The following is a 230686-nucleotide window of genomic DNA, read 5'->3' as shown; positions in this document are numbered from 1 at the left end:
CGCAGTATGTACGTTCACAAACAGGTATTGGTATCTCAGGTGCTTCAGATCACTAATCTGAACCTGATAAAAAAGCCCCAACTGATGGGGCTTTTTTTTTGTGGGTAGCTCTGAACTTTTGACCGCAAACTGTCTTTTATCTAGACATTGTTAGATGGAGGTATTAGCGGAAAAGTAAGTAAGATGAAAAGGAACGTGATGACATCTACAAAAACCATGAGCTTCCTATTTTATTCATGTTAAATTAACCACGTAGAACAAAAATGAACCACACTGGGCTTTAAAAAATAATAACTTGGATGGCTAGATATGCAGGTATTGGTCGACTTTTGGAAAGGTTTCCGCTTACTCCCTTCAGCATGGCTGCTGTTACTGCAATTTATGATGCTGATCTTGGCGATGCTGAGTGGACATAGTTTGTCTTTGCGTGTCTTGGTTTGGGGCTTAGGTGTATTGGTGTTATTGATGATTGCCAAAGTCATACGCCAAACCCCAGTATTTACCATTCTAGGGCTGAGTTTTGTCGGTGGAGCCCTGTTCTTTTCCTTATTGATTTTGTTGGGTGCCACGCATCCGATGCTCTTGGTGATTAGTCATGCCTTTGAAGCAATGGCGTATTTTATTGCGGCCTATGGCTTGTTGCGCTATATGTTCGCAGACCGTTATCTGACCAAAGATGAGCTTTTTGCAGCGGGTGCAGTGTTTACCCTTATCGCATGGGGCTTTGCTTTTCTATATAGCATTTGTCAGATTTTGGAGCCCAATAGCTTTTTAAATCCCAATGTGGTGGGCGCACAGTCATGGCTAGATTTATTATTTTTAAGTTTTAGTTTGCAGTCGGCAACGGGCTTGTCTGATTTAATGCCGCTAACACCACTGGCCCGTATGATTGCCATGTTACAGATGTTTTGTGGCGTCATGTATTTTGCGCTAATTGTCTCTCGTTTAATCGCATTGCAATATATTCAGCATCGACCCAATGATCATAAAGAAAATTAAACTGTTACAGGATTCGCACTGCCTTATTTTTAAACATAAATTATGATGGTTCTGAATCGTTAAACTTTAAACAATTCACTTTTCAGTCTGAATCAGACTCGTCTCATTAACCATCTTGGTTATATCTTTGTATTAAAAATAATTTTCTGGGGGAATTATGCCTTCCATAAAACCATCATTGTTTGCGAACGTCAAACAGAATGTATTTCTTAGCACGGTCGTGATTCTAGTGCTTTTTCTAGCCTTAATTCTTTTTGACCCAAGCGGGTTTGAGGCTTTGACCAAACATTTAAATCAATGGATTATTGATTCATTTAGCTGGTTTTATGTCTTAGCCGTTGCATTATTTCTCATCATACTGGTATTTATTGCACTCTCCGACATGGGGAAGATCAAACTTGGTCCAGACCATAGTTTACCTGAATATAGCAGTGGTTCTTGGTTCGCCATGCTATTTACCGCGGGTATGGGGATTGGTCTCATGTTCTTTGGTGTGGCTGAACCCGTGATGCACTATGTCAATCCGCCCACGGGCGATGGACAAACTGTAGATGCTGCACAACAAGCGATGCGCATCACCTTTTTCCATTGGGGATTACATGCATGGGCCATTTATGCGCTTGTGGGCTTGTCACTGGCTTATTTCTCTTTCCGACATAATTTGCCTTTAAAAGTTCGCTCCGCTTTATATCCTTTGGTCGGTAAAAAAATTTATGGTGCAACGGGAGATGCGGTTGATACTTTTGCAACCTTAGGCACTATTTTTGGGATCGCTACTACACTTGGATTTGGGGTAACTCAAATTAACTCGGGACTGAATTATTTATTTGGTATCCAGCAAAATATCGGGATTCAGGTCGGACTGATTATCTTTGTCACTTTTTTGGCTTCACTCTCGGTCGGTTTTGGTTTAGATAAAGGCATTAAACGTCTGTCTGAACTGAACTTAGTACTCGCATTGGTGTTATTACTGTTTGTCTTTTTTGCCAGTTCTTCTATTTATATCCTACAAACTAGCATTCAAAATGCAGGGCAATATGTTTCCAACTTATTTGCCATGACCTTCAACTTATATGCCTATCAACCGAATGGTTGGATTGGTGGTTGGACGATTATGTATTGGGCTTGGTGGATTTCGTGGTCGCCTTTTGTGGGGATGTTTATTGCCCGAGTGTCTAAAGGTCGAACCATTCGCGAGTTTATTGTTGGGGTGCTGTTCATTCCTACAGGTTTTACGCTGATTTGGATGGGCTTTATGGGAAATGCGGCACTGTTCAGTATTATTCAAGAAGGCCACACTTCTTTAATTACTGCGGTACAACAAGATTCATCGGTTGCACTATTTGAATTTTTAACTCATTTGCCTTTCGTTCAAATATCAAGTCTGATTGCGACCGTTCTGGTGGTGTTATTCTTTGTCACTTCTGCTGACTCAGGTTCATTGGTGATTGATTACTTAACTGCAGAAACAGAAAATTCACCTTTATGGCAACGGTTGTTTTGGACCATTCTGATTGCTTTACTGTCGATTATCCTACTGATGGCAGGTGGGCTGTCCGCCTTACAATCGGCCACAATTATGAGTGCTTTACCGTTTACTTTGATTATGCTGTTGGTCTGCTGGGGCTTATTGAAAGCACTACGTTTAGATGTCACCAAAATGCGTGCACTGCAAGATGCGCGAATTACCCCTCGTGCGATTCAAAATCCACGCAGTTGGCAACAGCGTCTAGGTCTGATTATGCATTATCCGCATACTCAGCTTGAGGTGGAGCAGTTTATTGAACAGCGGGTGCAAGCTGCTTTTTCGGCGGTACAAAAGGAATTCCAGCGTCGTCAATTAGACGTGACCATTCAACAGATTGAGCATGGCTTGCAGTTACGCGTAGATCACCATAATGAAATTAACTTCATCTATCAGGTGGTTGCCCGTGAAACGCAACCGCCAAGTTTTATGGCGGATAGACTGGAGGAACAGCAGTTCTATCAGGCTGAGGTTTTCTTAAGAGAAGGCGGGCAGAATTATGATGTGATGGATTGGACTTTAGAAGATCTACTGCAAGATATTATTGACCAGTACGAACGTCATTTACATTTCTTAAATTTAGTCAGAACCACAAACTAAAAAAAGGACGCTTCAAGCGTCCTTTTTTTTATTCAGTTTCTAAATTGAATTAGAAGCGGAATTTAGCATTTACGCCAACAGTTTGTGTATCGAGATTTTCGATTTCTTTAGCGTTAGCATTTACATAGCTTGCGCCTACAGCAACTGCTGGAGTGATGAAGTAGTTAACGTTTGCACCCCAAGCTGAGTCAGGAGTACCTGCAAAGCTTGATTCAGCATAAGATGCGCCTACGCTCAATTTAGGCGTTAAGTACAAATCAGTTTTTAATTGGTAAGCAGTGTCGTCGCCATAAACAAGACCAGCTTCTAAACCAAGTGCCATGTTTGTACCGTCGATGTTACCTACATATTTAGTACGTGCAGTGATTGCGTCTTGGTCTTCACCAATTGTTGCGGTTTCACCAACAGCTTTAACAACACCATTGCTCATTACATTGAACGCATCAAGAGCAAATTGGTCAGCAACGCTAGTATAACCTACAGCAACCAAGAAGTTCGGAGCAGCTAAAGCACCCACTTCAAGTGCATAACGGTCACCATTGTCATCAGGCGTTTCGCTGTTTTTACCATCTAAAATAGTGTGGCTGTAAGATGCGCTTGCATATACAGGAACAACTTTAGTTGGGATATACGCTTCAGCTTTTGCACCGTAGTTGTGAGCGATGAAATCAGTACCTTCAGAGCCTAATTCAGCATAGTTATATGCCAAAGAAACATTTGAAGCTTGGTTTAAAAAAGCAGCTTCAGCTAAAGGACCTTTAGATGAATCAACATCTTTAAAGTAGAAAGTACCTTGTAAACCGCCAGTAAAATCTTTGTCATTTGCATCAGATGCATCGATGTATTCAGATTGACCCTGTACTTCGAATTGGTATGCTTGAGCACCGGTCATGGCTAATAATAAAGCAGTGGCTAAACCGAGTTTTTTCATGATATTTACCAGTTTGTTAACATTGGATTAAACAATGAACATTCTATTGTAACAATTTATTAAGTCAATGAACTCTAATGACATTATAATATTGAGTAAATGCTCTAATTATGATATTGATTAAAAAGTACTCAAATAAACAGATCCATGTCAACCAAAAAAAACTTATGTCAGAACAATAGGGTATATCTATTTATAAAACAGAGAATGCGCAATATTGAATTATCCTGAACTGATTCTTTAATTGATAAATTAGATTGAATTAATAATAACAAACGGTAAAAAAACTAATAAAGTCCCCTTTAAACACTTCAATTTTGTGACATAAATCATGTAAATGCTTAAATTTAGTGCATTAAAACGGCTTTTTGCTTGCATAATGTACATATCTGCAAGTCATTTGTGAGAATTCTCACAATTTTTGTGCAATTATATCAATTCATAGTGCTTTACTTGGCTTTACAATCGAGCAGATTTATTTCATAATTATTTTAGCGAATCATTTAACAATATCGTTGTTTTCTGAGAAGCTAATTCTCCTCAAACAGTTTTTGTTTATATGCCCAACTTTCCCCAAGGTTGGGCTTTTTTTTATTTAAAATTCAGAGACTTTTATTTTATAAGCAGGCAAAGGGTTAAAATATTTTTTGAACTAAAATAGTGCATAATTTTGTTAGATACATTCATTCATATTTTAACATGGCATAAAAAAACCCAATCTTTTGAGGAGATTGGGTTTTCTTGCCAAAACTTGTGGGAAAATTAGAATATTTGCTGAGAGTATATTTTAATTCGCCCCAATGTTGTGCATTATGCACCATAATGTTGCGTATGTAAATATGTCATCTTCAAATGTAAGCGTCTAAAAAAATATTGAAAGAAATTCATCTTTAACATGAAAGTTATTAATGATTGATTTCCTTAGCTTTCATTTGTATTTGAGTATGAGCCTCAAGGAATTTTGCATGAATGAATACTAAAAACTAGGCAAAACAAAGAATTAATGACTTAAATAAGAGATATATTGTTTGTATAATGAGCATTATTGATTATATTTTTTTCTTTTTTCAGAATAGGGGGTGTAGTTTAAGTATGCGAGAAGTACGCTCTGAACATCTGAGTAAAAAGTTATATGTCGCAATGAGCATTATTATTTTGTCATTGTGTAGTCTTTCTATTCCCTTGATGGTCAAAAGTTATAATGATTATATAAAAGCTAACCAAGCACTCATTGAGATACAAGCTTTGCAAGCAGTAGCTGATCTTGCCAATAAAATTTCGCGAGAGCGTGCACCAGCGAACAAAGTGATGTCGAGTAATCAACAAGACTTTGCTAAACATGTCTTGGAGCTAAAAGCATATCGGGCTAACGTCGATGGACAAATGCGTAGTACCCAGAAAATTCTTAAAAAATCGGGGTTTTCTAATTTAAATTTAGACTTATTTTCTCAGCTCGAACAAGCATTAGCACAGGGAAGACAGCAAGTAGATCAATATGCAGCTTTGCCACGTGAGCAACGTAATGCAGAAAAAATGGATCAAGCTATTTTAAAAATGTTTACGGCTTGGGAGCGTAGCCATGATGTTTTAAAAGATGTGATTGCCGTTTCAGAAGGAAAAGACACGGCCATTTCAAATTTTTATACGCAAATTTTGTTATTGGCAGATTTAAGGGATCAAGCTGGGCGGGCAGCATCAAATGTCATGGCGCATGTAACCTTTGAACAACCGATTCCTGAAACCAACTTGGCGCGTTCCTTACAAACACGTAAGCAAGTCATGTACTTGTGGGAGCTGATTGATACCCTCCAACCTGAACGTGATAAAACCCCTGAATTCAAGGCATTACATCAAGCTGTTTATAATGAGTTCTTAGCCAAAGGATTGTTGATTGTTGAGCGACTGATGAATGAAAGTATTTATCATCGGCCATATTATTTAACGGGAACACAACTTACCGAGGTGATTGTTGATAAATTCACCACGGTTGTGGATTTGCAGAATTATTTACTCAAATATAGTGTGGAAAAAGCTACACTTGAAAAACGTAAGGCTAAAAATGTTTTGCTCACGACTGTAAGTATTTCATTAGTCTCGATTATTGCTGCGTTATTCACTATGATTTATGCACAAAAAAGAGTTTTTGCTCCATTAATTCAGGCGCGGGAAATCCTTCTCGATTTGTCTAATTCGAGTATGCGTTCTAACGATTTAGAGTCTAAAGATCAATCCGCCAATGTACATTCATTGTTTACAGCGATACAGCAGCTTAAACACACGCTTCAGCAACGGGATGCATTGGAATTTCGGTTGAAAAATATTGCACATTTGGATTCTTTAACAGGCGTCGCAAACCGTTATGCGCTTAACGAGTACATTAAGCTTTTGGAAAATCAGCCGACGCAGTTTTCTGAAACTTGTTTAATGATGATGGATATTGATTATTTTAAACAAGTGAATGATGTTCATGGGCATTTGGTGGGTGACCAAGTCATTCAGTTTGTGGCTGAGAAATTAAAAGATAATATTCGGACTTCTGATTTGTTGGTGCGTTATGGCGGCGATGAATTTATTGTACTCATTGAAAACATTAGCATGGAACGTGCTTTAAAAATTGCTGAGAAGATTCGCTGTGAAATTTATGAAGCAGCATCAATGGATTCAACACGTAGTCCAGATTTGAGTGTGACCATAAGTATTGGTGTTGCGATTGGAGCTGCGAGTTGGACTGAACTTTTGGAGAAAGCCGATCGTGCCTTGTTTCAAGCTAAAGAGCAGGGGAAAAATAAGGTGGCGAGTTAATGTATCGGAGATATTTATATCCACATAATGAGTAAAAATAGACTTCTTCCATAAATAAAAAGATGATCATTTTTTTATTTATGGAAGAGGTCTATTTTAAATGTAATTTAAAGTTTTACTATTTTGGGTGTCATTGCATAATAATAAGTCGATAAATATTATTTAAAGTGGATTCTGCTTTAGTGTAACATTATTTTAAATGATCCATCATATGCGGGTACTTTATCCATCGGTAAGAATTAACATTAAACTCTCTAACATAGGTGAAATCAGACCAAATTAATTTACTTCCTTTGGTCCATTTTAGAGACTGGATGCGAGCGTTCACTCGTAATTTCTCGTCTTCTGTCGCGGGCCTTAATTCTCCTAGTTCTGCATAGATTCTTACCCCAGGATAGGAGCTAAATTGTCCTTTAATAAAAGATGATAGCCAAAATAATTTGCTTGAATTTACAGCACTGATACAAACATTTTTATTTTGCTTTAAGTTTTCTGCTAATTGTTGAGAGAATGCATCAAATAGAAATCCTGTTCCATCATCATTCAAAAAGACAGTTCCAATTGGAGTAATATTTGGTATCCCATCGCGAGAAACACTAGCAATATTCGCATGCATATTTGCTTGCTGTGCTTTAGAAAAAACATTTTTAATTGTATTCCAGTTATTTGTATCTATAACCATTCTTATTTTTCCTTATTCTATATTTGTAGATATTTTTAAAATGAAATTGAATAAATCATTAATTGTAATTTTTTTAGGCGACAGTTATTGAATCTCCCCTAACCCCTCTTTGATAAAGAGGGGAACACCATTTGATTAGTAATGGGAACTCCCTCCTTTTTAAAAGGAGGGTTGGGGAGGATTTACTACTTCAACATCGGCTTCAAAAACTTCGCTGTATGCGAAATTTTATTCTTCGCAACCTGTTCAGGCGTTCCTTCCGCGATAATCATCCCGCCACCTGAACCTCCTTCTGGACCTAAGTCCACAATCCAGTCTGCGGTTTTAATCACATCCAAATTATGTTCAATCACCACAATGGTATTGCCCTTATTCCGTAGCTCATGCAGGATATCTAAAAGCTTAGCAATATCGTGGAAATGTAGACCTGTAGTTGGTTCATCCAAGATATACAGCGTTTTACCCGTATCACGTTTCGCTAGTTCACGAGCCAGCTTCACACGCTGTGCTTCACCACCTGATAGTGTAGTTGCAGACTGGCCTAAGCGAATATAGCCTAAACCGACTTGATTTAAGGTTTCCAAACGACGGTGAATGACAGGAATCGCGTCGAAGAAATGCATGGCGTCTTCCACCGTCATTTCCAACACATCCGAAATATTCTTGCCTTTATAACCGACTTCTAAGGTTTCACGGTTATAGCGTTTACCATGACAGTTATCACAAGGCACATACATATCAGGTAGAAAGTGCATTGCGACTTTGATCATGCCGTCACCCTCACAGGCTTCACAGCGACCACCTTTCACGTTAAATGAGAAACGCCCTGCGGCATAGCCACGTGCTTTGGCTTCTTGAGTCTGTGCAAAGAGTTCACGAATTGGGGTGAATAAACCGGTATAGGTTGCAGGGTTGGAGCGAGGTGTACGACCGATCGGACTTTGGTCGATATCAACTACTTTATCAAGGAATTGCAGACCATCTATCGAGTCAAACTTTTCTGCGGTTAAAGTGGTTGCACCATTCAGTTGAGTCGCTGCCAAAGGCAATAATGTACGGTTAATCAAGGTTGATTTACCCGAACCAGACACACCTGTGACACAGGTCATCACGCCTAAAGGAATAGTTAAATCTACATTTTGTAGGTTATGACCCGCAGCACCCATCAATTTAATTTGTTCATCAGGCTTTGGTGGTTCAGTACGTTTTTTCGGAACTTCAATTTTCAGTTTACCTGATAAATACTGACCTGTGAGCGAGTCTGTATTCGCGAGAATTTCATCATACGTCCCTTCAGCAATCACATGACCACCATGAATCCCTGCACCTGGACCAATATCAATAATATGGTCTGCTGCCCGAATCGCATCTTCATCATGCTCAACCACTAACACTGTGTTGCCTAAGTCGCGTAAGCGAACCAAAGTTTCCAGCAAACGGTCGTTATCACGCTGATGCAGACCAATAGATGGCTCATCGAGGACATACATCACGCCCATTAAACCTGCGCCAATTTGTGAAGCTAGACGAATACGTTGCGCTTCACCACCAGACAAGGTTTCTGCTGAACGCGATAGGCTTAAATAGTTTAGACCCACAGAGACCAAGAAATGCAGGCGCTCACGAATTTCTTTAAAAATCTTATCGGCAATTTCACCTTTAGCCCCATCAAGATTTAAGTCCTGATAATAGCTTTCAGCATCGCCAATCGACATTTTGGTAATTTGGGCAATGGTTTTGTCTTTGACACGAACATGACGTGAAATTTCGTTCAGACGTGAGCCACCGCAAGCATCACAGGCCGCATTGGATAAATACTGTGCCAAATCATCACGAACATAGTTACTTTCAGTTTCGCGGTAACGACGTTCTAAGTGCGGCAAAATTCCTTCAAAGGCTTGTACGCGGTTATGTTTACGACCACGTTCATCTATGTAACTGAGATCAACTTTTTCTTTGCCTGTACCATAGAGGAATTTCTTTTTAGTATCGGCATCCAGTTCATTCCAAGGCGTATCCAAAGAAAAACCAAAATGCGCCGCCACTTTTTCAATCATGCTGTAGTAGTACGGGCGTTGTCTGTCCCAACCACGAATCGCGCCTTGGCTAATGGAAACTTCTGGGCTTGGAATGAGTTTTTCAGCACTAAAATGGCTACGAGTCCCTAAACCATCGCAGGTTGGACAGGCACCAAAGGGGTTGTTAAATGAAAATAAACGTGGTTCCAGTTCTGCAACAGCACGGTCACATTCAGGACACGAGTGTTTAGCCGAAAAGACCCGATCGGGATGTTCACCGTTCATCCACGAGAGAATGGCAATATCACCACCGAGACGTAGAGCAGTTTCAAAAGATTCTGCAATACGGTTGCCGAGGTCATCACGGACTTTGAAACGATCCACCACCACTTCAATGGTGTGCTTTTTCTTTTTATCGAGTTCTGGGATCGGGTCGAGATCTACAATTTCACCATCGACACGGGCACGCACAAAACCTTGACTTTGTAGTTGTTCGAACAGGTTTGAATATTCACCTTTACGTTCCCGCACGACTGGCGCCAGCAGCATCAGGGCGGTCCCTTCATCTAATCCTTTTACTGCATCGACCATTTCCGACACAGTCTGAGCCACCATCGGCAAATCATGTTCTGGGCAAAACGGTGTGCCGACACGTGCGTAGAGTAGACGTAAATAGTCATAAATTTCGGTAATGGTGCCCACCGTAGAGCGTGGGTTGTGGCTGGTCGACTTTTGTTCAATCGCAATTGCAGGGCTTAAGCCTTCAATTGAGTCAACTTCAGGTTTTTCCATTTGTGATAGAAACTGGCGCGCATAGGCCGAGAGCGATTCGACATAACGACGCTGACCTTCGGCGTACAGTGTATCAAATGCAAGCGACGACTTACCTGAACCAGAAAGTCCCGTGATCACCACGAATTTGTCGCGGGGAATATCAAGGTTCACATTTTTTAAGTTATGGGTACGTGCGCCTCGAATACGGATATGACTTTGGCTCATAAAACTATCTCGAAATTGTGCAGATAAAGGAGGTATATGATAACGACTTATGCTTTGTTCAAGTGTTACAGATGATTTTATAGCGACAAATTATGTCGGCTAGAAGAAAAAATGCTGCTGATAGACTGTAGCTAGATTTGATGGTCGAGACAAGTCTCAAAGTAGAGTGACAGACTGAGAGTTGGAGATGAAAAGTTTGATATAAATATAGGAATAGAAGAAACATTAAAAATGTTAGGTGTATGGCAAAGCTAAAATGCTGTTGTCATTTGTATCGTTTGTCATACGCCTGAATGAGATCGTAATAGTTATGCTCTTATGCTGCGACTAACATGCGATGGCATAGCTACGTTCAAAGATTGAATCGACTGTTTCAAAAGCAAAAGGACGCGCGATGTCATGATGAATTCGCGCATAAAAATTAACCTCATGCTCAAGGGTTTGCAAGAAAGTGTCGTAGTCATCTTCAAAGTCAGGTAAGTCGAGTAAATCTTGTTGCCGACTTAAAAGACAATGATATTTTTTAATAAAAGCTAACATCAGTTTTTGAATGTGTGGATTGGTATAATAAATCAGATAGGTCGCGGCAGAACCGCAGTGTAAACAGCCTTTTTCAAGATAAATTTCTTCGTTATTTAGCCAGCAGCATTGTACGGTAAAAAATGCACGAATGGCTTCAGTACCTAGAGTATCAGGATGCATGGGAATGGCCCTCGAAAGTTAATTATGCAAATGATAATTATTATCATTGGTGAAGTTTAGTTTTAAATCCTTAAAATAGCAATCGCGTCATCTGAAAAAATACGATGTTTGGGCAATAAAAAAGCCCCGAAGAGTTCAGGGCTTTTGGGATCATTTGAGCTTTTAAGCGTGGTCTAAACCGAGCCATTGCTGTTGTTTATAAGCGCTGTCCCAAAATAACCATTCCAGTTCAGCCCCTTTACGGTAGGCTTTATGCATTTTCTCAATGGTATCGGCATCACAACGTGCAGCTACTTTATCAATGGTTGCAATCACATTGCGCACAGCTTGATTGAATTCTTCTCCAGCATAAGTATCAATCCAGGCTTGGTATGGGTTGTTAGCGATAGAGTTGCCCACAATGTCTTTACCGACTTCAGCATAAATCCAAAAACAAGGTAAGAGTGCCGCTAACACCACAGGATAGCTTTCAGACCATGCTGTTGCGGTTAAAAAAGAAGTGTAATGATGACAAGCTAATGTCAAAGGAGTTTCTTCAAATTGTTGTTTTGAAATCCCAAAGTTTTTCATAAAACCATCGTGCAAGCTGCGTTCCACTACAATTGCTTCTTTGGCCCCTTGGCTAAACTGAATAATGTCATCAGCATCATAAGCTTTGGCGCCACATACGGCGAGCGCGCGACCATAAGCCACCAAGTAATGTGCATCTTGGATGACATAATGACAAAACGCTTCTTTATTCAAGCTACCTGAAGCCAATTCTTGGTTAAAAGGCAAAGCCAATGTTTTTTGATATAAGTCGACATTACGTTGCCAAACATCTTGAGAAAAAGCCATTAATTTATCCTGAGAAAAGCCGAAATATGGGCAAGACTATAACAACTGTTGACTCGGAAGAACAATCCAACACTGTGTGGTGAGGAAATAAGTAAAAATTAACGAAGATGTTTTGGTTTCATCTACAAAAACGGTCATAATTGCGACCATAAAACTCAACCTGATTTTTAAGTTTTAGTTAATTTCCAAATTTTTTAAAGGTCGATCTGTCATGATGAAACATTTTGGTTTCTCTATCATTTTTACGATCGTGTGTCTTGCGTTGTCTGCGTACTGGGGTTTTACCCATGGACCAGAAGCGGGCTTAAAGACCATGTTTACTGCACTGACTATTACTGCCATTTTAGCGGTGATGGAAGTCTCTTTATCTTTTGATAATGCTGTGGTCAATGCGTCCGTGTTACGTGGTTGGGATCATTTTTGGAAAATGTTATTCCTTACCGTGGGTATTTTAGTCGCTGTATTTGGTATGCGCTTAATCTTCCCTGTCGCAATTGTGGCGGTAACTGCAGATATGGGCTTCGTTGAAGTCGTTCAATTGGCGTTAAATGATCCGAAGACTTATTCACAACGTTTGATGGATCATCATCCTGAAATTGCTGCATTTGGTGGCGCGTTTTTATTGTTAGTGTTTCTTAACTTCTTTTTGGATGAAGGTAAAGATACGCACTGGTTCCGCTGGTTGGAGCGTCGTTTGGCAAACTTGGCCAATGTCCCTGCAATGTCTGTATTCTTGGCCTTGATTGCACTCTTGGTGATGGCGGCGAATGTTGATGAAGCCAAACGTCTAGTCGTGACTATGGCAGGAATCTGGGGCATCGTGGTTTATATTGGTGTACAGGTATTGAGCCATTTACTCGGTGGCGAGCCTGAAATTGATGAAGATGGTAATGCAATTGTGCATGATGCCAATGGCGCAACGACAGGTGTCGTTAAAGCGGGTATCGGTGGTTTCTTATACCTCGAAGTTCTCGACGCATCGTTCAGTTTCGATGGTGTGATTGGTGCCTTTGCCATTACTTCTGATGTCGTGATTATCATGTTGGGCCTTGCCATTGGTGCGATCTTTGTGCGTTCGATGACCATTTACTTGGTCGAAAAAGGCACCTTGGATGCTTATGTCTTCCTTGAACATGGTGCGCACTATGCAATTGGTGCTTTGGCATTTATTATGCTGGCAAGTGGTACAGGTCTTCATGTTCCTGAAATTGTTACAGGTTTAATTGGTGTAGCCTTTATTGTTTGGGCCGTGATTGCGTCTATCCAATATCAAAAACATCAAGCCGTTTAAAGCAGCTTGTTTTGAACCGAAGAAAAGCGCAGCTCAGGCTGCGCTTTTTGTTTTTCAGATCAGGAACGCTTTTATTAAATATAAAATTCATGTCGCTAGTCGGATTGAATAGCCTATAATCTTGATCCAAGATTAATTCAATACAGTCTGTCTTCGTTTATGATGAATGCTTTAGAACGTCGTTCAACTTTTGCCTTAAGCAGTATTTTTGCCTTACGCATGTTGGGTTTGTTCATGATCATCCCTGTCTTTTCTGTAGCAGGGCAGACTTATGAATATGCAACACCTGCACTGCTCGGTTTAGCTGTGGGGATTTATGGTTTAACCCAAGCTATTCTACAGATTCCGTTTAGTCTGATTGCTGACCGTTATAGTCGGAAGCCTTTGGTGGTTTTTGGGCTGCTTCTGTTTGCTTTGGGCGGTGCAATTGCGGCAATGTCAGACACTATTTATGGGGTGATTATTGGTCGTGCTATTGCTGGTGGTGGTGCTGTTTCTGCTGTGGTGATGGCGCTCCTCGCCGATGTGACCCGTGAAGAAAACCGCATGAAAGCCATGGCAACCATGGGGATGAGTATCGGGGTTTCTTTTGCTGTAGCCTTTAGTTTGGGGCCGTGGCTTACAGGTTTGGTGGGTATTTCAGGTTTGTTTTGGGTAACGACCATCATGGGCTTGGCCGCCATTTCAATGTTGCTGTTGGTTCCAAAAGTTACCCGCCACCATCGAAATTTTGATCAAGGTTATTTGGCTCAGCTCAAACAAGTTTTAAAAATGGGTGATCTGAACCGCCTGCATGTATCAGTGTTTAGCTTACATTTATTGCTGACAGCAATGTTTATTTATGTCCCATCACAGTTGATTGATTTTGCCAAAATTCCACTCAATTCGCATGGTTGGGTGTACTTGCCATTGTTGGTGATTAGCCTGTTTTTTGCTTTCCCAAGTATTGTATTGGCTGAAAAATACCGCAAGATGCGTGGCATCTTTTTAACTGCGATTGGCGGTATTATTTTAGGCCTAGGCATTCTAATTTTTGGTTTTGAGTCAAAGTATATTTTGCTCACGGGTTTGGGCTTATTCTTTATTGCTTTTAATGTTATGGAGGCGTTGTTGCCCTCATGGTTATCGAAAGCCGCACCAATTCAGTCTAAAGCCACCGCGATGGGCGTAAATGCCAGCAGCCAGTTTTTAGGCGCTTTTTTTGGTGGCGTTACAGGTGGACAATTATTGTTATTAAACAATACTGCTTTGGGCTGGAGTATTCTGACTGGACTTGCCATTATTTGGTTATTGATTAGTTTTGGTTTGGCGCAGCCACGCTATTTATCTTCGATGGTGCTACGTTTACCTGAACATAAACAAACAGATGAATGGACTTCCCAACTTTTAGCGATTCGTGGTATTGAAGAGGTCGTGGTGATGTCTGATCAGCAAGTGGCGTATGTCAAGGTCGATAAGCAGCAAATAGATGATGCGACGCGACAAGATTTAACGCAGTTGTTAGGGAAAGAGGTAGCCATTTAAGCATAACTCTTATAAAGTAAATAATAGAAATAGATAGGAAGTAAACATCAGATGCGCGGTGTAAATAAAGTTATTTTAGTGGGCACATTAGGCCGAGATCCAGAGACGAAAACTTTTCCAAATGGTGGTTCGTTGACTCAGTTTTCAATTGCAACCAGCGACTCTTGGACAGATAAAAGTACAGGTGAGCGTAAAGAGCAAACTGAATGGCATCGTATTGTGTTACACAACCGTCTAGGTGAAATTGCGCAACAATACCTGCGCAAAGGCTCAAAAGTGTATATTGAAGGTTCATTGCGCACGCGCCAGTGGACAGACCAAAATGGTCAAGAGCGTTACACCACAGAAATCCGTGGTGAGCAAATGCAGATGCTAGACAACAACCGTCAGCAAGGTGAGCAAATGCAAGGCGGAAATGATGGTTATGCACAACCACGTTTCAACAATAACCAAGGTGGAGGTTATAACAATAACAACCAAGGCGGTTATGGTGGCAATCAAGGTGGTAACAACCAACAAGGTGGTTATGCGAACAATAACCCAAGTGGTTTTGCACCAAAAGCAGCACCTCAGTCTGCGCCTGCAACAGCACCAGCGGATATGGATGATGACCTTCCGTTTTAACTGGTATCAGGTATAAACCTTGTACAAAGTGATCAAAAAGAACTTGATTGATATCAAGTTCTTTTTTTATGTGCAGAGAAACTCAGATATTTTGGATAAGGCACTTTGTTTATTTTAAAGGGCTTAAAAATTGAAATTAAGACAATCAAAAAGCGAAGCCTCTGGATGGATGTGTTGTGGGACAGGCTTTATCGGCTATACCGTTTTTATATTCTTTTTGCTCTCAGAAAGAACACATGGCATCCATTATTTTGAAAATCTTGCTTTATTTAATCAAAATATACTGTATTTTTTGGCCTTTCTCTTAGTTACGTTATCTATAGGGAAAAAGCGTCTATTTACAGATGGGCATGGAAATAGCCCCGTATGGGTGGATAGGTATGTTGCCCCATTTGTATTTTTTTTATTAGGTGTCATATTCCCTGCGATGTTTTTTATTCTGATAATTAAATAAGTTAAAGTGATCATTTAATATCGTAGATCTTGTATCAATGAATTTATACAGTTGCATTTTCAAGGGCTTTTCTGTTATGGATGTGCCTGCATTAAAGTGTCTTCATTGGAAACTCACAGTTAAATATTTGTTTTTTTATACTGTATTTTATTTTCTAAATATTGATCTGATAATTTAATTGTAATTCATCAGCATTTTTACCTCTAATTCCCCAGTTTTCTTTTGGGGTTTCAAATATTGTGATTTCAATATCATTGAAATCAATTCCACATAAATCATTAATGTTTTGAAATAGTGTGTTAATAAGGGCTTTTTTTGCTTCTTTTGTCCTGCCCTCAAACATAGAGATTTCGATAATGATGTAAGATTCTGTACGGTCTGATGGGTAAATAAAATGTTCTGATTCTAATGAAATGAAACGTTGAAACTTTTTTTCTATGGGATATTTCAGTGTTTTGGTTAACGCTTGGTGAATGGCAATACTTAGATGATCTCGATGTCTTTTTATGGTTTTATTTAAAGCATAGATTTTAATTTGGGCCATGACTTTCTCTATTTTTTAAAATGAAATTAATGGGGATAGATCATCATTCATCTTAACAGAGTGTATGCAAATTCATTTGAAAAAGATCATTGTTAGTTTGTACGCATTTAAGATGAACGGATTGAAAACCCACCATCGAATAGTGGGTTTTGGTCGCAAATTTTATTTTTTCAGTGAAACCCACATTGTAATTGTGGCACGAAAAACCAGTTCTTGAGCAGTGTTTTTAACTTCAACATTGACCACATAATCACTGCCTTCATTCCAAACAAAATTGGACTGTGCTGGTGTTGCCACTGCGACTAAATCAGTCGATGCTTTCTGTATATATTCTACTTGCATGCCTTTTGGAATCCAGCGGTGCGTATTGGGTACGGTCACATCGGTCATGGTGCCTCCGGCGAGTTCTGCCATATTACACATCGCAATGGCATGTACAGTACCAATATGATTCAACACAGCACGGTGTTTTTTTATGCTCACTTCGCAGTAGTCTGGGCGCAGTTGTTCGAATAATGGGGAGATACTGCTGAAATAAGGCGCCTTTAAACACAGCAATTTTGAAAATGTCCATTTCCCAGCAGGTTTGGCTTCTAGGGTTTTCCATATTTTTAAGGCTTGACTCATGGTGATGTCCTTCATGCATTATTTGAAGAATAATATTCTCATACAGAATATTATTCTGTATTTGGCTGATTTGACGACTCTGCTACACAAAAGAGCGAGTCTTGATTTATGATGAGCACAATAAAAAAGGAATGATGATGCAAAACATAGCCTTACTTGAACGAATTTATCCTGGTCGACGTGCGGAGCTTAAACGTCAGATTTTAAATTGTGCTTTACAACAGTTTATTCAGCAGGGTATCGAAAGCACGACCATAGAGATGATTCGAGATGCTGCTGAGACCAGTGTTGGGGCGATTTATCATCATTTTAAACATAAAGAAGGCATCGTTTCGGCTTTATATATTTCGGCTTTAAAGGATCAAGCGACTCAACGTATGCACGCTTTGCAACAGAGTCAAAACCTTAAACATGGACTGTATGCCGTTATTCATAGTTATCTGGACTGGGTAGAGCAGTATCCTGATTTTGCACGATTTTTATATGCAGCCAGTTACAGTGTGCAGCAAGGGATACATGCCGAAACGTTAAAGCAGGAAAACTTACAGCGTAATTTGCAATTAGGTCAGTGGCTGGCGCTTCAGCCTGATGCCGAGTACATGACTGCTGTGCCAGTTGAACTTCGCCTTTCTCTGATGATTGGACCAACAGAAAGCTACTGCCGTGCTTGGTTATCTGGTCGAGTAAGCCCTTTACCTACAGATTATGCAAACGTTTTAGCTCAAGCAGCATGGCAGTCTTTAAACGCATTTCAGATGTAAAACTTGATAGTGACAACTGTGAAAAGGGTAAAACTTAACGAGGGTTTTCTAATCTAAAAAACCGATAAATTTCATAAAAACTTACTGTTTCACCAATTTTTAATTTGCACGTATTCTAGCTTCATTACTTAAGCACATTCATTCATTTTTGAGGAAAAATACATGAGTTTAATCAATACTGAAGTTAAAGCGTTTAATGCAACAGCGTACCAAAATGGTGAATTTATTGAGTTGTCTGAACAAAACCTTAAAGGCAAATGGTCTGTTGTATTTTTCTATCCTGCTGACTTTACCTTTGTTTGTCCAACCGAATTAGGCGATTTAGCTGATCATTATGCTGAATTCCAAAAATTGGGTGTGGAAATTTATGGTGTATCTACAGATACTCATTTTACCCATAAAGCATGGCATGACACTTCGGATGTGATTGGTAAAATTCAATATCCATTGATTGGGGATCCGACTTGGACATTGTCTAAAAACTTTCAAGTACTGATTGAATCTGATGGTTTGGCTGATCGTGGTACATTTGTGATTGATCCCGAAGGAAAAATCCAAATTATTGAAATTAATGCAGGCGGTATTGGCCGCGATGCTTCTGAATTGTTACGCAAAGTGAAAGCTGCGCAATATGTACATGCGCATCCAGGTGAAGTATGTCCAGCAAAATGGAAAGAAGGTGAAGCGACGCTGGCTCCTTCAATTGATTTGGTCGGTAAAATCTAAGTAGATCGAATGATACAAGGTCGTGCATCGTTCCAATTTATTGGAGCGATGCGCATAAAAAATCAGCCCAGTGGCTGATTTTTTTATGTTGAGTACGGTTATTTTTTAAAGGTGATAGCCTTTACTGTTGGTGGCAAAGTCGCGTATGCCTTGAACCAAATGTTCAATCAGTTTTTCCATGACCAAGCGCTGTCCTTTGCGTGAAGCATAGACCAGTTGCACGGTGCCAATATTGGAACACCAGTCAGGTAAAATATGAACCAAGCGACCAGTTGTAATGTCATCTTCTACGGTTAAGTAGGGCAGATTGGCAATGCCCAAACCATCTAAGGCTGAATAATAAATGCCTGCTACGTCATTACTTTTTATCCGTGGGGTCAAAGGAATGACGATTTGTTCTTGGGTCTCAATATGATGTAATAGCCACTGATATTGGTTCTTTTGTACCCCAAGCGCGAGGGTTGGGAAATCATTCAATTCTGTCGCAAATTGAATGTTGCGTCCTTGTAGAAGTTCAGGGCTGGCAACTAGGCAATGTGTAGTTCTTACGACATCACGTACCACAATGCTGGAGTCTTCATTGGCTGTGAAATTGGTACGAATCGCCAGATCAATATCATCATGTAGGACATCCACACGACGACTGGTGAGCTCCATTTCAACTTGAACTTTGGGATATTGTTTTAGAAACTGATTGAGCAAACTGCGAATTTGATAGCGCATCATGACCGAAGGGCAACTCAATTTGATTAAACCCTGAGGTTCGCTTTTCTGTTTCAGTAAAACGTTGTTGGCAGTTTCAACTTGCTGAATAATTTGTTGGCATTCATCAAATAATTCCTGACCCAAAGGTGTCACTTTAAAGTGACGGGTTGAGCGTTGAATGAGATTCACATTATATTTAGCTTCAAGGTCTAAAATGCGGCGACTGAGCTTCGATTTGGTGATATTTGAGGCCTCACTTGCGGCACTAAACCCCCCGTGTTTGACCACAAGATAGAAATAATAATAGTCGTCAAATGAATGCATGATGTGTTTAAGCCTGTATAGATTTACGACATATCGCAGTCTGTTATGAATGTCTTACACTGTATCATTGCGGATGGGTAAGCACGACGAAAAAGTGATCTGAAGATCTAATGCTGGCCTGTTCAGTTTTCTTGTCATGAGCCCCTTAATTTTTGAGTCCGTAAAAAAGTATCTTGCAACATAGCAGTGTTTCACTGCAGAACTTGCCAGATTCCTTTGATGCAGAAATAGATCGCAGGACGCTGACTTGTTTAAACTGTTTTTGCCTTGAATCGTGCCAGATAAAAGTTCTACCTATCAAATAACATGATGAATTTAAAAATAAAATGCCAATCAATTTCTGAACTGATTGGCATTAATCCAAAGATCGCTTCTTCGCTCAGCAGATTATTTGCTCGCTGTATTTTTGCTATAACTTTGAATCAGGTTTTTATAGTCTGGGATGTGTGCTGCAAAAAGAGCGCCTAAGCCTTCAATATCATTACGCCAGTCACGGTGTAATTCACAAGCTGCACCAAACCAAGACATTAGTTGAGCACCAGCTTGTGACATACGATCCCATGCGGCATCACGCGTGATGGGGTTAAATGTTCCTGAAGCATCAGTGATGATAAATACTTCAAATTCTTCTTCAAGTGCTGAAAGTGCAGGGAAAGCCACACAGACCTCTGTCACCACACCTGCAATGATTAACTGTTTTTTACCTGTTGCTTTGACTGCTTTGACAAAGTCTTCATTGTCCCATGCATTGATTTGTCCTGGACGTGCAATATAAGGAGCATCTGGAAACATATCGACCAATTCTGGGACTAAAGGGCCGTTTGGACCATCTTCAAAGCTGGTGGTTAAAATGGTGGGAAGATTAAAATATTTTGCTGCTGCGGCAAGGGCAAGCACATTGTTTTTAAATTTATCAGGGTCAATATCACGGACCAATGACAGTAAACCTGCTTGATGGTCAACTAACAGCACTGCTGCATTATCTTTGTCTAAACGAATATATGGCTGAGTCATTTTTCTATCCTCTGTGTGATTATCTATAAAACCGAAAAGCCAAAGATCTGTTTATTTTCGCTTTTCGATTTAGCACCATCCTAGTGATGAAAATGGGACAATAAAATAAGCCAAACGAGATGCTTAATCTTAAAAATAGGAAAATTTGAGCAAAAATATGCCGTCACAATAAAAGATGGCTTTGTTTTTCAACTTGTTTTTATAAAAACAGCATGGTTCTAATGATATTGTCCTACTGGTGTGATTGTGTGTATTGGCACAGAGCTATAAGTGAACTGAGGAAAGGGGTAGTATAGATTGCATATTCATCCTATCCATATAGGAGTTCCAAGATGAAAAAAGTAATAGGTGTATATCGCAATCAAAACATGCATTGGGTCGGTGACGGTTTTCCAGTTAAAAACCTGTTTTCATACGACCGTTTAGGCCAAGCCATTAGTCCGTTCTTACTGTTGGACTATGCTGCACCATACAAATTTGATCCGACTACGACTCAACGTGGTGTGGGTTCACATCCACACCGTGGTTTTGAAACCGTTACTATTGCATATAGTGGCGAAGTCACACATAAAGACTCGAGTGGTGGTGGCGGTACGATTAACACAGGTGATGTACAGTGGATGACCGCAGGTGCAGGTGTGGTGCATGAAGAGTTTCATTCACCTGCCTTTGCTGAACATGGTGGTCTGTTTGAAATGGTGCAACTTTGGGTGAATTTGCCAGCCAAAGATAAAATGACTACGCCACGTTACCAAGCTTTGACTGTTGCGGAAATTCCACGGATTGAAATGGATGATAATGCAGGACATATCCGTGTTATTGCAGGTGAGTTTGGCGGTCATCATGGTCCAGCGCAAACTTTCAGCCCAGTCAATGTATGGGATGGAGAACTCAAAGCAGACTACGAAACTTTTGTGCATGTTCCTGTGATTCATAACACCATTGTGGTTGTGCTCAGTGGCGAAGTGCTGATTAATGGCACACAAAAAGTGGTGGATAGTTCAATTGTGATGTTCGCTCAAGATGGCGAAGCTGCAATCCAGTTTCAAGCACTCACAGACACTAAATTTTTGGTGTTGACGGGTGAGCCACTCAACGAGCCTATCCAAGGTTATGGTCCGTTTGTGATGAATAGCAAAGAGGAAATAGTGCAGGCTTTTGATGATTTTAATCGTGGAAAGTTTGGTGAAATTCCAGTTGCTGTGGTGGACTAAGCACTGACTGTCTAAAAGAAGAAATCCCTACTCGGTCAAGAGTAGGGATTTTTTATGCGCTGTATCTTTCTAGTTTTAGCTCGTTTTGCATAGTTACCTATGCAATATTATGTGATGTAGTTATCATTTTTATGTGGGGCGTATCTTAGCGTCTTTTGCGGATGTTGTAAAACATCTATTTTAAAAATAGTTAATTTATATCTATTGTTTTTAAACAACTTAAATTTTAATTTGGAACAAGATTCAGAAAAGCATAAATTTGTTTACATGCTTCTTTTTAGTGTAATGAAATGTAATTTCAGCTGATTGTATATTTTAGACAAGGTGCATGAAAAGATGTGATTCTGGTATTTTTTAATAGCCCTATTTTTTCGACATTGGGTCATAATTTCAGTCAATATAAGTCAGATTGACGGATCATAATTTTGGATATTGCAGTTATTGGTAGCGGCATGGCTGGTCTTGCTACCGCAAGAATTCTGAAGGATGCAGGGCATAATATTACTATTTTCGAAGCGCTGACTGGGCGTGGTATGGATAGCCACAGTACAGAGTTTGAAGGTGGTTTGATTGATGCTCCCTTACGTGTCATGAACCCGCACTTATGGAAAAATACCTTGAGTCTTGCGACTTATTTGGGCATTAAAACCTATCCTGTGCGTACCTATATGGCATGTAGTTGGCTGTTTGAAGATCGTACTGAAACGTGGTTAACCACGACGCGAAGTCGCATCGGCAATTTTCCAATTATTAATAATCGCAAAGGTCTCCAACAGTATGGATGGCGTTTGGTTAAAGGCATGTTGCAACTTAAAACTGCGATTGCTAAGTTCTTCAAATCTAAAGATCAAGACATGACTTTGGCTGAGTTTATTAATCAGCATGAGATTGAAGAAGTATTTTGGCATGGTGCAGTTATGCCAGTGCTTTATACCATTTGTACCTGCAATCCAAAAACCATTGGTGAATGGCCTGCCAAACCATTGTTGATCTTTTTACGTCAATTGACCGATGGCGATGCTTTACTACGTCTACAAGGCGGAACCCCAGCTTTGGTGGATAAGTTGATTGAAAATATCAATATTCAAAGTGGCTCGGCCATTACCAAAGTTACAGAGCAAGCTGAAAAGGTTTTGGTAGAAAATAACAAGGGCGAACAGCAATTATTTGATCGTGTGGTGGTTGCAACCCCAACGACCAAAATTGAAGAATTTTTAGATTCTGCACAATTTGTCGATGATATTGCATTGTTAAGACAATTCCGTTTTGAGCAAGGTCAACTGGTCATTCATACCGATTCTTCTGTGATGCCGCCAAAGCGTAAAGATTGGTCAGTGCTCAGTTATATGATGGATCGTAAGTTTACCCGTCAACAGTTCACAGTCTGGCTTAACTCAGTAGAACCAAGTCTGGTCGGTAAAAATGCGGTGTTCCAAACGTGGCAGCCCGTGACGGAGATTGATCCGAAAAAAGTGATTTCAACCGTAACCTTAACCCGCGCCGTGGTGGATTCAAAAACCGTCGCGCTGAATAAAGAATTACAACAGCGTCATAAAATGGCAAACCGAAAAGTCTTTTTCTGTGGTTCATGGTCGTGTGATGGTTTACCGATTTTAGAATCAGCAGTGACCTCTGCAATGCATATTGCAGAAATTTTTGGTGCACCATTGCCGTTTGTAGGATTAAAACCTAAAGTTGAGGTTGCCCCACAACTCGGTTACTAAAGCATGAAATGGCTCCAAACTTTACAGCAATATTTTCCAAAGCATAAGTATGCAATTGATGCCAAACAATTGGGAGATCACGCTGTATTGGCTTGGAGCAATCTCGGCTATTGGGAGGATGGTCAATCATCTTACCCTGAGGCTGGCCAAGCTTTGGCCATGCGCCTTGCAGATCGGTTACAGCTAGATGCCAATGATCGGGTTTTGGATTTGGGCTGTGGGCAGGGTGCGAGCCTATTGCTGTGGCGACAGCATTACCATGTTCAGCAACTTTGCGCGGTTGAATTACAAGTCGAATGTGTGCAGCGCATACGACACACTTTAAATTCAAATATACAGATCATCCAAAATTCTTTTTTAAATTTAAATTCAAAGACATTCTCTAGACCTTTTGATGTGGTGCTGTGTCTGGATGCTGCTTATCACTGTGATTTAAATTTATTCCTGCGATCCACCCATTTTATTTTAAATTCAAACGGTCGGATTGGATTTCATTATCTGATGCTAAGCGATGCATTTTTGAATTTAAATCGTTTTGAGAGGCTTCAACTGAAAATGCTGTTAAAAGCTGCGGACGTTCATTTAGGTCATCTTCAATTAGAAGCAGACTTGATGCACAGCATTCAAGCACAGGGTTATCAGCAGATTGAAATGGAGGATATATCTGGTGCAGTATTTTCAGGTTTTTCAAATTATTATCATGAGCACTTGGCGCAAAATGTAGCTAAAAACTTGGATGATTTGAAAATTCAAATGACAGCTAAACTTTGCCAAAAATTATTTGAACAGGGCATCGTGCGCTATGCTCAAATTACAGCAATTAAAGATATTTAAAACGAAATAAAAACCTAAAGACTAGAAACAACAAAGCCTCACTAAAAAGCGAGGCTAAGTATAAAATGGTGCCGGCACACGGATTCGAACTGTGGACCTACTGATTACAAGTCAGTTGCTCTACCAACTGAGCTATGCCGGCAACGTGGAAAGAATAATAGCGGATTTTGTTGAAAACGCAAGCCAAAAAGTGAGCGATTGAAATACACATCATCTTTTGTACAAACTTCACCCACCATAGGGTGGGTGAACGTTCAGAATAAAGCAGTAAGCTAGAATGAAACTGTTTTTTTAAAAAGCGTTAAGTGAGTACATGGAACTTATTTGCTCCTTAAAATTTGATCGAGGTCTTGGGCACATTCTTCCAACGTAAAAGCCATATCGAGTTGCATTTGAGGTTTGAGTTCATTGGCCAGCGTTCTCCATTGTTCAATCAGACGAATTGCTTTTTGAATTTTGTGTTTGTTGACATCCTTTGCAAGGGTTGGGGTATAACCGCCTCGTTTAGCGTTTTTAATTTGTTTGACATAATTGGTGCTGTTATTCATTCCGACTCCCGAATAGCAGTTTTATTGGTCAATTTCGTGTTTCGCTAGTTTTATACCGCAAATTCATTGTGCTTGATGAACATTGCATCTAGATGATAAGTGATGATTTATTTTTAACCTCCCTGCTTATTTGTTTTAGCCCAACTTTCAGTTAGGTTCAAGCATTTATTCTTTAATGAATCTTTATTTTTGTGGTGAAATTTCTCCTAATGGCTAAAGCTTGTGTTTCATAAAGCAGACTTTATGCCAAGTTGAATTTGCACTTATATCTGCATAAAAAGAGTCTGAATCTGAATGAAGAGCGTCACACTTATGCTAAAAGACGAGGAGTGAAATGAGCAGAAATGCAAAAGGAATGTATAGATTGAAAGGTAGGAGTTGGAATTCAGTTTATTCTTTACATGTGGATTAGGGTTTTAAATGCCTATGGATAGAGGCTGAGCACCATTTTTTGAATGTTGTGTAGTGCTCAGTGTTTTATGATGTGATACTCAGTGTCGCGTTCATCCTATGCAGGATTAATGATGGTGATGATGGTGTCCGTGCTTATGTTCATGCTCATCATAATCTTGTCGTATACAGCAGCCTGCAACATATTGGCTGCTTCCATCTGTATAGAATTCTTCTTTCCACACGGGCACTTCGTGCTTAACACGTTCAACAGCTTCTTCACAGGCTTGAAATGCTTCTTTGCGATGTGGAGCATAAGCAACCGCAATAATTGCTTTATCTCCAATATCTAACTTGCCAATACGGTGCACAACGCGAACATAGTGCAGACCATATTTTTCTTGTATTTCCTGTTCAATGGCTCGAATCATCTTCTCTGCAACAGGAGCATAGGCGGTATATTTTAAAGCCTGAACCGCTCGCCCTTCATGATGATTGCGGACGGTTCCGATAAAAATCCCAGTTCCACCACATTCAGGAAAAGCCTGAATTGTATCAAAATGATTTAAATCAAGAGCTGTGTCTTGAATACGTGGAAACACAAGCATATTAGCCTCCTGCGACTGGCGAAAGTAAAACCAAAGTACAGTCTTGAGCCAAGACTGTTTGACGAGGAATAATGTCTTCACCTATGGCACAGGCACAGCGTTCTATCATGTCAGCCACAGATGGATAGTGTGTTTTAATTTGGTTTAATACATCCGTAACTAAACTGTTTGATGCACAGTTCAAGTTTAGATCAGCAGGCAGGTGTTTTTCGATGGCACCGTAAGCTTCGATTTTAATATGAATGTCCTGCATGATGAGTTCCGTTTAATGGGTTCAAAACAATTTGTGATTCAGTCGTTTTCAATAGGTCTGGATGCACTTTAGCACTATTCAATTCGCTCCTCAAAATCTCAAAGGTCATTGTCTTCAGATGGATTCATATTCGACTTTTTGCTTCAAATTTGCTATTTCAGAATGACCGCCTGAATTGAGTCACTCAGCGTCATTTTATGCCACTTTTCTGGTAGGCCTGCATTTCTTCAAACGAATTTAAGCTATGAAAAGTTGAATGCTGATTTTGAATATTCACTCTTTGAGGGCATAGATTTGCAAAACATTGTTTTAAGCTAAGCTGTTGGCGCTCTAAATGCTGATTGAATGTATCGAGACTGCTGCGTTTCAATAAACAAAAAGGATAAAGTGCTTGCCCATTGAACGCGACGTAAGCAACGGAAGATAAAGGATGGTGTTTGAGTGCTTGATGCAGCTGAAGCAGGATGTCTTGTGGAATTTCGGTAATGTCGCATGGAACACATAAAATATAATCAGATTGAACATATGACCATGCACTTTTCATGCCGACTAAGGGGCCTAAGAAACCATCTGTATCATCTTTGAAATAGCGAATATCAGGAATTAACGCCAGATAGCTGGCATAGTCACAATGGCTATTGATCCAAACTTCCTGAACTTTGTCCTGAAAAGCTTTATATATTTTTAACAGTTGAATGTCGTGATCAAAGCATTGCAGGAGCTTGTTGACGCCATTCATACGTGTGGCTTGTCCACCAGCTAAGATGATCAAAGCTGTCGCTGGGTAAGGTTGCATTGCATGTACCTGATTTTCAAAATGAGAGAGTCTCTCTCATTTTGAAATCTTTTGTGCTGCGATGATGTGCAATCAAAGTTAAAGCTTTGATTGTCATTATGCATCGGCAGCATTGTTATTGTTGGTTAGAGATAAAGACCATCAATCGACCTCATATCGAAATAAAATCAACATAGTCCATTGAAACGGGAGCATCGGCTCGGGCAGGAATTCGAACAATCACATTGGCCTGATTCAAATTGCTCAACATGTGTGATTGTTGCTTTCCGAGTTTGGCAACCGTCAATTGTCCATGTTCGTTCACATTTAACACCATACGTAACAACTGCTCGCGACTGTCTTGTTTTACGCTATCAGTGAAACGTGCTTTTTTCCATACAGGAGCAGGGGAGTCGATCCCTTGCAGTGCCGCCAATACTGTAGAAACATGTACGGCAAGGCAGGTCAGTACCGCCGCAGGATTGCCTGGTAAACCAATTAAGTAAGAGATATGGTTATCTGCTTGATATTCAGCAAAATATAATGGTTTTCCTGGTTTTTGTGCCACCTGCCAAAAGATTTCTTTTGCCCCTAAGGCCATAGAAACAGGACGAATCAGGTCATAATCTCCAACAGAAACGCCACCTGTGGTAATAACCAGATCATAACCATTCATTGCATTGGAAAGCGATTGAGAGAGTAGACTCTCATCATCAATCACATGTTCTAAATGCACATCTGTTAAACCTTGTTCGTTAAGCCATGCCAAGATCATTGGGGCATTGGCATCAAAAACTTTAGATTCATTATCCAATTGGCTACTGACTTCATCCCCTGTAATCAGAACGGCAATTTTGGGTTGGCAGTAAACCTGTACATCCTGAACACCCGCCATACTGAGTGCAGCAATTAGGCCATTGCCTAAGCGTTGCCCTTTTTGTGCAAGCTGAGTTCCAATACTCAGTTCTTCGCCTTGGTAACGAATATCTGCACCTTTTTCTAAAGCTTGATTTAAAACAGCGAGATTATGGCTACGGGTGATAATTTCTTGTCGTGCTACGGTATCTGCTGAATGGGGGAGTTTGCCTCCAGTAAAAATACGAACAGTTTGTCCTGATTGTATTTCAATGTGCTCTGCAACACCTGCCCGAATTTCTCCAATGACCTCAAAACTTGTGACCCCTGCAAGCAAGTCCTCCGAGCGAAGAGCGTAACCATCGACTGCACTTTGGGTAAAGAGTGGCAGGGCAACCGTTGATTCTACATCTACGGCTAAAACATGCCGATGCGCCTGTGCTAAAGGTAAAGTCACGCAAGGTAGTGTTTTGACTGAACGATAATGCGCAAGGGCTTGATCAAGGGTAATTAAACCGACACCTGAACAACTCATTCATAACCTCCCGGATGAGGTAGATCACGGCAAACATCAAAAATATGAACCAATGCAGGTAGAATCGCAGCCATGGATTCACTGGCACCACCACGACTTCCCGGCAATGTAATGACCAATGAGCGGTCAATAAAACCTGCAACACCTCGAGACATTGCTGCATAAGGAGTGCGTTTTTGACCAAAAGCCCGTGCAGCTTCCATGAGTCCATTGAGCTCACGTTCTAGCAAAGGTTGTAAGGTATCGACCGTAATATCTCTTTTGCCGATTCCAGTTCCACCTACAGTAATCACGCAGGCATAGGATTGGGTCAGCTCTAAGACCAAATCTTTTAGCTGAACTGCTTCGTCAGGTAAAACTTGATAATGAATAGGATCGAAACCTGCTTCGGTTAATGTATCTACGACTGAACGACCTGCTGTATCAGGTTTACGGCCTGCTGCAACTGTATCTGATAGTACCAAAACGGCTGCCGAGACTGGCTGGCGTAAATGGCGTTTGAAGTGTGATTTTCCACCTTTTTTCAGGTCTAATTTGCACTGTTGGATAATCAACTCATGTGGTTCACAATGCGGTTTAAGCATGTCATAAATGGTCAATCCAGCAAGACTGGCAGCAGTGAGTGCTTCCATTTCTACACCTGTGGGTCCAATGGTTTCAACTGTTGCTCGAATCACGACACGATCGGTCAAAAGCTCAAAGTCGACATCAGCACGGTAAATGGGTAGGGGGTGACATAGTGGAATCAGTTCATCGGTGCGTTTTGCCGCTAAAATGCCTGCAATGCGTGCAGTTTTCAGCGCATCGCCTTTTTCAGTATTGCCATCGGCAAGAAGTTGTAAACAATGTGCTGGAGCAAGTAACTCAGCACTTGCTGTTGCCACTCGGTAGCTTTCTGGCTTCATGCCAACATTTTTCATAAAATATTCCGAAACATTAAGGAACCGACAGGCAGTTCAGCAGTTTGATCAGTAGACAACGTTTATGACGTATTTAGATAACACAAAAATAAATGCGGATATAGTCGAATGACTGTCGAACTCAAAATTAATCAACTTATTAACCACCTATGGCATGCATACTGATTTTGCGTGTTGGAGCCTGTTGATGTTCGATAAAGCCGGCTTTTTTATGCCATACCGCATTCAAAATATGAGTTTGCAATAAAGAAAGATCTGGTTGTTGAAGTAAATGCCGTAGCGGAGTGCCTGTATTGGCAAATAAACAGCTAAAAAGTTCGCCTGTCGCAGTCAATCTCAAACGATCACAACTCTGACAAAAAGGTTTGCTGATGGTGGAAATGATGCCTAGTTTATAATGCCCATTGAGTAAATAAAGCGTTGCAGGGTCATGTTGTCTGGCTTGTATTTCAACTTGAAAATGAGATTTAAGTTTTTGAATAATTTCATCTTCAGTAATCACCTTTTCTGCACGCCAGTGATCGGGTTGGTCTAAAGGCATATATTCAATAAAACGTAATTCAAATTTTTGTTGGTAGGCCCATTGGGTGAGTTCGACAATCTCATGATCATTCTTTCCTGCCACCAAGACACAGTTGAGTTTGATTGGGATACCTGCTTGTTGTGCCGCAGTAATTCCCCTTAACACAGGCTCAAGTGGGCGCTGGGTCATGTCTTTAAACTTATCTGGATGGATGCTGTCGAGGCTGATGTTGAGATCATCTAAACCAGCTTGTTTTAGCCCTTGAGCATATTTTTGAAGATAAAAAGCATTGGTGGTCATAGAAATACGTTGTAGACCATGGGCTTTGAGGTGATTTAAATCATGAACAAAATTGACAATACCTTGGCGCATTAACGGTTCGCCACCTGTAAGGCGAATGTGTCGAATACCTAGACGCACCATAACCGCACAAAATTGTAAGAGCTCTTCAAAATTCAAGATATCTTTTTTAGCCAACCACTCTGGGGTGTCTGGCATGCAATAACTACAACGAAAATTACAACGATCGGTCAGTGAAATTCTGAGTTTATGTTTATGACGGCCGAACTGATCGACCAACTGTGACAGTCTGCTCATGCCAAGAGCGGGGGTTACTGTTGTTGTAGTCGAACCATCCATAGTTGCTCCACGGGTATAAACACACCTTTGGGTTGTGATCAGAAGAGTATGAAATGTTTTATTTTAAATATCAAACAAACGATAGATTGAATTAAATTTTATCCTATTTTCAATAGCTTGAGTGGTTTCATTTAAATGGAGCTACATGTGAGAGAGGGTGTTTGTAATAAATAGAGTGTTGAAATTTAATCCTAAAAGGGGGATATTTTTTATCAAAAGTGTTGTTCAGGGTTGTGCCACACAAGTCAAAGAGTTTTTAAAAGTGCAGGAAAACGGCATCAATAGATAACACGTCCAAGCAATTCGCAAATGATATGAGCAAGTCATATTTATAGTTTAGAAAATGGATAGAGGACGGTCAGATGGAAAATGTTGAAAACAAAAAGCATGACGATGAGCAGACGAATTATGCACGAATAGAGCCGTATAACAATCCTGCGGGTGGCTGGGGAGCACTATTAAGTGTAGCCCGAAATTTAAAACGACAAGAGGTCTTCAAAAAAGGCGCCATTACACTTCTCAATATTAACCAACCGACAGGCTTTGACTGTCCTGGCTGTGCATGGCCTGAAAAGAAAGATGCACATGCCTTTAACTTTTGTGAAAATGGGGCGAAGGCGGTTGCTTTTGAAGCCACATCCAAGCGTGTTACGCCTGATTTTTTTGCCACGCATACGGTCAGTTGGCTTTCAGAACAAAGTGATTTTTTCCTTGAAGATTCAGGTCGTCTAACTGACCCAATGCGTTATGACCCTGTTTCTGACAAATATATTCCAATTTCTTGGGATGAAGCTTTTGCCTTGATTGCAAAACATCTACATGCTTTAGACAACCCAGATCAAGCAGCGTTTTATACTTCGGGTCGTGCCAGTAATGAAGCCGCGTTCCTGTATCAGCTCTTTGTTCGTGCTTATGGCACCAATAATTTCCCTGACTGTTCGAACATGTGCCATGAAACCACCAGTGTTGGCTTATTGCACTCGATCGGACTCGGTAAGGGCACTGTCACATTGGAAGACTTTGATATCGCCGATGCGATTTTTAGCTTTGGACATAATCCGGGCACCAACCATCCGCGTATGCTCGGGACTTTACGTGAAGTGTCGCGACGTGGTGGCAATATTGTGGCCATTAACCCCTTAAAAGAACGCGGTTTAGAACGTTTCCAAGACCCTCAAGCGCCTGTTGAAATGATGACCAATGGCAGTACACCCATTAGTCGTTATTATTTCCAACCTAAAGTGGGAGGTGATTATGCGCTCATGTTCGGCATGTTGAAACATTTACGTGAGTGGGACATTCAAGCACTGGCAGCTGGGAAAAAGAGCGTTTTTGATCGTTCTTTTATCGAAATGAATACGGTTGGTTTTGATGCCATGATGGCAGAAGTAGATCGAACGCCATGGTCTGATATTCATGCTCATACGGGACTTAGCCCTGAGCACTTAGAATCTTTAGCTAAAATGTATTTGGATGCGAAAACGGCCATTTTCTGTTGGGGTATGGGGATTACCCAACATCGACACGGGACTGCGAATGTTCACATGCTTGCAAACCTAATGTTAGCAAGAGGGCATATTGGTCGATCTGGCGCAGGTCTAGCACCGATTCGTGGTCACAGTAATGTGCAAGGTGACCGAACTATGGGGATTAATGAATTACCCAGCACAAAATTACTCGACAATATTGATCGTGTTTTTGGGATTAAATCGCCTCGTCATCATGGTTTTGGTGTGGTGGATACGATTAAGGCCATGTATGAAGGGGCGGTCAAAGTTTTTATTGGTTTAGGGGGGAATTTTGCTGTTGCAACACCAGATACACCCTATACCGAAGCAGGTTTGCGCCGTTGTAATTTAACGGTACAAATTGCTACCAAGCTCAATCGTAGTCATTTGGTCTGTGGTAAAGAGGCATTACTTCTACCTTGTCTGGGTCGTACCGAAATTGATATACAACTGCATGGCGCGCAGGCCGTGAGTGTGGAAGATTCGATGAGTAATGTGCATCTATCTGCAGGGCGTAATGAACCGGCGTCCGAGAATCTTCTTTCAGAGCCTGACATTGTGGCGCGTATGGCAGCAGCCGTCTTGCCAGAGAGTGATATCAAGTGGCAATGGTATGTAGAAAGTTATGACCGTATTCGAGATTCGATTGAAGACGTGTTTGATGAATTCCACGATTTTAATGCTCGGGTCTATCAGCCGGGTGGTTTTCACTTAGAGCATCCTGCCAATCAGCATGTGTGGAATACGCCTGTTGGTAAGGCACAGTTTTTAATTACGCCACTGGCTGAAGTGTATGCCGATAAAGAGAATAAATACGCTGAACAATATACAGGAGCTAAAGTCTATACCTTGATGACCACGCGTTCTCATGACCAATACAACACCACCTTGTATGGACTCGATGACCGTTATCGTGGGGTATTTGGTCAGCGTCGTGTATTGTTTATGAATGCTGATGATATTGCAGAAGCAGGTTTTATGGCCGACCAATGGGTAGATATTGAAAGTATCTACTCCGATGGGATTAAACGTGTGGTACAGAGCTTTCGCATCGTGCCATATAACATTCCACGAGGCAGTTTGGCGGCCTATTACCCAGAAACAAACCCACTGGTGGCACTCAGTAGCCATGATAAGTACGCCAAGATTCCTGCCTCGAAAAGTGTGCCTGTGATTTTGCATGCTGGCCATGCACCTGAGCATTTTAATTTGGCACAAGAGGTTGATCCTGAGCACGCTAATGAAATTATGAATCGAGTGGGTTAGACCATAGCCAATGGAATGGCACTTATTTTATATACTGTCATTTCAATCTTTTAAATGAAGTGCTTTGCAATATGGAAGATAAAAAACAGCATGGATATTGAGACAAAAATGTTGAATTCACAAGGGTATGAAACCGTTGAGATCCAGCGTTTAAATGAAAATAAAGCAGTAGAACAGTCAGATTTTGTGGTGCAAGAGTATCCTATTGCATTGGTTTATAACGGTATTTCCCATGCGGTGATGATGGCAACACCAGCAGATATTGAAGTGTTTGCAAAAGGATTTAGTTTGTCAGAAGGTATTTTGAGTAGTTTAAAAGAATTATATACATTGGATGTTCAAGATACCCAGTTTGGGATTCAGGTCGAGATGGATATTTCTACTCGCGCCTTTATGATGCTGAAACAACATCGACGCATGATGGTGGGGCGAACAGGCTGTGGACTCTGCGGTATTGAAAGTTTGCAACAGCTACATTTGAATCTGCCAAAAATTACCACTGTCGTTTCAGATGTATGGCTGACGCAAATTCCTTATGCAATTTCACAACTGAATATTCGCCAAAAAATTACCCAAATGACGGGTGGGGCACATGCGGCGGCATGGGTTGAGGCGGGGGAAATTGTGGCGCTATTTGAGGATGTCGGACGGCACAATGCTTTAGATAAGTTACTGGGATATATGGCGCAAAATCATCATGATGTGCGTCAGGGTTTTGTGGTCATGACCAGTCGGGCAAGTTATGAACTCATTCGTAAATGTGCTCAACTCAATATTGGTTTATTGGCGTGTATTTCAGCACCGACCTCAATGGCCATAGAAATGGCTAAAAGATCTGGGTTGCAGTTGGCAAGTTTTTGTCGTGGGGATGGTTTTGTTTTATATACTTAAGCTGAATCTGAGAGAAAATACCTTACAGAGGCTATGCGGAGGCATTCGCTACACTGTTTGAGGTTGAATCATATTGTATATATTTTTTTAAATAATATTAAAGGCTTATTGGTATTTGTCGAGTTGGTGGTTGCTCAGTATTTTTGCGCTTGGATGATCTCTAACTTATCCCGAAAGCCTCGTGTGCTAAAAATCACACAGGTCGAATTGAAATGTGATTTAAATCTATTTCAAACCCAGTACAAGATGACGTAAGTTAGCCTTATATCAAGATTTATTTCGAACAGACCTTAACTTTATGTTGTAAAGTTAACTTTTATAGAAAACAAAATGGTTTGTCTTTAAGTTAGATTTATTTTTTAAATCATAGCTATTTGTTTCAATGACTTATTTTTATTTGAGTGACAGTGATGCATGATGCCAAATTAAAATTACAGCTTAGAATTTTATGGGATGAAGAAATTGCCATAGGCCCAGGCAAGGCTCAACTTTTAGAAGCAATTCAACGTACAGGTTCAATTTCACAAGCCGCAAAAAGTATGAATATGAGCTATCGCCGTGCATGGCAGTTGGTTGAAACCATGAATCATAGTTTTCAACAAGCCTTAGTGGAAACTCAAAAAGGAGGAACACATGGTGGTGGAGCTCATGTTACCAATTTTGGTGAAGCTATTTTAAGCCAATACAGACAGATGGAACAAAACGCACGTCATGTCATTGAGTATGACTTTCAAGCGATTGCCCAATTTCTTAAACAATAGTGGATAACATCCAACAATAATCTTTAGACAGCTGAATGCTTTTAACATGCAGCCGTCTAAAGATTATGAAGGTCAGATTGAATACAAGACCCTTTGTCTGATCTATCCGCTTATAAGCGTAATACTTATCACGTGATTAGAACCCTAACCATCTCGTTTGAATGATAAATAATCGTTGTCTGGAATTGACGTTGCATATATATCCATATATTTTTAAAAACATATCGGTCATTTTGTAATGTAAAAGGGGAAGATGGTGCTGCTAAACTTTAAGAAGAAAAGTATTCAAATGCTATTATGTTGTGGGCTTATTGTTGGTGTGCAAGCACATGCAGAGCAAGCCATTACTGTTTATGCTGCAGCCAGCTTAACCAATGCAATGACAGATTTAGATGCATTATTTGAAAAACAGAAGAACATCCAAATCAAAACTTCTTATGCAGGATCGTCGACTTTAGCAAAACAAATTGAGGCGGGTGCACCAGCAGATGTATTTGTTTCTGCTGATGAACAATGGATGAATTATTTACAAAATAAAAAGCTCATTGAGCCAAATAAACGAGTGAATTTACTGGGTAATCGACTGGTTTTGATTTCACCTAAATCGAAACCTGTAAAAATTAAAATGGATAAAAGTTTTGATCCATCTACCGCATTTCAAGGCAAACTCTGTACAGGCGATACCAAAAGCGTCCCTGTGGGAAAATATGGCAAACAAGCACTGACATCGCTGGGCTGGTGGTCGAAACTGGAACCTCGTTTGGTTGAAACTGAAGATGTCAGAGCCGCACTTAACTTTGTGGCACGGGGTGAATGTCAGCTTGGGATTGTTTATGCGACAGATGCCGCGATCAGTAAAGATGTGACGGTCGTTGGCGTATTTCCGATCAATACCCATACTCCAATTATCTATCCTTTAGGCTTAGTCAAAAACAATCCAAACGCTGTAGCTTTTTATCAATTCTTACAAACGAAGCAGGCAAATGTAGTGTTTAAAAAGTATGGCTTTACTGTTTTATCGCCAGCGAAGTGATGATGCTTGCTTTATCCACTGAAGAAATTGAAGTACTCAAACTTTCCTGTCAGGTTGCTGCCACCTGTCTGGCCTTTAGCCTGATCCCTGCATTAGCGGTAGGTTGGGTGTTGGCGCGTAAAGAATTTTTTGGTAAATCTTTATTTGAAACCTTTATTTTTTTGCCGCTGGTTTTACCACCTGTTGTTCCAGGCTATTTACTTCTACAAGTCTTTGGAAGTAATGGTATTTTGGGGAGGTATCTGGAACCGCTTGGATTGAATTTTGCATTTAACTGGAAAGGCGCAGTTTTGGCTTCAGCCGTGATGGGCTTTCCACTCTTGGTTCAGTCGATTCGTTTGGCCATTGAACTGGTGGATCAACGTTTGGAAATGGCGGCCAAAACGTTAGGCGCTTCATCCTTCGGCACATTCTTTTATGTTACGTTGCCTCTGGCCAGTAGTGGGATATTGGTGGGGGCTATTTTGTGTTTTTGTCGCAGTCTGGGCGAGTTTGGTGCAACCATTACCTTTGTGGGCAATATTGCTGGAGAAACGCGAACTTTACCTTTAGCCATGTATAGTTTAATGCAACAACCTGATACCGAACCTGCGGTATGGCGGCTGATTATATTGTCATTAACTGTGGCTTTTCTTGCTTTGTGGTTTGCCCAATGGTTTCATCGTTATCAGAAAAATAAGCGAGGGCATTAAGGCCATGATTGATTGTCATATTCGGCTCAATTTAGGCAAATTTGAACTCGAGCAAAGCTTTAAGTCCGAACAGAATGTAGTGGGTTTATTTGGAGCTTCGGGTTCAGGCAAAACCAGTATTTTGCATGCAATTGCAGGTTTAAATACACCAGTAAGTGGTTGGATTAAAATCAAAAATCAGACGTGGTTTGATGCAGAACGTAAGATCAACTTGAAGCCACAGCAACGCCGTGTCGGTTTGGTGTTTCAGGATGCGCAATTATTTCCGCATATGAACGTCATGCAGAATTTATTGTTTGGTTATAAACGTATACAGCCTGACAGTCGACGCTTTGACCCAGATTATATTGTTGAATTACTTAAACTCAATCATTTGCTGAGTCGTATGCCAACCAAGTTATCGGGGGGCGAAAAGCAACGAGTAGCCTTAGGTCGAGCACTATTATATTCACCTAATTTATTGTTATTAGATGAGCCTTTATCTGCACTGGATGCAGCCCATAAACAAGAAATTATTCCCTTTTTTCAGAAAGCTCAGCAGGAAACTGCAATTCCAATGCTGTATGTTAGCCATGACATGGACGAAATTAAACAACTTACCCAACAAGTTTGGCTGTTGTAGCATTGATGCAACGGCCTGATTAAGATAGGGGGACCGTTGCGATTTGACTTACCAATCTACGCGTTTGAGTAATATGTCTTTATACATTTTAAAGTCACAGACTAAGCTAAAGAATGGTTGTTTAAACGTGGCTGGTTTATTATGTTCAAAAAAGAAATGGCCGATCCACGCAAAACCATAGCCGACAACAGGCAGAGCCCACAGGACTTTTGGATTTTTAGTCATCGCTGCGATGGCAGCAACTCCAATCACGCACGTTGTTCCAACAAAGTGTAAACGTCGGCAAGTGGAATCTGCATGCTGTGAAAGGTAGAAAGGATAGAATTCTTTGAGGGTTTTATAACGCCCATCACTTCCAATCATTTGTACAGTAGGGTTCTGAACCCGAGTTGCAGAAAGCTCGGCGCTGTTCACGAGATCTTGTGTATTATTTTTAACTTGGGTTTGGGTATTATGTAACATTTGCTCTTCCTTTAGTATTTACAAGATGTATTTTTAAATAGCATAGTGCGCATGGTCTTGAACGAATATGCTATTTCCAAGGAAGGAGTCGAGTGTAGTGTCGCAAAACCAAAGCCAAGTTTATGCTTGGGACGGGTGTATTTTGTATGTGACCCGCGAACACTTAAATAATGCCCATGCCCATTTTCCTGCGTTATTGCAAATTGGTCTAGGCACACCGTTTGCGATTACTTTGGGTCAACACGTTAGAAGTTATCACGATATTGTCGTTATGGCGCCGAATGTAAATCACAGCACCGACTCAGAAAACCAGCCTTATCTTGCTCTTCTGATTGACCCAGATCATGCGTTGTATCGTTACTTACATCCCTTGTTAAATGGGGAATCTTTTCGCTCTTTGCCTGCATCAAGTCTTGCGTCTTTCCATCCTCAGTTTCAGCAACTCATCGCAGGTCAGTTCAGTTTCGATCAGGCCAGACAGTTGGTTTTGGATATATTGTCTTGCTTAAATCCAAACACGTTACCGAGTTTGCCTTGGGATGTTCGAGTGTTACAGAGCTGCCGCTATATTCAACAATGTGTTCCACAGCAGCACCCCACAGTGGCTGAAGTCGCTGCTCATGTAGGGTTATCTGAATCGAGGTTGATGCATTTATTTAGCCAGCAGTTGGGAATTTCGATGCGACGCTACATTCTATGGCTACGTATTCGCTATGCCATAAAGCTTTGGGCGGCAGGAAAGAGCTTAATTGAGATTGCATTGGGAGCGGGTTTTTCCGATCAGGCGCATTATACGCGAACCCTGCGTAGCATGGTCGATTTTGCCCCGTCTATGCTAAAAGCAAAGACCATTCTTGTGAGTGATACAATTTCAAATGAGGGAAAAACAAACTTGAGCAAGCATTTTATCACCCCTTGAAATAGCAGAATCATTCAAGACTTATAAGTGTGTATTAGAAACAATGCTTTTGTTTGGCGTTGATGGTCTGGAGGGATTAACAGTTTGGCACGGCTAAACTTTTCTTTGAGAGCGTCATACCAACATCATGGATAGATCAACATAGAGATATAAAAATGACAAATTTAAATGCGATAAAAAGTATAAAAGATGTTGTATCTGAAAAAGAGTGGGATGCGCGTTGTCAGCTTGCAGCGCTGTACCGCTTAATTGCACATTTTCGTATGACCGATTTAATTGATACTCATATTAGTTTACGCGTACCCGATGCAGACGGGCATTTTCTGATTAATCAATATGGTATTCCTTTTGAGAAAATGACAGCTTCACATTTGGTGAAAATTGATTATGCAGGCCATACTGTTGCTGATTATGATCAGGGAAAATTAGTCAATACAGCAGGCTTTGTAATTCACTCTGCTATTCATGATGCGCGACAAGATGTGCACTGTGTGATTCATACTCATACTGCAGATGGTATAGCTGTGTCTGCACAAAAGCAGGGCTTATTGCCTCTATCACAGCATGCGTTAAAGTTTTATAAAAAAGTAAGCTATCACGAATATGAAGGTGTGGCGTTATTAACCGAAGAACGTGAACGTCTGGTTAAAGACTTAGGGCAAAATCGAGTCATGATTTTAAGAAATCATGGTTTGTTATCGACTGGTGATTCGGTTCAACGTGCCTTCCATGAAATTTACTTTCTTGAACGTGCTTGCCAAGCTCAGATTAAGGCGATGGTGGGTGGTGTGGAACTGCATCTTCCTTCTGAAACCGTGTGTCAACACACGGCCCAACAGTTTGAAAGTGAAATGATTGAAATGGTGATGCTGAAAGCATGGAATGCAGCTCTGTCGCTGATTGAACATCAGCGAGATGACTATTGCGTATAAGTCGGTTTTGACTCTAATGCATGATTTGATTTGATTTGATTTATTTGTACTTTGGATGTGATGAGATAATTATCATAAATTCATTGCTTTAGGATGTTTTTGTTCAATTGATCAGCTATTTTTAGCGATGGGTGATATACGGCTTAAAGCTGTTTTTATTCTAACAGTCTGTATTTGAAAATAGTTGTTCTTATACTTCATTGAGTTATTGTCTTATTCGCTATTTCTTGTCATAAAAAGATATTTTGTATTTTAGTTTAAATTGGGTTTTCTTATTCATATTCCTCAATAGCTACAGGATTTCAATAGATGTTGTTAGATATGATTAGACATAAAAAAAGCTTAAACCCTTACAGTTTAAGCTTTTTGAGATCTTATGGGACTGCATAAGAATTGAATTTGGCGAAAGAGGGAATCATATTTTTAATTTAATATTATGATATTTAATAAATATTCATTATATTTTTCTATTTGGTCCCCCAATCATCCCCCATAGAAGTTAAATACTAATTGATAATGAATTGACATAATCAAAATATAGTATGATTACTCAAACATTATTTTAAAAAATTATGAAAGTTATAGAAATTCAAGAAGCTTTATCGGGAATGGCAAGAGATAAGGAAAGAGCTTTAACTGCATATCTACATGAAGTCCAAAAAAATTTTGCAGTTGATGGTACTAACTCTATATGTCATTTTCACTGTGTAAACGTTGACGGAAATGGACAAGTAAGAATTGATGGATTGATTGAGCATTTATCTAATTGCTTGATTGATTATGCTATTCCTCGAAAAGAAATAGATAGGGTTTTTAAAGATTTCGAGAAGACTGGGTCCGCAATGGAGCTGGCTAAGTTAAGTGGTAAAGCAAGAGGTTTATTCACATCGCTAAGTAATAGTGGAGAAAGTGGAGAGTTACTTTTATTCCTTTTTGCCGAATATCTTTTAAAACTTCCTCAACTAATCAGTAAAATGAGTTTAAAAACAAATAGTCAGCTTCATTACAATGGTGCTGATGGAGTGCATTTAGGTGTTTGTGAAGACTCAAAAAAGCTTTGTTTATATTGGGGTGAATCTAAACTGTATAAAAGTCCTAGTAATGCAATTTATGAATGCATGAAAAGTATAGCGCCTTTATTGAAAGGTAATGGGACGGGATATGATAGGCGTGATTTACATTTATTAAGTGATTTTATGAATGTAAATGATCCAGATCTGATGAAAGCTTTAGTCTCATATCTTGACCCAGATGATCCGAATTTTAACTTATTAGAATATAGGGGAATTTGTTTAATAGCATTTGACCATGATTGCTATGGCGAAGATGGAGTTGCTCAAGTTATTGATGAAGTAACGCAAAAAGTTTCTAGTCAGATTGAAATTTGGAACAGAAATGTTTTCAACAGGATTACAGCTGAAGATTTAGCTAAGATAAAGATTCATGTCTTTTTATTACCATTCCCAAGTGTAGAAGATTTTAGAAAAAAATTTAACGAAAAGATTGCTGGTTAGACAATTTTATGAATATTGAAAAGGCATGTGACTATCTGATAGGTAAAAACTATCTAAGAGAATTGATTATCAAGTTGTCAGTAAATTATGTAGGTGATCAATTTGAGAATATTAATAAAAATGAGTTGGCTAAATATAAATCATTAGATAGAGAGGAAATTAGTTATTTACTAACTTGTGCAAGCTTATTTTGTAATTCGGATAACCCACAATTTCAAGATGTTTCTCTTAAAGTTGCTCAATATTGTCTTACCCCTGAAGCACAATTTGACAATAAAGATAGTGCATTATTAATATTAGATACACTAACAAATAAAAATGCGATTAAATTGGCTGAAAAGAGACAATTAGTAGAAGAAGGCTTTTTTGATCGTTTATCTATAGGTGCAAAGATAGAATCATTCAAACGAACTCTAGAATATTCTATCGAATTATCAAATCAAGAAGAAATATATTTAAATAAATTTCAAAAAAAATGTTGGGATTCGCTTCAAGAGATGAGTATGTCCCAAATATCAATTTCTGCACCTACATCTGCGGGTAAGTCATTTATATTAGCAACTTGGGTTAAAGATTTTTTTGATAAGAATGATAGTGGGTTAGTGATATATGTAGTCCCGACAAGAGCACTGATTAATCAAGTTTATATAGACTTTTCAAGTGTTATGAGTAATGAAATAAACATTAATATTGTGCCAACACTTGAAGATATACAAACATATAAGAAAAACATTCTTATTTTTACTCAAGAGAGATTAAATATCTTTCTATCTACTTATTCTAGGGATAAAGTTTCTGTTTTGATTGTTGACGAAGCACATAAGATAGGGGATGGCGTAAGAGGAGTATTTTTAGAACAGGCATTAATGAGTTGCAAATTTTATAACCCTGAATTAAGAGTAGTATTTGCAAGTCCTTTTACTGAAAATCCAGAAATATTGTTAGATAAAATTGAAAATATAGCCGTATATAAAAGTAATTTAATTACAGTTAATCAAAATTTGTTATGGGTAGAACAAGATAAGAAGAAAAAGAACTGGGATATTTACCTTAATTATTTGGAGGAAAAAAGTAAATTAGGGGGATTTCCATATCGCAAAAATAATTCTTCCGGCTATAAAAGATTGGTTGAGGTTGCCCTAAATATTTCTGGAGAAAATTCAGGAAATATTATTTATGTGAATGGGGCTGCTGAAGCAGAGTATGTTGCACAAGAGCTATATAGATATATTAATAATAGCTTACTCTATGAAGACATTAATGAATTAATAGAATTTTCAAGAGCAGAAGTACATAAAGATTTCTTATTAGCAAAGGTTTTATCCAAAGGAATTGCTTACCATTACGGTAATATGCCATTAACTCTCAAATCAGAGATAGAGCGCCTATTTTCTGAAAATAAAATACGTTTTTTAATTTGTACTTCAACATTGATTGAAGGTGTTAATTTAGCATGCAAAAATATTTTTGTTAGAGGTCCGAAAAAAGGTACAAGAAAGCTTATGGAGCCAACAGATTTCTGGAATCTAGTTGGAAGAGCTGGGCGTTGGGGTAAGGAATTTCAAGGAAACATTTTTTGTGTAGACTCAAATATTAATGATTTATGGAAAGATGGTGAACCACCAACGAAAAAACAGAAAATCACAATAGATAGATTATCCCAAAAAAGTGTTTTTTCAGTAATAGAGATTATTAATTTTATTAACTCATCAGATCATTATGCTGAGTGTAGAGATAATCCAAGTTTAGAAGCATTTTTAAATTTGTTAGTAGTTTATTACTCAAGAAATCGTAACTTAAATGATTTTAAGTTTAAGAAATGTTTAAGTGACGTAGGCTCTTTGTATCTTGTTTTTGATGAATTAATATCTAATATAAAAATCACTATTGATATTGTTGAGAAAAATCCAGGAATCAGCCCATTATTGCTTAATGATTTATATAGGTCATTTTATTTTAATGATGAGAAACCGATTGAGCGCTTATGCCTAGGTGATTTTTTTGATTCTTCTGCATATGGCAGATACCGTAGTGTTCTGGAAAGAATTAAAAATAATTTGACTCATAATTTGGGTTTTTCGAATACTCAGCAAAATTTTTATAATAATTTGATTCTACATTGGATGCGAGGATATAGTGTTTCTAGACTTATAAGTGAAAGAATTTCATATTTACAAGATAAAAATGGAACTGTTAAACCTAATACGGTAATTAGGGAGGTACTCGATAGTATTGAGCGTATTGCTCGTTTTAATGCTCCTAAATATATTGGTTGTTATAATGATGTCTTAAATTTGTATTTAAAAGACCATGGTAGAGTTGATTTAGTTGAAGAGCATCGGGATTTTCATTCATTTCTCGAAATGGGTGTATCTAATCAAACACAATTGAGTTTGGTTTCTTTAGGTTTGTCAAGGTCTTCCGCTTTAAATTTATCTAAATTAATAGGAAAAACTGATTGTAATAAAAGAGAGGTTTTTTCATGGTTGCATGCCAATTTATCTGGCTTTAGGGATGATATAAACAAGATTTCACTAAATGAAATTGAAAATGCTTTGTCGAGGAATCAATTGAAAAATTAGAAAATATAAGAGTGCTCAATTTTGTCCAATTTTTATGAATTCACAGCATACACTTTGTTTTTAATTATCTAGGACTTTGATCTTTTGTCTAAATTATAGTTAAGTAAAGGTTAAGTCTTCTTTAACGGATAACAATCAATTAACTGATTTTAATAAATTATTGCAAGATCGAGTAAGTACATAAGTTATCGCATCAAAGTTTCTATCAGGGAAAATAAAAAATAGCCTCAAGTTAAGGCTATTTTTTATATCTGTTTATAGCTTTATTTACTAAACATTACCCGCGTATTCTTTCCATAAATAAGTAATACCATTGCCCTTATAACGATAAAATCCAAGTGGCTCATGTACACGTTCAATCAGTTGTAGCCATGCCTTTTGAACAATCCCTTGACCATCATAGCAATGGATGTGTTTAGGCTCAGGAAATACCCCTTGAAGCTGATAATCTAAGCAGGTGAATTCCCAATGCTCTTTGAGCAACGGTAAATAATCGATTTCATCGCCGAGGATATAGATGAATGCTTGTGCTGTTAGGTTATGATCTAGCCCTTTGACGATCCGCCATTGAATATCAGAAAGTATACCGCTGAGTTGTTTTGCCCCGTGTAGCCACTGGAAGTATTTCTTCAGTACTTTGACTGAATCTTTCTCTGCATCTTCCTGCGTCTGATAATGCGGAGGGTCAATTTGAGAAATAAAAGGCAATTCTAAAAAAATACAATTGGCTTGGTCTTGAGTTTGCATCACGCGTCTGAAGACGGTCTTTTGTTGATTGCGAAGTTTTTGCACTTGTGCTTCATATTTATTTGCCTGAAGTTTCGCCTTAGCTGTATAAAGCTCAGCGCGTAAACGACGGAATAAATTTTCCCATATATGAGTGGGGATTGGCTGGAGTGACCTCAAGAGCTGTGCATTTTCAACAGTAAATTTATGTAAAACATCGAGATGAGGGTTTGCTTCAAAACCACTAAAAAGATCTATAAAGTGAGCAAATTGTGATATTTGATGTAGAACCCAAACACACAATGTATTCATTGGAGCACATGGGCTAGTTGCTGTCGGCTTTGCAAAGACCTTGATTTTGTCCTGTTCTAGCTGTTTAAGGAAATCGATTAATCCAAATGCTATCTGCATAAATCCATCATTTCCGTATGGTGGACGACTTATCGTGATATTTGGAGGAAAACCGATACTGTTATTCGGATAAACATTTGGTGGTGTTTGAGTGTGGTTAAAAAATAAAGGTTGTGCGTTTGGTGCAAATACTGGGTTCATTTTGAAAATCTCTGTAATAGGGTTAAAAAAGATCAATAATGTTGAGTAAGGTTCGGACGACCCATTTGCTCACGTAGATGAGGCAAAATACCTGTATTAAGTGTTTTGACGCGTTCTAAGTTGCTATGTAAGACGTATTGTTCAAACTTGGAAAAATAACGAATAACTTTTGCGATGTTGTCGTATTTGGTTTGATCATCACGGTTGATGACACCTAGAGCATCGTATTTGTATTTCTTACGATTCTTGCTGGTATTGCAGTTAAAATAATTGTGTTTGCCATCAATTTCTTTATCCCACATTTCACCAATCATTCGACCTAAGCTAATGTCTTCACGGTGTTTACTACCGCAAAAAAAGAAAAAGCAATGAATATGTAACGCCTGATCTACGCCATGCTCAAGCTTCCAAATGTAGCCTTTTAAACGCAGAGACTTGCTACGACGTAATTTTTGTAAAATCGTATGAAAATGTTTTACGATTTCTTTAGGTGTGAAGTGTTTTTTGTCTGCTGGTAGATATAAGTCAACACGAACACCGATTAAACGTGAGTTTTGTTTACGAACCTGATCGATATACCGAAGTGTGTTTTTCTCACGTCTGCGACTCCTCTTACGGCGATCATTTACACGCTGTACATATTCAGGTGCTTGTAAACCTTTAAATATTTCCTTTATTAAGGTATTACATATTTCAGCTACAGAATCCTTATGGTCTGTAAGCATTCCATTAACATTAAAGGCTTTTAGTTGATCATTTGGATGTTTAATAAGATCAAACAGACAACTTTGATCGTATGGTAAGACTTGGTTTAACGTTAGTGTTACCAAAGAGTATTCTTCACACTTTAAAGGCATGGATGCTTTTAGTTTTTGATTAGCAACTAAAAATTCCCGAATCAATCTCATCAACTCAGGATAAATCAGCTCCCAATATGATGGGATTAAATCGCATGGCTTAGACTTTATCCATCTATAGAGGTAAGTCGCACGCTGTCTTTTCACCTCATTGCATATGAGAATCGCGTAAATGCAAGCAATAATGTTTGGATCAAATTGCTGTTTAAAGCATTTGCTAATATGAATAAAATTTTGAAGCTCATTGCTTTTATTTACATGAGGCGATATAGCTTGGTCTTGTTCAATATATATATTGACTTCATCAGGGTAATCAGATGAATGTTCTTCAATTTCGTTTACTTCATATTGTACGTCAGTTGTATCATCAGAGCGTGGTATTAACGGTCTAATTCTAGTGGCTAGTTCTAAAGTCTTTCCGCTAAGGAGAGTCATTTTTTCACTACTGTTCATAGATATAGATCCAATCGGTAATAAAATACGGATGGTTGCTCTCTAACTTATAGTGTGAGTAGTATCTAGATATAAAAAGCTCTTAAGATTTTGATATAAATACACTAATTTGATATTTAGATAATTTAATCAAAGTATTCTTATGTTATGTCTATTATTTATATTATGTATAAATATATAGATATATTAATCATATAGACTACAGATACCCAAATTAGAGGCAACAACGGTGTATCAGGGGACTTGAGATCAAGCCCCGTCGGTAATGTCGATAAATTTCTGTTCTGCATGAATGAAAAGATAAGCACTTTAGGCTTATGCTTTTTTTGAGAATAACCATGCTTCAATTTCGTGTTGAAGCCATCCAATAGCGGATGTCCCAAGCCTGAGGGGCTTTGGGAAGGTGGGATCATGCCTTCTGCTACGAGGATTGAGTTTTTCATAGACAGTACTACGGGATAATCCGCATATTTCCACGACCTTCGGTAATCGGATGATTTGTATCGATTGACTTTGAATATTATCCATAATCGAACTCCATAGAATGAGTTGTTGTTGGTTCGATTGAATTTTGGTTTATGGTGGGTATATTTTTTAGTGAAAAGATAATATATTTTAATACATTGAAAAATATATAAAAATTTGGTGTGATGTGGATAGAGACTATTGCTCAGTACGCTTTATGCGGATGTTGAAAACGATAAATATTATTCATCAAATCCAAACATCACGGGAGTTTTCTGACTTTTATCATTGGCTGAATGATTTCTACCAAGTTGAGATTAGAGAGCTTATCGGAGATGTCTGTGGCGAATTTGTGCTTAAAGCAGAAAATTTCCAGAATGCTTTGGATTTTGAAAAGAAGGTAAGCAGTTATATTTTTGATTGTATTCAATATGGGCGCAATAAGATCAATCGAGGTAGTGAAGCTCTATTGATCAAACATCTAGGTAAAGACTTATTTGTCAAGGAAACCGATCAGCTTTGCTTGAAGTTTAAGAATCTTTTAGTTGTCAATGAGCATCTAAAAGAGGCGTATATCAAATTGACAGAACATATCGATATTCGATACTTAGTGACGTATCGCTTTGACCCTGAGCATTTGTTTCTAACATGGTGTAGCATCGAAAATCATTTTTCCAGACTGAAGCAGAGCAAAACACCGTTAACTCACGATCAATATTCAACAGTTAAAAAGTTCGAAGCTGAAATTTATCGATATTTACATGACTTTGAAATTTTGGCTAAAAATAAAGGATATGAGATAGGCCATGTAACACTTACTGATTCCGCTATGTTTAAAGATGACGCACATAGTGAGGATTACTTAACATTACGGTTAGCTGAAAATTTCAGAGTTCCAGTGGTAGATGCTTTGTTAGATTACTTGGAATTTGCAACATACAAATTGAATTATACATCCTCTTCAACAGGTGTTGATCGTCCAAAGACTTCACGTTTAAAGCAGTTAGAGCGAATTATCCAGATACTTAATGCTGAGAAATTGAAAAAAACATCGAAAAAGGGCACTGGAGTTATCAACTTACTTTGTTATACGGTTTATAAATTAAAGGAACAACAGCTTGCCTCAAAAACACCTGTGAAATACAAAAATGAGAATACTAAGCACCTATTTGATTATATTGCTAATTTACTTCAGTCAGTAGGCATAAAATATTCATATAATGCCGCTGCAAAAGATAAAGCTGACCTGAGACTGGTTGTACATTTTACAGAAACTGCGATTCGGAATGACCTATTTGCCCTGTATTTCGAATTTTTGGACAAAACTAGACCAGTCACTAAATCGCCCAATTATATGATCAGTAATGAAACTAATTTGTCTGCGCCCCATGTTTTAGATTCAACTCATAGTTTTGACCTTTACAGGAACGTTACTCAGAACGTATCGGTTAACCGCGAAAAAGAGTTATTTGATATAACAGCTAATAACCTAGGTACAAAGATGTATACCGAAAAAGTTAAACCTTTCAGTTTTTCAAGTTTGTATACGGATGAGTAAAAAAACTTTATTTTTCTAAGACAAGGACTAATCTTTACACTCGTCCAAACTGCCAAAATTACGATTTTTAACGCTAAATTGGCTACACTGCTGACTCGAATCGGTCAGCAGTTTCGTCCAGCATAACATCAAATTTTGAGTTAGCAAATGCATCAGAATTTGATATTTTGAATGTCTAAAAATTATAGGTATAGGTCAAACCGCTGTTGGTGGTGAGGGTCACCTCACGCACATTTTCAGCAGCGCAACCGAGATACACCTGCGCTACTGAGCCATAGCGCATATTTTGATAATCATAAAAGCCTTTGGTTCTACAATTGCCACGGTTGATTGATACGTTGGTCAGTGTAGTGGGATCGTTATTCAGGGACATGATATTGAGCTTATCGACATAGCCTGTCATGGAATATTGCGATTCATCACGACGGACACGGACTTCAAACTGTTCTTGGATTGGTTGTTCCTGTGACAGTTCAGTCATTTGCTCAGCATCAGCGCCATTTTCTAAAAATGATTTATCAACGACAAAATCATCTTCGGATTGATTGGATGTCTCAGACTGATCAGAAGTGCTATTTTCAGCAGAGGCCGTATTTTGATCTGTTGTTGCTTTAGGTTCTGTTGTGGCTTGAGATTCTTTGGATGGACTACATGCGCTTAAGCCCAGTAACAGTAAACTGGATAAAAAAATCGGGTGGATCAGTTTCATGGCTGAATTCCTAAAAATTGCTTATTTCATCTATCAATAAAGCCGTTGTTTGTTCTTAGTGGTTATTTACATTTACCTTTGTGTACTGATTGCACCAAACGCGGTTCAGTTTTATCTGCATCTAGACGTAGGCAAATGGCTTTCTTGCTTTTAATTGAACTGGAAATCAGTTCTTCGCCCTGAATCGGATTGCTACCACCTGCGTTATAAACTTGATAGCGTTTACCAGAGGTGGTTTTAAAACTAAAGGCATCACCTGATTCACTAAAGCCTTCGATCTTTTTAACAATCACAGTTGTTGAATTAGATTGTGCAAACAGCGAGGTGCAGATCAGGCTGAGGCCACAGGCCAAGATGAGTTCTTTCATTTGGTTATTCCTCTGGCTTAGTTCTTAAAAATCGTGACAGGCCAGACCACGGCTTTGCCAAGGTTGTAGGCATAACTGTAATGCGCGGTACTGCTGCAATTCTTGAAATACACTGAGCAAATCAGCACATAGCCGATAATTAAATAGTTTTTCATATGTTTCCCCAGATACTTGAATTTATGACTGACATTGCTGAACAGCGTTTGCCATCACCACATTGAAATCTTCAGGTGGTTGCATCGTTTCTCGAACCGTGACATCCGCCATTTTTTTCATAAATTCAGGCGAGTAATGTGCTTCGACTTTGTCGTAAATACAGCCACAGGTAGAGCGGTCTAAACCACCCTGACAACCTGCTTTAAAGTCACGTTTGACTTTGCTGTCACAGGCAGTGAGCAGGGTGCTACTCAGGACAATAGTCATTACCCCGAACCAAGTTTGATATTTCATTTCTGTTCCAAATCATTGTTATCTATTGTTCTAAAGTCATACGGATGGGTTTATTTATGCCAGCCTGCCAGATAAAACAGCAGCCATAGTCCGCCAAGCACAAAAACAAAGGGGCCTAGCATCGCCACCACGACGACAATTAAAATCAGCTGTGCGATCAATTTCATAGTGTAGTTCCAGCACAAAGCAGCCCCTGAATTAAAAAACTCAGTGGTTGATCGGTGCGGTGAAATGAATCAGTGCACAGGACAAGACAATAAAGTTGGAATCGGAATGAAATACCGAAGTCGGGGAATAGATAAAACGTAAACGAGTGCAGGGGAAGCACACAAATTGAATAGCGCCATAATAGATGACTCCTAGATGTATAGAAGTTCTACCAGATCACTGTCAAATGATGGTGGCAGAACGAAGAAGGGTTGACAGACCAGTCATCTAGGAACTGGCACGCACGAGGCGTCCCTCCCTCGCCCTACCGCAACGAAGGGGGACGAACGAGTTCGCCACCAAAAAAATTACTCTTTTTGATGTGCTAGATGAAACGGTCTGTCAAAACCGACTGGCAATGTAGGCCAGCCCTTGCATCATAATCGTTGATAAAAATCAGGTCAATTGATCCCTGTGTCAAGTCATTAAAATTGATCTAAAAAAGTATCGGTTAAAAACACATTCTAAAAAAATACAGATACATATCATTTAAATGAGAAGCATGTGGCTTCTTCAAAACAGCCCTATGCCATAACCCAATTTACGCTTTGCCTGCTTTCCCCCAAAGCAGGCTTTTTTTATTTCACTCATTTTTATTACAGGAATTATTCAGATGAGTTTGCCATGTCCTTATTGTCAGTCCCGAGATACGGTACTGCTGGAATCCCCACAACATTTAGTCATCAACAGCAATTCACCTTCAGCGCAAAACAATGTGATGTCACCTCTCGCACTGGCGACCTTAGGCATCAGTGTTTCTAAAAGTTTAAACATCCCGCCGATTGCAGGCGCCTTAGTCGGGGTGCTGATCGGTGGTATTTGGATGCTGGTGACGGAGGATGAAGTCCAAAACAACTCTCATCATGTTTATAGCCGACATTATTACTGCAATGACTGTGATCGTGATTTTAGTCCAAGCACCCGTAACTAATTTTTAAATGTATTCATCCAATAACTCTTTTAACCCATTAAAGCCTATCAATTCAGTTTGATGGCTAGACAACTTTTACAGGAATTAAAATCATGGCACATCAAATTGAACAAATGGCCTATGTCGGTGAAACCCCTTGGCACGGCTTAGGCAATCAACTCACCCAAAATCAGCCGATTGAAGTCTGGGCACAGCAGGCAGGCATGGACTGGCGCATCGAATCCTCTGATGTCAGCTATATGGCTAAAAATGATCGAGGCCAAAGCATCATCATGCCCTATGAAGAACAGCGAGTACTTTATCGTTCGGATACTCATGCTCCGTTGTCCGTGGTCAGTCAGCGTTATCAGGAAGTGCAACCCAAACAAATTTTAGAGTTTTATCGTGATTTAACTGAGCAATCGGGCTTTGAATTAGAAACTGCGGGTGTACTCAAAGGTGGTAAGAAGTTCTGGGCATTGGCACGTACAGGTCAAAGCTCAGCTTTAAAAGGTAAGGATGTCAGTAATGGCTACATTCTTTTGGCTACAGCTTGTGACGGGACACTCGCCACTACAGCACAATTCACCAGTATTCGTGTCGTGTGTAATAACACCTTAGCGATTGCATTACGTGGTCAACAAAGCAATGCAGGTGTAGTCAAAGTGCCGCACAGCACCAAGTTCGATGCCCAGAAGATTAAACAGCAACTGGGTATTTCAGTTCGCGCATGGGATGAACACATGTATGAAATGAAACAACTCAGTCAGCGTAAAGTCACACAGACTGAAGCAGTAGCATATTTTGATGGAGTGTTTAACAATACCAGCTTAAGTCCAATTGAACAGGATGAAGGCATTATTCAGTTCTATCGTAATGTCGCTACCCAAGGGAATCAATCCAGTAAAGCTGAAAACAAGACTGAACCGAATGGACGTGCAATGTCTAAAGTCATGACCATGTTTAATGGACATGGTCGTGGGTCAGAACTGAGTTCAGCCAAAGACACCGCTTACGGTTTGCTATGCAGTATAACCGAGTTCGCCGATCATGAACGTCGTGCCATGAGTCAGGATCATCGTCTGGATTCTGCATGGTTTGGTGCTGGAGCAGGGCTTAAGCAACGTGGACTCGAACAAGCTTTACGTATGTTGGCTTAGTTCCTAAGCATCCATTGATTAGCCTAAGCTGACTCATCGCCATATCACCATATTTAAACGCTCAACCTTACAAATGACTTAACTACTTTATTCAAAGCTGTGTCTTCGGACACGGCTTTTTTATGCCCAAAATTTAACAATGACAGGAAATCACTATGAACTCAGCCGTAATTCATCCAAACAACGCAACAATAAATATACATGCTAATCGTCCGAAACTGTTTACCGCAAAACGTTTCGTAGAGACTAAAAATATGACGCAAGCCGAATGGCTGGAAGTACGACGCAAGGGCATTGGTAGCAGTGATTGTGCTGCTGCTTGTGGTCTAAACCCTTATATGTCAATGCTCGAACTATGGATGGTTAAGACAGGAAGGATTCAACAAAACATCGAAGATGAAAGCGAAGGCCATGCACCCTTGTACTGGGGGAAAAGGCTGGAGCCTTTAGTTGCTGAATACTACAGCATGCATACCAACTACAAAGTCCGTCGGGTCAATGCCGTATTACAACACCCTGATCCAGACAAGCATTTTATGTTGGCCAACTTGGATTACTCCGTGGTGGGAGATGCCGATGTACAAATTCTGGAATGTAAAACCGCAGGGGAATATGGTGCGAAACTCTGGCGAGATGGTGTGCCTTTATATGTACTTTGCCAAGTGCAACATCAATTGGCAGTGACAAGCAAGAAAGCAGCGCATATCTGTGTCTTACTCTGTGGACATGAAACCCGAATCTTTAAAGTGACTCGCTCAGAGTCAGTCATTCAACACATCATCAATGCAGAGCGTTACTTCTGGGAGTGTGTGGAAAACGATACCCCACCTGAAGCGGATGCCAGTGAATCGGCAGCCAAAGCTTTACAACTGCTTTATCCAGAACATGTACCACTCAGTACGACTGACCTGTCTGAGGATGAGCAAGCCAATCAACAGTTTGAACAGCTGATTCGAGTACGCAATCAAGTTGAAAAGCACCAAGAGCAATTTGACCTACTTAAACATCAGCTGCAAGCCAAGATGCAACAGGCTGAACGTGCCACCTTTAAGGCGGGTTCAGTGACGTGGAAAAAGGCTAAAGACTCGATCAGCTTAGACAGTAAGGCATTACTCAAACAGTACCCTGAATATTTAAATCAGTTTCCACAAGCCAAGCAAGGGACACGGCGTTTTCAGATTTATGCCAATGCTGGATAAGTCCATTTTTATCCATACAAACATCAAGTGAAATACCAACAAGCAAACTCATATCTGCCCATGCCAATAGCATGGGCTTTTTGATGCTTATTCAATTTACATAAAGAGGATATCAACATGATCAGAGGTTTAGCGATTACACCGCCAATACTTGGGCGAATCAGTATCGGCAAGATGGTGGAAAAAAGCGGCAAACGCATCCCTGAAAAGGATGATCAATTCACCATTACAAGCCAAATCCAAAATAAAGAGGGCTGGGTGAAACATCCACTCGATGAACAACTCCGAGCCAAAGCGCCCAATCAAAAACTCCGTAGTATTCCAGTAAGGATGATTTTTAATGATCCTGAGCTGAATCTACGAGCAGAGTACAGTTTATTTGATCGTCAGACAGGACGCCCTGTTTGTGTTGGGAATGGTGAAACTTGCCAGCGACTGACCAACCAAGGGGTTGAACATTATCCATGCCCATCACCTGACTTATGTCCATTGGCGCAAGGTGGGCTATGTAAACCTTATGGGCGTCTGTATGTGAATTTGGATGAGTCAGATGAGCTTGGGACTTTCATTTTTAGAACCACAGGCTTTAACAGTATAAGGACCTTGGCTGCACGACTCAGTTACTATCATGCTGCATCTGGAGGATTGTTGTCTTGTCTGCCATTGCAACTGACCTTACGTGGAAAAAGCACCACACAGAGTTATCGCACCCCAGTGTATTACGTCGATCTGACTTTGCGTGATGGAGTGAACTTGCAGGATGCAATCCACTCGGCTCGGCAGATGGATGAGCAGAGCAAAGCCGCCGGATTCTATCAGGAAGCACTAGATTTCATTGCCCGAAAAGGCTTTGAGAATGCCAGATTTGAACTGAACAATGAGGAGGCTATGGATGTGTTGGAGGAGTTTTACATTGATGAATCCAAACAGCAGCCACATGAAGAAACTCATGACGTAACGCATGTACAGGAAATTCAGAAAGGTTTGCAGCAGAGCGTAAGGGCGGTGAATTGAGTTGGATTAAGTAAATCCTTACTGGATTGCCGTATTTCGTGAGCGAATTGCTCGTCATTATGAGATAGGAGGAAACATCATGAATGCGATCACAGGTCAGACTTTTCAGATGAACCAAATTATTAGTATTAAAGAAGTCATTGAATTTACGAGTATTAGTCGAGCTAAGATTTATGAAATGATCAATGAGAAATCAAAATACTATGATCCTACATTTCCTCGGCCTATACGTTTAAGTGAATCACGTATTGGTTGGTCAGCGTGGGAAGTTCATCAGTGGATTGAGTCTAAGTTGCAAAGTCGCAAATAAAAATGGGAGCTTCGGCTCCCTTATTTTTTTATATCTGCCTTTTAAGGGTTAGTTTTACGGATTGGATAATCAGTTTTAATTGTTGATACATTTTGTGTTTGAATACTAACTATAGGTTAATATTCTTTTTTTAATTTTGATTCTTATTTTTTACAGGATTTATAGATGACCAGCACCCAACAACGCGCAGCACTGCAACGCCAAATCTGGCAGATCGCCAACGATGTCCGTGGCGCAGTTGATGGCTGGGACTTTAAACAATATGTTTTAGGTACGCTATTTTATCGTTTTATTAGTGAAAATTTTGCCAGTTATATCGAAGGCGGTGACGACAGCATTAAATATGCTGAACTTTCTGACCAAGTTATTACTACAGATATCAAAGACGATGCGATTAAAACCAAGGGTTACTTCATCTACCCAAGTCAATTGTTCGGCAATATTGCTAAAAATGCGAATAATAACGAGAGTCTGAATACTGACTTAGCTGCTATCTTTGCTGCTATAGAAAGTTCTGCCAATGGCTACCCGTCGGAGCAGGACATTAAAGGCCTATTTGCTGACTTTGACACAACCAGTAACCGTTTGGGTAATACTGTCAAAGATAAAAATATCCGCTTGGCTGCTGTGCTCAAGGGCGTAGCAGGGTTAGATTTTGGAGATTTTCAAGGCAGTCATATCGACCTGTTTGGTGATGCTTATGAGTTTCTGATTTCTAACTATGCCGCCAATGCAGGAAAATCAGGAGGAGAATTTTTCACTCCGCAGCATGTATCCAAGTTGATTGCCCAGCTTGCCATGCATAAACAAACTAGCGTTAATAAAATTTATGATCCTGCTTGTGGTTCGGGTTCTTTACTTTTACAAGCCAAAAAACATTTTGATGCCCACATTATAGAAGACGGTTTTTTTGGACAAGAGCTCAATCACACGACCTACAACCTTGCGCGTATGAATATGTTCTTGCATAACATCAACTACGACAAGTTTAATATCCAGTTAGGTGATACGTTAATCGCCCCGCACTTTGGCGATGATAAACCATTTGATGCTATCGTCTCTAACCCACCGTATTCGGTGAAATGGATTGGTTCGGATGACCCCACTTTAATCAATGATGAACGCTTTGCCCCAGCAGGCGTACTTGCTCCCAAATCTAAAGCCGATTTTGCCTTTGTGTTGCATGCGCTGAGCTACCTTTCTAGCAAAGGTCGTGCAGCGATTGTTTGCTTCCCTGGTATTTTTTACCGAGGCGGTGCTGAGCAGAAAATCCGCCAATATTTGGTAGATAATAACTATGTAGAAACGGTCATTTCGCTTGCACCAAACTTGTTTTATGGCACGACCATTGCTGTCACCATTCTGGTTCTATCCAAGCATAAAACAGACACTACAACCCAGTTTATAGATGCTGGTGGATTATTCAAAAAAGAAACCAATACCAATACTCTGACAAATGAACACATTGAACAGATCATGCAGGTCTTCGATAGCAAGGAAAATGCGGATCACTTTGCCAAGTCTGTGCCTCTTGATATCATTAAATCCAATGATTACAACCTGTCTGTCAGCAGTTATGTTGAAGCCAAAGACATGCGCGAAACGGTTGATATTACTCAACTGAATGCCGAGCTAAAAACCACTGTTGCCAAGATTGATCAACTTCGTAAAGAGATTGATACAATTGTTGCAGAAATTGAAGCTGAGGACGTAGCATGAACTTTATGGAAAAGCTACTGGATGGTGCGATAGTAGAATGGCAACCTTTGGAGTTAGTTGCAAAAATAAAACATGGAAAAGATTGGAAACGCTTAAATGAGGGAGATGTCCCTGTTTACGGATCAGGTGGCATCATGGGATATGTCGATACATCCTCATATTGCGAGCCGACTGTTTTGATCCCTCGTAAAGGCTCTATTACAAATATTTTTTATGTTGACACGCCATTCTGGAATGTTGACACAATTTACTATACGGAAATTAATACGGCAAAGATTGTTCCAAAATATCTTTATCATTTTATTAAAACCATTGATCTGATGGCTCTAGATACAGGCTCGGGTAGACCTAGTCTGACTCAAGCGATTTTGAACAAAATCCTTGTCCCCATCCCATGCCCAGAAAATCTAAAAAAATCACTTGAGATTCAAGCTGAAATCGTCCGAATTTTGGATGCATTTACTGCGCTTACCGCTGAGCTGACCGCTGAGCTTAGCACAAGAAAAAAACAATACAACTACTATCGTGATCAGTTGTTGAGCTTTAAAGATGGCGAAGTAGAGTGTAAGACTTTGGCGGGAATTGCAGAGTACTCAAAAACACGTATTAACTTTGAGCGCCTTGATGAAACTAATTACGTAGGTGTTGATAATCTTCTGCAAAATCGAGCAGGAAAAACTGAATCGAATTACGTGCCAATTTCAGGGAATTTAACTGAATATCGTAAAGGTGATATTTTGATCGGCAATATCCGACCTTATCTGAAAAAGATATGGCAAGCAGAACGAGTTGGTGGAACAAACGGAGATGTGCTTGTTATTCACCCAATAGATGACACGGTAAATGTTAGATATCTATATCATATTTTAGCTGATGAAAAATTCTTTGAATACAACATGCAGCACGCCAAAGGTGCAAAAATGCCCCGAGGTAGCAAAGATAAAATAATGGAGTATCGCTTTCAAGTTCCGAAAAATCCAGATGAACAAGCCCGTATCGTCGCTATCCTCGATAAATTTGACGCTCTGACAAGCTCTATCACAGAAGGTTTACCGCGTGAAATTGAGCTACGCCAAAAACAGTACGAGTATTATCGTGATTTGCTGTTAAGTTTTCCTCAATCCTCTATCCAATCACATTGACATTTGTGGAGCACCAACATGGAAAAAATTGGTCAAGTTAAACAACTCATTCGCGAAGTCAATCGTTTGCACCGTGATTTTTCCAAGGATTATTTTGAACATGGCAAAATTGAGAAAATTAACCTCTCTAAAACCATTAGGCACGTGCCTGCTGCGCATATTTATAAATACCGTTTAACCTTACACGAAAGCATTAATGACTACCTGATGACCGCAGATATAGACATCAAATATTTTTACCGAGTAAAAACCCGTGAAAGTATTGATGACAAAATACAGCGCTATTCTGCTCGTGAAGACCAATATCCTGTAAACAATTGGCTTAATGATATTTTTGGTGCACGTATTATTTTAACGACTGAAGAAATTGACAGCGTGATGGATTTGCTAGATGACTGGCAAGATGAACTTAACCTTAAAAACTGGTATTTGCGGGATAAAGAAGGCTATCGTGGTTTGCATATCTACTTTAAAAACAGAAATAATTTTTATTTCCCTTGGGAATTGCAAATTTGGAATCATGAAGATATTCAAAGCAATATTGAAAATCACGAAAAATTTAAACGCAATTTTATCTAAAAAATTCTAAAAATCACTTTGGACCTATCTTCTCGGTCAAAAATCAATGGAATCAAAACCATGACTAATTATAAGCCTATTGCCGAAACTAACAATTTTATTGTCTTAGATAAATATTGCAAAGAATGGCAAGCGGTTGACAGCTACCAAAGTGAAGGGGATTTAGAGCGCGAATTCATTCAAGACTTGGTCAATCAAGGCTATGAATATTTGCCCATTTTAAACAATGCTAAAGCTTTGTTGGCAAATGTACGTGAGCAACTTCAAGCATTGAATAACGTACAGTTTTCTGATGGCGAATGGTTACGCTTTGTTGAAACCTATTTGGATAGGCCGAGCGACAATATTATTGATAAAACTCGCAAAATTCACGATGACTATATTCATGATTTTGTCTTTGACGATGGGCGTATTCAAAACATCTATCTTTTAGATAAAAAGAACATTAGCCGTAATAAAGTGCAGGTGATTAAACAGTTTGAGCAAAAAGGCAGTCATGCCAACCGCTACGATGTCACCATTTTAGTGAATGGCTTGCCTTTGGTGCAGGTCGAACTAAAAAAACGTGGTATCGCCATTCGTGAAGCCTTTAATCAGGTACACCGTTACAGCAAAGAAAGTTTTAATAGCGAAAACTCGCTTTATAAATATTTACAGTTGTTTGTCATTTCCAATGGAACAGATTGTCGCTACTTTGCCAATACGACGACACGTAATAAAAATAGTTTCGACTTCACTATGAACTGGGCCAAGGCCGATAATAGCCTAATCAAAGATCTGAAAGACTTCACGGCTACTTTTTTCCAAAAAAATACTTTGCTGAATGTGCTGCTGCATTACTCTGTTTTTGATATCAGCGATACCTTGTTGGTGATGCGTCCTTACCAGATTGCGGCTACCGAGCGCATTTTGTGGAAAGTCCAAAGTTCGTATCAAGCCAAAAACTGGAACAATACCGAAAGTGGCGGTTTTATTTGGCACACTACAGGTTCTGGCAAAACCTTGACCAGTTTTAAAGCAGCACGTTTAGCAACTGAGCTGGATTTTATTGACAAGGTTTTTTTTGTGGTAGATCGCAAAGACCTTGATTATCAGACCATGAAAGAATACCAGCGCTTTTCACCCGATAGCGTCAATGGTTCAGACAGTACCGCAGGTTTAAAACGGAACTTGGATAAAGATGATAATAAAATTATTGTCACCACCATCCAAAAACTCAATAACCTGATTAAAAGTGAAGGTGACTTGCCCATTTATAACAAGCAAGTAGTATTTATTTTTGATGAATGTCATCGCAGCCAGTTTGGTGAAGCTCAGAAAAACCTGAAGAAGAAGTTTAAAAAGTACTATCAGTTTGGCTTTACGGGTACGCCTATTTTTCCACAAAACGCCCTTAGTGCTGAAACTACAGCCAGCGTATTTGGCCGTGAGTTGCATTCTTATGTCATCACCGATGCGATTCGTGATGAGAAAGTGCTGAAATTTAAAGTGGACTACAATGATGTACGTCCACAGTTTAAAATCATCGAAACCGAACAGGATGAGAAAAAACTCAGTGCAGCGGAAAACAAACAAGCCTTATTGCATCCCGACCGCATCCGTGAAATTAGCCAGTACATCCTGAATAATTTCCGCCAGAAAACTCACCGCTTACAAGCGGGTAGCAAGGGCTTTAATGCCATGTTTGCCGTCAGTAGTGTAGAAGCTGCCAAGCTGTATTATGAGTCACTCAACAACCTGCAAAAAAACAGTGACAAGCCTTTAAAGATTGCCACTATTTTTTCCTTTGCAGCCAATGAGGAGCAAGATGCCGTAGGTGATATTCAGGATGAAAGTTTTGATATCTCAGCCATGAACAGTAGTGCAAAAGAGTTTTTAAACGCCGCAATAGCGGACTACAATAAATTGTTTAAAACCAATTTTAGTGTTGATAGTAAAGGTTTTCAAAATTATTACCGTGATCTTGCCAAGCAAGTCAAAGCCAAAGAAATAGATTTGCTGATTGTGGTAGGGATGTTCCTGACAGGATTCGATGCCCCTACGCTTAACACTTTATTTGTAGATAAAAATCTACGTTATCATGGGTTGATGCAGGCCTATTCGCGTACCAATCGTATTTATGATGCCACCAAAACGTTCGGCAATATTGTTACTTTTCGAGACCTAGAGCAAGCGACCATTGATGCGATTACTTTATTTGGTGATAAAAACACTAAGAATGTGGTGCTAGAAAAAAGTTATAAGGAATACATGGAAGGCTTTACCGATGTGGTGACTGGTGATGCACGGCGCGGTTTTGTGGACATTGTGAAAGAATTAGAACAACGCTTTCCTAACCCCGATGAAATTTTTAAAGAATCAGATAAAAAAGCCTTTACTAAATTATTTGGCGAATACTTGCGTGTAGAAAATGTGTTGCAAAACTACGATGAATACGCCAGCCTAAAGGCTTTGCAGAATGTTGATACGAATGACCTTGCGGCAGTTGAAGTATTCAAGACCCAACATTACTTAAGCGATGAGGATCTGTCAGCCCTGCAAACCATTCAGATGCCAGCTGAACGAAAAATCCAAGATTACCGTTCTACTTATAATGATATTCGTGATTGGTTAGGTCGGGAAAAATTGGCTGAACAAAAAGAAAAATCGACGATTGATTGGGATGATGTAGTCTTTGAAGTAGATTTGCTGAAATCACAAGAAATCAATCTGGATTACATTCTAGAGCTGATTTTTGAGAACAATAAGAAGGTGAAAGATAAGGCAACGTTAGTTGAAGATGTACGCCGAGTGATCCGTGCTAACCTCGGCAATCGTGCCAAAGAAAGCCTACTGGTCGATTTTATTAACCAAACAGACCTAGATCAAATTGGTGATAAGGCTAGCGTGATTGATACCTTCTTCACCTTTGCTCAAGCAGAACAACAGCGTGAAGTACAAGAGCTGATTGGCTCCGAGAACCTGAATGAGGATGCAGCGAGACGTTATATTGCAACCTCGCTGAAACGGGAATTTGCCAGTGATAATGGAACTGAACTCAATGCTATTCTGCCTAAAATGAGCCCTTTAAACCCGCAATACCTGACAAAGAAGCAGAGCATTTTTCAAAAAATTGCAGCGTTCGTTGAAAAGTTTAAAGGGGTGGGGGGTAAGATTTAGTATGAAATATCAACGCCTTATACCAAAACCTCAAAAATCATTCATCTGATTGCTCAGATCAGTGAGAATATAGGGCGTTTGACTTTTTTGGAAGAAATTTAGGACAGCTTAAAATTGAGAAAAGCCAATCGTATCCGTACTATTCAAGGTTCTCTTGCAATAGAGGGGAATACTCTGAGCACGGAACAAATCAAGGCGATTCTAAATAGTAAGGTAGTAATTGCACCTCCTAAAGAGGTTCAAGAAGTGCGTAATACCATTAAAGCATATGAAGCATTTCAACAATGGCGGCCAAGCCAAGAAGTAGATTTGTTACAAGCACACCAAATTTTAATGACAGGCTTGATTGACGAAGTTGGTCAATATCGTCATGGTGGTGTAGGGGTAATGTCTGGTGATCGAGTGGTGCATATAGCATCACCTACCAATCAAATCAATCGGCTCATGGCCGATTTGCTCGATTGGCTAAATGACAGTGAAGAATATCCTCTCATTCAAAGCTCTGTATTTCATTATGAATTTGAGTTTATACATTCATTTGCAGAGATGCTAATGGTCGAATGGGTAGACTATGGCAAACATTGATCCTGAGCAGATGGAATCCAATCTTTGCCAATATTCTAGTTGAAAGCCTAATCCATCAAAATCAAAAGGCTTATTACGAAGCCTAACAAATAAGTACTGATCGTACAGATTCAGCTCCTTTTATTGAATTCATTTTGCAGATGATTTTGGATGCAATACTGAGTTCCAGCGACACCGCTCAAGCTGGCGCTCATGTTGTCGCTCAAGCTAGCGTACAAGCTTATAAAGAGCAAAGCGATCAAGTTAAGCATTTAATTTCTTTCATGGGTCAGGATGAATACTCTTTGGCTGAATTGATGCAGCCTTTAGGTTTATCCCACCGTGCAACTTTCCAGAAAAATTATCTTAATCCTGCCATAGACGTAGGTGTGATTGAGCGTACGATTCCAGATAAACCGAAAAGTCCGAAGCAAAGATATAAATTAAAATAGTTAGAACTAGCAGATTTAAATATCAATAGCTTTCAGTTAAGCATGTTTATGTTTAGGAAAAGGGATAATCTTGTTCCGTAAACTATCAATAAAATCTGACCATTCCTGCATCATGTTTGTTCGATATTCTAAGTACTGCGCATGGTTGTAGGCTTGAGATACAGCGTTCCCAACAGTATGTGCTAGCTGTATTTCAATCGCATCATGCATATATCCTTGCTCATGGAGAGTTGTAGATGCGAGTCCACGAAAGCCATGCCCCGTCATTTTACCTGTATAACCCATAGTTCGAATTGCGCTTAAGAGAGCATTGTTGCTTAGAGGCTTAGCAGTGCTGTGATTATAAAAAACAAATTGTTTATTACCTGTAAGAGGTTTTAGGTCTTCGATGAGTGCAATAGCTTGTCGAGATAAAGGAACAATATGGGGTAGAGCCATTTTCATTTTATAAGCTGGGATGCGCCACAACTTACTTTCAAAATCAATTTCATCCCATTCCATGTTTATGAGTTCAGCAGTTCTCACAAATGTTAAGGTCATGAACTGTAATGCTGTTTTGACTAATATGTTGCCGTGATAATGATCCATGCGTTCTAAGAAAGGAGGAAATTCAGAAATATCTAAGCGAGCCATATGCTTCACTTTACGAGGCTTGAGAACTTTCTGAAGGTGAGGAGTAGGGTCGTTCTCGATCAGACCTTTACCAATTGCAAAACGGAAAATACGTCCAGCTAAAGGTATGGATCTTTTAGCCATCTCTTGAGCACCACGCGCTTCAATTTGTTTAGCACAAGCAAGGACATCTTTACCTTTAATCTGATCAATAGGCATATCTCCTAATGCTGGAAAAAGATCTTTTTCAAATACAGACAAGTCGCGTAAATATGTACCTTCTTTAATAACGGGCTTTCGATCCTCCATCCATTCCATAGCTAGGGATTTGAAGAGAGTACTTTCATCTAATTGTTGTAATCGTTCATTTTTTTTAGCATTCGGGTCAATATTATTGTAAAGCTGAATACGTGCTTCATCTCGTGCACGGCGAGCTTGGGCAAGTGTGATTTCTGGATAGCTACCAATGGTTAGGGTGCTTTCACGGCCATTAAATCTATATTTTAAACGCCAGAACCTTCCACCTGAAGGTGTAACCTCCAGATATAGTCCTTTTTCGTCAGAATAGCGCTTTTTTTTATCAAGTGGCTTTATTTTTCTAACTTGAGCATCAGTAAGCATTTTTAATGGTATCCGTGCAAATTGGGGGACGAAAAATAACTTAAAAAGTCTGTCCCCCAATTATCCCCCACGATATGGGGGATTGCAATGGATGTGCTAGGATTTAACAAAACAATAAAAAAGGCTTAAACCTATGTGGTTTAAGCCTTTCAGTACCCCGTTGGATGCTACGGGAAGCTAATTTGGCGGTGAAAGAGGGATTCGAACCCTCGAAACGCTATAAACGTTTACACACTTTCCAGGCGTGCTCCTTCAGCCACTCGGACACTTCACCATGGCGGAGGATAATATCGAAAAACAGGGCTATCGACAAGGTGAAACAATTGAATTCGAGCAAAAGTTTTAGCTCAATGATATGATTCGCAAAAATAGTGTCGATAATTGAAGACAAGATTATGCAAAGTACTGCAAAAAAAGCCGCACTGCCTGCGATTACCTTGGCAGCTTTAGGGGTTGTGTTTGGGGATATTGGAACCAGCCCACTCTATGCATTGAAAGAATCATTTCATGCTGCACATGGTCTAGGAATTAACCCAGAGAATGTTTTGGGTATTCTGTCGATTATTTTTTGGACTATGACGATGGTCATTACCATTAAATATGCTGCGATTGTGATGCGTGCAGACAACAATGGTGAGGGTGGCATCATGGCATTGCTTGCACTCAATTTACGCAATACGAATTTTAGTGATCGTAGAAAATTGCTTTTAATTTCGATTGGTTTTATTGGGGCTTCACTATTCTTTGGGGATGGTATTATCACCCCAGCTATTTCAGTCTTATCTGCTGTAGAAGGCTTATCCATCGCAACAGATGCTCTAGACCCTTATATTGTGCCGATTGCAATTAGTGTGGTCACAGCTTTGTTTGTGATGCAAAAATATGGAACCGCTTTTGTCGGTAAATTCTTTGGGCCTATCACTTTATTATGGTTTTTTTCCCTCGGCATACTTGGAATTTCGAGCATTATTCAAACGCCTTTGGTTTTAGGCATGCTCAGTCCGCATTGGGCCATTCAATTTATTGTGACCCATCCTTTAATGACGTTTTTTATTATGGGAGCCGTGGTACTGACAGTAACGGGTGGTGAAGCACTGTATGCAGATATGGGACATTTTGGACCAGTACCGATTCGCTTGGCATGGTTTATTGTGGTTTTACCTTGTTTATTGCTCAATTATGCAGGGCAAGGGGCTTTATTACTTCGCGATCCAACAGCAATTGAAAACCCGTTCTATCTTTTAGTGCCAGAGTGGGCTTTGTACCCTATGATCTTCTTGGCTACTATGGCTGCGGTCATTGCTTCTCAGGCCGTGATTTCAGGGGTATTCTCTTTGGCTCGTCAAGCGATTCAATTGGGTTATTTGCCACGTTTGAATATTAAACATACGTCAGATTTAGAGCAGGGGCAGATTTATGTTCCTTTGCTGAATTGGGTCTTGTTAGCGTCAATTATTATTCTGATTCTGATTTTCCAAACCAGCTCGCAGCTTTCTCATGCCTATGGTTTAGCCGTGACGATGACTATGTTGTGTGACACTTTGTTGATTGCTGTATTTATTCGTTATACATGGAAATGGAGCATGCCAAAATTGGTACTGCTGATTATTCCATTCTTAACTTTAGATTTGGTCTTGGTCAGTGCAACCTCACTTAAAGTGCTTTCAGGTGGTTGGGTCCCTTTGCTGATTGGTGGTATTGCTTTCTTATTATTAATGACGTGGAAGCAAGGTCGAGAATTAACTTTTGCTAAACTTCAGCAAGATACTCTACCGCTGGATTTATTTGTACAAAGTATTGGTGAACAGGCCAACTGGGTTGAAGGTGAGGCTGTTTTCCTAACTGGAACACCGACTGTTGTACCGCATGCGATGCTACACAATATGAAGCACAATAAAGTGTTACATCAAAAGAACATCATTTTGACAGTCAAAATTCAGGATGTGCCGTATGTAGAGGAACAAAATCGTTTCCATGTTGAAACCATGAATCCACATTTCTATCGCGTTGAATTGTATTATGGTTTTAAAGACGAAATGAACATTCCTTATGCACTTGAAGCCGTTTATCAAGCGATTGAGCTTGAATATAACCTGATGCAAATCAGTTTCTTCGTTTCACGTGAGCGGATCATCAGTACGGTGGGTGAGGGCATGATGCCGTGGCGTGAGAAATTATTTATTTCGATGCAAAGAAATACCAGTCCGGTGAGTGACTTCTACCAAATCCCGCCGAACCGTGTGGTTGAGTTAGGTAGTCAAATCGAGATTTAAACTTTAAAAAAACCAGCGTTTACGCTGGTTTTTTTGGAGGATAAATGAATTGTGATCTTAGTTCATTGGGTCATTGACTGGTGCTTCAGGCATCGCTTGCATGGGTTGTTCCATTGAAGCATCTGGCAAAGCTTGAGCGGGTGCATCAGGTGACGGCAATGAGTCAGATTCAACTTCATTTACAGGTGCTTCAGCCGAAGAATCGAGCTGAGGTGTAGCCGCTGGTGCAGTGTTCATATCTGCATTTGCTGCAGGTGCGACAGCATCATTAAGTGCTGCTTCAGCTTGTTGTACTGAGAGTGCGGCATTCGGTGCTAGAGGGTGTTGTTCAGTAGGCGTGGCGGCGATTTCTTGTGGAGCTGATGCATCAGGCATCACTTGTTGTACGGGCGCCTCAGTCTGAGTTGTAGTTGGCATCATAGCTTGGTCATTTGGCGTACCCTGAGTAGCTTGATTCACAGGAGCGGGAACATTTGCAACATTCGGTTTAAGTAATTTAATTTGCCCTGAATTTACGAGTTCTTGAATTGAGCCTGGTTGACCGTTCACTGTTGTGGTTATTTTGGCTTGAGATAGACTTTCCAAAGTATCGCCGGGTTGAATAGGTGGTTCAGCAAAAGCAGAAGCACTGACCACTGTACCGATTAAACCAATTGACATTAAAATTTTAGAATGCATAAGAACTCCGTAAAAGGCATGTATTATTTGTTCGATTCCTTTTTACCTTGGCATATAATTTGAAGTGACAGCAATGAAAGATACGCAATCGCATCACGTTGCCGTAGAAAAACTCTACAAAAAAGACATTTTGTTACATGCAAAATCATCTAAATTTGCAGTTTTGTTTAATTGTTATGCGAATAGCTTTAGAGCGATATACTTCGTATACGCTGATTGTTAAGCTCGTGAAAAATAGATGTTTATGTAGTTGTGATGGCGAAGAAGAAAAGCGGTTCAGGTCAGTCTGTATCTAAAATGTTTAATCAAAATGGGCTGAAATTCATCTTGGGATTAGTGGCAACAGGAAGTTTTGCAATTGCCTTTGGTCAGGAAAAAATTCAGCAATACGTCTCTTTAAGTCCAAGTTCCAATGCAGCCTGTTTAGAGCAGTTTTACCGAGAAACTCCGCCCTATTTGTTGAAAGATAGTTTGAGCAAACACAGTTATGCACTGTGCTTTAATGGTTTTAATGTCATGTATTCGGGTGTTTCAAAAACACCACTGTGGGTAGCAGAAGCGTTGACGCCACAACGTCTGAGTCAGAAAATCCCGCGCGAGGATAATTTCCATGAGGAATCAAATGTTGCGGTAACCCATCGCGCGACATTGTCCGACTATCGAGGCTCAGGCTATGACCGTGGACACATGGCGCCTAATGCCGATATGCCGAATAAAGATGCACAATTTGACAGTTTTTCTTTGGCCAATATGGTACCGCAAGCCCCTAAAAATAATCAGCAGGTCTGGCGTGAACTAGAAGAGGCGACGCGCGCAATTGTGACCAAACAAAAGCTTGATGTTTTTGTAGTGACTGGACCTGTATTTCAGGGCAAGAAGCTTAAAACCATTGGACAGGGAGTGATTGTTCCGAGTGCGGTTTATAAGGCTGTGTATATGCCAAAAACAGGGGCGATTGGGGCGTATTATGCACCGAATGATAATTCACAGCAGGTAAAAGTTGTCAGTGTTTGCTATTTGGAAGAGCAGTTGGGAATGAATCTGTTTCCGCAACTGACAGAAGAACAAAAGCGCAATACCTACAAGCTCCCGCTGACAGCAAATGCTGTCAAAGCTCAACATGCCATTCAATATTCGCATTGGGATGCAGAAAGCCAGTGTGCGGAAGATGTTTCATCAGAGCAGCTCAAAGCGTTACAAAAAGACTTTAAGTCGGGGTCGAGTCAGTCGAGTGCAAAAAGCACAGATCAGACCAACAGTACAGGCATTGATTCGGCTACACAGGATGCTATTGTGAAGCAATTGATTGACGTATTGTTGCAATATATTTTGCAGCTGTTACGTTAAAGTTCTAAGCAGCTGGATGTGTATAGGTTCAGCTGCTTTATTCGATGACTGAAGCATAAATAAGAGTAAAAATAATATGTTTAAACCTTTTATACAGGGAGCGGAGTCACATGCCATTCATGACTTGACTCTTGATAATGACGTGGACTGTGTCAGTATTTATGGCAATTTACAACTCACCAAAGACCAAGTGGGTTTAGCCGCAGCCAAAGCATTACAGAGCTATATCAATGCCATCGTGCAACAGCTAGAAAGCGAGGTTCAACTTCCTGAAAAAATTCAGCGTTCAGAGACAGGGGAAATTGATAACCCTTTTTTATAAGTTCTAAGCATGTTCCATGTGGAACATTTAAAAAGCCCACATTCGTGGGCGTTATGCTGGTAGGGAATGGGAACAGCGTCTAAGCCTTTCTTTCCAAAATTTTATAAATGATGGCACCGATAATTGCGCCAATAATAGGTGCCACCCAAAATAACCAAAGTTGGCTTAACGCAGCGGTTTCGGCAAAGAGGGCAACACCTGTACTACGGGCTGGATTGACCGAAGTGTTGGTGACAGGAATACTAATCAAGTGAATAAGTGTCAGAGCCAGACCAATCGCGATTGGGGCAAAACCAGAAGGTGCAAGTTTATCGGTCGCACCCATAATGATAATTAAAAACATTGCTGTTAGGACAATTTCAATAATTAAAGCTGAGATTAAAGAATACTGACCAGGAGAGAGCTCGGCATAACCATTGCTGGCAAATCCTCCTGTGCCAACAAACCCGGCTTGCCCTTGTACAATCAAATACAAAACCCAAGCTGCTAAAATTGCACCAATAACTTGAGAAATAATATAGGGAATCAGATCTTTGCTCTCAAAGCGACCACCGACCCATAAACCGATACTGACGGCAGGGTTAAAGTGTCCACCTGAGATGTGTCCGAGTGCAAAAGCACCCGTTAAAACGGTTAAACCAAAGGCAAGAGCAACGCCTAGAAAGCCGATGCCCAATTCAGGGAAAGCTGCAGCAAAAATAGCACTGCCACAACCTCCGAAGACCAACCAAAATGTTCCGATGAACTCAGCAAGATATTTATTCATAATGCGCCTTTTGTAGTTATTGATGTTTTATTTGTTTACAACGTATATTTAACGAGAAAGCGATCGTTTTTCAATCAATTTTAACAAAAAAAGCGTGACATCTTGATGACCTTAGAAAATTCGAGGATTGTTAGTCAACGTGTTGTAGTCGCCATTGTTGCGGGGTGAGCTCAGTCCATTGTTTAAAGGCACGCTGAAAAGCACTTTGTTCAGAATAACTGAGCAAGAGGGCAATTTCCTGTAAGCTCAAGTGTGGATCTTTTAAATATTGTTCTGCCAAGACACGTCTTACTTCTTGCATTCTGTGTTGATAAGTCGTGCCTTGTTGTTGTAAGTGGCGCTGTAGTTGTCGTACTGAAAAGCTCAATTGCTTCGCAATATGCTCAATTTGATATTGGTTTTTTTGGAGTCCTGTCAAAATAGCATGTTGTAGCCGTTGGTCAATGTGAGTGGAATTGGGCAATTTTTCAAGTAGGGCTTCGGCTTGCTGTAACAGTAGTTTTTGTAATGTTTGATCGCCTTGTTGAAAAGGCATAGATAATTCACGCAGTGGAATCATCATCATCGGTCGACTTTGGGAAAAGCGAACGCGACAATTAAAATACTGTTCATACTGTAGGGTATTTTTAGGGGTAGGATGCGTGAAGTGCACTTCATAAAGCTGAATATCTTCATGGGCGACAAAGTGCTTCATAAATTGAATCATCAGTGCCATTGCCACTTCATTACTCAGTTGTGTGGTGAGTTCAATCGGCATTTCCACCCAACCAAAACATAGGTTTTCACCTTCAACGGCAACATATAATGAGCTACCATCATAAATCAGCCGATGAAAGTCATGGTAACGGGTCAGTGCTTCACCAAGCGTCTCACAGGATAGCGCAATATAGGCCAAGATACCTAAATGCTTAGGTTGTACATATTGAGCAATGTCGAGTCCGAGAGCCGGCGTTTGTAGATGGCTGTCGAGATCATTCAACAACGCTAACCACAGAGCATAATCAAAACGTTCTAGATTCTGAACTTTCTCAAGTTTTTCAGAAATTGGATAGCCCACCGCTTGGCAATAGGCATAAAGTAAATGACCTAGCCCGCCGTAGACTGAACCTGTGTAGTCTTTGAAATGTTGCATTTATTCGCTCTATTGTTCTTGTCGTGATTTGTCAATGAATTGGAATGCTAGGGTCAATATTTAGCATAGTTTCCACATTATATTCAATCTGAAAACAGGAGGGATTTGACATGTGGAAGGGTTTTGTCGCGGGATTGGTGGTGGCCAATGCCTTTGAGTGGGTGGCACATAAATATATTTTGCATGGTACACACCGTGCGGGTAAGCCACGCTACAGCCCTGTGCCTGACAGCATGAAGTCACATTGGGAGCATCACCGAGAAGTACGTAAAACGGCATTTCACGACCACGGATATGTTGAAGGCTGGAGTAACTGGCGTACTAAAAATGAGATCATTTCACTGGCTGTAGTCGCGGGTGTATTTGGAACATTATTTTATCCAGTGTCCAAAGGGATGACTTTATCTGTGCTGTATTCTGCTGGAAACTATTATTATATTCACCGCCGTGCGCACTTAGAACCTGACTGGGCAATGCGTAAAATTCCGTGGCACTATGACCACCACATGAACTCTAATCAGGATGCCAACTGGTGTGTGACTAAGCCGTGGTTTGACTATATTTTAGGGACTCGCGTGATTTCATCATTGGACTTGCAAGAACAAAATCCATTGGGCATTACCTTGCCTCAAGGCGTGTCTGAGCGTTTAACTCAATGGGTAAATCAGGTCTTTCCTGCAAAATGGGTTAAGGCACCAGAAGCTGTTGAGAGTAAGCCTAGGCAGATGACAGAAACTATCGCTGGATAATAGGGTTAATGTGAGAGTTGTCGTGATTTGTCAATAAAATTGGTATGTATTGTCAATATTTCATCATTTGAACATCTTATAGTAAAGCTGTTGATGAGGTGATTTCACTTCATGAGCTTAGTACGTCATTTTTCATTTTCCAGTTTAACAGAGCAATATAGTCGTTATTCTAGGTTTATAGGGAGTCGCAAGACTCCCTTTTTTTATCTCAAAAATTGAGAGTGTAGGTTCGAACAAGATCCAGAGAGCATTCTAAGCTTTAACATCTGCTGCATAATTGAGGCAATGGCACTAGCTGTGAATGAGTACAGTGGAATTGAGCTTTTTAATTCATCTGTTTTTTAAAGCCCGTTAAAATATAGCGATCCATTTCGTCCTTATACTGTGGAGAAAACTGGAAGCAAATGGGGTCATTCACTTTTAATGTGTTCAGCTCTGGAAAGCGTTGTCTGGCTTGTAGACTGTTGGTAAATATGAACCCTTGTCGATCATTTTGAAAATAAAAGGCTTTTTCAATGCTGACGTTGTGTCGGTTTTGCTGTCTGATTTCTACCCATTGATGAAAAGTTCCGCAATAACGAATTTGCTCAGGGGCGGCAAAGGCTTTTTTATAATACTGTGTGAGTTGGTATTCTGAGAACATTACATAACTAAACATGCACAAGCCTAAGAAGGGAATAATGGCGAACATGGTAAAAGGATGATCTGTGTATTTTCTTAATAGGTACAGTAATAGAAATAAGAAAGCGATGCCAAAGATAAGAAAAATAACCTGTAAGTCTTGCACTGTTTGATCTCTAATTGTTGTTCTAAATAGTTATAAAAAACTGAAGTCATAAAAAAAAGAGCATCTTTCGATACTCTTTTAATCATTTCAGAATGATGCTGTCAATTATAAACGCATTTCAATGCCTTGTTCCGCAAGGTATTTCTTCGCTTCAGGAATGGTGTGTTGCCCAAAGTGGAAAATTGAAGCAGCCAGTACGGCGTCGGCTCCACCTTTTAAAATACCATCGGCCAAGTGTTGTAAGTTGCCAACACCACCCGAAGCAATGGTTGGAATAGTGACACGGTCATTGATTTGGCGCATCAGCTCGAGGTCATATCCTGCTTTGGTGCCATCGGCATCCATCGAGGTAATCAACAGTTCACCTGCGCCAAAGTTAGCCATTTTCACTGACCACTCAATGGCATCAATGCCTGTTGGTTTACGGCCACCATGAGTGAAAATTTCCCATTTATTTTCACCCGTTTTTTTTGCATCAATAGCAACCACAATACACTGTGCGCCAAAGCGTTGCGATGCTTCTTGGACAAATTCAGGATTAAATACCGCTGCTGAGTTAATGCTCACTTTGTCTGCACCAGCATTGAGTAAGAGACGAATGTCTTCAACTTTACGTACCCCACCACCGACGGTTAAGGGAACAAAAACCGTTTCAGCCATACGTTCAACGGTACGGTAGGTTGTGTCGCGGCCATTTGAGGTTGCTGTAATATCTAAGAAGGTAATTTCATCAGCACCTTGCTCGTTATATCGGCGTGCTACTTCTACTGGGTCACCTGCATCACGAATATCAAGGAATTGAACACCTTTCACTACACGACCGTTGTCTACGTCGAGGCAAGGAATAATACGTTTAGCTAGCATAATTTTTTCCAAAAATAACAGCCGATTATGAAACTTCGCGACTTAGATGCTACACCTTAATAGTCGGAGCAGGTATTCTATCAAACTTATGTAAGTTTTTTCGCAGGTTTTATATGTCGGTTTATACCACTTTGACTTTACAGGAAGTTCAGGCGTTTGCAGCACCTTATGGACTAGAGGTGATGGATCTGATCCCGATTCAAGGCGGTATTCAAAATACGAACTATTTTATTGTGTGTGAAAATGCTGTGCAGTACGTGTTAACTGTATTTGAAGAGATGGATGAACAAGGCGCAGGCGAGTTGGTTCCTGTACTTGAGCATTTGGGCCAAGCAGGTTTAACGGTACCCGTGCCATTAAGTCATTCAGGTAAAGCCATTCATAGCTTAAAAGAGAAGCCGGCACAAATTGCCCCACGGATGATGGGCAAACACCCTATGCCTGCGACCCTTGAGCAAACTGAGGCAATTGCCGTTGCACAAGCGAAAATGCATGTAGCACTGCAAGATTTTCCACTGGAACGTGCAGAATACCGTGACCATGATTACTGGCTGGCGGTGGCATTAGACATGAAACCGACTTTAACTGAAGCGGATCAAGCATTATTGAGCAAATTATTGGGTCTATACGATGCATTGTCGGCAGTTTATCCGAATCGTCCAAAAGGTTTTATTCATTCGGACTTATTTCGAGACAACACTTTGTTTGAGGGCAATCAGCTCAAGGGCATTTTAGACTTTTATGAACTGAATAAAGATGAGTTCTTGTTCGATATTGCGATTACGCTGAATGACTTCTGCACCGAATACCCAAGTGTACATTTAAATGAAGCCAAGGCCATCGCATTTTTAAACGCCTATGAAAGCATTCGTCCTTTGACTGCTGATGAAAAATCTTGCCTAGAGTTGTATCTCGCAATGGCTGCTGCACGTTTTTGGATGATGCGTTTACAAGTGGCACAAAAAAATGCAGAACAAGGCCGTACTGGGGAGGATATTTTGCAGAAAAATCCTGTCGAAATGCGTAATATGGTGATTGACCGCTTAAAGTTTGTAACTACTTAAATAGGAAAGAAAAATGCGTGACCAAGGACGACTCATTGAATGGTTTGATGATAAGGGCTACGGCTTTATTCAGCCTAACGATGACAGCAAAGATCGCGTGTTTTTACATATCAAGGACTTTGCGCGGCAAGGTCCTCGCCCCATAGTAGGATGTGCATTGGAATATAATGCGATTTTAGATGCGCAAGGGCGTTATCGTGCACAGCAAGTTAGCTATTTAAAAGCATCACAAACCCAAAATAATCGGACTCAAAAGAAGCCCCTGAAAAAGACCGTACAAGGCCAAAATTTGCGTCCAATGCAAATCGCTTCGGTGGCGTACATTGTTGTTTTAGCGCTGTTGGTGCTGCTGGGACGTTTAAGTGGGTTGGTGTTGCTCTTTATTAGTTTAATGAATGCAGCTAGTTATTGGTTCTATGCACAAGACAAAGAAGCGGCGCAAAATGGGCAGCACCGCGTACCTGAAAATACGTTGCATCTGCTTTCATTTTTAGGCGGATGGCCTGCCGCATGGCTGGCACAACAAAAGCTACGTCATAAAACACAAAAACAACCCTTTAGAAAGATTTACTTTTGTACAATCTTTTTCAATATTCTTTTAATTTTATGGCTTATTTCTCCTTTCAATAGTTTGCCTATTTAAAGTCAAAAGCCCACTTTATGAGGGACAATATGAATTATTCAGTCGATCAAGATCCGAATCGTAGCCTGACCTTTATTCTTTATATTTTGTATATTGTTGCGATTTTTTCCGCAGGAATTTTAGCAGTGATCGCTTTAGTCATTAATTACATCAAGCGCGATGCAGTCCGTGGTTCTATTTTTGAGAGCCATTTTACATGGCAGATTCGCACGTTTTGGTGGTATTTAATTTGGAACGTGATTGCCTTTGTGCCGTTTCTTTTCTTATTCTTTACAGGTGAAAATGCCACGGCATTTGCAGGTGTAGCACTAGGCGCTTCAACCTTCTGCGTCGCCGTGATTGTACTGTCATGGGTGTGGATTGTATATCGTGCGATTAAAGGCATCATTCGTTTAAATGATAATGAGCCGATGTATCAATAAGACCAGATGACTTTAAAAGGGCAGTTTGCCCTTTTTTTAGGTCTGTATCTTTTGAGATGGGATTTATGCACTGAGATGAAACCATATAATGCAGCAGTTTCACTATTTTTGCGCAGGCTTTAAAAAAGCACTGTACCAAATTAAATTTTATGTTTTACATTTTTGTTCAATAAATCTTACATTTTTAATATTTATAATTTACATTTTTATTTAATATATTTTACATATTTAATAATTTAAATTTACTTTTTTAATAAAATAACTATACATTAATGTACAGTTATTTATATAAAAATATGTTCGATATTGATTATAAAAAATAGCATGATTCTGGCTAGGCATAGAATCTTCCACGACGACGACGCAAGCCTAAAACATGAATGGCACGAACCAGTACGGCATAAGAAACCGAATAGCCAAAGTGCTGTTCAAAAAGTGGAACTAGATCGCTAATATTTTGAAATTTTGTATTTTTAACAAATACTTGGAATTCATTCCAGTCTTTAATGTGGCTAGGTGCTCCACGATTACTAGCTGCTTTTGGAGATAAATCTCCAGTTTCTTCCTCTAGCTTAATCCATGCATCGAGGGTCACACGTGAGATGTTGAATTCTTTGCAAACAGCAACCTTATAATCAGTGAGTTTATAGCGTTGAATTGCTGCTTTTCGAGTTTCTAAATCGTATTTAGGCATTTTATTCAATATTCTTAAAATACAGAAGATGCTATTATATGGCATAGTTGTTGCAAAAACCAAAATCACTAGATTGAAAAATGAAAGATGGTGATTTCGGTGAAAAATGCAGATTTTTCTTTAAAGAAAATGTCACTATGGCAAGTGGTCATTATTGGTGTGGCCTACATGACCCCGATGGTGGTGTTCGATACTTTTGGTATCGTGTCTGGGATCACCGATGGTCGTGTGCCATTGGCGTATATTCTGGCGTTGTTTGCAATGCTATTAACGGCATTTAGTTATGCACGTTTTAGTCGGGTCAGCGGTGACTCAGGTTCTGCTTATAACTACACCGCACAGTCCTGTGGAGCTAAAGCGGGCTTTTTTGTTGGTTGGTGTTCACTGCTCGATTATATTTTACTGCCTTTAGTTAATGCTTTACTGGCGGGTATTTATTTGGAAGCTGTCATTCCGAGCGTGCCCTATTGGGTCTGGGTGGTTTTATTTACAGGTTTAGTCACCCTAATCAACTGCTTCAGAATCAATATTTTAGCGAACTTGAGTTTGGTGTTTGTGCTTTTGCCCTTACTGTTGATGGTTCTGTTTATTTATTTGGTTATTCAAGGGGTGGGGTCAGCGCAAGGCTATGATCATGTACTGACTTTAGCGCCATTGTTTAATGGGGACAGCTCTGTTTTACCTTTGATTGCGGGGGCCTCCATTTTATGTTTTTCATTTTTGGGTTTTGATGCAGTTACGACCATGTCGCATGAGACCAAAGATCCGCAAAAGAACATTCCGCGTGCGGTTTTACTTACTACATTGGCAGGGGGGGCCATCTTTATCACAGCATCATGGTTTATTCAGTTGTACTTCCCAACGAATGTGCGTTTTAACAAACCTGATGAAGCTTTACCTGAGATTGTTCTCTATGTCGGAGGGGCATTGTTCCAAGCTGTATTTCTGTGTGCTCAAATCATGAATACCTTTGCTTCAGGTCTGGCGACTCATGCGAGTGCTTCACGCCTAATTCATATTATGGCGAAAGATGGCATTTTCCCCAAAGCAACCTTTGGGCAATTACATGCAAGACTGGGTACCCCCTTGTACGCGGTATTGAGCATTGGCTTGATCTCATTGTCTGCCATTTTCTTAGATCTTGCGACTGTGGTCAGTATGATTAGCTTTGGTGCATTGATTGCCTTTACGGCGGTGAACTTCTCGGTTTTTGTGAAGTTTTATCTGTTGGAAAAACAAACTCAAGGCGTCAAAAACAAATGTCTCAATTTGATCCTACCTCTGTTATCCGTATTGGTGATGCTTTGCCTGTGGGTTAACTTAGAACGAAATGCCCTGATTTTTGGGTGCTCTTGGCTAGCAATTGGTATTGGGCTATTTATTTATAAGAAATTGAAAAAGCAAAACATTGTAATTGGAAATGCATACTAAACCTTGCATGAAAATGAAAGTAATATTGAGTGTAAATGAAATGAATATGAATAAACCGACATTTGTAGATGACGTTGAATACAAAGCCAGTTTTGCTGTACAAAGCGGCAAAGAGTGGAATTGGTTAAACCCGCAACATGGTGCGTTTGATCATCCTGCCAATTACTATGAAAGTTCAATGCATGTATGGCATGAGTTTGATGCTTTAAATGCAGATATCGAATGTGATGTCGTAGTGATAGGTGGTGGCTTATTGGGAACCTCGGCAGCACTGCATTTGTCGGAGCAGGGTGTAGATACGGTCTTGGTTGAAAAGAACCGAGTGGGCAGTGCTGCCTCAGGGCGCAATGGTGGGCAACTCACACCGGGATTGGCACGTTGGGAAGCCGAAACCATGATCGAGCACTTCAGCTTTGAAGAGGCAAAAAAGTTATGGCACTTTACCTCAACTGAAGCCATGACTTTGATTGATGACATTACTGAAAAATATGATTTAGATTTACAACGTAAACGTGGACATCTAACGGCCGCAGTACACCCAGGGCATTTAGATGCCTTGCGTGAAGGCATGCAAGCACGTCAGTACTTAGATGAAAAAAATACCTCAATGCTGACCCAAGAGGAATTACGAGAGCATGTGCAATCGGATAACTATTTTGGCGGCTTATTGGATCATCTAGGTGGACATATTCATCCTTTAGCATTGACACGTGGTTTGGCGTATGGCTTTTGCCAAAAGGGCGGTAGCATCTATGAGCAAACAGAAGTGCAGTCGATTCAGGAACGTGCCGATGGTATTTATGTGACCACAGCGCAAGGGGTGATTAAAGCACGTAAAAGCGTGGTGATGGCTGTACACCATGCTTCATTTAAACTATTAGAAGAACGTAATCAAACTACGATTCCTTTTTATACTTACGTCTGTACCACAGCACCTTTAGCATTAGATTTGAAAGAGCTATTGCCGACGGATCTGCCTGTATACGATACGCAATTTCAAATTGACTACTACCGTGGCGTTTCAAAAAACCGATTGTTATTTGGGGGCGAAGGCACTGGCTCGTGTTGGAGTCCTGAACAAACCCATGACTATTTGCTGGGACGTATTCAGCATGTATTTCCTCAGCTAGAGCAGGTGGCACTTGACTTTGTGTGGAGTGGAACGACAGATTTAACCGTTAATGGTGCGGCAGACAGTCGAAAATTTGGTCATCAATATCCCATTTATGCTGTACAGGGCTGGAGTGGGCATGGTGTTGCGCAAACGGTACGTATTGGTAAAGCCATTGCCGATGATTTCTGTGGTCAATCTGATGATTTTAATATGTTGACCCGAATTCAACATCAGAACATTCCTTTTGGTCGGGCATTGGCACCGTTAGTGATTCCAATTGCCAAAAGTATGTATGGTTTAGGAGCAATGATTAATCCGGGTAAGATGGTATCGTTCTAAACATGAACTTGTGCTGCTGAATCTATACAATTTATGTTTAGACTCAGCAGACACCGCATTTGAACGTTAAATTAGCGCTGTTCAGCTTCTTTTTTTGATTTCAACAGTTTGGGTTTCCATTCACTCATCATAATGCCAAACACCACCAAGAGACCGCCCAACAAAGCCAGTGGTGCTAAACGTTCTCCTGCAAGGCGCCCAAATAGCGCTGCCCACACAGGCTCTCCTGCGTAAATAATCGCTGCTTGTGATGGGTTGACTGAGCGCTGTGCCCAATTCATGACATATTGAATCACAGCACTGGCAAGCCCCAATCCAAATGCAATGCCTAATAATGGCCATGAAAAAGCAGGTAGTTGTTGCTCACCAGCCAGTGGCATGGATGCAAAAGCGAGCACAGAGGCAACCGCCAGTTGAATGACCGTCACCCGACCAATATCAACTTTTGGGGCAAAATAACCAATCAGAATAATTTCCATTGCTATAGCAATTGCACCGAGCAGGGTTAAGGTCTGGCCAAAATTCAATGAGATTGAGTTCAGACTATTGCCTGTGAGCAGGACTAAGCCTATAAACGCACAGAGTGCACCAATCCAAATCATAAAATGGGGCACTTTACGAAAGATCAACCACAATAGTAGGGGGACTAGGGGGACATACAGTGCCGTTAAAAAGGCAGATTCACTGCTACTGACTGTTTGTAGTCCGACCGTTTGTGTGCCATAGCCAATCGTGACCATACAGCCAATGAGTGCACCTGCCCACAAGTCCTGTCGGGTGATGTGCTTTAAATGCTGATAGGAAAATAAGCCAATAATGGTCGCAGCGCAGGCGAAACGACAACCGACAAAGAACATGGGGGAGCTAAAATTTAAGGCATATTTCACGGCCAAGAAGGTGCCGCCCCAAATAAAAGTAATGAGAATCAGCGCAATCACAGGCGCTTTAGAACCGAGCTGAGTATTCAACATAAAAGAATTAATGTGCAATATATTGCACATAGCTTGTCATACTTTGTTTTTGTGTGCAATATATTGCTCAATATTTTTTTTGATTTATCTGTATGAACTCTCCTGCGGTGCTACAACACGTCAGTCAAAATGTGCGTCATTATCGAAGTTTAAAAGGCCTGAGTCAGCAGCAACTCGCTGATTTAGCTGGATTAAGCCGTCGTATGGTAGCTGGGGTTGAATCTGGGCAGGACAATATTAGTCTGGCAAAGCTCAGCTTGATAGCCGATGTGCTTGAGGTCGATTTTGTACAAATTATTGCTGCGCCTGAACAGCAAGGGCAAGCGGTGGTGAACGTTTTGGCTTGGCAGGGCACACAAGCACACAGTGAAGCAAAATTAATGGCTTCAGCGGCAGCGACACAAAAAGTAGAGCTATGGACATGGGTACTTGCTCCAAATGAATACTATAGTGCTGAACCTGACCCAGAAGGCTGGCGTGAGATGCTCTATGTGATGGAGGGTGAACTAACTTTGGATTTGGCAGGCGACATGAAAGTCTTGGGTGTAGGAGAGTCGATCGTTTTTTCGAGTGCCATTGAATACCAATATATCAACCGTGGCAATGTATCGTTAAAGTTTATTCGTAATGCAATTTATTAAGAAGCAGATCTTCAAACTAATATTTAATGCATAAAAAAGAGGTCAATAGACCTCTTTTTTAAATTCTACAGTTAGAGCGATTGTTCATCTAATAGCAATTGTGCTTCACGTAGGTTTAAACTGCCTTCGTAAATCGCACGACCAGTAATTGCACCTAAAATACCAGGTTGACCTTTGAGGTTACGTACGTCATCAAGGTTGGTCACACCACCTGATGCAATCACAGGTAGGCCAGAGTATTGTGCCAGTTGAACAGTTTGTTCAACATTGACCCCTTGCATCATGCCGTCACGTGCAATGTCGGTATAGACAATGCTTGATACGCCTGCATCGGCAAAACGTTTGGCCAAATCAGTTGCCTTCACATCGGTCACATTGGCCCAACCATCGGTGGCCACCATGCCATTCATGGCATCAATCCCGACAATGATATGACCTGCAAATTTCTTACAAGCTTCTTCAACAAACTCAGGTTCTTGAACTGCTTTGGTGCCAATAATGACAAAAGATACACCCGCTTCTAGGTAGTGTTCGATGGTTTCTAGTGAGCGAATACCGCCGCCGATTTGAATGGGCAGTTCAGGTTGTGCGCGAGCAATCGCTTCAACCACAGGTTTATGAATTGGCGTACCCGCGAAAGCACCATTTAAATCGACCAAATGTAAGCGACGCGCGCCTTCATTTACCCAGTGCTGTGCAGTTGCAACAGGATCATCAGAAAAAACCGTATCGTCTTCCATACGACCTTGTTTTAAACGAACACATTTGCCATCTTTCAGGTCAATTGCAGGGATGATCAGCATGCTTTCGCTCCTAGCCAAATCTTAAATAAAATCAATGTCAGTCATCTTAGCAAAGTATTGGCAATTTTCTAAGCACCTGTTACAGCTTTTCATGACGAGGAGGTTTTATGATATTTTCCAGTTTTTGCAAAATCTCTTTCGGTAGTTGTTCCAAATGCCGCAATTCTTCAAAAACCAACAGGGCGGCGTAGGCATCGGCGGCAGCATAGTTAATTTGTTCAGGCGTAAGGACTTTCCTTGCCCAATTTGACGTGCTGACTTTTTTGCTTTTCGGGAAGTTGAGTTGAAACAGCAGGGCGATGGCATTTTTAATGCCAACAGGGTTGCTCAACCCAAAGCTTGCAAAGCATTTTGACAGCTCAACGATACCATTTAACTCAAAGCCTTTTTTACGGAACAGATGAGCATCATTTTTTAAACCAAAACCCACTTTGAGCTGGTCTGGATTCGCCAAAAATGGCGCAAGGAAGCTCCAAATGGGAGGGCTCATTTGAAACAAATAAGCACGCTCGACGCTGGCCAGTTGAATGAGATGTGGCCCAGTAGAGACTTCTCCCACTTGAAAGGTCGGTTTGGACTCGCTATCAAAACCGAAGATGGCAATCTGTTCCAGTTCAGTGCGAATGGCTTCACACTGTTCTACGTTCTGAATGACATGAATCGCTTGCATTGGCAAATTTTGAAAACGAGGCAAAATTTGAATGTGTTCTTTGTTGGGGATAGGGAGACTGGGTAGGGAATTATTCATGTTATATCTGAGGCATGCTTTTATCTCAGACTAGTGGTTTTTGATTTTAAAGGCAAAATAAAACCTGCAAGAAGCAGGTTTTAAGTACAATCCAAGATAACAGAATGCATTTTTATTGCTGTTGCATTTCGATCTGTGATTGATTGGCACGCAGTATATAGCTTTGATAAGAAGGCAAAGCAATTGCTGCTAAAATACCAACGACAAATAGCAGGATATAAATCCACGCTAGAATTGTTTCCCAACCTGCGGTTGGGCGTGGCGAACCATAGCTATTGCTACGATCATCACCTGGTGCAAAAATCAGGTAAAGCATTAAGATCACGTTAGCAAGAGGTACCAGCATTAACAGCGATAACCAGCCCGTATGGTTGCGGTCATGTAGGCGACGAATGGTAAATACGAAGGTGAAATAGAAAATTGCTATATAAATCACAGCAAGAAAAATCATGCCACCACCAAAGTTGCCTGTTTCCATGTTGATGAAAGTCGTTGGAAAAATCACGGCAAAAATACCAATGATAATCACAGCGACGATGGCAAGGAGGCAGTTCCATGCGAGATATGAAAAACGTCCGAAGCGACCTGCGGCGTTCAGCGCAGATTCTTGTACATATTGAGTCATAGTGACTTACCTTATCGTTGTAAATTAAATTTTTTATAAATAAAAATGTCTAAAAAGCAGGCAAATCATAATCAAATTTGGTGACAATGGAAAGGCATTGTAATTATTTGGTGTGTAGTAGTGTGCTGTAAAACAAAAACTTTCTATCAATATTAAATTAGTACCCGATTACTAGAATTCCTTTTAATGGAAGAATAATACGCTGTGACGTGTAAAGCGTATCTAAAAATTGATATACCTTTTGAAAATCATCTGATTGGCGGTAAGTATTTCGCACAGCTAAAACTAGATAGTCGATATTAACCATCATACTGGCTTGAAATACATCTTTTAAAAACTGGTTATTGGCGACTGCGCGTCCAGCTTCGACTTCAATAACGATTTTTTGCTCGAAATGAATGGCATCGGCTAAGAAACTTTTAGAAGCTTGGTTGTTATAACCGAATAGGACTGGAACAAGGATTTTATCTTCGGAAGATTTACTTTTTTCAACTTTGAACCCGATTTTTTCAAGCTCAGTTGCAATAGTAAGAAGAACTTCATTGCTGGAAAGTTGATGTGTTTGTGAACTTATACCAGTAATGTGCTGCTTGAAGACTTCAGTAACCTCTAAAAGTTTTGGTGGTGTGGGGCAAGAGCGAGGAAAGAATTGGAATTGGAGCATTTTGTATATTTCTAAACTGTTATTTGTAGATAATAAGAGAAAAGCTCAACCGAAGTTGAGCTTTTTAAAATCAAACAGAGGCTGGAATGAATTAAATTTTCCATTCCACAAAGTTTTTTAGCAGTTGCAAACCTGCGGTATGACTTTTTTCAGGGTGGAACTGTGTTGCAAATAAATTTTCTTGATGAATCACGGTACAGAACTCTAAACCATAGTCACAAGTTGCAGCCACAATGTCGCTATTCTTCGGTTCAACATAGAAGCTGTGAACAAAGTAAAAACGTGCATCTTGTTCAATGTCTTTCCACATTGGGTGGCTTGGGTCAGCTTGATGAACTTGGTTCCAGCCCATGTGTGGCACTTTTAAGCCATCTACATCTGGAAAACGTCTTACCGTTCCTTCAAAAATACCGAGAGCATCGACACCGCCGTTTTCTTCAGAGCGTTGCATCAGCGCTTGCATGCCGACACAGATCGCCAAGACTGGCTTATTAAATGCCGCATGACGAACGACTTCATCAATCCCGGCTTCATGCATGCCTTGCATACAGTCACGCATGGCGCCTACGCCAGGGAAGACAATTTTATCGGCCTGAGCAATCAGTTTAGGATCATTGGTCACATCGACTGTTGCACCGACATGTTCAAGCGCTTTTGCTGCTGAGTGTAGGTTACCCATACCATAGTCAAGAAGGGCAATACGGGTCATTACAAGCTACCTTTGGTTGAAGCAATGGTGTTGGTTGCACGTGGGTCAATTTCACATGCCATACGAAGCGCACGGGCAAAAGCCTTGAACACACTTTCAATTTGGTGATGGCTATTTTTCCCTTTGAGATTATCAATGTGCACTGTCATTAAAGCATGGTTCACAAAGCCTTGGAAAAACTCAGAGAATAAATCCACATCAAAACGACCAATCATGGCGCGGGTAAATGGAATATCCATAAACAAACCCGGACGGCCCGATAAGTCCACCACAGCACGGCTCAAGGATTCATCCAACGGTGCATAAAAATGACCATAACGGCGTAAACCTTTTTTGTCACCTAAAGCTTTGGCAAAAGCCTGTCCAAGCGTGATACCACAATCTTCAACCGTGTGGTGATCATCAATTTCCAAGTCGCCATCACATTCAATATCAATATCAAATAAGCCATGTCGCTTGATTTGATCAATCATATGATCTAAAAAGGGAATACCTGTGTTGAGCGTGCCTTGACCCGTACCATCGAGGTTTACACGAACTCGAATTTTGGTTTCGTTGGTATTTCTTACCACTTCACTGATACGTTCTGTCATAGACACGTTCCTCAAAGACGTCAAATAATTGATGTAAAATGTTTCGCCGTAACGAAGTCACCGCATATTAGATTGCTCAGGAGGGTTTATCAATGCCTATTACCGTACACGCTTATACTTCACTGGAAAAAGAAGAGTTGCGCAGCCAGCTAGAGCGACTGTACGACACCAGTCCTGAATTTGGCGATGGGCATGATGCCGTAGAACAACTTGAGCAAAATCTAGCTCAGTATACCTTACTTTACACTGCAGAATTTAATACTAAAGTCATTGGTGCACTTTGGTGTAGCGGGCAGGGTGAAAATAAAACGCTTGAATATATCGTGGTACATCCAGCAAATCGTGGGCGAGGGGTTGCGGAGCGACTGGTTGAAGAAACGTGTCGCATGGAAGAAAGTAAAGGTGTGAAAGTGTTTGAGCCAGGCTGTGGCGCGATTCATCGTTGCTTAGAGCACATTGGCAAAATTTAAGTTTTTTGAGGTCGTTTTAAGCTGCTTTTCTTCATGGAAAGTGATTGAGCCTTAGTTTAAGTACACAGGGTGAATCAAAAAATGTGCAAAGGGTGTTGAATATTGCTGTAAAAGTAAGCATTCAAAAGATTTTTGTGAAAACACACTTGACGCTACACGGCTTAAACTGTTTAATACGCGACATCGGCGTGATAGCTCAGTAGGTAGAGCAACGGATTGAAAATCCGTGTGTCCCCAGTTCGATCCTGGGTCTCGCCACCATATTTTAAATCTAATTTAAAGATTTCAATCCCTGATCCCATCAGGGATTTTTTTTGCCTGAAATTTATTCGATCAAATAAAAAAGTGATGATTTTTATTGACTATTCATCCGAGATACGGCTTAATACACGGCATCGGCGTGATAGCTCAGTAGGTAGAGCAACGGATTGAAAATCCGTGTGTCCCCAGTTCGATCCTGGGTCTCGCCACCATATTCAAAAAAGCCTCAAACATTGTTTGGGGCTTTTTTTCGTTTGAATAAAAATTCCATCTGATTGGATGTTGGACAAAATTATGCTTTTCGTGCTGGAGGGTGTGTTAATTTCGAATCAAAAATAAGATTGAGGGTGGCTTATGAAAGATTTATTTTCATCAGGAAGTTCGCTTTATCAATTGGCACGTCCGAGTTATCCAGCGAGTTTGATTCAAGAAATACTCAAGTATGTAGTTACTCCGCAATTTGCATGGGATTGTGGTGCGGGGTCGGGACAGCTGACTCAACTGTTGGCACCTTATTTTGATGCCGTGGTGGCGACAGATATCAGTACCCAGCAGTTACAGCATGCGCCATATTTTGAAAATGTCAGTTATCAAGTTCAGTCCGCAGAGCACACCAGCTTTGCTGAGCAGAGTTTTGATTTAATTACAGTGGCACAAGCCATTCACTGGTTTAATTTTGATCGGTTTTATGCAGAGGTGAATCGCACATTAAAATCAGATGGAGTTCTCGCTGTCATTGGCTATGGCCTCATTCAACTGCAACATCCTGAGTTACAAGCTTGTATCGAAAGACTCTATTTTAAAACATTGAAAGGCTATTGGGATGCTGAGCGATGTTATATCGACGAGGCCTATCAAACGATTCCCTTTCCCTATGAAGAAATTCCCATGCCTGAATTGTCGATGTCGTTTCAGTGGTCTGCTGACCAATTGTTGGATTATTTCAATACTTGGTCTGCGTTGAAGCATTATCGACTGAAAAATGCCGATGACCCTTTATACGAGTTAAAAGTATTTTTTGCGCTTGATGATCATGTGAGCCAAATCTTTGAACTTACATTTCCAATTTTTGTAAGATTGGGGCGTCTAGCGGTATCGGTGCATTAAATGTCTATGCTTAATCGGTAATCAAGCGTTTCCCAAAACAGACCACATCAATTTCTTCATAGCCCAGTTGTTCATAGAAGCTCTGCACGTCGATATTTTCTTTACGTACAAGCAACTGTAGTTTGGGGCAGCCCAAAGCAATCAGGCGCTTCTCTAGCTGCTGTATGAGTGCGGTTGCGACCCCATTACGTTGGAAGTGTGGATGTACCGCCAAATAATTAATCCAACCACGGTGACCGTCATAACCCCCCATCAAGGTTGCGATCAGTTGCTCATCTTTGACGGCCAATAAAAACAGACCATCTTTTTGTGCAGTCTTTCTAAAAATATCAATTTCAGGGTTGTTCCACGGGCGAGTGAGGTCACACACTTCCCAGAGGGCAATGACGTCTTCTAAATCGGTTTCGAAATAGGGGCGAATAATGAACATGAGCTTGGCATTTTTATTTTTTGGATGCCTTTAGATTAATTGAGTTTTTTTATTTTGATAAGTGTTTTATTACACTTTTCATCAGATATAAAAAAACGCCCAACTGGGCGTTTTTTAAAGCTTTGAATTAAGCCGATTTTGCTTCTGCTTGTACAGGAAGCATGTGACCTGTTTCTTCAAAGTTAGAATGCCAAGACAATGCTTCACGAAGGATATGAGGGGTATGACCGCCTTTCTCACATGAACGTGTGAAGTAGTCATTTAATGCATCACGGTAAAGTGGGTGAGCACAGTTGTCGATAATCGCACGTGCACGCTCACGTGGTGCTAAACCACGAAGGTCAGCCAAACCTTGTTCAGTGACTAGGATATCAACGTCATGTTCAGCATGGTCTACGTGAGAGGCGAATGGAACGATTGATGAAATATCACCGCCTTTTGCAATTGATTTGGTCACGAAAATTGCCAAGTGTGCATTACGGGCGAAGTCACCTGAACCACCAATACCGTTCATCATTTTCGTACCGCAAACGTGAGTTGAGTTTACGTTACCGTAAATGTCGAACTCAAGTGCAGTATTGATGCCGATAATGCCAAGACGACGAACCAATTCAGGGTGGTTTGAAATCTCTTGTGGGCGCAGTACTAACTTATCTTTGTATGCTTCAAGGTTATTAAATACTTTCTCGCCATATTTAGCAGAAAGGGTAATTGAAGAACCTGATGCAAATTTCATTTTACCCGCATCAATCAATTCAAAGGTACAGTCTTGGAGTACTTCTGAGTACATGACCAGGTCTTCGAAGTTTGAATCTTTAAGGCCTGTAAGTACAGCATTGGCAATTGAGCCAATCCCTGCTTGTAATGGGCCTAAGTTTTTAGGTAAGCGATTTTCAGCTACTTCTTTTTCAAAGAAAGCAATGAGGTGATCTGCAATACCTTGAGTTTCATCATCTGGTGCCGTTACGGTAGATGGAGAGTCGTGTAAGTCGTTGTTGATGACGATACCGACAATTTTTGCAGGGTCGATATTGATTGCATGTGTACCAATACGCTCATCGACTTGAGTTAGTGGAATCGGTTGGCGTGTTGGACGGTAAGTTGGAATATAAATATCGTGTAAGCCTTCAAAAGCAGGGCTTAAGTTGGTGTTGATTTCAACAATGACTTTTTCAGCAAAAATGGCGAAGCTTGCAGAGTTGCCGACAGACGTTGTAGGAATGATGCCTCCATCTTCAGTAATTGCGACTGCTTCAATCACAGCAATATCAGGTTTTTTCAACTGAAGGTTACGCATTTGTTCAACAGTTTCAGACAAGTGTTGGTCAATGAACATCACTTCGCCTTTGTTGATTGCTTTACGTAAAGTGTTGTCTACTTGGAACGGTAAACGACGTGCCAATACACCTGCTTCAGTCAATTGCTTGTCTAGGTCATTGCCTAAAGAAGCGCCTGTAATTAGTGTGATTTTTAAAGGATTTGTGTGCGCACGTTTAACCAATGCCAAAGGTACAGCTTTCGCTTCGCCTGCACGAGTGAAGCCACTCATCCCTACAGTCATGCCATCTTCAATAAAAGCAGACGCTTCTTCTGCACTGATGACTTTATCGTGAAGTGAAGCTAAACGGATACGATCTAAAGACATGGTTTACTCTCGTTAATATTCTGGATCTGGCACCGATTGTACCGATCAAGAACGACATTGTGCATACCTGTTAGGCTAAGGTCTAATTTTTTGAAAAAATGTGGGTATAAGCTTTTCTGATGATTTGTAAGTATTTGAAATATATTTGGTAAAATTAAATTGTTGAATAGTTGAACAAAATCATTTGCTCAACTATTGTTCAATATTAAAAATGCTCTACTAGTGTTTGCTTGAGTTTTTCGAGCGGATTGTTGTTTGAAATTTCAACATCTTGCTGAGTATTTAAGGGGAGAGAAATAATTGCTTCGAGTCCACCTTGTTCACGATTATGAATAATCAATTCGCCTTGATGAATATCCACAATTCGCTTCACAATCGCGAGACCTAAGCCACTACCTTGTACGGTTCGGGCTTCATTACCACGGACAAAAGGTTGCATGAGCTCTTCAATTTGGTCTTCTGGGATCCCTTCGCCATGATCCGCTACGCTAATTAAAATGTGTTCATTTTCAAGTGTTGCGGAGAGTTCAATAGGTTCAGCACCATAACGTTTTGAATTATTGATGAGATTACCGATTAGGCGTTTGAGAGATAAACTGCGTGCTTGAATAATGGGGAGTTCTGTTGCGTCAAAACGAATATCTAGAGGTTTGAACTGCACCACCAATTCTTGTAACAACATATTTAAATCGGTGTCTTGGATTTCCTCATCTGAACCGTCGCGCATATAGGAAATGAACTGATTTAAGATCGCATCCATGTCCTCGACATCATAAATCAGACCTTCTTTTAAAAAATCATCATCAGGCATCATTTCTGCACTGAGTCGGATGCGGGTCAATGGTGTACGTAAGTCGTGGGAAATCCCTGCCAACATAATTCGACGGTCACGTTCAGTTTGATCTAAGGTATAGATCATGTGGTTAAAAGCCTGATTGACCTCACGGATTTCTTGTGGCCCATGGTTGGTCTCGAGATAAGGGGCTTTTCCTGTCTTACTGTAATTATTGGCAGCATTTTGCAGTCGACGTAGCGGGCGGTTAAGTTGGCGAACAAGGGTTAAAATAATGGCCGCTGCAATCAGGGGAACACCAAGTAACCAGCCAAAAATCAGCTCTGGACTATAGTTGGCATAGGTTTTGAGTGGTTCACGTACCCAGTTACCATTCATTTCTGGGGTTTGAATCCAAATCCGCGGACTGGGCTTAAATTGAAAATAAACTGTAGCATGTTCTACATTCAGCTCTTTGGCGAGCTTGGCTTCAATTTGGTTGGTAAAGAATTCAGCAATCACCTTGTCTTTGACATTTGGATATTCTTTGGGGTTGGTAACGTATTCAATGCCCACCCGACTTCTTAGCCAGTCATCGACATCAACTTCCGCATCTTTATGATAAATACGCAAATCAGGGTTGTTTAGTATTTCTAATTCAACCGCAAGATAGCGGGCGTGTTGTTGAATTTCAGGTAGATATAAAGTTCGCCAAAAGAACCACAAGGACATAAATAAGCTAAAGAACACCACAAACAACACCAGCACAGTGGTGCGCATGGCAGCAGAGCGTGGCTTAATTTTGTCGAGAAACCGTTCCCAACGCGTGCGCTTTCTCTCTGAGTAAGCTTCGTAATCTGTAAATTTTTGAGGGTCGATGGGTTCGAGTTTCACGTGATTTCCTGTTTCTATGTAAGTGACATAGTTCAATGGTGACAGGTATGCGATACGCGAAAAGTCATCTGCAATTGTTCGAGGCAGGAGCTCTGAATGTTATAAAGTTTCTGCGAGTATGATGTTGAAATGCAGAAATATGCCGAGTTTTGCAGATGGCAATGGTTTTGCTTACTTTTGTCGAAACAAAAGTAAGGCGAACCGCAGGTTAATCGATAAAGTTGAGCTTAATTTTAGGACTCCGTCGTGCCTATTATTGCTACTCAGCTTTAAAAGACCAAAGCCGTATTTTTCAGTTTTGAATTATTCCGCGCCATCTGGAACAAAGACATAACCCACACCCCAAACGGTTTGGATATAACGCGCACGAGCAGGGTTTTCTTCTACCAGACGACGTAGGCGAGATACTTGAACATCAATCGAACGTTCCATTGCACCCCATTCACGGCCACGCGCAAGGTTCATCAATTTGTCGCGAGTCAAAGGCTCACGTGGGTGTTGTACCAAGGCTTTCAGTACCGCAAACTCACCTGTAGTTAAAGTCACGACTTGACCTTCACGCGTTAGGGTACGTGTTGATAAATCAAGTGACCATGGACCAAAGCTGACCACTTCCATTTGTTGGCTTGGTGCGCCTGGAACTTCACGGACTTGGCGGCGTAATACAGCGCGAATACGTGCTAATAACTCATTTGGATTAAATGGTTTCGGTAAGTAGTCATCTGCACCTGCTTCTAGACCTGCAATACGGTCTGAATCACTGCCACGTGCGGTTAGCATGATGATAGGTGTGTCAATATTGGATTGGCGTAGACGACGACAGATACTTAAGCCATCTTCTACAGGGAGCATGAAGTCGAGCACAATCAGTGAAAACAGTTCGCGCTGTAAGAGACGATCCATTTGGGTCGCGTCATGCGCTGTTTTTACCACAAAGCCTTTATCTTCTAAAAAGCGTTGGAGTAGCGTACGTAAACGTACATCGTCATCTACCACTAAAATGCGTTCAACGCGATCGGCGTCGTTATGTACGGCATCTGTTTTTTCAGCAGGTACAACTAAACTCATTGAAGTGCTCCTTTATTCTTTATTGTCATCGTAAACAAAAGTCGGGGTAGTCTTGAGTATACGACTCATTTGTATGTCTTTACTATGCTCTAAAGCAACAAATATTGCAGGTAAAATCAAGACATAGATACCAAATGTATACATCTTAGCCCATAGAAAAACATGGCAAAGAATGACTAAAAATAAGATTTAACACTGAAAATAATATGGATTTATGAAATTTGCCCGAAATATGTCACATTTAAGCGGTGAAATTCATAAAACAGTTGTGGATTTTATAGTCTTGGTCTTTATAATCATGGCTTTTAGTACATATCCTTGTGGGATCACATACGATGACTGACTTAGTTCAGCAGTTGGCAAAAGAAATTGCCGTACGTCCAAATCAAATCGAGGCTGCCATCAAGTTGATTGATGAAGGTGCTAGCGTTCCATTTATTGCGCGTTACCGTAAAGAAGTCACGCAAGGCTTGGACGATGCGCAGTTACGTCAGCTCGATACACGTTTGGCTTATTTGCGTGATTTATTTGAACGTCGCGAAAAGGTAATCGAATCATTAAAAGAACAAGATAAATTGTCTGATGATTTGTTGGCACGTGTAAATGCTGCTGAAACTAAAAATGCCTTAGAAGAAATTTACGCACCGTACCGTCCAAAACGGACCAGTAAATCATTTAAAGCTAAAGAAGCAGGCTTGGGCCCGATTGCAGAAAAAATCTTTGCAGAAGCGGTTGATCCTGCTGAAGCATTGGCAGGCTTTAGCCATGAAGATTATCCAGATCTAGAAAGTCAGTTGGATGCGATTCAACATATTTTAATTGATGACTGGGCGCAGAATATTGCACTGACAACTGAACTTAAAGCAATGTTTGCAAAAACAGCCACTTTAAAAAGTTTAGTGGCAAGTGATGAGAAGAAAGAAGTTGGCAAAAAATTCCGCGATTACTTCGATTTTTCTGAAAATTTAAACAAAGTCCCATCACACCGTTTATTGGCGATGTTACGTGGTCGTCAAGAAAACGTTTTAGGTTTAAAAGTTGATGGCGAAGATGATGCACCATTGGCGCGTATTGAAACAGAATACAGCCTTGAAACTGCACAGCCACAAGCGCGTCAAGATTACTTAAAGCAAACGGCAAAATTGTTCTGGTTAGGCAAGGTTCGTCCAAGCATCGAACACTCGTTGCTCACCGAAAAACGTCTCGCAGCTGAATCTGAAGCAATGGATGTTTTCGCTGAAAATTTACGTCATTTATTGTTGTCTGCACCTGCGGGTGCACGTACAACCTTAGGTGTAGACCCTGGCATCCGTACAGGGGTGAAATTGGCTGTGGTGAATGCATCAGGTGATGTACTTGCACATAGTACGGTTTATCCATTTGCACCTAAAGAAGATAAAGCAGGTTCAATTGCAGAACTGGCGCGTTTATGTCGCGAGTTCAATGTTGACCTGATTGCCATTGGCAATGGTACAGCAAGCCGTGAAACAGAAAGCGTTGTGGCTGAAATGATGGCTGCAAACAGTGATTTAAAACTGACCCGTGTTTCAGTATCAGAAGCGGGTGCATCAGTTTATTCAGCATCTGAATTGGCATCTGCGGAGCTACCAGAGCTAGATGTGTCGATTCGTGGTGCTGTGTCGATTGCACGTCGTTTACAAGACCCATTGGCTGAGCTGGTAAAAATTGATCCAAAGTCGATTGGTGTAGGTCAGTACCAACATGATGTGAACCAAACTGGTTTGGCAAAAACGCTTGAAGCGGTGGTTGAAGACTGTGTGAACTCGGTGGGGGTGGATGTTAATACTGCATCATCTGCTATTTTGGGTTATATCGCAGGTTTGAATAAGTCGATTGCACAGCAAATTGTCGATTTCCGCAAAGAAAATGGTCGTTTTGACAACCGCCAAGATTTGAAGAAAGTGCCACGTTTAGGCGAGCGTACTTTTGAACAAGCGGCAGGTTTCTTACGTATTCAAGATGGTTCAGAGCCATTGGATGCTTCTGCAGTTCACCCAGAGTCTTATGCATTGGTTGCTAAAATTGTTGAAGCGAAAGCGACAACAGTGAAAGACATCATTGGTAACTCTGAAATTATTCGCCAAGTGAATGCAGAAGAATTTACAGATGAGAAATTTGGTCTACCAACCATTCAAGATGTACTGTCTGAACTGGAAAAACCAGGTCGGGATCCGCGTCCAGAGTTCCGTACCGCAAAATTCCGTGAAGACATTACGGAAGTAGCGCAGCTAGCAGAAGGCATGCAGCTTGAAGGTGTTGTGACCAATGTGACGAACTTCGGTGCTTTTGTGGATGTGGGTGTACACCAAGACGGTTTGGTCCATATTTCAGAATTGGCGAATGAATTTGTTGCAGATCCGCATAAAGTGGCGAAACCAGGTCAAATTGTGCAAGTGCGTGTACTCAGTGTAGATGCGGAGCGTAATCGTGTGAATTTGTCGATGCGCCCTGAAGGTGCTGATGCGCCTAAAGCTCCACGTCAACCACGCCGTGAAAATGCAGAGCGTAGTGAACGTAAACCACAAGGTAAACGTCCACAACAAGCACGTCCGCAAGGCGAGCGCACTCAAACAAACAAGAAGCCACAAGCGACTAAACCTCAAGAAAATAAAATTGGTGGTTTAGGTGCATTGTTGCTTCAAGCGGGGATTAAAGGTTCTAAATAATCTTTAATGTTTAAATAAAAAACCTCCCAAGTGGGAGGTTTTTTTATGGTTTCTTTTATCCGTTGATGATTGGCACGATCCAACTGGTGATGATTAGCATAATGCCAAAATGCCCTAGCTTTCGACATACTTTGACAAAAGTCGGTGCAGGTTGTTCTAGTCTCGTCGCATAATCTTTCAGGCTCATAGCTTGCGTGCTACGACTATGCCAAAGGAAAACAGCAAGGTCGATACAGATCAGAATTGTGCCGACATTGGCCACGACATCCATCATCACATAATCTTGTAAATACAGGCTGCTGCCTACGCGGTAGCTGAGGTAAATCGCAAAGGCGATACATACGTATTGCAGGACGAAAGAAAAAGTGCGCATAGACTCACAAAACAAAAAATGACGGCTGTTTATAACACAAAATGTGAGATTGCATCGTCATCTTTATTTTTGTCTATAAAAAATAGTGGGTCTCTAGTTTATTACACTTTGAGCAAGTAGCCCTGAAAGCGTCGATATCAGCCCTATTTTTAATAAAATATTGCTATATAAACGAGACGGTGGGGGAGTTTTTACTGGTGTAGAGTCTGTGTGATTTTTATTGTTTAAATGAGAGCTTGAGCATTGGGCAGTGAGTCGGCTACTGAAAGCAAGTTCGATCAAAATCATCATTAGCCCACCATAAACCATAACTTGCCAAATTGAATGATCAGGAAGGCGAAGTTCTATATATAGATTAAAAGCCATAAGTGAGGCAAAAATGAAACAAAAGAGTTTGAAAATATAAAGTGCCTGCATTTTTATCTCCTTTTCTTCTTATTTTTATATTGGATTTTATTTCTTAACGATCTGTTAAAACTTGCAAAATGTGCAAACCCAGCCTTTCAATGAAAAGCTGGGTCATGATCAGGAAACTTACCAGTGTTCACCTGGGAATAAGCGTGCATACGCTTTTTGTACCCAGTTGAGTTTTTGTGGCTCACCTACCGATGCGCTAGAGCTTGGGAATAAGTTATAGCCAATCGACATGAGTTTGTTGTTGATATCTGGTGCAATTGAATAAGTGATAGATGCCAAACGACCGAGGTTGGTTGCGACTTTCTTCGGACGCTTCACAATCGCGTACGCGACTAAATCTGCTGCTTGTTCAGGTGAAAGCGTGGGTACGTACTTATAAATTTTTGTTGGTGCAATCATCGGTGTGCGGACTAAAGGCATATACACTGACGTAATCGCAATTTTATGTGAATGTACTTCGGCTGAGAGACAACGGCTGAACGCATCCAAAGCAGCTTTAGATGCTACATACGCTGAGAAACGGGTAGCATTTGCCAATACACCAATTGAGCTAATGTTAATAATATGACCATCACGACGAATCATCATTTGTGGCAAGATGTTCATCACTAAACGCACAGCACCAAAGTAGTTGAGCTGCATGGTGCGTTCAAAATCATGAAAGCGCTCTGTTGACTCATGTACCGCGCGACGAATTGAGCGTCCTGCGTTGTTAATCAAAATATCAATATGATCTACTGAAGCTAAAATTTGTTTAGAAACTTCATCAATGGAATCTAAATCATTTAAGTCACAAGGGAAAACCGTAGCTGAACCACCTTTGGCTTCGATATCTGCTTTGACTTCTTCTAAGGTTTCTTTGGTGCGTGAAACTAATAGTACATGTGCGCCTGCATCAGCCAGTTTATGTGCAACTGTTAAACCAATACCACTTGAAGCACCTGTAATTAAGACGGTTTTTCCGTTTACACGTTCTTTAAAAAGTCTATCAATTCTTGAATTCACTTTATCTTTCCTGATCTAAATAGAATATTTGAGGGTTATGGCTGTTTTTGTATTCGATTATTTATGCTGGATTTTTGGACCAATGCAGCTGCTTTCCTTAACAATATGATACCTAAACTGCTTCAAAATATCACGGCATAAGTTATTGAATTAATAAATAATTTTAGAGTAAAAACTCTATTTTGCTTATTCTAATAATTAACTTTTATCACGAATCAAAATGAAATTAAAGGGCTATAAATATAAAAGAGCTGTATAAAAAATCTCAATCATGTGATTGAGGCTTTTATTTTGTAGGATGCATTTCAGACTTGGGCTAAGGCTTGCTCTAAATCTGCAATTAAATCATCAATATGTTCAATCCCTATGGATAGGCGCACCATATCGGTACTCACGCCTGCTGATAGCAGTTCCGCTTCATTCAACTGACGATGCGTGGTCGTTGCAGGGTGGCACGCTAAACTTTTGGCATCCCCAATATTAACTAAGCGTGTAAACAGTTGTAGGGCATCAATAAAACGTGTCCCACCTTCAAGGCCATCTTGTACCCCAAAAGATAAAATTGCGGAAGGCTGCCCTTTGACATATTTTTGTGCCAAACCATGCTGAGGGTGATCTTTCAATCCAGCATAGTTAACCCATTTTACTTTGGGATGGGCTTGTAAATATTCTGCGACTTTCTGCGCATTGAAGATGTGACGTTCCATACGCAAGTTGAGTGTTTCTAAGCCTTGCAGAATCAGGAACACACTGAGTGGGCTAATCGCAGCGCCAGTATTGCGCAATGGAACGACACGAGCGCGAGCAATATAGGCTGCTTCGCCCAAAGCTTCAACATAGTTCACGCCGTGATAACTTGGGTCGGGTGTATTCAGCACTTTAAAGCGCTCAGGATATTTGCCCCAAGGAAACTTGCCACTATCAACAATCGCACCGCCAATCGAATTGCCATGTCCACCAATATATTTAGTGAGCGAGTGAATCACGATGTCAGCACCATATTCAAACGGTTTAAGCAAAGCAGGGGTTGCAACCGTATTATCGACCACTACAGGTACTCCATATTCGTGGGCGATTTTGGCAATTGCTTCTAGGTCGATAATATTGCCCAGTGGATTACCAATGGATTCAACAAACACCAACTTGGTTTTTTCATCAATTAAACCACGTAGGGCTTCTGGATCTTGATAATCAAAGAAGCGTACCTCAATGCCTTGTTTCGGCAGAGTGTGGGCAAACAGGTTATAAGTGCCACCGTACAAGGTCGATACTGAAGCAATGTTGTCACCTGCTTCAGCAATGGTTTGAATAGCATAAGTAATGGCAGCCATGCCCGAAGCCAAAGCCAAAGCTCCAATACCTCCCTCGAGTGCAGCTAAACGCTGTTCGAGCACCGCAGTGGTTGGATTCATAATACGGGTATAAATATTGCCTTGGACTTTCAGGTCAAATAGGTCAGCGCCGTGTTGCGTATTATCAAAGGCATACGAGGTCGTTTGGTAAATCGGCACAGCCACAGCTTTAGTGGTTGCCTCAGGATTATAACCAGCATGGATAGCCAAAGTTTCGTCTTTATAGGTCATGTGACTTCATCTGCGTGAGTTAAATATTACACAGTCTACCATTAATGAATATAAGTGAAATTGCAAAAAAATATGAATGTTTATCTAAAATTTTCATAATGAAGTGTAAGTTTTAACTTGGTAAGCATATAAAAACTGCTGAAAACAAGCGTTTAAAAAACACTCGAACTGAAAGTTGTAACATTGCATTGAAGATCGGTTTAATGCCTTATTTTTTCAGCGCATTCATCGTATAATGCCCCAAAATATTTTTCGCTGTTTTGCGATTTTTTGGTTTTCTATTGAGGAGTCCTGCGTGGCCCAATATATTTATACGATGAACCGAGTGTCTAAGATGGTTCCGCCTAAGCGCGAAATCTTGAAAGACATCTCTTTGTCATTTTTCCCGGGTGCAAAAATTGGTGTGCTTGGTTTAAACGGTGCAGGTAAATCGACCTTGCTTCGTATTATGGCTGGCGTAGACAAAGATTTCTCTGGTGAAGCTCGTGCGCAACCGGGTATCAAAATCGGCTATTTAGAGCAAGAGCCACCACTCGATCCAAATAAAGATGTTCGCGGTAACGTTGAAGATGGTTTACGTGAACCATTAGATGCTTTGGCACGCTTGGATGAAGTATTTGCTGAATATGCGGCTGAAGACGCAGACTTTGACAAATTGGCAAAAGAGCAAGAAAAATTAGAAGCGATTATTCACTCATGGGATGCACATAACCTGAGTAACCAAATGGATCAAGCTGCTGCAGCATTGAACCTTCCAGCTTGGGATGCAGACGTAACTTTACTATCAGGTGGTGAGCGTCGTCGTGTTGCATTATGTCGTTTGCTTTTATCTAAGCCAGACATGTTGCTTCTAGACGAACCGACGAACCACTTGGATGCAGAGTCTGTATCTTGGTTAGAGCGTTTCTTGAAAGACTTCGCGGGCACGATTGTGGCGATTACGCACGATCGTTATTTCTTGGATAACGTCGCTGAATGGATTCTTGAGCTTGACCGCGGTATGGGCATTCCATATCAAGGCAACTATTCTGCTTGGTTAGAGCAAAAGAATGCACGTTTAGAGCAAGAACAGAAGCAAGAAGAATCTTTTGCTAAAGCATTGAAAAAAGAACTGGAATGGGTTCGTTCAAATGCTAAAGGTCAACAAAAGAAAAACAAAGCACGTATGGAGCGTTTTGAAGAACTTAACTCACGTGAGTTCCAACAGCGTAATGAAACGTCTGAAATCTATATTCCACCTGGTCCGCGTCTAGGCAATAAAGTGGTTGAAGTCGAAGGCATCAGCAAATCATTTGATGGTCGCGTACTCTACGAAAACTTAAGCTTTACCGTACCACCTACAGCAATTGTGGGTATTGTGGGTCCAAACGGTGCGGGTAAAACCACACTGTTCCGTATGATGACGGGTGAACAACAGCCTGATACAGGTACGGTGACACTAGGTGAGTCGGTTAAAGTTGCTTATGTGGGTCAGATCCGTGATACTTTGGATAACAACAAAACCGTTTGGGAAGAAGTTTCTGGCGGTTTGGATATCCTAAGAATTGGCGAATACGAAATTGCATCACGTGCTTATATTGGCCGTTTTAACTTTAAAGGCCAAGATCAGCAAAAACGTGTAGGTGAATTGTCAGGTGGTGAGCGTAACCGTTTACAACTGGCGAAAATCCTGCAAATGGGCGCTAATGTCATCTTACTGGATGAGCCATCGAACGATTTGGATATCGAAACTTTACGTGCACTTGAGGATGCAATTCTTGTATTCCCAGGCACGGTAATGGTGGTATCGCATGACCGTTGGTTCCTTGACCGTATTGCAACACATATCTTGTCGTTTGAGAACGAACAGCCTGAGTTTTATGAAGGCAACTATGCTGAGTATGAAGCATACCGCTTGGCTCGTTTAGGTGAAGATGCTGTACAAAAACGTACTAAATACAAGAAAATTGGCGGTTAATACTGTCGTTAGCCAATAAAAAAAACCAGCCTTCGGGCTGGTTTTTTTATGTTTGTTAATTGTTTTCTAAGGTGTTTTAGAGGCATTCACTTGTAAGCTGATAATGCTGTAATACTGATTTTTAGGTTTTGCTTTGGCATCGACCTTTTCGCTCACTTCAATCAAGTATTGTCCAGCCTGTTCAAAAGTGAGCGTGGCATTGCCTTGTGCATCAACAGGTGTGCTTTTTGCTTGCTGTTCAAGCTCACCTTGAGCGCGAACCATAAGCTCTGCATGCGCAAGAGCTTTGCCTGCTTGCGTAATTTGCAGTTGTACAGGTTGCTGTACATTGATTTGGTTGGGATGGATTTTAAAGCTGACTTGAATTGGGGCTGGTGTTACAGCGACAGGTGAGGTGCTGTCCTTGCTGACATAGCTTTGAATGCTCCATTCACGAACCGTAGAGACCTTGCTTGGCACTTTACCTTTAAAGTCACTTGGAATGACATAGTCACGCTCACTCAGAGCAGGAACTTTGTCTGCTGCTACATCGGCAAAAATTTTCCACTGACGATTGTGCTGTACGTAATCAATTGGATACGAAGTCTTTGCGAAAATGGTATAGGTACCCTTTTCAGGAAGTTTGAGATCAAACGTTGCTGCTGAGTCTAAATTTTTTACGGGTTGAACGGTACTTTGAGTTTGGTTGGGCTGAAAAACAGTGAAGGATGTATCTTTTAAAGCGTATTCAGGATGAAAAGCTTGTTCTGCATAAGCACTGAGAACAGGAACTTGGGTATTCTCTGTGAGATAGGCTAAGGGTGCGACATAGGGTTCATGGGCTTGAGTCGCAGTGCTTAGAGCAAGCGCACAAAAGAGCATATTTCTCATGGCAATAAAGTTCCGAATAAAATCAAAAAGTGGGTTGATTATATCGAGAAAAAATACCATTTGATAATAATTATTATTTATAATTTGCCTGAAGAAAAAGGAGAGCTTGGCCTCTCCTTGATCTGCTGATATTAAGAGGGGATTTAAATTTCCCACTCATGGTCGCATTCGCGGCATTTCCATTTTTTTTGGGATTGCATAAAGCCTTGCATCGAAATTTTAAAATCTGGAAGATCTCGGTAAAACAAGAAACCCGCAACTACACATACGATAAACACGACAACCGTTGCAATTTGAAGTGTTGAGCCCGCACCATCCCCAAAGATCCACATTGCAATGCTAATTAACACCAGAAGTAATAACACAAAGATAGCAGGGATTAGAAAAACTAAACTTTTAGGCACAACTGGACGTGCTGCTGGAGCGCCTGCTTGAGCAACAGGCATAATTTTTGGACTTTGGCATTGAGGACAGCGGTATTGCATGACGACTCCGAAATTCTAATCTATGTTGTATTCTAATCGGATTAGTACAGAAAGCCAAAAAAAGCGTTGGAATGGATGGCTAAGAAATTTCAGGCAATAAAAAACCCAAGTCATTATGCTTGGGTTTTTTATCAGATGTTGCCATCTTAAATATGGCGTCCCTACGGGGATTCGAACCCCGGTTACCGCCGTGAAAGGGCGATGTCCTAGGCCTCTAGACGATAGGGACTTATTGAGGCATCACGTTGAGTGGTTAACACCGTCTCTCTGTGTGAGCGCTATATTAGGGATATAACGTTCATGCGTCAACTAAAAAATCAATTAAGCGTTATCAACTGCATCATTTTTCGGCAATTTTAAGCTTTCATTCAGTTTTTCCCATACTTTTGCTTCTTTTTTGCTTGGACCGCCTACAATTTCAAGCGCATGACGTAAGCGCGCGAAGGTTAAGTCAGGACCGATGGTGACCATGGTTTGCATCACAGGGGTTGAAGCAGTCGAACCTGCAATCGCAATAAAGAACGCTGGCATAAAGTCACGCAGCTTAATCTCCATCTGGGTGGCTAAGTCCATCAATGTTTGGCTTACTGTATCATTGTTCCACGTAAACATGCTTTCTAAGCGCCAAATCGCAAATTGAAGGCTCTGACGAACTTGCTCTTCGGTCAACTTTTTGCTTTCAAACTGTTCTTTGCTCAGTGCGGGGAACTGATTAAAGTAGTGCGCAGACCAGTTTACGGCTTCTGAAAGTAAGTTGATCCGCGGTTGAATCGCTGCTGCGATGTCTTCGAGCATCTTGCGGTCAGATTTCCATGCCAGTAGTGTATCTAATAGTTCAGCTGGGCTTAAGCCTTTGATCCATTGACCATTGAGCCAATTGAGTTTTTCTACATCAAAAATTGGGCCACCTAAAGAAACACGGTGAATATCAAAATGCTCAATCATCTCAGCCAGATTGAACTTTTCACGTTCATCTGGCATTGACCAGCCCATACGACCTAAATAGTTCAATAGGGCTTCTGGCAAGACACCAATGTTTTTATAGTACGTGATTGATGTTGGATTTTTACGTTTTGACAATTTTGACTTGTCTGGGTTACGTAGCAAAGGCATATGACCCAGTACAGGCATTTCCCAGCCAAAATATTGGTAAAGGAGCTGGTGTTTCGGTGCAGAAGGCAACCATTCTTCACCGCGGAACACGTGAGTAATTTGCATGAGATGGTCATCGACCACATTGGCAAGGTGATAGGTTGGCAAGCCATCTGTTTTCAATAAAACTTGCATGTCCACTTGTGCCCAAGGAATTTCTACTTCACCACGTAGCAAGTCATTGACTGTACAAATCCCTTCTTCAGGTACTTTCATTCGAATCACATGTGGCTCACCTGCAGCAAGTCTGCTTTGAACTTCTTCGGCAGATAGTTTTAAACCACGACCATCATACTTTGGTGTTTCACCACGGGCTTGCTGTTCAGCACGCATTTGATCAAGTTCTTCGCTTGTTGCAAAGCAGTAAAATGCATGACCTTTCTCAACCAAATCAAGAGCATATTGTTTATAGATATGCATTCGCTCAGACTGGCGATATGGTGCATGTGGACCACCGATGTCTGGACCTTCTGACCAATTCAGGCCTAACCAACGAAGAGAGTCTAAAATCATTTTTTCAGATTCAGGTGTTGAACGCAGTTGGTCGGTATCTTCGATACGTAGAATAAATTCACCACCGTGTTGCTTGGCATAGCATAAGTTAAATAATGCGATATACGCTGTGCCCACATGTGGGAAGCCTGTTGGAGAGGGAGCAATACGAGTACGAACAGTCATGGCCAATAATGATTCAGAATGTAAATTGAGGTCTATTATAACGAAAAAGCCCGACCACTTAATGCTTAATTCAACATTCCGTGATCAGACTTTTAATCGGCAAGATCATCGCTTGAGAGAGGCGCTGATGTGATGCTTTTTTATTTAGAGGAAGAGCGATTGCACAAAACGACTGAAGCGTTGGTTTTGTGTAGCAAAGAAATTTTGTGTCGGTGCAACTTTAATTGAGGTCATGATTTTTAAATCAGTATCCGTCAATGTGTTTTTTTCACCACTTTTTTGTTGGCTGAGCGCTTTCTCAATCAACGATGTTTTTTCAGCAGGCATTGCAACTTTATCGTTGTTTTGAATTGCGGCACTGTGTCCTATTTGGCTCATACATGCCAAGCCGATACTTAAAGTAACGCTGTGTAAAAATGTTGCTTTCATGTCCTTATTCCCCCTCTCAACATGGTATTAGAACAGATTTTTATTAAAAGTCTTTTTCAATCTAGTTTCAATTTAACCAGTTTTACCAATAAAAAAGTGTAACTGTGTCACAAAATTTACAAAAATATAAAGAAAGTTTGGTTAAATTGACATTTCTAAATAGAAAATACAAATCGTTTGGCTTTTTGTACCAAACAAGTGTGGAGATAACATGAAGATTTCAAAATTTTAAGTGCGTAAATCAGTGTTTGCTCCGCGATGATTATGAGAAAAAGTATAGAGCTTAGTCATTCAAAAGATATCTTTTTATTCGATTTTGAAGTCATAATTAATTATAACTAGATGATTGTATTGATTTTTTGTTGTTTATATAGTGGGAAAATTCACTAAGAGTATAAAGCAATGAAAAAAATATTAGCGACATCTGTTTTTGTGTTACTGGGGGGCTGGGCTGCAACGACGTATGCAGCAAAAGATTTCTTAAATGTGTCTTATGATCCGACTCGTGAGTTCTATCAAGAATATAACCAAGCTTTTGGGCAATATTGGAAAACCCGAACAGGTCAGGAGGTAAACTTTAAGCAGTCGCATGGTGGTTCTGGCAAGCAAGCACGGGCGGTTGCAACCGGGCTACAAGCTGATGTAGTGACTTTAGCATTGGCCAATGATATTGATGAAATCGTCAATACGGGACAAATTGATAAAAACTGGCAAAAAGAATTTCCAAATAACTCTGCTCCTTATACTTCAACCATTGTGTTTTTGGTACGTAAAGGTAATCCAAAGCACATTAAAGATTGGAATGATTTAACCAAGCCAGATGTTGAAATTATTACCCCTAATCCCAAAACGGGAGGGGCTCCACGCTGGATTTATTTATCAGCTTGGGGTTATGCATTGAAACAGCCAGGTGGAAATGATGCCAAAGCCAAAGAGTTGGTCAAAAAGCTGTATCAAAATGTCAAAGTACTGGATTCAGGCGCACGCGGTTCATTAACCACATTCGCTGAGCGGGGGATTGGCGATGTGCTTTTGTCTTGGGAAAATGAGGCTTTACTGGCAACGCAAGGTTTGGGTAAAGACAAATACGATATTGTTTACCCGTCTATTTCGATTCTTGCTGAGCCATCAGTTGCGATTGTGGACAAAACCGTCGACAAAAATGGCAATCGGAATTTGGCCAAAGGCTATTTAAATTATTTGTATTCGCCTAAAGGGCAAGAGTTGGCTGCGAAGCATTTTTTCCGCCCGCGAAATAAACAGGTCGCGAATAAATATATTGCACAATTTCCAAAACAAAAAACATTTAATATTAATGATGTCTTTGGTGGATGGGCTAAAGCGCAAAAGACCCATTTTGTGAATGGTGCGATTTTTGATCAAATTTATACTGAAAAATAAGTAGTTTAGCTTAATAAATGAATGTTTGATCAGTGAAAGTGAATAGCTATATATTCACTTTCTGCATATTTAAAGCATAAAAATCTATTTAATTAGAAGAAATAAAGAGTGGATTATTATTTTGAATAAAAACAGTGGATTAACCCTGTTTAAATTAAAGGTCGCAACAATTTAATCATTAAACACGAATTGTGGTTTGTGATTTTGTTTCATATATTTAGCATAATTTTAGATATTTAATTTAATGCTGCTATGAAAACCCATTTAAAATTTATTCTGACTGCTGCCTTATTCGCATCAGGCCTGACATTGAGTGTTACTTCAGCACAAGCTGCGGATCGTACTATGCTCAATGTATCTTATGATGCAACACGTGAGTTTTATGATGAATTTAATCAGTCTTTTGCTGCTTACTGGCAAAGTCGTACAGGACAAACGGTCGAGTTTAAACAGTCACATGGTGGTTCAGGTAAGCAAGCACGTTCGGTGGTGGATGGTTTAAAAGGCGATGTAGTGACTTTGGCTTTGGCCAATGATATTGATGAAATCGTGAAGTCTGGTCAAATTCAACCAGGCTGGCAAAAAGAGTTTCCAAATAACTCGGCACCTTATACATCGACCATTGTATTTATGGTGCGTAAAGGTAACCCGAAAAAAATTAAAGACTGGTCGGATTTAACCAAGCCTGGTGTACAAATTATTACGCCAAATCCAAAAACAGGCGGATTGCCACGGTGGGTGTATTTGTCCGCTTGGGGTTATGCATTGAAACAACCTGGTGGTAATGACACCAAAGCGAAAGAGTTTGTCAGTAAAATGTACCGTAATGTAAAAGTCATGGATTCTGCAGCACGTGCTTCAATGACGACATTTGCGGAACGTCGCATAGGTGATGTGTTATTGACGTGGGAAAATGAAGCCTTAGTGACACAAAAAACATTAGGTAAAGACCAATTCGAGATTATTTATCCTTCGATCTCGATTTTAACTGAGCCTTCTGTCGCAATCGTAGATAAGACCGTTGAGAAAAATGGCAATAAGTGGTTAGCCAAAGGTTATATTAACTATTTATATTCACCGATCGGTCAGGAAATGGCTGCGAAATATTTTTACCGTCCGCGTAATGCTGCGATTTTAGAAAAATATAAAGCGCAATTCCCACCCTTACAAACTTTCACCATTGATGAGGTTTTTGGGGGCTGGGCGAAAGCGCAACAGACTCACTTTGTGAATGGGGCAATTTACGATCAGATCTCAAATAACCGTAAATGAGTTAGGCTCGCTTTGCCGATGATGTTTAAAAAGTCTCCTACGGGAGGCTTTTTTTATGACGGTGGCTGTTTTGAAACGGTTTTGTCTATGAAAAGTAATATTTCCGTACAAAAAGTCGTTTGGAGCTTTGTTAAAACAAGGTAATAATGTGCAGTTACATTTTTCCTTCCGATCGTATTGAGTCTTTATGTCGCATATTTCTGTATTACTTCACGAAACTGTTGATGCTTTGGTAGCAGATCGCAATACAGGAATTTTCATTGATGGCACGTTTGGTCGTGGCGGACATACCCGTTTATTGTTATCTAAACTGGATGAAAATGCGCGTGTCTATGGCTTTGATAAAGACCCACAAGCACTGGAAACAGCGGCTATTTTAGAACAAGAAGATCCACGTTTTAAAATTATTCATGCCAGCTTTGCTGACCTGAAATATGAGCTCGAAGCACGTGGGATTGGCTTGGTTGATGGAGTCATGGCAGATTTGGGTGTGTCTTCACCGCAGCTTGATCAGGCGGAGCGTGGCTTTAGTTTTATGAAAGATGGTCCGCTTGATATGCGTATGGACAACTCGCAAGGTCCAACGGCAGCGCAGTGGTTGGTGAATATTGAAGAAGAAGCCTTAGCCAATGTTATTTTCCAATATGGCGAAGAGCGTTATAGCCGACGTATTGCGAAAGCTATCAAGGCTGCAGGGTTGATTGAAACTACAGCTCAACTGGCCGAGATTGTGAAAGTGGCACACCCGAAATGGGAAAAAAATAAACATGCTGCAACCCGAACTTTTCAGGCCATTCGTATTGCCATTAATAAAGAATTAGAAGATATTGAAGTTTTTCTACCGCAGGCGGTAGATGTGTTAAAGCCGAATGGTCGTTTGGCGGTCATTAGCTTCCATTCACTAGAAGATCGCTTAATTAAACAATTTATTCAAAAAGAGTCGACACTTGAAGAAGATTTGGGCTGGGGCATGCCACAACAACGCGTAGATACGCGTCGTTTAAAGAAAGTATCACGTGTGAAAGCAAGTGATGCCGAAGTGAAAGCCAACCCACGTTCACGTAGTGCATGGCTTAGAGTTGCAGAACGCTTAGTAGCAAAAGGCGAATAATGAAAACTGAAGTCGTTGAAAAAACTCCAACAAAGTTAAAGTTTAAGAAGTTCATTGCTTATGCCATTTTATTGGTGCTGGTGTTTATCAGTGCCATGATGGTGGTCTTACAAGTTTTTGAATATCGACATGACTATCGTGAAATGAGCTCTTTTATGCGAGAGCGCGATGACCTGAATGCAGAATGGGGGCGTTTGTTGATTGAACAGCAAACCTTTGGCGCAACTGCACAAATTGGAACGCGCGCAGTGACACAACTTCGAATGTATTCACCTCCTGCGGCACAAACCGTAGTAATTTCTTTACCCACGACTTCAGAAAATAAAAAATAAGGCCGCTGCAACATGGTAGAAAAGCGTAAACCCACCCGTAAAAAACAGCAAGCGGTGACTGAAAAATCAGCGTTACAGGTTGAGATGTGGCGTTTTTATCTGATGTGGGCAGTGGTTTTAGCCTGCTTCTTTGCTTTGGTCGGACGTGCTTTTTATGTTCAGGTGATTAATACTGAATTTTTACAAAACAAAGCCAATGCCAATATTTTAAGAACTGAAAAAATTAAGGCCATGCGTGGCGTAATTTATGACCGTCATGGTGTACCTTTGGCGATCAGTACACCAATTATGAAAGTGGTGATTGATCCTCGTGATTATTTTGATAATAAAAAGTTATTTGATGAAATCACCGCTGAATTAGCCAATGATCCGCATAATCGTAAATTGAAACGTCAATTGCCTGATAAAAATTTAAATTTAGATGAGTTGGCTGATGCTGTTGGCATGGATCGGGCCGAGTTAAAGCAAAAGTTGAACGAGCGCCCTCGCTCACGGTATTTGGTTTTGCAAAAAGAAGTCCCGCCACAGCAGGCAGAGCTGATTATGAAGCGAGGCTTCCAAGGGGTGTACACCGAAAAGAACTACAAGCGCTATTATCCTCAGCCCCAGCCGAATGCACAGATTATTGGTTTGACCAACAGTGAAGGTTCAGGCATTGAAGGTCTGGAAATGCAGCTCAACCAACGTCTTTCAGGTATTGATGGTGAACAGCAAGTCGTTCGTGACAAAAAAGGCAATCGCTTTAAAGATCCAGAAGTAATCAAAGAAGTTGAGCCAGGGGAAAATATTACCCTCAGTATAGATTCGCGTTTGCAGTACATCATGTACCGTGAGTTGACTGCTGCGGGTGTAGCGAACAATGCCCGTTCTGCAACAGCCATCGCGGTGGATGTAAAAACGGGTGAAATTTTAGCGATGACGTCATGGCCATCGTATAACCCGAATGATAAAAATAGTTTATCGAATAAAGATGCCATGCGTAACCGTGGAGCGGTTGACTCTTTTGAACCAGGTTCAACCATGAAACCTTTAACCATTTCTATGGCTTTGGAAAGTGGAAAATATCAACCTAATACCGTGGTGAATACTACTCCAGGTTCGATGCGGGTCGGCAACCATACCATTCGTGATACGCATAACTATGGCCCATTGACTTTGGGTGGCATTATTCAAAAGTCCTCGAACGTCGGTGTGGCAAAAATTGCGCTTTCACTCCCTTATTCAACTTTGCCAACGTTTTATAAGCGTTTGGGCTTTGGTCAACGTTCGGCAGTGAAATTTCCGGGTGAAAGTGGTGGTCTAATCTTACCACCAAGTAAATGGAATGTTTCCGAAGTTGCAACAATGGCTTATGGCTATGGCTTGAATGCCACTGTGCTGCAAATGGTGGATGCTTATGCCATGTTGGCAAACAAAGGGGTAAAAATGCCTTTGAGTTTGTATAAGTTGGATGCACCACCTCAAGGTGAGCAAATGATTGATCCAAAAATTGCGGATCAAGTCTTGCTGATGATGGAAACTGCAACCTTGCCAGGTGGTACAGCGACTCGTGCGACCATTCCGGGCTACCGTGTAGGTGGTAAAACAGGTACAGCACATAAATTACGTGCTGACCGTAAAGGTTACTCAACCAACGAATATCGTGCGCTTTTTGCTGGCGTTGCACCTGTGAGTGATCCGCGTTTGGCGATGGTGGTCGTGGTTGAAAACCCACAAGGCACTTACTATGGTGGTACTGTATCGGCACCTGTGTTTGCCCGTGTTATGCAAGAATCCTTGCGTTTAATGAACGTTCCTTTAGATAAACCCTTAGATTCTCCCGAAATCAAGAGATAGGTGATGAATGTCTATTACATTTCAACAACTCTATACCGTTAACTTAACTGCTGAATGGATGACACAGCCATTTCAGGGTTTTGTTCTTGATAGTCGTAAAGTACAGGCAGGACAAATCTTTATTGCCCTGACCTCGTTCTCACAACCTGAAAAGACAGCTCAATTTGCACAAACGGCCTTAGACAAAGGTGCCTTGGCGGTGGTGAGTGAAATTGAACTCGGGCTTGAAAACAGCATTGTAGTGCCGAATGTGCGTCACCTCATGGGAGAGTGGCAGAAACGATATTTGTTGACGTGTCATCCTTTTACGCCTGCGCGGATTTTAGCGGTCACGGGAACCAATGGTAAAACCACGATTTCTCGTTTGGTTGCAGAACTGTTGATGCTCCAAGGTAAATCATGTGCGGTGATGGGAACCACAGGCAATGGTATTTTGCCGAATCTAGAAGCCTCTTCACATACCACATTAGATGCTGTGCATTTACAAAATGCGCTATATACCTATGCGACTCAAGGTGCGGAATTTGCTTCTATTGAGGCTTCTTCACATGGTTTAGAGCAAGGCCGTTTAGCGGGTTGTGAAATTGAAATTGCAGCCTATAGCAATTTAAGTCGTGATCATTTGGACTATCACGGCACACTTGAGGCTTATGCCGAAGCCAAATCTCGCTTGTTTCAATTTCCGTCATTGAAGGTCGCTGTGATCAATCTGGATGATGAGCACGCTGGGGTCATGATGCAAGCCGCGCAAAATAATCCAGCTCAACCAAAAATATTGACTTACTCAACTACCCAGCCTGCCGATTATCAGGTGAAGAATATTCAATATAGCCTGACAGGTGCAAATTTTAGCTTGTGTACGGAATATGCTGAATATCACATACAAAACCCATTACTCGGTCATTTTAATATTGAAAATTTGGTCGCAAGTTTAATTGTGGTGGAACAAGCAGGGTTCGATCTGACCACTGTTGTTGCAACAACAGCACAGCTCAAAGGTGCACCAGGCCGTATGCAAGTGATTCGTGATGATGCGCGCTTGTTTGTAGTTGATTATGCACATACGCCTGATGCTCTGGTGCAAGTTTTAAGCACGTTGAAGCGTCATGTAGAACACCAGCTTTGGGCAGTATTTGGCTGTGGTGGAGACCGTGATCGCGGTAAACGCCCACTCATGACCCAAGCTGCATTAAATGGGGCAGATGTGGTGATGTTAACTTCAGATAATCCACGTACCGAAGATCCTGAGCAAATTTTTTCAGATATGAAAGCAGGCATTGATTTTGCAGATTGCGTGGTGCATGAAATCCGTGATCGTCGTGAGGCAATTAAATTTGCCGTTCAGCATGCCAAAGCGGGTGATATTGTGGTTATTGCAGGCAAGGGTCATGAAAATTATCAAGAAATAGAGGGGGTACGCCATTGGTTTGATGATGTCGTTGAAGTCCAGTCAGCCATTGATACCCAAACCCACACTACAGATTCTGCTTACCCTGCACACTAAGGAAGTCGTATGCATACCTCTACAACAAGCACAGTGCCTTTAATGCCATGGACAGCAGCACAATTGGTCGAAGCAACCCAAGGTTATTGGTTGAACGACAAAGCACCCAATACGGAGATTAAGCGCATTTTGACGGATTCACGTCATGCAGAAGCGGGTGATGCATTTTTGGCACTCAAAGGTGAGCGTTTTGATGCGCATACTTTTATTGCACATGTTACTGAACAAGGTTGCCAAGTTGCCATTGTGAGCCAGCCTATTGATGCAGAGATTTGCCAGTTGGTGGTACCTGATACGCGTTTGGCACTGGGGCAGCTAGGAGCTTACCGCCGTGCACAGTATCCACAGTTAAAAGTGATTGCGCTGACGGGCAGTAGTGGTAAGACCACCACCAAAGAAATGCTAGGCAGTATTTTGTCACGTATAGCACCCACTTTGGTGACACGAGGCAATCTGAATAATGACTTGGGTGTACCAGTCATGTTGCTTGAGCTTCGTCCTGAACATCAATATGCGGTGATGGAGCTAGGGGCAAGTCATCAAGGTGAAATTGATTATACTTCGAACTTGGTCCAACCTTTGGTTGCAGGCATTATCAATATTGGTACAGCACACTTGGGTGAATTCGGTGGACGCGATGGTATCTGCCGTGCCAAGTCTGAGATTTATGCGCATATTACTGCAAATGGTACAGCGATTGTTCCTGCGGCCGATGACTTTGCCGATAGCATTCGCCAAGCTGTACAAACTGAACAGGTGCTCAGTTTTGGTCAAGGTGGTGACATTTTTGCCACTGAGATTGAATTACATGCACAATCGGCAACCTTTAGCCTAAACACACCTCAAGGGGTGCGTCAGGTAGATTTACCGTTTGCTGGGGAACATAATGTTCAAAATGCAACTGCTGCGGCCGCTTTTGCCTTGGCAATTGGTATTGCTTTAGATGATATTGTACTGGGTTTAGAGCAAGCGGTCGGGGCGAAGGGGCGTTTAAACTTTATTCAACAGGGTGCGCATCTGTTTATTGATGATACCTATAATGCCAATCCAACCTCTATGCGTGCCGCTGCCGAAGTACTTGCACAGCAAGATGGTATTCGTGTGATGGTGACGGGTGATATCGGTGAGCTAGGCAGTGCTGCGGCACAGCAACACTATATGTTGGGACGTGATTTGGTTTCGGTGAAAGGGCTGAATTTCGTCGTTGCTGTAGGTGAGTTTGCACCTGCTGCACAAGAAGGTGCACGCAGCACTCAATATGGTAAAAAAATGCAGGCTTTTTTAACTCAAGAGCAGGCATTGCCTTTTTTACATAGTTTAATTGAAACACATCAACCCCAGTCAATGAGTTTCCTCTTTAAAGGTTCTCGTTATACCCATATGGAAACGTTGATGGCTGATTTGATGGAGAAACTCTAAATGTTGTTATGGTTATTTGAACAACTGGCGGGCTACCATAGCTCGTTTCAGGTGGTTCGTTATTTGACATTGCGTTCTTTGCTCAGTGTTTTAACCGCACTGACCATTGGTCTAGTGCTCGGTCCTGTGATGATTCGCAAGTTGCAAGCACTCAAATATGGTCAAGCCGTGAGTTCATATGCTCCTGAAAATCATGCCAAAAAAATGGGCACACCAACTATGGGTGGTGTGTTGATTTTAATGTCGATTGGTATTTCAACACTGTTGTGGGCAGATTTATCCAATCCGTATGTGTGGATCGTCTTGGCAGTGATGGTGATTTTTGGTGCCGTGGGTTGGGCTGATGACTGGATCAAGATTCGCTATAAAGACAATGCGGGTTTACCTGCACGTAAAAAATTCTTTTGGACATCAGTTGCGTCATTAGGGGCAGGTATTGCACTGTATGTGATTGCACAGCAACAGACCAATCCTGTGCATACTGCAAATATGCTGGATTTGCTGATCCCGTTTTTTAAAGATTTAAGTATTCCTTTGTCGGTGATTCCACTGGGGATTGGTTTCATCATTTTCACCTATTTGGTGATTAATGGTGCTTCTAATGCTGTAAACCTCACTGATGGTTTGGACGGTTTAGCAATTATGCCCGTGGTGTTGGTTGCTGCGGGTCTGGGGGTATTTGCTTATTTGGCTGGCGATGTGCGGTTTGCCAATTATTTACATATTCCTTATGTGCGCTTTGCTTCAGAGTTGGTAGTGATTTGTGCTGCGATGATTGGTGCAGGTTTAGCTTTCCTTTGGTTTAATGCACATCCTGCACAGGTCTTCATGGGTGATGTGGGTGCATTATCATTGGGTGCAATGCTCGGTACAATCGCTGTAATGGTTCGTCAGGAAATTGTCTTTGCCATTATGGCTGGTGTGTTCTTGGTGGAAGCCATTTCAGTCTTCTTACAAATTGGTTCACTCAGAATGCGCAATAAGCGGGTATTTCTGATGGCACCTTTACACCATCATTATGAGAAAAAAGGCTGGCGTGAAACTCAAGTGGTGATTCGCTTCTGGATTATCACAATTATGCTGGTAGTTTTAGGGCTAATGACCTTAAAATTGCGCTAAGCAAAAGGATGAAAACAGTCGGCATTTGCCGGCTTTTTTTATGCCTGAGGTAATGTCTTGGAGAAAATAATGAATCTGCTCATGTGTCCTGTGTGTCGTGAGGCTTTAACTTTAAACGAAAGAACATGGCGCTGTGCGAATTCACATAGTTATGATGTGGCAAAACAAGGCTACGTCAATCTGCATGTCGTACAACACAAGCACAGTAAGAACCCGGGGGATACACCAGCGTCTGTACAAGCACGCCGTGCATTTTTAAGTGCAGGGTATTATGCACCTTTACAGCAAGCCGTGGTGAACAAAGTACGCGAGCTTCGGATTGAAAACTTACTGGATATTGGTTGTGGTGAAGGTTATTACACAGACGCGATGCAGGCAGAAGTGCTGCAATGTGTTGGTGTTGATATTGCGAAAAATGCAGTGCAAGTGGCTGCGAAAATCAATAAAAATATCACGTGGGTGGTGGGTACTGGGGCGACCTTACCTGTACTGGATCAGTCAATTGATTTATGTAGCAGTTTATTTAGTCCGATTCCAAAACAGGAAATTTTAAGGGTGCTCAAGCCACAAGGATACTTGTTGGTGGTGACGCCTGCGTCTCAGCATCTATATGCAATGCGTGAGGCCTTGTTTGAAGAGGTCAAGCCGCATGAACCAAGCAAATTTGTAGAACAGTTGAGTGATGTGTTTGACTTGGTGAGTGATGATGTGGTTGATGCTGAATTTAAGCTTAATCAGCAGGACTTAAAAAACCTGATTGCGATGACGCCTTATGCCTATAAGGCAAAATCAGAGCGCCGTGAAGCTTTGGAGGCGCAAACAGCTTTTGAGTTACACGCCCAGTATCAAATTTTACTGTTTCAGAAAAAAGCATGAGTATAAAAAAGCCCGCAATCTAATCTGCGGGCATTTTTATTATTGGACTTGATCAATCAAATGATCGAGTGCATCGGCTTTCGGTTTGGGTTGTTCTTTGGGTGGCGTTTGCATGGTTGGCGGAGCACTGTTCTGTGGAACCAGTGTTTCCTCTTCACCCGGTAAATCATCAAAGTCTCGTTCAGGAGAACGCGGCACCACCACTGGTGCAGGTCGATACAAGGGCTGTGCTAAAGGCGGGGTCGGGCCTAAATTACTTTGAACAGCTCCTTTTTGATGGCGCTGAACTGGTGCTTTGGCTTTGGCGTCCAGTTGAACCCAAGAAGAAGGTGTACCTTGTAAGGCTTTAGCCATAAAGTCTGTCCAAATTGGCAAGGCAGCTACACCACCGTATTCACGGCGTCCTAAAGTCGTCGGTTGATCGAAACCGACCCATGCCACAGTTACCAATTTACTATTAAAGCCTGCAAACCAAGCATCTTTCGCATCATTGGTGGTTCCTGTTTTCCCCCCTAAATCATCCCGCCCAATGCGTAGAGCAGCACGACCTGTACCATGTTGAATCACGTCTTTTAAAATATTGGCCATATCATAAGCAGAGCTGGATTTTAAAATACGTTGTGCTTGGCGATAGTCACTATTGATCTCCACTGGATTCGCTGATTTTTCAACAGGGTTCAGCTCTTGGTTGGTGACTTCAATCACTTCATCATCAGGTGTGATGGTGTCAGCAGATTGAGGCTTTGATTCTTGTTGAGAAATACAACTGATACATGCATATTCAGGATTGTTCTGATAAATGATGTTGCCATACGCATCTTCAATACGGTTGATAAAGTGTGGTTGAATGCGATAGCCGCCATTGGCAAAGGCAGAGTATCCAGTGGCCATTTGAATTGGTAAAACTTGAGGTGTTCCGAGCGCAATGGTGTAGTTACGCGGAATCTGTTCATCGGTTAAGCCGAAGTCCATGAACAATTGGCGTGTTCTTTCAATGCCCACAGTTTGCAGGAGTCGAACAGACACAGTGTTACGCGATAAATATAGTGCACGACGCAGTGGAATCATGCCTAAATAGCGACCATCGGCATTGCGCGGTGACCATTTCCCGATAGTGATCGGACTGTCATTGACCATGCTATACGGTGTCATACCGCGTTCTAAAGCGAGTGCGTAAACAAAGGGTTTAATAATTGAACCTGGTTGGCGCCAACCTTGTGTGGTTCGATTAAATTTAGATTGATAAAAATTATAACCACCAACCAGTGCTTCTACAGCACCATTATTTGGATTAAGTGCAATCAGCTGGCCCTGAACTTTAGGTAGTTGTACCAAAGCCCATGAGGTTTTGTTGTCATTGGGGCGCAGACGTACAATGTCTTTCACTTTAACAATTTGGGATGCTCTTGATGGTGCACCGCCTACCGCATTCGCATTGCGATAAGGGCGTGTCCAAGACATGCCAGACCATGGCACGGTCACCGTTGAGCCATCTTGCATTAAGGCATCAAAACTATTTTGATTGACACGGGTGACTTCAGCAGGGAAGGTGTTGGCAAACGCACTAAAACTACTTAAGGGTTTGTCATGAGCTTCTGCACCACGCCAGCCATGACGACGGTCATAGGCTTCTAAACCATCTTGTACCGCTTGTTCAGCATAGGCTTGGCGTTCACTGTTGATGGTGGTGTAGACCTTATAACCAGAGTCAATGGCATGCTCGCCGAACTTTTCAATCAGTTCGCTGCGGACCATTTCACCGATGTAGGGAAATCGATTGCTTACCCCACGATCAGGCATATCGAGGTTAATCGGTTCTGCAATGCCTTTTTCATATTGGCTTTGATTGATGTAGCCGAGCTGGAGCATGCGACCCAAAATCCAGTTACGACGTTCTAACGCACGTTCGGGGTTGACCACTGGATTGTATTTCGAGGGCGCTTTAGGCAGGCCTGCAATCATCGCCATTTGTGCAATGCTGAGTTGGTCTAAGCTTTTGTTGTAGTAAATTTTAGCTGCGGCAGCGATACCGTAGGCATTTTTACCCAAGAAAATCTTGTTGACATAGAGGGTTAAGATTTCCTCTTTCGTCAAATTTTGTTCAATTTTTCGGGCTAGAAAAACCTCAGTCAATTTACGTTTTAATGTACGCTCGGGACTGAGATAATAGTTTTTGGCCACTTGCATGGTGATGGTCGAGCCACCCGTTTGGACGTTTGAGCCAGTAATACTTTCACTGACTGCACGTCCTAAACCTTTAAAACTGATACCACTATGCTCAAAAAAAGAAGAATCTTCCGCCGCTAAAAAGGCATGAATAAAACTTTGCGGGATCTGATCGTAATCTACGGGTACAGAGAGCTTGCCACCGTATTCCGAAATGAGTTGGTTATCCGCACTATAAACTTGTAAAGGTTTTAGTAATGGCGCCTTTTTTAGAGTTGTCATTTGCGGCAAAGATGGGGCAATATAGAGATACATGCCATAAAAACCCATTGGAATTGAGACCAACATTATAATAATGATCAAAAAAAATGGATGAACACGGCCCGAACAAGATAGCTTTTTCATAACAAGTAAGTTTTAATAAGAGCTAATGGCAAACTAATTAGCGGTCAGTATATCCTGTACACATACGGAATGTTAGATGAGTTATTGTATCCGTATAAAATTATAGACGCAGACTAATTAGTGGGTTACTTTTTTTGGGGATAAAAAAATAATAGGAATGATACTGTGCTCAGGTTATATCGTAAGCCAAGTAAGGGGTTAATAGGAGTAGATATTAGTTCGACTTCTGTTAAGGTATTGGAACTTTCTGTTAAGAACAATCGGTATTGGGTGGAGAGCTATGCACTTGTCCCTTTACCAGAAGGAAGTGTGGTCGAAAAAAATATATTGAATCCAGAAGCAGTTGGTGATGCCCTTGAGCGTGCGGTAAATTTGGCCAATGTTCAATCGACAGATGTAGCACTGGCAGTTCCGACTTCCATGGTGATTACTAAAATCATTGAAATGGATGCCGATATGAACGATGACGAACGTGAAATTCAGATTCGTGATGATGCTGAGCAATATATTCCATTCCCATTAGATGAAGCGAGTTTGGACTTTGAAGTCCTTCCAGACCGTTTGGCCAATCCCAATCGTGTCAATGTACTCCTTGTTGCAACACGCATTGAGAATGTTGAAGCACGTGCTGAAGCATTAGAGCTTGCGGGTTTGACACCGAAGATTGCCGATGTTGAAAGTTTTGCCATAGAAAATGCATTTAAGGTCTTTTCTGACACTCTACCGATGGGTGTGAATACAGTTGGTATTTTAGATATTGGTCATACCATGACCACTCTCTCTGTCATGCGAAACAATAAAGTGATTTATACGCGTGAGCAGGTCTTCGGGGGGAAACAATTGACCCAAGAAATTCAAAACCGTTATGGTTTGTCTTTTGAAGAAGCTGGGCGCGCCAAAAAAAGTCGTACATTACCTGATGATTATGACATTGAAGTACTTGAGCCTTTTCTTGAGGCTGTGGTACAGCAAGCTGCACGTTCTTTACAGTTCTTCTTTTCATCTTCTCAATTCAATGAGATCGACCATATTTTATTGGCAGGGGGGAATGCCAATATCCCAGGACTGGCGAAATTATTACAACAAAAATTAGGTTATCGGGTCACCATTGCCAACCCATTTTTACAGATGGGCTTTTCTCCACAAATCGACATTAAAAAAATTGAAAATGATGCTTCATCACTCATGGTGGCATGTGGATTGGCATTGAGGAGTTTTGATTAATGGCAAAAATAAATTTACTCCCTTGGCGTGATGCGTTAAGAGAGAAACGAAAAAAAGAATTTATTGCTTACTGTATTGGGGCCGCATTTGTTGGGGTTTTAGCCGTTGCCTTAGCTTGGTTTTATTATGGTCAAAAACTTGAAGACCAAGAGCAAGCCAATCAGTTGGTGATGAGTACTAATCAAAACTTAGATGTGCAATTAAAGTCATTGGAAGGTCTACAAGAACAGCGTAATGCAATTGTAGAGCGAATGAAGTTGATTCAAGGTTTACAAGGTCAACGCCCTGTAGCAGTTCGCTTAGTCGATGAAATGGTACGTGTCACCCCAAGTAATATGTATATTACTAAATTTTCTCGTACTGGGGATAAATTCACCATTGAGGGCAAGGCTGAAAGTCCAAATACGGTGGCTGAATTCTTACGTAACCTAGAGGCGTCTGCTTGGTATCGAAATGCATTCATGAATTCGTTCTTGGCTGTTGATGAGAAGAAAGATAAGGCGCCAAGTTCAATTGTGCCACGTGTGGAAGAGGGGTATGGCACATTTGTGGTTACAGCAGATTTGGGTGAGATTGCTCAGCCAGTTGCAACCGATGAAACCGCACCAGAACAGGCAAATGCAGTGAATAATTCAACAGCGGGGGCAGCACAATGAGTCGCGATGAATTTGAAGAATTAACACCAGAAAGCCATGCTGCGCCAAAGAAAAAGATGACTGTTGATAAGTTTTTTCAGCAGTTTAACACGCTGGATCCGAATAATTATGGAAGTTGGCCATTCTCAGTCAAGCTGACTTGCTGGATTTTTATTATTTTACTGATTTGTGCTTTTGGTTATTTTGTTGCGATCAAGCCTAAACTTGATGCAATATCTAATGCGCGAGCACAAGAGCAAAATTTACTGAATGAATTTCGCGAAAAAGATTCAAAATTACGTAATTTACAACAATATCAAGCACAGCTTCAGGAGATGGAAGCGAATTTCAATCAGCAGTTAGAACAACTGCCGAAAGAAACCGAAATCCCAGGTTTGGTCGAAGATATTAATGTCAGTGGTGTAAATTCAGGTCTTAAATTTAAAAATATTCGTTTAGAGCCTGAAGTTCGCCAAGAATTCTTTATAGAACAACCGATCTCAATTGAAGCGACGGGTGATTATCATTCCTTTGGCTCATTTGTTAGTGGGATCGCTGCTTTACCTCGTATTGTGACTTTGCATGATTTTGATATCTCGGCATCAAGTGTTAATGATAAAAAGACCGATATTCCGCAAATTTCATATAGTGTAAAAGCTAAAACCTATCGTTATGTAGGAGCGACAGAAACTACAGATGTAGATGTAAAGGCTAAAAAAAATGATAAGAAAGTAGCAAAGAATGATGCGAAAGCTGACGCAGGAGGTACTAAGTAATGAAATATCAAAAACTCTTCCTGAGTCTCTGCATAGGGCTATTTGTTGTTGGTTGTGACTCACGTATCGATGCGGTCAATATGCAAATGGCAGAAATTCGCAATCAACCTCCTTTAGCGATTGATCCTGCGCCAAGCTTTCCTCCAGTGCCTACGTTTAATTATGCTGCACATCAATTAAAGAGTCCATTTATGCCAAGCTCTTTGGCTGCTGAATTGAAAATTATGGCTGGAAAGCGGGTTTATCCAAATTTGTCTCGTCAATTACAGCCTTTAGAAAGTTATGCGATTGAAACGCTCAATATGAAGGGAAGTATGCGTGGTCAAAATGGACAAATTTTGGCGCTGATTCAAACGCCAGATGGGGAAATTGAGCGTGTACAACGTGGAAGTTATTTGGGGATGAATCATGGTCGCGTGATCAATATCACCGCAACGCAGATTGATTTGGTTGAAATTATTCCAGATGGGCGTGAGGGTTATGTCGAGCGCCCAAGAAGCCTAGTGTTAATTGGGCCGACGCCTTAAAAAAGGAAAAGGAATAAAAATGAAAAATAGTGTTAGAGATTCTATATTTGGGGATGGCAATACGATGAACCATATGTTCCGTCAGTTTTCAATGGGTGCAATTGCAATAGCGGTCATGCAGGTTGCAAATGCGCAAGTGAGTATTACCAATATTGTCCCGATGCAAATTCCAGGACAGGGAACCGAAATTCGTGTCATGTTTAACGGATTGCCACCCCAACCACAAGCATATCAACTAGAACAGCCATCTCGACTGGTATTAGACTTTGATAAAGCACAACAAAATTTGAAGCAAGGTAGCATTGCAGTTGCAACGACTGAGGCAAGTTCAGTAGATGTAACTTCAGATGCGCAACGTTCGCGTTTAACAGTGAACTTGGCAGATGCGGGTGCATTTACGACACGAGTTGAAGGTAATACTTTTATTTTAAAGATTAATTCGGCAAATCCGACTGCAGCAACGCCTATAGCAGCACCACGCTATGAACAAGGGATTTCAAATATTGGCTTTCAACGCGGTTCAGACGGTGAAGGTCAAGTTGTTATTGATTTAAAAGGTAATAACACTCCTGTCGATGTGAAGCAACAAGGCAGTAAAATTGTGGTGCGCGTTTTGGGGAATAAAATTCCTGCGCATTTATCACGTCGTTTGAATGTGAACGATTTTGCAACGCCTGTCTCAACGATTGATGCTCAAAATGATGGTTCAAATGGATTGATTACGATTCAATCTAATGGCAGTTTTGAATATATGGCTTATCAAGCAGAAGATAAGCTTACGATTAGTTTGAAGCGTCCTGAAGATAAGAACCCTCTGAAACCGAAAGCGCCAAGTGCATATACAGGTAAAAAGATCTCTTTAGATTTTCAAGATATTGAAGTGCGACGTGTGCTACAGCTATTGGCTGATTTTACGGGCATTAATATGGTGGCCTCGGATACGGTACAAGGCAATATTACCTTACGCCTGAAGGATGTACCTTGGGATCAGGCACTTGACATCATTATGAAAACCAAGAATTTGGATAAGCGACGTAATGGTAATGTAATTTGGATTGCGCCTGTAGCCGAATTGATTAAATCTGAGGAAGATGAAGCGAAAGCCATTGCACAGAACCTTAAACTTGCACCGATTCAAACAGATTATATTCAACTAAGCTATGCAAAAGCAGCAGATGTGTTGAAACTGTTAGAAGATTCTCGTGATGGCAAAGGAAGCGTAGCAAACCGTACGGCAGGTACAGATTCTTTGGCGTTGGAAAGTTTGTTAAGTGCTCGTGGTAGTGCTGTTTCTGATTCTCGTACCAACACTTTAATTATCAATGATACGCAACAGAATATTGATAAAATTCGCCGTATGATTGATTTGCTTGATGTGGCGGTAAAGCAGGTGATGGTGGAAGCCCGTATTGTGACTGCGACTACAGATTTTTCTCGTGAGTTGGGGATTAAGTGGAGTGCAGAGAAGCTTGGTACTACAACTTGGGGCGGAGATTATCAGCCAAGTTTTGATTTAGGTGTAGATTTAACAACATCAACAGCTGGAACTTTTAGCTTTGGTCTATTAAAAATTTCTGATTATATGTTGAATCTCGAATTAACGGCACTACAGGCAGATGGACATGGTGAGGTTTTGTCTGCACCGAAAGTACTGACAGGGGATAAACAAAAAGCCTATATTTTAAGGGGTACAGAAATTCCATATCAAACGTGGAGTGCAACGGAAGGATTGGTAACTGAGTTCCGCGCAGCTAATTTAAAATTAGAAGTTACGCCAAGTATTACCCCTGATGGTAAAGTTCAGATGGCATTGTTGGTGGAAAAAGACTCGGTTGGTGATATTACCAACGACGGTCTTGCAATTGACACCAGTGAATTGCAAACTAACGTACTTGTAGATGATGGCGAAACTGTGGTGCTTGGTGGTATTTTTGATGACACAAAGCGTAGTGACTATCAAAAAGTGCCATTCTTTGGGGATTTACCAGTAGTGGGTAATTTATTCAAGAGTAGTACTAAAACCACGATACAAACTGAGCTATTGATTTTTGTGACACCACGAATTGTTAATGACACTGTTTCAAGAAATCATTAATATATTTTCAATTTGAACAAATCTAAAAGGTGACTCCTTGCCAAGCAAAGAGTTTGAAACCCTACCAAATATTTATTTGGTAGGGCCTATGGGGGCAGGAAAAACAACTGTAGGACGACATTTAGCTGAACTGTTAGGGCGAGAGTTTCTTGATAGTGATCATGAGATTGAACGCAAAACAGGGGCAACGATTCCATGGATCTTTGAAAAAGAAGGTGAACTGGGTTTTCGTAGTCGTGAAACAGTTGTTATAGATGAGTTAACGTCTCGACCTAATTTGGTCTTGGCCACAGGGGGTGGGGCAGTAACTCAGGCTTCCAATCGCGCATTTTTAAAACAACGTGGTATTGTTGTTTATCTTTATACTCCTGTAGAAATTCAACTGCAGCGAACCTATCGTGATAAAAATCGCCCACTGCTTCAAGTGGAGAATCCAGAACAAAAGTTACGTGACTTGTTGAACGTTCGTGATCCTTTATACCGTGAAGTTGCACACTATATTATAGAGACTAATCAAGGGGCTGCTCGTGATCTTGCGCAGCGTATTTTAAGCTTGATTCTTGTAAAGTAATTTTGATTCAGTTTTGAAGTGATTTGATCCATGCAAACCTTATATGTTGAACTTGGCGAACGCCGTTATCCGATTTTTATTGGTAGTGATCTAGATCCGAAAGCCTTGCTTGAGCCTTATATTCACGGTCGACAAGTGATGATTGTGAGTAATGAGACTGTTGCGCCGTTATATTTAGACCGTTATGTTACAGCGATTGAAGCGTTGGGAAAAACAGTAGCAACCTGTATTTTGCCTGATGGTGAAAAATATAAGAACATTGAGCACTTGAACCTGATTTTTGATGCATTACTAGAGTCAGGCTTTAATCGTGATTGTACGGTTTTAGCTTTGGGTGGCGGTGTGATCGGGGATATGGCTGGTTTTGCGTCGGCATGTTTTCAGCGCGGAGTTTACTTTATTCAGGTGCCAACCACACTTCTTTCGCAAGTCGATTCCAGTGTAGGTGGAAAAACAGGGATTAATCATCCACTCGGTAAAAACATGATTGGGGCTTTCCAACAGCCCCAAGTGGTTTTGGCAGATATGTCTCAGCTTAAAACATTACCACCACGTGAGCTATCTGCGGGTTTGGCTGAAGTCATTAAGTATGCGCTTTTAGGGGATGCTGATTTTCTCATCTGGCTAGAACAGCATATGGATGCGTTGGTGCAGGGCGATGAAGCTGCACTGGCAGAAGCTGTGTATCGTTCTTGCGCACATAAAGCCCGTATCGTTGCAAATGATGAAAAAGAGCAAGGCGAAAGAGCTTTATTGAACCTAGGGCACACCTTTGGTCATGCGATTGAATCTTATCTGGGCTATGGTGAATGGTTACATGGTGAGGCGGTTGCGACAGGTATGGTGATGGCGGCGGATCTCTCTCAGCGTATGGGTTGGATCAGTGCCGAAGATGTACTACGTACAAAAAATATCATTCAACGTGCAAATTTACCGATAGTATGTCCGCAGATTCCCCTTGATGACTTCTTGGCATATATGGCACATGACAAAAAAGTACTTAATGGGCAACTTCGCTTAGTCTTGATGCAAGCTGTTGGACAGGCCATCATTACGAGAGCGTTTGATGTAGAATTGATGAAACAGGCGATTTTAGCCAACCAAGAACAGGCATAACCTTACTATGGCAACAACCCTTCGAACCAAGTGGCAGACAAAGCAAAATTATATTTGGCTTGCATTCGGAGGAGCGTGCTTGTTTGGCGCTTTGGTTTTTTGGGCAATCACAGATCAAAAAACTGTGGTTGAGGTGGAGAAGAAAGCAGAATCAGAAGTTGAGCTGCAAATTCAACCAGAGAAAGTCGCGACAACCGCACATTTAGGCTCATTCATTGATGAAGTAAAGCCTTTGGATATGACCACCCGTGTAGCCGTAGTTGCACAACATGAGGCTGAATTTCGTGGCAGCAAATTCATTCAGGAAAATAAAAAGAACAGCACAATTGAACTGTTTCGAGTATCAGAAGAAGCGATTATTAAGCGTTTTTTGCAAAGGCAATCTGATCGTCAAGCTTTTAGTTACTTAAGGTTGACGGGTGAAAACCAGATCGAACAATATGTTCTGCTCTATGGGGTTTATAAAAATGTGAGCGAAGCGAAAAATGCGCTGAGTGAATTAAAGCTAATTTTACCAAAATCGGTACAACCCAAAGTCGAAAAAATTGAAAGCTATGCAGGGTATGTCAATGACATGGGGGCTGATGAGCTTGGATTGAGTAATAAACTCTATGCAGTACAATTGAAACCAGCCGCTGTACCTGTAATTGATGAAGCAACCATAGCAGCACGTCAACAGGCAGCACGTGTTGCTACGCAAAATAACCAGTCTACTACCACAACGACGGTTACTCGTCGAGATGCAGAAGGCAATGTGGTTGATGTGCAGAAGTCGCAAAGTGCGGTGGATGGTGCGTCGCAAAATAAAATAATTGAGCCAGAAGTGACCGATCCATTTAATTAAAATTGGGTCATTATGGAGCAAAAAAGTTTCGCAACCCTTATATTGCATTAATTTGGTGCGATTAATTAGCCAAATCTTGAGCTTAATTTACAGTAAAAAACATAAACCTAAGAAAACTAAGGTGTTTAATGCTTGTATTAAATTATTGGCATAAAATTTGCTTTAATGGTGCATGAATTGAGTTGATGTCACTGTTTTGGCGCAAAAAAGATTCGATTTATGAGCGAAATAGTAGCGATCAGGCGCCTTAAAAAAGTGCGTGACTGTTGCATACATTTTTTCAATTAAGACATGCATAAAGATGAAAATCAGTCTATCTTGGGTATGAGGAAAAAATGCTGTACTTCAATCAGAATCTGAATATGAGTCAATTGAACGAATCGGCAAGAAGTAATTAGATTGTTAGACGCCCGACAGGGCCTGTAGAAAGAAGGGTACGCTATGCACATGCCATCGCCTAATACTGTAGCTCCCGCTCAAGGTTTATACCAACCGGATGAGTTTAAAGATAACTGTGGTTTTGGTTTAATTGCCCATATGCAGGGTGATGCAAGCCATGACCTTGTGAAGACTGCTATGCATAGTCTGAGCTGTATGACCCACCGTGGTGGTATTGCTGCAGATGGTAAGACAGGGGATGGTTGCGGTTTACTCTTAGCAATGCCAAAACAGTTTTTCCGCGAAGAAGCGAAAAAACTCAGTGATATTACACTCAGTGAAGTTTTTGCTGTCGGTACGGTGTTTTTAAGCCTCGATCCAGCAATTGCAGCACATGCGAAACAAATTCTAAATAAAGAAATTGAATCTGAAGGCTGTCGAGTCTTGGCGTGGCGTGTAGTCCCGACCAATAACGATGCTTTGGGTTCGATTGCGATGCAGTCACTTCCTGCATTTGAACAAATTATTGTGAACTGCCCAATGGGTGTCTCTGAAGTTGAGTTTAACCGTAAACTCTTCTTGGCACGTCGCCGTGCAGAACAGCAGCTCAGCAATGACTCATCATTTTATGTGACTACATTATGTTCAACAGTGATTAGCTATAAAGGCTTGATGATGCCTGAAGCGATTGCTGACTTCTATACAGATTTGGCAGATCCACGTCTTGAGTCGCATATTGTGGTGTTCCACCAACGTTTCTCGACCAATACTTTACCGCGTTGGCCTCTGGCTCAGCCATTCCGTTATCTGGCGCATAATGGTGAAATTAATACCATTACTGCGAACCGTAACTGGGCGATGGCGCGTACGCCGAAGTTTGAAAACCCATTATTGCCAGGTTTAACTGAACTCAACCCAATTGTGAACCGTACTGGTTCAGATTCTTCAAGCTTAGATAACATGCTTGAAATTCTTGTGGGTGGCGGTATGGATTTGTTCCGTGCATTGCGTATGTTGGTTCCGCCAGCATGGCAGAACGTTGAAACTTTAGATGCCGATTTACGTGCATTCTATGAGTTTAACTCGAAGCACATGGAAGCGTGGGATGGTCCTGCTGGTCTCGTGATCCAAGATGGTCGTCATGCAATTTGTATGTTGGACCGTAATGGTTTACGTCCAGCACGTTGGGTGATTACCAAAAATGGTTACATCACACTGGCATCTGAAATTGGTGTATGGGGTTACGAGCCTGAAGATGTGATTTCTAAAGGTCGTGTTGGTCCAGGTCAAATCTTAGTGATTGATACCTTCACAGGTAAAATGCTCGATACTAAAGATGTCAGCACGCATTTGAAAAAAATGCGTCCATATCGGGAATGGTTACGTGAAAACTCAGTTCGTGTACAAGGTAGTCCAGAGCTAGAAGAATATTTATGTGATCAAGGCTTAAAAGGTGATGACCTGAAAGCATCACAAAAAATGTTTATGGTGACCTTTGAAGAGCGTGATCAATTGCTTCGTCCAATCGCTGAAAGCGGTCAGGAAGCAGTAGGTTCAATGGGTGATGATACGCCAATGGCAGTTTTGTCTCGCCAAGTACGTCATGTGTCGGACTACTTCCGTCAACAGTTTGCTCAGGTCACCAACCCACCAATCGACCCATTGCGTGAATCAATTGTGATGTCATTGGAAACTTGTTTGGGGCGTGAACAGAACGTCTTTGAACAAGGTCCTGAGCATGCAGATCGTTTGATTATTTCAAGTCCAGTGTTGTCAAATTCAAAAATGCATCAAATCCGTACGTTAGGTCGTACAGGCTATGAAATTGCAGATATTGATTTAAATTATGCTGAATCTGAAGGTCTAGAAGCAGCGATTGCGCGTATCTGTGAAGAAGCAGCACAGGCAATTCGTGACGGTAAAACCTTATTGGTGTTGTCTGACAAGAAAATCCGCCAAGGTTTCTTACCTGCAAATGCGTTAATGGCAACAGGTGCTGTGCATCACTACTTAATTAATGTCGGTTTGCGTACGGATGCCAATATTATTGTCGAAACAGCATTGGCACGTGATCCGCATCAATTTGCGGTTATTCTAGGCTTTGGTGCGACAGCAATTTATCCTTACCTTGCTTATGATGTGATCAATGACTTGGTTGCAAAAGGTGAGCTATTGGGTGACCCAATCCAAGCACAAGTGAATTTCCGTAAAGGCATTGAAAAGGGCTTGTTAAAAGTGCTTTCAAAAATGGGGATTTCTACGGTTGCCTCTTACCGTGGTGGTCAACTATTTGAAGCGGTGGGTCTGTCTGAAGAAGTGGTTTCAAAATGCTTCACTGGTGTACCGAGCCGTATCAAAGGTGCAACCTTTGTTGATCTGGAAAATGATCAGAAGAAATTGGCTGAAACTGCATGGAAAACACGTAAACCAATTGATCAAGGTGGTTTGCTGAAATTTGTCTTTGACAAGGAATACCATGCATTCAACCCAGATGTGATCAATGCTCTGCATAAATCAGTGCGTTCTGGTCAATATGCCGATTTTAAAGAATATGCTGAACTGGTGAATAACCGCCCAGTGGCGACAATTCGCGATTTGTTAAAGTTAAAAACAGACAACTCGATTGCTCTAGATCAAGTCGAGTCTGTAGAAGCGATTTTACCGCGCTTTGACTCTGCTGGCATGTCTTTGGGGGCATTGTCTCCAGAAGCACACGAAGCGATAGCGATAGCGATGAACACCATTGGTGGTCGTTCAAACTCTGGTGAGGGCGGTGAAGATCCAGCGCGTTATGGCACCATTCGTAACTCGAAAATCAAACAGATTGCTTCAGGTCGTTTTGGTGTAACGCCTGCGTATTTAACCTCTGCTGAAGTCTTGCAGATTAAGGTAGCGCAAGGGGCTAAACCGGGTGAAGGTGGTCAATTACCAGGGGGTAAAGTGAATGGCTTAATTGCACGTTTACGTTATTCAGTACCGGGTGTGACCTTAATTTCTCCTCCACCGCACCATGATATTTATTCAATTGAAGATTTGTCGCAATTGATCTTTGACTTAAAACAAGTCAATCCTCAAGCGATGGTCTCAGTGAAATTAGTATCTGAGCCGGGTGTGGGTACTATTGCGGCAGGTGTGGCAAAAGCTTATGCCGACTTCATTACTATTTCAGGTTATGACGGTGGTACAGCAGCATCGCCATTGTCTTCAATTCACCATGCGGGTTCTCCTTGGGAGTTGGGTCTTTCTGAAGCGCATCAAGCACTTCGTGTCAATGACCTGCGCGGTAAAGTTCGTGTTCAAACCGACGGCGGTTTGAAAACAGGTCTAGATGTGGTGAAAGCAGCTATTTTAGGTGCAGAAAGCTTTGGTTTTGGTTCAACGCCAATGATTGCTTTAGGTTGTAAATACCTGCGTATTTGTCACCTAAATAACTGTGCAACGGGTGTTGCAACTCAACAAGATCATTTACGCCAAGAACATTATATTGGTGAGCCACAAATGCTCATTAATTTCTTCACGTTTATTGCTGAAGAAACACGTGAGTGGTTGGCAGCGTTGGGTGTTTCAAGCCTTAAAGACTTGATTGGTCGTACAGATTTGCTTGAAATGCTTCCAGGTGAAACTGAAAAGCATGCACACCTTGATTTGAGCGCATTACTTGAATCGCATCCTTCTGCACAAGGTAAGGCTCAGTACTGTGAAGTTGAAGGTAATGCACCGTTTGACAAAGGTTTGTTGGCTGAGCAAATGATTGCTGAAATGTTGCCAGCCATTGAAGCAGGAACCACAGGTGAATATCACTTCAGCATTGGTAACTGTGATCGTTCAATTGGAGCACGTATTTCAGGTGAGATTGCGCGTCGTTATGGCAACCTCAGCATGGAAGCACATCCTGTTAAGCTGAATTTAGTGGGTACTGCGGGCCAATCTCTTGGCGTTTGGAATGCGGGTGGTTTGCACATTCGTTTAGAGGGTGATGCGAACGACTACGTGGGCAAAGGCATGGCGGGTGGTCGTGTGTCGATTTTCCCACCAAAAGGTTCACCTTTCCAAACCCAAGAAACCGCAATCATTGGTAATACCTGTTTGTATGGTGCAACGGGTGGTAAGTTGTTCGCGGCGGGTACGGCAGGTGAACGTTTCGCAGTGCGTAACTCAGGTGCCTTTGCTGTGATTGAAGGTGCGGGCGATCACTGCTGTGAATATATGACAGGTGGTATCGTGACTGTACTTGGTAAAGTAGGTCACAACTTCGGTGCAGGGATGACAGGTGGTTTTGCTTACGTTCTTGACCTTGATAATGACTTCGTTGATCATTACAACCACGAACTGATTGAGCTGAATCGTATCTCGACTGAGTCGATGGAAGAACATAAAGAGTTCTTAAGCCGTATCTTAGATGAACACATTGCTGAGACTGGTAGTGCTTGGGCGTACAAGATCCGTAACGAGTTTGATTTCTACAGTCGTAAATTCTGGTTGGTGAAACCAAAAGCTGCCAACTTACAGACGTTGTTGAAAACGACTCAAGCTGATCCACAATAATTCCACTACTGCTGATACATAGGCAGGTGCAGACGAGAGATAAACGGGCTGCACCTACCCACGGAGAGAGACATGGCAGAGCGCCTAAACAATGACTTTCAATTTCTGGATGTAGCACGCCAAGATCCAGAGAAAAAAGAGATTCAGGTCCGCAAAGCAGAGTTTGTGGAAATTTATAAACCTTTTACAGCGGAAGTGGCAGCAAACCAAACCCACCGTTGTTTAGGGTGTGGTAACCCGTATTGTGAATGGAAATGCCCAGTACATAACTACATTCCAAACTGGTTAAAGTTAATTGCGGAAGGTCGTATTTTCCAAGCTGCAGAATTGTGTCACCAAACCAACACGTTACCAGAAGTGTGTGGTCGCGTATGCCCGCAAGACCGTTTATGTGAAGGGGCTTGTACCTTAAATGATGGTTTTGGCGCAGTAACGATTGGTAATGCTGAAAAATACATCAATGACACCGCTTTTGCACTCGGCTGGCGTCCAGATATGTCAAATGTAAAGTGGACTGATAAAAAAGTCGCGATCATTGGCGCGGGCCCCGCAGGTCTAGGCTGTGCTGATATTTTGGTGCGTAACGGGGTGAAACCTGTTGTATTCGACAAACGTCCTGAAATTGGTGGTCTATTAACCTTTGGTATTCCAGAATTTAAAATGGAAAAAGATGTAATGAAGCGTCGCCGTGAAATTTTCACAGGTATGGGCGTGGAATTCCGCTTAAATACTGAAATTGGTACAGATGTCACTATTGATCAACTGCTTGCAGAATATGATGCGGTGTTCATGGGTATGGGTACTTATACCTATATGAAAGGTGGCTTCGCAGGTGAGGACCTTGAAGGTGTTTATGATGCACTCGATTTCTTGATTGCCAATGTCAACCGTACTCAAGGTTGGGAAAAAGACCCAAGCGAGTACATCAGTGTTGAAGGTAAAAAGGTGATTGTTCTTGGTGGTGGTGACACTGCAATGGACTGTAACCGTACTTCGATCCGTCAGGGTGCAGAAGTGGTGAGCTGTGCGTACCGTCGTGATGAAGAAAATATGCCAGGTTCACGTCGTGAAGTGCAAAATGCCAAAGAAGAAGGTGTGAACTTCTTGTTTAACCGCCAGCCGATTGAGGTTGTAGGCGAAAACGGTAAAGTTACAGGTGTTAAGGTGGTTACGACTCAACTTGGCGAGCCTGATAGCCGTGGTCGTCGCAGCCCAGAACCAATTCCGGGTTCAGAAGAAATTTTAGCTGCAGATGCTGTTTTATTGGCATTTGGTTTCCGTACCAGCCCTGCGGATTGGTTTACAAATGTGAATATTAACCTTGATGGTTCGGGTCGTGTAGTTGCGGCTGAACAGCAAACCTATAAATTCCAAACCTCAAACCCGAAAATCTTTGCAGGTGGTGATATGGTTCGCGGTTCAGACCTTGTTGTCACAGCGATTTGGGAAGGTCGTCAAGCGGCTGAAGGTATTTTGGATTATTTAGACGTTTAATCTAAATCGTTCAACATAAAAACCCGCTACGGCGGGTTTTTTTATGATCGCTATTTGCCTGAGATGATATGAATGAGGTGGTTCGGGATAAATCGAAAAAGATCTGGTGGAGAGTCCGATAAAAATGGATGAATTTGCAAATGTACTAAGCATTTTTGCCATATGTGTCGCATTGATAAATTCAGATACTGAAGATCGCTCGGTTAAATGTTAGGAAAGAGACATGACTCAAGTGACGACAGAAAAATTATATCAACATCGTCCAAAAGCTCAGGGTATTACAATTCGACGTTTGCAATTCAACCCCAAAGCCATTCGCCGACATTATTTTGCCAATTCACCAGTCATGTCGCATTTGCTGACAGCATTGTCTTCGACCTTTCCCATCGGTGAGCAGTTCTTTGTGCATAGTGTGCGCAATGTCCGTGATCAAGTGAAGGATGAAAATCTGCAAGCGCAGATTGCGGCATTTATTGGTCAAGAGGCGATGCATTCTCAAGCACACACGGCATTTAACGCTGCTTGGCGCCGTGATGATTATAATCTTGACCGTTTTCAGGCGTGGTTGGCGCGTAAAGATGATTATGTGAAAAACCTGCATCCTAAAATTCAGCTCGCAATCACCTGCGCTTTTGAGCATTTTACCGCACTTTTAGGTGGCTATATTTTAAGGCATCCTGAGGTATTGAGTACCTTGGATGATGATGCCGTTAAACTTTGGGTCTGGCATGCTATTGAAGAAATTGAGCATCGCTCGGTGGCGTTTGATGTCTATCAGGATATCTATGGTGATGACAAGATTCGTCGTTTAATTATGCGCAGTGTAACGACCGGTTTCGCCAGTTTAACTTTTTATTCAGCCAGCTGTTTATTTTTACAAGACCTTAAAAAGAGTGTACCGAAATTGGGTGGGAATCTCTTTGGATTGTATTTACTGGCCAAGATGTTTGTGCAATTGCTGCCTGAATATTTGTCCTATTACAAAAGCAACTTTCATCCCTCAGAGATTGATTACGCCGAACTGTTGAAATACTGGAAAACCCGTTTGGCAGAAGACTATCAACTAGAAGGTTTTCAGCAGGAGTTGCACGCGGTTGTTTAGTTTAAGCATAAAAAACGAATAATCAAAACCGAGTCAAGATCACTCGGTTTTTCATTTTTAAAAGCTTTAACTAAAAGCAACAAAAGGATAATCAAATGTGTTTACAATCAGGTTATTGCAATAAATACAAAAGAAAGAGGATAGCTAAATGAATTTTATGAAAAAAACTGCTGTCGTTGTTGCCCTTGCGAGCACCTTAACCCTATCGGGCTGTGGTTATAATACCTTGCAGGTCAAAGATGAGGCAGTTACAGCCGCATGGTCAGAAGTACAAAACCAATATCAACGCCGTGCTGATTTGGTGCCGAACTTGGTGAATGTGGTAAAGGGATATGCCAAACATGAAGAGCAAGTCCTAACCGAAGTCACGCAGGCTCGTGCCAATGTCGCGGGTTTAAAAGTCGATAAAGAAGTATTAGAAGACCCTGCATTATTCCAAAAATATCAAGAAGCGCAGGCGCAAATGACAGGAGCATTGTCGCGTTTAATTGCAGTCTCAGAAAACTATCCTGACTTAAAAGCCAATGAGCAATTCCGTGATTTACAGGTTCAACTCGAAGGTACCGAAAACCGTATTGCTGTCGCGCGTAATCGCTATATTACTACGGTACAAGACTTTAACTCCTATTCACGCCAGTTCCCACAAGTCATGACCGCGAAGGTGATTGGTATGGACACCAAACCGAACTTTAGTGCGGAGCAAAGTGCACAAAAAGCACCAACGGTATCATTTAACTAAGTCGGGTTTCTTGTCGTTATGAATAGAGGGTGAATGAATGAAGGGAGCACAACAGGGGAAACGGTTTCCGTATCAATGGATGGTTGCATTCATTTTATCAGGACTGTTGTGTCTAAGTTCATTAACGTGGGCGGAGGTTGCGACTGCAACAGATAGTGCGACTGAAACAGTCATCGCTGGAAAGATGATCCAAGATCAGCAAGCAGAGACCTCCAATAACGTGACTTCTAAAAGCGCTGATGCTGTATCTCAACCGCTTGTTGCGAATGATATGGCAGAGGGCGAGTCGATACGGGCCTTACCGACTTTAAATGCGCCAGTAATCGACCAAGCTCACGTCCTCAGTGTTGAAGAACAACAAGCGATTGGTCAAAAAATTCGTGCTTTACATGATACAGGAAAGGCACAAATAGGCGTGGTGATAGTTCCGAGCACAGGGCAAGAGGATATTTTCAGTTTTGCCATGCGTATTGCAGACCAATGGCAACTTGGTTCGGCTAAGCAGGACAATGGTTTATTGATTGCAATTGCTATTAATGATCGGCGCATTCAGATTCTTACAGGCTATGGCTTGGAAGGGGTCATTCCTGACATTATTGCGAACCGTATTATTAACCAACAAATCACCCCCTATTTTAAACAAGGTCAGTATGCCCAAGGGATTAACGCAGGACTGACTGAAATTGAACGTATTTTAAATCTTGACCCTGAAGTTGCGGCTCAAGCAGCGCAAGAGCTACAACAACGTCAAGACCAAGCCAATCGGGAACAAGAAGCCAAAAGTAAAACGTTGAGTACTGCTTTATTTATTCTCATTGCAGGGGCAATTGGATCTTTGGTGGTGGGGAAGCTTTTAAGTGCGTCAACTGCTGCAGTTGCAGGAATAGTTGCAGGTTTGGTGAATGGAGCAGGCTTAATCACCAGCTTACTGATTGGTGGAGGGATTTTCTTTCTACTCATCACCACCTTAGCCCAAACAATTTTTCAGCTTTTTCTCTCCTCTGGCGGTGGAGGTGGGCGTGGAGGTCGTGGTGGCGGTGGTTTTGGCGGAGGTGGATATAGTGGCGGGGGCGGCGGCTTCGGCGGTGGAGGAGCATCAGGGTCATGGTAACAACAACGGAAACGATGGAAATCGTCACTGAACCAAAGTTAGATGAAGCAATACAACCTAGTTTTAAACGGTGGTTAAAGCATTTATTGCATATGCCTGCGAGTAAACGTTTTTTTAATCAGCAAGATCAACATGCAATTGCACAAGCCGTGGTAAATGCTGAACAGGGCCATGTTGGGGAGATCCAAGTGGTGATCGAAGGGCACATGCCTGCTCGAGAGGCTTATTATCTAGACACACGTGGACGTGCCAAACAGCTTTTTGCTGAGCTTGGGGTGTGGGATACTGAGTTTAACAGTGGGATTTTGTTATACCTTAATTTGTGTGAGCGTAAGGTTGAAATTGTTATAGATCGTGGCATACAACAAGCCACGACACAGCTGGTATGGGATGAGGTTTGTCAGTCCATTATTGCGAAAATGGCACAACAGCAGTATCGACAGGCTTTGCTTGATGGTGTAATTCAAATTGGGGTAATTTTGGATCGGTTTTATGCCAACAAAATACAGGACCAAAACGATGAACTTGAGAACGCCCCAATCATGCTGAACTAAAATGTGATAAAGTTGACATTCTTTGTCACTTTGTCACATAAAAAAACAAAGCACAAAAAATAATTTTTTAAATAGTGAAATAAAGTGCTGTTTTTTATTTGAAAATAAATATAATAAAAGTTGGCATAATACATGCTAATTACAAAGTAGCCTTAAAAGCTTATAAGAAATTAACAAAACATTTGTGGAGAATGTTATGAAATCAGTTCAAAAGGGTTTCACCCTTATCGAATTAATGATCGTAGTTGCGATTATCGGTATTCTTGCTGCGATCGCGATTCCTGCGTATCAAAGCTATACAGTACGTACTAAAATTACTGAAGGTTTAACACTTGCCAATGCTGCAAAAACAGCGGTAGCGGAAACTTTCTCTACACGTAACAGTGGTAAGGTTGAAGCATATGATGGTACAGGTGATTCAGTAGCAGGTTCTTATGGCTATGAATATACGCCTGGTGAAAATGTAGCATCTATTGAGATTGCTGAGATTGCTGATGTAACGACACCTGCAGCAGGTGACGGGGCGATTACAATTACTTATGATGGTCAGTTAGCAACATCATTAGGTTCAACACTTCGTTTAGTGCCAGGTAGTGGTGTGGTTGATAGTGCAGGTACAGGCTTACCTGCGGATCCACTTGCGCAAGGTGCTCCAGTGGTTTGGGGTTGTACATTAGTAACAGGTGCTGAAGCTGCATTTAAATATGTACCTTCAAACTGCCGTTATGCTAATGACTAATATATAGTTCAATTATAAAAAACGCATCTTTAGATGCGTTTTTTATTTCTTGCTGCTTTATAAGCTGAGTCAATAAATTGTGAATTGTTGACAAAAAATGTTAGTTAAAACTTTGTGTTTTATTTCAAGCTATTGTTATATATAAAAAATATAATTGGCATTAAAATTGTAGTAATAGAATAAGAATATGAAGCTAAGGGAGAAATATCATGCGTAGAATGCAAGGTTTTACTTTGATTGAATTAATGATTGTTGTTGCAATCATTGGGGTTTTAGCCGCCATTGCTATCCCTGCATATCAAAATTACACAATACGAAGCAAGGTTTCAGAAGGGCTCGTTCTATCAAGTGAAGCAAAGTTGGCAGTAGTCGAAATGCTTGGTTATATGATCAGTGGAACTATTACACCCTATAACGGTACAGGTCCCAATGTTGCTGGTTCGTATTCTTTCCAATTTACCCCAACTGAAAATGTCAGCAGTATGAGTATTACTGGTATTGCGAATTTAGCTACGCCAGTTATGGATGAGGGGCAAATTGAAATTGAGTATGATGGTGTAATTAATACCGCATTAGAATCCAATATTGTTCTAACACCGGGTTCTGGGGATGTAAGTTCAGCCCGTCCAAGTGCTGCCATAATTCCTGGACAGCCTATAGTGTGGGGGTGTGGGGTAAGATCAACTGCAGCCTATAAGTACATACCTAGCAATTGCCGTTATATGCTTTAAAGCATAAAATAGGCGCTCTTAATTGGGGGCGGGATATACATATGTCGGCACGTATAAAAGCATTTTTGGTTCATGGTTTGGTCTCAATCATTATTGCTTTATTATCTATGGGCTTGGTTTATTTCATTTGGTATCCAGCACCTTTGGCGGTGGCCACAGGTGTAATGCATATCTTTCTTCTGATGCTCTGTATAGATGTGGTAATAGGTCCACTTTTAACATTACTCGTTTATAAAACAGGTAAAAAAACCCTAAAGCTTGATTTAACAATTATTTGCTTATTACAGTTAGCCGCATTAACTTATGGACTTTTTACAGTCTATCAAGGAAAGCCTGCATGGTTGGTTTATAATGCGGATCGCTTTGACCTTGTGCGTATTAATGAGATAGATTTGCGTAAGGTTGAAAAAGCTCTTCCTGAGTACCAAAATGTAAGTTTTTTATTTCCTAATTGGGTTGCAGCAGTTCCGCCTAAAAATGTGAATGAAAGAAATGCGATTACTTTTGAGGCTGTTTTTTCAGGTGTGGATGTTGCGCAAAGGCCTGAGCTTTATGTGGACTTAGGGCAAGCAAAAAAGCAGATACAAAGTCATGTTATTGCGTTAAAAGAATTGGATAAATACAATGCAAAAATGGATGTAACGCAAATATTGGCTCAGTATCCTGAAGCAACGGGTTTTGTTCCGCTTAAAGCCAATGCTGTTGATATGGTTGTTTTAATTAATAAAGAGAAAGGTGAGGTAGTTAAAATTGTTGATCTCCGCCCTTGGAAATAAATTTTGAAAATAATAAAAAACCTGCGTGAAGCAGGTTTTTTTATTGATAAAAATTTACATTTGGCTCTGAATATAATTCTCAATACCCACAGTTTCAACCAAATCAAGCTGTGTGGTTGTCCAGTCTAACCATTCTTCTTCTTTTTCTAAGATTTCTTGCACAAGATCACGAGTGACATAGTCGAGCTGCTCTTCAGCGAGCTTCACAGCAGCTTGAATGGCTTCAATGTTCTCATTGACCTTACGTACATCACAGTTCAGTACTTCAATCGTGTGTTGACCGATATAAAGTTTGCCTAAGTGTTGTAGGTTTGGTAAGCCTTCTAAAAAAAGAATACGCTCAATGATTTTATCGGCATGTTTCATTTGACGAATGGATTCTTTATATTCGGCAGAGCCAAGTTGCTCAATACCCCAGTCATTAAACATGCGCGAGTGAAGAAAATACTGGTTAATTGCAGTTAAATGATGATAAAGCACCTGATTTAACTGATTAATTACATCACGATTGCCTTTCATGAGGAAGCTCCATTCAAACTGCTGCTAAAAAAATAATATCAATAACTTATGAGAAATATCTTAAACAACAATGCGATCTTTGGCGAGTAATTTATAGAACAGCAAATGAAAATCGCAATCAAAAGCATGCGGAATGAGAGTTGAATTTTCTGGTTACTTTAAGAAAAGAAAACCCGCCTAGAGTCATAAGCGGGGGAGGAGTTACTCATAAAGAGTAATTTTATAATTATGATTATTCTAAAATATGAAACAAATACTTATTTATGCCGCAATCGCCAAACGTGAGGCAATCGCAGATACTTCAGCGCTAATGATCGAACGTGCTTCTGGTGCACAGCGCCCACAGCATGTGCCGAGGTCTAGCATCTCGCGGACTTCACGATAGCTTCCCGCACCATTTTCAACGGCATCTTTAATATCTTGATCTGTAATACCACGGCATAAGCACACGTACATTTCAGCAAGCCACATGAAATAAATAAGATAAGTGATATTATTGATAATTTTTATCGTTTGTCAATAAAAATCATTTGGAATTCTATTCGTTTTTATTGAGATTTTGGATAAAAAAAAGCCACTTGATCGGTGGCTTTTTTTTGAAATCATAACTTATTGATTAATAATTACAATGCCATCCATTTCAACGAGTGCATTTTTAGGTAAGCTCGCCACGCCGAGTGCAGCACGTGCAGGATAGGGCTGTGCAAAATATTCGCCCATAATTTGGTTAACGAGTTGGAAGTTAGAGAGATCTGTTAAAAAAATATTTAATTTAGCGATATCAGCCAGAGTTCCACCTGCTGCTTCACATACGGCTTTTAGGTTGTCAAAAACACGACGAATTTGCGCTTCAATGCCTTCAACCAATTCCATACTATACGGATCTAAACCAATCTGACCAGAAAGATAAAGTGTATTGCCGACTAGAATCGCTTGTGAGTAAGTGCCGATTGCAGCAGGGGCATTTTCAGTATGAATTACTTGGCGGGACATCGTGTTCTCCTATTATCATTCACCATCAATCATAGCTTAGATTGGCATTAAAATGTGCAGATTTAAATAATTAACTCGCAACTGAGGTTTCAGAAAGGCTGACAGGTTGAGCCAGTCGACTGATGCGTGGGAAGCCAAAATGCATGCGTAAATCGCGGATAATTTTGGCAATTTGCTTGCGGTTATGCACGACCACATTGACATAGGTTTTATCATCTTGGTTGCGAACCATCTCTACCCCGATTTTTTCTTTACGACATTGGTAGATTAGATCGGAAATTTGCTCATCATCCATTGCCATATTAATGAGTAAATATGCAGTGAAACTAATTTCTTCTTCGTTTTCATTCGTCCATTGTAATGGCATGATGTTTTCAGGGTGCAGATGTTGTTCATGTAAGAGGTTGTGGCAACGTGCTCGATGGACAATCAGACCACGACGGGATAAGTGTCCTTGAATTGGGTCACCGAGTACAGGATTGCAGCAATGTGCATATTTAACATCGACTCCCTCAGTACCTTGGATCAGTCGATCAGACTCTTGTTGCCCTTGATCATGTGCAAATAAATGATTCGCAACTAGTTGTGGTAATAAATCACCTACGGCAATTTGCTCAAACAGTTGGTCTTTAGTTTCGATATGACGCCATTGTAGAAGCTCTAACCAGTCGGCTTCAGTTAAGTCTTTGATGGAGACATTAAATAGCTTTAAGGCACGATTTAAAGCTTGTTGACCCACCAAGCGTTGTTCTTCGATATCTTGATCGCGCAAAATATTTTGCAAAGCACGACGGGCTTTTTGCGTGTTGACAAAACTCAGCCAGTCAGGGTTTGGGGTGGCTAAGACATCGGTGATCACTTCAATCACCTGGCCACTGTGCAATGGTGTAGAAAGGGGCTTGGTTTCCCCATTAATTTTTGCACCTACTGCATGGTTACCTAAAAATAAGCTGGCAGAGTAAGCAAAATCGACTACTGTTGCTCCTTGTGGTAATTCATGTAAATGACCTTGTGGAGTGTAGACCCATATTTTCTCTTGATGTAGATAGTCGAGTAATTCACTAAAGGTGGTCTTGGCACAGGCACCATCAATTAAGACATTTAAGTTCTGCATTGAGGCTTGAATTGCAGAGCGGCAAGCTTGTGGTGCACTGTCACCAAGCACCACGCCAAAACGCGCAGCTTTACGCATCAGTTCTGTTTGAATGGTTACTGATAGTGTCGTATTTTCACCTTTCAAACGTAGTAGTAATGATTGGTTACCACCAGGGAGCGGTTTGCGAATATGGTCTGCAAAATGCAAAACTTGAAAACTCTCGCGTAATACCTCGGCTAAGCGGTCACAGTCTGCAATGCTATTTAAAATGATTTCAAAGGCATGGCTGTGGGTGAGTTCATGTAGATCAATGTCATTTTTGACAAAGTGGCGCAGTAGTTCAATATTGTTATTTTTCTTTTTAATACGACCTGAAATTTGATGGGTTTTCAGTAATTCGGTTAGATTATGTTCCCATTTACTTTGATATTCACAGCGTTTGGGTTTGGTTTGTAATAAAGCCTCTTGGACATTGTTATACATATCGAGATCGAGGTTTTGATAACACAAATGTTCAAGGTTATCGCCCATCTCATTCATACCAACAATACGTGCCATTGGAACAAAAATATCAAAGGTTTCTTGGGCAATACGTGCGCGTTTGTCGGGGCGCAGTGCATCCAAGGTGGTCATGTTATGATAACGGTCAGCCAGTTTAATAATAATGACACGAGGATCTTGTAGTGTTGCTTGCAGAATTTTACGGAATGAAGCTGCTTTATTATATTCTTTATCGCTCGACTGGCTGAGCTTAGTGACGCCATCGACAAGCTCTGAGACGGTTTTGCCGAATTTTTCAGCAATATCTTCTTTGCTAAAGTCAGTGTCTTCAATGACATCATGCAAAAGTGCGGCCATGAGTGTCTCTGCGTCTAGACGCATATGCGCTAAAATACAACTTACAGCTATCGGATGTAAAATATACGGTTCGCCACTTTTACGGGTAATACCATCATGGGCAATATCCGCATAATCACAGGCCGCAAGCACACGCTCGACATCGCTTTCAGTTAAGTAAGCATCGATAATAGTTTTGAGCTGTTGTTTAGCTTGGCTGACCATTGGGCCTGGCATAAAACACCTTTAAGACGTAGCAATTACAAGAAAATTTTACTGATCATCTAATGAAAAACATATTGCATGAGTTGTCAATTTTTTCATTGGAATAAAAGCAAAAAAGATACACCTAAACCACGATGAATCTTATCTTCTAGTTATAACGTGTATTGCAGAAATATAAAAGTTATCCAATAAAAAAGCCTAGTTAAAAACTAGGCTTTTAAACGATAAATTTTTCTTATTGGAAAGAAAAACCATCTAAATTCAAATTGTTTGCAGAAAGGGCAAGATCAAGACTCGAAGTTTGGTAGTCTTGCTCACGTTGTTTCAAAATATCTTTAGAAACATGACCTACTGCGATTTCACGTAATGCAACAACAGTCGGTTTGTCATTGTCCCACTCAACAGTAGGTTCAATGCCTTGACGTGCCAATTGACGCGCGCGTTTGCTTGCCACTAGTACAAGCTCAAAGCGGTTGTCTACATGGTCTAAACAATCTTCAACGGTTACGCGTGCCATAAGAGTTCTCGTTATGAATGGGAAAATAAAACAGACTGTGCAGTATAAGGCGCTTTGTCTGTAGACTCAAGTTTTAATCACTTCTCTACAGGGGTGATCAGTTCAGAAATCATTTTTTGATGACGATTGGCTTGCTGAGAAAGAACAAGACGATTGGCAATAATCACAGACTCAAGATCGTGCAAGGCTTTATTAAAGTCATCATTAATAATCACATAGTCGAAGTTGACATATTGTTGCATATCTTCAACCGCACAGCCTAAACGACGCTCAATCACTTCAACCGAGTCTGTGCCACGGTTCGATAGGCGTTGACGTAAGTCAAATTGGCTTGGTGGTAAAATGAAAATTTGTTTAGATTCAGGAAAAAGTTTACGAACTTGCTGTGCACCTTGCCAGTCAATTTCCAGTAGGACGTCATGACCTTTGGCCAATTGTTCTTTCACAGTGGCTTGTGCTGTGCCGTAGTAATTACCAAAGACTTCAGCGTATTCAATAAATCCACCTTGTTCAACCAATGCTAAAAAGTTGTCTTTTTCGGTAAAGTGGTAGTGAACACCATCAAGTTCGCCGGGACGTTGCCCACGTGTAGTATGAGAAACAGAAACGTGAAGATTCGTTACACGGTCAAGGAGGGCTTTTACGAGGGATGTTTTGCCTGTTCCTGAAGCTGCAGAAACGACAAACAAGAGACCCGACATGATATTTTTCCTGATATGATAAAATATCTTCTCTATTTTAGAGCAGACAAGGTTTAAACGAAATAGCTAGGCGTCACTTTGTTTGCATTTATTTTATTAGTTTCCGCTGATTGAAAAGTGGTATCGAGGAACATATGGAAATTGTATTGGCCAATCCACGTGGTTTTTGTGCAGGTGTTGACCGTGCGATTGCCATCGTCAATCGTGCACTTGAATGCTTTAATCCGCCCATTTATGTCCGTCATGAAGTGGTTCATAACAAATTCGTTGTGGATGATTTACGTCAACGTGGTGCAATTTTTGTTGATGAGCTAGATGAAGTACCAGACGACAATATTGTGATTTTTAGTGCGCATGGTGTTTCGAAAGCAGTACAGATTGAAGCTGAGCGCCGGGGTTTAAAAGTTTTTGATGCAACGTGCCCATTGGTGACCAAGGTTCATATTGAGGTGACCAAATATGCCCGTGAGGGTGTGGAGGCCATTTTAATCGGCCATGAAGGTCACCCTGAAGTTGAGGGAACCATGGGTCAATACGACCTAAAAAATGGTGGTGCAATTTATTTGGTGGAAGATGAAGAGGATGTCGCTGAGCTTCAAGTTAAACACCCTGAGCATGTGGCTTTTGTGACACAAACCACGCTGTCGATTGATGATACTGCTAAAGTGATTGATGCTTTGCGTAAAAAATTTCCTGAGATTCAAGGACCACGTAAAGATGATATTTGTTATGCGACTCAAAATCGCCAAGATGCGGTGCGTGATTTAGCGACCCAATGTGATGTGGTACTCGTGGTTGGCTCACCAAATTCGTCAAACTCGAACCGCCTGCGTGAGCTTGCAGAGCGTATGGGTAAATCGGCTTATTTGGTTGATAATGCAGACGAACTCCAACAAGCATGGTTTGAAAATATTGCTAAAGTTGGGGTTACAGCGGGCGCATCCGCACCTGAGATTTTAATTAAACAAGTCATCCAACGGTTACAGGATTGGGGTGCAACCCCACCGCAAGAGTTGGCTGGACGTGAAGAAAATATTACTTTTAGTTTGCCAAAAGAGTTACGTATTGCGGTAACTCAAGCTTAAAAGGTGTATTAGTTAACATTCTAATTTTATTGATAAATTGACAGATGATTGTAAATTGGCAATCATCTGTTTTTTTATGCCTTTTATCCTGTATTGTGTTGGTTGTGTAAAGAATTAGAATATGATTTTAAATAGGGTAAAGTTTTGTTGCCTTGGGGAGGGAGTATGCAAAAGAGATATAAAGGGTTCACCTTAATTGAATTGATGGTGACAATTGCGATTATGGTAATTATCGCGATGATGGCTGCACCTTCTTTTGCGGATATGCTTGCGAAACAAAGATTAAACTCTACGACAAAAGAATTAATGGAAACCCTAACGAAAGCTAGAAATCAGGCAGTGTTATTGAGAACAACAACAACAGTCAATCTAAATACAACGGGTACGAATACTTCAATTGTTTACTTCTGGTCTCCTGCGGAAAACACGACTTTGACAAGTCCGACCAGTCTCAGTTCTATTAATTTTAGGAGTGATGGGACAACGAGTAGTATTGCAAGCGACACATCATTTGTTGTTTGTAGTTCTAGTTCGCTTACCACGAAAACATTTTCACTTTCGGTTGTTGGAAATACCTATGTAACACCACAAAATGATGGGGATTGTTCATGAGAATAAGGAATCAAACTGGTGTTGGTATGATGGAAGTATTAGTCGCGTTACTTTTACTGTCTCTTGCTGTCTTAGGTTTTGCAGCTTTGCAATTACGTGCTGTTGAAGCAACGGCAGAAGGTGGAAATCGTATTCAAGCGATGAATATTGCCAGAGATTTGGCAGAAAAAATAAGAATGAACAGTAGTAATGCAGCATTAAGTGTGTACCAAGCAAATTTGGCAGATGAAGATAAACAGTCAGCGAGTGTTTCAAGTTGTTATAGTGGTACGTGTACTCCTGCAACTAAAGCTGCCTTTGATGTAAATGAAGCTTATTTAAAGGCTCAAAGTGTAGGTATGGTTCTGAATATGATGGACTGCCCAGGTACAGCAAATGGTAGGACGTGTATTTATGTTGCTTGGAATAAGACTGATGCAACAGATAATACTACTTCTAAAGATGGACAAATTGCATGTACTGAAAGCCAAAATTCGACTTTTTCATATCAAGATAATTCCACATGTGTAGTGATGGAGGCATTTTAATATGAAAAGTTCTCAACAAGCAGGTTTTACCTTAATCGAGTTGATGATTTCCTTAGTAATCGGTTTGATTATTGTTGCGGCAGCACTCGTATTATTCCTTGCGGGGCAAAAGAGTGTTGCTATACAACAAGGCGCATCAGATTTACAGGATAATTCTAATTTTGCTCTCAATTATATTACCAAAGACATTCGCTTTGCCCATTTAGGAAATGCGACGGCTGCTATGACTGGCAGTGTTGTACATGGTGGGATTGTACTTACAAGTACTAACCTATCGGCAACAGATAGCACTGAGACAAAATACTTTTCGAGAAGTGCTGTAGATGGAAGTTCGAATGTTGATATAGAGAGTGACCAATTGGTTATTCAGTATTTACCCATAGCGACAGGCGGTTTTGATTGTGAAGGGAATACCATCAACAGTACCTCTGAATATGTGATACAGCGGTATTTTGTGAGAAAAGATACTAACTTTAATGATTCAGAGACCGCTAATACGGCATTGGCATTGGCTTGTGATGCGGGTAGATATAGTGGGGATACGGCAACTAATTTTGGCGATGATGGTCAAATCATTATGAAACGCGTTGACTATTTTCATGTCTTGTTAGTGACAGAGAATAGTGCGGGGAATTTCCGAGATATGACGATAGCCAACTATTTAGCATCGGGAACTGAGCCGAGAATATTGGGTGTTAAAATTGGGGTTTTAGCTCGTTCTAGTCAAACGGTTGGTCCAGAATCTATTATTGATAATTCAAGAGAATTTGATGTTTTAGATAAAACTGTTTCTTTAAAAAGTTCAATTCAAAGTGCCTCATCAAGAAATCTGAGAGAAGTGATTACCCAAACTGTTGCGATTCGTAATGCACTTGGAGATCGCGCATCATGATAAATAAACAATCACAACAAGGTGCAACCTTAATCGTTGTTCTGGTAGTCGTATTGCTACTTATTGTTATTAGTACTCTAGCTATACGTCAAGGTGTCTTGTCTTTAAATATTGCAACAAATGCTCAGGCACAACAGTTAATGAATCAGAATTCTGATGCGGCAATCTTTAATGCAGAGGATGCGGATCAGCTTGCAGTGCAGTTAGCAGCAAATGGTATGTTTGGTTATATTCGAACCGCTAATAATAAAGGCAAAGAGTTGGTTTTTTGCTATAGAGGAGCGAATACCAGTTTCTTTAGTTTAAACAATGCAAGTGTTTCAACCTGGGAAGATAGTAAAACGAAACCTACAAATAATGAGTTAGGGACCGCAGGGTATTGTTCTTTGAGTAATAGCAATGATTATACCAGTGGGCGAAGTGCTGTGATGACCCAAGTTACAGTCCAGTTTGTCGAGTCGTCCTCTAGTAGTGATGAGGCTTTTGTTGGTTATGTTACAGGTACAGATGTTGATGCGGCAAAAGTCATTAGCCCTGAGATGGCAATTATTACGGCTGTGTCGTTAATGCCAACATTATCAACAGCTTCGAATGCACAAATTAATTCATGTTTATCAACGCACATGACAAATCCAACGGCTTCAATTCCAACAGGTGTAACAGTTGCAACGGATAGTGTTACGAGTACATCTTTCAGAGCAAGTGTGTCTGAGTGCTTATCTAGCCTAAATGTGCCTTATACAACCTATGTCACCGTTTACAACTTGACGCAATCGGTTGTTGGTAGCTAAAAATAGAGGATAAAGTGATGAAAAGAAATACAACACAAAAATTGGTATTTTTAGCTTCCCTGCTGATGACAAATCTAGTTTGTACCAGTGTGACTCAAGCCAGTGATATTAGTATTTATCGTGCTGCACAGACTGGAAATATTACCCTGATGTTTATGCTAGATAACTCAGGGAGTATGAGTAATAGTGGAAGCTACGATAGTACTGGTGTCACCCGTTTAGAGCGTGTACGAAGTGGGATGATTGATGTTTTGGCTGGTGGTAACGGTGTTTCTGCGATCAGTGATGATAAAATTATTGGTTTATCCTCTTTTTATAACAGCTCATCTGGTTATGTTATGGTGCCTGCTCGAGCATTAAGCACAGGGATTACGGGTGGTGGGACTTACACAGCTAAAAAGCCAGTCTATAAATATTATTATGCGAATAGTACAACCAGTACTTTATCCTACAGTTCTTGTACGGCTTGGAGTAGCTATGGAACTTGTACGACATGGGGCGCCGCAACAACAACAAAACCGTCAAGTAGTGCAAGTTATTATGAAGCTTGTCCTTATGTAAATGGTCGTGCATGTAGACTATATTATAACAACGCTACCATTAGTGTTACTGACCAACGGACGTTGTTGCTGAAGGAGATGAGTACGTGGACGGGAAACTATAGTACGCCAACTGGTGAAGCCTATGCAGAAGTTGCTGCTTATATGTTGGGAACAAGTACCACAAGTACTGTTACTGCAGATATCCCGATGTATTTTAAATATTCAGTATCAACAACGACAAAAACATACTCTTATCGTAAGAATGGTTCTACATACTATAGTTGTACAGCTGGCACAACATCTGCATCTACAAGTAATTGTGCTACAAAATTAAGTACAGCTCCAACATTAACTGGTTATACCGCCGAGACTAGCGGAAACAATACATATTACTATCAAAGTAACACAACAAGCACAACAAATTATAAGAGTTGTACAGCATACACAGCAAGCGGCTGTACAACATGGGGAACAGCAAGTACAACCAACCCAACCACATCCAGCTATTCAACTTCATGTACGGTTAGTGGTACAAGTGGTGCATGTGTATATGAAACAAAACAAATAACGACTATACCATCGGGCAGTGGCTTTTCTTATTCGGTAAGTACCTCTAAAAATGATAGTCAAACAGCCTATACATCTCCTTTAACGACAGATAATGCTGAATGTAGCGGGCAAGGCATCTATCTTTTAACGGATGGTGAGCCAAATGGTGCGAGTAATTCCGTTGTGCAAACCTTGATGCAGAATGCGCTGACGAGTAGTTATAGTAGTAATTTGACTTGTTCAGGCACTTTATTTAATGGTACAGGTGCACGATACACAGGAAATGGCTGGAACTGTATTAGTGATCTTTCTCAATTATTGCTTAACAGAAGTATTGATGGGACGACGTCAACCTCACAGCTGAATCCTAAAAATTTAGTCATTAAAACAGCAGTGGTTGGGTTTGGTAGTGATTTTAATGGATTGACTTCATATAACAGCGCATTGTCACAGGCACAAAACTTAGCCAATATTGATTCATCTTCTGCAAGTGTCGATGTTAAAAATGCTGCGAAGTGGGGCGTATATGGACAAGGCGGTTGGTACTCGGGTTCAAGCTCTGCAGATGTCGTTGAGAGTGTGAACAGTTTTATTAGTTCACTGGCAACAGATATTCCTTCTGTCACAACGGGTTCATCTTATATTCCTGATGACCAACTAAATCCGACTGTAGTACAAAATTATACCTATTCATCACAATTCCAGCCAACACCAGATGCGACATATCAACTGTGGGCGGGTAACCTTAAAAAATATCAAGTTTTAGATGGTTATATTAAAGATGTGAACGGTGATGCTATTACCAACTCTAGCGGTAAAATTGTAGATAATTATGATTATTGGTCACAGTATGTTTCAAGTAGCGCAACGAATAGTGCTGCTTTAAAGTTAGTGGGTGGTGTAAAAGCAAATTTACCAATGGGAATGACGACAGCATTTGTTGCGAATCGTAAGCTGTTGATGAATCGAGACACTAGCGGGGCAGCAACAGCCACTCAATTAAACCAAATTAGTTCTAGTTATGTGACGAATACAACTGATAGTAGTCGTGGCTACTTATTGTCTTTACTTGGTTATATTATTAATACGCCTGCAGATACAACAAGTTTACCGACTACAACTACAGCATTGGGTCAATTAAACGAATTAAGGCAAGTTGGTGCAGTGATGCATTCAAGTCCAGTATTGTTGACACAATCGGGAACGATTGGAAGTTCTGATGGTACTGTGACGACATCGAATCGCGATGACTATATCTTGTTTGGTACGACTCAAGGGGTTTTATCTGTAGTAGATGCTACGACGGGGAAAGAGAAATTTGCTTTTGTACCAAATGAAATGGTTGCTTCGCAGAAAAAGGCTTTTCTTGAATACACGACTACAAGTGGTTTTAGTACCTCAACATATCAACCTTTCTACTATGGTGTTGATGCACCTTGGACACAATACTCGGAATATGTAGTGCAATCTGATGGGACTATGACTGTTGGTTCTGGGATTGGAACATCTACGGGTGTGCAAATGGCCTATGGTGGTTTGCGTATGGGGGGGCGGAGTTATTATGCCTTGAATTTACAAGATATGAATGCCCCTAAGTTAGCATTCCGTATCGACCCAAACACAAGTGCTGTTTACTATAATGGCAGTTCTACATCATACAATGAATTATCCTATATGGGGCAAAGTTGGTCTAAACCGACGATTGGCTTTGTTAAATGGAATGGTAAAAAAACGCGAGTGATGTTTGTTGGTGGTGGTTATGATGCTGGTGGCACTAATGGCGACGGATCATTTGATAGTACAACAGGCGAAAGAACTGGTTTTAGTGGCTATGAAGGAAGCAGTTATACACAAACCAATAATATTGGGGCCGGCGTATATATGTTTAATGCTGAAACAGGTGCTTTGCTATGGTGGACCGGTGCAAATGCGACGAATGCAAATACGACAAGTGGTGTAGGCTATAGTACAGCGTCAAATATGCAATTTAGTATCTCTAGTCAAATTAAGGGAATAGATAGAAACTCTGATGGTTTAATTGATCATCTTTACTTTGGTGATTTAGGTGGGCAATTTTGGCGAGTAGATTTAAACAATAACCTGTCATCTTTTGATAAGGATTTATTTTCTAAAACTCCAGTTCGTCTACTGAATTTGCATAATGGCATATATAGTCCTCGTTTTTATGAAATGCCAGCATTTTCAACCTATAGTAATAGCGGGACCACTTTTGGTGTAGCCTCTATTGGTAGTGGTAATAGAAGTTTACCTCGTTTTAATTCATCATCTACAAGTTATAAAAATGATGCTATTTATAATATTTATGACAAAGATGTAGCGCGTTCAGATTTGTACAGTATGACTAATGCGACCTATCAGGTTTGTGCAGCTCAGAATACTGGCTCTACTGTTGATTGTAAGGGGGCAGCTCTTAATACTCAAAATGCAACACTCTCAACCCTTGGTCAGCTCACAACAAATGCAAATACGACTGCAGTCGCGCCATATAGTACAACAAATGGTTGGTACTATTACTTCACCTCACAACTGATTCAGGATGCAAAAGTATTAAGTACGCCAATTGTTCTAGATTCAGACATGTACGTGACAACTTTTGATGGTAGTAAAGATGGTTTGTCGGGAGATTGTGGAGCGGGTGTGAAAGGCGAAAGTTATGTGTATCAATTCTGTATGCCTTATGGTGTATGTACGGCAGCACAAATTACTGCATCAACATTCTTAAATGGTTCTGGTTTAGGTGCTGGTATTGTTTCACCAGCGGTAGGGTCAAATAATAACAATGGCTCAAACCGTGCACTGATCTCAACTACAGGTTCTTTAGCTGGTGGTGCATCAAAAGATTATTCAACTCCGCTATCCCTTGTTCCAATTCGTTGGTATGAGACCGGAAAATAGACGGGATAAATAATGAAATACTCTTCTAAAATAAAAAGTAGTCAAGGTTTTACTTTGATTGAGGTTATGGTTGTTGTTGTGATTGTTGCAATTTTTGCAGCAATCGCAATTCCTTCCTATCTAGAGTATGCGCGCCGTGCGACAGCGTCTCAGGCACAACAAGAAATTCAGCGATTAGCTGTGCTATTAGATCGTCATAAGGCGCGTAATTTTAATTACAGAGGTTTTTCGATATCATCGACAACAGTGGCTCAGGATTCTAGTTTTCCATATACCATTTCAATAGTTGATAATTCTACGAGTAATCCTGCATTGAATGCTAACTCCGCAATAGGACAAGGATGGGCGATTAAAGCTGAGACTTCTGACCCGAAAAATTATACTTTCTTGCAGACAAGTACTGGACTTAAATGTAAGAACAAAACATCAGCAGTCGTTACATTTGATTCTTGTAGCACAACAGACAATGGATCTGAAGAATGGTAATTCAAAAGTATAAGGGTTTTACTTTAATCGAACTCATGATTGTGGTTGCTATTATAGCTATATTAGCTGCGATAGCTTATCCTTCCTATACACAGTATAAAATTCGGACTAATCGTGCAGATTTGCAAGTAGAGTTGATTCGTATAGCACAACGTTTGCAAGCATATCAATTGGTCAATCACACTTATTCTGGTGCAACTTTAGCGGGTATCGGCGGTTCATCTACTTACCCAGTTACAGATGATGCAGTATATGCGATTGATTTAGCAATAGATGGTGATAATTTAGGTTACGTTTTGACCGCAACTCCTATTGCAACATCAATTCAAGCAGATAATGGTGTTCTTTGTTTAAATCAAGAAACCCAAAAATACTGGGAGAAAGGTGCGACGGCTTGTGCATTATCCTCAACGTCAAGTTGGGACGGTAGATAAAATCCAAATTCAAAATTGTGGATAAACAAATTTTGATCTTTCTTTCGCTCTAAAGATAACGTAAAATACTGCCCTCTATGAAAGGGGTTTGAAATGTATCGGTGGTCGATACAGGGATAATCCGTAAAAACTATAAGGTTGTATCATGGTAGTTATTCGCCTAGCACGCGGTGGTGCTAAAAAACGTCCGTTCTATCAAGTTATTGTAACTGATAGCCGTAATGCACGTGACGGTCGTTTCATCGAACGTATTGGTTTCTTCAACCCAACAGCTCAAGGTAAAGCAGAAAAACTTCGTTTAGATGCTGACCGTTTTGCGCACTGGGTTGCTCAAGGTGCTCAACCATCTGAACGTGTTGCTTCTTTAGCTGCTCAAGCTAAGAAAGCTGCAGCTACTGCATAATTTTTGATTAAGTAGTAGGTAGCCCATGACACCAACACAGAATGTTCCTGAAGATCGTATTCAGATTGGACAGTTGCGTTCAGCATATGGATTAAATGGGTGGCTCTGGATCTATTCCAATACAGAACCTATGAGCAACATTTTTGACTATCTTCCTTGGTATATTGAGACCAAAGAAGGTTGGCAAACAGTTGATGTAAAACGTTGGAAACCACATGGCAAAGGCTTGGTTGTTGCGTTGAAAGGTGTGATTGATCGCACTGCAGCAGATAACCTAGTTGGTGCAAATGTATGGATTTCAAAAGCGCAATTACCTCAAGCGGGTGTGGATGAGTTTTACTGGTCTGATTTGAAAGGCCTAACAGTGTTAGGTTTGGATGATGAGGAACAAGAAGTAAATCTCGGTAAAATCCATGAGCTGTTTGAGACTGGAGCGAATGATGTCATGGTGGTTCACGCAACACCAGACAGCATTGATCGCGAAGAGCGCATGATCCCATGGCATAAAGATGTGGTACAACGCGTTGATCTTGAAGCTGGTCGTATCTATGTTAATTGGGGCGTGGATTACTAACTATTTTTGGAAATACGGGGGTCTGCGATGTTTTTTGCAGTCATTACGCTTTTTCCTGAAATGTTTGAAGCGATTACAGCCTACGGTATTAGCGGGCGTGCAGCAAAAAGTGATTTAGTACAAGTGACTTGTATTAATCCTCGTGATTATGCTGAGGGCAACTACAAACGAGTGGATGAACGTCCCTTTGGTGGTGGTCCAGGTATGGTGATGATGGCTGAGCCTTTGGCAAAAGCGATTCAACATGCCAAAGAGCTTGCAGTGCAAGCAGGTGCAGTTCATGTTCCTGTGGTGTATATGTCACCGCAAGGAAACACCTTAAATGAGCATGCGGTACAACAGTTCGTCGACTATGATGGATTGATTGTGTTGTGTGGTCGTTACGAAGGGGTTGATGAGCGTCTGATCCAAAAATATGTAGATCAGGAATGGTCCATAGGGGATTACGTTTTGTCAGGTGGAGAGCTTCCTGCGATGGTTTTATTGGACAGTATTATTCGGAGACTTCCGGGTGCAATGTCTGATGAACAGTCTCATGTGCAAGACTCATTTGTGGATGGTCTTTTGGATTGCCCACAATATACCAAGCCAGACCATTTTGAAGGTTTGGATGTCCCTGAAGTCTTAAAGTCGGGACATCATGCCAATATTGAGAAATGGCGGTTTTTGCAGCGTTATCAACGAACCAAAGCACGCCGACCTGAGTTGGTGGAGAATGTTGAGTTGAGCAAGCAGCAAAAGAAATGGCTAAAAGATTTGGATACTCAATAAAAGTATCCTTTTAATAGGCTCTTTATGCATTGAAGTGGTCAGGCATAAAGAGAAAGCTAATCGGGTCTATGCGTTTTAGCCTCTATACCCAGTGGATCTCAGACCTCTTCTGACCCACACATATTGGAGATACCCCATGAGCGGTAAGCATCCTTTAGTACAAGCTGTAGAAAATGCACAGCTTAAACAAGACATCCCAGCTTTTGCACCAGGCGATACAGTAATCGTTCAGGTTAAAGTAAAAGAGGGTGACCGTGAGCGTCTTCAGGCATTTGAAGGTGTTGTAATTGCGAAGAAAAATCGTGGTTTGAACTCTGCGTTCACAGTACGTAAAATTTCAAGCGGTGTTGGTGTTGAGCGTGTATTCCAAACTCACTCTCCAATCGTTGCTAAAATCGAAGTGAAACGTCGTGGTGACGTTCGCCGTGCTAAACTTTACTACCTACGTGAGTTGTCTGGTAAAGCTGCACGTATTCGTGAAAAGTTGCCAGCACGTAAACAAGGTTAATTTTAACTTTGCTTATTTGCTAAAAAATGCGCCATTAGGCGCATTTTTTATGTTTAAGTTTTACAGCCCTTGAAGTTTTAAGCGATTAGCATGTTGACGATAGACATCAACAGGATCTGGAGCAAAAATAGAACGTAAACCAAAGAACTGGTTAATGACATCTAAATGGTTCCAGTTATAGTTATCGCGAACTGTTTTGCCATACTTTGCACTACAGCGTGAGACCAAGCCATCGTTATCATTTGGTGCTTGCATGAGTAAACCTGTTGCACCTAATAATGAGTCTGGATCAAGAATGTTGGTTAATGTTGAGTTCCCCGAGAAAGAATAGAAGTAAATTCCTTTCTCCATGGCCGTACCTTCGCCACAGCTTGTTTTTGGCATACCTAAAGCATATTTTTGTGAAAATGCTTTTGATCCTGCTTGACTTAAACTTTTTCCTGCACCAAGTGCGTCATGTGGTAGAGAGTTAGGGTCTTGCTGCTGTGCCCATACAATCGCCTTAGATCCAAAATTAATCAGCGCCACCAATGGCTGTTCCAATGGGGTTCCTTGTGCAGAAATAATCAGATCTGCAACAGGAGAGCCTTTTAAAGGGCTGGAAATAGCCGTTGCTGAAGCAATTTTATTGGAAGCAACATTGGAGACATAGGCAATGCTATGCCCACCATGGCTATGACCAAGCAAATTAACTTTAGCGGCGCCTGTAATGGCTAAAACTTCATCAACTTGTTGTAGTAGTTGCTCGCCACGAACCTCAGACGTGTTAAATGGAGAAACCCGTGTTGCCCATACATTTGCACCGTTACGGGCTAGGTCAGGCAAGATTTGATACCAATAATCCACACCCAGCTCATCCGTACCTGCACGAATCCAACCTCCCATGCCATGTGCAAAGACTAAAGGATATTTGGTCTTTGCGTAGCTAGAGGCAACATAGCTTGATTTAATTTGCGAAGCAGCCGCATGAGTTTGTGTTGCGGTCAGTGCGTAGGTCGATAGCAGTCCAGCTATCAATAGTCCATATTTCATTGATCATCCTCATTTTTTATTTTTTTGGCGACAATTTAAGTTGTCAAGATGAGTATAAAATGTGCGCTGTCACAGCGGGAAGAAATCCGATTAAATTAAGTACAATTTGTAACTGGATAATTCATAAAGCGCTTCTCTTCAAAACGCATGGGGTTTGAAGAGAAGCATATAATTAAAGACCTTGAAGTTTTAAACGATTGGCATGTTGACGGTAAACATCGACAGGGTCGGAGCTAAATAGACCGCGTAAACCCATCACTTGGTTGACTTCATCTAAATGATTCCAATCATAATCATCACGAATGACTTTACCAAAGTGTGTATTACAACGGGATACCAGCCCATCATTGTCTAAATTACCATATGCTAAAGGTCCTAATAGTGAGATTGCACTATCTGCGACATCTAAAATATTGGTGACTTGTGAAGTACCAGTCCAAGAGTAGTAATACACGCCATTACTTGAAGTTGCACCACTCTTATTACAGTCTGAGGCAAGCGCTGTGGTTGGGTATGTTTGATTAAAAGTACTAGACCCTTGTTCACTAATAGATGTCAGTGATGCGGTTAAGTTGCTTTTTAATGATGGATTGTTTTGACCATAGGCAATTAATGGGCCAATAATATAATCCGCAGCAAGACTGAGCAGTTGTGTTCCACCTTCATTGGCAAGAAGTTTATCTGCTACTTTCGAACCACGGAAAGTTGCTCCAACACCTGTAAGAGATGCTACATATTGCGGTTTGACTGCCTCAACATAGCGGATGGTAGGCCCACCATGACTATGCCCAATCAAATTAACCTTGTCTTTTCCAGTAATGGCAATCACTTCTTCAACTTGTTGTAGCAGTTGTTCACCACGTACTTCAGTCGATTCAAGCGGTGAAATTTGTGCAGCAAAAGTCGTTGCGCCATTTCGAGCTAAATCGGGTAAAATTTGATACCAATAATCAAGCCCAAATTCTGCAACGCCCACACGACTAAAACCAAACATCCCGTGAGTAAAGAGGAGGGGATATTTTGTTTGTGCATAGGTACTTTTTACGGTTGCCGTTACCGTTTGTAGACCTGCGTTTGCTGTTGTTGAGCCGAGTCCAATACCTGCAACCAAGCTGAGTAGTGTCATTGTTTGTTTCATTATTTTCGTTTTAAACATTTTTTTTCATCCTGAAAAAAGTCGTGCCGTACAGATTTATTCTGCGTAAGGGAGTTTTCCCCCTGAATCATGAGTGGTTTCAAATGCTCCTAGTCGAAGTTGTTCTTGGGAATTGCTAAATTGTTGATCTCGAAGTTGTTGGATGGCTTGCTGTTGAGCACTTTGGCTCATGTTACTTTTTAAAATACCATCACGTTTTTCTAAGTAACTATTGACCCGAGATTTCCAGTTACCGCGATCTTGGTCAAGTTGCTCGAGCCGTCCTGTAGCTTCTACACCGACCAGATTGATGCGCATTTGACGTAGCTCTTCTACAGACCCGCCACGGGCTTTAATCTCTGAAGTGAGTTTGCGCAAATCTTCGAGTTTAGAAAGTTGTTCTAAATTCTCTTTCCAATCTTCTGGCAGCTGAGCAAATAATTCCTTCAGTTTTTGTGCTTTTTGTACTTCGTTTAATGATTTATCTGCCATGATGCTCATGCGATTTAAGGTATACTCATGGTAGATATTTTCAGCACCAAATAAGCCTTCAATTTCATAGTCTGAAAAAAACTGGCTACGCAAGTTTTTCATGAGACCAAAAATCTTACGGTAATATTCAGGGTCTTCTTTACTTAGACTTGGTTCTTTTAAGCTACCCAGTTGCACACGGTAGTCTAGATAGCGGTTCCAAAGGTCTAAGATCTGTTTTAAAGCAGGTTCTTTATAGCCTTGCTCTATATAGGCTTTAAAATCTTGTTTAATTTGGTCAATATTTTTTTCACCGTACTGGGTAATAAAATATTCAAAGCAATTTCGTGTTTGCTCATTCACAATCAAATGATTACTTGGATCGAGTGCAAGTTGGCAATTCACTTCAGTGTCTTGCTGGCTATTGCTTACAAAAGGGAGTGCTGTGGAGGATTGTAATCCTGATTTGGTCAATGCTGCACTCATATCATGTCCTGATGAGCGCATGGTGCTTTGCTCGTTGCTTGAGCCATCTGTAGCATTTGGCGCAAGCCAAATTAAAAAGCCAAGCACGACAATAACGATGACTGCGAAGAGCAACCATAATTTCTTTTTTTGCATATCCTATGCCTAAACGTCCATATTGTATTTTTTATGATGTTCATATGACTGAACATGTTTTATTTTGCAATGAGAATGCAAATAAACAACAGAAAAGTTGTAAAAACTGATGAACGGTTGATAGTATGACGACAGCTTTAAGACATGTGTATGTTATGAAATCATCTACTTCAAAAATCCAGCGCCGTGCAGTCAATGGGGTATTTTTATTGAATAAACCTCTGGGGCTGAGTTCAAATGCGGCACTGCAAAAAGTACGTTGGTTGTACCGTGCGCAAAAGGCAGGGCATACAGGAGCACTTGATCCATTAGCGTCGGGACTGTTGCCGATTTGTTTGGGTGAAGCAACCAAGTTTTCGCACTTTTTGTTGGACTCTGTGAAGCGCTATCAAACTACAATCCAACTAGGTCACAGTACCACCACAGGTGATGTGGAGGGCGAACGGCTGTTAGAGCAGGTTGTACCTGAGTTAAGCGAAGAGCTGATTGAAGCCATTTTGGCTCAATTTATGGGCGATATTCAGCAAGTACCACCGATGTATTCCGCTTTGAAGAAAGATGGGCGTCCTTTATATGAGTTAGCTCGTAAAGGAATTGAGATTGAGCGTGAGTCACGCCCGATTACGATTTATGCGATTGAGTTGCTTTCATTCACAGCAGAAAGCTTAACCCTTGATATTACTTGTTCCAAAGGCACATATATTCGTGTTTTAGGCGAAGATATTGCGAAAGCATTGGGTACTTATGGTCATTTGACTTATTTACACCGCATTAAAACGGGTCATTTTGATCTGATTCCAAGCTATAGCATCGAGTATTTAGAAAGTTTGTCTGAACAAGAGCGTGAAGCACTGTTGTTACCTGTGTATGCTCCTGTAGATCATTTTCCGAAAGTACAAGTTCCAGAAGGGCGCAGTGAATACTTCAGTCGCGGTATGGAAAGTAATATTGAGCATACAGCAGAAGCACAGGTCTTGGTTTTCGATGGAGAAAAATGCTTAGGTTTGGCTGAAATTACCGAGAAGAAAAGATTGGTTCCTAAACGTGTTTTAAATCTATAATCAAAATATATCACTTGGTAAAAAGGAAAGGGTGTGGATATTGACATTATTATCAGTCTGATCTTTTTTGCCTTTTGTGCAGGGGCAATTGATGCTGCTGTTGGTGGTGGCGGGCTGATCCAAATTCCAGCCCTGATGAATGCTTTTCCTTCTATGGCGCCTGCAACTTTATTTGGTACTAACAAATTGGCGGCAGTCGTGGGAACAGCGACTTCCGCAGTCTCTTTTGCACGTAAAGTCCGCTTTGAATGGAAACTTTTAGCAGTAGTCGCAGTTTGTGCAGCGATCAGCTCATTTGGTGGTGCTGCCAGTGTTGCGATGATTCCGAAAGAAATTTTACAGCCTTTTGTCTTGGTCATGCTGATTGTGATGGCGGTATATACCCTCATGAAAAAGCAATTTGGACAAGTCCATATGGCACAACAGGTTACACCGAAAATTTTGCTTTTAGCAGGTGTTGGTAGTCTAGCCATCGGTTTTTATGATGGCCTGTTTGGCCCTGGTACGGGTAGCTTCTTTATTTTCTATTTTATCCGATATTTACGGGTCGACTTTTTACATGCAGCAGCACTGGCTAAAATTGGCAACGTAATGACCAATTTAGCTGCTTTGAGCTTCTTTATTCCCTCGGGTCATGTGCTCTTTGTCGTTGGTGGCTTCATGGCGGTGGCGAATATGATCGGATCAATTTGTGGCGTAAAAATGGCGCTGAAATATGGTAGTGGCTTTATCCGTATTTTATTCCTCATCTTAGTTACGATTCTGATTTTAAGGCTCAGCTATCAAATGTTCTTTATGTAAAGACACAGCAGATTCATTCAAACTTTTATTACAAAAAGCGTGCAGACCATGACCTGACTTTTCATCTTTTTTGTTTAAGATCAATAGAGCGTGCTTAACGCTGTGTAGAGATTCTTTGCAAAAAAAAAGAGATGTTTTAGCTTGAATTGGACTGGAGCATAGAATGAATATATTTGAAGCTTTAAGAGAAAGTCATGTCATACAACGCGATTTGGCAGAACAATTGTTAAGTACCTCGGGCGATACGCCAGAACGCCGTGAGCTATTTGAGCGCCTCAAAAATGAATTATTTGCTCATGCTGTTGCAGAAGATCGTTATTTTTATATTCCTTTAATGATGACCGATTCAGGCCTCAACATTACCCGTCATGCTTTGGCAGAGCACCATAAAATGGATGAGCTATTGGAACAACTGACCGAGACAGCGTTCTCAAATCCAAGTTGGTTGGCAATTGCAAAAAAACTATCGGAAACTGTACATCATCACTTACAAGAAGAGGAACATGGTTTCTTTCAGCAAGCCGGAAAAATTTTAGCTGACACGCAGAAGATAACACTTGCGGAGCAATATCAGCGTGAATATAGAAAATATAAAAAAATCGACAAAGACAGCTTGGTCTAAGGTTGTTTTCAAATAAAGCACGATTGTGATCTTTGCTGATTTAGACGCTTTCATCTGTGTCAGATTTAGCTCTAAATGTCACGCCGACAGAGGCCACCATAATGCAAAGCAACGCTAAGGTTTGCCACAGGCTAATTTGTTCTTTGAGTAACAACCAACCAGCCAAAGCGGCTAAGGCAGGGGATAAACTGGAAAGAGTACCGTAGCTGAGTTTACTCAAGCGTTTTAAGGCCATGAGGTCTAGGGCGTAGGGAATTGCGGTTGCCAATAGGGCAATCAATAAGGCTTTGGGCCAATATTCGGTTTGCATCAAGGCTGTTGGATTATGTGAGGCACTGATGGGTAACAGCAATAAAGCTGACATCACAATTGCAATACTGAGAGCATGCATGCCGATATTTTGACGGACGACTTTTTGCCCAAAATAGATATACAGTGCCCAGCAGGCTCCTGCCGACACTGCAAATACTGCACCTAAGAAAGAAAAATTACTGGCGTTGGCCTGATGCCACGGCACCATGAGTGCAATGCCTAAAATGGCCAATCCGACCCAAATATAATCACGTTGTTGCTTGATCGACAGTAGTGCCAAAGTCAGAGGACCTAAGAACTCTAAACCGACGGCAATACCTTGAGGAAGTCTACCTAGCGAAGCGTAAAATAAAATATTCATGAGGCATAAAGCTGCTGTATAGCTGAGTAAATCTTTCCATTTTAAATGCGGTAGGCGTTTGATAATGCTCCATGAGCGGAACATCAGCACAATTAAAATTGCGGCAAAGCACAGTCTAAGGGTCACCACGGTGAGGGGATCCAGCACTGCAATCAACTGCTTGGCAAAAGAAGCACTGATTTGATAGGACAGCATGGACAAGACCATGAACATCACTGCCATCAGTTGAGAATTAGGCATCATGCATGCATCAGGTCATGGTGACCTGTTATTTTAAGAAGGTGGATTAGTATAGCGATTTCGCTCTGCATGGGGATGCGAAATCAGCTGAATTTTTTTAAATGCAACAACATGAATTTAAAAATAATGTGCAAGCAGGCATGATGCTAATTTTTAAATTCAAATATCACTAAAGATCTTCACTGTGTGATTTGACGTGCTTTTTGCGCGGTATAAGTACAACCAATGGATGCCATGATAATCACGCTGAGCGCAAGCCACTGTGACCACAATAGTTGCTCGCCTAGAAAGACAAAACCAGACAGTGCTGCGATAGCAGGCTCAAGACTCATGAGCGTGCCAAAGCTTAAAGCGGTTAAATTACGTAGAGCAATCATTTCCAAACTAAAAGGCAGAGCGCTGGCCAAAACAGCCAAAGCCACGAAATAGATCAGGTTGGAGGGCTCAAAGACATTTGTAGGTAAACCACTGAACAGGGCGAGCGGCATTAATATTAGCATACCGACAAACATGCCTAAGCATACGGTATGGTTGCCTGAAATACCCGATGGGCGCTGTCCCGCCACGATATACAAGGCCCAACATGCACCTGCACCTAGTGCAAATACAATCCCAAGAAGGTCTAAAGGTTGAGCTGCTTGGTCGAAAGGAAACAGTAAAACCAAGCCTAAAATAGCTAGCCCGACCCAAACAAAGTCAAAGCGTTGTTTGGCATAAAACAGCGCGACACTGAGTGGGCCAATAAACTCAAACGACACTGCAATGCCGAGCGGCAGGCGAGCAATGGATAAATAAAACAATAGGTTCATGCCTGCCAAAGCAAAACCATAGCTGATGATGGCCTTGTATTTAACTTGCTTAAAGTCAATCTGCCAAATTTTAAACAGTACGGCCAAAATGATGGAGCCCAACAGCAAGCGCATGGCGGAAACAGTTAAAATGGGAAATTGATCGAACAAGACTTTGGCCAATGAACCACTACTTTGTAAGCTCAGCATTGCGATGAGTAACAGTAGAATCGCTTGTAATGGTGGGGATTTTTTTAGATTTGGCATTATTAGAAGACTAAGTAGATGTATGAATACTTGAAAAAATGAGCGGAGAATGTACGTGGAACGCACATAAAATTTTAACAAGTATTCAAAAATAAAAAAACCACAGCTTGGCAGCTGTGGTTTTTAAATACAGTTGAATTAGAACAATACGCGAACGCGGATTGTGCCTTCAACGTCTTGTAGAGTATCTAACGCTTCTTGAGATGCAGTTGCGTCTACATCCATCACCAAGTAACCGACATCACCTTTGGTCATGAGAGACTGACCTGAGATGTTGATGCCGTGCTCAGCAAACAAGTTGTTGATTTTTGACAACACGCCTGGCACGTTTTTGTGGATGTGAAGTAAACGGTGTTTGCCTTCAGTCAACGGTAATGCGATTTCTGGGAAGTTCACCGCAGATAAAGTCATGCCTTTATCTGAATAAGAAACAAATTTCTCAGCCACTTCTAAACCAATGTTCGCTTGCGCTTCCATGGTTGAACCACCCACGTGAGGGGTTAAGATCACGTTTGGAATGTTACGTAGTGGAGAAACGAACTCTTCACCATTGGCTTTTGGTTCTTTCGGGAATACGTCAACCGCAGCACCAGCAACATGACCTGATTTCAAGGCATCTGCTAAATCTTCGATAAGTACGCATGTACCACGTGCAGCATTGATGAAGATTGAACCTTCTTTCATTTGTGCAAATTGGTCTTTACCGAAGAAGTTGCGTGTAGACGGAACGTCTGGTACGTGTAAAGAAACCACGTCAGCATTTGCAAGAAGTTCACCCATAGAACCGACTTGACGTGCATTACCCAAAGGCAACTTGGTCACTGTGTCGAAATAGATCACTTTCATACCCATGCTTTCAGCAAGCACAGAAAGTTGTGAACCGATTGAACCGTAACCGACGATCCCTAAAGTTTTACCACGCGTTTCAAACGAACCAACAGCTGATTTGTTCCAACCGCCTGCATGTGTATCTGTTGATTTTTCAGGTACACGACGAAGAAGAAGAATTGCTTCAGCAAGTACAAGTTCAGCCACTGAACGTGTATTTGAGTAAGGTGCGTTAAATACTGGAATACCACGAACCATCGCAGCATTTAAGTTCACTTGGTTGGTACCAATACAGAAACAACCGACCGCGATTAATTTATTCGCAGCTTCAAACACTTCTTCAGTGAGTTGTGTACGGGAACGAATACCAATGAAATGTGCATCTTTAACCGCTTCTTTCAACGCTTCACCCTCAAGCGCAGTTTTACGATAGTCGATGTTGGTGTATCCGGCAGCATTTAGTGTGTCGATTGCGTTTTGGTGAACGCCTTCTAACAACAAGAAACGAATTTTATCTTTAGGAAGTGAAAGATGTTGGCTCATTACGGCTCCGCTACAAAGGCCAAATTTAGTGGCGATATAATAGCACGTACCGCGCTCGATATACATTTCCTTTATACAGACTCTATTGGGTATTTTTAGTCGCTATAGTGCGTAAAAAAGGCTTTTTGGTCTAATTAAATTAATCATTTCAAAGGTATCCTGAATAAAACAGCTTTTTCTGCGGGAAACAGAAAAAATGCCTTATAATATGACTCCGTGAAAATAACTCAGTTGCGCACTGCTACTGAAATCCTCACGAACTGCCTAAGCTTTAGGGTATGCAAAGACTGAAATCAAACACTTTCCCTGCATAGAACCCTAGCGCCACAAACAACTTGTTTACTTCTTGCAAGGTCTGAAAACGATGAATGCTCCAGTCGCTTTAACCCCAGAGTTATTGACCCAATTGACAGCAATTGTAGGTGAAAACCGCATTAAAACCGATGCGGATAGCCTTGAAAATTGGGGACGCGATCATACCAAACATTTTGATCCAAACCCGTCAGTCATCGTTTTTCCATCGAGCACAGAACAAGTGCAAGCGGTTGTAAAACTTGCAAATGAGTTTAATGTTGCAATTACACCATCGGGTGGTCGTACTGGCTTATCTGCCGGTGCAGTCGCTGCCAATGGTGAAATTGTGGTGAGCATGGACAAGATGAACCAAATCTTGGAATTCTTCCCAGCAGACCGTATGGTTCGTGTCCAAGCAGGTGTGGTGACTGAACAGCTACAAAACTATGCGGAAGAGCAAGGCATGTACTACCCAGTAGATTTTGCTTCTGCGGGTTCGAGTCAAATTGGTGGAAACATTGGCACCAATGCTGGCGGTATCAAAGTCATTAAATACGGCATGACGCGTAACTGGGTACTCGGTTTAACTGTAGTCACAGGTAAGGGTGATGTGCTGCGTCTAAACAAAGGCATGATCAAAAACGCAACGGGTTATGCACTACAACATTTGTTCATTGGTGGTGAAGGCACACTGGGCTTAGTGACTGAAGCTGAAATCAAACTGGAACGCCAACCGCAAGACCTTCAAGTAATGGTATTGGGTGTACCTGATTTTGATGCTGTAATGCCTGTACTGCATGCTTTCCAAGCCAAAATTGACCTGACTGCATTTGAGTTCTTTGGTGAACTGGCAATGCAAAAAGTGTTGGCAAATGGTCATGTGCAACGTCCATTTGAAACCGAATGTCCATTCTATGTATTGTTAGAATTTGAAGCGCCATTTGAGCCAATTATGGACAAGGCGATGGAAATTTTTGAGCACTGCATGGAACAAGGCTGGGTGCTGGATGGCGTGTTGAGCCAAAGCCTCGATCAAGTGGAAAGCTTATGGCGTTTACGTGAAGACATTTCTGAGTCAATTGCACCATTTACACCATACAAAAATGACATTTCAGTGTTGATTACGCATGTACCTGCATTTATTAAAGAAATTGATGCGATTGTGGCAAGCAACTACCCAGACTTTGAAATCTGTTGGTTCGGTCATATTGGTGACGGGAACTTACACTTAAATATTTTAAAACCGGCTGACTTAAGCAAGGATGAGTTCTTTGCCAAATGTCAGGTGGTAAATAAATATGTCTTCGAAACCGTGAAAAAATACGACGGTTCAATTTCTGCGGAACATGGTGTCGGCATGACCAAAAAGCCATACCTTGACTACACCCGTTCAGCGGAAGAAATTGAATATATGAAGGCATTGAAGCAAGTTTTCGATCCAAACGGCATTATGAATCCAGGTAAATTATTCGACCTTTAAGTTCGAATTGGGTTTTAAAAGCGCATTCATCGTGATGCGCTTTTTTTATGGTTGATGGGACTGAATTACATTTACTAAATAGTGTAATAGACCTAAAAAAGGCATGATGGACTGATAAATAATGAATTTTGGGTGGGATTTATGTTGCGTCTTATTTTAGCTTCAGCCGTATGTGTGGGATTATTGTCAGGCTGTGCGACGACAAAAGAGTTAGTAAATAAAGTCGGTTCGTCAGATACGCCGTTGGCTCAGGTACTCAAAGAGCGTCCAGATTTGCGTAATGAGTTAGCTACGGTTGAAATCCGTCAGTACTTTAATACGGTTGAGTCCCCGACTGCGGCAGAAGTCAAAGTGACTGAAACAGGGTTGTTAGATGATTCGGTGAAGTCGGTGCGTACCGTGTATAACTTTAAGTTGGTCGATGGTGACTGGGAAAAAACTGCGACGAAAACCTCTTACCAATGTGCGCGCGGTAAAAATACCAAAAACTTCCAAACAGCGAAGTGTGCATAATAAATCTTTGATTTATGGTTGAAATGTAGGCGAGTCTGCCTCATAAAAAGCGTATCGGTTGATGCGCTTTTTTTAGTGGAATAATTATGAATATAGAACAAGACTTAACAGTATTATTAGAGAGAAAAACTTCAGCACCTTTCTTATTTTTGGGTTCTGGTTTCTCAAAGAGATATATTGATTTAGAGGGGTGGGAAGAATTACTTACGAAATTTTGTTTGAATTTAAGGAATTATTCATATTACAAAGGTAAAGCGAATGGCTGTATTGAGGAATCAGCTCGACATTTAGCAGAAGATTTCTTTGAACATTGGTGGTCACACTCAGATTATGAAAATAGCAGAGGAGATAATCCAAATTTACCATATAAGGATTCGCCTTTAAGATATGAAATATCAAAATATTTAAAATCTAAAACAGAAAGTACTCCGTTAGACTCTTTAAAGTTATATACAGAGTTAGAATTACTTAAAGAATGTGAAATAGATGGGGTAGTCACGACTAACTGGGATTTATTAATTGAAAAGATATTTCCTGATTATGAAGTTTATAAAGGGCAACAGGATATTTTATATTCTAATATTATGAATATAGGAGAAATTTATAAAATTCATGGATGTTGTAGTGATATACAATCAATGGTCTTAACTGATAGTGATTATAAGGATTTTAATGAGAAGAATGCTTATTTAGCATCCAAACTTATAACAATTTTTGTTGAACATCCTGTTATTTTTATTGGCTACTCTCTAACAGATCAAAATATTAAGTCATTGCTACATTCAATTGCATTATGTTCGGGACAGGAAAATCTAGAAAAACTTCGAGATAATTTGATCTTTGTGAATAGATTAAAAGGAGATGGAGAGCCACGGATAGAAAACTCTTCCATAACAATTGATAATGTACAAATACCAATTAGACTGATTAAAACAGACGATTTTATTCCAATTTATCAGGCGTTAAGTAAGTTTGAGCGAAAATTGCCAGCGCATGTATTAAGAATGTGTAAAGAAAGAGTATATGAGTTGGTTGATAAAATTGATCCTACTTCGAAAATATCCGTAATAGATTATGAAAAGATCGATGATTTTAAGGATGTTGAGATTGTATTTGGTATTGGTGTTACAAGCCAGTTAGGTGAGAAAGGCTATGATGGTATGGACACATCAGAATTAATCCATGATGTTATTTTTAATAATGGTAACTACAACTCTAATTTTATTTTAAGTAGAACTCTTCCTTGTATAAATAAGACCACAAAATTCGTACCTGTATTTAAGTACTTAAACACTCTTGATATTCATAAAGTCAGTGAATACCCGTATGATCAGGAACTATTGAAGAAGTTTATTGGTTTTAAACAAGATGGAAATTTTAGACCTTTTAGAAAAGAAGACTTCCGAGGAGCTAATACGTCTGTTTCTAAGTTTGAAGAAAAATATAATAATTGCTCGTTTGAAAATTTTTTAAAGATTGCTTCTGAATATGATTTTGTAACTTGGGTATCATTTTTTGATGATCTGAATTTAGACAAGTTGAGTGAATATCTACAGAACAATTTTACAAAGTATCAACAAGGTAGCTACTCATCTCCTTTTAGAAAAATTATTGTTTTTTATGACTGGTTGAAATATGGTCAATCTCTAAGTTTTGATATTTAAGCCTTATGAAAACCCTTGCCTTTATTCACTCAGAAAGTACACGGACGGCTGTTGGCGACTTTGCCCCAGTCATTTCCGTATTTTCACACTATGAGCTGGGAAACTCGGTTTCACCTTTTCTATTGCTGGATCATATAGGCCCGAGTTATTTACAGCCGACCCACTTAAAAAAAGGCGTGAGTGAACATCCGCATCGTGGCTTTGAAACGGTGACCATCGTTTATCAAGGTGAGCTTACCCATCAGGACTCTACAGGCGGTGGCGGTGTGATTGGCGCAGGGGATGTACAGTGGATGACAGCAGGGGCTGGAGTACTGCACGAAGAAATATTTAGTGAGGCATTTTCCAAAACAGGCGGGGCATTTGAAATGATCCAGCTGTGGGTCAATTTGCCTGCCAAAGACAAAATGAATCCTGCACGTTATCAGCACTTGAGTCATACCATGATTCCAGAACTGGAACTCGCGCAAGCTCAAGGAAAGGTCAGGGTGATTGCAGGGACGTATGAAAACCAGACAGGGCCTGCTCAAACACATAGCCCTATGACCGTGTTGGATGTGCAACTCACAGCAGGGATGAAAACGGTTTTACCCGCATTGGAAGGCGAAACGACACTACTGTATATCCGTAGTGGTCGCATTCAGCTTTATAGTGGCGAAACCGTTGAAGCCCAACAGATGGCGGTCATGTCTAATCATGGTGAGTACCTTGAAATACAAGCTGTCCAAGACTGCACTTTTTTATTACTCAGTGGGCAACCTTTAAATGAACCCATTTATGGGCGTGGCTATTTTGTCATGAACACTTTCGCCGAAGTTTTACAAGCGTATGAGGACTTAAAACAAGGGCATTTTATCGCACCGCGTATAAAATCCAATGTGACAGATGAAACTTAAAAAAGTAACAATACAAACAGATGCAACACTGCTAAAATAGCTTAAATGAGCTTTGTTGGTGTCACCGCTCAGTCTATTTTAATAACACCTTTTCTAAAAACGCTTTGTGAATACAGCGTAAAACCAGTGTGCATTTCTCGCACCCATTACATTTTTTATTCAATTTTACAGTGCTTGCCATTGGGCTTAGTCGTCTCTCCCTCCAACGGACTTCGCTCAGGCTTGTACGCATTTTATATGTAGATAACAATGCAAAACGTACAAACTTTAAAGTTAAGCCGTGCCACATTGATGTTTCCTTTGGCATTGGTTTTATTCGAATTTTCGGTCTATATCGGTAATGATTTAGTCCAACCTGCCATGCTCGCCATTACCCAAGATTTTGGGGTCAGTAGTGCATGGGCACCATCGTCTATGTCTTTTTATTTATTGGGCGGTGCTTGTGTCGCATGGCTGCTTGGGCCGCTTTCAGACCGTTTAGGCCGTAAAAAAGTGCTGCTCTCGGGTGTGGCATTTTTTGTGCTGACCTGCCTTGCAATTTTACTCACTCAAAATATTGAGTCTTTTTTGGCACTCCGCTTTTTACAAGGTGTGGGGCTGTCGATGATTTCTGCGGTGGGTTATGCCGCAGTACAGGAAAGTTTTGAAGAGCGTGATGCTATTAAAGTCATGGCTCTTATGGCGAATATTTCTTTGCTGGCACCGCTGCTTGGTCCTGTGGTCGGGGCATTTATGATTGACCATGTGTCATGGCATTGGGGTTTTATTGGCATCGCCTTTTTGGCTTTTTTGAGTTGGTTTGGTTTAAAAGCCAAAATGCCTGCGACACAGCACAGTATTCCTAAAAAGCCACTACGTTATATATGGGATGATTATAAAACGGTCTATAAAAATAAGACTTTTTTGGCGCTCACCTTTGGTTTGCCTATGGTGGCCATGCCATTGATGTTGTGGATTGCACTGTCACCCGTAATCTTGGTCGAGGAACTTGGCCTGAGCAGTATGCAATACGGCTTGGCGCAGTTCCCTGTCTTGGGTGGTCTCATTCTAGGTAATATTGTGCTGATTAAAGTCATCGACAAAATGGCACTGGGTAAAACCGTGTTACTCGGTTTGCCCTTGATGTTCATCGGTACGCTGTTGGTGGTGCTCGGCACGATTTTCCAAAGCTATTTCTTACCGTTACTGATTGTGGGGATGACTTTGGTGAGCTTTGGCGAAGGTATTAGTTTTTCAGTGTTATACCGCTTTGCGTTGATGTCATCTGAAGTGTCCAAAGGGACAGTTGCCGCAGCCGTTTCGGTCCTGATGATGTTTACGTTTTTCTTCGTGATTGAACTGGTGCGTATGGCGTATGTGGAATTTGGTCTTTGGGCTTATAGTTTGGTCTGCCTCAGTTTAATTACCCTGTGGTTTAGTTTTCCACGTGCGACCGTGAAGAAGGTGATACAAAGCCGTCTTGAGAGCGGTGTCTACTAAGATTTTATTCGCTGAATTTAGCGAAGTTCTCATCAAAAAAGCGCCCATTCAGATGAATAGGCGCTTTTTTATTATGGCTTTAAATAATCCTTTTAAAGCCAGTATTTAAAAATGGTATTAAAACTCAGGCTTCCGCTTGCTCAGGTTCTAGTTTTTTAATTTTGGCATCAAATACAAAAGGCCCAAAGGGTAGAATGGATGCGATCAAACCGAGTATAAACATCTTCAAAGACCATTTTTGCTTTTCACAGACTACAAACAGCACGATGAGAAACAGGATAAATAATACGCCATGCCCCATACCGACATATTTGACTAGGATCGGGTTATCAAAGATGTATTTCATTGGCATCGCAACGAATAACAACAGTAAAAAAGAAATCCCTTCTAAAAATCCTACAACACGTAATGTCTGAATGTTCATGGTCAAAAAATCTATGAGAATGAAGCTTGAGTGTACGCAAGAACCAGATAAAAATGAACCACAATACACCCGTACGTCATGAACCGTTTAAAGATCGTCGTTGTGCAGTCCATTTTATTTAATATCTCGGGTGAGTAGTTCTGTTTTCAATTTGAGCAATTCTGGTAGGGTTTCCAGTAATAGACTGATTTGTTTGAGAACCAAGTGTAAATGCTGACTCATGGTTTCCTGCGCATTTAAGTATTTAATCTCTGCCAGTTTCTGTTGAATCTCTCGCTCGGGTAAGGTCTTATGCTGTAGTAGTACGTCATTCAGCGTGCTTTTACACCAGAGCATGAGTTCCAGTACTTGGTTGTCTTGTACCAGTTCACGATGGCTGCCCAAAGCAGAAATATAGCTGAGTTGACTGTGGCTATATACCAAGTAGCGAAAAGCATGGTGTATCAGTTCTGGGTTTGGATTCGGTTCAGTACTGAGACTAGAAATCATGCTTGCAAGTTCAGTTTGGGCATTGTGTGCAGCACGCCGTGCTCCGCGATAAGCCATGCTATTGTTTTTGCCCTGCTGGTACTGTTCACAAATGGCATCAAAATAGTTGAGGGTGCTATCAGAAGCTTTTTTTATGGTGTTGGAAATATTACGAAAGTCCCAATCAGGCCAGATGAAACTGACCGCGAACCACGCAATGGCGCAACCCATTAGAGTATCCATGATCCTCGGTAAAATAATGGCATAGCCTGCACCTTTTAAATTAAAAATCAGCAGTACCATGAGTGTTGCCATTAGAGTTGCCATGGCATATTTTTTAGAGCTGAGATAGAAAAAGCACACCCCAAAAATGATGGTCAGCAGTAATTGCCCTTCAATACTCGGTACGAAATACAGCAGTGGAATCCCTAAAACAACGCCCAAAATAGTGCCCAAGGTTCGCATTTTTAAGCGACTTTTGGTGGCGAAATAACGCATTTGGCAGACAAATAAGCCCGTCAGTAAAATCCAGTAGCCATGTTGGGCAAAAGGCAGAAGAGAAATGCCATAACCCACAGCAAAGACAAAGGCGATACGTACCGCATGTCGAAACAGTGCCGACTGCGGGGTGAGATGTTGGCTGAGTTTGAGCCACAGATCGTGCCAACCATGAATATCATCATCGTATAAGTTGAGGTTGTCGATGTGTTCTTGATAGCGTTGCTCTTGGCGTAATTGTAGTTCATTTAAGTGTTGAAAGCGTTCATGCACATTGTCTAAGTTATTTAAAATCAGTTGTAGATTTTTGACTTCAATATTATGTGGATTGTCTCGAATCCAGTCTTGCATGGAACTGTGTAAATTCAGCAATGCTTGATTCGTATTGGGATCTGACACATAGATTTGATTGCTGAGAATACAGCGTGCCAATGCCTGACAGGCAAGGGCCTGCAGCCGAATATTTTTTTGAATACGGAAAATAAGATCTGTACGGCTGAAGTTCTGATGTAGCTGTTCATAGTGTAAATAATTAGAGCTGGCTTGCTCATGAATGTCTTGAGCCAGAAAGTATAAATTCAGCCAATAAATCGTCTTTTGGTTGGCGCGTGAGGCCTTTAGTCGAGTGAGCAGCGAACTTTTGGTGCTATTAAAGCTTTGAATAATTGTGCTGTTTTGTAAGGATAAGTCGTAGAGTAATGCTTCAACATTGTTTTGATTATCAGGGTCAAACAAACGTGCTTTGGCATTGAGTAAATCTGCAATTTGCTTAAAACAGCGTGCTAGATTGTCCTGAACGGCCAAAGTTGGTTTTAGCAGATAAAACACAATGGCGGTACAGCCATACCACAATGCGCCCAAGACAAAACAACTGGGTTGAAAGTACCAAACCGAATATTCTCCTAAGCCAAACATGCTGTATAAGGAGAGTAAAATGGTGCCAAAGCTCATCGCTGCATAGCGTTGTCCAAGTGCCCCCAGTAATATAAAACAGGCACTAGAAAGCGATAAGTAAATGATGAATATGAATTTATAGGGATGCAGGAAATCTAAAATACTGCTGACACTAAAGAACAGCACGCAGACATAGACTAGGTTTCTGAGACGAATACTAAGTCGGTCATCGAAGTCAGTTAAGGCAGTTGCAATCGCACCTAAAGTCGTCGGTACGATCAGTTGTTCCAGTCCTAAAAAGTAGAGCCCTAAGGTTGTACCACTCAGCACGATAAAAATTTGCAGGCAATACATAAAAATTGCATTGGACTGAAAAGATTGAAACCACTGGCGAAAATTATTCACGATGTCATTGTCTAGGCTTGATTTTATTTTGCTTTTAGCCTGAACGTTTTTTAGCATACTGTCAATTTAATGCGATTGAACATCACATGAAAAAGGGAGTAAAAAGCGATAAAAACACAGCAGAAAATTCATCCGCTGTGCTGTGTGTATAAGTCAGAACTTATCCACAGAAACGAAGATAAAGCACTTTTTTTTACATGCTAAGGATGCGATAGATTTATTGAATTACACCACACGCGATACGATCGCCACCACCGCCGAGTGGTTTAGGACTATCTGAGTAGTTGTCGCCACCTGCATGCACCATCACCGCTAAACCTTGTATGTTTGCTAAACTCAAACGAGGTGCAAGTAAATTGACTTTCGCATTACCTGCTGAGTCGACATTCAAGATGGGTAAATCACCCAGATGACCGTTGAGCGGTGTACCGTGGTTGGGTGCTTTTTCGGGGTTAAAATGTCCGCCAGCAGCTAAAGCTGCAACTGGTTTCCCTTCTTTTTCAGCCACATCACATGAGCCTTTTTCATGGATGTGAAAACCATGTGGGCCCGGCGGAAGCTGGCTTAAATTGGTTTGAATAACTAGGCCAGCAGGGCTGTCAGTAAAACGAATGGTACCAATTTTTTGTCCCACACCTGCAGTTGAAACCGCATGAACATCGACATTTTTGACCATCGTGTTACTTTCAGTTGGAGTCGTGCTACATGCCACAGTCCCTAAACCAATCAACGCCATGAGCGCACTTAGTTTTAAAGTAGAAGACAACATATTAGATCCTTTTTCCTTAAAATTCAGAACCATTCAAACAAAGGCAAGGCTTGGGTTCAATGTTCTCCGTACAGTGTTTTTGTATCTGACATAAAAAAACGCATGCTCTCGGTGAAAGCATGCGTTTAAGTTATTTCACTAAAGTTATTTTTTTGGCGTGTCTAATGGCTCTTCAGGTGGATCATAAGCTAATGTCGCTTTCGGCATCATCAAGGGTTCATTGACCTGCTCATGCAACCATTCACGCCAAATAGCTAACAGCACGGCTAGGATCACAGGGCCAATAAATAAACCGATCATACCAAAGCTGGCTAAACCACCTAGCACACCAAACATGATGAGTAAGAATGGAATTTGAGTTGCACCTGAGATCACCAATGGGCGAATCACATTGTCCGCTGTACTCACGACACAAACACCCCAAGCCATCACACCTATAGCCTCAATGGTTTGACCTTGTGAGAACAACCACAGTGATACGGCACTATAAGCGACAGGAGGGCCAAATGGAATCAACGCAAATAAGAAGGTAACAATGGTGAGTACCATTGGATTTGGAACACCTGCAACAAAGTAACTAATGCCTGCCAAGAGTGCTTGAGCAACAGCTGTAAGCCCTACACCATACAGCACGGCGCGTGTTGTTTCAGAAATGGTATCTAAATAGTGATGAATACGTGGTCCAATCACCATTTCAAGTGCCTTACTAACCTGACTTAAAATGGTTTGTCCATCACGGTAGAAAAAGAATAAAGACATGACTGCAAAGCAGAGTTTGAAAATATTTTTACTGATTTCACTGAGAACTAAACGACCATAGCTTAAGTGGCTTTGGAACCAACCTGAAACATTTTGTACGATGCTATTGGGGTCAGTATTGATTTCTTTTAAGGTCCGTGTGACTTCCTTACCGATAAAAGGTAAGTCACGGATAAATTGAGGCACATCTAAGTGACCAGAAAAGACCTGTTTTTGTAATTCGTAAAATAAGCTCCGACCTTCGTGTTGCAGCATAAAGATTGCAAAGGTCAATGGAATTCCGACCACCAATATAACCATGCTGATCATAATGGTTGCACTTAAAGTCGGACGCGGTCCACAGAGCTTCTGCACGGAGTGATATAAAGGCCATGTGATATAGGCAATAATCGCAGCCCAAAGCACAGGTACAATAAAGTATTTCAGGACTTGAAAGCTCAAATAGAACAGAATAAAAATCAGTCCAAATAACAATACTTTTTGTAAGGCTGGTGCGTATCGTTGCACGGTATTCACTGCTATATCTCTAAGGTCAAAGTCATATTAACTGAAAAAAATGCGAACGAGAATGTACCCTTGGTAAGTTCTCGTGAATTACAGAACATAAAAGCAGAGTTCATTGGCTTATCTTTATCTTCAATGCCTTAGAACCATGCACTTGGATCATCGACAATTGCATTGAGCAAAGGTTGCCATTGGCTTTGGATGGTTAAATAATTTTTTTGTGTTTTATCAAATATGCTTAAGCCTTGCATTGCCAATTGACCATACGCGGTACGCTCAGAAATCCATGCGATCGGTTGCTGTTCAATCTTTTCAAAAAAGTCTTGAATGTCTTTGGCACTGGCGCTGTTGGCTTTGACCCGATTGGCTAAAAGGAGAATTTGAACTTTACCTTTACGGATACGTTTAATCTCTTGCAAGTGTTTTAAAAAACGTCGTGTACTGTCAATATCAAAAAATGAGGGTTGCAGTGGGGTCACAATTGCATGTGCTTCACTCACCAGTTGTTCCGCATGTTCACCAGACAGTGCGCCTGGTGCATCAATAATTAAATATTCAATATTTTTAGGGACTTCACCAATTGATTTTTCATGACGCCAATCCAAACTTTCAATATGTGCTACGTGGTCAGGGCGTTGTTTTAACCACTGACGGGCAGACTTTTGATTATCAGCATCGGCCAATGCGACCTTATAACCTTTCTGTGCAAGTGCTGACGCTAAATTAATTGCGGTTATCGTTTTGCCACAGCCACCTTTTTGGTTTGCAATTAATATCGTTTTCATGACCTTAAATGATTTTATTCTGCTCATCCCTAGCATATCATTCTTTTGTGTGCTGGATATGACACATGACCAAAGTTATAAGCTTAAATCTTGCTAGCAGTAGCACAAAATTAGGAAAAAACCATGTCCATATGGATGGCAATGTTGATCGGTGCAGTAATCGGTGTGGTCTTGACCACCCTTATTTTAAGTCACAGCCGAAATGGACGCATCAAAGCAGAATATGAGCGCTACATTGCCGAATTAGAATTAGAGCATCAGCAGGCTTTGGCTCAAGCACAAAAGCGCAGTGTCAATACCAGTCGTGCAGTGTTGAAAGGCAAAATGGCAGAGCAACTGGCACCGATTATGCCGCAGTTTGAATACTTACCCAGTGATGCTAAATTTTTGGGAGATCCTGTCGACTATGTGGTGTTTGATGGTTATACCGACCTGCGTGATGGTGAGGGGAAAGCGGAAGATATTGAAATTGTGCTTATTGATATTAAAAGCGGTGGGGCAAGGCTGACCAAAGGACAAGTGGCCATTGCGCAAGCGATTCAAGCAGGGCGGGTACGTTTTGAAACGGTACGCATCGACTTTGATACGGCGGAATAAGCCAAGTAGCAACAAACATATCCATTCAATCGAACAACTTCAAATACAGCATGATATGAATATTGCGATTATCTTAATTGGGTTTTTGCGCACGAGCAAAGTACATCAGTTGTCCGAGTTTCGGGATTCCCTCAGCATAAAAGTAGTGTTGTTCTATCACATTAAATCCTGCTGTTTTTAAGGACTGTTCAATATTTCGATTGAGATGGCAGCCATCCGCTAAACGCTTTTGCACAGGCGTGAGTAAGTGTTGTAGGCGCTGAATATACAGATTATTGGTGTTTAACACATGCTCCACCACATGTAAGGTACCACCGGGTTTGAGCACGCGTAATATTTCTAGCAAAGCCTGTTCTAGCTCTGCAATACTACACAGCGTCCACGTACTGACTACATGTTCAAGGCTGTGGTCGGCAAAAGGCAACTTTTCCGCACGGGCTTGTACATGATGCACTTCAAATGCTGCTGCTTGTACCCGCTCTACAGCCAAATGATAAATTTCAGGACTGGGTTCAAGGGCATAGAGCGTATCGACATTTTGATAAAAAGGCAGATTCAGCCCTGTACCAAAACCAATTTCCAATACATCTCCCTGAATCGGTAAAAGTAGTTCACGGCGCTTGTCCATTAAACTGGGCACTTGCATGACCTGATTTAATACATGTGGAAAAATGTGTTGTTGATAATATTTATAAAGCATGAGCGAATGGATCTTTTTTTATTGTTGATTAGCCTAACTGAAAAATGCTCTAGCTAAAAGTAGACTGCATAATTCGTTCACAATGTTACTAAGTTCATAAGCTTTTTTTCAGGAAACTGGACTAAGATGAAAATTGATTCATATTTTCCTAGGTTGATGGGAATGAGGTTTGCAATGAAATCTAAATTTATCTTACTCAGTTTACTCTCAAGTTTACTGTTGCCGATTAGTGCCAGTGCCACTGTAGATTACAACATTGCTAAAGGTCTTGCACCAGCTTCAAAGGATCAATCTATTTCTGTGTTGAAACCGTTTAAAGGGGATTTTCGAATTTTGGGTTCAAAGACCTATTCGGAAGATGAGCAAGCCAAATTTTCACCGATAGACTATGCAGTGAGTTGGGGGTTATTTGCTGAGCCTGAAATTGCACGACATATTACTGTGAATCAATATGACCGTTATCTCAATTGGAAAATTGATCGTCTGCCTGTACCTGCTGAGCAAGCGATGCAGATGGTTTCGAATATGCACATCATTCCAGCTAACCCTGAAATTGCGAAACAAATTAAACATGTAAAACGTGGTGACTTGGTTCGTTTAAAAGGTGATTTGGTTGAAATCAAAGATAAAGATCTAGTCTGGACGTCTTCTTTAACCCCAACCGATACTGGCGATGGCGCTTGTGAAGTCTTTCGTGTCAGCTCAATCCAATGGATTGAACGGGTGAAGGGATAAGCGATAAATCAGGTTAAACGAGTTCTTTAGACTATGCTGTTCGACAGTATTGTAGGACAGAACAAACCATATCGTCTTGCTCCACGTGAAACCTATTTAATATATGCTTTAAATGCTTATAGATACGTAATTTTAAACTATTTTATTGATAAACCACGTTCAAATTGTTTGAACGTGGTTTTTTATCTTTATTTTGCGGTTAATGCCGTACCATCAAACGCAATACCATCCCAACCATTCAACATGAACTGACGAATATTTTGATGATCTGTTGCATCAGGTGTCGCTAAAACAGAGGCATAGTGTTCTGCAAATAAGCTTAAGGTTTGTGCTTGATCGAGACCTTGAAGCTGTGCAAACGAAAACACTTTGGCACTGCCTTGGTTTTCAGTTGCCGCATTGTGTTGTAAACCATTTTTAAACGCAGTTGGCGTATGTGTATAAGCCGCTTCAATAAAAGCCAGTACATCTGAAAATTTTGCTTCGCCCGTTGCAAGCTGAGCCAATAAGACCTGTGCCATGTGTATATGTCCGATTAAATTTATGCTCACATCATACCCAAAAAGTGTAGGTTTGTGAGTTTTGCATTTGAGAAAACTTTTGAGCTTATTTTAAGAATCGGCTCAAGCTTGAAAAGCCTTGATGTCGGTAGATTGATTCGGGTTTAATAGGTCCAGTATTGATGAACTGTGGATAACTTTGGACTTATCCATACAGCTTTTGCGAAAAATAGGGCAATTAAATGAATTGGATCTTGGTGGCTTTGGGCGGTGGAATAGGGGCCTGTTTACGCTATGGTGCAGGCTTATTGCTCTTCAAACCGAATATGAGCTTTCCATGGCCGACGTGGTGGATCAATATTATCGGTTGTTTTACTGCGGGACTATTTTTTGCGCTCAGTCAAAAATATCCAGTACTTCAACAAGAAGCACGTTTATTTTTAATGGTGGGTGTATTGGGCGGTTTTACCACTTTCTCAAGTTTTGGTCTCGAAACGTTTCAATTACTGAGACAGGGGCAAATGCTACTCGCTTTGAGTTATGCATTATCAAGTTTAGTGGTGGGTGTGATTGTACTTGGAATAGGATTCTATTTACTCGACAGCCTTTTTAAGCCTTAAATATTTTAGAGCGTCATTGTCGCAATTGAAGACATAAAAAAAGAAGCCTAAGCTGGAGGAGGTCTTAGGCTTCTTGATATCTTTACTATAACGCGTATAGCTTAAAGAAAAATGAAATTATTGTGAGCGTTTGAAACGCGCGAAACGTTTGTTGAAACTTGCAACACGACCTTCATTACTGGTTTGACGTTGCTCACCCGTATAAAACGGATGTGACGCACTTGAAATATCCAAACTGACATAAGGATACGTTTTACCTTCATGCTCACGGGTCTGGTTACTTTGTAATGTACTACCGATAATGAAAAATGCATCGGCATTGGTGTCGTGAAATAGCACTTCGCGATACTCTGGATGAATATTGGCACGCATACGGCATCTCCTTAAATCTATTATTTTTGAAATGTTATAATATAACAATATTAAAGTCAAAATAAACCCAGTGACTTTATGTAACTGGGTTTATTGGAGTTGAATTGGTTTTGTTCTCAGCTATCGTCATTATTTAAGCTGTGGGCGGTACCAACTCTTCAAACAGATCATTAAGGTTGTCGTGGACTTTGAGATGAATCAGGTTCCAGTAATGTCCAGACACCGTGCGATTGACCATCAGCGTATCGGGGGAGGGTTTAAACACATCCCAATATTTCAGCGATGGTTTGACCAGTTCAATGCCATCATGATGCGCAGAGTTCTCAGCAAAGTCATACATGGTCGTAAGGGGGCGCATCAGCACCTCTAACCATGCTTCATACAGTTCGGCAGGAAATTTTCCTTGTTCAGACATGGAGTGCAAAGCAGTCAGTTGTTGCTCCATGGCCAAGATATTACTGTCGCGCGCTGCTTGAATCAGTTGCTTAAAATGCATCACGATTTCAGTCGATAGGGTTTTGACACCGCCGTAGTCATACACGATCACGCTGCCATCTTCACGAAAGGCAAAGTTGCCTGGATGGGGGTCGCAGTGAAAGCGCTTTAAAAAGAAAATTTCACGACCAATGGCACGGAATAAACGACGTCCCAGTTCATTGCGCGTGTCTTGTGACCACGTACTGGCAGTTTCAATGCTTTCGCCGTGCTCCAAGCTTAAGGTCAAAATATGACGGCTTGAATAGTCTTTGTAGACTTGAGGAATAATAATTTTAGGGTCTAGGGCCTGATGAAAGGTTCGTGCGACCTCTAAGTTTTGCGCTTCTATTTGATAGTTCAGCTCGTTATCCAAACTGTCCTGAATTTCTTTAAAGAGTTGATCTTGTAACTTACGGTCAATTTTGAGCACACCCATTAAGCGGAGCGCTAAACGGACTTGTTTTAAGTCGCTTTCACAGGCTTCTTCTACACCCGGATATTGAACTTTAACTACGACTTGCTCGCCACTCGGTAAAGTGGCTTTATGCACTTGGCCAATGGAGGCTGCGGCAAAGGGTTGTTCTTCAAAGGCTGTAAAAATTTGATTAAGCGGTTTACCCAGTTCTTTTTCTACCTGCGCTTTGATTTCGCTAAATGGCATCGCTGGCGCTTGGCGTTGTAATTTACTAATCGCGCGTGCCACTTCAGGTGGGAAAATGTCTTTGTACTGAGATGCAATTTGCCCAACTTTCATTACAGCACCTTTCATTTCACCTAAGGTATCTGCAATTTGAACTCCAATGTCCTGAAAAAGCTGACTGCGCGCCGCATTTTTTTTATCTTCATCGGCATTGAAGTTTCTAATTGAATTGGTCACAGTCTTGGTTGCGATACTTGCCGTCATACTGGCAAGTTTCATAAAGCGACGACCGGGCGTACGAGTCGTATTTGCCATGCGATATTCCTCGGGGCATTTTTGTTACATCTCAGATTTGATCATAGGCGACAAATGCAAGACTGCCTACTTTAAATTGTTAAGCTGATGTTTCTATTTAAATAATAGTGGTCAATTGAGTGAATTGCACGCTGGATGTCGCTGCATTTAAAAATCGCGTTACACTGTGCGAAAAATTTTGAGTATGAAATAAATGAAAGTTTATCGTTATTTTACAGGCAAGGATGATGTGCAGTTTTGTGCACGTGTTACCAAAGCACTGAATGAAGGCTATAGCCTGTATGGTTCACCGACCATGACCTTTAATGGCAATGAAGTGATCGTAGGGCAGGTGGTGGTCAAAGAAGTTGAGGATGAAAGCGAAGTACCACAGGGTCTGAAAGATGCTTTGGCACAACTGTAAGAGAGAAATAGGAGAGTATTTAACCCTCCTATTCACCGCAAAGTTTTAGTGATAGTCCTGACTGAGACGTTTATTGTTGTTATAAAGTCGAAGCAAGAGTAGGGCACATGCTACGCTTAAACCAACAATCAACCCAATCCACACGCCTGCTGCACCTATGTTGGTATAACGTGCCAAATAAATGCTGACTGGAAAAGCCACAATCCAATAGGCAATCATGGTGATCCACATTGGACCTTTGGTGTCTTGCATACCACGCAAACAACCTGCAGCGCTAATTTGCCAAGCGTCCATCAGTTGGTAGGCGAGTGCAAACAATAGTAAATACATCGCAACTTCTGATACTTCATGATCAGAGGTATAAATTGCCACAATTTCAGGACGGAACAGCGCAATCAGTAACATGGTCATCAGCGCCAAAACCGTACCCGTAGCGAGTCCGAGTTTTTGCACCTTTCGCATTGCGATCCAGTTTTTCTCGCCATAGTAAGTCCCAACACGAATGGTGAGGGCGATAGCAAGGGACATCGGAATCATAAATAACTGAGAGGTGACCGACATTGCAATCTGATGTGCTGCCACAATGGTTTCCCCCAGTGGACTGAGAATAATTGCAGCGGTACTAAAAATACTGACTTCAAAGAAAATAGCTAAACCAATGGGTAGACCAAGTTTTAAAATACGCTCGATCCAATAGCGATCCATCTTCTCCCAAGTACCAAATACTTGAGTTTTTTGATACGCCGAGGCTTTAAAAATATAAGTGGCCAAAGTGACAAACATGATCCACTGTAAAATTGCAGTGGCAAATCCACAGCCTGCCGAACCCAGCGCTGGAATCGGGCCGAAACCATACATAAAGACAAAGTTTAGGGGAACCAAAAGGACCAAGGCGGCTAAGCTAATCACGGTAACAGGACGTGGGTGGCCGAGCGCTTCTGAATATCCACGCAGTGCTGCATACATCGTTACCGCAGGCATACCAAAGCCAATCGCATGTAAAAATAAACTGGCTTTAGGCAGTAAGTTTGCAGGTACACCCATGAGGGGCAATAACAGTGGCATGGCTTGTAAAATTAAACCCGCAATACTGCCTAAAATAAAGGCGACCCAAAGGGATTGACGAGCAATGGTGGCGATTTTTTCAGGGGTACGTGCACCATTCGCTTCGGCCACCAATGGTGTGGTGGCAATCATGATGCCGCTAAACAGCAACATCACAGGGATCCATAAACCGACCCCGACAGCAATTGAGGCTAAATCGGTCGGAGATAAATGTCCCGCCATGATGGTATCAATCAACCCAAGACCCGCTTGAGAAAACTGCGTGATCAGGATGGGGAGCATTAACACCAATAACTTTTTTAATTCGAAACGATGGGAGGTGATTTTATTTGTAGTCGACACAAAAATTACTCATATTCATCATGTGCTTGGTCTAAATAAATTCAGCGTTGTAAAGTGAGAAGCACACCAATAAAAATTACGACGCCACCAAGCAAACGCTGCCAATTGACAGGTGTTTTTTCGGTACCCAATAGACCATAGTGGTCAAAAATCATCGAAGTCAGGATTTGTCCAAAAATAACCAAACCTGAAAACGTGAGAAAGCCTAATTGAGGCGCAGTATAGATGCTTATACTGATGGCATAAACCCCTAGGCATCCGCCGAGCCATAAGTACCACGGAATATTGGAAAAAGCATGTAACTGTGGTTTGTCGACAGGCTGAAACAAAACTAAAAGCGCTAACACACAGGTTCCAACGAAAAAGGATAACAGTGCAGCTTGCAGGGGTGAGTATAGATATTCTCGGAGTTGTGTATTCAGGGCAGTTTGAAAGGTCATAGCAATACCAATACCGAAAGCAAGCGGTAACATAAACAGCAATTGGCTCGATATTTTCATCATTTTAAACCATTCATTCTTCTTGTCTTTTTATCAGTCTAATCCAAATAGCCACAGATTTCATAAGTGTCTTGATGCAGTCATGTTAAAATGTGCAAGATTATCGCTGTGCTTTAGAGTCTCGTCCTTGACCGATTTACATCCTGCAAATATTCCGTTGTCTTTATATATCCACATGCCGTGGTGTGTGCGTAAGTGTCCTTATTGCGACTTTAACTCGCACGCAGTGCCAGATGGCAAACTGTCCCTAGATTTAGAGCAAGAATATTTACATGCTTTGGTTGAGGACTTTAAAACTCAGCTTGAGTTTGCTCAAGGGCGTCACATTCATAGTGTGTTCATTGGCGGTGGAACACCGTCCCTCATTTCAGCGCAGGGATATCAATGGTTATTTGCTCAGCTCAAAGCATTACTACCGTTTGAGACGAACTGTGAAATTACCTTAGAAGCCAATCCGGGTACAGTGGAACATGACCCTTTTGCCGATTATTTGGCAGCAGGCATTAATCGGCTTTCGATTGGGGTGCAAAGTTTTAACACGGAACATCTAAAAAAACTGGGGCGTATTCATAGCAATAGTGATGCTATTTCAGCCATTGGTTTGGCACGTGATGCAGGTTTTAAACGCATTAATGTCGACCTGATGCATGGCTTACCTGAGCAGACTTTGGAACAAGCCTTATTGGATTTAAAACTCGCTGTGGAAAATGGTGCCACGCATATTTCATGGTATCAACTGACCATTGAGCCGAATACGGTGTTTTTTAGAACCCAGCCGATTTTACCAGTGGATGATGTGCTTGAAGAGATTCAGGCGCAGGGAGAAGCTTATTTAAAAGCGCAGGGATTTATCAACTATGAAGTTTCGGCATGGCGTAAGGAATTATCTTCTGCACATAATCTGAATTACTGGCAGTTTGGCGACTATTTGGCGATTGGGGCAGGTGCACATGCCAAAGTGACCCAGCTAGATGGGGTCTATCGTTTCCAGAAAACTCGTTTACCGAAAGATTATTTGGCTAAAGTCCCTGCGGAGCATGTACAGTTTAAGCGGATTGAAGCCGACGAACTTCCATTTGAGTTTATGATGAATGCTTTGCGTTTAAATGATGGGGTTGCAGTTGAATATTATGCACAGCGTACAGGTTTGAATCTGGAGAGTTTGGCTGAAACTTTGGACTCATTACGCAGTCGAAAATTAATGGTGGATGATGCGACGCGTTTAGCGTGTACCGAGCAGGGGCATGTGTTTTTAAATTCAGTGCTGGAATCATTTCTCTGAGTTTTAGAACCATGATTGCGTGGGCAATCATGGTTCTAAATTTAAACGAAAGGGGATATCGGCTGTGCATGATGGAATCAAAACAGCTGTTCATTTTGCTTACACGATTAACGTGTTGTATACCCGCCATTGGCAAAAATAGTTTGTCCTGTAATCCACCAGCCATCTGTAACCAAGAAGCGTACCAATGGCTCTATATCTTCAATTTTGGTGAGTCCGCCCAGTGCTGAGGCAGATTGATGATATGCAACTGCTTCGGGGGCTTCCTGAGCATAGAAAAAAGGCGTATCCATTGGACCTGGTGCAACAGCAGTAACAGAAATACCACGACTTCCAAATTCCTTAGATGCTGCACGTGTATAGTGTTCTACTGGTGCTTTTAGTCCTTCATACGTTGAATAAAGACCCGTATATGCTGCGAGTAAACTCGTTACGATATTGCATATTTTCCCACCTTCATTCAGATGACGTCCTGCTGATTGAATAAAGAAATATGCAATTTTATTGTTGATGTCATTCATGTCATCAAACTCTTGTTCAGTCGTATCTAGATAGGGCTTTTTAAGGACGCGACCAACGGTATTAATTGCGATATCAATTCCACCAAACTCAGTTTTAGCTTGAACGAATAGTGCTTCAATGTTTTGAATATTTGTTAAATCAGCTTGTACCAAGATGGCGTTGACACCAAATGCTTGCACTAGATTGAATGTGTCTTCGGCATCTGCTTGTGTTGCTGTACTATTATAATGAATGACTAAATTTGCGCCGTGTTCTGCAAACTTACGTGAAATCAATCCACCTAAATTCTTAGCACCGCCAGTAATTAATACAGTTTTTCCTTTCAGGTCGTGTTGTGACATGGGCCTAGCCTCGGTTTGTATGTAGTTGTTTGAAGTGATCTTAAAAGAATTTATTTGTATGAAATAGTTGTTAAAATTGCACTGATTGTCTGAAAAAGTTGCACAATAAAATGGATAAGATTGATCGACTAAGAATTTTTTGTTTAGTGGCAGAGAAGAAGTCTTTTGCGCAGGCTGCTGTACAATTAGGTTTGCCTCGATCGAATGTAACTTATGCGATTCAATCTCTTGAAAAAGAATATGAAGTGCTATTGTTTTATAGAACCACTCGCAAAGTCTCTTTGACCAATGAAGGCATTCTGTTTTATGACGAAGCAGTCCGTCTGGTTGCACAGTTAAAAGAGCTTAATCGCTTTAAAACCCATGTAAGAAGCCAAGAGGGAACAATTAGTATTGGCATGTCGAAACGATTAGCAACACAAATCCTGATCCCTCATTTGGCAGAGTTCTATGCGCAGTTTCCAAAAGTAAAAGTGTTGGTGAACGGCAGTGATGATTTTTCTAATTTGATTGAGCAACAATTAGATTGTGTGGTGCGTGTGGGAGAGGTGCAGGATAAATATTTGCTCATGAAACCAATTTGCCAAACAAAAATTTGGACATTAGCTTCACCTGAGTATTTAGCACAGTTTGGAGAACCTAAAACCTTGGCTGAGTTGAATCAACATTTTGCCGTTGATTATCATGTTGGGAAATATTATCGGGAATGGAGTGAATTAGTCTTTCGTGATCATCGAATGAAGATGCCTTATCGTTTACTCATTGACAATACTGAAGCATATATTCAAGCCAGCCTTGCAGGTATGGGAATAATCCAAATACCTGAATTTGATGCTGTGCAATATGTAGAACAAAGTCAGTTAAAGCGTTTATTTCTAGATATTCCAAGTCTTGAATTGCCCATCAATATTTTGTTGACTGACAGGCAGTATCGGCCAAAGTATTTTCAGGACTTTGTGGATTGGTTGGATGCTTTACTCAAAAAGAAACTTCTTATCTAGCGTTTCTTTCGCATCATAAAGCTTCATTACAATACAGGCCAAATCTCTGAATCGACATGCTTATTTTCGCTCATCCATCAAAAGACGAACAGCTAAGACCGATAAAACCGTCCCCATCATCCACTTTTGAACTTGTGCCCAAATCGGCTTGCGGTTCATCAAGGCTGCTAATGAGCCCGCAGAGTAGACAATTAATACATTCACAAAAAAGCTGACCACAATTTGAATTAGGCCTAAAGTCATCGACTGTACAAAAACACTGCCGTGATTGGGCTGAATAAACTGAGGAAGTAAGGACAGATACATAATCGCAATTTTAGGATTTAACAGATTGGTGAGAAATCCCATCATAAAAAGTTTCATCGGACGATCAGGTTTTAAATCCACCGTTTGAAAGGCAGAAACCCCATTGGGTTTCACTGCATTCCAAGCCAACCAAAGTAAGTACAATGCACCTAATATTTTGATGGTGTCATAGGCAAAAGGCACGGCAAATAAGAAGGCGGTAATGCCGAGTGAGGCACAAGCCATATAGAAAATAAAGCCTAAAATGATACCGGCCAATGAAATTAAGCCTGCCGATTTTCCTTGAGAAATGGAGCGAGAAATCAAGTAAATCATATTTGGACCGGGCGTGAGCACCATGAGCAGCGCGACACCTGCAAAAGCAATCATCTGAGATAGGTCAATCATCATCTATACTCGCTAAAATCCGAGTTTTGAAGATATCAAACAATCATAAGTTTAGTGAACGTTATTTTTCACATATTCACATGAGTTGTTTCTTTGAGTTCCTTTCATCAAAAATGATCACTGCTTCTATGTGGAAATGTGTTCATTATTTTGTACGAATTGGCTTACATCAATTCCCGCTTTTTGCGCCTATACGTCTGCATGTGATTTTTCTACTATAGAACCATAGAGAGCAGGATGCTCCAATAGAATAACAATAAAGATCAGCACAGGGACGAAGGTAAGACAGGAGTCATGCCTCAGCAATTAATACGAAAAACCCCGACAGGATGTCGGGGTTTTTTATTGCTTTAATTTTATATGCTTGCCATGAAAATGAATATTTACATGTTAAAAACAGAGACCTGTGTAAACTTTGCTATGCTGAATAAATGACCTGAAATACAGGGTTTGAGACTGAGAAAAATCGAAAATGAAAAAGTAATAACAAGGAGAAATAGAATGGCCCAGACACATCAAGATCGTAATCCAACCCCTGATTTAGCTGAAGACAATGCTTTTTTCCCTTCACCTTATTCACTTTCCCAGTATACCGCCAGTAAAACTGACTTTGATGGCACAGATTATCCCAATCCTTATATCGGGCATAAAAAAATCCTGATGGTTGCCAGTGATGAGCGTTATTTACTGATGAAGAACGGTAAGTTCTTCTCTACAGGGAATCATCCTGTGGAAACATTGCTACCGATGTATCATTTAGACCGTGCTGGTTTTGAAATTGATATCGCCACTTTATCGGGTAATCCTGTCAAATTGGAAATGTGGGCAATGCCACACGAAGACCCCGTTGTTCCAGCAACTTTTAAGAAGTATCTTGCTCAGTTTAAGAAGCCTTTAAAACTTGCAGAGGTATTGAAAAGCAGTTTAGGTGACGACTCGCCTTATTTGGCTATTCTTATTCCCGGTGGGCATGGGGCTTTAATTGGGCTGCCTGAAAGTGAAGACCTAAAAACTTTACTGAAGTGGGCGGTAGCCAAAGATAAATTCGTTATTTCTTTGTGTCATGGACCAGCAGGCTTATTGGCTGCTGCGGTTAAGGAAGCGCCAGAAAACTACCTTTTCAAGGGCTATAAAATGTGTGTCTTCCCGGATGCCCTTGATCAGGGAGCCAATTTAGAGATTGGTTATATGCCAGGAGAGTTACCTTGGTTGTTGGCAGAACGACTTGAGCAATTGGGTGTAGATGTCGTCAATAAAGAGATGTCAGGACAGTGTATTCAAGATCGTAAGTTAATTACGGGAGACAGTCCTTTGGCTTCTAATACTTTGGGGAAAATGGCTGCTCAGGCACTTTTAGCTGAAGTTCAGTAGATCAATAATATTCAATTAAAAAGACTGCAGTTGCAGTCTTTTTTGTACAGATCGGTTGATTCACGACCCTGTTACAAATGATCTCATCTTTTATGATCAATTTAGCCTGAGTGCATGATTTTGTCGGCCTTACAAAGAAGAAATAGTCTGTCACTTTAACCTTCTCTCTAAAAAATATCTCATTTTACGCCATTCGATAACAGCTTTAAGACCTACCTACGGAGCGTACCTAGAGACAGGTCATCATCACATCGTTTGAGTACATCAAACCATGTATGTTCACACTTTTTATCTAGTGTGGAAACCATAAGAAAGGCAAAGCATTCTATTTTATATAAAGCGTAATAATGTTTAAATTCAGCCTGAAATAGCTTTATAAATGAGTCTAATTTATTTTTTTAAATTTAATTTTTATTCTGAATTTTATTTTTAATGGTTTTATTTTTTTAATATTTATTTTTTAAGCTTATGAAGTAAAAGAAAATGCAAATAAATGGTTATATGGTTTATTTTATGGCTGTGTTTTAATATAAAAGTTTTTAATTTAAGTATTTATTTTTGCTTTTTTATTTGTTCTTGTGTTTTATATTTATTATTTTGAATAATGCTTTAGGTTGGATAGCAATGATCAAGACGATAAGAATTTTATTTTCTTTACTGAGTAAAGGAAATGGATCATGAATTCAAGCAATGATGCGTCTTCATAGCAAGATCAAATGAGTGCAAGTGGAAAAGCGCAGTACATGGCTCTTGGCTATACAGCAGTTGAGTTTTAGCTTTTTAGCGCAAAATGTGAGCTGAGTAGGATACTAGAGATGCGAGAAATTCTGCTGAGTATTTTATTTAATGACTGAATTTAAACCGTTTAATTGGATAAAAATATAGAATTATAAATAATGTTTACATAATATGTTTTCTTCTTTTATTTATGTTTTTGATTTTTTATTAATATGTTTTTAATTTATTTTGAAATTTTTATTTACATTTTAAATAGCATACCAAGTTTCAGTCAATAAAAATTAAAACAATGGGATGGGTTGGTTTTTTTTGGCTGTCTGTTATTTTATTATTCTGTTTGGGTTATTTTAATTTTATATGTGGTTTAATGGGTTTTAATTTGTATTGAGTTTAATTTTATGAAGCAGAGAGTGTGAAAATAATATGGGTTAATAGGGAAGGTTAAGTTCATGAAAATAGTAGTAATTAATATAGGATTATGTTTTTTATTTTGCTTGAATAATGCCTATGCAACGTCCGATGAATGGAGTACGCGTTGGAAAGCTTCTACAGTACGTTCTACAGAGAATTTAGTCCAAGCGAATTTAATTGAGCTCATGGACTCAGATTATTATGAAGGTCTTGGAAAAACCACAATTTATAGCACATCGACCAGCTCAATTGGGACCGTAAATTCATCTACCAGTAACGTTAATGTGAATGGTTCTGAGAACAGCGTTGATATTTCTAGTGATGCTGTGAATGAAGCAGCAGTGAATTCAACCACAAATCAAAATAATCCAGCATGCCCTAATTTGAGCACCCAACAGGGGGTCTCATTATGCTGAGTTTTCAAATCAATAGAAGATTAATATCTTCAGCGAGCGTGTTGGTCGCCTTAAGTCAAGTGCTAACAGGTTGTACGGGACTCGCAGTATCTAATAAACAGCCTGTCACTTTAGTACAAGGTCCTCCAATTACAGATATCTTTACCCCTTTTGATATGGCTTTGTCTTGTTTAAAAGGACAATTACGCACCGATGTTAATTTTTCTGTAGGGGCCATTTTAGACCAGACAGGGAAAGACGTGGTCACCAATGGCGGAAGTGGAAAAATGGTGACCCAAGGCGCAGGGGATATGGTGCAATCAGCCCTGTTCCAAGCTGGTGTTAGCCTGTTAAACCGACGTGATCCGCGGATTATTGAAAGTGAAGCAAAGTGGGGGATTCGAGATCCTCGAAATATTCACGCTTCAGATTATTACGTCACAGGGAGTATCAATAGTTTGGATTTTATTCCTGGCGGGGGTTTTGACATGCAAGTCGGTGGTGTTGGGCCTAGCTATAGCCAAACCCGAATAATGGTTGGTCTGGACTTGTCTCTTACCGATACCCGTAGCAGTCGAGTGGTTGCAAACGTCTCTCTGCAAAAGCAAATCGTTTCACAGGATTATGGTCTGAATGCAGGTCGATTTGCTGGACACACTTTACTGAATATTCAAGTCGGCAAAGGTGAGCGTGAGGCAACAAATTTTGCATTACGCCAAATGCTGAATTTGGCAACCTTTGAGCTGTTAAGCCAGGTCATTCCCCCGAGTACATTTGAGAGTTGCAGAGTGGCGATTCCCCCTGAATTTGGCAGTCTCAATTTAACGCGCAGTTCGGTTGCACTGCATAAATATAAAGAAAGTCAGCAAAACAGCACGATTGAAAACCCCAATAAGAGTCTATTGGATGCCCAACCATACAAGGGGGCAGCGCCCAATGAAAAAAATAAATTAACGGATACACCCAGTAAAGATACACGTCCTCCGAAACAAAGAGAGTCTGAGTTGATTCAGGATCCTGATGCAGAACCAGAAATGAGCAAGCAGGATTTAATTAAATATATCAGCAAGAAAAAAGCTATGCCGTCTAAGTCTGTAGAGAAAGACGATGTGAAAACAGAGGAAGCTCCTCAACTACTTTGGGATATCAATCCAGCAGTCACTGAAAATTATTGGTCAACAACGAATCGAGATTAACTGAATTGAAAAGATAGGCTCGCTCCTATTATATAAAAAAGAAGTACTTAGCGAGGAGTACTTTAGAGTGTATAAGGAAATAACGATGAATAAGACTATCAAAACAATTGCCTTATCTGTATCTGTAGCTTTCTTATCAAGTGCTGCATTGGCTGGAGGAGGACACCATGTACAGGTGGATACTGGTTTGCAAGACACCCTAGCACTTTTAGCTCAAAATGCTGAAAATGGAAGTGCGTTAAATTTAGCTATTAATACCAATAGCATAGACGCAACGGTGAATACGGCGGGTGGAATCAATGACGTGGGCACAATTGAAACCTCAGCAATTGGTGCTGTAAATACGGGTGAGATCACCCTTGAACAAGGTAGTGTGTATCAAGTGAGTTCTGGTGCATTTAGTGGTGATCTGGAGGCCTCCATGAGTGCTTGGAAAAACATGGATGGTCATCATTATCAACAATTAGACTCAGGTGTTGAAGCTTCTGTGGCAGCAGGTGTGGATACTGAATATTATCAAGAGCTGAATAGCACATTGAGCAATTACGCTGCTGCAAATTTAGCCTTTAATTCAGGTTCTGTTGATGCTTCAGTCAATACCAAAGGCTTCAAAAACACTGTTGAAAGTATCAAAACCTCAGCGATTGGTGCTGCAAATACTGGCAGTATTACGGTCACTGTAAAGTAAGCTCATTCCACGACTTAAATAAAAAATCCAACTATCATCAGATAGTTGGATTTTTTTAATTTTGATGAAGGTCATCTGATGTTATGCAATGCATTTACAAGATGACATCTTCAATTTTAAGCTTAGTAATCAAAGCTAAAGTGTTCAGTTGCCAAGGAAGTCATGGTTTTTGAAGGATTGACCATTGCTTCAGCATGACCTTGGGTACGTGGAAGCATACGCTCAAAGTAGAAGTCAGCCACTTTGATTTTAGCTTTATAAAATTCAGCTGTTTCTTGGCCTTCACCTGATGCCAATTTCGCAGAAGCTACAGCTGCTTGTTGAGCCCAGAAGTAAGCCATCATCACATAGCCAGAGAACATCAAGAAGTCTACAGATGCAGAAGACACGATGTCACGGTCTTTACGTGCTGCCAGCATAATACGAACAGTTAAAGCATTCCATTGTGCGCAAAGCTTAGTTAAGTCCCAAGCAAAACGGCGCATGTATTTGTTGCGAGCATGTTGACCACAGAATTTCAGGATTTCAGCGGTGTAGTCACGAATGACTTTACCTTTAGAGGTCAGCAGTACTTTACGACCGATTAAGTCAAGTGCTTGAACACCTGTTGTACCTTCATACAGTGTCGCAATACGTGCATCACGTGCAATTTGCTCCATACCCCATTCTTTAATGTAGCCATGACCACCGTAAACTTGCATACCGTGGTTTGCAGCTTCCAAGCCTAATTCAGTTAAGAAGCCTTTTAAAATTGGAGTATAGAAACCTAAGTGATCATCATGTGCTTCAAATGCTGCAGTGTCGCCACGCTCTAAGGCATCGGCCATTTTGTCTGCAATTTGCGCTGCATAATAAATCATTGAACGACCACCTTCAGCAATCGCTTTTTGAGTCAACAACATACGACGAACATCGGCATGGTGAATGATGGCATCAGCGACTTTTTCAGGGTCTTTCTTGCCAGAAAGTGCACGCATTGACATACGTTCTTTGGCATATGGAAGTGCACCTTGGAAAGAAAGCTCAGCATGTGCAATGCCTTGAATTGCTGTACCGATACGTGCGGTGTTCATGAAAGTGAACATGGCATGTAAACCTTTGTTTGGTTCACCAATCAAGTAACCGACAGCATTGTCAAAGTTGAGAACGGCTGTTGCAGAAGCACGAATACCCATTTTATGTTCAATTGAACCACAGGTCACAGGGTTACGTTCACCGAGGCTACTGTCTGCATTGACCAAGAATTTAGGCACAATGAACAGTGAAATTCCTTTGGTGCCTGCAGGTGCATCTGGAAGACGCGCAAGTACGATGTGAATGATGTTTTCGGTTAAATCTTGTTCACCTGCTGAGATGAAAATTTTAGTGCCTGAGATGTTATACGTGCCATCAGCATTCGGTTCGGCTTTGGTTTTGACTTGACCTAAGTCGGTACCACACTGTGGTTCAGTCAAACACATAGTGCCTGACCATGTACCAGCCACTAAGTTCGGCATATATAGATTTTTTTGTTCGTCTGTACCAAACTGCAAAATGGTGTTCATACAGCCGATGCTTAAACCTGGGTACATTTGGAAAGACCAGTTTGCTGTACCCATCATTTCCGATTTAATCAGGTTTAATGATTGTGGCAGGTTCTGACCGCCAAATTCTTCAGGGAAAGACAAACCTTGCCAGCCACCTTGGACAAACTGGTCATAAGCGTCTTTAAAGCCTTTTGGTGTTTTTACTTCACCATTGTCGAAGGTACAACCTTCTTCATCACCCGATTGGTTTAAAGGAGATAAAATATTTTCACAAAAATCTGCTGCACCTTCTAAGATCATATCTACCGTGTCAGCGTCGGCAGCTTCACCATTCGATAGGGTTTGATAATGTGCAGGATAGTCCAGCACTTCATTCATTAAGAAGCGAATATCATGTAAGGGAGCTTTATATGCAGGCATGTGTGTAATCCTAATTTAGAAATAGTATTGGATTATTTAAAACGATCATTTCATTATTCATACATCGTATCAAAATACATTGATAAATCAGACCTAAAAAAATGTCAGAAAGGCGAATTGGTAGATAAAATCATCAATCTAAAAAGACAGTTCTGTTACACTGACTCGATGGTCTTTTGATCATGTACTTTTTTAATAAACTATAATTAACTCAGGTTTTCAGCAAGTATTATGCGCTTAAAATATATAACACTTTGTTTATTGGGTTTGAGTATCAGTGGGTGTACTCAGCATGTCATTAAATCCAATGCCTCTTCAGATCAGCAGTTGGGGCAACAAGCCACGCATGGTCTAAATGCCATGTTTGAAAATGCCAGTTATGATTTTAAAGGGCAGTTCTCGATTCAGTCGGATTTTAATTTTAATGAGTCAAAGCCTAGGGCTCAGTCAAATTCCAAGTCCAATGCTCAATCAAATGCAACGAACTTAGATCCAGAGTTGAAAAAGCAATTAGATCAATTATTAAAAAATCAAAAGATTCCATTTACAGCTAAAGAGAAGCAGGCCTTGTATGATGCGCTTGCGCGTGAACAAAATCCGTATGCATCACTGTATAGCACGGGTGAGTCACGTTCAGCTCGCACGCAAATTGCAGAATCATTGGTGAATTTACTCAATGATTTGCAGTTTAGTTACAACGGTTCCGTACATTTTCGTCAAAAACTGGCTGCACTGACGTTGCAGTTGAGTTATCAAAAGCCAACCTTACAAGTGCAAGCGCAGTTGCCGATGGTGGTTGATTTTAATGACTATAAGTTTTACACCAACTATTTTGCCTTTATGCCATTCATGGTGAACCGTGAAAGTCAGGATCGTTTTGCATACATTGACTTTTCCAAGCATAAAGATGCATTTGGCCATATTGATTTTAAGAAATTTGCAGAATATTTAAAGCAAATGAATGCCTTACCTTATGCATTGGCAGAGCCAAATCAGGTGCATAGTGTGGGTTTGAGTAAACAAGAAAAAGATGCAGGATTGAGTAAGAAAATTCGCTATATCGGCGACTTAGAAACAGCACAAGTACAATTGGGCTTATTTGAATACGTCAACAAACTGCACTATACCCAGCAGATACAAGCTTTTGATGCCGAGCGTCTGATTCAAGACGCTGAAAAAACGCCAAGCGCAGCAGATGATGCGATGCAAGCAGCGAAAGAAGCGGAGATGGCTGCCGCAGGTGTAGCAACTGAAGACCCTGCTTATGCCTCACTTGAGCGTGTCACGAGTTTAGTGAATCAACAAATACATCACTTAGGTTCACATACAGATGGGGATGAGCAGGGCATCGCGGTAGATGCTGTCAGTGATGCGGTTACAGATGCGGCTGCTGATGTTGCCTATGCAGAGGATGAGACAGAGGATACAGAAGAAGTCTCTGCTTCTGCATCATCTAATACTCTCTCTGAAGAAGCTTGTGATGCGCTCATCAACACTAAGAATATTCCTATCGGCAAAGTGACGGCATGTCGGGACTATCAAGATATTGATGTGCTTGCGCCTAAAGCCGTGACTCAATCGGTAGATACAGAGAGTTTTGGTCAAGCCGCGATCAATGTTTTGGAAGAGCTAAAACCACTCTTTACGGCATATCAAACTGAGCAACTGGTCGATGCGCAAGGTTTTAAACAACTTTGGCAAAAACATCAGGCTGAAATTACACCGATCATGGCACAATTGGGAACAGAGCGTTCACCATTTGTGATGGATGTTGCACTCGACCAAAAAGGCCGTGCGCAAAATATGGATTACAACATTGTAATCAGCGATGAGCAAATTGGTAAGCTACAAATTAAGAGTACCAATCAGGTGTTTAATTATGGCAATGCCACAGCGATTGACCGTCAAGCTTTAAAAAACGCCAAATCTATTGAGGAAGTGTCTAAAGGTTCATTACTGGAAAACGTAGTGAAAGGCATGCTTGGACCATTAGGTGCAGACGCTAGCGCATCTCAAAGTGTTGAGACAACATTGTCAGATACGGCAGAGCAACCTAAAGACATTTCTGATTATTACCAGCAAGTTTCCAAACAAAGCTATGCACGTCATCATTCAGAGTTAAAAGCATATCAAGCAACCTTTGCCTTGGTATTCGCTGCGCAACGTCCAGAATATATTCGTTATTATAGCCCAGCGACCATCAATGAAATTTCAGAAGTGTATGCCTATGAGTTCATGGATATTGCAGAGCCGAAAGGTTCAGCACTGAAACGTTTGAATCAGTTACGTCAAAAACATGTCCTACAGCACCAACAAGACTTTGACGAATTGGGCGAACGTGTCGCGAATATTGTTGAAGATGCCTTAGACGAAGCACAAGAAAGTCAGCAATGGAAAGACTTGGTTAAAAAATACAAGACCAAGCAGGCACTCTTTGCACATGTCTATCAAGAAAAATTTACCGATAGCTATGAGATTGAGCCAGAGCAAAAAGCAGACTTAGCGCAGGCGGCACAAATTTTTGCTAAAGCATTTGCCGATGACTTAAAAGGTCAATTGACAGAAAAATCATTGCAAGGTTTGAAGCTTGAACATGATGACTTCTTTAGTGAGTCGACTTATTATGAGACGTATAAATCCGTACAAAAGCAGATGAAGTAATGTGAAAAAAGAACCTCTGCGGAGGTTCTTTTTTATTGAGTTTTATAAAAAATCTTTCAGGTTAGGTTTGACGCCATTCCAAATAGAAAAAGATTCAATCGCCTGACCAACAAGCATGCCATAGCCTTCTGAGGTGAGTACGCCACGTGCTTTGGCTTGGTCTAAAAAGGTCGAAGGTTTGCCATAGGCCATTTCATAGGCATGTTGAAACAGGAGTGTCTCGGGCAGAACGAGGGCGTCACCACTTAGGCTGGCGGAGGTTGCGTTAATCACTAGATCAAACTGACCATCGAGTGCATCTAAGCCGATAGCTTGGAGTTCAGCTTGAGGGACAGCTGTTTTTAAGTCACTCACCAGTTGCTCTGCACGTGCAAGGGTACGATTGGCAATCACAATTTTTTTTACCCCTGCTTGTACCAGTGGGTAGATAACGCCGCGAGTTGCACCACCTGCACCGATGATCAGCACATCAGTCTGGTCTAAGTTCCAGTCCAAAGCATGAATAGCATCAACTAGCCCTTGACCATCGGTGTTGTCTCCATGCAGTTGACCATCGACCATCCATAAAGTATTCACTGCTTTTGCGATTTTGGCGCGTTCAGTGAGGACTGCGCAGGCAGCAAAAGCTTGCTCTTTAAATGGAACTGTGACGTTTAGACCTATGCCACCGTGGGCGAAAAATTCTTGGATGTTGGCGAGGAAGCCATCGAGCGGTGCAAGACGTTTACTATAGTTGAGGTCGAGCCCCATTTTTTGTGCAAACGCATGATGCAGTTCAGGTGAGCGAGACTGCTCAATCGGGTTGCCAATGACAGCGAATTGTTTGCTCATCGCACCAAGTCCATGTGAGAAATGCCGTTCAATATACGGCAAATTAGACTCAGGCTAAAGCGTTAGACTATTTTTTCTGAAGCAGAAGGGCTTATGGATTACAGATGTTGTGAATCGTATCAAACAATAGCTTTGCCGCAGTCAGGGTTAAGCCGATACCTGCAAATACGGTGATGCTGATGGAAGCATTATCATTGAATGCACTTTCAGAAAAAATAGTGGTACTGATCGAGCTTAGCAACACTATAGCAAAGCAGAAAAGAACCATGGTGGTCGAGCTAACTCTTTTTGCGAACATGTTTGGGACCTCAGAGAACAGCAAAGGAGGATACTAAATGTTGATGTCATTAAAATGAATACATTGAAAATGACTTAATTTAGCTTACGGTTTTTGCGAACTCAAAAGAACCCAATTGCTGTTTTAAACCTGTGACAATGCTTTAATAAATGCAAAGAAATGACGCTTTGTGTAGTGGTCATTCTACGGGGAATTGATCGGGAAATATATAAAATTTAATGTATAAGCTGCCCTAATCTAGTGAAAAGGGCATGCGTAGAGGGTATAGAATTGTAAGCCTGTGTGTCTATTTGAGCAGGTTGAGCCAATCTTGGGGTTTGAGGTAATAATCGGTGAGTTTTTTCTCAGCGGAATCAAGCTCCCATTCAGGTCGATATGACCAACCCGCCAAATTCGGCAAGCTCACTAAAATCGACTCAATCCGTCCCCCTGTTTGTAGACCAAAAAGCGTACCACGGTCATAGACCAGATTATATTCGACATAACGACCGCGACGATAGATTTGAAAGTCGCGTTGTGCTTCGCTATATGGCTTGTCTTGGTTGCGCTGGAAGATTGGAAGAATGGCATTCAGATAGCCATTGCCCACAGCTTGAATATATTGGAAACAGGTTTCAAAGTCCCATTGATTAAGATCGTCAAAGAACAGTCCGCCGACACCGCGCTGTTCATCACGATGTTTTAAGTAAAAATAGTCATCGCACCATTGTTTATGTTCGGCATAGACTTCAGCGCCAAAGGGAGCACATAAGTCATGCGCCGTCTGATGCCATGACAGTACATCTTCATCGTTGGGATAAAATGGGGTGAGGTCAAAACCACCCCCAAACCACCAAATGGGGTCTTGCCCTTCTTTTTCAGCCACGAATAAGCGCACATTGGCATGTGAAGTCGGGACATTCGGGTTTTTCGGATGGATCACCAAGGACACACCCATGGCTTGTGCTTTGGCACCTGCAATTTGCGGATGGCGTTCAGTCGCTGAAGCGGGGAGTTTAGAAATGTTGATGTGTGAGAACATCACCCCGCCTTTTTCAATCACTGTGCCATTTTGTAAAACGCGTGAACGCCCCCCACCGCCTTCAGGACGTTCCCAGTCATCTATTTCAAATTGCGCTGTTCCACCGCCAGCACACTCTTGTTGTTCAAGTGCAGAGCAAATACGTGCTTGTAAATCGAGGAGAAATTCGCGAACGCGTTGGATATCCGCAGACGTTGGGTGCTGCATGAAAAGCCTCAAGGGAAGAGATGAAAACTGCCTACATCAAAACATAAAATAGCAAAAAGATTAAGAATATTTTCCTGAGAGGCTTACAGCAGGTTGAGTCGTCTCGAAGTAATTTAAAAATGAAATGCTGCCATGTGAAAAATAATCTGACTAATTCGCTAGGTTGAATTCTGATTCCAAGCTCAGCAGAATAACCCAAATACAGACCCGAGTTTGATGATGCAGAATGGGCTGCATCTTCTGAATGCGGAAGAACTGATGGTAAATATGCGCGATTCATTGATTCAAAAATACAATGTTCCTGGTCCACGTTATACCAGTTATCCAACGGTGCCATATTGGGAAGAGGCGCAGTTCTCCTTAGAGCAATGGAAACAGACGCTGAAAACATCGTTTGCTGAATCGAATTCGACTGAAGGCATCAGTCTGTATATTCATCTGCCTTTTTGCGAAAGCCTCTGTACTTTTTGTGGCTGCCACAAACGTGTGACTAAAAAGCATGAGATGGAGCAGCCCTATATTCGGGCGGTTTTAAAGGAATGGTCACTGTATTGTGACTTGCTTGAAGAAAAACCCCGCATTAAAGAAATTCATTTGGGGGGCGGAACGCCAACTTTCTTTTCGCCAATGCATTTAACTCAATTGATTGAAGGTATCCTTGCGCAGGCAGAGATTGCTGAACAGTATGAGTTTAGCTTTGAAGGGCATCCCAACAATACCACACGGGCGCATTTACAAGCCTTGTATGACCTAGGCTTTCGCCGTGTCAGTTATGGGGTGCAGGATTATAATGAAACGGTTCAAAAAGCCATTCATCGGATACAGCCTTTTGAACATGTCGAGCAAGTGACGCAGTGGGCACGTGAAATAGGCTATAGCTCAATTTCACATGATTTGGTCTTTGGTTTACCTTTTCAGAACCTAGATGATGTCCTCAATACCATTAATCAAACCAATCGTTTACGCCCAGACCGTTTGGCATTTTATAGTTATGCGCATGTGCCTTGGATTAAGGGCAATGGACAGCGTGGTTTTAAAGACCATGATGTGCCGAAAGATGAAATAAAACGCCAGTGCTATGAAGAAGGAAAGAATAAATTACTGGCACAGGGATATCATGAAATTGGCATGGATCACTTTGCCTTAGAAAGTGATGCGATGTACCAATCATTTCAGGCAGGCACTTTGCATCGCAATTTTATGGGCTACACCGCTTCGAAAACCCAAGTGATGATTGGTTTAGGTATTTCTTCGATCAGCGACAGTTGGTATAGCTTTGCGCAAAATGAAAAAAAACTCGAAGATTATTATGCGCGACTCGAAAACAATGAAATTCCTGTCTATCGTGGGCATATTTTAAGTGCCGAAGATTTGATGATTCGTCGTCACATTTTAAATTTGATGTGTGGCTTTCAAACGTCGTGGACAGAACCAGAGATGCAATTTCCAGAATTGGTTGAGGTCTTGGGACAACTGGAAGAAATGCAGGACGATGGTTTATTAGAGATTAAGCCACAAAGTATACGGGTGACTGAGCAAGGCAAAGCCTTTGTACGCAATATTTGTATGGCGTTTGATTTGCATTTAAAACGCCGCCGACCCGAGAGTCGTATTTTCTCCATGACCATCTAATATGATTGGAGTGCTCTAAGCCGCCCTTCAAAAAAGCAGGCTTAGAGCATGTTGTTAAAATTTAAAAATCATCTTTCTTGTACAAGTGCGCCATGCGCTCATGTTTGGTCTTTAAATATTCTTCATTGAAGGGATTTAAACCAACCGTCAATGGTACACGATCCACCACATTGATCCCTTGCTCTTGCAGTGCTGCAATCTTCAGTGGATTATTGGTAATCAAGCGCACCTGTTGAATCTTCAGATGGTTCAACATAATGCTGACCATGTCATAACGACGCGCATCGGCAGGTAAGTTGAGCATCAAGTTGGCATCAACGGTGTCATGCCCTTGGTCTTGTAGCGCATAAGCACGAATTTTATTGGTGAGACCAATGCCACGACCTTCTTGACGCAAATACAGAATCACCCCTTGTCCAGCTTCATTAATCAGTTTTTGCGTGGCTTGCAATTGTGGGCCACAGTCACACTTTAAAGACGCAAAGGCATCGCCTGTGAGACATTCTGAATGAACACGGACTAAAACGGGTTCTGTGATCGGCTGATCGAGACCTTTTGAGAGTGCAACATGTTCTTCACCGGTCTTAGGATCTTGAAATACGGTGATGTTAAACTCACCAAAAGCAGTCGGTAAACGGGATGTAGCAACAAATTCAATCGGCACAGCTAAACCTGTAAATAGTTCAGAAATTGGCTAAAGTATAGCGTAATGCATCGACATTGGTAGAATTGCATCCATGAATTTATGCAGAAGATTTTCTTTTTTGTATAAAGCGAACGATAATAGTTGATAAATAGTAAGATTATTCAGGATAATCACATCCACTAAACGAACACCCAGTGAGAGCACTGCTCAAAACTGCATCGCTAGAAATATGGCTGATTGAAGGTGATAGCATTCGACGATATGATCGAATTACCCATTTGACCTAGCTAGATTTGCCTGGCTTTAGAAGGCTTTGCCATATTATGTTGTATACAGAAATACCAGCTCATCGCCCTGTAACACCGTTGTTGGATACGATTGATCATCCTCAACAACTTCGCTTGCTTGAGCAAAGTCAATTAGCACAAGTGGCAGACGAGCTACGTCAATTTATTCTGTATGCCGCAGGACAAAGTGGGGGACACTTTGGTGCAAACCTTGGGGTGGTCGAGCTCACCGTGGCATTGCATTATTGTTTTAACACACCAAATGACCGCTTAATTTGGGATGTCGGTCATCAAGCCTATCCGCATAAAGCTTTGACTGGGCGTCGTGAACAGTTGACTACGATTCGTGCCAAAGATGGTTTAGCTGCCTTTCCTGCACGTGATGAATCGGTATTTGATACTTTTGGTGTTGGACATTCTTCGACTGCGATTTCAGCAGGTTTGGGGATGGCACTGGCACGTCGTTATCAAAACAATCCTTGTGAAGTGGTCGCAATCATTGGCGATGGGGCGATGACTGCAGGTATGGCCTTTGAAGCCATGAACGATGCAGTTGCGCATGATGCGGACCTGATGGTGGTACTGAATGACAACGATATGTCGATTTCATGTAGTACTGGTGGTTTTGCAAAACATCTGGCTTCAATTTGGGAAAGTGGACAGTCCATTAATATTTCAGATGATGGCGAAGCCTATGTGCAGCCACATCCTGAATGGACTTATAACTCGCGCTTACATAGTGCAGCCACAGATGCGGCCGACAACGTTTTTAAAGCGATTGGTTTTGATTACTTTGGGCCTTTCGATGGGCACGATGTCGAGCAGTTGACACAAGTCTTTACCGCATTGAAAAAACGTAAAGGGCCACGTTTAATTCATGTCTATACCAAAAAAGGCAAAGGCTTTGCCCCAGCTGAAGCTGACCAAATTAAATATCACGCAATTACAAAAATAAATGCTACAGCATCTAGCAATACTGCACCGAAGTACTCAGATGTCTTTGGTCAATGGTTATGCGATGAAGCCGCACAAGATGAGCGTTTGTTAGCGATCACCCCTGCCATGTGTGAAGGCTCAGGTATGGTGGGTTTTGCCAAACAGTACCCACAGCGCTTTTTTGATGTCGCGATTGCAGAACAGCATGCGGTGACTTTGGCGGCGGGCATGGCGTGTGAAGGCTTAAAACCTGTGGTTGCAATCTACTCGACTTTCTTGCAACGTGGCTATGATCAATTGATTCATGATGTGGCCCTACAGAACCTAGATGTTACCTTTGGTATCGACCGTGCAGGCTTAGTGGGTGAAGATGGACCGACTCATGCTGGGGCCTATGACTATGCTTTCATGCGTACCGTACCGAATTTGGTGATTATGGCGCCAAAAGACGAAAATGAATGTCGTCAAATGTTGCATACTGCTTATTTATACAATGGTCCTGCCGCAGTGCGTTACCCGCGTGGCAATGGTCTCGGAGTTGAGATTCAACAACAGATGACCCCGATGGAAATTGGTCAGGCTGAAATTGTCGCGAGTTTTAATGATGCCCAAGATGACGTTATTAGCATTCTTGCCTTTGGTAGTCGTGTTCAGGCCGCAGTAGAAGCAGCACAGGCTTTGGCTGGACAAGATTTGGCAGTGCGTGTGGTAAATATGCGCTTTGTGAAGCCGCTTGATGAAAAAATGATTACGACTTTAGCGCCCTCAACGGCTTTATTTGTCACGGTTGAAGAACATGCGGTGATGGCGGGTGCGGGCAGTGCAGTGAATGAATATTTGGCACAGGCTCAAATCGTGAAACCGATGTTAAATCTTGGTTTAGCAGATACCTTCATGCATCAAGCCACGCATGTGCAAATGTTGCATCAGGCTGGACTAGATGCCGAAGGCATTGAACGTTCAGTACGCCAAGCATGGTTAAAACTTGTACATATGGTGTAAACGCCGTTTTTAAATTTTAGAAACATTTTTTCCCTAAAAGCCCCGATCTTTGCTAAGATATGCGGGCTTTTATGCATTATTCTTTATCAATATCTTCAGATTGTAGTGGGTGTTCAATGGAACCTATGGTGGTGATGGCTGCGCGTGCGGCTCAATTAGTCGGTCAAGAGCTTTTAAAAGCGCATCAAAATCGTCATAAGCTCGATCTACAAGTCGAAGAAAAAGGAATTGATGGTCCTGTAACGCGTGTAGACCGTTATTTGGAACAATTGGCGATAGATACCCTACGTAAAAGTTATAAAAATCACAGCTTCCTTGGTGAAGAGTTTGGTCTTCAAGAAGGTAAAGGTCACGACGCAGATTGGTGTTGGATCATTGACCCACTTGATGGCACGCTAAACTTCATTAACGGTGTTCCTCACTTCTGTATCTCTATTGCAGTTCAACATAAAGGCATTACTCAACACGGTGTAATTTATGACCCTGTGAAAGATGAGTTGTTCTCTGCAAGTCGTGGTCGTGGTGCCATGATGAATCAACGCCGTATCCGTGTAAATGTAAAAGACAGCCTTGAAAATACATTCATGTCTGTGGGTCATGCTTACCGTGCAAAACGTAATGGTGAAGTGATTTCTTATGCAAAAAATCACTTTGATTCATTATTAAATGTGACTGAAGCTGGCGCGCAATACCGTCGTACAGGTTCAGCAGCATTAGATTTGGCGTATGTGGCAGCAGGTCGTTTCGATGCGTATTTCGAACTCGGCTTAAAGCCTTGGGACATCGCAGCTGGTGAGTTGATTGTGAAAGAAGCAGGCGGAACAGTGGTTGATGCACGTGGTGGTAGCGAATCTATGGAAAATGGCCAAGTACTGGCATGTTCTATGAAGCTGTTGAAACCTCTAATGAAAGCAGTTGTACCTGCTTGGGGTGAAGCTGCTAAGTAATAGCATGTAGATCGTGTTTAAGCCTTAAAGAAAAAGCCCTCACAAGAGGGCTTTTTCTTTAAGGCTTAAACAACAGATCATTTTAGACCCTTATACTTTTTTATTTTTGCCATCATTAGACAAGCAATGCTGTATTCAAGAAATTGTGAAACGACAAATGGGGCGCAGTTATTTAAAGGCAAATAAAGAAAAAGAGAGCACTAAAATCAATAAGCGTATAGATCACTATTTAAGTTTGTCGTGTAGGACCGTCATCACCGATCAATTGCCGTGTCAAATCGTGGCAGCATTAGAGCAAGAGCTAGTACAATTAATTGCGTTTTATGGTTGATAGTGGAGGGGGAGAACGAAGAATGCTATTTAATTTTTTCCTAGATGGTCAAAAAAATTGAAGTGAAAACCTGTATTTATTCAATGTTTGATAAAAATATTGTATCAATTTTAAGAAAAGAGGTGACTTTTGAAAATATCCTGCTATACTCCGCCCACGCACTAAATTTCGTTCATTACCTGAACATTCTCTTCTATCATTGTGTATGCGCGTCCGGTCCAAAGAGAGGACATTATTTCGCGCCCCACCCAATCGCTTAAGCGATTCCTTCAGGTTGCGGCTGTAATCAAATGTGCGTTATACGCATCGTCGTTCTCGGATCGCCGCTGATTCTATATTTTCAGCGATTATTGCTGTGCCGCTTTTTGCCGATGTCCATCTGATTTTATTTTTAATGGAGCACCCATTTTTCGGGTGAAATACTCTATGAGCAAGACTTTTGCTGAATTTCCTTTACACGAATCGTTACAACAAGCTCTACAAAGCCTAGGATTTACGTCTCCTACGCCAGTTCAGGAACAATCTATTCCTGCAGCTTTAGACGGTAAAGACCTTTTAGTATCGAGCCAAACTGGTTCAGGTAAAACTGCAGCGTTTTTATTACCAACGTTAAACGCACTTGCAGGCCAAGAAACTTTCGTTCCGTTCAAAGAACGTATGAAAGCAATTACTCAACCGAATATCTTAGTTCTTTGCCCAACACGTGAGTTGGCGCAACAGGTGAGCCAAGATGCAATTGCATTTGTTCGCCACATGAAAGGTGCACGTATTGCTGCAATCATGGGTGGTATGCCATTTGGTAAACAAATCCAACAGTTAAAAGGTGCGCAAGTTGTTGTTGCAACACCAGGTCGTTTACTTGACCTTGTGAACCGTCGTCAAATCAAATTAGACAAAGTTGATGCTCTAATTGTTGACGAAGCAGACCGTATGCTTGATCTAGGTTTCTCTGAAGACTTAGAAGCGATTAGCGACCTTGCTGCAAACCGTAAACAAACTTTAATGTTCTCTGCAACATTTGCACCACGTATCATCACACTTGCTGAACGCATGATGAATGATCCTGAACGTATTGCAATTGAGACAGGTCATTCTACTAATACAGATATCACTCAGACTTTACACTGGACTGATGGTTTCGAGCACAAGAAAAAACTTTTAACGCACTGGTTGAGCGAAGAAGATCTTGATCAAGCAGTTGTTTTCGCGTCTACACAAGAAGACACAGACATGCTTGCTGAAGAATTGGCTGAAGCGGGTCACTCAGTAGTTGCACTTCACGGTGCAATGCCACAAACTGTTCGTAACCGTCGTTTACGTAGCATCCGCGAAGGTCGTGCAAAAATCTTGGTTGCAACTGACGTTGCTGCACGTGGTTTAGACGTACCAACAATTTCACACGTTATTAACTTCGGTCTTCCTATGAAGAACGAAGACTATGTACACCGTATTGGTCGTACAGGTCGTGCGGGTCGTACTGGTAAAGCAATTACTTTAGCAACTTACCGTGAACGCGGTAAAATCCGTGCTTTAGAAGACTACTTAGATGCACGTTTAGAAGTATCTGAAATTGAAGGTTTAGAGCCATCTCCACCTCCAGCACGTTCTGGTCGTGATGGTGGTCGTGGTCGCAATGGCGGTGGTCGTCGTGATGGCGGTCGTGGCGGTTTTGGTGGCGGTCGTCGTTTTGAAGGCGAAAGCAACTTTAAACGTCGTGAAGGTGGTCGTGATGGCGAACGCCGTTCATTCGGTGGTGAAGACCGTCCACGTCGCGAATTTAACAACGATCGTCCACGTCGTGAAGGTGGTTTTGAAGACCGTCCACGTCGCGAATTTAACAACGATCGTCCACGTCGTGAAGGTGGTTTTGAAGACCGTCCACGTCGCGAATTTAACAATGATCGTCCACGTCGTGAAGGTGGTTTCGAAGACCGTCCACGTCGCGAATTTAACAACGATCGCCCGCGTCGCGAAGGTGGTTTCAACGATAAGCCGCGTTTTGACTCGAATGATGACAACCGTGGTAACCGTGTAGACTATAAACCACGTCGTGAAGGTTCTTTTGGTGACCGTCCTAAACGTGATTTTGGTGATCGTCCACAACGCCGTGAAGGTGGTTTTGGTGACCGTCCACAACGTTCTTTTGGTGAAGATCGTCCTAAGCGTTCGTTTGGTGGTGATGACCGCCCTAAGCGTACATTTGGTGAAGATCATCCAAAGCGTGAATTTAACTCAGATCGTCCACGCACTGAAGGTGGTTTTGACCGCCCACGTCGTAAGTTCAATGACTAATTTGAACTAAAATTAAAAAAACCAGTGGAAACACTGGTTTTTTTTATGTCTATTGCTTTCAATCCGAAAATTAAAATGTATACTGAGTCATATTTTAATTACATTGATAATAATGATGCACAATAATGAGGTTGAATCAATCGCCACTCACTCTGACGCGAAAGAGGTCAATATGGCACATTATCTTGGATTTTTTTTACTGATTTGCAATATCCTTTTCTTTGTCTATAGTCGCTATGGATGAAGTGATCCGCTTTATTTAGGTTGTTTTCTTCCATTAAATAAATATAAATACAACCAATTGAAATCAATTCGTGCACAAAATTAGGCATGGAATACGCTAACATATCGTTTTTTAATCCTTTATAGTATGCATGCTGAAAAAATGCAGGAAAACGCACAGCTATGAATAATCAAGCGCCTCTGACTGCTCAAGCCCTCATTGAGGTCAAAAACCTGAGCTTTAAGCGAGGGGAACGTGTTATTTACGACAATGTCGGTATTACAATACGACAGGGTCAAATCACGGCCATCATGGGACCATCGGGAACAGGTAAAACCACTTTACTGCGTCTGATTGGGGGACAATTGACACCAGATCAGGGCGAAGTGCTTTTAGATGGACAAAACATTGCGAAAATGTCACGCAAAGAGTTATTTGCTGCGCGTGCACGTATGGGCATGTTGTTTCAAAGTGGAGCGCTGTTTACCGACATGTCAGTCTATGAAAATGTAGCTTTCCCAATTCGCGCGCACACGGCATTGCCTGAACATTTGATTGCAGAGATTGTGTCTTTAAAACTGGAATCTGTCGGCCTGCGCGGCGCAGAGCTGATGATGCCTTCTGAGCTTTCAGGCGGGATGAACCGTCGTGTGGCTTTGGCGCGTGCGATTGCACTGGATCCTGAACTGATTATGTACGATGAACCCTTTGCAGGACAAGATCCGATTGTGAAGGGTGTACTCACACGTCTGATTCGATCATTGCGAGAAGCTCTTGATTTAACAACAATTATTGTCTCACATGATGTGGCTGAAACTTTGTCGATAGCAGATTATATCTATGTTGTCGCTGAGGGCAAAGTGCAAGGTGAGGGGACGCCTGAACAGTTACAGGCGAATGCATCTCCATTCGTGAAACAATTTTTAACAGGTTCAGTTGAAGGACCTGTCGATTATCAATTTAGCCAAAAGGCATATCTAAGTACTGAGGTGCAAGCATGAATGCGATAGCACTCTTAGGTCGACGTGTGATTGAACGGGTTCGCGGCATAGGTGTTGCGAGCTTAATGTTATTGCAAATCTTATTTTCGATGCCAACGGTACAGGGCGTTCGGTTATTTGTATACCAAATGTACCGTGTTGGCGTATTGTCGCTACTTATTATTGTGGTGTCGGGGCTATTTATTGGTGCGGTCTTGGGTCTACAGATGTATAGCATCTTAGTGACCTTTGGTAGCGAAGCGATGCTAGGTACTGCGGTTGCATTGACTTTACTCCGTGAGTTAGCACCTGTGGTTGCTGCACTGTTGTTTGCAGGCCGTGCAGGTTCGGCATTAACAGCTGAGATTGGCTTAATGAAAGCCACAGAGCAGTTGTCCAGTATGGAAATGATCGGGGTTGATCCACTCAAACGTGTGATTTCACCGCGACTTTGGGCGGGTATTTTTAGTTTGCCGATGCTGTCTGTCATCTTTGCTGCAGTCGGGATTATGGGCGGTAAAATGGTGGGTGTGGACTTCTTGGGTGCAGATGAGGGCTCTTACTGGAGTGGCATTCAAAGTAGCGTAGAGTTCTATAAAGATGTCCTGAATGGCACCATCATTAAAAGTTTTGTTTTTGCTTTAATTTGTACATGGATTGCGGTGTATCAAGGCTATGCCTGTGAACCGACATCTGAAGGTATTGCGACATCAACCACACGCACTGTGGTGTATTCATCGCTCTGTGTTTTAGGTTTTGATTTTGTGTTGACTGCGGTCATGTTTGGAGGTGTTTAATGAAATCACGTGCAAGTGAGCTGGCAGTCGGCATATTTGTCATTCTCTTCGGTATCGCTTTGTTTTTTATTGCGATGCGAGTAAGTGGCTTGGTGGGTTCAAATCTCAGTGATCGCTATGAAATGAGTGCAACCTTCGATAACGTGAATGGTTTAAAACCACGTGCGAAAGTGACGATGAGTGGGGTGAAAATTGGTCAAGTTGATCAAATTAGCTTAGACCCTGTGACACGTTTAGCCACGGTTTCTTTTTCTTTAGATGGGAAGTTGACATCTTTCAATGCAACACAGCTCAAAGAAGTTGAAAAGAATGCACTTGAAGAGCTTCGTTACAGTAGCGACTATACCGCTGCGGATGCTGCGCAACAAAAAGAAATGGAAAAGCAACTTATTGCGAACATGAAGTCCATCACCAGCATTGATGAAGATGCTTATATTATGGTGGCAACCAATGGTCTGCTTGGTGAAAAGTACTTGAAAATTGTTCCGGGGGGTGGCTTGAACTACGTGAAACGTGGTGAAAGCATTGGCAATACCCAAGGTACAATGGATCTAGAAGACTTAATTACTAAATTTATTACGGGTGGGGCAGGTAAATCGCAAGATGCTACAGCAAAGACTGAGCAACCTGAAACCGCTGAAACAACAGATGCCAATGTGTCATTTGTTGAATGATTTGAAGAGGAACAATTGTAGTGAATACTTTATTGAAACAAACACTAACAGCTAGCATTTTATCAACCTTGCTTGCAGGTACTGCTTTTGCAGCGCCAAGTGAAGCACCACCTGCTTTTGTTAAAAAAGTGGCAGATGGCCTGATTGCGCGTTTAAAAGCAGATCATGCCAAGCTACAAAACAACCCAGCTGCTGTGAAAACGATTGTTCGTCAAAATCTAGATCCGTATGTCGATTCACAAGCGTTTTCACGTATCGTGATGGGGACTTATGCGACCAATCAATACAGTACTGCTGCACAGCGTGCGAAGTTTGAAAATAACTTTCGTGAAACTTTGATTGAAAACTACGGTACTGCATTCGCGAAGTTTAGTAATCAGACATATACCATCCGTCCGTATAAAGAAACGAACAGCAAAAACCCTGTGGTGACGATCGACTTTAATAACAAAGGCGAAAAAATCCCAGTATCTTTCCAGTTAGCGGATAAAGGCAACCAATGGAAAATCCGTAATATCAATGTGTCGGGTATCGACCTTGGTTTACAGTTCCGTAATCAGTTCGCGGCAACGGTTAAACGTAATGGTGGCGACCTAGATAAAGCGATTGCAAACTTCCAACCTGATGCAGAAGCAGCGGTTGAAAAGAAAAAATAAGTAGGTGAAAGGTGATTAACTTTAGCAATCAGGAAATGCAGCTTTCAGGTCAGATTACCTATGACAATGCTGAAAGTTACTATCAGCAAGGTTTGAAAGTGATGCAGTCACAGTCTTATCCTGTGGTGGTTAATTTGGCCCAGCTTGAGCATGGTAGTACATTGGCACTGGCGGTTTTAGTCCGTTGGGTGCGTCAAACACCAAATGCGCACAGTTTACATTTTAAAGCGGTGCCTGAAAAAATGATGAAAATCATTCAAGCCTGTCATTTACAGGATGACCTCAAGTTAATCCCTTAAATAAAAAAAGCACCGTGAGGTGCTTTTTTTATTTATTGCATTTCTTAAATCTATGAGGAAAAGCAGTGTCTTAAGGTGTACTCAAATCCATTTTTTCCAGCGGAAGTAAATCAGTGGGCCAATCAAGAAAGCCACCAAAATTAAGCTGACAATCACAAAACTGGTCGTTCCTCTTGCAAAAGGCAACACATCGGTGTTCATCCCATAAATACTGGCAATCAGCATCGGTGGAGCGAGCATACTCGGTAAGATGGAGAAGCGACGGATTGTGTCATTCTGCTCGGTGTTAATGAAGCCTGAGGTGGTGTCGAGCAAGAATCGTACTTTTTGGAACAAGAAGGCATCGTGTTCAACCAGTGAGCGGACGTCTTCGCTGAGCTCTCGAATATCCGCATCATAAATATGACTGCCTAAAGCACGTGGACGTGATAAAAAAGTCAGTACACGACGTAAGTCAATCAAACACAGCTGTGCTTTTCCAAGCATATCTTCCAAGTGGGCCAGACGCGTAATCATGTCATCCAAGTCGAGAATCATCTCACGGTGTCGGTTATTCAGCACTTCTGTGGAATACTTTTCCAAGTCCTTGTGGATATCTTCTAAGATATCCGCAAGCTCATCCAATTTGGCTTCAAGTAAACCAAGCAAGATCCATGTCGGGTCTTTATAGTCAATTTCGTAGTCATTACGACGTGCACGTGCACGGAATGCCCGAAATGCGACTAATTTTTCACCACGAAGAGTGAAGAGTCGCTCTTTATGCAAAATGAAAGCCACGGTTTGTACCGTGGCAAGCGCTCCGTTGCTTTCTTCAGTTTCGCCATCGACTTGGTAATTTTTATTTTTCGTTAAAAAATACGTACTGATATGCAAAATACCATCATCATCACGGTAGAATCGAGCTGAAGATGAAATGTCTTCGAGTGATTTTAGCGTAGGTAAATTTTGTTCATATGCATCTAAAATCCACTGTTGTTCTTCTTGTGAGGGAGCAATGAGGTCAAGCCAGACCAAATCGGGCTGAAGATCGAAATCGCCATTAATGGTGATGTCTTCTAAGCTACCGCGCTCTGTGGCGTAAAAGGCTTCAAGCATGCCGTCTTTCTCCTTTGCGCAGTAATGGTTGAGGTGGATGGGTGTATTTTAGACAAGGATTGCAATAAAAACACTGATCGAATGGTTAAATTGCTAAAAAATATCCATTCATTTTAGTGAAGTTGCATGACAATTAAATATCAGAGTAAAAAATGACAAATTCAATTGCGATCTTTTGTGGTTCCGCATTAGGTTCAGATCAAATTTTTTCAGAAACAGCTCGTCAGGTTGGACACACCATCGCTGAACAAGGCAAAACCTTGGTCTATGGTGGGGGTCGTTCAGGCTTAATGGGTATTGTGGCTGACAGTGCTTTAGAAGCGGGTGGTCAAGTGATTGGTGTGATTCCACACGTGTTGGTGGATCGTGAGTTGGCACATCAAGGCCTCACCGAGTTATATGTCGTCAAAGACATGCAAGAGCGTAAACTGAAAATGTCAGCCTTGTCGGATGGATTTATTGCAATGCCAGGCGGCGCAGGGACTTTAGAAGAAATCTTTGAACAATGGACATGGGCTCAGCTCGGTATTCATCTCAAGCCGAATGCCTTTTTGAATGTAAATGGCTTTTATGATGATTTACTTAAATTTCTGAAGATGACTACCGACAAAGGCTTTACCCATGCGCGCTTTACCGACAGCCTGATTGTATCGGACTCAGTGAAAACAATTTTAAAGCAAATGGATCAATTCCACGCGCCTGAACCGAAGTGGGGCATGGTTGATCCTGAGTTGTTGGATGTCAAAGCATGAAGGTGATTACGGTTGCTGCAGCTATTATTGTAAATGCACAACAGCAGCTTTTATTGGTGCGCAAGCAAAACACCACGTGTTTTATGCAAGTTGGCGGTAAGCTTGAGCCAAATGAAGCACCTGAGCAAACCATGCTGCGTGAGATTCAGGAAGAAATAGGCACAGATGCGATTATTAAACAGTTTGTCGGTCGTTTTGAAACAGCCACAGCTAACGAGCCTGATTTTAAATTGGTCAGCTACGTTTATCATGTTCAGCTTCAGCAAGCGCCACAGATTGCGGCTGAAATTGCGGAAATGAAGTGGCTGAACTTGGATGATCAACAAACTGCACTTGCACCGTTAACCACAGAGGTGGTCATCCCTTGGGTGCGCGAACATTTGCTGATTGAAGTCGTTTAACTATTCCAGTGCGTAGGCAATACACGCGGCGCTGACTTTATGACAACCTAAGTGTTCAAGCTGTAAAGTCAGAGCCTGAATGGAGCTGCCCGTGGTCACGACATCATCCAAAATCAAAACACGTCGGTAACGTTTTGCATATTGGCGTTGCTGTGGATCAATTTTAAATTGTTGCTGAATGTGATCTAAGCGTTCTAGTCGACTGAGTCCTTTTTGCGAATGTTGATGTAGCCGAATCACAGGTTGCCAAATGGGAACATTTAGCTGCTTGGCTAAGTCTTTGGCGAGGATCATTGATTGGTTATAGCCACGTTCCGCTAAACGTTGGCTCGAAATCGGCATCGGAACAATTGCTTGCACTTTAGGTAAGCGAATTTGCTGAAGAATGCCTGAAAGTAAAGGTTGCCAATGCAGTTGTTGTTCATATTTGAACTGCTGAATCAAATGATCTAAAGGATATTGATATTGTCCTGCGACATGAATACTCAGCGCTTGTTTTTCAATGGTTTGTGGATGCAGAGGAAGTTGTTGCCAGCAGTCCAGACAGACCGAGTGCAGATCTGCACGTACAATGCCACACAATTGACAAGGCTGTGCTTTGTGTAGCAACTGTTTGGCAGTGTGCAGTAAATGACTAAACATAGGCATAGCGTGGTGCTTCAGGCAGCCAGCGTTTCAGTAAGGCTTCAGCATTTCTAGGATAGTCTTTTAAAATCTGAGCTGCGACAAAATGGGCTTGATTGAGCAAATGATCATCACGCTCCAGTTTCGCTACACGAAAGCCCATATCCCCGGTTTGTTTGGTGCCGAGTAATTCACCTGGGCCACGAATTTCCAAATCTTTTTCGGCAATTAAAAATCCATCATTGGTTTCACGCATGATGCGTAGGCGTTCTTGCCCATTTTGAGATAGCGGGCTTTTATACAATAGTGCACAAAAACTGGCTTTGGCACCTCGACCAACACGGCCACGTAATTGGTGCAATTGAGACAGTCCTAAACGTTCCGCATTTTCAATCACCATGATCGAGGCATTTGGTACATCGACCCCCACTTCAATCACTGTCGTAGCAATCAACAGTTGTAATTGATTGGCTTTAAACTGTTGCATCACGGCTTGTTTTTCATCGGCTTTCATTTTGCCATGTACGAGGCCAATGTTGAGCTCGGGGAAGCGTTCTTTAATTTCTAAATAGGTCGCTTCAGCGGCTTGAGCATCTAAGGTTTCAGACTCTTCAACCAAGGTGCAGACCCAGTAAGCTTGTTTGCCTTCTAGACAGTTACTGGCAATACGTTGCAGGACTTCTTCACGGCGGTCGAGTGGAATGGTCACGGTTTGAATCGGCGTTCGTCCGGGTGGAAGTTCATCAATCACGGACGTATCTAAGTCTCCATAGGCGGACATGGCTAAAGTTCGTGGAATCGGCGTTGCGGTCATGACCAATTGATGTGGGGTCATATTCTGCGCACCTTTATTACGCAGGGCTAAGCGCTGGTCGACCCCGAAGCGGTGCTGCTCATCAATAATCACCAACCCGAGTTTGGCAAAGCGGACATTGTCTTGAAACAAGGCATGCGTACCCACCACCAGATGCGCCGTGCCGTCAACAATGGCTTGTTCGGCTGTGGCACGGGCTTTGCCTTTTTGTTTACCTGAAAGCCAAGATACACTGAGTCCCAAAGGCTCAAACCATTTTTTAAAATTGAGATAATGTTGTTCCGCCAAAATTTCAGTCGGTGCCATTAACGCCACTTGCCAACCTTCTTCTAAGGCATGACAGGCTGCGACGCCTGCGACCAAGGTTTTGCCTGCACCGACATCGCCTTGAACCAAACGTAACATCGGTTTATTGAGTTTTAAGTCGTGTACAATTTCTTTGGAGACGCGCTTTTGTGCATTGGTCATTTCAAAAGGCAGGCTACTGAGCAGTTGTTTGGCAAACTGACGACTGGCAGAAATACGCGGTGCTTCAATTTGTTGGATATAGGCACGACGGCTTAATAGACTGACCTGATGCGCAACCAACTCTTCAAAAATCAAACGTTGCTGGGCTGGATGCGAACCTTGACTCAATTGCAGCATATTGGCATCTACAGGAGGGTGGTGGATGTAGTCCAACGCCTGTTTAAGTGCATAGCCATTGGTAAATTTTGCGGGCAGTAGTTCAGGTAAATCATCACTGTGCTTGGCGAGAGCCTGTTTGATGTATTCACGAAACTTGGGTTGAGTCAGCCCTTCTGTACTGGGATAAATCGCAGTCAGTTGAGTTTGTGGAAGTGGCGTATGCTCTGTAATGAGTTGAATTTCAGGATGATACATTTCCAAGCCACGCGCGCCCACGCGGACTTCACCAAAAATACGCAGACGATTACCGATCTTTGCGCGGTCCGTTAAACCTTTATAAATATGGTAAAAGCGTAAAGTCACTTTGCCAAAGTCATCTTGCAGTCCAATCGCCATTGATTTACGTTTACCCGGCGGAAAGTCCACACCTTGAATCGTGCCTTCGAGTAAGTAGCTACGCCCCACAGTCAATTGGTTCATGGGGATGATCGTGCTACGATCTTCATAGTCTCGTGGCAGATGAAACAACAGATCATCTGTAGTGAAGAGATTCAACTTTTCAAGTAGTGCAGCAGAGGCAGATCCGACCCCCTGCAACTGATGGACTGCAGCCATGTCCCCTCAACTTTGTCTGTGATTTGGTGCTAAATGCATATTTTATTTATAGGTTATGGTAAAACATCTCAGCGTGTTGCTAAACAGTTATTTCAGCAAGGCCACCAAATTACCACAATTAGCCGAAGTCCGAAATCAGATGATTGGGCTGAGCATTTGACTCAAGATATTCATCAGTTGGATTTATCCCAAGTCGCACCGATTGATGCTGTGTATGTCTTACTCTCGCCTGAGGGCAGTACGGTGGAATCGTATCAGCGAACTTTTGTAGACTCGGTTGCACCCATGCTACATGCCTTAAAAAGCCATCCTCTAAAAAAAGTGATCGTGGTTTCTTCCACACGTGTCTATAGTGAAAGTGCAGGGGAGCGGGTTGATGATGACACGTGTCCCCAACCGAGCGATGCGCAAGGGCAAGTGCTATTGAACATGGAAACTTTGTGGCAACAGGCTTATCCATTTGAATGTGTGATTGTACGTCCAACAGGCATTTATGGAACCTCAGTTACGCGTATGATTAAACTTGCGGAAACCACGAAAACTTATCCCAAACTACATTGGTCAAACCGAATTCATATTGATGATTTGGTGGCTTTTTTAGCGCACTTGCTTCACGTGGAACATACTGAAAAGTCTTACATTTGTAGCAATAGCCAACCACTGCCTTTGCATGAAATTATCCAATGGTTTCAACAACAGTTAGGACTGCCAGCTTTGGTTTTGAAAAGTGATGTGCCATCAGGCAAGCAAATTTATGCTACGCGGATGCAGCAGATGAATTTTGAATTACAGCATCCACATTGTTTTGATGATTATTTGGCATTGTTAGAAGAGCGTGAGTCAAAATAATTTTTTACTTTCACTCATAAAAAATGTGAAGCATCGTTTGGGAAATGGCTGTGGAACGTGAATAATCATGACAAATCCGTTCTAGTGCGATGAACTATAGAACAGATTTAACTAAGATATTGATGCATATGGGAAAATTTCAATAATTTCGTATAAGGTGTATTATGTTAATTTTAGAAAAAATCAACAATCATCTACTAGTTTCAGTAAGAGAACTTTTGCGTCGTAATTATCTAAACACCATTGATGTTTTTTCATAACTTTTTCATTTACTTGACTAGCATCATGCTCAAACTCATTAAAACCAAATCTTTGATAAAAGGTCTTAAGATTTTCAAATGGGAGGCAATATACTGCTTTAAGGTTTTTCTTTTTAGCTGTTTCTACTAAGTAACCAACCAGCTCATTTGCTAAAGATAGACCTCTAAATTCATCCAGTATATAGATTCCCCCAATTTCGACTTCTTCATCATTGAGGTAAACAATCCTGCCAACACCTGCAAAGTCATCGTTATAAGTAACGATAGCAATAATTTCATTGTCGAAAGAGCTTGGGACAAAATCTATCTTTTGATACTGCGCATTTACCCATTCAAGATCGTTTGCAGTTGCTAATTTTATTGCCACTTTTCATTCCACCCATTTAATTCAGTCTTGGATTAAATCATATGCTTATAAATCCATAGATCATCAGTCTAACTAACCAGTATTGAAGTTACAGACAAAATTTATAAAGTAGCCAATATATGTTTAAAAATAAAACGATCTATATATTTACGATTTACTTAACATAATAGAGCTTATACGCAATAGAACTTAATTTTTATTCATAGACTTATAGCATAGGCACCTACATTTTGTAGATACCTATGCTTTAAAAAAGAAATTACTTCTTCTTACGTTTCAAACGCTTCTTCGCTTGTTCAGCAGCCACTTTGTCTAGCGTGTCTTTCAGTTCTTCATCGCTGAAAGTAGTGATGTGTTGCAACATTTGTAATGTGACATCATCTAAAACCAAGTTGGCATATTGAGCAACGTTTTGGAAGTTCTCATCAAACACAATCGCGTTGTCTGAGTTGGTGCTGATATAACCTTGTTGCGTCAGCACTTTAATAAAGCTCTGGAACAAGGCTTTATCAAAGAATTCAGGTGAATTGAACTCATATAGGACAGACAAACGCTGACCCACCAAATGACTGAGTTCTTCCACCTGACGTGCTGAAATATTCCCAGAACCACGCTGTGTAATTAACGCAAGCGTCATGTAGTAACGCTCAAGACTCTGCATGACTGGCGCTGCCAATACCACCAACTGGTTATGATCTTCGCTGTTTGGAGCAGGGGAAATCAAGTGGCCTTCGGCATCTTCAGAAATCAGTTTGGCTTGAATCAAACCATCTACATAGGCACAAATTTGGTCTTTGAGCTCAGCATCTTCCCATTTTAAAAACAGTTCTGCTTTTAAGAATGGATAGAGCGTGCGAATCACATTGATTAAATCACCACGGCCAATGGTTCCATTGTGTTCAACCAAAGCGGCAACGAGTGATGGCAACACAAAGGCATGTAAAATATTATTACGGAAGTAGGTCAGCAGTACTGCTTGATTGTCCGCAATCGCAATAATGTCGCCCAGTACGTGATTGACGCGTTTGATCAGTTTCAGCTTTAAACCATAAGCAATGATTTCTTTACCTGATAATGGCGTGACCAAGAGGCGCTCATCATAAGGAAGTGTGGTCAACAACTTGCGATAGGTATCAAGCTGTTTGATACAGATTTCTTCATCAAGCGTATGCTTCTCAGTAGCCAACAGAACCAAAGACAGTAATGAAACAGGGTTCACCACAGCGGCACGGTTAATATTTTCTAAAATCGCATGTGCAGAACTATTTACAGCATCAGAGACTTCTTGCGGAATTGGATCATCATTTTTAGCAATGTGTACATTCTCAGCGCCATGCTTTTTCAGCATGTCATCTAAGAAGACTGGTTCGCCAAAGTTGAGATGGACTTTACCGAAAATACGTTCAATTTTGCGTAAAGTTTGCAGAATCCCAAAGACAGATTCAGCTTCTTTCGGTTTACCGTTCATCTCACCAACGTAGGTTGCACCTTCCATCAAGCGTTCATAACCGATATAGGTCGGAACAAAGACAATCGGTTTGGCACGACCACGCAAGTGACTGTGCACCGTCATGGCCAACATACCTGTTTTTGGGGGTAGCAGACGACCTGTACGTGAACGACCACCTTCGATGAAGTATTCTAAAGGTGTGTTACGCGACAAAATACTGTATAGGTATTCTTTAAAGACCGAAGTGTAGAGCGCATTACCGCGGAAAGTACGGCGAATAAAGAATGCACCGCCACCACGTAAAATTTGCCCAACAAATGGCATATTCAGGTTATCGCCCGCGGCAATATAAGGCACCATCAAACCACGGTTATACACCACATAAGACAGCAGTAAATAGTCGATATGGCTACGGTGACATGGGGTATACACAATTTCATAATCTTTTGCCAACTCACGAACCGTATTGAAGTTATGGACTTCAACCCCGTCATAGAGCTGCGTCCATAAACGTGCTAGCGCCATTTCAGCAAAACGGATGGTGGAATGTGAATAGTCCGATACGATTTCATTGACATAACCAATGGCACGACGCTCTGCATCCAACATGCTAATTTTGCCGCGGATACTTTCACGACGAATGGCATCTTGTACATCATTGGCTTTAATCAATGAATGCATCACGTTGCGGCGGTCTGAAAGGTCAGGGCCGAGTACTGCTTCACGGTGTGCATCGAGCTGATTATTTAGGGTGTTTAGAATATACGTTGCAGGCGATAAGTTCGGATAGGTGGTTTTTGCAAAGTCAATTAAAGCACGTAAAGACTGACTTTCATGGAACTCTAAAAATGACTGGCGACCATGTAAACCAATATTCATCAGCTGTTTCACTGTACTTGGTGTCGCCCAAGTGTCAGTAAATAACAATTTAAACCAAGAGTCTTCTTTATCTGGTGAACGCCCCCACAGTACCGTCACAGGCACCAGCTCTACGTCTAAGTCGGGTTGTTTTTCTAAAGCTTCAACCAAACGTAAAAGACGTGGTGGAAAGGTGTGGGATGGAGCGTTAAGTAAATTATTTTCATCGTTATGTTGTAGAAACACGATTGATGCTTTTTCTTGATGTGTACCCAAGACTAAAGGGTCTAGTGCAGGGGAAAGCTTTAAGCGACGTGTTTCACCATCCACCAACAGCGCATTACTACGAGAGTGGTTTTGGAGTACATAACAGACAATTTTTTTGGGATGGTCTGAAGCTGCTGAGTCAGCATCGTTTGCTGTCGGTTCTGTTGGAACCTCACCCAATACATGTGGGGTTACGATTAGGTCAAGAAGCTTACTTGAAAGCTTTCTATACATTTGACCAAAGCCACTTTTGGACATATACACTCCTGCTTAAATGACCAATCCCGCAGTTTGCCTGAAGGGGTATTTATTTTGCGTAATTGTAAACATAAACCGTATGTCATTTCCTGACAAATTTGTTTTATATGGTGAATTTTATCGTTAAAAATCGTATTTTTAGTCAAAAATAACGAAAAAAAGTTGTGACATCTCAGTCAAGCAATCTCTAGGGTTTTAGTCAGAATTTATGGCAAAATAGGTTTTATACTCTATATATGATACCTATTACTTTACAGAAATATTGGGTATCTCACCATTAAGTAGGTTGTTTATGAATGCTTTAACCCAAGAGTTGGTTGAATTACTGAGCCTCGAAAAAATTGAGGAAAACATCTTTCGTGGACAAAGCCGTAATTTGGTTGGGAAGCGTGTTTTTGGTGGGCAAGTCTTAGGTCAGGCACTGCGTGCAGCATCATATACCACAGATCGTCCTGCACACTCTTTACATGCGTACTTTTTATTTGGTGGTGACGTAAACGCACCGATTATCTATGAAGTCGATCGGATTCGTGATGGGCGTAGTTTTGTCAGCCGTCAAGTGCGTGCCATTCAACATGGTAAAACCATCTTTATGTGTATGGTGTCCTTTGCTGACAATGAAGAAGGGCTGAACTATCAAATTAGCGAACCTGAATACCCAGCACCAGAGTCGCTAAAATCTGAGGCTGAACTGAAAAAGATGATGGTAGAATTTGTGCCTGAAAATGTGCGTGCAAGTTTTATGCGAGATCGGCATGTGGAGATTCGTCCCATCAATCCACAAAACCCATATCAACCGCAGCCAGAAGCGCCTGTCTATGCACACTATATTCGTACGCATGACCGCATTGCAACTGAGGTAGATGAGGTTTCGTTACATCAAGCGATTGCGGCATTCTATTCAGACTTTACCTTAATGACTACGGCACTGCGTCCACATGGTTTAAGCTATCTTTCGCCAAGTTTGCAGTGTGCGAGTATTGATCATGCTATGTATTTCCATAAACCCTTTCGCGTGGATGAGTTTATGCTGTATGACATGGACGCCACAGTAAGTGCCAGTTCACGTGGTTTAAACTTTGGTCGGATGTGGCAAAACGGTGAGCTGGTGTGTAGTACTACGCAAGAAGGTTTGATTCGGCTCCGTGAAATCGAAGCCCAATAAAGCCTGAGTATAGGAAAAAGCTGAGTGATATGACTCAGCTTTTTTTATGACTGATTTTACGACCGAAAGGTGGTCAGAGCTGAGCTATGAGTTGAGTTTCAATTGTCATGGTCTCACCTTTGGTGATAGGTATATGGGGGAATGTGCAGTACTTGTGACAAAAAAATCCTCGATTCTAGCCGATTCACATGGCATAGTTTCCCAAAGAAATCTTTGAAAAGCATGAATCTATGAGCTTAAACACGCAAATTCTAATTGCAGCGATCTTTGGGGTCATCTTCGGGTTTGTTTTAAATCTATTTCCTGAAACCGCTTTTTTAGAAATGAGTTTGTATGGAATTGGAGTGGTCAGTAGTATTTTTATCGGTTTATTAAAAATGCTTCTGATTCCCCTCATTTTTAGCTCAATTGTGGTGGGGGTATCCAACTTACAGGCGGGCGGGCAGCTCTCCCGTGTTTGGAAAATTACGGTGGCATGCTGTGTCACCACCACGACATTGGCCTTGATATTGGGTTTAAGCTGCGCGCATTTATTTGAAGTCGGCAAAGGTGTCGATATCGCGATGTTCCAAGATGCCATGGCGAATCATCAAACTCCAGATACCCTCACTCCATCTTCGTTCTTCACCAACTTTATTCAAAATACGTTGATTAACCCGTTTAAAGCTTTTGCCGAAGGCAATGTTTTGGCGGTGGTGGTTTTTGCGTTGTTCATAGGTGTGGCACTGGTTAAAGGTGGAGAGCAATTCCGTACCGTGCGTAAGCTGAGTCAGCAGTTCTTTGACATCATGATGCTGATGATTGGGTGGGTGATGAAGCTTGCACCACTAGGAATTTTTGCCTTACTTGCCAAATTGATTGCCACTGAAGACATCTCGGTATTGAGCCGTTTGGCCGAGTTTGCGGCTGTGGTAACAGGCACCACCATTTTTCATGGTCTGGTGGTTTTGCCGCTATTGCTGTGGATTTTTGGCAAGATGAATCCGATCACCTTTTTTAAAGGCACGCGTGTGGCCTTAATTACTGCTTTTGCCACCAGTTCAAGCTCGGCGACTATGCCTTTATCACTGAAATGTGCGCAAGAAAATCTCGGTGTACGTCCGCAAACGGCGGGCTTTGTGATTCCATTGGGGACGCAGCTCAATATGGATGGTACTGCACTATATGAGGCGGCGGCAGCTTTGTTTATTGCCAACTTGATGGGACTCGATTTGACCTTGAGTCAACAGTTGGTGGTGTGTCTGACCGCGATGATTGCTTCTTTAGGAGCTCCCGGGATTCCGAGTGCAGGTATGGTCACCATGATTATGGTCTTGCAGTCTGTCGGGCTTCCTGCGGAAGCGATTGCGATTTTATTGCCGATTGATCGCTTACTGGATACTGTGCGTACCGTGGTCAATGTACAAGGCGACATGATGATTAGTGTGGTGGTCGATCGACATACCCAAGATCTGGATGCACCTTTACCGAATTTATCAAATTCATCTTAAGTCTTGCTCTAGAATAAAAAAGCAGCCGATTGAGCTGCTTTTTTATTTTGGATTTAAGCGACTTTGAGCATGGCACGTTTTGCCGCAGGGGATTGGTCTAAGTAGGTAATCGCATCTTCTGTTTTGGCTTCGTGTACAGGGTCATACCATGGCACCAAATAGCCGAACTGTTGTGACACTAACCAGAGCGGGCTTGGTAGTACTTGATGATTCCGCTTGGAAATAGAGAACCATTCACGCCAAATCCAAGGTTTAAACAGACTGGGTTGAATCGACTTAAAGCGGTCATCTTGTTTCATAATATGGGCTGCACCATCGACCCATAAACCGAGAACGGCAGCAATCACGACGAGACTCAAATAATAACGTGCAATATAGCCACCGCCTAAATGTCGGTACAAATCAAATGCGACGGTACGGTGTTCAATTTCTTCTGCGCCGTGCCATTTCACTAAGTCCAGCATAGCAGGGTCTGCGCCCATTTTCTCCCATTCAGTGTTATACAGTGCATATTTGCCAAGTACGCAGGTCATGTGTTCCACCGTCGCAATAATGCCAAGTCGAAACAGATCCCACTGGTGTTCAAGTGCTTTGGGTACAGTTAGATCAAGGGGTTTATCGGCCAGTAATTTTCCAAATAAGAAATCCATAAACTCTAGATTACGGGAGACATCAATCTTTCTTTGGCTGAGATACTCTTTATTGGCTGAGTTGTGTGCTTGCGCATGCATGGCTTCTTGGCGGATAAAGGCTTGTACATCTTGCTTCAGCTTTTCATCGCTAATTTGCGGTAAGACTTTGTTGTAGAGGCGGCAGAACCAGAACTCACCTGCGGGTAGGATCATATTAATTTCATTGATGAAATAGCTGGCAAAAGGTTGGTTGGGAATCCAATCAATCGGGCTGTCTTGCCATTCAAATTTAACTTTGCGGGGCTTAATGGTGTAGGCAATCGAGGAGCGAATTTTGTTTTTTTTCAATCGAGACCATAATTTCATATGCTGACCTATTTTTATATGTGTTGAACTTTTTCACGAGTTGAATAAATTCAGTATAAAAAAAAGTCCCCGATTGTGATTAGCAATAGGGGACACAGATACAGCAATAGATGATGCTTTTATCGAATGGTGTTTAAAACTTAAGCCTCAGACTGTGGTTTGGCCTCAACATCGCCTTTAGTTTCAATATGATCTTCAGCGTCAATATCCATAGCGACTTCAGTATCTTCATCGAATTCGTCTGCATCCAGCTCATCGGCTGTCGCATCTGGAATGGTGCTTAAGTCAAAGTGTTGGGCTTGGTCTAACGTAAAATTGAGGCGTCCGCCCATCACACTCGCCAGTTCTTCTAGGCCTTGTTTGTTGAGGGAGGAGAATAATTGAATCGAGAAATCAAGTTTCATCTTTTTCAATTGGGCTTTAACTTCTTGTAATGCTTTAGAGGCAGGGCCACGGTTGAGTTTGTCGGACTTGGTGAGTAGTACATGCACAAACAATTTACGCGAATAAGCCCATTCCAACATCATCACGTCAAAGTGCTGTAGCGGATGACGAATATCCATCAACAAGACTAAACCTTGTAAGCTTTTACGTTGAATTAGGTAGTTTTCTAACTCTTTTTGCCACACGATTTTCATCGCTTCAGGCACGGCTGCATAACCATAACCGGGTAAGTCGACCAGACGTTGGTCAGGATTCCCTAGACTGAAAAAGTTAATCATCTGGGTGCGACCTGGTCTTTTCGAGGCACGAGCCAATTGCTTTTGGTTGGTTAAGGCATTGATAGCACTAGACTTACCTGCATTTGAACGACCCGCAAAGGCAATTTCATAACCTGTATCTTCAACACAAAGATTGAGCTTCGGGGCACTCATTAAAAACTCTGCTTTACGCAACCAGTTGAGAGCGCGCACAGCATATTCAGTAACTGCAGAATCTACCTTTTTTTCATAGCTAATTTTTTGCTTTGGGGCAGCAGCAATCTTACTGTTTTTGGATTTTCCTCGGCTGTGGTGCATAACTCAACTTCAATTTATGATCTACAATCAGCCATTATAATAGAAGTCGGGCAGGCAATCGACCTTTGCAACATAAAGTCGGCAATCTTGTCGAGAAAAGACTTCAGTCTACAAGATTGATCAAGCTAATCGGGGAGTGTGTTGCAAACTTATTCTGCGAAGGGGTACCAAGCACATCAGCTAGGGTGTATTGGTCTAAGCTGTTGTAAAACTCATCTAAGGCATTATCTAAAATACCTTTCAGACCACAGTTAGAGCGGAGTACACAGGGCGGGGTATTGCATTCAACTATGTTTTGATCGGCTTGTAAAACCCGCACAATCTGCCCTAGTCTTAAATGTAGGGTTTCTGGGTTGAGTCGAATCCCACCACCACGACCGCGTGCGGTAATAATCCATTGCTGCTTTGCCATAAAATGCACGATTTTCATCAAGTGATTTTCAGACACTTGAAGTGCTTGAGCCAGTTCTGCAATGGTATGTGGCAGCGCTTTCGGCTGAGAGACATACATCAGAATTCGCAAAGCATAATCTGTAAATTTATTGAGCTGCATGAGGGTATTAATCGTCGATACGCAAAAAACAAAGGGCTAGTCTAGCATAACCTGACTAACCCACTCTATTTTATGCCGATGGCATCAGTTAGTGATGAACACCACCTGTACCAAAAGCTTCACTGTGGATATTTTCGGCAGGAACACCACGGGCAATCAGAGCTTTTTGTTGCTCAGCCATAAATGGCATTGGACCACATAAATAATAATCTGCTTGCGTTGGTAGGATCGCACTATCAATGGTACTCAAATCAAGACGACCTTTCGCATCAAAGTCTTGACCTAAAATATCACTTTGATGTGGAAACTCGTAAGCAGTAAAGGTACTTAGGCGAGGGTACTTCGCTTTTAAGTCATGAATGTGCTGTTTCATGGCATGCACTTGTTTACTACGACATGCATGAATGAAGGTTACAGGCTCAGGCATATCTAAAGTCACCAATTGATTCAGCATTGCCACCATTGGGGTGAGACCCACACCACCACTAATAAAGACATTACGTTTGTTTGGATCAATCAGGTAGAAGTTACCTGTTGGTGCAGAGACTTCAATTTCGGCACCAACGTCCAGACCATGTAGAGTATTTGAAACCCAGCCTGCAACCAAGTCGCCTTTTTCATCTTCACGTTTAACTGAGATGCGTAAATAATCTGCTTGAGGACTCGTTGAAAGGGTGTATTGGCGTGGTTGTTTTAGGCCAAGTTCTTCAACAAATACACGTACTGAAATGTACTGACCCGCTTCATATTGTGGTAAATCACCACCGTCTACAGGGGCAAGATAGAAAGACGTGATTTCTTCACTTTCAACCACTTTTTTCGCGATTTTAAAGTTGCGCCAGCCTAACCAACTTCCTTTGGTTTGTTGATGCTGTTCATAAATTGCCTTTTCGGTGCTAATGAATAAGTCAGCCAACTGACCATAAGCAGCAGCCCACGCACCAATTAAAGGGTCTTCCATTGAAATACTTAAAACTTCGCTGATGGAATGTAGCAGATTTTCCCCAACAATATTGTAATCAGGAGCTTGAATATTCAAGCTCACATGTTTATGTGCAATCAGCTCAACCACTGGAAGCAATACTGAAGGATCTTCAATGTTTTCGGCATAAGCTAACACTGCGCCAGCCAAAGCTTGAGCTTGAGCACCGCTGCGTTGGTGACCCATATTAAAGGTTTCTTTTAAAGCAGGGTTATTACCTAACATGCGGTTATAAAAATAACCTGTGAGCGCGACACCGTTTTCACGGAGGACAGGAACAGTTGCTTTTACAAGGTCAATTTGCTGCGGAGTCATGGTTGATCTCTCTTGGCTATCATTTATAAGATGTATTAAAAATATACCTTTAAAGATGTAATGTAAATACATCTTTATGCTAAAAGGATAAAATATTTTCAGGCATATAGAAATTTTTTTGATGTGATGGTGAATTCTTTAACATTTTAAATATCTTAGATTGCTCTTTTGGGATGTTTATTATTGCGCCTATAGGAATGTTTTATATTTCTATGAAACATTATATGGAATTGATGTTTCATTTAGCGTTTCTTCAACTGATTACGTAGATTTTCTTTAGTGTTCAATGGTGACAAGGCGTGAGGTATTAATTCATTAAGAGGTCTTTTTATTATTTGATTATGAATAGCGATGTCGAAAAGCATAGGGAGTTTCGCCTGTCCATTTTTTAAAGGCGCGAGCAAAAGAGTTCACTTCTTGAAAACCGAGTAGATAAGAGACCTCACTAGGGCTAATTGAGGAGCAGGTGAGATAGTGTTCGGCTAGAGCTTGGCGCGTGTTATCCAAAATGCTTTGGAAGTTGGTCTGCTCTTCCTCTAAAAGTCGTTGTAAGCTACGCTTACTGAGCGCCAGTTTTTCTGCGACATCCTCAATTCGGCTAAATCCAGCAGGTAAATTTTCTAGTAAAATTGTTTTTACTTTTTCTTGGGTTTGCACCGCATTGTTTAAATTCAGCAGATTTTGTCTGAGATTGGGCTCAAAAAATGCCCACATGGTTGGGTTTGCTGTCAAGAAGGGTTTGGTGCAGTCTACGTGTGAAAAACTGATCGAAATTTTTGAGCCTTTCTTTGGGGTGACACCAAAGTAGTCTCGATAGGGCGCGAGTTGTTCGGGGAGCTCAGGTAAAGTGATTGCTAGTGGTATAATATGGCTACGCAGGCATAATCGTGCCAACTGCGTAAAAAAGACCAATTCTGTCAGTATCAGACTTTGGGGAATGGCTGCGCCGACTTGATAGAACTCAATGTCTAAGCGCATTTGCTGAGCATCGGTCGCTGTATTTAGATGAATAGGACCAATCAATTTTTTAAACAGCGCTATGCGTTCCAAAGCAACGCTTAAATTGGGGCTGCATATACACGCAAAAATGGCGGGATCGAAAAGTTCTACTGAGAGCATTTGCCCGATTTTAAGCGGTAAATGCTCAATATTTGCAATATGCTCAACAGCTTCCCAAAATTGAAAATAATGTTGTGGTGTGAGTTCCATTTTTTCACGGTTAAACGCATCTAATGGCAGGGCAGCTTGTCGAACTACATCTTCAGGTCGGATGCCTAAATCGATCAAAAAAAGCCTCCAATTAGGTTGCAGTACAAACTTTGTTGCATATTTCATGGCGGCAACCCCTGCATTAGATATTGCGATTTCATGTGAATGAGTCGCTGGCTTTATTTAACGACTGACATGACCATCATATCGAAAATACGATCCCCAAACCATTTGCGCACAAAAATCATGAGTTTGGCATACTTGCCACCCACATATCGGGTCTTTGGTTGCTTTGCATTAACGGCTTTTATCAACATATCGACCACGACTTGTACATCTGAGAGCTCACCTTTACGCACCGATTCATTGGTAGCATGGGCAACCGATTGCGCCATGTGGGCATAAGCACCTGTACCTGAACGTGAGAGCATGGGTTGGAGCATGACGTCGGCAAATTCAGTATTAATCGCACCGGGTTCGATCACAACCACATCAATATTAAAAGCTTTCAGCTCTAGACGTAGGCAATCTGACCAGCCTTCAACAGCATGTTTACTGGCATGATACCAACTGCCGAGCGGCGTATAAATTTTGCCACCCATAGAGGAGATGTTGATGATGCGCCCTTTATTTTTTTGGCGCATGGCGGGCAAAACTTGTTGGGTCAATTCAGCCATGCCAAACAGATTCACTTCAAATTGATAGCGGGCGTCTGCAATCGACGTATCTTCCATGGCACCGTATAAGCCAAATCCTGCACAGTTAATCAGGATATCGACACCTTGGGTTTCTCGTTCAATCTGTTGGATGACTTGATGAATATCTTCAGATCGGCTGATGTCCATTTTTAATGTACGAGCGCCGAGTATTTTTAGCTCATTCATTGCTTCAAGACGACGTGCTACAGCATATACGAGGGCGCCTTGTTGTAATAAGGCGCGTGTAAATGCTCTACCCATGCCTGATGATGCGCCTGTAATTAATACCACTTGTTCTTGGGCTTTATTCATTTCACTATCCTCAATACTTTGTTGATCTAACTTGATGATTGAATTTTAGTGATTGAGTCCAGCTTTCTGACATCCGATCATGCCAAGTTATATGCAGATGACGTCATGTTGTAATGGAGTATTTAATCGTCGTACATAAAAAACGTCACCAAAAATTGGTGACGTTGAATGAAGGTTGTAAGCAGTTAGGCGCGCATTACTTACCAAAAATAGACCCTAAAATACCACGCATAATTTTCTGTCCAGTACTGCCACCCAGACTACGTGCTGCACTTTTGGCAAAGGTTCCGACTGTGTCTTGAATTAGCTTCTCACGCTGTTTAGCTGAGCGCTCAGCTTCTTTTTGCTGTTCTTTGGCAACACGCTCCTGTTCACGCGCTTGTTGTTTGGCAATTGCTTCCGCTTCTTTGGCTTGTTGTTTTGCGAGCTGCTCTTGTTCTTTGGCTTGTTGTTTTTCTTGCTCTATCTGTACCGCTTGTTGTTGGCGTTCAGCGACTTTGTTTTGTAACAATTCAAAGGCACTTTCGCGGTCTAATGTTTTCTCATAAATGCCAGCGACAATACTTTGTGAGATTAAGACCTGACGTTGTTCAGGGCTAATCGGGCTGAACGATGAGTAGGGAGGCATGACCCATGCACGTTCTACAATTTGCGGTGTACCTTGCTCATCAAGGCAGCTAATCAGCGCTTCCCCGACAGCTAGTTCGGTAATGGCTTGTTCAACCTTAAATTCAGGATTGGCACGGAAGGTATCTGCTGCTGTTTTTACAGCCTTTTGGTCTTTTGGGGTGAAAGCACGCAACGCATGCTGAATACGGTTACCCAACTGCCCCAAAACGCTTTCGGGTAAATCAAGAGGATTTTGGGTGACAAAGTAGATCCCCACACCTTTAGATCGAATTAGACGGACCACCTGTTCAATTTTTTCTTGTAGTGCTGCACTGGCATTATCAAACAATAAATGCGCTTCATCAAAGAAGAACACCAGTTTAGGCTTGTCCATATCACCCACTTCAGGGAGCTGTTCAAACAGTTCGGAGAGCATCCACAATAAAAAGGTTGCATACAACTTCGGCGTATTCATCAGCTTGTCTGCAGCTAAAATATTGATATAGCCGTGTCCATTACTGTCGGTTTGAATAAAGTCGAGAATATTTAAGCTAGGTTCACCAAAGAATTGATCACCACCTTGGTCGGCTAGAGCCAGTAAATTGCGCTGAATGGCACCAAGACTAGCAGGCGATAGATTGCCATATTCTGCTTTAAACTCAGCAGCATGTTCGCTGACATAGCTAATCATGGCTTTTAAGTCTTTAAAGTCGATCAATAGTAGACCTTGATCATCCGCAATACGAAACACCGCAGAAAGGACACCTTCCTGAGTATCATTTAAATTCAGCATGCGCGCTAGAAGTAATGGGCCAATTTCTGTAATTGTTGTACGAATAGGATGACCTTGTTCAGCAAATAAATCCCAAAACACTACAGGGGATGCGGCAAACGGAATACTATCAATACCTAAGCTTTTGATACGTTCATCAAACTTAGGATTGGCTGTTCCTGCTTGGGCTAAGCTTGAAACATCACCTTTGGCATCAGCCAGAAACACGGGTACACCGAGTCGTGAAAAACTTTCAGCTAATACTTTTAAAGTGATGGTTTTGCCTGTCCCTGTTGCACCAGCAATTAAGCCATGGCGGTTAGCAAATTTTGAATGTAGAACCACGTCTTGTTGGGTATCACTGGTTTTTTTTGCAATGATAATCGGTGTACTCATATTTCTTCCTATTCGGTTTTCTTGTGATGGCTATTCAATTGTTTTAGTGCGTTTTCTATATCTTGAATTAAATCGTTAGGATGTTCCAGTCCTATACAAAAGCGAACCAATAAACCTTGTTGTAAATGTGTATGTTCAAGCAGACGCATGTCTTTGAGATCATAGAGCATCACTAAACTGACGGGACCACCCCAGCTAAAACCCAGTTTAAACAAAGACAAGGCATCACAAAAATGACGAATATCTTGTAAGTTAAACTCTGGTTTAAAAATCACACTGACCAAACCTGCACTGTGTTGTTCTATGCAAATATCTTTCCAAAAGGAGTGACCTGCAGTATTCGGATCTGCTGGGTGTAAAACTTGTACAAATTCAGGTCGTTGCTTTAGCCAAGTGAGGAGTTGTATTGCACTTTGCGACTGTGCAGCATAGCGAACACGCATCGAGGCCAGACTGCGCTGCACTTGAGCAACATCATCTCCCGATACACAAATGCCTTGAATGGCATGCATTCGAAATAATTGATGGTGCAAATGTTGCTTACGTGTGACCACAGAACCCATCAAGATATCACCGCCACCGCTGGGGTACTTGGTTAGGGCATGTACGGTCATATCGACACTTAAATGTGCATCACTAAAATCAAAAGCATTAAAGGCAAGACCTGCTCCCCAAGTATTATCCAAAGCGGTGAGTATGTTATGTGCTTGTGCCTTTTTAACAAGTCCAGCTAAATTGGGAAACTCTAAAGTGACTGAGCCTGCTGCCTCTAACCAGATTAGTTTTGCTTTTTCCGTTGGCTGAAATGAGTTCACATCAATGGCGTTATAGACTTTGACCGTAATGTCATAGCGCTTTTCCAGATTGCGCAGATGCTCCATGTTCGGACCGTAAATATTGTCTGCAACCCAAACTTCATCACCCTGACTGAGAAAACATGAATTGACTAGATTAATGGCGGATAAACCACTGGGTGCCAGTAAGCAATATTTACCCCCTTCAATTTGTGCAATGTTATCGCCCAATGTGAATGTGGTAGGAGTGCCATGGGTGCCATAACTGTAATCATATTCATCTGTCCAATGGCGATTAAATAGTGCATCGGTATTTTTAAAAATGATCGTTGATGCACGATAGAGGGGAGGTTGAATGGTTGAAATGGATTGCGGGGCTTGTCTTGGTGCATGGATTAAAGCGGTTTGCGGATTTTTCTTCACGAATCGACTCAACATAAAGCGCTAAATTGTTTTAGCTTAAGAGAAAGTGATGAAATAGGCTAGAAAATTGAGTAAATGTAAGTAAAGCTCAGCAAAATAAAAAAGTTGGCTTCAATTTTGCTAAACCATCTGAAGAGATAGCATAAAAGAAGGCTTAAGCGCATGAAGTCGCATTTAAAAGTACATTATTTTCAGCATATTGCTGGTGAAGGGTTCGGTAGTTGTTATGAATATTTGAAAAAGCAAGGTGCTGTTATAAGTGCAACGGAGTTTTTTGCATTACCCGTTGATCAGGCTCTGGAAATTGAAGCTTTACCCAACATTGAAGATGTGGATTTACTTATCATTATGGGGGGAACAATGAGCGTTAATGATGAAGTAAATTATCCATGGCTAAAGATAGAAAAACGTTGGTTACGTCGGTATTTGGCATCAGGTAAACCTGTCATTGGGCTATGCTTAGGGGGGCAGTTGATTGCAAATGCACTTGGGGCTGCTGTGAGTCGAAATGAACAACAGGAACTAGGTTGGACAACAGTACGGAAAATTCAACATGTGCCAATAGAATGTTTTGAGCTACCAGAACAATTTAATGTAATGCAATGGCATAGTGAAACGTTTGAAATTCCTAAAGGGGCTATTCATTTGGCAGAAAATACCATCTGTCGTAATCAAATGTACCAAATTGGCAAAAACGTATTGGGTTTTCAGTTTCACCCAGAAATCACACCTGAAACATTAGACTTGTTTTTAGAGAATGATGATGAGTTGAGTAAATTTTCAGGGCGTTATGTCACCGCGGAAACAGAATTGAAAAAAACACCTAAATTAAATTTTATTGAAGGAAATCAGATTCTTAACAGGGCTATTGAATATGTGCTCCGACAAACAATATATTGATGATTTTTTAAGCTACTGAAAATGCAAACAAATTGAAAATATTGTAAAAACTCGAAAATCAATTTGCTTATGCATTAAACAATGGCTATAATGAGCGACCCTTTAATGAAAGGGGGTTGGCTACGAATAAAGTAGTTAACATCGTGACAGTCGTGGCATCGATCATGACCTTAGTGATATTTCACTGCTCTTGACACTTACCTTAAATAGTGGGGTGAGATGCGTCAAGAGTGATTCTTTATATATTTGGCTTGGAGTTTACTGGTATGTCTAACCAGAGAATTCGTATCCGTCTTAAGTCTTTTGATCACCGTCTAATTGATCAATCAGCTCAAGAAATCGTAGAAACAGCAAAACGTACTGGTGCACAGGTTTGTGGTCCAATTCCAATGCCTACACGCATTGAACGTTTTAACGTTTTAACATCACCACACGTTAATAAAGATGCGCGTGACCAATACGAGATCCGCACTTACAAACGTTTGATCGACATCGTTCAACCTACAGACAAAACTGTAGATGCATTGATGAAGTTGGATCTTGCAGCTGGTGTTGATGTTCAGATCGCATTGGGTTAAGGCTTTCGGGTTAATTAACTCTCTAAGTTAATTAGGTCGCTTTTTTAGAGGTTTATGCACATGGCTATTGGTTTAGTCGGTCGCAAGTGCGGTATGACACGTATCTTTACAGATGCTGGTGTTTCTGTGCCTGTTACAGTGATTGAGGTTGATCCTAACCGCATCACTCAAATCAAAACGCTTGAAACTGATGGTTATCAAGCGATTCAAATCACTACTGGTGAACGTCGCGAATCTCGCGTAACTAACGCTCAGAAAGGTCACTTCGCTAAAGCGGGTGTTGCTGCTGGTCGTTTAGTTCAAGAATTCCGTGCAACAGAAGCTGATCTTGAAGGTCGTGAAGTTGGTGGAACTATCGGTGTAGACTTGTTTACAGTGGGTCAAGTTGTTGACGTAACTGGCCAGTCGAAAGGTAAAGGTTTCCAAGGTGGTGTTAAGCGTTGGAACTTCCGTACGCAAGACGCAACTCACGGTAACTCAGTTTCTCACCGTGTTCTAGGTTCTACAGGTCAAAACCAGACTCCTGGTCGCGTATTCAAAGGCAAAAAAATGGCTGGCCATTTAGGTGCTGAACGCGTAACTGTACAGGGTCTAGAAATTGTATCTATCGACGCAGAACGTTCAGTTTTAGTAGTAAAAGGTGCGATTCCTGGCGCTACTGGCGGTGACGTAACTGTTCGTCCTACGATCAAGGCCTGAGGGGAAATAACGTGAATTTAAATACTGTTTCCGGCTCTGCTGTTGAATTATCAGAAGTTGCGTTCGGTCGTGAATTCAATGAAGCTCTTGTACACCAAGTTGTTACCGCTTATTTAGCTGGTGGCCGTCAAGGTTCAAAAGCTCAGAAATCACGTGCAGACGTTTCTGGCGGTGGTAAAAAACCATTCCGTCAAAAAGGTACTGGTCGCGCTCGTGCGGGTTCTATTCGTAGCCCAATCTGGGTAGGTGGTGGTAAAACTTTTGCTGCTCGCCCACAAGATTGGTCTCAAAAAGTTAACCGCAAAATGTACCGCGGTGCAATGCAATGTATCTTAGCTGAACTTGTTCGCCAAGATCGTCTAGTATTAGTTGAAGAGTTTGCTGTTGCTGCTCCAAAAACTAAAGAGTTGCTTGCAAAACTTAACGACTTGAATGCTACTCGCGCATTGATCGTTACAGAAGCTGTAGATGAGAATCTATACCTTGCAGCGCGCAACATTCCACACGTTGATGTGGTTGATGCTGCTGCTATCGATCCTG

Annotated in this window: 216 protein-coding genes, 5 tRNA genes and 1 pseudogene (2 of these 222 cut by a window edge); 125 read left to right on the top strand and 97 right to left on the bottom strand. The window is 41.3% G+C overall.

Annotation, left to right across the window (positions count from 1 at the left end):
- The 3 genes from B9T36_RS08950 to betT form a co-directional block, all read left to right on the top strand.
- Positions 1-56, top strand: the 3' portion of a protein-coding gene (locus B9T36_RS08950) for a cation acetate symporter (protein ID WP_086209145.1). Its footprint begins 1660 nt before the window's first position; 56 of the gene's 1716 nt are visible here — the last part of the coding sequence; its start codon lies beyond the left edge, outside the window; its stop codon occupies positions 54-56.
- Between the two features lie 253 nt (positions 57-309).
- Positions 310-999: an ion channel gene (locus B9T36_RS08945; protein ID WP_086209144.1), complete on the top strand. Its 690-nt coding sequence runs from the start codon at positions 310-312 to the stop codon at positions 997-999.
- Between the two features lie 157 nt (positions 1000-1156).
- Entirely contained in the window at positions 1157-3124 is a 1968-nt protein-coding gene (gene betT / locus B9T36_RS08940) for a choline BCCT transporter BetT (protein WP_086209143.1), read from the top strand.
- A gap of 49 nt (positions 3125-3173) precedes the next feature.
- Here betT and omp33-36 read toward each other — a convergent pair whose 3' ends face one another.
- Positions 3174-4058, bottom strand: a complete 885-nt coding sequence (gene omp33-36, locus B9T36_RS08935; RefSeq protein WP_265733399.1) for a porin Omp33-36 — start codon at positions 4056-4058, stop codon at positions 3174-3176.
- A gap of 1089 nt (positions 4059-5147) precedes the next feature.
- Between omp33-36 and B9T36_RS08930 the strand changes: the two genes are divergently transcribed.
- Positions 5148-6857: a GGDEF domain-containing protein gene (locus tag B9T36_RS08930; protein WP_086209141.1), complete on the top strand. Its 1710-nt coding sequence runs from the start codon at positions 5148-5150 to the stop codon at positions 6855-6857.
- Positions 6858-7047: 190 nt separating this feature from the next.
- Here B9T36_RS08930 and B9T36_RS08925 read toward each other — a convergent pair whose 3' ends face one another.
- The 4 genes from B9T36_RS08925 to tenA form a co-directional block, all read right to left on the bottom strand.
- Entirely contained in the window at positions 7048-7539 is a 492-nt protein-coding gene (locus tag B9T36_RS08925) for a pyridoxamine 5'-phosphate oxidase family protein (RefSeq protein WP_086209140.1), read from the bottom strand.
- A 185-nt stretch (positions 7540-7724) separates the two neighbouring features.
- Positions 7725-10556, bottom strand: a complete 2832-nt coding sequence (gene uvrA / locus B9T36_RS08920) for an excinuclease ABC subunit UvrA (protein ID WP_086209139.1) — start codon at positions 10554-10556, stop codon at positions 7725-7727.
- Positions 10557-10883: 327 nt separating this feature from the next.
- A complete protein-coding gene (locus B9T36_RS08915) occupies positions 10884-11258 on the bottom strand; it encodes a hypothetical protein (RefSeq protein WP_086209138.1) in 375 nt (124 codons plus the stop codon).
- 162 nt (positions 11259-11420) lie between these two features.
- Positions 11421-12095, bottom strand: coding sequence for a thiaminase II (gene tenA, locus B9T36_RS08910; protein ID WP_086209137.1), 675 nt, complete (start codon positions 12093-12095; stop codon positions 11421-11423).
- A gap of 211 nt (positions 12096-12306) precedes the next feature.
- Between tenA and B9T36_RS08900 the strand changes: the two genes are divergently transcribed.
- The 4 genes from B9T36_RS08900 to B9T36_RS08885 all read left to right on the top strand — a co-directional run bounded on the left by B9T36_RS08900 (position 12307) and on the right by B9T36_RS08885 (position 15988).
- Complete coding sequence (locus B9T36_RS08900) at positions 12307-13386, top strand: DUF475 domain-containing protein (protein ID WP_086209136.1); 1080 nt, start codon at positions 12307-12309, stop codon at positions 13384-13386.
- A 159-nt stretch (positions 13387-13545) separates the two neighbouring features.
- Positions 13546-14910, top strand: a complete 1365-nt coding sequence (locus B9T36_RS08895) for an MFS transporter (protein WP_086209135.1) — start codon at positions 13546-13548, stop codon at positions 14908-14910.
- Between the two features lie 51 nt (positions 14911-14961).
- Positions 14962-15534: a single-stranded DNA-binding protein gene (gene ssb / locus B9T36_RS08890; protein WP_086209134.1), complete on the top strand. Its 573-nt coding sequence runs from the start codon at positions 14962-14964 to the stop codon at positions 15532-15534.
- A gap of 130 nt (positions 15535-15664) precedes the next feature.
- On the top strand, positions 15665-15988 hold the full coding sequence (locus B9T36_RS08885; RefSeq protein WP_139841354.1) for a hypothetical protein: 324 nt from the start codon (positions 15665-15667) through the stop codon (positions 15986-15988).
- A gap of 154 nt (positions 15989-16142) precedes the next feature.
- Here the strand turns inward: B9T36_RS08885 and B9T36_RS08880 are convergent, their stop codons facing one another.
- Both B9T36_RS08880 and B9T36_RS08875 read right to left on the bottom strand, forming a co-directional pair.
- Positions 16143-16532, bottom strand: a complete 390-nt coding sequence (locus tag B9T36_RS08880) for a tautomerase family protein (protein WP_086209132.1) — start codon at positions 16530-16532, stop codon at positions 16143-16145.
- 162 nt (positions 16533-16694) lie between these two features.
- Entirely contained in the window at positions 16695-17159 is a 465-nt protein-coding gene (locus B9T36_RS08875; RefSeq protein WP_086209131.1) for a hotdog fold domain-containing protein, read from the bottom strand.
- Between the two features lie 137 nt (positions 17160-17296).
- Here B9T36_RS08875 and B9T36_RS08870 point away from each other — a divergent pair, with 137 nt between their 5' ends.
- Both B9T36_RS08870 and ahpC read left to right on the top strand, forming a co-directional pair.
- A complete protein-coding gene (locus B9T36_RS08870) occupies positions 17297-17920 on the top strand; it encodes a TetR/AcrR family transcriptional regulator (RefSeq protein ID WP_162900247.1) in 624 nt (207 codons plus the stop codon).
- A 162-nt stretch (positions 17921-18082) separates the two neighbouring features.
- Positions 18083-18646 carry an alkyl hydroperoxide reductase subunit C gene (ahpC, locus tag B9T36_RS08865; RefSeq protein ID WP_086209130.1) on the top strand — a complete coding sequence of 188 codons (564 nt, stop codon included), beginning with the start codon at positions 18083-18085 and terminating at the stop codon, positions 18644-18646.
- Positions 18647-18751: 105 nt separating this feature from the next.
- On the opposite strand, the gene B9T36_RS08860 is transcribed toward ahpC, so the two are convergent.
- Together B9T36_RS08860 and ycaC are read right to left on the bottom strand one after the other, a co-directional pair.
- Positions 18752-19675, bottom strand: coding sequence for a LysR substrate-binding domain-containing protein (locus tag B9T36_RS08860; RefSeq protein WP_086209129.1), 924 nt, complete (start codon positions 19673-19675; stop codon positions 18752-18754).
- 387 nt (positions 19676-20062) lie between these two features.
- Complete coding sequence (gene ycaC / locus B9T36_RS08855) at positions 20063-20689, bottom strand: isochorismate family cysteine hydrolase YcaC (RefSeq protein WP_086209128.1); 627 nt, start codon at positions 20687-20689, stop codon at positions 20063-20065.
- A gap of 332 nt (positions 20690-21021) precedes the next feature.
- Here ycaC and B9T36_RS08850 point away from each other — a divergent pair, with 332 nt between their 5' ends.
- The 3 genes from B9T36_RS08850 (at position 21022) to B9T36_RS08840 (ending at position 24461) form a co-directional block, all read left to right on the top strand.
- A complete protein-coding gene (locus B9T36_RS08850; protein WP_086209127.1) occupies positions 21022-21903 on the top strand; it encodes a pirin family protein in 882 nt (293 codons plus the stop codon).
- Between the two features lie 425 nt (positions 21904-22328).
- A complete protein-coding gene (locus B9T36_RS08845) occupies positions 22329-23627 on the top strand; it encodes an FAD-dependent oxidoreductase (RefSeq protein ID WP_213033324.1) in 1299 nt (432 codons plus the stop codon).
- 3 nt (positions 23628-23630) lie between these two features.
- Complete coding sequence (locus B9T36_RS08840) at positions 23631-24461, top strand: SAM-dependent methyltransferase (protein ID WP_086209126.1); 831 nt, start codon at positions 23631-23633, stop codon at positions 24459-24461.
- A 66-nt stretch (positions 24462-24527) separates the two neighbouring features.
- On the opposite strand, the gene B9T36_RS08835 is transcribed toward B9T36_RS08840, so the two are convergent.
- The 8 genes from B9T36_RS08835 to moaA form a co-directional block, all read right to left on the bottom strand.
- A tRNA-Thr gene (locus B9T36_RS08835) sits at positions 24528-24603 on the bottom strand.
- Positions 24604-24781: 178 nt separating this feature from the next.
- Positions 24782-25009, bottom strand: coding sequence for a hypothetical protein (locus tag B9T36_RS08830; protein ID WP_004691623.1), 228 nt, complete (start codon positions 25007-25009; stop codon positions 24782-24784).
- 518 nt (positions 25010-25527) lie between these two features.
- Positions 25528-26007: a molybdenum cofactor biosynthesis protein MoaE gene (locus B9T36_RS08825; protein WP_086209125.1), complete on the bottom strand. Its 480-nt coding sequence runs from the start codon at positions 26005-26007 to the stop codon at positions 25528-25530.
- Between the two features lies 1 nt (position 26008).
- On the bottom strand, positions 26009-26260 hold the full coding sequence (locus B9T36_RS08820; RefSeq protein ID WP_086209124.1) for a MoaD/ThiS family protein: 252 nt from the start codon (positions 26258-26260) through the stop codon (positions 26009-26011).
- A gap of 190 nt (positions 26261-26450) precedes the next feature.
- Entirely contained in the window at positions 26451-27056 is a 606-nt protein-coding gene (mobA, locus tag B9T36_RS08815) for a molybdenum cofactor guanylyltransferase (RefSeq protein WP_086209123.1), read from the bottom strand.
- 151 nt (positions 27057-27207) lie between these two features.
- On the bottom strand, positions 27208-28425 hold the full coding sequence (locus tag B9T36_RS08810; protein WP_086209122.1) for a molybdopterin molybdotransferase MoeA: 1218 nt from the start codon (positions 28423-28425) through the stop codon (positions 27208-27210).
- Complete coding sequence (gene moaCB, locus B9T36_RS08805; RefSeq protein ID WP_086209121.1) at positions 28422-29345, bottom strand: bifunctional molybdenum cofactor biosynthesis protein MoaC/MoaB; 924 nt, start codon at positions 29343-29345, stop codon at positions 28422-28424. Before moaCB ends, B9T36_RS08810 begins: the two co-directional genes overlap by 4 nt.
- A gap of 139 nt (positions 29346-29484) precedes the next feature.
- A complete protein-coding gene (gene moaA / locus B9T36_RS08800; RefSeq protein ID WP_086209120.1) occupies positions 29485-30507 on the bottom strand; it encodes a GTP 3',8-cyclase MoaA in 1023 nt (340 codons plus the stop codon).
- A gap of 362 nt (positions 30508-30869) precedes the next feature.
- Here moaA and B9T36_RS08795 point away from each other — a divergent pair, with 362 nt between their 5' ends.
- From B9T36_RS08795 to B9T36_RS08770, 6 genes are all read left to right on the top strand, one after another.
- Positions 30870-33281 (top strand): FdhF/YdeP family oxidoreductase, encoded by a 2412-nt coding sequence (locus B9T36_RS08795; protein WP_086209119.1) that lies wholly within the window; start codon positions 30870-30872, stop codon positions 33279-33281.
- Positions 33282-33371: 90 nt separating this feature from the next.
- Positions 33372-34172: a formate dehydrogenase accessory sulfurtransferase FdhD gene (fdhD, locus tag B9T36_RS08790; protein WP_086209118.1), complete on the top strand. Its 801-nt coding sequence runs from the start codon at positions 33372-33374 to the stop codon at positions 34170-34172.
- 410 nt (positions 34173-34582) lie between these two features.
- Positions 34583-34933, top strand: a complete 351-nt coding sequence (locus B9T36_RS08785; RefSeq protein ID WP_086209117.1) for a winged helix-turn-helix domain-containing protein — start codon at positions 34583-34585, stop codon at positions 34931-34933.
- Between the two features lie 289 nt (positions 34934-35222).
- A complete protein-coding gene (modA, locus tag B9T36_RS08780) occupies positions 35223-35966 on the top strand; it encodes a molybdate ABC transporter substrate-binding protein (protein ID WP_416202561.1) in 744 nt (247 codons plus the stop codon).
- Entirely contained in the window at positions 35966-36658 is a 693-nt protein-coding gene (modB, locus tag B9T36_RS08775) for a molybdate ABC transporter permease subunit (RefSeq protein ID WP_086209115.1), read from the top strand. Before modA ends, modB begins: the two co-directional genes overlap by 1 nt.
- 4 nt (positions 36659-36662) lie before the next feature.
- Positions 36663-37280 (top strand): ATP-binding cassette domain-containing protein, encoded by a 618-nt coding sequence (locus tag B9T36_RS08770; RefSeq protein ID WP_086209114.1) that lies wholly within the window; start codon positions 36663-36665, stop codon positions 37278-37280.
- Between the two features lie 48 nt (positions 37281-37328).
- Here the strand turns inward: B9T36_RS08770 and B9T36_RS08765 are convergent, their stop codons facing one another.
- The gene (locus tag B9T36_RS08765; protein WP_086209113.1) at positions 37329-37742 is read right to left on the bottom strand and encodes a DUF962 domain-containing protein; all 414 of its coding nucleotides are present in this window, start codon (positions 37740-37742) and stop codon (positions 37329-37331) included.
- 67 nt (positions 37743-37809) lie between these two features.
- Here B9T36_RS08765 and B9T36_RS08760 point away from each other — a divergent pair, with 67 nt between their 5' ends.
- The 4 genes from B9T36_RS08760 (at position 37810) to B9T36_RS08745 (ending at position 43689) form a co-directional block, all read left to right on the top strand.
- Positions 37810-38661 carry a helix-turn-helix transcriptional regulator gene (locus B9T36_RS08760; protein WP_086209112.1) on the top strand — a complete coding sequence of 284 codons (852 nt, stop codon included), beginning with the start codon at positions 37810-37812 and terminating at the stop codon, positions 38659-38661.
- Between the two features lie 155 nt (positions 38662-38816).
- On the top strand, positions 38817-39593 hold the full coding sequence (locus tag B9T36_RS08755; protein WP_086209111.1) for a class II aldolase/adducin family protein: 777 nt from the start codon (positions 38817-38819) through the stop codon (positions 39591-39593).
- A 572-nt stretch (positions 39594-40165) separates the two neighbouring features.
- Positions 40166-41107, top strand: coding sequence for a DUF1837 domain-containing protein (locus tag B9T36_RS08750; RefSeq protein WP_213033323.1), 942 nt, complete (start codon positions 40166-40168; stop codon positions 41105-41107).
- Positions 41108-41115: 8 nt separating this feature from the next.
- Positions 41116-43689: a DEAD/DEAH box helicase gene (locus B9T36_RS08745; protein WP_086209110.1), complete on the top strand. Its 2574-nt coding sequence runs from the start codon at positions 41116-41118 to the stop codon at positions 43687-43689.
- A 270-nt stretch (positions 43690-43959) separates the two neighbouring features.
- Here B9T36_RS08745 and B9T36_RS08740 read toward each other — a convergent pair whose 3' ends face one another.
- The 3 genes from B9T36_RS08740 to B9T36_RS08730 all read right to left on the bottom strand — a co-directional run bounded on the left by B9T36_RS08740 (position 43960) and on the right by B9T36_RS08730 (position 46805).
- Positions 43960-44967 carry a hypothetical protein gene (locus tag B9T36_RS08740; protein ID WP_086209109.1) on the bottom strand — a complete coding sequence of 336 codons (1008 nt, stop codon included), beginning with the start codon at positions 44965-44967 and terminating at the stop codon, positions 43960-43962.
- A 32-nt stretch (positions 44968-44999) separates the two neighbouring features.
- The gene (locus B9T36_RS08735) at positions 45000-46277 is read right to left on the bottom strand and encodes a YagK/YfjJ domain-containing protein (RefSeq protein WP_086209108.1); all 1278 of its coding nucleotides are present in this window, start codon (positions 46275-46277) and stop codon (positions 45000-45002) included.
- A 315-nt stretch (positions 46278-46592) separates the two neighbouring features.
- Entirely contained in the window at positions 46593-46805 is a 213-nt protein-coding gene (locus tag B9T36_RS08730) for a helix-turn-helix transcriptional regulator (RefSeq protein ID WP_086209107.1), read from the bottom strand.
- A 160-nt stretch (positions 46806-46965) separates the two neighbouring features.
- On the opposite strand from B9T36_RS08730, the gene B9T36_RS08725 reads away from it, so the two are divergent.
- Positions 46966-48300: a hypothetical protein gene (locus B9T36_RS08725; RefSeq protein ID WP_086209106.1), complete on the top strand. Its 1335-nt coding sequence runs from the start codon at positions 46966-46968 to the stop codon at positions 48298-48300.
- A 175-nt stretch (positions 48301-48475) separates the two neighbouring features.
- On the opposite strand, the gene B9T36_RS08720 is transcribed toward B9T36_RS08725, so the two are convergent.
- The 4 genes from B9T36_RS08720 to B9T36_RS08710 all read right to left on the bottom strand — a co-directional run bounded on the left by B9T36_RS08720 (position 48476) and on the right by B9T36_RS08710 (position 49827).
- A complete protein-coding gene (locus B9T36_RS08720; RefSeq protein ID WP_086209105.1) occupies positions 48476-49009 on the bottom strand; it encodes a hypothetical protein in 534 nt (177 codons plus the stop codon).
- 62 nt (positions 49010-49071) lie between these two features.
- The gene (locus B9T36_RS08715; protein ID WP_086209104.1) at positions 49072-49377 is read right to left on the bottom strand and encodes a hypothetical protein; all 306 of its coding nucleotides are present in this window, start codon (positions 49375-49377) and stop codon (positions 49072-49074) included.
- 17 nt (positions 49378-49394) lie between these two features.
- The gene (locus B9T36_RS19045) at positions 49395-49532 is read right to left on the bottom strand and encodes a hypothetical protein (RefSeq protein WP_171264441.1); all 138 of its coding nucleotides are present in this window, start codon (positions 49530-49532) and stop codon (positions 49395-49397) included.
- 22 nt (positions 49533-49554) lie between these two features.
- Positions 49555-49827 (bottom strand): hypothetical protein, encoded by a 273-nt coding sequence (locus B9T36_RS08710; protein WP_086209103.1) that lies wholly within the window; start codon positions 49825-49827, stop codon positions 49555-49557.
- An 820-nt stretch (positions 49828-50647) separates the two neighbouring features.
- Here B9T36_RS08710 and B9T36_RS08700 point away from each other — a divergent pair.
- The 10 genes and pseudogenes from B9T36_RS08700 to B9T36_RS08655 all read left to right on the top strand — a co-directional run bounded on the left by B9T36_RS08700 (position 50648) and on the right by B9T36_RS08655 (position 62242).
- On the top strand, positions 50648-50965 hold the full coding sequence (locus tag B9T36_RS08700) for a hypothetical protein (protein WP_086209102.1): 318 nt from the start codon (positions 50648-50650) through the stop codon (positions 50963-50965).
- A gap of 92 nt (positions 50966-51057) precedes the next feature.
- Positions 51058-52104, top strand: coding sequence for a DUF932 domain-containing protein (locus tag B9T36_RS08695; RefSeq protein ID WP_086209101.1), 1047 nt, complete (start codon positions 51058-51060; stop codon positions 52102-52104).
- A gap of 155 nt (positions 52105-52259) precedes the next feature.
- Complete coding sequence (locus B9T36_RS08690) at positions 52260-53303, top strand: YqaJ viral recombinase family protein (RefSeq protein ID WP_086209100.1); 1044 nt, start codon at positions 52260-52262, stop codon at positions 53301-53303.
- 117 nt (positions 53304-53420) lie between these two features.
- Entirely contained in the window at positions 53421-54317 is an 897-nt protein-coding gene (locus B9T36_RS08685; RefSeq protein WP_086209099.1) for a hydrolase or metal-binding protein, read from the top strand.
- Between the two features lie 79 nt (positions 54318-54396).
- Positions 54397-54627: a helix-turn-helix transcriptional regulator gene (locus B9T36_RS08680; protein WP_086209098.1), complete on the top strand. Its 231-nt coding sequence runs from the start codon at positions 54397-54399 to the stop codon at positions 54625-54627.
- A 165-nt stretch (positions 54628-54792) separates the two neighbouring features.
- Positions 54793-56346, top strand: coding sequence for a type I restriction-modification system subunit M (locus tag B9T36_RS08675; RefSeq protein ID WP_086209097.1), 1554 nt, complete (start codon positions 54793-54795; stop codon positions 56344-56346).
- Positions 56343-57488: a restriction endonuclease subunit S gene (locus B9T36_RS08670; RefSeq protein ID WP_086209096.1), complete on the top strand. Its 1146-nt coding sequence runs from the start codon at positions 56343-56345 to the stop codon at positions 57486-57488. Before B9T36_RS08675 ends, B9T36_RS08670 begins: the two co-directional genes overlap by 4 nt.
- Before the next feature lie 18 nt (positions 57489-57506).
- Complete coding sequence (locus B9T36_RS08665) at positions 57507-58067, top strand: GTP pyrophosphokinase (protein WP_086209095.1); 561 nt, start codon at positions 57507-57509, stop codon at positions 58065-58067.
- Between the two features lie 60 nt (positions 58068-58127).
- Positions 58128-61226: an HsdR family type I site-specific deoxyribonuclease gene (locus B9T36_RS08660; RefSeq protein ID WP_086209094.1), complete on the top strand. Its 3099-nt coding sequence runs from the start codon at positions 58128-58130 to the stop codon at positions 61224-61226.
- Position 61227: 1 nt separating this feature from the next.
- Positions 61228-62242: pseudogene (locus tag B9T36_RS08655) on the top strand (Fic family protein).
- 36 nt (positions 62243-62278) lie between these two features.
- On the opposite strand, the gene B9T36_RS08650 reads toward B9T36_RS08655, so the two are convergent.
- Both B9T36_RS08650 and B9T36_RS08645 read right to left on the bottom strand, forming a co-directional pair.
- The gene (locus B9T36_RS08650; protein WP_086209093.1) at positions 62279-63475 is read right to left on the bottom strand and encodes a tyrosine-type recombinase/integrase; all 1197 of its coding nucleotides are present in this window, start codon (positions 63473-63475) and stop codon (positions 62279-62281) included.
- Positions 63476-63658: 183 nt separating this feature from the next.
- Positions 63659-63749, bottom strand: a tRNA-Ser gene (locus B9T36_RS08645).
- 121 nt (positions 63750-63870) lie between these two features.
- Between B9T36_RS08645 and B9T36_RS08640 the strand changes: the two genes are divergently transcribed.
- Positions 63871-65748: a potassium transporter Kup gene (locus B9T36_RS08640; RefSeq protein WP_086209092.1), complete on the top strand. Its 1878-nt coding sequence runs from the start codon at positions 63871-63873 to the stop codon at positions 65746-65748.
- A 57-nt stretch (positions 65749-65805) separates the two neighbouring features.
- Here B9T36_RS08640 and B9T36_RS08635 read toward each other — a convergent pair whose 3' ends face one another.
- On the bottom strand, positions 65806-66426 hold the full coding sequence (locus B9T36_RS08635; RefSeq protein WP_086209091.1) for a hypothetical protein: 621 nt from the start codon (positions 66424-66426) through the stop codon (positions 65806-65808).
- Between the two features lie 255 nt (positions 66427-66681).
- Between B9T36_RS08635 and B9T36_RS08630 the strand changes: the two genes are divergently transcribed.
- Positions 66682-67773, top strand: a complete 1092-nt coding sequence (locus B9T36_RS08630; RefSeq protein WP_086209090.1) for a DNA/RNA non-specific endonuclease — start codon at positions 66682-66684, stop codon at positions 67771-67773.
- A 76-nt stretch (positions 67774-67849) separates the two neighbouring features.
- Entirely contained in the window at positions 67850-68095 is a 246-nt protein-coding gene (locus B9T36_RS08625; RefSeq protein ID WP_086209089.1) for a hypothetical protein, read from the top strand.
- Positions 68096-68174: 79 nt separating this feature from the next.
- Here B9T36_RS08625 and aqpZ read toward each other — a convergent pair whose 3' ends face one another.
- Complete coding sequence (gene aqpZ, locus B9T36_RS08620; protein WP_086209088.1) at positions 68175-68861, bottom strand: aquaporin Z; 687 nt, start codon at positions 68859-68861, stop codon at positions 68175-68177.
- A 130-nt stretch (positions 68862-68991) separates the two neighbouring features.
- Positions 68992-69993, bottom strand: coding sequence for an AraC family transcriptional regulator (locus B9T36_RS08615; RefSeq protein WP_086209087.1), 1002 nt, complete (start codon positions 69991-69993; stop codon positions 68992-68994).
- A 110-nt stretch (positions 69994-70103) separates the two neighbouring features.
- Here B9T36_RS08615 and B9T36_RS08610 point away from each other — a divergent pair, with 110 nt between their 5' ends.
- Positions 70104-70742: a hypothetical protein gene (locus tag B9T36_RS08610; protein WP_086209086.1), complete on the top strand. Its 639-nt coding sequence runs from the start codon at positions 70104-70106 to the stop codon at positions 70740-70742.
- 325 nt (positions 70743-71067) lie between these two features.
- Here B9T36_RS08610 and B9T36_RS08605 read toward each other — a convergent pair whose 3' ends face one another.
- Together B9T36_RS08605 and hisF are read right to left on the bottom strand one after the other, a co-directional pair.
- Positions 71068-71400 (bottom strand): hypothetical protein, encoded by a 333-nt coding sequence (locus B9T36_RS08605; RefSeq protein ID WP_228146988.1) that lies wholly within the window; start codon positions 71398-71400, stop codon positions 71068-71070.
- Positions 71401-71634: 234 nt separating this feature from the next.
- Complete coding sequence (gene hisF, locus B9T36_RS08600; protein ID WP_308463950.1) at positions 71635-72396, bottom strand: imidazole glycerol phosphate synthase subunit HisF; 762 nt, start codon at positions 72394-72396, stop codon at positions 71635-71637.
- A 110-nt stretch (positions 72397-72506) separates the two neighbouring features.
- On the opposite strand from hisF, the gene B9T36_RS08595 reads away from it, so the two are divergent.
- From B9T36_RS08595 to B9T36_RS08585, 3 genes are read left to right on the top strand one after another with little or no spacing between them, the layout of a single operon-like run.
- Positions 72507-73457 carry a homoserine kinase gene (locus tag B9T36_RS08595; RefSeq protein ID WP_086209083.1) on the top strand — a complete coding sequence of 317 codons (951 nt, stop codon included), beginning with the start codon at positions 72507-72509 and terminating at the stop codon, positions 73455-73457.
- Between the two features lie 13 nt (positions 73458-73470).
- Positions 73471-74100: a DUF1294 domain-containing protein gene (locus B9T36_RS08590; RefSeq protein ID WP_086209082.1), complete on the top strand. Its 630-nt coding sequence runs from the start codon at positions 73471-73473 to the stop codon at positions 74098-74100.
- Between the two features lie 29 nt (positions 74101-74129).
- The gene (locus B9T36_RS08585) at positions 74130-74522 is read left to right on the top strand and encodes a DUF4870 family protein (RefSeq protein WP_086209081.1); all 393 of its coding nucleotides are present in this window, start codon (positions 74130-74132) and stop codon (positions 74520-74522) included.
- A 334-nt stretch (positions 74523-74856) separates the two neighbouring features.
- On the opposite strand, the gene B9T36_RS08580 is transcribed toward B9T36_RS08585, so the two are convergent.
- Positions 74857-75216, bottom strand: a complete 360-nt coding sequence (locus tag B9T36_RS08580; protein WP_086209080.1) for a hypothetical protein — start codon at positions 75214-75216, stop codon at positions 74857-74859.
- 129 nt (positions 75217-75345) lie between these two features.
- Between B9T36_RS08580 and B9T36_RS08575 the strand changes: the two genes are divergently transcribed.
- Positions 75346-76647 (top strand): APC family permease, encoded by a 1302-nt coding sequence (locus B9T36_RS08575; protein WP_416202560.1) that lies wholly within the window; start codon positions 75346-75348, stop codon positions 76645-76647.
- 13 nt (positions 76648-76660) lie between these two features.
- The gene (locus B9T36_RS08570; RefSeq protein ID WP_416202558.1) at positions 76661-78100 is read left to right on the top strand and encodes an NAD(P)/FAD-dependent oxidoreductase; all 1440 of its coding nucleotides are present in this window, start codon (positions 76661-76663) and stop codon (positions 78098-78100) included.
- A 71-nt stretch (positions 78101-78171) separates the two neighbouring features.
- Here B9T36_RS08570 and B9T36_RS08565 read toward each other — a convergent pair whose 3' ends face one another.
- Positions 78172-79071 (bottom strand): DMT family transporter, encoded by a 900-nt coding sequence (locus B9T36_RS08565; protein ID WP_086209077.1) that lies wholly within the window; start codon positions 79069-79071, stop codon positions 78172-78174.
- Between the two features lie 92 nt (positions 79072-79163).
- Between B9T36_RS08565 and B9T36_RS08560 the strand changes: the two genes are divergently transcribed.
- Positions 79164-79712 (top strand): helix-turn-helix domain-containing protein, encoded by a 549-nt coding sequence (locus B9T36_RS08560; RefSeq protein WP_086209076.1) that lies wholly within the window; start codon positions 79164-79166, stop codon positions 79710-79712.
- Positions 79713-79783: 71 nt separating this feature from the next.
- Here B9T36_RS08560 and hisA read toward each other — a convergent pair whose 3' ends face one another.
- From hisA to hisB, 6 genes are all read right to left on the bottom strand, one after another.
- Positions 79784-80515 (bottom strand): 1-(5-phosphoribosyl)-5-[(5-phosphoribosylamino)methylideneamino]imidazole-4-carboxamide isomerase, encoded by a 732-nt coding sequence (gene hisA, locus B9T36_RS08555; RefSeq protein ID WP_086209075.1) that lies wholly within the window; start codon positions 80513-80515, stop codon positions 79784-79786.
- A gap of 79 nt (positions 80516-80594) precedes the next feature.
- Positions 80595-81263, bottom strand: coding sequence for a 3'-5' exonuclease (locus tag B9T36_RS08550; protein ID WP_086209074.1), 669 nt, complete (start codon positions 81261-81263; stop codon positions 80595-80597).
- Between the two features lie 112 nt (positions 81264-81375).
- Positions 81376-81888: a DUF805 domain-containing protein gene (locus B9T36_RS08545; RefSeq protein ID WP_086209073.1), complete on the bottom strand. Its 513-nt coding sequence runs from the start codon at positions 81886-81888 to the stop codon at positions 81376-81378.
- 157 nt (positions 81889-82045) lie between these two features.
- Entirely contained in the window at positions 82046-82552 is a 507-nt protein-coding gene (locus B9T36_RS08540; protein WP_086209072.1) for a hypothetical protein, read from the bottom strand.
- A gap of 91 nt (positions 82553-82643) precedes the next feature.
- On the bottom strand, positions 82644-83261 hold the full coding sequence (hisH, locus tag B9T36_RS08535; RefSeq protein WP_086209071.1) for an imidazole glycerol phosphate synthase subunit HisH: 618 nt from the start codon (positions 83259-83261) through the stop codon (positions 82644-82646).
- Positions 83261-83854 (bottom strand): imidazoleglycerol-phosphate dehydratase HisB, encoded by a 594-nt coding sequence (hisB, locus tag B9T36_RS08530; protein WP_004691554.1) that lies wholly within the window; start codon positions 83852-83854, stop codon positions 83261-83263. The genes hisH and hisB overlap by 1 nt, the downstream gene beginning before the upstream one ends.
- 92 nt (positions 83855-83946) lie before the next feature.
- Between hisB and B9T36_RS08525 the strand changes: the two genes are divergently transcribed.
- The 4 genes from B9T36_RS08525 (at position 83947) to B9T36_RS08510 (ending at position 85692) form a co-directional block, all read left to right on the top strand.
- A complete protein-coding gene (locus B9T36_RS08525; protein ID WP_086209070.1) occupies positions 83947-84324 on the top strand; it encodes a GNAT family N-acetyltransferase in 378 nt (125 codons plus the stop codon).
- Positions 84325-84509: 185 nt separating this feature from the next.
- Positions 84510-84585 (top strand) — tRNA-Phe (locus tag B9T36_RS08520).
- A 136-nt stretch (positions 84586-84721) separates the two neighbouring features.
- A tRNA-Phe gene (locus B9T36_RS08515) sits at positions 84722-84797 on the top strand.
- A gap of 142 nt (positions 84798-84939) precedes the next feature.
- Complete coding sequence (locus B9T36_RS08510) at positions 84940-85692, top strand: class I SAM-dependent methyltransferase (RefSeq protein WP_086209069.1); 753 nt, start codon at positions 84940-84942, stop codon at positions 85690-85692.
- A 10-nt stretch (positions 85693-85702) separates the two neighbouring features.
- On the opposite strand, the gene B9T36_RS08505 is transcribed toward B9T36_RS08510, so the two are convergent.
- The 4 genes from B9T36_RS08505 to ompR form a co-directional block, all read right to left on the bottom strand.
- On the bottom strand, positions 85703-86122 hold the full coding sequence (locus B9T36_RS08505) for a GNAT family acetyltransferase (RefSeq protein WP_086209068.1): 420 nt from the start codon (positions 86120-86122) through the stop codon (positions 85703-85705).
- A gap of 127 nt (positions 86123-86249) precedes the next feature.
- The gene (locus B9T36_RS08500) at positions 86250-87767 is read right to left on the bottom strand and encodes an acetyl-CoA hydrolase/transferase family protein (protein ID WP_086209067.1); all 1518 of its coding nucleotides are present in this window, start codon (positions 87765-87767) and stop codon (positions 86250-86252) included.
- 205 nt (positions 87768-87972) lie between these two features.
- Positions 87973-89433, bottom strand: coding sequence for an ATP-binding protein (locus tag B9T36_RS08495; protein WP_086209066.1), 1461 nt, complete (start codon positions 89431-89433; stop codon positions 87973-87975).
- Positions 89434-89736: 303 nt separating this feature from the next.
- Entirely contained in the window at positions 89737-90501 is a 765-nt protein-coding gene (gene ompR, locus B9T36_RS08490; RefSeq protein ID WP_086209065.1) for a two-component system response regulator OmpR, read from the bottom strand.
- A 335-nt stretch (positions 90502-90836) separates the two neighbouring features.
- Here ompR and B9T36_RS08485 point away from each other — a divergent pair, with 335 nt between their 5' ends.
- Positions 90837-93188 carry a Tex family protein gene (locus B9T36_RS08485; RefSeq protein ID WP_086209064.1) on the top strand — a complete coding sequence of 784 codons (2352 nt, stop codon included), beginning with the start codon at positions 90837-90839 and terminating at the stop codon, positions 93186-93188.
- Between the two features lie 55 nt (positions 93189-93243).
- On the opposite strand, the gene B9T36_RS08480 is transcribed toward B9T36_RS08485, so the two are convergent.
- The 4 genes from B9T36_RS08480 to B9T36_RS08465 all read right to left on the bottom strand — a co-directional run bounded on the left by B9T36_RS08480 (position 93244) and on the right by B9T36_RS08465 (position 96566).
- Entirely contained in the window at positions 93244-93561 is a 318-nt protein-coding gene (locus tag B9T36_RS08480) for a hypothetical protein (protein WP_086209063.1), read from the bottom strand.
- A gap of 93 nt (positions 93562-93654) precedes the next feature.
- A complete protein-coding gene (locus tag B9T36_RS08475; protein WP_086209062.1) occupies positions 93655-93978 on the bottom strand; it encodes a hypothetical protein in 324 nt (107 codons plus the stop codon).
- A gap of 117 nt (positions 93979-94095) precedes the next feature.
- Positions 94096-94983, bottom strand: a complete 888-nt coding sequence (locus B9T36_RS08470) for an SDR family NAD(P)-dependent oxidoreductase (protein ID WP_086209061.1) — start codon at positions 94981-94983, stop codon at positions 94096-94098.
- A 305-nt stretch (positions 94984-95288) separates the two neighbouring features.
- Positions 95289-96566, bottom strand: coding sequence for an O-acetylhomoserine aminocarboxypropyltransferase/cysteine synthase family protein (locus B9T36_RS08465; RefSeq protein WP_086209060.1), 1278 nt, complete (start codon positions 96564-96566; stop codon positions 95289-95291).
- A gap of 295 nt (positions 96567-96861) precedes the next feature.
- Here B9T36_RS08465 and ettA point away from each other — a divergent pair, with 295 nt between their 5' ends.
- On the top strand, positions 96862-98523 hold the full coding sequence (ettA, locus tag B9T36_RS08460) for an energy-dependent translational throttle protein EttA (RefSeq protein ID WP_086209193.1): 1662 nt from the start codon (positions 96862-96864) through the stop codon (positions 98521-98523).
- A gap of 66 nt (positions 98524-98589) precedes the next feature.
- Here the strand turns inward: ettA and B9T36_RS08455 are convergent, their stop codons facing one another.
- The 5 genes from B9T36_RS08455 to B9T36_RS08435 all read right to left on the bottom strand — a co-directional run bounded on the left by B9T36_RS08455 (position 98590) and on the right by B9T36_RS08435 (position 102137).
- Positions 98590-99393: a DUF4198 domain-containing protein gene (locus B9T36_RS08455; protein WP_086209192.1), complete on the bottom strand. Its 804-nt coding sequence runs from the start codon at positions 99391-99393 to the stop codon at positions 98590-98592.
- Between the two features lie 143 nt (positions 99394-99536).
- Positions 99537-99878: a hypothetical protein gene (locus tag B9T36_RS08450; RefSeq protein ID WP_086209059.1), complete on the bottom strand. Its 342-nt coding sequence runs from the start codon at positions 99876-99878 to the stop codon at positions 99537-99539.
- A gap of 153 nt (positions 99879-100031) precedes the next feature.
- A tRNA-Glu gene (locus B9T36_RS08445) sits at positions 100032-100107 on the bottom strand.
- A gap of 92 nt (positions 100108-100199) precedes the next feature.
- Positions 100200-101708 (bottom strand): glutamate--tRNA ligase, encoded by a 1509-nt coding sequence (gltX, locus tag B9T36_RS08440; RefSeq protein WP_086209058.1) that lies wholly within the window; start codon positions 101706-101708, stop codon positions 100200-100202.
- A gap of 144 nt (positions 101709-101852) precedes the next feature.
- A complete protein-coding gene (locus B9T36_RS08435; protein WP_086209057.1) occupies positions 101853-102137 on the bottom strand; it encodes a hypothetical protein in 285 nt (94 codons plus the stop codon).
- 402 nt (positions 102138-102539) lie between these two features.
- Between B9T36_RS08435 and B9T36_RS08430 the strand changes: the two genes are divergently transcribed.
- The 9 genes from B9T36_RS08430 (at position 102540) to B9T36_RS08390 (ending at position 113007) form a co-directional block, all read left to right on the top strand.
- The gene (locus B9T36_RS08430) at positions 102540-103538 is read left to right on the top strand and encodes a sulfate ABC transporter substrate-binding protein (RefSeq protein ID WP_086209056.1); all 999 of its coding nucleotides are present in this window, start codon (positions 102540-102542) and stop codon (positions 103536-103538) included.
- Between the two features lie 252 nt (positions 103539-103790).
- Positions 103791-104810, top strand: a complete 1020-nt coding sequence (locus B9T36_RS08425; RefSeq protein WP_086209055.1) for a sulfate ABC transporter substrate-binding protein — start codon at positions 103791-103793, stop codon at positions 104808-104810.
- A gap of 187 nt (positions 104811-104997) precedes the next feature.
- Entirely contained in the window at positions 104998-105921 is a 924-nt protein-coding gene (gene rsmH / locus B9T36_RS08420) for a 16S rRNA (cytosine(1402)-N(4))-methyltransferase RsmH (protein WP_086209054.1), read from the top strand.
- Complete coding sequence (gene ftsL / locus B9T36_RS08415; protein ID WP_086209053.1) at positions 105921-106253, top strand: cell division protein FtsL; 333 nt, start codon at positions 105921-105923, stop codon at positions 106251-106253. The genes rsmH and ftsL overlap by 1 nt, the downstream gene beginning before the upstream one ends.
- A 12-nt stretch (positions 106254-106265) precedes the next feature.
- Positions 106266-108089 carry a penicillin-binding protein PBP3 gene (gene ftsI, locus B9T36_RS08410; protein ID WP_086209052.1) on the top strand — a complete coding sequence of 608 codons (1824 nt, stop codon included), beginning with the start codon at positions 106266-106268 and terminating at the stop codon, positions 108087-108089.
- Positions 108090-108096: 7 nt separating this feature from the next.
- A complete protein-coding gene (locus B9T36_RS08405; RefSeq protein WP_086209051.1) occupies positions 108097-109593 on the top strand; it encodes a UDP-N-acetylmuramoyl-L-alanyl-D-glutamate--2,6-diaminopimelate ligase in 1497 nt (498 codons plus the stop codon).
- Between the two features lie 9 nt (positions 109594-109602).
- Entirely contained in the window at positions 109603-111012 is a 1410-nt protein-coding gene (locus B9T36_RS08400; protein WP_086209050.1) for a UDP-N-acetylmuramoyl-tripeptide--D-alanyl-D-alanine ligase, read from the top strand.
- Positions 111013-112131, top strand: coding sequence for a phospho-N-acetylmuramoyl-pentapeptide-transferase (gene mraY, locus B9T36_RS08395; RefSeq protein WP_058870423.1), 1119 nt, complete (start codon positions 111013-111015; stop codon positions 112129-112131).
- Between the two features lie 69 nt (positions 112132-112200).
- Complete coding sequence (locus B9T36_RS08390; RefSeq protein WP_086209049.1) at positions 112201-113007, top strand: putative RNA methyltransferase; 807 nt, start codon at positions 112201-112203, stop codon at positions 113005-113007.
- Between the two features lie 39 nt (positions 113008-113046).
- On the opposite strand, the gene ponA is transcribed toward B9T36_RS08390, so the two are convergent.
- Entirely contained in the window at positions 113047-115578 is a 2532-nt protein-coding gene (ponA, locus tag B9T36_RS08385) for a penicillin-binding protein PBP1a (protein ID WP_086209048.1), read from the bottom strand.
- A gap of 165 nt (positions 115579-115743) precedes the next feature.
- Here ponA and B9T36_RS08380 point away from each other — a divergent pair, with 165 nt between their 5' ends.
- From B9T36_RS08380 to tfpZ, 17 genes are all read left to right on the top strand, one after another.
- On the top strand, positions 115744-116802 hold the full coding sequence (locus tag B9T36_RS08380) for a pilus assembly protein PilM (protein WP_086209047.1): 1059 nt from the start codon (positions 115744-115746) through the stop codon (positions 116800-116802).
- Positions 116802-117458: a PilN domain-containing protein gene (locus B9T36_RS08375; protein WP_086209046.1), complete on the top strand. Its 657-nt coding sequence runs from the start codon at positions 116802-116804 to the stop codon at positions 117456-117458. The genes B9T36_RS08380 and B9T36_RS08375 overlap by 1 nt, the downstream gene beginning before the upstream one ends.
- Positions 117455-118213: a type 4a pilus biogenesis protein PilO gene (locus B9T36_RS08370; protein WP_086209045.1), complete on the top strand. Its 759-nt coding sequence runs from the start codon at positions 117455-117457 to the stop codon at positions 118211-118213. The genes B9T36_RS08375 and B9T36_RS08370 overlap by 4 nt, the downstream gene beginning before the upstream one ends.
- A complete protein-coding gene (locus B9T36_RS08365) occupies positions 118213-118740 on the top strand; it encodes a pilus assembly protein PilP (RefSeq protein WP_086209044.1) in 528 nt (175 codons plus the stop codon). Before B9T36_RS08370 ends, B9T36_RS08365 begins: the two co-directional genes overlap by 1 nt.
- A 19-nt stretch (positions 118741-118759) precedes the next feature.
- A complete protein-coding gene (pilQ, locus tag B9T36_RS08360; RefSeq protein WP_086209043.1) occupies positions 118760-120835 on the top strand; it encodes a type IV pilus secretin PilQ in 2076 nt (691 codons plus the stop codon).
- 37 nt (positions 120836-120872) lie between these two features.
- Complete coding sequence (gene aroK / locus B9T36_RS19250; protein WP_086209042.1) at positions 120873-121406, top strand: shikimate kinase AroK; 534 nt, start codon at positions 120873-120875, stop codon at positions 121404-121406.
- Positions 121407-121436: 30 nt separating this feature from the next.
- On the top strand, positions 121437-122522 hold the full coding sequence (gene aroB / locus B9T36_RS08350; protein WP_086209041.1) for a 3-dehydroquinate synthase: 1086 nt from the start codon (positions 121437-121439) through the stop codon (positions 122520-122522).
- Positions 122523-122529: 7 nt separating this feature from the next.
- Positions 122530-123366: a hypothetical protein gene (locus B9T36_RS08345; protein ID WP_086209040.1), complete on the top strand. Its 837-nt coding sequence runs from the start codon at positions 122530-122532 to the stop codon at positions 123364-123366.
- Between the two features lie 447 nt (positions 123367-123813).
- Positions 123814-128289, top strand: coding sequence for a glutamate synthase large subunit (gene gltB / locus B9T36_RS08340; RefSeq protein ID WP_171264439.1), 4476 nt, complete (start codon positions 123814-123816; stop codon positions 128287-128289).
- Positions 128290-128361: 72 nt separating this feature from the next.
- Positions 128362-129783, top strand: a complete 1422-nt coding sequence (locus B9T36_RS08335; protein ID WP_086209038.1) for an FAD-dependent oxidoreductase — start codon at positions 128362-128364, stop codon at positions 129781-129783.
- A 223-nt stretch (positions 129784-130006) separates the two neighbouring features.
- Positions 130007-130885, top strand: coding sequence for a metal-dependent hydrolase (locus B9T36_RS08330; protein WP_086209037.1), 879 nt, complete (start codon positions 130007-130009; stop codon positions 130883-130885).
- Positions 130886-131033: 148 nt separating this feature from the next.
- Entirely contained in the window at positions 131034-131624 is a 591-nt protein-coding gene (locus B9T36_RS08325; RefSeq protein WP_058870410.1) for a LemA family protein, read from the top strand.
- A gap of 37 nt (positions 131625-131661) precedes the next feature.
- Positions 131662-132735, top strand: a complete 1074-nt coding sequence (locus tag B9T36_RS08320) for a TPM domain-containing protein (RefSeq protein ID WP_086209036.1) — start codon at positions 131662-131664, stop codon at positions 132733-132735.
- Entirely contained in the window at positions 132729-133289 is a 561-nt protein-coding gene (locus tag B9T36_RS08315) for a TPM domain-containing protein (RefSeq protein WP_086209035.1), read from the top strand. Before B9T36_RS08320 ends, B9T36_RS08315 begins: the two co-directional genes overlap by 7 nt.
- 196 nt (positions 133290-133485) lie before the next feature.
- Positions 133486-134028: a pilin gene (locus B9T36_RS08310; RefSeq protein ID WP_086209034.1), complete on the top strand. Its 543-nt coding sequence runs from the start codon at positions 133486-133488 to the stop codon at positions 134026-134028.
- 218 nt (positions 134029-134246) lie between these two features.
- Positions 134247-134759 (top strand): pilin, encoded by a 513-nt coding sequence (locus B9T36_RS08305; protein ID WP_416202559.1) that lies wholly within the window; start codon positions 134247-134249, stop codon positions 134757-134759.
- A 41-nt stretch (positions 134760-134800) separates the two neighbouring features.
- A complete protein-coding gene (gene tfpZ / locus B9T36_RS08300) occupies positions 134801-135535 on the top strand; it encodes a TfpX/TfpZ family type IV pilin accessory protein (RefSeq protein ID WP_086209032.1) in 735 nt (244 codons plus the stop codon).
- Between the two features lie 54 nt (positions 135536-135589).
- Here the strand turns inward: tfpZ and bfr are convergent, their stop codons facing one another.
- The 6 genes from bfr to gmk all read right to left on the bottom strand — a co-directional run bounded on the left by bfr (position 135590) and on the right by gmk (position 140423).
- Entirely contained in the window at positions 135590-136054 is a 465-nt protein-coding gene (gene bfr / locus B9T36_RS08295; protein ID WP_086209031.1) for a heteropolymeric bacterioferritin subunit Bfr, read from the bottom strand.
- 261 nt (positions 136055-136315) lie between these two features.
- Complete coding sequence (locus tag B9T36_RS08290) at positions 136316-136510, bottom strand: bacterioferritin-associated ferredoxin (protein WP_010327639.1); 195 nt, start codon at positions 136508-136510, stop codon at positions 136316-136318.
- 153 nt (positions 136511-136663) lie between these two features.
- Positions 136664-137047, bottom strand: a complete 384-nt coding sequence (locus tag B9T36_RS08285; RefSeq protein ID WP_004691470.1) for a RidA family protein — start codon at positions 137045-137047, stop codon at positions 136664-136666.
- A 70-nt stretch (positions 137048-137117) separates the two neighbouring features.
- Entirely contained in the window at positions 137118-139217 is a 2100-nt protein-coding gene (locus B9T36_RS08280; RefSeq protein WP_086209030.1) for a RelA/SpoT family protein, read from the bottom strand.
- A gap of 223 nt (positions 139218-139440) precedes the next feature.
- Entirely contained in the window at positions 139441-139722 is a 282-nt protein-coding gene (rpoZ, locus tag B9T36_RS08275) for a DNA-directed RNA polymerase subunit omega (protein WP_086209029.1), read from the bottom strand.
- Between the two features lie 77 nt (positions 139723-139799).
- Positions 139800-140423 (bottom strand): guanylate kinase, encoded by a 624-nt coding sequence (gene gmk, locus B9T36_RS08270; RefSeq protein ID WP_086209028.1) that lies wholly within the window; start codon positions 140421-140423, stop codon positions 139800-139802.
- A gap of 134 nt (positions 140424-140557) precedes the next feature.
- Between gmk and ispH the strand changes: the two genes are divergently transcribed.
- The 12 genes from ispH to rplS all read left to right on the top strand — a co-directional run bounded on the left by ispH (position 140558) and on the right by rplS (position 151513).
- Positions 140558-141508, top strand: coding sequence for a 4-hydroxy-3-methylbut-2-enyl diphosphate reductase (ispH, locus tag B9T36_RS08265; RefSeq protein ID WP_086209027.1), 951 nt, complete (start codon positions 140558-140560; stop codon positions 141506-141508).
- A 165-nt stretch (positions 141509-141673) separates the two neighbouring features.
- Positions 141674-142120 carry a prepilin-type N-terminal cleavage/methylation domain-containing protein gene (locus B9T36_RS08260; RefSeq protein WP_086209026.1) on the top strand — a complete coding sequence of 149 codons (447 nt, stop codon included), beginning with the start codon at positions 141674-141676 and terminating at the stop codon, positions 142118-142120.
- Positions 142117-142647: a type IV pilus modification protein PilV gene (gene pilV, locus B9T36_RS08255; protein ID WP_086209025.1), complete on the top strand. Its 531-nt coding sequence runs from the start codon at positions 142117-142119 to the stop codon at positions 142645-142647. Before B9T36_RS08260 ends, pilV begins: the two co-directional genes overlap by 4 nt.
- Before the next feature lies 1 nt (position 142648).
- Positions 142649-143539, top strand: a complete 891-nt coding sequence (locus tag B9T36_RS08250) for a prepilin-type N-terminal cleavage/methylation domain-containing protein (protein ID WP_086209024.1) — start codon at positions 142649-142651, stop codon at positions 143537-143539.
- A complete protein-coding gene (locus B9T36_RS08245) occupies positions 143536-144330 on the top strand; it encodes a pilus assembly protein PilX (protein ID WP_086209023.1) in 795 nt (264 codons plus the stop codon). Before B9T36_RS08250 ends, B9T36_RS08245 begins: the two co-directional genes overlap by 4 nt.
- Before the next feature lie 17 nt (positions 144331-144347).
- Positions 144348-148337: a PilC/PilY family type IV pilus protein gene (locus B9T36_RS08240; protein WP_086209022.1), complete on the top strand. Its 3990-nt coding sequence runs from the start codon at positions 144348-144350 to the stop codon at positions 148335-148337.
- A gap of 12 nt (positions 148338-148349) precedes the next feature.
- Positions 148350-148823 carry a type IV pilin protein gene (locus B9T36_RS08235; protein ID WP_086209021.1) on the top strand — a complete coding sequence of 158 codons (474 nt, stop codon included), beginning with the start codon at positions 148350-148352 and terminating at the stop codon, positions 148821-148823.
- Entirely contained in the window at positions 148817-149257 is a 441-nt protein-coding gene (locus B9T36_RS08230; protein WP_162900245.1) for a type IV pilin protein, read from the top strand. The genes B9T36_RS08235 and B9T36_RS08230 overlap by 7 nt, the downstream gene beginning before the upstream one ends.
- A gap of 145 nt (positions 149258-149402) precedes the next feature.
- Positions 149403-149660 carry a 30S ribosomal protein S16 gene (rpsP, locus tag B9T36_RS08225; protein ID WP_004718284.1) on the top strand — a complete coding sequence of 86 codons (258 nt, stop codon included), beginning with the start codon at positions 149403-149405 and terminating at the stop codon, positions 149658-149660.
- A 25-nt stretch (positions 149661-149685) separates the two neighbouring features.
- Entirely contained in the window at positions 149686-150234 is a 549-nt protein-coding gene (gene rimM, locus B9T36_RS08220) for a ribosome maturation factor RimM (RefSeq protein ID WP_086209020.1), read from the top strand.
- A gap of 27 nt (positions 150235-150261) precedes the next feature.
- Entirely contained in the window at positions 150262-151005 is a 744-nt protein-coding gene (gene trmD / locus B9T36_RS08215) for a tRNA (guanosine(37)-N1)-methyltransferase TrmD (RefSeq protein WP_086209019.1), read from the top strand.
- A 136-nt stretch (positions 151006-151141) separates the two neighbouring features.
- On the top strand, positions 151142-151513 hold the full coding sequence (gene rplS, locus B9T36_RS08210; RefSeq protein WP_004974529.1) for a 50S ribosomal protein L19: 372 nt from the start codon (positions 151142-151144) through the stop codon (positions 151511-151513).
- A 60-nt stretch (positions 151514-151573) separates the two neighbouring features.
- Here the strand turns inward: rplS and B9T36_RS08205 are convergent, their stop codons facing one another.
- The 3 genes from B9T36_RS08205 to B9T36_RS08195 all read right to left on the bottom strand — a co-directional run bounded on the left by B9T36_RS08205 (position 151574) and on the right by B9T36_RS08195 (position 154772).
- Positions 151574-152545 carry an esterase/lipase family protein gene (locus tag B9T36_RS08205; protein ID WP_086209018.1) on the bottom strand — a complete coding sequence of 324 codons (972 nt, stop codon included), beginning with the start codon at positions 152543-152545 and terminating at the stop codon, positions 151574-151576.
- Positions 152546-152717: 172 nt separating this feature from the next.
- A complete protein-coding gene (locus B9T36_RS08200) occupies positions 152718-153683 on the bottom strand; it encodes an esterase/lipase family protein (RefSeq protein WP_228146987.1) in 966 nt (321 codons plus the stop codon).
- Between the two features lie 54 nt (positions 153684-153737).
- Positions 153738-154772, bottom strand: a complete 1035-nt coding sequence (locus tag B9T36_RS08195; protein WP_086209017.1) for a lipase secretion chaperone — start codon at positions 154770-154772, stop codon at positions 153738-153740.
- A gap of 155 nt (positions 154773-154927) precedes the next feature.
- On the opposite strand from B9T36_RS08195, the gene truB reads away from it, so the two are divergent.
- From truB to B9T36_RS08180, 3 genes are all read left to right on the top strand, one after another.
- Entirely contained in the window at positions 154928-155833 is a 906-nt protein-coding gene (gene truB / locus B9T36_RS08190) for a tRNA pseudouridine(55) synthase TruB (protein ID WP_086209016.1), read from the top strand.
- A 33-nt stretch (positions 155834-155866) separates the two neighbouring features.
- The gene (locus B9T36_RS08185; RefSeq protein ID WP_086209015.1) at positions 155867-156634 is read left to right on the top strand and encodes a sulfite exporter TauE/SafE family protein; all 768 of its coding nucleotides are present in this window, start codon (positions 155867-155869) and stop codon (positions 156632-156634) included.
- A 163-nt stretch (positions 156635-156797) separates the two neighbouring features.
- Positions 156798-157256 carry a hemerythrin domain-containing protein gene (locus B9T36_RS08180; protein ID WP_086209014.1) on the top strand — a complete coding sequence of 153 codons (459 nt, stop codon included), beginning with the start codon at positions 156798-156800 and terminating at the stop codon, positions 157254-157256.
- A 40-nt stretch (positions 157257-157296) separates the two neighbouring features.
- Here B9T36_RS08180 and B9T36_RS08175 read toward each other — a convergent pair whose 3' ends face one another.
- The 3 genes from B9T36_RS08175 to serA all read right to left on the bottom strand — a co-directional run bounded on the left by B9T36_RS08175 (position 157297) and on the right by serA (position 160595).
- Entirely contained in the window at positions 157297-158169 is an 873-nt protein-coding gene (locus B9T36_RS08175) for an EamA family transporter (RefSeq protein ID WP_086209013.1), read from the bottom strand.
- Between the two features lie 179 nt (positions 158170-158348).
- Positions 158349-159224 (bottom strand): EamA family transporter, encoded by an 876-nt coding sequence (locus B9T36_RS08170; protein WP_086209012.1) that lies wholly within the window; start codon positions 159222-159224, stop codon positions 158349-158351.
- A gap of 138 nt (positions 159225-159362) precedes the next feature.
- Entirely contained in the window at positions 159363-160595 is a 1233-nt protein-coding gene (serA, locus tag B9T36_RS08165; RefSeq protein ID WP_086209011.1) for a phosphoglycerate dehydrogenase, read from the bottom strand.
- Positions 160596-160959: 364 nt separating this feature from the next.
- Between serA and B9T36_RS08160 the strand changes: the two genes are divergently transcribed.
- From B9T36_RS08160 to B9T36_RS08140, 5 genes are all read left to right on the top strand, one after another.
- Positions 160960-162369 (top strand): FAD-binding oxidoreductase, encoded by a 1410-nt coding sequence (locus B9T36_RS08160; RefSeq protein WP_086209010.1) that lies wholly within the window; start codon positions 160960-160962, stop codon positions 162367-162369.
- A 141-nt stretch (positions 162370-162510) separates the two neighbouring features.
- Positions 162511-162882, top strand: a complete 372-nt coding sequence (locus B9T36_RS08155; protein ID WP_078389157.1) for a hypothetical protein — start codon at positions 162511-162513, stop codon at positions 162880-162882.
- Positions 162883-162968: 86 nt separating this feature from the next.
- Positions 162969-164546: an SIR2 family protein gene (locus B9T36_RS08150; protein WP_086209009.1), complete on the top strand. Its 1578-nt coding sequence runs from the start codon at positions 162969-162971 to the stop codon at positions 164544-164546.
- 5 nt (positions 164547-164551) lie between these two features.
- On the top strand, positions 164552-165442 hold the full coding sequence (locus B9T36_RS08145) for a pirin family protein (RefSeq protein WP_086209008.1): 891 nt from the start codon (positions 164552-164554) through the stop codon (positions 165440-165442).
- A 249-nt stretch (positions 165443-165691) separates the two neighbouring features.
- A complete protein-coding gene (locus tag B9T36_RS08140; RefSeq protein WP_086209007.1) occupies positions 165692-166921 on the top strand; it encodes an MFS transporter in 1230 nt (409 codons plus the stop codon).
- Positions 166922-167045: 124 nt separating this feature from the next.
- Here B9T36_RS08140 and B9T36_RS08135 read toward each other — a convergent pair whose 3' ends face one another.
- The 5 genes from B9T36_RS08135 to B9T36_RS08115 form a co-directional block, all read right to left on the bottom strand.
- Positions 167046-167345: a DUF3817 domain-containing protein gene (locus tag B9T36_RS08135; protein WP_004977999.1), complete on the bottom strand. Its 300-nt coding sequence runs from the start codon at positions 167343-167345 to the stop codon at positions 167046-167048.
- Positions 167346-167459: 114 nt separating this feature from the next.
- A complete protein-coding gene (yccS, locus tag B9T36_RS08130; protein WP_086209189.1) occupies positions 167460-169610 on the bottom strand; it encodes a YccS family putative transporter in 2151 nt (716 codons plus the stop codon).
- 217 nt (positions 169611-169827) lie between these two features.
- Entirely contained in the window at positions 169828-170379 is a 552-nt protein-coding gene (sodC, locus tag B9T36_RS08125; RefSeq protein ID WP_086209006.1) for a superoxide dismutase family protein, read from the bottom strand.
- Positions 170380-170523: 144 nt separating this feature from the next.
- Positions 170524-171645: an AI-2E family transporter gene (locus B9T36_RS08120; RefSeq protein WP_162900251.1), complete on the bottom strand. Its 1122-nt coding sequence runs from the start codon at positions 171643-171645 to the stop codon at positions 170524-170526.
- Between the two features lie 137 nt (positions 171646-171782).
- Positions 171783-172427, bottom strand: coding sequence for a ParA family protein (locus B9T36_RS08115; RefSeq protein ID WP_086209004.1), 645 nt, complete (start codon positions 172425-172427; stop codon positions 171783-171785).
- A gap of 123 nt (positions 172428-172550) precedes the next feature.
- On the opposite strand from B9T36_RS08115, the gene B9T36_RS08110 reads away from it, so the two are divergent.
- Complete coding sequence (locus B9T36_RS08110) at positions 172551-173024, top strand: Holliday junction resolvase-like protein (RefSeq protein ID WP_086209003.1); 474 nt, start codon at positions 172551-172553, stop codon at positions 173022-173024.
- Between the two features lie 73 nt (positions 173025-173097).
- On the opposite strand, the gene B9T36_RS08105 is transcribed toward B9T36_RS08110, so the two are convergent.
- A complete protein-coding gene (locus tag B9T36_RS08105; RefSeq protein ID WP_086209002.1) occupies positions 173098-173724 on the bottom strand; it encodes a class I SAM-dependent methyltransferase in 627 nt (208 codons plus the stop codon).
- Positions 173725-173898: 174 nt separating this feature from the next.
- Between B9T36_RS08105 and B9T36_RS08100 the strand changes: the two genes are divergently transcribed.
- Positions 173899-174459, top strand: coding sequence for a hypothetical protein (locus B9T36_RS08100; RefSeq protein ID WP_086209001.1), 561 nt, complete (start codon positions 173899-173901; stop codon positions 174457-174459).
- A 188-nt stretch (positions 174460-174647) separates the two neighbouring features.
- On the opposite strand, the gene B9T36_RS08095 is transcribed toward B9T36_RS08100, so the two are convergent.
- Positions 174648-174980, bottom strand: a complete 333-nt coding sequence (locus tag B9T36_RS08095) for a HopJ type III effector protein (RefSeq protein WP_086209000.1) — start codon at positions 174978-174980, stop codon at positions 174648-174650.
- A 221-nt stretch (positions 174981-175201) separates the two neighbouring features.
- Between B9T36_RS08095 and crcB the strand changes: the two genes are divergently transcribed.
- Positions 175202-175579, top strand: a complete 378-nt coding sequence (gene crcB, locus B9T36_RS08090; RefSeq protein ID WP_086208999.1) for a fluoride efflux transporter CrcB — start codon at positions 175202-175204, stop codon at positions 175577-175579.
- 117 nt (positions 175580-175696) lie between these two features.
- On the opposite strand, the gene B9T36_RS08085 is transcribed toward crcB, so the two are convergent.
- Both B9T36_RS08085 and B9T36_RS08080 read right to left on the bottom strand, forming a co-directional pair.
- Entirely contained in the window at positions 175697-175951 is a 255-nt protein-coding gene (locus B9T36_RS08085) for a type B 50S ribosomal protein L31 (RefSeq protein WP_086208998.1), read from the bottom strand.
- 133 nt (positions 175952-176084) lie between these two features.
- Positions 176085-177383, bottom strand: coding sequence for an ABC1 kinase family protein (locus B9T36_RS08080; protein WP_086208997.1), 1299 nt, complete (start codon positions 177381-177383; stop codon positions 176085-176087).
- Positions 177384-177576: 193 nt separating this feature from the next.
- Here B9T36_RS08080 and B9T36_RS08075 point away from each other — a divergent pair, with 193 nt between their 5' ends.
- Complete coding sequence (locus B9T36_RS08075; protein WP_086208996.1) at positions 177577-177786, top strand: DUF1737 domain-containing protein; 210 nt, start codon at positions 177577-177579, stop codon at positions 177784-177786.
- A 45-nt stretch (positions 177787-177831) separates the two neighbouring features.
- On the opposite strand, the gene B9T36_RS08070 is transcribed toward B9T36_RS08075, so the two are convergent.
- Both B9T36_RS08070 and B9T36_RS08065 read right to left on the bottom strand, forming a co-directional pair.
- A complete protein-coding gene (locus tag B9T36_RS08070; RefSeq protein WP_086209188.1) occupies positions 177832-179133 on the bottom strand; it encodes an MATE family efflux transporter in 1302 nt (433 codons plus the stop codon).
- 101 nt (positions 179134-179234) lie between these two features.
- Positions 179235-179696: a DMT family transporter gene (locus B9T36_RS08065; protein ID WP_086208995.1), complete on the bottom strand. Its 462-nt coding sequence runs from the start codon at positions 179694-179696 to the stop codon at positions 179235-179237.
- A 124-nt stretch (positions 179697-179820) separates the two neighbouring features.
- Here B9T36_RS08065 and hemW point away from each other — a divergent pair, with 124 nt between their 5' ends.
- Positions 179821-180975: a radical SAM family heme chaperone HemW gene (hemW, locus tag B9T36_RS08060; protein WP_086208994.1), complete on the top strand. Its 1155-nt coding sequence runs from the start codon at positions 179821-179823 to the stop codon at positions 180973-180975.
- A gap of 107 nt (positions 180976-181082) precedes the next feature.
- Here hemW and B9T36_RS08055 read toward each other — a convergent pair whose 3' ends face one another.
- Positions 181083-181838 carry an SDR family oxidoreductase gene (locus B9T36_RS08055; RefSeq protein WP_086208993.1) on the bottom strand — a complete coding sequence of 252 codons (756 nt, stop codon included), beginning with the start codon at positions 181836-181838 and terminating at the stop codon, positions 181083-181085.
- Positions 181839-181948: 110 nt separating this feature from the next.
- Between B9T36_RS08055 and B9T36_RS08050 the strand changes: the two genes are divergently transcribed.
- Positions 181949-182839: a LysR family transcriptional regulator gene (locus B9T36_RS08050; RefSeq protein WP_086208992.1), complete on the top strand. Its 891-nt coding sequence runs from the start codon at positions 181949-181951 to the stop codon at positions 182837-182839.
- Positions 182840-182899: 60 nt separating this feature from the next.
- On the opposite strand, the gene B9T36_RS08045 is transcribed toward B9T36_RS08050, so the two are convergent.
- Complete coding sequence (locus B9T36_RS08045; RefSeq protein WP_086209187.1) at positions 182900-183532, bottom strand: LysE family translocator; 633 nt, start codon at positions 183530-183532, stop codon at positions 182900-182902.
- A 501-nt stretch (positions 183533-184033) separates the two neighbouring features.
- On the opposite strand from B9T36_RS08045, the gene hchA reads away from it, so the two are divergent.
- The 4 genes from hchA (at position 184034) to B9T36_RS08025 (ending at position 188331) form a co-directional block, all read left to right on the top strand.
- Positions 184034-184903 carry a glyoxalase III HchA gene (hchA, locus tag B9T36_RS08040; RefSeq protein ID WP_086208991.1) on the top strand — a complete coding sequence of 290 codons (870 nt, stop codon included), beginning with the start codon at positions 184034-184036 and terminating at the stop codon, positions 184901-184903.
- Positions 184904-186090: 1187 nt separating this feature from the next.
- A complete protein-coding gene (locus tag B9T36_RS08035; protein ID WP_086208990.1) occupies positions 186091-186468 on the top strand; it encodes a hypothetical protein in 378 nt (125 codons plus the stop codon).
- A complete protein-coding gene (locus B9T36_RS08030; protein WP_086208989.1) occupies positions 186462-187643 on the top strand; it encodes a CsgG/HfaB family protein in 1182 nt (393 codons plus the stop codon). Before B9T36_RS08035 ends, B9T36_RS08030 begins: the two co-directional genes overlap by 7 nt.
- A gap of 85 nt (positions 187644-187728) precedes the next feature.
- On the top strand, positions 187729-188331 hold the full coding sequence (locus B9T36_RS08025) for a hypothetical protein (RefSeq protein WP_086208988.1): 603 nt from the start codon (positions 187729-187731) through the stop codon (positions 188329-188331).
- A gap of 122 nt (positions 188332-188453) precedes the next feature.
- Here the strand turns inward: B9T36_RS08025 and B9T36_RS08020 are convergent, their stop codons facing one another.
- On the bottom strand, positions 188454-190277 hold the full coding sequence (locus B9T36_RS08020; RefSeq protein ID WP_086208987.1) for an acyl-CoA dehydrogenase C-terminal domain-containing protein: 1824 nt from the start codon (positions 190275-190277) through the stop codon (positions 188454-188456).
- 231 nt (positions 190278-190508) lie between these two features.
- Here B9T36_RS08020 and B9T36_RS08015 point away from each other — a divergent pair, with 231 nt between their 5' ends.
- Complete coding sequence (locus tag B9T36_RS08015; RefSeq protein WP_086208986.1) at positions 190509-192938, top strand: hypothetical protein; 2430 nt, start codon at positions 190509-190511, stop codon at positions 192936-192938.
- Between the two features lie 42 nt (positions 192939-192980).
- Here the strand turns inward: B9T36_RS08015 and aroE are convergent, their stop codons facing one another.
- The 3 genes from aroE to hemF form a co-directional block, all read right to left on the bottom strand.
- Positions 192981-193769 (bottom strand): shikimate dehydrogenase, encoded by a 789-nt coding sequence (aroE, locus tag B9T36_RS08010; RefSeq protein WP_086208985.1) that lies wholly within the window; start codon positions 193767-193769, stop codon positions 192981-192983.
- Between the two features lie 91 nt (positions 193770-193860).
- Complete coding sequence (locus tag B9T36_RS08005; protein WP_086208984.1) at positions 193861-194067, bottom strand: hypothetical protein; 207 nt, start codon at positions 194065-194067, stop codon at positions 193861-193863.
- 286 nt (positions 194068-194353) lie between these two features.
- Entirely contained in the window at positions 194354-195295 is a 942-nt protein-coding gene (hemF, locus tag B9T36_RS08000) for an oxygen-dependent coproporphyrinogen oxidase (RefSeq protein ID WP_086208983.1), read from the bottom strand.
- Positions 195296-195562: 267 nt separating this feature from the next.
- Between hemF and hemN the strand changes: the two genes are divergently transcribed.
- Positions 195563-196927 carry an oxygen-independent coproporphyrinogen III oxidase gene (gene hemN / locus B9T36_RS07995; protein ID WP_086209186.1) on the top strand — a complete coding sequence of 455 codons (1365 nt, stop codon included), beginning with the start codon at positions 195563-195565 and terminating at the stop codon, positions 196925-196927.
- A 61-nt stretch (positions 196928-196988) separates the two neighbouring features.
- Here the strand turns inward: hemN and ribA are convergent, their stop codons facing one another.
- Positions 196989-197591 carry a GTP cyclohydrolase II gene (gene ribA, locus B9T36_RS07990; protein ID WP_086208982.1) on the bottom strand — a complete coding sequence of 201 codons (603 nt, stop codon included), beginning with the start codon at positions 197589-197591 and terminating at the stop codon, positions 196989-196991.
- Positions 197592-197896: 305 nt separating this feature from the next.
- Here ribA and dxs point away from each other — a divergent pair, with 305 nt between their 5' ends.
- The 8 genes from dxs (at position 197897) to B9T36_RS07950 (ending at position 206997) form a co-directional block, all read left to right on the top strand.
- Positions 197897-199798, top strand: a complete 1902-nt coding sequence (gene dxs / locus B9T36_RS07985; RefSeq protein ID WP_086208981.1) for a 1-deoxy-D-xylulose-5-phosphate synthase — start codon at positions 197897-197899, stop codon at positions 199796-199798.
- Positions 199799-199914: 116 nt separating this feature from the next.
- On the top strand, positions 199915-200745 hold the full coding sequence (locus B9T36_RS07980) for an inositol monophosphatase family protein (RefSeq protein WP_086208980.1): 831 nt from the start codon (positions 199915-199917) through the stop codon (positions 200743-200745).
- Positions 200746-201502: 757 nt separating this feature from the next.
- On the top strand, positions 201503-203368 hold the full coding sequence (locus B9T36_RS07975) for a DEAD/DEAH box helicase (protein WP_086208979.1): 1866 nt from the start codon (positions 201503-201505) through the stop codon (positions 203366-203368).
- A gap of 405 nt (positions 203369-203773) precedes the next feature.
- Complete coding sequence (locus B9T36_RS07970; RefSeq protein ID WP_086208978.1) at positions 203774-204592, top strand: ABC transporter ATP-binding protein; 819 nt, start codon at positions 203774-203776, stop codon at positions 204590-204592.
- Entirely contained in the window at positions 204589-205368 is a 780-nt protein-coding gene (gene mlaE / locus B9T36_RS07965) for a lipid asymmetry maintenance ABC transporter permease subunit MlaE (RefSeq protein WP_086208977.1), read from the top strand. The genes B9T36_RS07970 and mlaE overlap by 4 nt, the downstream gene beginning before the upstream one ends.
- Entirely contained in the window at positions 205368-206042 is a 675-nt protein-coding gene (locus B9T36_RS07960; RefSeq protein ID WP_086208976.1) for an outer membrane lipid asymmetry maintenance protein MlaD, read from the top strand. The genes mlaE and B9T36_RS07960 overlap by 1 nt, the downstream gene beginning before the upstream one ends.
- 20 nt (positions 206043-206062) lie before the next feature.
- Positions 206063-206698 carry an MlaC/ttg2D family ABC transporter substrate-binding protein gene (locus B9T36_RS07955; RefSeq protein WP_086208975.1) on the top strand — a complete coding sequence of 212 codons (636 nt, stop codon included), beginning with the start codon at positions 206063-206065 and terminating at the stop codon, positions 206696-206698.
- An 11-nt stretch (positions 206699-206709) separates the two neighbouring features.
- Positions 206710-206997, top strand: a complete 288-nt coding sequence (locus tag B9T36_RS07950; RefSeq protein ID WP_086208974.1) for an STAS domain-containing protein — start codon at positions 206710-206712, stop codon at positions 206995-206997.
- A gap of 81 nt (positions 206998-207078) precedes the next feature.
- On the opposite strand, the gene B9T36_RS07945 is transcribed toward B9T36_RS07950, so the two are convergent.
- The gene (locus B9T36_RS07945) at positions 207079-208092 is read right to left on the bottom strand and encodes a CorA family divalent cation transporter (protein ID WP_086208973.1); all 1014 of its coding nucleotides are present in this window, start codon (positions 208090-208092) and stop codon (positions 207079-207081) included.
- Positions 208093-208244: 152 nt separating this feature from the next.
- Here B9T36_RS07945 and B9T36_RS07940 point away from each other — a divergent pair, with 152 nt between their 5' ends.
- Complete coding sequence (locus B9T36_RS07940) at positions 208245-208844, top strand: TIGR00730 family Rossman fold protein (protein WP_086208972.1); 600 nt, start codon at positions 208245-208247, stop codon at positions 208842-208844.
- Positions 208841-209245: an NUDIX hydrolase gene (locus tag B9T36_RS07935; RefSeq protein ID WP_086208971.1), complete on the top strand. Its 405-nt coding sequence runs from the start codon at positions 208841-208843 to the stop codon at positions 209243-209245. The genes B9T36_RS07940 and B9T36_RS07935 overlap by 4 nt, the downstream gene beginning before the upstream one ends.
- Here B9T36_RS07935 and B9T36_RS07930 read toward each other — a convergent pair whose 3' ends face one another.
- Positions 209246-209893 carry a ComF family protein gene (locus B9T36_RS07930; RefSeq protein ID WP_086208970.1) on the bottom strand — a complete coding sequence of 216 codons (648 nt, stop codon included), beginning with the start codon at positions 209891-209893 and terminating at the stop codon, positions 209246-209248.
- Entirely contained in the window at positions 209880-211925 is a 2046-nt protein-coding gene (gene recG, locus B9T36_RS07925; RefSeq protein ID WP_086208969.1) for an ATP-dependent DNA helicase RecG, read from the bottom strand. The genes B9T36_RS07930 and recG overlap by 14 nt, the downstream gene beginning before the upstream one ends.
- Before the next feature lie 33 nt (positions 211926-211958).
- Between recG and B9T36_RS07920 the strand changes: the two genes are divergently transcribed.
- On the top strand, positions 211959-212774 hold the full coding sequence (locus B9T36_RS07920) for an NAD-dependent epimerase/dehydratase family protein (protein WP_086208968.1): 816 nt from the start codon (positions 211959-211961) through the stop codon (positions 212772-212774).
- 183 nt (positions 212775-212957) lie between these two features.
- On the opposite strand, the gene B9T36_RS07915 is transcribed toward B9T36_RS07920, so the two are convergent.
- A complete protein-coding gene (locus B9T36_RS07915) occupies positions 212958-213401 on the bottom strand; it encodes a GNAT family N-acetyltransferase (protein ID WP_086208967.1) in 444 nt (147 codons plus the stop codon).
- Between the two features lie 259 nt (positions 213402-213660).
- A complete protein-coding gene (gene plsB, locus B9T36_RS07910; protein ID WP_086208966.1) occupies positions 213661-216234 on the bottom strand; it encodes a glycerol-3-phosphate 1-O-acyltransferase PlsB in 2574 nt (857 codons plus the stop codon).
- A gap of 292 nt (positions 216235-216526) precedes the next feature.
- On the opposite strand from plsB, the gene B9T36_RS07905 reads away from it, so the two are divergent.
- Together B9T36_RS07905 and B9T36_RS07900 are read left to right on the top strand one after the other, a co-directional pair.
- Complete coding sequence (locus tag B9T36_RS07905; protein ID WP_086208965.1) at positions 216527-217399, top strand: acyl-CoA thioesterase; 873 nt, start codon at positions 216527-216529, stop codon at positions 217397-217399.
- Between the two features lie 230 nt (positions 217400-217629).
- On the top strand, positions 217630-218889 hold the full coding sequence (locus B9T36_RS07900; RefSeq protein ID WP_086208964.1) for a dicarboxylate/amino acid:cation symporter: 1260 nt from the start codon (positions 217630-217632) through the stop codon (positions 218887-218889).
- A 53-nt stretch (positions 218890-218942) separates the two neighbouring features.
- On the opposite strand, the gene B9T36_RS07895 is transcribed toward B9T36_RS07900, so the two are convergent.
- From B9T36_RS07895 to B9T36_RS07860, 8 genes are all read right to left on the bottom strand, one after another.
- Positions 218943-219887, bottom strand: a complete 945-nt coding sequence (locus tag B9T36_RS07895; RefSeq protein ID WP_086208963.1) for a metal-dependent hydrolase — start codon at positions 219885-219887, stop codon at positions 218943-218945.
- 140 nt (positions 219888-220027) lie between these two features.
- A complete protein-coding gene (yihA, locus tag B9T36_RS07890) occupies positions 220028-220906 on the bottom strand; it encodes a ribosome biogenesis GTP-binding protein YihA/YsxC (RefSeq protein WP_086208962.1) in 879 nt (292 codons plus the stop codon).
- Positions 220907-221009: 103 nt separating this feature from the next.
- Positions 221010-221459 (bottom strand): RrF2 family transcriptional regulator, encoded by a 450-nt coding sequence (locus B9T36_RS07885; RefSeq protein ID WP_086208961.1) that lies wholly within the window; start codon positions 221457-221459, stop codon positions 221010-221012.
- An 88-nt stretch (positions 221460-221547) separates the two neighbouring features.
- Positions 221548-222756 carry an NO-inducible flavohemoprotein gene (gene hmpA / locus B9T36_RS07880; RefSeq protein WP_086208960.1) on the bottom strand — a complete coding sequence of 403 codons (1209 nt, stop codon included), beginning with the start codon at positions 222754-222756 and terminating at the stop codon, positions 221548-221550.
- A gap of 339 nt (positions 222757-223095) precedes the next feature.
- Positions 223096-224043, bottom strand: coding sequence for an AraC family transcriptional regulator (locus tag B9T36_RS07875; RefSeq protein WP_228146986.1), 948 nt, complete (start codon positions 224041-224043; stop codon positions 223096-223098).
- Positions 224044-224144: 101 nt separating this feature from the next.
- A complete protein-coding gene (locus B9T36_RS07870) occupies positions 224145-224975 on the bottom strand; it encodes an oxidoreductase (protein WP_086208958.1) in 831 nt (276 codons plus the stop codon).
- A gap of 196 nt (positions 224976-225171) precedes the next feature.
- Positions 225172-226752, bottom strand: coding sequence for a helicase HerA-like domain-containing protein (locus tag B9T36_RS07865; protein WP_086208957.1), 1581 nt, complete (start codon positions 226750-226752; stop codon positions 225172-225174).
- Positions 226753-226760: 8 nt separating this feature from the next.
- The gene (locus B9T36_RS07860; protein WP_416202557.1) at positions 226761-227984 is read right to left on the bottom strand and encodes a PLP-dependent transferase; all 1224 of its coding nucleotides are present in this window, start codon (positions 227982-227984) and stop codon (positions 226761-226763) included.
- A 147-nt stretch (positions 227985-228131) separates the two neighbouring features.
- Between B9T36_RS07860 and B9T36_RS07855 the strand changes: the two genes are divergently transcribed.
- The 4 genes from B9T36_RS07855 to rplD form a co-directional block, all read left to right on the top strand.
- Positions 228132-228869, top strand: a complete 738-nt coding sequence (locus tag B9T36_RS07855) for a type 1 glutamine amidotransferase (RefSeq protein WP_086208955.1) — start codon at positions 228132-228134, stop codon at positions 228867-228869.
- Positions 228870-229135: 266 nt separating this feature from the next.
- The gene (gene rpsJ / locus B9T36_RS07850; RefSeq protein WP_000070912.1) at positions 229136-229447 is read left to right on the top strand and encodes a 30S ribosomal protein S10; all 312 of its coding nucleotides are present in this window, start codon (positions 229136-229138) and stop codon (positions 229445-229447) included.
- Positions 229448-229507: 60 nt separating this feature from the next.
- The gene (gene rplC, locus B9T36_RS07845; protein ID WP_086208954.1) at positions 229508-230146 is read left to right on the top strand and encodes a 50S ribosomal protein L3; all 639 of its coding nucleotides are present in this window, start codon (positions 229508-229510) and stop codon (positions 230144-230146) included.
- An 11-nt stretch (positions 230147-230157) separates the two neighbouring features.
- A protein-coding gene (gene rplD, locus B9T36_RS07840) for a 50S ribosomal protein L4 (RefSeq protein WP_086208953.1) crosses the window boundary here: on the top strand, positions 230158-230686 show its 5' portion. 74 nt of this gene lie beyond the right edge of the window; only the first 529 of its 603 coding nucleotides appear in the window; it begins with the start codon at positions 230158-230160; the stop codon falls past the right edge of the window.

This window comes from Acinetobacter sp. ANC 4204 (assembly GCF_002135205.1).
Lineage (GTDB): Bacteria > Pseudomonadota > Gammaproteobacteria > Pseudomonadales > Moraxellaceae > Acinetobacter.
This window is presented reverse-complemented; position numbering and strand designations above follow the sequence as displayed.

Bases quoted from the DNA above. Each gene is read 5' to 3' on its own strand.
- B9T36_RS08945 (WP_086209144.1), top strand. From the start codon at position 310: ATGCAGGTATTGGTCGACTTTTGGAAAGGTTTCCGCTTACTCCCTTCA.
- betT (WP_086209143.1), top strand. From the start codon at position 1,157: ATGCCTTCCATAAAACCATCATTGTTTGCGAACGTCAAACAGAATGTA.
- B9T36_RS08930 (WP_086209141.1), top strand. From the start codon at position 5,148: ATGCGAGAAGTACGCTCTGAACATCTGAGTAAAAAGTTATATGTCGCA.
- B9T36_RS08925 (WP_086209140.1), bottom strand. From the start codon at position 7,539: ATGGTTATAGATACAAATAACTGGAATACAATTAAAAATGTTTTTTCT.
- uvrA (WP_086209139.1), bottom strand. From the start codon at position 10,556: ATGAGCCAAAGTCATATCCGTATTCGAGGCGCACGTACCCATAACTTA.
- B9T36_RS08915 (WP_086209138.1), bottom strand. From the start codon at position 11,258: ATGCATCCTGATACTCTAGGTACTGAAGCCATTCGTGCATTTTTTACC.
- tenA (WP_086209137.1), bottom strand. From the start codon at position 12,095: ATGGCTTTTTCTCAAGATGTTTGGCAACGTAATGTCGACTTATATCAA.
- B9T36_RS08900 (WP_086209136.1), top strand. From the start codon at position 12,307: ATGATGAAACATTTTGGTTTCTCTATCATTTTTACGATCGTGTGTCTT.
- B9T36_RS08895 (WP_086209135.1), top strand. From the start codon at position 13,546: ATGATGAATGCTTTAGAACGTCGTTCAACTTTTGCCTTAAGCAGTATT.
- ssb (WP_086209134.1), top strand. From the start codon at position 14,962: ATGCGCGGTGTAAATAAAGTTATTTTAGTGGGCACATTAGGCCGAGAT.
- B9T36_RS08880 (WP_086209132.1), bottom strand. From the start codon at position 16,532: ATGGCCCAAATTAAAATCTATGCTTTAAATAAAACCATAAAAAGACAT.
- B9T36_RS08875 (WP_086209131.1), bottom strand. From the start codon at position 17,159: ATGAGTCAAGCCTTAAAAATATGGAAAACCCTAGAAGCCAAACCTGCT.
- B9T36_RS08870 (WP_162900247.1), top strand. From the start codon at position 17,297: ATGCAAAACATAGCCTTACTTGAACGAATTTATCCTGGTCGACGTGCG.
- ahpC (WP_086209130.1), top strand. From the start codon at position 18,083: ATGAGTTTAATCAATACTGAAGTTAAAGCGTTTAATGCAACAGCGTAC.
- B9T36_RS08860 (WP_086209129.1), bottom strand. From the start codon at position 19,675: ATGCATTCATTTGACGACTATTATTATTTCTATCTTGTGGTCAAACAC.
- ycaC (WP_086209128.1), bottom strand. From the start codon at position 20,689: ATGACTCAGCCATATATTCGTTTAGACAAAGATAATGCAGCAGTGCTG.
- B9T36_RS08850 (WP_086209127.1), top strand. From the start codon at position 21,022: ATGAAAAAAGTAATAGGTGTATATCGCAATCAAAACATGCATTGGGTC.
- B9T36_RS08840 (WP_086209126.1), top strand. From the start codon at position 23,631: ATGAAATGGCTCCAAACTTTACAGCAATATTTTCCAAAGCATAAGTAT.
- B9T36_RS08830 (WP_004691623.1), bottom strand. From the start codon at position 25,009: ATGAATAACAGCACCAATTATGTCAAACAAATTAAAAACGCTAAACGA.
- B9T36_RS08825 (WP_086209125.1), bottom strand. From the start codon at position 26,007: ATGCTTGTGTTTCCACGTATTCAAGACACAGCTCTTGATTTAAATCAT.
- B9T36_RS08820 (WP_086209124.1), bottom strand. From the start codon at position 26,260: ATGCAGGACATTCATATTAAAATCGAAGCTTACGGTGCCATCGAAAAA.
- mobA (WP_086209123.1), bottom strand. From the start codon at position 27,056: ATGCAACCTTACCCAGCGACAGCTTTGATCATCTTAGCTGGTGGACAA.
- B9T36_RS08810 (WP_086209122.1), bottom strand. From the start codon at position 28,425: ATGAGTTGTTCAGGTGTCGGTTTAATTACCCTTGATCAAGCCCTTGCG.
- moaCB (WP_086209121.1), bottom strand. From the start codon at position 29,345: ATGAAAAATGTTGGCATGAAGCCAGAAAGCTACCGAGTGGCAACAGCA.
- moaA (WP_086209120.1), bottom strand. From the start codon at position 30,507: ATGGATGGTTCGACTACAACAACAGTAACCCCCGCTCTTGGCATGAGC.
- B9T36_RS08795 (WP_086209119.1), top strand. From the start codon at position 30,870: ATGGAAAATGTTGAAAACAAAAAGCATGACGATGAGCAGACGAATTAT.
- fdhD (WP_086209118.1), top strand. From the start codon at position 33,372: ATGGATATTGAGACAAAAATGTTGAATTCACAAGGGTATGAAACCGTT.
- B9T36_RS08785 (WP_086209117.1), top strand. From the start codon at position 34,583: ATGCATGATGCCAAATTAAAATTACAGCTTAGAATTTTATGGGATGAA.
- modA (WP_416202561.1), top strand. From the start codon at position 35,223: ATGCTATTATGTTGTGGGCTTATTGTTGGTGTGCAAGCACATGCAGAG.
- modB (WP_086209115.1), top strand. From the start codon at position 35,966: ATGATGCTTGCTTTATCCACTGAAGAAATTGAAGTACTCAAACTTTCC.
- B9T36_RS08770 (WP_086209114.1), top strand. From the start codon at position 36,663: ATGATTGATTGTCATATTCGGCTCAATTTAGGCAAATTTGAACTCGAG.
- B9T36_RS08765 (WP_086209113.1), bottom strand. From the start codon at position 37,742: ATGTTACATAATACCCAAACCCAAGTTAAAAATAATACACAAGATCTC.
- B9T36_RS08760 (WP_086209112.1), top strand. From the start codon at position 37,810: ATGCTATTTCCAAGGAAGGAGTCGAGTGTAGTGTCGCAAAACCAAAGC.
- B9T36_RS08755 (WP_086209111.1), top strand. From the start codon at position 38,817: ATGACAAATTTAAATGCGATAAAAAGTATAAAAGATGTTGTATCTGAA.
- B9T36_RS08750 (WP_213033323.1), top strand. From the start codon at position 40,166: ATGAAAGTTATAGAAATTCAAGAAGCTTTATCGGGAATGGCAAGAGAT.
- B9T36_RS08745 (WP_086209110.1), top strand. From the start codon at position 41,116: ATGAATATTGAAAAGGCATGTGACTATCTGATAGGTAAAAACTATCTA.
- B9T36_RS08740 (WP_086209109.1), bottom strand. From the start codon at position 44,967: ATGAACCCAGTATTTGCACCAAACGCACAACCTTTATTTTTTAACCAC.
- B9T36_RS08735 (WP_086209108.1), bottom strand. From the start codon at position 46,277: ATGAACAGTAGTGAAAAAATGACTCTCCTTAGCGGAAAGACTTTAGAA.
- B9T36_RS08730 (WP_086209107.1), bottom strand. From the start codon at position 46,805: ATGGATAATATTCAAAGTCAATCGATACAAATCATCCGATTACCGAAG.
- B9T36_RS08725 (WP_086209106.1), top strand. From the start codon at position 46,966: ATGTTGAAAACGATAAATATTATTCATCAAATCCAAACATCACGGGAG.
- B9T36_RS08720 (WP_086209105.1), bottom strand. From the start codon at position 49,009: ATGAAACTGATCCACCCGATTTTTTTATCCAGTTTACTGTTACTGGGC.
- B9T36_RS08715 (WP_086209104.1), bottom strand. From the start codon at position 49,377: ATGAAAGAACTCATCTTGGCCTGTGGCCTCAGCCTGATCTGCACCTCG.
- B9T36_RS19045 (WP_171264441.1), bottom strand. From the start codon at position 49,532: ATGAAAAACTATTTAATTATCGGCTATGTGCTGATTTGCTCAGTGTAT.
- B9T36_RS08710 (WP_086209103.1), bottom strand. From the start codon at position 49,827: ATGAAATATCAAACTTGGTTCGGGGTAATGACTATTGTCCTGAGTAGC.
- B9T36_RS08700 (WP_086209102.1), top strand. From the start codon at position 50,648: ATGAGTTTGCCATGTCCTTATTGTCAGTCCCGAGATACGGTACTGCTG.
- B9T36_RS08695 (WP_086209101.1), top strand. From the start codon at position 51,058: ATGGCACATCAAATTGAACAAATGGCCTATGTCGGTGAAACCCCTTGG.
- B9T36_RS08690 (WP_086209100.1), top strand. From the start codon at position 52,260: ATGAACTCAGCCGTAATTCATCCAAACAACGCAACAATAAATATACAT.
- B9T36_RS08685 (WP_086209099.1), top strand. From the start codon at position 53,421: ATGATCAGAGGTTTAGCGATTACACCGCCAATACTTGGGCGAATCAGT.
- B9T36_RS08680 (WP_086209098.1), top strand. From the start codon at position 54,397: ATGAATGCGATCACAGGTCAGACTTTTCAGATGAACCAAATTATTAGT.
- B9T36_RS08675 (WP_086209097.1), top strand. From the start codon at position 54,793: ATGACCAGCACCCAACAACGCGCAGCACTGCAACGCCAAATCTGGCAG.
- B9T36_RS08670 (WP_086209096.1), top strand. From the start codon at position 56,343: ATGAACTTTATGGAAAAGCTACTGGATGGTGCGATAGTAGAATGGCAA.
- B9T36_RS08665 (WP_086209095.1), top strand. From the start codon at position 57,507: ATGGAAAAAATTGGTCAAGTTAAACAACTCATTCGCGAAGTCAATCGT.
- B9T36_RS08660 (WP_086209094.1), top strand. From the start codon at position 58,128: ATGACTAATTATAAGCCTATTGCCGAAACTAACAATTTTATTGTCTTA.
- B9T36_RS08650 (WP_086209093.1), bottom strand. From the start codon at position 63,475: ATGCTTACTGATGCTCAAGTTAGAAAAATAAAGCCACTTGATAAAAAA.
- B9T36_RS08640 (WP_086209092.1), top strand. From the start codon at position 63,871: ATGCAAAGTACTGCAAAAAAAGCCGCACTGCCTGCGATTACCTTGGCA.
- B9T36_RS08635 (WP_086209091.1), bottom strand. From the start codon at position 66,426: ATGCATTCTAAAATTTTAATGTCAATTGGTTTAATCGGTACAGTGGTC.
- B9T36_RS08630 (WP_086209090.1), top strand. From the start codon at position 66,682: ATGGCGAAGAAGAAAAGCGGTTCAGGTCAGTCTGTATCTAAAATGTTT.
- B9T36_RS08625 (WP_086209089.1), top strand. From the start codon at position 67,850: ATGTTTAAACCTTTTATACAGGGAGCGGAGTCACATGCCATTCATGAC.
- aqpZ (WP_086209088.1), bottom strand. From the start codon at position 68,861: ATGAATAAATATCTTGCTGAGTTCATCGGAACATTTTGGTTGGTCTTC.
- B9T36_RS08615 (WP_086209087.1), bottom strand. From the start codon at position 69,993: ATGCAACATTTCAAAGACTACACAGGTTCAGTCTACGGCGGGCTAGGT.
- B9T36_RS08610 (WP_086209086.1), top strand. From the start codon at position 70,104: ATGTGGAAGGGTTTTGTCGCGGGATTGGTGGTGGCCAATGCCTTTGAG.
- B9T36_RS08605 (WP_228146988.1), bottom strand. From the start codon at position 71,400: ATGTTTAGTTATGTAATGTTCTCAGAATACCAACTCACACAGTATTAT.
- B9T36_RS08595 (WP_086209083.1), top strand. From the start codon at position 72,507: ATGTCGGTTTATACCACTTTGACTTTACAGGAAGTTCAGGCGTTTGCA.
- B9T36_RS08590 (WP_086209082.1), top strand. From the start codon at position 73,471: ATGCGTGACCAAGGACGACTCATTGAATGGTTTGATGATAAGGGCTAC.
- B9T36_RS08585 (WP_086209081.1), top strand. From the start codon at position 74,130: ATGAATTATTCAGTCGATCAAGATCCGAATCGTAGCCTGACCTTTATT.
- B9T36_RS08580 (WP_086209080.1), bottom strand. From the start codon at position 75,216: ATGCCTAAATACGATTTAGAAACTCGAAAAGCAGCAATTCAACGCTAT.
- B9T36_RS08575 (WP_416202560.1), top strand. From the start codon at position 75,346: ATGTCACTATGGCAAGTGGTCATTATTGGTGTGGCCTACATGACCCCG.
- B9T36_RS08570 (WP_416202558.1), top strand. From the start codon at position 76,661: ATGAAAGTAATATTGAGTGTAAATGAAATGAATATGAATAAACCGACA.
- B9T36_RS08565 (WP_086209077.1), bottom strand. From the start codon at position 79,071: ATGTTGAATACTCAGCTCGGTTCTAAAGCGCCTGTGATTGCGCTGATT.
- B9T36_RS08560 (WP_086209076.1), top strand. From the start codon at position 79,164: ATGAACTCTCCTGCGGTGCTACAACACGTCAGTCAAAATGTGCGTCAT.
- hisA (WP_086209075.1), bottom strand. From the start codon at position 80,515: ATGCTGATCATCCCTGCAATTGACCTGAAAGATGGCAAATGTGTTCGT.
- B9T36_RS08550 (WP_086209074.1), bottom strand. From the start codon at position 81,263: ATGAATAATTCCCTACCCAGTCTCCCTATCCCCAACAAAGAACACATT.
- B9T36_RS08545 (WP_086209073.1), bottom strand. From the start codon at position 81,888: ATGACTCAATATGTACAAGAATCTGCGCTGAACGCCGCAGGTCGCTTC.
- B9T36_RS08540 (WP_086209072.1), bottom strand. From the start codon at position 82,552: ATGCTCCAATTCCAATTCTTTCCTCGCTCTTGCCCCACACCACCAAAA.
- hisH (WP_086209071.1), bottom strand. From the start codon at position 83,261: ATGACCCGTATTGCCCTTCTTGACTATGGTATGGGTAACCTACACTCA.
- hisB (WP_004691554.1), bottom strand. From the start codon at position 83,854: ATGACAGAACGTATCAGTGAAGTGGTAAGAAATACCAACGAAACCAAA.
- B9T36_RS08525 (WP_086209070.1), top strand. From the start codon at position 83,947: ATGCCTATTACCGTACACGCTTATACTTCACTGGAAAAAGAAGAGTTG.
- B9T36_RS08510 (WP_086209069.1), top strand. From the start codon at position 84,940: ATGAAAGATTTATTTTCATCAGGAAGTTCGCTTTATCAATTGGCACGT.
- B9T36_RS08505 (WP_086209068.1), bottom strand. From the start codon at position 86,122: ATGTTCATTATTCGCCCCTATTTCGAAACCGATTTAGAAGACGTCATT.
- B9T36_RS08500 (WP_086209067.1), bottom strand. From the start codon at position 87,767: ATGTCTTTAGATCGTATCCGTTTAGCTTCACTTCACGATAAAGTCATC.
- ompR (WP_086209065.1), bottom strand. From the start codon at position 90,501: ATGAGTTTAGTTGTACCTGCTGAAAAAACAGATGCCGTACATAACGAC.
- B9T36_RS08485 (WP_086209064.1), top strand. From the start codon at position 90,837: ATGACTGACTTAGTTCAGCAGTTGGCAAAAGAAATTGCCGTACGTCCA.
- B9T36_RS08480 (WP_086209063.1), bottom strand. From the start codon at position 93,561: ATGCGCACTTTTTCTTTCGTCCTGCAATACGTATGTATCGCCTTTGCG.
- B9T36_RS08475 (WP_086209062.1), bottom strand. From the start codon at position 93,978: ATGCAGGCACTTTATATTTTCAAACTCTTTTGTTTCATTTTTGCCTCA.
- B9T36_RS08465 (WP_086209060.1), bottom strand. From the start codon at position 96,566: ATGACCTATAAAGACGAAACTTTGGCTATCCATGCTGGTTATAATCCT.
- B9T36_RS08455 (WP_086209192.1), bottom strand. From the start codon at position 99,393: ATGAGAAATATGCTCTTTTGTGCGCTTGCTCTAAGCACTGCGACTCAA.
- B9T36_RS08450 (WP_086209059.1), bottom strand. From the start codon at position 99,878: ATGCAATACCGCTGTCCTCAATGCCAAAGTCCAAAAATTATGCCTGTT.
- gltX (WP_086209058.1), bottom strand. From the start codon at position 101,708: ATGACTGTTCGTACTCGTATTGCTCCCTCTCCAACAGGCTTCCCACAT.
- B9T36_RS08435 (WP_086209057.1), bottom strand. From the start codon at position 102,137: ATGAAAGCAACATTTTTACACAGCGTTACTTTAAGTATCGGCTTGGCA.
- B9T36_RS08430 (WP_086209056.1), top strand. From the start codon at position 102,540: ATGAAAAAAATATTAGCGACATCTGTTTTTGTGTTACTGGGGGGCTGG.
- B9T36_RS08425 (WP_086209055.1), top strand. From the start codon at position 103,791: ATGAAAACCCATTTAAAATTTATTCTGACTGCTGCCTTATTCGCATCA.
- rsmH (WP_086209054.1), top strand. From the start codon at position 104,998: ATGTCGCATATTTCTGTATTACTTCACGAAACTGTTGATGCTTTGGTA.
- ftsL (WP_086209053.1), top strand. From the start codon at position 105,921: ATGAAAACTGAAGTCGTTGAAAAAACTCCAACAAAGTTAAAGTTTAAG.
- ftsI (WP_086209052.1), top strand. From the start codon at position 106,266: ATGGTAGAAAAGCGTAAACCCACCCGTAAAAAACAGCAAGCGGTGACT.
- B9T36_RS08405 (WP_086209051.1), top strand. From the start codon at position 108,097: ATGTCTATTACATTTCAACAACTCTATACCGTTAACTTAACTGCTGAA.
- B9T36_RS08400 (WP_086209050.1), top strand. From the start codon at position 109,603: ATGCATACCTCTACAACAAGCACAGTGCCTTTAATGCCATGGACAGCA.
- mraY (WP_058870423.1), top strand. From the start codon at position 111,013: ATGTTGTTATGGTTATTTGAACAACTGGCGGGCTACCATAGCTCGTTT.
- B9T36_RS08390 (WP_086209049.1), top strand. From the start codon at position 112,201: ATGAATCTGCTCATGTGTCCTGTGTGTCGTGAGGCTTTAACTTTAAAC.
- ponA (WP_086209048.1), bottom strand. From the start codon at position 115,578: ATGAAAAAGCTATCTTGTTCGGGCCGTGTTCATCCATTTTTTTTGATC.
- B9T36_RS08375 (WP_086209046.1), top strand. From the start codon at position 116,802: ATGGCAAAAATAAATTTACTCCCTTGGCGTGATGCGTTAAGAGAGAAA.
- B9T36_RS08370 (WP_086209045.1), top strand. From the start codon at position 117,455: ATGAGTCGCGATGAATTTGAAGAATTAACACCAGAAAGCCATGCTGCG.
- B9T36_RS08365 (WP_086209044.1), top strand. From the start codon at position 118,213: ATGAAATATCAAAAACTCTTCCTGAGTCTCTGCATAGGGCTATTTGTT.
- pilQ (WP_086209043.1), top strand. From the start codon at position 118,760: ATGAAAAATAGTGTTAGAGATTCTATATTTGGGGATGGCAATACGATG.
- aroB (WP_086209041.1), top strand. From the start codon at position 121,437: ATGCAAACCTTATATGTTGAACTTGGCGAACGCCGTTATCCGATTTTT.
- B9T36_RS08345 (WP_086209040.1), top strand. From the start codon at position 122,530: ATGGCAACAACCCTTCGAACCAAGTGGCAGACAAAGCAAAATTATATT.
- gltB (WP_171264439.1), top strand. From the start codon at position 123,814: ATGCCATCGCCTAATACTGTAGCTCCCGCTCAAGGTTTATACCAACCG.
- B9T36_RS08335 (WP_086209038.1), top strand. From the start codon at position 128,362: ATGGCAGAGCGCCTAAACAATGACTTTCAATTTCTGGATGTAGCACGC.
- B9T36_RS08330 (WP_086209037.1), top strand. From the start codon at position 130,007: ATGACTCAAGTGACGACAGAAAAATTATATCAACATCGTCCAAAAGCT.
- B9T36_RS08325 (WP_058870410.1), top strand. From the start codon at position 131,034: ATGAATTTTATGAAAAAAACTGCTGTCGTTGTTGCCCTTGCGAGCACC.
- B9T36_RS08320 (WP_086209036.1), top strand. From the start codon at position 131,662: ATGAAGGGAGCACAACAGGGGAAACGGTTTCCGTATCAATGGATGGTT.
- B9T36_RS08315 (WP_086209035.1), top strand. From the start codon at position 132,729: ATGGTAACAACAACGGAAACGATGGAAATCGTCACTGAACCAAAGTTA.
- B9T36_RS08310 (WP_086209034.1), top strand. From the start codon at position 133,486: ATGAAATCAGTTCAAAAGGGTTTCACCCTTATCGAATTAATGATCGTA.
- B9T36_RS08305 (WP_416202559.1), top strand. From the start codon at position 134,247: ATGCAAGGTTTTACTTTGATTGAATTAATGATTGTTGTTGCAATCATT.
- tfpZ (WP_086209032.1), top strand. From the start codon at position 134,801: ATGTCGGCACGTATAAAAGCATTTTTGGTTCATGGTTTGGTCTCAATC.
- bfr (WP_086209031.1), bottom strand. From the start codon at position 136,054: ATGAAAGGCAATCGTGATGTAATTAATCAGTTAAATCAGGTGCTTTAT.
- B9T36_RS08290 (WP_010327639.1), bottom strand. From the start codon at position 136,510: ATGTACGTGTGCTTATGCCGTGGTATTACAGATCAAGATATTAAAGAT.
- B9T36_RS08285 (WP_004691470.1), bottom strand. From the start codon at position 137,047: ATGTCCCGCCAAGTAATTCATACTGAAAATGCCCCTGCTGCAATCGGC.
- B9T36_RS08280 (WP_086209030.1), bottom strand. From the start codon at position 139,217: ATGCCAGGCCCAATGGTCAGCCAAGCTAAACAACAGCTCAAAACTATT.
- rpoZ (WP_086209029.1), bottom strand. From the start codon at position 139,722: ATGGCACGCGTAACCGTTGAAGATTGTTTAGACCATGTAGACAACCGC.
- gmk (WP_086209028.1), bottom strand. From the start codon at position 140,423: ATGTCGGGTCTCTTGTTTGTCGTTTCTGCAGCTTCAGGAACAGGCAAA.
- ispH (WP_086209027.1), top strand. From the start codon at position 140,558: ATGGAAATTGTATTGGCCAATCCACGTGGTTTTTGTGCAGGTGTTGAC.
- B9T36_RS08260 (WP_086209026.1), top strand. From the start codon at position 141,674: ATGCAAAAGAGATATAAAGGGTTCACCTTAATTGAATTGATGGTGACA.
- pilV (WP_086209025.1), top strand. From the start codon at position 142,117: ATGAGAATAAGGAATCAAACTGGTGTTGGTATGATGGAAGTATTAGTC.
- B9T36_RS08250 (WP_086209024.1), top strand. From the start codon at position 142,649: ATGAAAAGTTCTCAACAAGCAGGTTTTACCTTAATCGAGTTGATGATT.
- B9T36_RS08245 (WP_086209023.1), top strand. From the start codon at position 143,536: ATGATAAATAAACAATCACAACAAGGTGCAACCTTAATCGTTGTTCTG.
- B9T36_RS08240 (WP_086209022.1), top strand. From the start codon at position 144,348: ATGAAAAGAAATACAACACAAAAATTGGTATTTTTAGCTTCCCTGCTG.
- B9T36_RS08235 (WP_086209021.1), top strand. From the start codon at position 148,350: ATGAAATACTCTTCTAAAATAAAAAGTAGTCAAGGTTTTACTTTGATT.
- B9T36_RS08230 (WP_162900245.1), top strand. From the start codon at position 148,817: ATGGTAATTCAAAAGTATAAGGGTTTTACTTTAATCGAACTCATGATT.
- rpsP (WP_004718284.1), top strand. From the start codon at position 149,403: ATGGTAGTTATTCGCCTAGCACGCGGTGGTGCTAAAAAACGTCCGTTC.
- rimM (WP_086209020.1), top strand. From the start codon at position 149,686: ATGACACCAACACAGAATGTTCCTGAAGATCGTATTCAGATTGGACAG.
- trmD (WP_086209019.1), top strand. From the start codon at position 150,262: ATGTTTTTTGCAGTCATTACGCTTTTTCCTGAAATGTTTGAAGCGATT.
- rplS (WP_004974529.1), top strand. From the start codon at position 151,142: ATGAGCGGTAAGCATCCTTTAGTACAAGCTGTAGAAAATGCACAGCTT.
- B9T36_RS08205 (WP_086209018.1), bottom strand. From the start codon at position 152,545: ATGAAATATGGACTATTGATAGCTGGACTGCTATCGACCTACGCACTG.
- B9T36_RS08200 (WP_228146987.1), bottom strand. From the start codon at position 153,683: ATGAAACAAACAATGACACTACTCAGCTTGGTTGCAGGTATTGGACTC.
- B9T36_RS08195 (WP_086209017.1), bottom strand. From the start codon at position 154,772: ATGCAAAAAAAGAAATTATGGTTGCTCTTCGCAGTCATCGTTATTGTC.
- truB (WP_086209016.1), top strand. From the start codon at position 154,928: ATGAAATCATCTACTTCAAAAATCCAGCGCCGTGCAGTCAATGGGGTA.
- B9T36_RS08180 (WP_086209014.1), top strand. From the start codon at position 156,798: ATGAATATATTTGAAGCTTTAAGAGAAAGTCATGTCATACAACGCGAT.
- B9T36_RS08175 (WP_086209013.1), bottom strand. From the start codon at position 158,169: ATGCCTAATTCTCAACTGATGGCAGTGATGTTCATGGTCTTGTCCATG.
- B9T36_RS08170 (WP_086209012.1), bottom strand. From the start codon at position 159,224: ATGCCAAATCTAAAAAAATCCCCACCATTACAAGCGATTCTACTGTTA.
- serA (WP_086209011.1), bottom strand. From the start codon at position 160,595: ATGAGCCAACATCTTTCACTTCCTAAAGATAAAATTCGTTTCTTGTTG.
- B9T36_RS08160 (WP_086209010.1), top strand. From the start codon at position 160,960: ATGAATGCTCCAGTCGCTTTAACCCCAGAGTTATTGACCCAATTGACA.
- B9T36_RS08155 (WP_078389157.1), top strand. From the start codon at position 162,511: ATGTTGCGTCTTATTTTAGCTTCAGCCGTATGTGTGGGATTATTGTCA.
- B9T36_RS08150 (WP_086209009.1), top strand. From the start codon at position 162,969: ATGAATATAGAACAAGACTTAACAGTATTATTAGAGAGAAAAACTTCA.
- B9T36_RS08145 (WP_086209008.1), top strand. From the start codon at position 164,552: ATGAAAACCCTTGCCTTTATTCACTCAGAAAGTACACGGACGGCTGTT.
- B9T36_RS08140 (WP_086209007.1), top strand. From the start codon at position 165,692: ATGCAAAACGTACAAACTTTAAAGTTAAGCCGTGCCACATTGATGTTT.
- B9T36_RS08135 (WP_004977999.1), bottom strand. From the start codon at position 167,345: ATGAACATTCAGACATTACGTGTTGTAGGATTTTTAGAAGGGATTTCT.
- sodC (WP_086209006.1), bottom strand. From the start codon at position 170,379: ATGTTGTCTTCTACTTTAAAACTAAGTGCGCTCATGGCGTTGATTGGT.
- B9T36_RS08115 (WP_086209004.1), bottom strand. From the start codon at position 172,427: ATGAAAACGATATTAATTGCAAACCAAAAAGGTGGCTGTGGCAAAACG.
- B9T36_RS08110 (WP_086209003.1), top strand. From the start codon at position 172,551: ATGTCCATATGGATGGCAATGTTGATCGGTGCAGTAATCGGTGTGGTC.
- B9T36_RS08105 (WP_086209002.1), bottom strand. From the start codon at position 173,724: ATGCTTTATAAATATTATCAACAACACATTTTTCCACATGTATTAAAT.
- B9T36_RS08100 (WP_086209001.1), top strand. From the start codon at position 173,899: ATGAAATCTAAATTTATCTTACTCAGTTTACTCTCAAGTTTACTGTTG.
- B9T36_RS08095 (WP_086209000.1), bottom strand. From the start codon at position 174,980: ATGGCACAGGTCTTATTGGCTCAGCTTGCAACGGGCGAAGCAAAATTT.
- crcB (WP_086208999.1), top strand. From the start codon at position 175,202: ATGAATTGGATCTTGGTGGCTTTGGGCGGTGGAATAGGGGCCTGTTTA.
- B9T36_RS08085 (WP_086208998.1), bottom strand. From the start codon at position 175,951: ATGCGTGCCAATATTCATCCAGAGTATCGCGAAGTGCTATTTCACGAC.
- B9T36_RS08080 (WP_086208997.1), bottom strand. From the start codon at position 177,383: ATGGCAAATACGACTCGTACGCCCGGTCGTCGCTTTATGAAACTTGCC.
- B9T36_RS08075 (WP_086208996.1), top strand. From the start codon at position 177,577: ATGAAAGTTTATCGTTATTTTACAGGCAAGGATGATGTGCAGTTTTGT.
- B9T36_RS08070 (WP_086209188.1), bottom strand. From the start codon at position 179,133: ATGCTCCCCATCCTGATCACGCAGTTTTCTCAAGCGGGTCTTGGGTTG.
- B9T36_RS08065 (WP_086208995.1), bottom strand. From the start codon at position 179,696: ATGATGAAAATATCGAGCCAATTGCTGTTTATGTTACCGCTTGCTTTC.
- B9T36_RS08055 (WP_086208993.1), bottom strand. From the start codon at position 181,838: ATGTCACAACACGACCTGAAAGGAAAAACTGTATTAATTACTGGCGGT.
- B9T36_RS08050 (WP_086208992.1), top strand. From the start codon at position 181,949: ATGGATAAGATTGATCGACTAAGAATTTTTTGTTTAGTGGCAGAGAAG.
- B9T36_RS08045 (WP_086209187.1), bottom strand. From the start codon at position 183,532: ATGATTGACCTATCTCAGATGATTGCTTTTGCAGGTGTCGCGCTGCTC.
- hchA (WP_086208991.1), top strand. From the start codon at position 184,034: ATGGCCCAGACACATCAAGATCGTAATCCAACCCCTGATTTAGCTGAA.
- B9T36_RS08035 (WP_086208990.1), top strand. From the start codon at position 186,091: ATGAAAATAGTAGTAATTAATATAGGATTATGTTTTTTATTTTGCTTG.
- B9T36_RS08030 (WP_086208989.1), top strand. From the start codon at position 186,462: ATGCTGAGTTTTCAAATCAATAGAAGATTAATATCTTCAGCGAGCGTG.
- B9T36_RS08025 (WP_086208988.1), top strand. From the start codon at position 187,729: ATGAATAAGACTATCAAAACAATTGCCTTATCTGTATCTGTAGCTTTC.
- B9T36_RS08020 (WP_086208987.1), bottom strand. From the start codon at position 190,277: ATGCCTGCATATAAAGCTCCCTTACATGATATTCGCTTCTTAATGAAT.
- B9T36_RS08015 (WP_086208986.1), top strand. From the start codon at position 190,509: ATGCGCTTAAAATATATAACACTTTGTTTATTGGGTTTGAGTATCAGT.
- aroE (WP_086208985.1), bottom strand. From the start codon at position 193,769: ATGAGCAAACAATTCGCTGTCATTGGCAACCCGATTGAGCAGTCTCGC.
- B9T36_RS08005 (WP_086208984.1), bottom strand. From the start codon at position 194,067: ATGTTCGCAAAAAGAGTTAGCTCGACCACCATGGTTCTTTTCTGCTTT.
- hemF (WP_086208983.1), bottom strand. From the start codon at position 195,295: ATGCAGCACCCAACGTCTGCGGATATCCAACGCGTTCGCGAATTTCTC.
- hemN (WP_086209186.1), top strand. From the start codon at position 195,563: ATGCGCGATTCATTGATTCAAAAATACAATGTTCCTGGTCCACGTTAT.
- dxs (WP_086208981.1), top strand. From the start codon at position 197,897: ATGTTGTATACAGAAATACCAGCTCATCGCCCTGTAACACCGTTGTTG.
- B9T36_RS07980 (WP_086208980.1), top strand. From the start codon at position 199,915: ATGGAACCTATGGTGGTGATGGCTGCGCGTGCGGCTCAATTAGTCGGT.
- B9T36_RS07975 (WP_086208979.1), top strand. From the start codon at position 201,503: ATGAGCAAGACTTTTGCTGAATTTCCTTTACACGAATCGTTACAACAA.
- B9T36_RS07970 (WP_086208978.1), top strand. From the start codon at position 203,774: ATGAATAATCAAGCGCCTCTGACTGCTCAAGCCCTCATTGAGGTCAAA.
- mlaE (WP_086208977.1), top strand. From the start codon at position 204,589: ATGAATGCGATAGCACTCTTAGGTCGACGTGTGATTGAACGGGTTCGC.
- B9T36_RS07960 (WP_086208976.1), top strand. From the start codon at position 205,368: ATGAAATCACGTGCAAGTGAGCTGGCAGTCGGCATATTTGTCATTCTC.
- B9T36_RS07945 (WP_086208973.1), bottom strand. From the start codon at position 208,092: ATGCTTGAAGCCTTTTACGCCACAGAGCGCGGTAGCTTAGAAGACATC.
- B9T36_RS07940 (WP_086208972.1), top strand. From the start codon at position 208,245: ATGACAAATTCAATTGCGATCTTTTGTGGTTCCGCATTAGGTTCAGAT.
- B9T36_RS07935 (WP_086208971.1), top strand. From the start codon at position 208,841: ATGAAGGTGATTACGGTTGCTGCAGCTATTATTGTAAATGCACAACAG.
- B9T36_RS07930 (WP_086208970.1), bottom strand. From the start codon at position 209,893: ATGCCTATGTTTAGTCATTTACTGCACACTGCCAAACAGTTGCTACAC.
- recG (WP_086208969.1), bottom strand. From the start codon at position 211,925: ATGGCTGCAGTCCATCAGTTGCAGGGGGTCGGATCTGCCTCTGCTGCA.
- B9T36_RS07920 (WP_086208968.1), top strand. From the start codon at position 211,959: ATGCATATTTTATTTATAGGTTATGGTAAAACATCTCAGCGTGTTGCT.
- plsB (WP_086208966.1), bottom strand. From the start codon at position 216,234: ATGTCCAAAAGTGGCTTTGGTCAAATGTATAGAAAGCTTTCAAGTAAG.
- B9T36_RS07905 (WP_086208965.1), top strand. From the start codon at position 216,527: ATGAATGCTTTAACCCAAGAGTTGGTTGAATTACTGAGCCTCGAAAAA.
- B9T36_RS07900 (WP_086208964.1), top strand. From the start codon at position 217,630: ATGAGCTTAAACACGCAAATTCTAATTGCAGCGATCTTTGGGGTCATC.
- B9T36_RS07895 (WP_086208963.1), bottom strand. From the start codon at position 219,887: ATGAAATTATGGTCTCGATTGAAAAAAAACAAAATTCGCTCCTCGATT.
- yihA (WP_086208962.1), bottom strand. From the start codon at position 220,906: ATGCACCACAGCCGAGGAAAATCCAAAAACAGTAAGATTGCTGCTGCC.
- B9T36_RS07885 (WP_086208961.1), bottom strand. From the start codon at position 221,459: ATGCAGCTCAATAAATTTACAGATTATGCTTTGCGAATTCTGATGTAT.
- hmpA (WP_086208960.1), bottom strand. From the start codon at position 222,756: ATGACTCCGCAGCAAATTGACCTTGTAAAAGCAACTGTTCCTGTCCTC.
- B9T36_RS07870 (WP_086208958.1), bottom strand. From the start codon at position 224,975: ATGAATAAAGCCCAAGAACAAGTGGTATTAATTACAGGCGCATCATCA.
- B9T36_RS07865 (WP_086208957.1), bottom strand. From the start codon at position 226,752: ATGAGTACACCGATTATCATTGCAAAAAAAACCAGTGATACCCAACAA.
- B9T36_RS07860 (WP_416202557.1), bottom strand. From the start codon at position 227,984: ATGTTGAGTCGATTCGTGAAGAAAAATCCGCAAACCGCTTTAATCCAT.
- B9T36_RS07855 (WP_086208955.1), top strand. From the start codon at position 228,132: ATGAAGTCGCATTTAAAAGTACATTATTTTCAGCATATTGCTGGTGAA.
- rpsJ (WP_000070912.1), top strand. From the start codon at position 229,136: ATGTCTAACCAGAGAATTCGTATCCGTCTTAAGTCTTTTGATCACCGT.
- rplC (WP_086208954.1), top strand. From the start codon at position 229,508: ATGGCTATTGGTTTAGTCGGTCGCAAGTGCGGTATGACACGTATCTTT.